Raw genomic sequence first — 207834 nt, 5'->3', positions numbered from 1 at the left:
ATACGCGAAAGCTATTCGGGTAGCCGGAGGTATCTAACCTCCAGCCCCCACACCACCCTGCATGCGGCTCCGCACACGAAAGATAGGACAGCCATATCTTTTTGTGATTCAGACTATCCTCTACTAGGCTTTTAGGTACCTGATTTGTACTACTTAGTAGAGTATGGCGATTATGACCTGTGCAAGACGAACCTTAATCGATGCTGAAACAACGCCTTTCTATCACATCATAAATCGTTGTGTCAGAAGAGCTTACCTCTGCGGTGAAGACGCTGTATCGGGAAAAAGCTTTGAGCATCGACGTGATTGGATTGTCGATAAAATAAAAACGCTTTCAAACATATTTTGTATTGATATCTGTGCCTTTGCCGTCATGAGTAACCACTACCACTTAGTCCTTAAAATTGACATAGATAAAGCTAAGTCACTGACTAACCGAGACATCATTACTCGGTGGAATCAGGTCACTAAAGGGCATGCTGTCGCGACGAAATACCTCACTGGCGACACTTTAATAGAGGGGGAACGTATGATCCTCGATAGTTTACTGCCTGAATGGCACGAGCGTTTATCGAGTATCTCTTGGTTTATGCGTTGCCTCAATGAAGATATTGCTCGCCGAGCGAATCGTGAAGACGAGTGTAAAGGTGCTTTCTGGGAGGGGCGGTTTAAATCTCAAGCATTACTAGATGAACAAGCACTGTTAGCTTGCATGATGTACGTTGACTTAAACCCTATTAGGGCTGGTATAGCCGATACTGTACAAGCTTCTGATTTCACCTCAATTAAAGAGCGGATTGCTGAGCTTAAAGCAATCGACTCATCCTCTGAACAGACAAGCAATAAAGCTGAAAAACCATCTAAAGTTCCTGTCACTCCCCTTCTGCCATTTGATGCTTCAAACCAGTTCGCTAACCTATCTGAAATGCCCGCCGTGACACAAGCTGATCAGCAATCAGCTATTCCATTTCAGTTCTGTGATTATCTTGAGCTAATCGATTGGACTGGCAGAGCCATCAGGCCAGACAAAACCGGCTTTATCAAATCAAGCCAGCCTAAGTTGCTCAATGAGCTGGGTATATCTACTGATGCATGGGTAGCATCAGCCAAATCATTTCGACGCCAATACAGTGGCGTCAGCGGTCGTTGGGATGCTATGTGCGAGTTTAAGAGCCGGCATCAAAACGGCAAATGGTGTAAAGGAAAAGCTTCTAGCCAAGCACTTCACCCATCCCCTTAATTAAAATAAAAATAGCTGCGATAACAAGCAACATCATTAAAGCGTACTTGCCGACATGCTGTTATAATGGCAAACAGCAACACAGTTATTCGCGCCAACCTGCGCCAAACCGATAACTGCAATAGATAAATCAGACACCTAATCGAGACTCGCATGCCGTTTTCTAAGCTTGGATTAAGCACACCTATCGTTAAAGCCGTTACCGAGCAAGGCTACACTAGCCCTACTCCGATTCAAGCTAAGACCATTCCTGTTATTTTAAGTCAGCGTAACCTGATTGCTGCAGCGCAAACCGGTACGGGTAAGACCGCCAGTTTTGTACTACCAATTTTAGAGATGCTAAGTAAGAGCGAGACCCAACGTAAGAAGCGTATTCGCGCCTTAATTCTTACGCCGACTCGTGAGCTAGCGGTGCAAGTTGAAGACAACATCAGTCAATACGGCAAGCATTTAGATCTGACTTCAATGGCCATGTATGGTGGTGTGGACTCTAAGCCTCAGCGTGAGCGCTTAATCGAAGGCGTCGACATCTTAGTCGCAACGCCGGGCCGTTTACTCGACATGTACACTCAGCGCGCAATTCATTTTGATGAGCTAGAAATTCTAGTGCTCGATGAAGCCGATAGAATGCTGGATATGGGCTTTATTGAAGACATCAATAAAATCATCGAAAAACTGCCTGTTGATAGACAAAGCTTATTGTTCTCTGCAACGCTTTCACGCCAAGTAAAAGAGCTAGCAAGAGCCACCATCACTCGCCCTATTGAGATTTCGGTGACTCACAACACCGACAACAAGCCGAAAATTGAGCAGTGGTTAGTAACCGTTGATAAAGACAAAAAGTCGGCGCTACTCAGCCATTTAATTCAAGAAAATAACTGGCAACAGGCGCTTATTTTCATCGAGACCAAGCAAGGCGCAGCCAAGTTAGTAAGCCAACTTGAAAAGCGTGGCATTACGGCTGAATGCATTCATGGTGGCCGCAGCCAAGAGATCCGAGAGCAAATTTTAGCAGACTTTAAGTCGGGTAAGATTGGCTTATTGATCGCCACAGGTATCGCGGCACGCGGTTTGGATATCGATGAGTTACCTTTAGTGATTAACTATGACTTGCCATATCCTGCAGATGAATATATTCACCGTATCGGCCGTACTGGCCGTGCAGGCGCTAATGGTGAAGCGGTTGCTCTTGTTTCAAAAGATGACTTTAAAAACCTGTGTATGATTGAGACCCGCTTGGGCCATTTGATTGAACGCAGAGAAATTGAAGGCTTTGCGCCACGTAAAGAAGTGCCAATCTCAATTTTGAATTTTAAGCCTAAGAGCAAACAAAACACAGGCGCCGATAGCAAGCCAACAAGTGATAAAAGAGCGAGTGGAGATAGAAAGCCAAAAGCGGCGTTCACTAAGGCGGCAAAAGAGACTCGTACTCGCACAGCTAATGCTTACACAGAGAATGCTTACAATGCCGACAAAGACAGTACCCACAAGGATAAGAACGATAGCTTACCGCAAGATCCTTGGGCATTTTCAAAGTCAAAGTTAACCAAATAACGCAATTTTAACTTTAGCTTTTTTTCGACCTGATAGCTCTCAGCTAATAGCCTTGGCTGTCAGGTCGATTCTTAGAACGATAGTCTTGCTATTCCCACAGCTATTCCCAGCTTCTGAGTCGTCAGACTCAAAATACGATAATTGTTTTCAATCAAGCAATTAAGCAGCACATCCTTAGATTAATTCGTTTATACTAAACTAAATAGACTTAAGGATAAGTATGTTTGCATTCATCGAAAAACTTTCTCATACACAGCGTAAATATGCGCTTATTCTAGGACTTGTCAGCTTATTTTTAGTCGCCGTCTTGCTATGGAATTTAAACGCTTCACAGCAAGCTAAGCTCGAAAATGGCGCAATTATCGTATTGCCAATCACGCAAACAACCGATAGTAACAGCACTGATTGGCAAGCCTATGCCCTGATGGAAAAAGTGATTAACCAACTTGGCACATCGGCAAATTATCCCGTGCTACTGGCTGAAGATGTGATTGCAATGCTTTCGCAAGCATCAAGCTTTATTGATGATAAGCAAGCCATTGACTTTAATCGTTTATTTAATGTGTCGGGCGCGGCTTTAGTAGTTGAGTCATCAATATCAACTAACTCAAGTAACTCAACTGCACCTCAGCTACAGCTTAGTTATCGCCTGCTTAATTCTGAGAAGATAAAACAGGGGGTGATTAAAGCCAAATCGATTGATGCTTTGCAGCTGGCTCTGGTCGATACCATCGAGCAATTTGTCGATAGCCATTACACCCTCACAGCCAGCCGTGAATGGTTTAGTGAACCACTGCTTGTAGCTGCCCTAAGGCAAATTCAGTACCGTGAAATAGCACAAGCAAAATCAAGCCTAGAGCAACTGTTAGTTAATGACCCTGAAAATCTAACAGCGATAAGATTATTAGCGCAATTACATATCGATGCAGAAGAATTTAATTCAGCGGAGCAATTACTTATAAGTGCGATTAAGCAAGCAGAGCTGAATAACAAGCGCCAACTCGCAAGGCTCAAACTCACCTTAGCTCAGGTCAAAATCGGTAATGAACAACTCGAACTGGCAATAAGCGAACTGTCTCAAGCAAGAGCCTTAGCTGCCAATACACAAGACTGGCTTTACCTAGGTTATATCTCTAACTGGTCAGGCCATATCTATCAGCGGCTCAATCGCTATAAGAATGCTAGAGCGCAGTATCAATACGCCTTCGAATACCAGAACAAATCCGGCTACCCTGCGGGCCAAGTGGCCGCCTTAAATAATCTCGCCCGCCTTGAAGTGCTTGAGCATAACTACAGCGCAGCATATAAGGCGGTCAAGCAATCCGTTGCGATTGTTACCCAAAGAAAGTTAACCCAACTTAATGAAGAAACCTTTGCGCTGTTGACCAAAATTGAAAACAAGCTGCAGCGGATCCGCTAAACAATTTTGATTTAATCAAATTTCAGCAGAAGTCTAAACTCAGCTCTAAACTCTGCCTTTATCTAGACTCTAGATAAGTTCTAAGCCCGGACGTAAGCCCGGATCTAAGCAAAGCCTAAGGCTGTTGCAATAGATCCATCGCAGCCTTGCTCATGGCTCTTACCCCGGTACTAATGGTTGTAGGATAATCTGGCGCAAATTTACTAGAGTGTAATGACGGCAAAGTTTCACCCGTTTTGAGGCTAGATTGATATTCGCTCGGCTCCACAGTCCCTAACCAGAAAAGCGTGATCGGCCGCTTATCATCAGTTAAACCGTAAAGCCCAAAATCTTCTCCAGCCATCACCGGCAAGGTATCTACCACATTTTCACTACCGACTTCCGCGGTGATACTCGATAGCACTTTGCTTGCAAGAACCGGATCATTATATGTCGATGGGATCCGCTCCTCTTCATGCACATACACTTCAGGATACATAGCCTCGTCAAGCCCTGCGCTAATGGCAATTCCTTTAGTTAAGCGCTTAAGTGCGGCAATTTGTTGCAATCGAACCTCGGGGTTATAAGAGCGCAGAGTCAGCTGTAACTTCACTTCATTAGAGATGATATTGTGCTTTGAACCACCATGAATCGAACCAACTGTTATCACGCTAGGTTCAAGTGGCGAAAGCTCGCGACTGGCAATCGTTTGTAACGCTAATACGATTCTAGAGGCTAAAACCACAGGATCTTTGGTTAGATGCGGGTACGCACCGTGCCCCCCCTCCCCTTTAACCGTAATATCTACTGAGTCGACATTTGCCAATGCATACCCTGGGACGATGGCGACCTTACCGGCGGGTATAGATGCACTGACATGTAAGCCAAGAATATAGTCAGGGGTATCAAACTCAGTAAACAGTCCCTGCTTTAACATGGCTTTAGCACCGCCGCCCACCTCTTCTGCAGGCTGAGCCACCATCATCAAGGTACCTTGCCAATTGGCTTTATTGGCCACGAGTTGTTGAGCACTGCCTATCAAGCTCGTCATATGGATATCATGACCGCAACCATGCATGACGCCAACCTCTTGATTATTGGCGTCTATGGTGGTGACTTTAGAGGCATAAGACTTACCGGTTTCTTCAGTTATTGGCAAAGCATCGGTGTCGGCGCGGATCATCAAAGTTGGTCCATTACCATTTTTAAAGATGCCAACCACGCCATAACCACCAAAATTTTCCGTAACCTCAAAACCCAAATTTGCTAACTCTTTTGCTATACGAGCGCTACTGGATTTTTCTTGATAAGACAGTTCCGGGTTTTGGTGCAAGTGTAAATATAAGGCTTCAAGGTCAGGCATGGCCTTAGCGGTAGAATCAGCCAGTTCTGTTGCATAACAAGGGATGCCCAAACTACAAGCCGTAAGAAACGCAAGCGAAGACAACTTAAATAAACCCATGATTTACCTCTTTTATTGTTTAATTAGGCTATTAAATTCATGTTCAAAAACCCGAGTTATCTAAGCTAGCACAATGCTTAAATATGTAAACTTGCTAAGACTAGATAACTCATCGACGACTCAACTTATCTAAAAGAAACTTAACCACGAATAAACGTAACACTTAATTACGTTTGTTAAAAACAATAAACGAACTGATTGATAAGTAGCCGCTTGTTTTCCTAAAGAAAAAGAGAAATGTGATCCACTTTCAAAATTTGTTTTTTTGTCCAATAAAGCCATGTAATTAGCCCTATCTAAGCGAGACCCTACCTCAATTAGGGTATAAGATAGCGCGCGTCAAAAAAGAGAATAATTCTCATTTGGTTAATCAGTTAAGGTGCGTAATGATCAAGCTCAAAGTTAGTGTGCTAGCAATTGCTGTTAGTACAGTACTCCATGCCCAGGCTCAAGAGGCCTCTATCGACTCTCAATCTCCACAAGCACCCAATGCTAAAATGCAGGAAGTGATTGTGATTTCAGGTTCTCGTATGGAACAAGAAATTGAGCAAGTTGCAGGTTCGATTATGGTGATTGATGAAGAAGCCATTGAAAAGAGCATGAGTAATGACTTTGGCAGCTTGTTCAGAAATGAGTCTGCTGTTGCCGTTAAAGGCGGTGCAGGAAAACCAACCTCTGTGACCATTCGTGGTATCGGTGGCAACCGTGTGATGATGGTTAAAGATGGCGTACGCGTTAACAACCAGTATGCCTCACCACTTGGCCCTGGCGCAGAAGGTACTGGCCGTGGTTTAACTGAAGTACAAAGTCTAAAACAAGTTGAAGTGGTTAAAGCTGCCGCATCGACTATGTATGGTTCTGATGCACTGGGTGGCGTAGTAGTCATGCGCACCAAAGACGCCAGCGACTACCTAATGGGTGAAGACTATTATATGTCGATGAATGCTGGTTATGCCGGCGTTAACGACGAATACACGGCTGGCTTTACCAGTGCTGCAGCCTATGGCGGTTTTGAAAACTTACTGACCTATCAGCACCGTACAGGTGAAGAGCAGCCAAATTACTATGACACCCAGCCAGACAGCGATCTCGTGCAAGACAGTGTGTTATTTAAGAGCAAGTACCATTTCAATGACTACACCTCTGTACAGTTGACCTTAGATTACCTTGAACAGACCCTAAAGCGCTGGCAATACGAATTCGATGATAAGACCGGTGCGCTTGATGAAAACATCGATACTGACCGCGATACCCAAGTCATTAACGGTGCATTGCAGTTAGTCTCAAGCAAGCCGACTCAGATGCACGACACCCTAACGGTAACCGCCTACTTTGGTCAAACCGAGCAGCTTGAACACAGAGACTATTTCGAATGGAATAAAGCTGAAACGGTTTACGGTTTAAGCGAAGTCCGCGATTACAGCTTTGAAGATCAACGTATTGGTATCAACAGCACCTTTAGCAAGTATGTTGGTGGTGAAAATTACGGTCACCAGATCACTTATGGTCTAGATTATGAGTTTTCAAGCATGTCACGTCATCGCACAGTAAAAAATGCTATTACCAACGAGACGACTAACCCATTTACCTTTGCCACTACCGACAGTCAGCGTTTAGGTGTTTTTGTTCAAGATGACGTCACCCTGTTAGATGGTGATTTGAACTTGATCGCGGGTCTACGTTATGACTATTTCCGCAATACACCCGACCAACAACAAGCTGTTGATGCAGGTAAAGATGCCGAAGATTTCCAGACTATGAGTGACAACTTCTGGTCGCCTAAACTGGGCCTAGTTTACCAATTATCAGACTCTGTAAGTGTCTATGGTCAGTACGCTTACGGCTATAAAATGCCAACGCCAGATCAGAAATGGGGTGAGCTGGAAGTCGATGCAGGCTCTATGACAGATGTGCTTATTCAGGCTAACTACGATTTAGAGTCTGAGCAGTCTCATACATGGGAAATCGGCGTTCGCGGCAATCACAGCGACACTAATTACGAGCTAACCGCTTTCTACACTCAGGCTAAAGACTTTATTGACTGGCAGTATGTAAGCTATAAACCTCCAGTGTTTTTCCCTGTAATGAAGCCAATGGAGTTTAAGTACCAGTACTATAATCGTGATGAAGTGATCTTGTACGGTGCTGAGGCTCAGATTAATCATTGGCTAACCGATAGCATTGAGCTTTGGGGTAACATCTCTTATACCTATGGTGAAGATGAAAACGGCGATTACCTTAACAGCGTGAGCCCACTTAAGGGGAACGCGGGAGTTAACTGGTATACCGACATTGCCGATATGGAAGCAGATTTTGGCGCAGTAGTTCGCTGGGCGGATGATATGAGTCGCACTAATGATATCGAGTTAGCTGAAGATGATATTTGTGCCATGGGCATATGTATTCCTAAAGAGAAGTTTAACGAAGTATACGGCACAAGCGGTTATGCTGTGATGGACTTGACCTTTGGTTTACGTGTTAACGATAACTGGAAGCTACGCGCGGGTGTTTATAACCTGTTCGATAAAGAGTATATCGACTACGCCGATGTGGCTGGCCAATCAGTATTCTTACTCGGTGCGAGTATGGACTTAGAAAAAGAAGACTTCACTCAACCGGGTCGCTACTTCAACGTGAGCGTGAACTACCAGTTCTAAGCTTATTAAGTCGTATGTAAGACATAAAAATGCAGCCAAAGGGCTGCATTTTTATTCGCTTTAATCGCTGTAACAATCCTTGTTAACAGCCCTTAGCAATCGGCTATAAACGATAAGTCAAAGTCAGTTTGGCATTGCGTTCTTCGCCCGGCATACCGCCTAAGAACATAGCCTTACTGTAATACTCTTCATTAAATAAGTTGTTCACATTCAGCTGCAGCTTCCAGCTGTCAACATCATAACTAATCGCGCTATCTAGCACGGTATAACTTGGCACATAGCCGTCTGGAATACCAAATGAGCTTGAGTTAGTACTTCTGTCGTCAACATACTTAGCCCCTAAACTCACGCTAATTGGGCTCTGTAGCGAGAACCAATCTGCCGCATAAGTTACCCAAGCACTTGCCGTGACATAAGGCACACCCTTTTGGCGGGTATCATAGCTAGAGCGGTTAGGATCTTTCTTGTCGCGGGCATCTTGATAAACCGCATTAACGTTAACCATCCACTGCTCATTGAGGTGAGCGTTCATATCCAACTCAACACCCGTGGTTTGTTCGCTGCCATTGTAGAAATACTTAGCTACGTTCGGCCCAGACACGCCCTCTTCATAATCCACATTGCTGTATTGCAAGTTAGTGCGTGAACTCTTAAACAACACAATTGACGTCAACATTTGATCATCAAAAGCTTTAAAGCGCACCCCTAAGTCGTCACTGACCGATTCACTGTCATCTCTATCGGTATCATCTCCAGCAATGCTGCCAAGGATGCTATAAGCTGTGCGCCCTTTCGAGTGGTTAACGAAAAACGACAAGTCATCGGTTGGCATATAAGTTAACCCTAGATTATAGGTCATGCCATCGTCTGTGGTGTCTGCTTCTGGTGTTGGCTGAGCGCGGCTGGCACTGTATCGAGAGTCGACGCCTAAATGCTCATAGGTCTGTTTAATTTGATTAAACGCCACGCCAATGCGAGAAGTAAAGCCATAACCTAAGTAGCCCACATGCTGTACACCCACGCCCCAAGCACTAACTTTTTTGTCATAGTTGCTGGTTAATAGCGGATCATGATCTTCGAAGCTACCTTCCGCCCAATTTGGATTACGGATATCATAAATGTACGGCAGGCTGCCTTGGTAGATCACCTCACCAGCTTTATTCTTGATAACTTTATCGGCATCGTAAATTGAGTACTGCTTGAACGCGATGTCTCTATCTTCATAGTTGGCATTAATCAATAATTCATTATCAATATCGCCTATTTGGAAATCATAACGAAGATCGGCAAAGTATTGCCAAGATGATTCGTCAGCATCGACTTTACGATACTCCTGACGACGCGCAGCAAAGGGGTAAAGCACGCCGTCTTCGACAAGTGGTGCTCGAGGATCAGCATTTATGGAACCACGGCGGTCCCAATAGACATAGTTGTACGCGCCAGTTTGGCGGGCAAAGCCTGAGGTATAATCGCGGTACTGCAATTGCTGGTTCAAAAATAGATTGTCGGTGAAGTAGATATTGTGAGTCAGCTTAAAGCGCAACTCTTCGCCTTCATTATCTTTAGCCATCGGCGAGATAATTCCAGCATTACCAAATGCATATGGCGTTAAACCATCATTTGAAGCTAACGAATCGGCAAGCTGTTGACGCTGCGCTTCAGTTAATTGAATACCAGCGTTGTTCGGATCGTTAATCAAGTCTTCCCAGGTGGCTTCACCTGCGGTTTTGCCATCAACAGATGCTGAGTTAAAAATACGGATAGGATGACCAATGGAGTCCACTGCAATGGCATCTTTAATGTAGCTCGCTGAAAGCATTAAATCTTGACTGTCATCGAGTACATATTTAAGCGAGGTGTATATTTCATCGCGATCAGTACCGATATCTCGGTAACCATCACTACGAGCTGTTTTTGCCACCACACGATAGGCTAAATCATCAGTAATTGCCGCGGTGCTATCAGCTTCTAAAGAATAGCTATTCCATTGGCCAACTTCAGCAGTAAAGGCATGTTTAGATTCAAACTGTGGTTTCTTTTCAATGAGGTTAATCACACCTCCCGCACTGCCCATACCGTAAAGCCCTGTTGCTGGTCCCTTTAATACCTCCACCGACTCAACATTGGTTAATGAGCGCGTTGGGTTGAAAGTATTACCGAGTCCCGCACCGCCGTACATACCGTCATAGGTGTAGTTAGCCCCAAGGCCGCGGATCACTAAGTTATCGCCGATCCCATAGTTATTTCCCGCTTGGGTCACACCACTAATGTTACGCACTAAGTCTTGCAGATTGGTAAGGGCCTGCGCCTGAATTAACTCTTGATCAACGATAACGACAGCTGCAGGCGTCTCCATCAAGGACATATCAGACTTAGTCGCCAAGCCTGAATTCATCACTACCTGATTCTGGCGGCCATAAACAGTTATGCGCTCAACATTATCGAGTGCTTTATCTGTTGTTTCAGCGTAAACACTGGTTGGTAAAAAAGTCGATGCACAAGCAATTGCTAACACCGAATAACGGAAATGTTTCATCAAGTAACCCCACTTTAGTATTATGCGGCGAGATGATAACGATTATCATTAACTTTTCAATACTTGTTTCAGCGCTGATACAATTGATGTTTGTTTGTGATTGTTTCTACTTGGTTTTATTGTTGGGCATTTACAATGTAAATTTAAAAGTAATACTTTTAAACCAACTACATAGGTGACAAAGATCACAAAAACCTTGTACGAAAAACACCCATAATTTTTACGCTAGAATGACTCAAACTCAAATGTGTTTAAACTTTATCCAAACTATTTAAAATCAGTTGAGTCATAACCCGTTTTCAGCACAACGGCGTTTCGGTAACATAGCAGTGCCAGTAGTATTAACAACATTGCAAGTGACACGCTACCACCATGGTAATCCTCTTCAATGTAGACATCGTCTCTATCGCTGCTCTCCAGCGGCAATGCATATAAGCTGTCGAAATCGTTTGAGCTTACCGTTGTTACGATATCGCCATACCCCACCTCATAGAGATCGATGAGCACATCGTAATGATCGGTTCGGTAACCAGACTCCAGCGTGGTTAATACCTCAAAGTCATCGTCTGTAGCATTACCAAAGATAGTGAAAATGTCAGTGGTGTAATAATGCTCCCATGGACCGCCATTGCGACTTAGGTACAGTTCGGCAAATACATTGGCGCGCTCATTGGCATAATATCCCTCGACATCGGCGTCAAAGGTCACACTAAAAGTTTGGTAAAAACCGTCGTAATCGTTATCGACAAATAATCGGCTATAGGCATCGTAGATATAAAAATCACGATAGATACCATTTGCAAATTGCTTAACCGAACCGCTCTTTGCTAAGTCCTGATTTGCCTGCATAGCCTTGTCGATATGAGACTGAATGATTTGTTCACGAGTAAGTGGTTCACTGGCAGCCTGTTCTACGCTTGCCCTGCCTTTTATTTGCTGCGACTGCAGCTCTGTTTGCTTCAGCCGCTGCTGTTCGAGCTTGTTGATTTGTAGCTCAGATAAAGTATTAGTGGCTTGAGCAGTTTGAGAACGTTGCTCATCACTGGCAACGATTTGCGCAACAGAGGTGCTTTGCGGCTGCGAAAGTAAATTGAGCTCCGAACTGGCACTCGCTGACTGCATTACTGTCATTGGCAGTATTAACAGTGCAAATCGGGCTAATAGCGCCAAGGCGCACTTTTGCTCACTTGTATGAGTTGTATGAGTTGTATGATTTTGTTTTGTGTTCATCTTCACCTCGAATATTCATTCTTAATGAGGCCATTAGAGTCCATTGAGTGTGAACACAAGCTGAACGTTAAAAATTGGCCAGCCTTCGAATGAAGGCTGATTACATTTTTTGTTTGGTGTGACCAATTGATATGTTTGAACCGGTAGCTTCATGGCTATCAATCGCCTGCAACGGGCGTATGTGCAGACACTGCAGTGACACGCAGCAAGTCCTTCCTTGGAGGCTCGGCCATGACGAATAGCGTCCCAGCTAAAAAGCCAGTTCGGCATCCTGCCTCTCGTTCGATAGCTTGATAACTTCGTTATCTCTCACCAGATCATGGACGGTCACGGCCGTATCTTCACTTAATTAGACAATCATTATCCTGATGATTTGGAGTCATTACTATAAGGTTCGTTTATTACCTGTCGCTAATTCGCTCTTACCCTTTTATGCTAACCACTTTACATCAATGAGCTACGTTGCTAATTTGATGTGGATTAATAACGTGCAAGGATTTATCCGAGAAGCAGGATAATAAGCTGTTAGTTGTAAAAGATTTACTTAATAACTCGATTTACAATAAAGACGAAAGGAGCTCGAAATGAAAAAATTAATCTTATCGATTTTTTTTATAGGAATCTGTACAAATTTAAGTGCAAAGGAATTAACAAACGGAGTTACGAAATACAGTGACAGTTCTATAAAAGAGCTAAAACTGAATTCAATGAGTGATCTGCTTGTAAATTATTTCAATGAAAATAAATTAACACCTCAAGCAATTAACAAAATTACATATTTGGCTGATGGCCAATTAACACAAAAGTCTTCGGAAGAAAAAAATAGTTTAAAATCGGCCGAATCTGTTGAATTATTACTCAACAATAAAACGCTAATTGTCAATGTCATCAGTCGTAAAAACATCTAACGAGATAAATCAACAAGGACAAATACTGCTTGGCTTTTGTCACTGCATTCCAAAATTATAGCCAAGCATTATTTGCCTGTTATTGTGAGCGTTAGCTGTCATGGGGTCGTAATGGAAAAGATAGGACAGCCATAATTTCCAATGTCAAAAATTGTGCTTTTCTAATTAGGTGTAGATACGTCTGAGGCCTTTGATGGCATGGATGCCATCGTAGAGCTTACAGGGACGTACTTGCAGCGTGTCTCAGAAGTGTCTGCACATGCGCGGCCGCAGGCCATTGAAACCACTTTAGCGAAAAAGTCACCATTTGCCCAAAGTAACAACCAGTCTTTGTCGCCATACGGCGATTAAATGACGTTCGAGCTCGTCCCTAGCTGGGCAACATTCAGCGAGTGTTCATCTAACCTTATGTATATCTATGCCCTAACTTGGCATCGACAGGATTGTTCTCGCCTTATACTTATCTAGACCTTGACATATCTGAGCCACATCTAAGCCTTAGCTTTAGGATTGGCAAGATAATGACTAATCGAATAGGATCTTTTAAACTGGCTGTATCTCAACCCTTTGGTACCTTTAATGAAAACTGCTTTATTTCTTATATTGCTCTCTGTCTCACTATTCACTGCACAGCCTGCTGCGGCGAGTAGTGTGCATGCCGTTACATCTATGATGTCGGTCGCTATGAAGGCCAATAGTAACCAGCAGCAGAAACAGAAATTAAAGGTTCGTAGTAAAGAGCAAGCAGTACAGTTGGCAAAGAGACAGTATCGCGGCAAGGTGCTCAAGGTTCAGTCCAGTCGTGTTAATGGCAACCCAGGTTATAGCGTCAAGCTACTATCCAACGACGGTGTGGTTTTTTATGTCAGTGTCGATGCCAAAACCGGTCGAGTTTCTCGAAACTAGCTTTAGGCAATGGCTTTCAATATTTAAATCACCAGTTTTAATCACCCGCCGAACAACAAGGATCTAGACCATGAGATTGTTATTAGTTGAAGATGATTTAGAGCTGCAATCTAATCTTAAACAACACCTCATCGAGGCTAATTACACCGTCGACACCGCCAATGACGGTGAAATAGGTCTGTTTCAAGGTCGTGAATACAATTACGATGCAGCGATTATCGATGTCGGCTTGCCTAAGCTTGATGGCATCGCCCTCATCACAAAGCTTAGAGCCCTAGATATTGGCTTTCCTATTCTGATTTTGACCGCACGTGATAGTTGGCAAGATAAGGTCGAGGGTCTAGATGCTGGCGCCGATGATTACCTCACCAAACCCTTTCACCCAGAAGAGCTGGTCGCTAGGTTAAAAGCCTTAATCCGTCGCTCGGCTGGAAAGGCTAGCCCAATTGTGAGTAATGGTCCCTTTAGCCTAAATACCAGCAGTTTGGAAATCACCAAGTCTGGCGAGGTCATTAACTTGAGCGGCTCTGAGTACAAGTTATTTGAATATTTCATGCTGCATATCGGTGAAGTGAAATCAAAAACCGTGCTAACAGAGCACATTTACGATCAAGATTTTGATTTGGACTCCAACGTGATTGAGGTGTTTATTCGCCGTTTGCGCAAAAAGCTCGATCCCGATAATCAGTTAGGCCTTATCGAAACGCTACGAGGGCAAGGATATCGTCTGGTATCACTCGATGACGATACCCAAAAATAACGCCATGATTCGCCTTAAACGCTTACCCACATTCTTGCACTCGTTAAAGGCGCGGCTCATCGTCAGTGCCATGTTGTTGGTTTTGGTATTACTGCCTATCGTGGGTTTAACCCTTAACGATGCCTTTAAATTGCAGGTAAAGAGTGCCTCGCTCAAAGAGCTAAAAGCCTACGTTTACTCCATTTTGGCGGTTACCGAAGTCGACAACCAGCAACTGTTTATGCCCGAAGTATTACTTGAAAATCAGTTTAACGTGATTCAATCGGGTCTGTACGCCTTAATCACCATCCCAGCACATCAACAAGTAGCCGATAAGTTTTCTCAACAAGCGAGTGACTTCGACGCTAAGTTTGTGGAAGCCAAACCTATAACTGAGCCAGTACAAGCCGGCTCGAAAAACAACGCGCGCAAAGTTGCTTGGCGCTCAAACTCATTACTTGGTATCGACCTGACAGAGGCAATAACCACAGCGGTTCATACCTCTGCAACATTTCCTCTGCCAGCAAAAGGTCAGGGACAATTTAGTGAAATCGAGCTAAACGGCGAGCCGCATTTAGTCTACGGCTTTAGCGCGAGCTTCGAAACTCGTCAGGCTGCGGACGATGGCTCCAAGGAGAAAGTGCTCCGTTTTCCTATCACGGTTTATATCATCAAAGATCAGAGTGACTACCTACAACAAGTTAAAGAATTTAATCAGCACCTATGGCGCTGGTTAATGATCTTGATGCTTGCCCTGATCTCGATTCAGATGTTGTGGCTGTGGTGGACACTCAAGCCCCTCACCCGCTTACAAAAAGAGTTAGCAGCGATTGAAAACGGTAAAGCCGAGCACTTAAATGACAACTACCCGACAGAGCTCAGTGCCCTAGCAAAACAGCTCAACACGCTGCTCAATACCGAGCAAAATCAGCGCAAGCGCTATCGCAATGCACTTGCAGACTTGGCCCATAGCCTTAAAACGCCCTTAGCAGTTATTCAAAGCCAGAAAGATTTGAGCCCGCAATCTTTTGAGCAAGTGAGCCACATCAATCGCATTATCGGCCACCAGCTCAAACGTGCTCAATCTGCAGCGGGTTCTGCGTGGCACTTAGGCATTGAGGTGGTTGAAGTATCAGATAAACTCGTACGTAACCTACCCAAAATATACTGCCAACCTGCCATTGCTATCACTCAAGATGTCGACAGGAGTGCAGTCTTTAAAGGCGATAGCAGCGATTTGACCGAAATATTAGGTAACCTACTGGATAACGCTTGTAAGGCTGCAACCAGCCAAGTGTTGTTAAGCGTAAAACGACTAGAGTCTAATTTGGTTATTGAAATTGAAGATGACGGCAAAGGTATCGATGAGGCACTGCATTCAGAGATCTTCGAGCGTGGAATTCGAGCCGACTCTTACCAACAAGGCCATGGCATAGGTCTAGCGATTGTGCGTGACTTAGTGGACAGCTATCAAGGACAACTTGTGGTTAGTCGCTCAAAAAAACTCGGTGGCGCTAAGTTCGAGTTGCGTTTTAATTGCTAATTAACTGCACTAATTTTAGCGGCGCTATGGTTAACGGCGCATTCTAACAAATTTAAACTAACAGCTTTTGGGCTTTCAGCTTATGTTCATCTTGGCTTTTTTATACTGATGCTATCGTATACAAAGGTCAGGAGTTCATATGAACAGACTCAAAAAATACTGTTGCTCATTGGTCAGCGCACTTGTCATTGCAATACCGCTGATGATTGCCACACCCTCAGCTAACGCACAGGATGATGACCAAGAGTACTCTGCGTATAGTGAGAGTCAGTACAGCGAAGGTCAACTGGCACAAATGCTGGCGCCTATTGCACTGTATCCAGATAGTTTACTGACGCATATCCTTATTGCTGCTACTTATCCGCTTGAAGTGGTTCAGGCTCATCGCTGGCAACAAAGTAAGCAACACTTATCAACACAAGCGCAAATAGCCAAGGCCGAAGATAAAGATTGGGACCCTAGTGTTGTCGCGCTGATTGCCTTTCCTAATGTGCTACAAAAGCTCAGTGACGAACTCAATTGGACCCAGTCTCTTGGTGATGCCTTTTTACAAGATGAAGCGCAAGTTTTAGCGAGTATCCAAACCTTAAGGCAACAGGCCGATGATGCCAATAGCCTTGAGCAGATGGATAATATGCAAGTCACTCGCGTCAGTAACCAGATAGTGATTGAGCCAGTGAGAAAAGAGATTGTTTATGTGCCCTACTACGACCCGCGTACAGTTTATGGATATTGGCGCTGGTATAGCTATCCGCCAATCTATTGGGCGGTTTACCCCGGATACGTAAGACCTGGCTATGGCCACTTTTATTGGCGCGCGGGCGTGCATATTAGCTTTAATTATTATTTCAGCGCATTTCATTGGCACAAGCGTCATGTGGTAGTTGTGCATCACCATAACTCTCATAAATATCGTCATCGCGGCCGTATCGTAACCAGCCACGGTGCCGAGCGCTGGGCCCATAAGCCTCAACATAGGCGCGGCGTGGCTTATAGTAACAATGCGTTACGTCACAAGTATAAGAGTCACCACCCAAGCCGTAGCCAGAGTAAAACGCTGCAGCGCAACGAGCGCAAACATGTTAACCATAGAAACAGCCTTGAGCGTATGAACAGCCTTGAGCGAACTAGAAGCCCTGAGCGCATTAAGAACCAAATGCGAGTAAACAAACTTGAGCGGACTAAGAGCAGTCAGTTCAATACAAGTTCAAAGCCAAGCTCTAAAACAAACGCAAGGCCACATAATAAACACAGCGGCCAAAGCAATAAACTCGCGCCGAACCATAAGCAGCACTTTGCCAGAAGCGCACAACCTAAAGTAAATAAAAGTAATAACAACAGGCTGAAACACCAGAGCCAACCTAGCTATTCAGCTAAGCCGCAACACAAAGCGAGTAGTCATGTGACTCGCAGTCCTTCGCCAAGAGCCAGTTCGCCAAGAGCTAGTTCACCAAGAAACAATGCGCTAACAAGGAGTGCGCCAACAAGAAATAGCCAGCACAAACCAAGGAAAGACTAGCCAAGGACGGAGTAAAGCTATCAAACTTTTCAAACAAAAACGCCGTCAATTGACGGCGTTTATATGTTAACGGCTAAACGTTTTGGCAGACTTCAGTCTCTAGCAGTTTAAGCAATTGCTGTAGCTGATCATCAACCTCTTTAAAGCATGGACGTAATCCCAAACTTGGCTGTAAACACGCCTGTTTTAACGTCGATAATCCAGTAAGAATACCTTGGTTGGCTTGTGCTGAATTTTGCAAACAATGCTCGGCTAAATCCTCTATTAGACATCCTAAGGCTCGCACTTCTATTGCCTCCATCGCCTCTCTTTGCAGTAAAGGCAGCTGGCTTAAATTCGTTGCCGCACCAAAATCGCCAAAGAGGATCTCAGCATTGCGATTGAACATGGTGTTATGGGCGTATATGTCGCCATGACTAACCTGATTCTGATGCAAATGTGCCAATCCAGAGGCCATCTGTTTCAAAATACGCAATATCGCTTTAAGTTCAAATTGAGTTGCATCGCAGAAAGTGTCTCGCGTACAAGTGTCGAGCGAAGGTGGCAGGCCTAGGTTTTGATAATTAGCAGGAATAAGCTCCATCACAAGACCTGTTTTGTCTGCTTGCTTTAGCTGTGCCACGACCTTAATCAGGTTAGTATGTTGCCCTGCTTGCAAACAGTTAGCCAATTCATCTTTTGGATAACCATCGCTAGTGACCTCCCCTTTGAATACTTTAACTGCTATATCAATAGGTGTCGCAGCAAGCACCGCCGGTTGGTTTAGCCATTTAGCTCGGTAAATAACTCCCGATGCACCTTGGCCAATAACTTCATGCAGTTCAATATCAGCAAGAGACACAATTGGCATTGAGGCAATATTATTTACAGACTCATCAACTTCCAGTTGCGGTTCAATATTCAATGGGCTGCCATCAACAGCTAACCAACTCAAACGGGGTAATTGAAATAACCAATCTGGCAACGCCTTAAAATCATTAGCTGATAAGCGCGCAAGCTCAAGCTTTGTGCAGTTAGCCATGCTCTCAGGCAAACTCGCGAGCTTGTTACCCGCTAGCGCTAACTTTTGCAATTGATGTAACCTGCCCATATCTTCAGGCAAAGTTTCAAGCTTGTTATCGGTTAAAATAAGCCAGCGAGTATTATCAGGCAGTGCAGCTTGAGGAAGTTGCTTGAGACTGTTCGACTTGAAGCTAATCATTTCAAGCTTAGGGCACTTAGCAAGCACCAGAGGAACTGATTCAAAACAGTTATTGGTTAGAAACAGGATCTTTAATTGATGCAAATCACTCAAGTTATCCGGTAACTCGCTCAGTTTATTGCCTGATAAATCCAGTACTTCTAGGCTATCGGCTAAGGAGAAAATTGCCATTGGAAACTGGGTTAAGCCTTCAGCAATCTGTACCCGTTTAATTCCCTTTAATTGCCCCGATGTTAACTGCTCGATGGTGTGCAAAATCTTAATCCTAAATGCCGATGAAAAACAGCGCGCAATACTATACGATTCCCCCTCATAGAGAAAGAGATTGAAACAATGATATGCACGCAACTCGCTCCTCTGCATTGCCATGATCTATATTTGCGTTTTAACGTATTGTTCTAGAATACAACTTGAGTTATTAACTCTCACCACTTTCGGTTTAAGGCCTAATAATGAACAAACGTCAAACAGCCAAAGTACCTGCAAGCCGCTTGTCACGTTTTTCATCATTGGGCGGGCTGGCATCTCGAGTAGCCGGCAATATGCTTATTGATGGCGCTAGAAAACTGAGTCAGGGGCAATCACCTAAATTACAAGACTTAGTGCTCACCCCAAAAAACATAATTCATGTTGCTGAAAAATTGGCTCAAATGCGAGGGGCTGCAATGAAAGTCGGCCAGATGCTGTCTATGGACTCTGGTGAATTAATGCCAAAAGAACTAAGTGAATTATTAGCTCGGCTAAGATCTGACGCCAAAGTGATGCCTCACAAGCAACTACTGAATATTTTAAAGCAAAACTGGGGCGATGACTGGTTATCCCCCTTTTCCCACTTTGAACTGCGCCCCTTTGCTGCAGCCTCTATTGGCCAGGTACATAAAGCGATACTTGCCAATGGCACGCCATTAGCGATAAAAATACAGTACCCAGGGATCAGTGACAGTATTGATAGCGATATTGACAATATCGCAACACTATTACGGGTAGCCAAATTGGTTCCTAAAAATGTGCAATTTGATCGGCTACTTAATGAAGCCAAGAAACAGCTCCATTTGGAAGCTAATTATCAAGCTGAACTTAACATGCTTGAACGCTACAACGATTTAATGGCAAACGAGCAGAGCTTTATTATCCCTAAGGCCTACCCCAATCTATCTAGTGCAAGCATTTTAGTCATGAGCTTTGTCGATGCGCAGAGTATCGAATCAGTCGCAACATTAAACCAAGCGGTAAGAAACAGCGTCGCCACAGAGCTATTAAGACTGTTTTTTAGAGAGTTATTTGAATTTAAACTAATCCAAACCGATGCGAATTTTGCTAACTTTCAGTATCAGCAGGAAACAGCAAGAATCGTATTACTTGATTTTGGGGCAACCCGAGAGATCCCCTGCGACCTATCTGCAAATTACCTGCAACTAATGACTGCTGCCATCGATAACCACAGAGAGTTAATGGAACAAGCCGCACAGCAGATCGGATTTTTTCAAACAGATATTAGCGCGCAGCAAAAGTCACTGATCTTAGATATCTTTCATCAAGCTTGTGAACCCTTGCGCGCTAGTACTCCTTATGATTTTGGCTCTAGTACACTCGCTAAACGTATAAAAATGGCGGGAATGGAGATGAGTACCGACGCAGATAAATGGCACACACCTCCCGTTGACGCATTGTTTATTCATCGTAAGCTAGCAGGTATTTATTTACTGCTATCCAGGCTCAATGCTCGAGTGGATGCAAAGTCTATTTTTGATGAAGTAACAAGCAGTATTAGCCAAAAAAAATAATCACCAATATGAATATAATTAGTTGTCTAACTTAGTTTTATATTTGTTTTCACGCTCGATATTAAGCAACTCTTGCCCTTCAGTAATCGCCACCACAGCTTTAGATTTAAACTCACGGTGATAAAGGGTGTATACCACAAAAATACTGGCGATAATCAGGGCAAATGGGTGATAGAACCAGCACAAAGCCGCCATGGCAAAGTAGTAGCAACGTAAACCATAATTGTAAGAGTGAGCCGCTTGATCTTGCACCACCGCCATTTGCTTAGCGTAACGCAGTAGGTTGTCATTGCTGCCAGTCTTATCGACAGGAGCCGCTCCCACCATCACATTTAAAAAGCCATATTGACGCATAGACCAGGTGAACTGGAAAAATGCCATCACAAAAATAAAGGTCAGCATACCTAGCTTTACTTGAACGAGCGCATGATTGGGGTTAGCTGCATAGGGGATGGTTGCTATCACGGTTTCAAGACGCTCGGCCTGAGCAAACAGGGTTAACACACCAGCAAGTACAAACATGGTAGTCGATGCGAAAAAGGCTATATTGCGCTCTAGGTTTGCAAGTAATGCAGCATCACCTACTCGTACCTCGCGGCCTAATAACTCATACATCCAGTTAATACGATGCTTATGTAAACAGCGAGCGATGCAGTTAGTATCTTTGGCTTTACGCTTAGCAAAGTAGGCATAGCCGACCCAGCAAGTTATAAAACAAAATGGCGCAAAAAGGTCGAGTAACGAAATAGTCATGCATGAGTCCATCAAGAATAAACGAGTCAAAATCGGTTCTAACAGCTGGCTATTTCCAGTCTGTAGATTTATTAGTTAATACAAGAAATAAGCTTAGTGTTATTAAGCCAGCTTAGCCTCTAGATCCGTTTTAACGATCTCAAGAGCTGCTAAAGCGACAGCTGGCTCAATCTGATGACTCTCTAACAAAAAAATAAGATCCACTGCAAGTTTCACCTCTTCTGGCGCCGTATCTAACTCACTTGCTGGTGCATTATCACTCATATTTAGTCAACTTTAATCTGAGGGTAAAAGAGTGGCTAAGTATACTCAGAGCTTTTTAGCTTCTCAACGAAGAAACTGCTAGGGCAAGAGTAAACTTAAAAAACCGCACTTAATTGCTATTCGTTACACTAGGGCTTTATTACCACTGAAAGCCTAGATATACTCGGCCTTAGAAGACACAATCAATATTGTGAATAGACATTACAAAGGCAAAAATTATTTATGGCAAAAATGGATTTCTCGGTGATTAATGACACCACAGCAAAATCTTTTAATGAACAGAAAAACCTTATAAAAAGAGTTTTTAAAGGTAACACTGTTCTGTGCCCTGTGTGCAATCAAGCATTGCAAATGAAACTGCCTGTAAAAGGACAAGAAGACAGTGTTTCTGGCATCTGCTGCAAGAAAGGCTGTACTGATATTGAACTGGATATGGAGTTGGTGCTGTAAAGCCGCACTCAATACTCAATACTTAATACTTAATACTTAATACTTAATAAATAAATTCCAACAAATGACTGCTCAATAAGCGATCGTTCAATAAAAAAATGGCTGTCAGCGTATGCTGTACAGCCATTTTTATTTTCTAGGGTAATCTTATTTTTCCACATCAATGCCGTCCTGTTCAATTGAACAGGGCGCAGGCTAAATTAGGTTGCTGAGCTTAAAGGCTGATCCGCACTCGGCCTGTCTCTGTAATGGCACTGCGAATACACAGCACTAATGTGGTTGAGACAGATATGGATAAAGTGACAAAAATAGCCACAGAGATCACTAGTTGATACTTAATAGCAATTAGCGGATCTACACCACCTAAAATCTGTCCCGTCATCATGCCGGGCAGTGTAACTAGACCCATAGTTGCCATAGAAGCAAGAATCGGGGCAAAAGATTGCTGCATCGCCGATTGCATAAATGGCAAGCTCGCCTGAGCTGGTGAGGCACCAAGTGCCAACGCACCTTGATACTCAGATTTTCTATCATTGAAAGCACCAAACAGTCGCTGCAATGCAACAATATTGCCGCTCAAACAATTACCTAAAAGCATGCCCGCGGTAGGGATCAAATATTGCGCGGTATACAGAGGTTCAGGTGCTAATAGATAGACCATCATCAGCCAAAGCACCGGCAACATACCTAAGGCTAGACCAGAAAACACCGGCATATAGAGTCGTTTTTTGGGTAATTTAGCCTTACTAATAATAGCGCTTGAACCAACTAGCAACATCACCAGTAACCATGCAAGGTTTACCCAAAGGTTATCGAGTAAAAATAGGTATTGCAGATAGAGGCCAACCAAAATCAACTGCGCCGTCATCCGCACTACTGACCATGCCATATCGCGGCTTAAGCCTAATTGAAAATACCGTCCAATTGCTAAGGGGATCAATAGCACCAGCATAAATAGCCCTAACTGCAGCCAAGCTATATCCATTTATATTTATCTCTTAAACAGCAAAATCTGTGGCCTAATATAACCAAACTATTTGCCTTTCGGTAGCAGCATTTCCGCGGCCATCAACACCACATTAGCCTTGACTAATATTAACCCATTAAGAAAAACTTGATCAATATCTAATGAATTCCGCTTTTGCCTTGCTAGACTCAAAACACTTTTTGCTATTTTAGAAACTAAGATTATGAAGCAACAGTTACTTGAGCGATTCTTAAGCTACGTCAGTTTTGACACACAATCTGACGGCCAAAGCCAGAATGTACCTAGTACTCATAGCCAATTTGTATTTGCTCAGCATTTACGTCAAGAGCTTGTCAGCCTTGGGTTTGAAGATGTACAGCTTTCAGATAAAGGTTATTTAACCGCCACTGTGCCTGCCAATGTTGAAAACGCGCCTAGCATAGGTTTTATCGCTCATTTAGACACAGCTCCTGATTTCAGTGGCAAAAATGTTACGCCTCAAGTGATTGAAAACTATAACGGCGAAGACATTCAATTAGGCCTTGAAGAGGTGTTATCACCTAAGCAATTTAGCAGCCTAAATCAATATGTTGGCCAAACGCTTATAACAACTGATGGGACTAGCCTACTCGGTGGTGATGATAAAGCTGGTATTGCCGAGATCATCAGTGCACTGCATCATCTGTTGACTCACCCCGAGATCCCTCACGGTAAAATTAGGCTCTGTTTCACCCCAGATGAAGAGATTGGCCGCGGCGCCGACCATTTTAATGTAGAGAGTTTTGGCGCTCAGTGGGCCTACACCATTGACGGTGGCCAAGTCGGTGAATTTGAATACGAGAACTTTAACGCCGCTACTGCAACCATTACAGCCTCTGGTAATAACTGTCACCCTGGTACAGCTTACGGTGTGATGGTCAATGCCCAAACCATCGCTGCACGCTTTCACGCTAAGATGCCATTAAAGGATACACCAGAGAATAGCCGCGATTATGAGGGTTTCTTCCATCTACTGGGTATGGAAGGCGTAACAGAAAAAGCAACACTGACTTATATTATCCGTGATTTTGACTTTGAATTGTTTGAGCAGAGAAAGCGCTGGCTAACAGAATTAGTGGAAAAATATAATGCCGAACTCAGCATAGGTCAGCTAACCATAGATGTTGAAGACTCTTACTTGAACATGAAGCAACAAGTGTTACCGTATCCACATATTATCGATATCGCCAAACAAGCGATGCAAAACTTAGGTATTGAGCCGCTCATCAAACCTATTCGTGGTGGAACAGACGGTTCTCGTCTTTCTTACATGGGACTGCCATGCCCTAACCTATTTACCGGCGGGCATAACTTCCACGGCAAACACGAATATGTATGTGTCGAGTCCATGGTGAAAGCTACCGAGACCATTATTGAAATCGCCAAACTCACAGCCCAACACAAAGAGTAGCGATTGCTATAACAACACCTGTTAATCTCGTTTAAAAGGCCTGTTCTTCAGGCCTTTTTTGTTACTGTTAGCAAAGGTATGGTGAGCAAAAATAAATAGTATTTGCTTCCCAGTGCACAGCCTCTAAACTGACACTATTAACCCTCTTAGCTAAGACTGAAATGAACGCTGCAATCATTGGTGCCACAGGGCTTATCGGACAACACCTGCTACAGAAGTTAATCGACTCAGGTCAATATGAAAATATTCTCGTGCTGGGGAGAAAACAGCCCCACTATAATAACGCTCTAGCAACTCAAGTAAGTTTTATCTCCTGCTCTCTTAGCGAACTTCAGCAGCTAGCATTACCCTTTACAATCGACCATGCCTTTTGCTGCTTAGGTACCACGATCAAGAAAGCCGGTAGCCAAGATGCTTTTATCGCAGTAGATAAAACCGCTTGCATCGACTTTATCGCTAAATGCCAGGCTAATTGTAACTATGTAGTCACTGCGCTCGGGGCAAACAGCCAATCAAAGACTTTCTATAATCGCGTCAAGGGTGAAACTCAAGAGGCGCTTGCAGAAATCATCACTCACAGCCAACAACCAAGATTGACTAAACGCTTATGGCTGTTTCAGCCAAGCTTACTATTAGGTAAACGTAGCGAAGCCCGATTACTAGAAGATATGGGAAAACAGCTGTTTCGACTTATCTCACCTCTGTTTATCGGCGCTTTGAAGCAATATCGCCCTATAGAAGCTGACAAAGTGGCTAACGCCATGTTAGCTCATGCACTAGCAGTACAAGCTGAGCCAGTACAAGCGGAAAATGCTTCACAATCTACTCAGCTAGTCACCCTTGTCTCCAATAACGAAATGCTCTAATCGAGGAAGTGCGAAAATGGAGCCTGAGTCTGATAATTATTGACTCGCTCCCCATGAGATCATTTAAAATAGCCGCCTTTGTCGTTCGATATCGAGAGCTTGTTTGAAAATTAGTCAGCGCCTGAAACAGATAGATAGCATGATAGAGCCAAGATACGAGCATATCTGGGATTGCTGCTGCGATCACGGCTTACTCGGCGCCGCGCTTTTAGCGAGAAAGGCCGCTCACAACATTCACTTTGTCGATGTTGTACCCAGCCTAATGCTTGAAGTGCAACAAAAACTACAACGGTTTTACCCAGATGCTGAGCTAGAGCAACAGGGCGCTTCAGTCGACATAACGGTAAATACAAGTCAGTTTAGCAAATGCCCATTGAACGACAGCCAAAGCTATTGGCAAGTACATTGCCTCGATGTGGCTCAGCTTGCTCTAGCCGACAAGGCGCAACGTCAGTTAATTATCATCGCAGGTGTCGGCGGCGAACTCACCATAGAACTGGTTCAGCAAATTATTGCTCGCCATCCACAGCACTCATTGGAGTTTATTCTGTGCCCTGTGCATCACATCTATAAAGTGCGCACTGCAATGGCGCAGTTAGGTTTAGGGCTTATCGATGAGCACCTGATGCAAGAGAACAAACGCTTCTACGAGATCTTACACCTGTCGAGTACAAGCCAAGTTCCTCTCAGCGCAGTGGGCTCTAACATGTGGAATTTAAACCGAAATTTAGATAAATGTTATTTGCAAAATACACTAAAGCATTATCAGCGGATTGCTCAAGGCTTAGCGAAAGCTAAGCTCAGTGCTGAACAACAAGCTGAGCTAGAAGCAGAGCAAACCTTTATCAACACTGTTATTACTGATTATCAAAAGCTACATGCCAGCATTTAGCTCAAGTAATAGCTTGTAAGACAGGGCTTGGTTAATAACCTTAAGCTACCACTAATTTAAAACAATGAGTCACTCCATGCGTCTGTTAAAATCCACTATTCATGCCGATATTGCTCAGCTTACCGCAGATGAACTTGCGACTAAAAGCTTCCATCGCCAAGCGGCTCGCGGCATTATCCTCAAGGGTGAAGAGATCTTAATGCTCTACACCGAACGTTATCATGATTACAGTATTCCAGGTGGTGGCGTCGATGAAGGTGAGGATATTCGCTGTGGCCTGATCCGTGAGTTAGAGGAAGAAACTGGCGCTAAAAATATCGAGGTCATTAGTGATTTTGGCCGCTACGAAGAGTTTCGCCCCTGGTACAAGGATGATTTTGATGTAGTACATATGGAATCATTCTGCTTTGTTTGCGATATCCATGCTGAACTGGGTGAGACTCGGCTAGAAGCTCATGAAATTCAAAATGGGATGACGCCAGTATGGATCAACATCCATCAAGCTATTGCGCACAACGAACACACCATGGCACATAGCCCTAAAAAAGGTATGTCGATTGAACGAGAAACGTTTCTATTAAAGCGTGTAGTAGCTGAGCTTTTAAAGTAGCAGTCAGTTGCTATGGCAACGTAAAAGCGTGGACTTGTTGCCTGTCCACGCTGAAATACCAATCATTTGCTGCCTTCAAGTTTCACAATCGCTAATTCGAGTCGCTTTATCTCTCGTTGAATCGCATTTCTATTCATCTCGTTATAGATCCACATCTTAATCGCGATTTGCATCATACTTGCCAGCAAAAGCGTCACTCCCCACTTGATTAGCTCCGCTGGGCTCACCACAACAAAAAAGAATTGATAGCCTGACCACAACATAAGCAAACTCAACACAAAGGCAATAATGCTCATTAGGATCATCCAGCCACCTAAACGCCCCTTGTAGGCATCGCCTAGCATGGCAAATAAGCTTGGATCGCGCTTAAGTCGACTATTTATCTGCTCCGACTCCTTTAGCAGCTGCTGACGGATCTTTTCATCGATATCCATAATCTCTACTCCTACTGTTTGTTCTAATCGCTATTCAGATCCCGAATCCGATACTGAGTCTAATGTTTGCTTTAAGCGCTCTCTTGCTCTAAATAAACGCGACTTAACGGTTCCTTGTGGGATCTCAAGCACCTTGGCTATCTCCTTTAAACTCAAGCCCTCGAGATAAAAAAGATGAATAACTTGCCCTTCTATATCTGGGAGTTTGGCAAGCGCTTTAGCCAAATCACCATCATCAAACTTGTCATTTCGGACAAGAGGCTCTGTACCTTCCATTGGCTGGTATCGTTTTTGCTGCTTGAGCAAATCTTGCACTTGCCAGCGTACGAGTTTAAACACCCAACTATTTATTGCGCCTGGATCCTGAAGTTTATTTACGGTTTTAGCTAGCCTAATTAACGCATTCTGCACGGCGTCTTCAGCTAGATGTACGTCACCGCAGAGCTTAACGGCAAAGCTAATCGCACGGGGATAAAAGTGCTGGCATAGATTGGCAAATGCATTGCTGTCACCGGACTGCACTTCTAATACCCAAAGCTCAATTTGTGCTTGTTGTATGCTAATAAGTGCTCTCCTATGTCTGTTTAATAAAGACGATGCAGCGGAGCAAAAGGTTCACGCAACATAAGAAAAAAGGGAGCTTTTGCTCCCTTTTACCTGTCTCAATTGTAAAAATTAAAGCTTAAAAATAGACGAACAAATTAATAATCATGGCATTGATAATATCGATAAAGAAACCGCATACCAGTGGCACAATAATAAAGGCTCTATGGGCTGCACCATACTGCTGAGTCACTGCCGTCATATTCACAATTGCCGTAGCAGTAGAACCTAAAGTCACCCCACCAAAGCCTGAGCAAATAACCGCAGCTTCATAGTCTTTACCCATCATTCTAAATACCACAAAGATGGTAAATACTATCGATAATAATACCTGTACGGCCATGACTACCGAGATATAGAGCAAGCTACCCTCTAACTCCCAAATCTTAAGACTCATCAAAGCCATAGTCAGGAACATACCCAAGCAGATATCTTGAATAAGCGACAAGCCCTGAGACGCATCGTCTAAATAGGCTCTATCCTTGACCTCTCTGCGATTTAGAATGGCTCTTCCTATATTACCTATGATAATACCCGCCAGTAGGCAGGCGACGAACATAGGCAGCTTAACCCCAGCTTCTTGTAGGGCCAGATCGATAAAGTAACCAATGATCAGGGTGACGTTTAGCCATAGCCAAGCTCGTAAAACACCAAAGTAGTCGACCTTAATATGTGATGACCCCGCCTGATGGCTGGTACCAATATCGAGATCTGAATCATGGTTTGCTTGCACTTTATGGCGCTTCATCAAATATGCAGCAATAGGGCCACCAATCACACAGGCCGAAATCAGTCCAAGGGTATTAGAGGCTATACCGAGTTCACTTGCATTTACGATACCCAGCTCTTCAACGAATGTTGGCGTCCAGGCCATCGCCGTGCCCACACCACCTATGAGTGAAATCGAACCAGACATCAGGCCTGCCTTGGGATCTAAACCAAATAAGGTGGCAATGGTCACGCCTGTAAAATTTTGCAAGAAGATGAATGCACTGGCTAGGATAATCAAGATAAGTAGCGGCTTACCGCCTTTTAACAGTGTTGCAAAATCGGCTTTTAAACCAATACCTGCAAAGAAGTACAGCAATAATACATCACGAATTTCCAGATTAAATTCAACCTGAATATCGAAAGCGTAGTAAAGAATGCCGACAATCGCCGCGCAGGCAAAGCCACCGACAACGGGCTCAGGAATACTGTATTTCCTGAGTAATTCATAGCGAGAAATAATATATTTACCAATAAATAGCGCGATGATCGCTAAGGTAAAAGAGACGAAATCTTTAATTTCAATTAATTGTGTTTCCATGACAAGCGTTCAATCCCTTTGCAAAATGTATAAGCAATACCAAACAGAGCACCCTTTCACCTGAAGCTGCGGGCTCACTCGAGTCGAATTACATCATCATAGAGATTTTGTGCGAATTAATCACCCGTTCTTTTACAACACGTTAACTTGTTAACTCATCCTTTAAAGTCATATTAGCCTGATATTTACCTGCTCCTGTAGTCGCTACAGTCAAAACCCACAGCCATCGTGATATACAAAGCTCCCTTCTACTAGGTCAAGGCGCAACAAAGCGGCAAACTTGCAAAGCAATATCGGAAGATATAGGTTGAACCATTAAAAATGTTAACAAATCGATAACCACAAGTTTTGCATCTGAGTAAAAACAATACAATTTACAGCAAATAACTTGGTCGGACTTGTGATCCACTTCTCTTTAGTTGAATACTTTTTATACCAATCAGGGAGCGTTTATCTAAGGAAGGAAGTAACCAACATCATTGAAGGCAGCAGACTTATGTTCAAATCATTATCATCCCGTATATTCGTTGGCTTATTTGCCGGCTTATTACTCGGCACACTTTTCCAATATGGCTTTAGCGACAATAGCTTTGCCAATACCACCCTAGTAGATATTGCATCCGGCGCCGGCAGCATGTTTGTCCAGCTCATTATGATGCTGGTTGTACCGTTAGTATTTTTCAGTATCGTTAGCGGTATTATCGAGCTAAAAGATCTAAAGTCATTCGGGCGCCTCGGCAGTAAGACGTTTGGCTTGTACCTAATCAATACCGTTATTGCGATTGCAGCGGCTATTGCTCTTGCACTACTGATAGCTCCCGGTCAAGGCATGCAACTAACCGGAGAAGATGGCGCAGCCCTGACCTCCACCAGCTTGCCTAGCTTTATCGATATGATTGTTAATATTATTCCAAGCAACCCATTCCAGGCGTTTGCAGATGGTAATATGTTGCAAATTATCTTTATGGCACTGCTTACTGGCGGCATCATTAAAGCCCTTGGCGAAGATGTAAAGCCCATCGTCACCTTCTTCAAGTACGGCAACAAAGTCATGCTTAAAGCGATAACCGTTGTTATGCAAGTCGCGCCTATTGGTGTGTTCGCACTAATGGTCAAACTGGGTGCCACCTTCGAGCCCTCTGCATTTGTCAGCGTATTGAGCTATATGGCGGTAATTTTAAGCTTATTAGCCGTCTGGGCCCTTGTGGTATATCCGGTAGTCGTAGGCATGACAACTAACATCTCTGCAGGTGAGTTTCGCCGTAAAACCCGCGAGCAGTTTCTGTTTGCTCTTTCGACGGCAAGTTCGAATGCCACGATTCCTGTCACCATGCGTACCTTAACTGACAAACTTGGCGTAAAGCCTAGCGTTGCAGGCTTTGGTGTACCTATGGGGGCGACCATGAATATGAGTGGTGTAGCCATATATATTACTGTCGCCGCTTTCTTTGTCGGTAATGCCTTTGGCTACCCTATCACCACAGATCAAATTCCAGCGCTCGCATTTAGCGTGTTCTTACTGTCTATTGGTGCAGGTGGCGTTCCTGGTGGCGGGATTGTGATGATCGGTGTGTTGATTCATCAAATGGGCTTACCTGTTGAAGCCATCGCATTAGTTGCAGCTCTAGATCGTATCATCGATATGTTCTGTACCAGCACAAATGTGGTAGGCGACTCTGCCGTGGTGAGTATTGTTGACCATAGTGAGCAGCATGACTTTGAACCAGCATCGTCAATGGAGCTCAATGCAGAAACACGCACATAATCTGCAAACGGGTAAAAACGTTACCTAACAGGTAAACACTGATATGAAAAAGGCACCCTAAGGTGCCTTTTGCTTTAAGTATACTTTTTAATTACTTTGCGTATTCAACCGCAATGTTCGCAGCCAATTTAGCGTTATTGAATACAAGTTCAATATTAGCCGCTAAGCTCACACCTTTAGTGGTTTCAGCCACTTTAGCCAATAAGAATGGTGTAGACGCCTTACCGAAAATGCCTTTGCTGTCCATTTCTGCAACCGCGTCAGCAATCACTTGATCGATCATAGCGCGATCTAACTGATGTGCCTCTGGGATTGGGTTAGCAACAACGATACCGCCTTTAAGGTTCATATCCCACTTAGCTTTCATTGCCGCAGCAATTTGCGCTGGAGTATCAAGTTGGTAATCAACACCAAACTCGCTTTCACGTGTGTAGAATGCTGGTAGTGTGCTGGTTTGGTAACCAATAACAGGTACACCTTGAGTTTCTAAGTACTCTAAAGTTAGGCCTATGTCTAAGATTGACTTAGCACCCGCACAAACAACTGTTACATCAGTATTTGCTAGCTCTTGTAAGTCAGCTGAAATATCGAAAGTCTGCTGCGCGCCACGGTGAACACCACCAATACCACCTGTAGCGAACACTTTAATACCGGCCATCTGTGCCAAAATCATAGTTGAAGCAACCGTTGTTGCACCGTCAACGCCTTTAGCAACGATAAACGGAATATCACGACGGCTAGTCTTAATCACATCTAGACCTGCTTTACCTAAGTACTCGATCTCGTCGTGAGTCATACCCACTTTAAGACGACCCTTTAGGATTGCGATTGTTGCAGGTACTGCACCGTTGTCACGAATGATCTGCTCAACTTTAAGCGCCGTTTCTACGTTTTGCGGATAAGGCATACCGTGAGAAATGATGGTCGATTCCAATGCAACTACAGGCTTACCTGCTGCTAATGCTGCTGCAACTTCTGGATTAATATCTAGGTACTGCTCTAACATAACGACTCCTTGATAACGCGCTTAACGGTAATTTCAGACATATTAGGGTTTATTGTGGCTAAGTGAGACAGCGCAACAACCGCGGCTCCTATAGCAAATTGAGTTGACTCTTCAGTGGTCCACTGCTGGATCCAGCCGTGGGCCAGACCAGCAAGAAATGCATCACCCGCGCCATTGGCATTGACCATTGACACGGTCATAGCTGGAACTAAGGCTTGTACGCCCTCATCGCTATAAAATACGCCATCACAACCTAAGCTTAAGAAAATGCGCTTTACGCCTTGGCTGTGGAACCAGTTCGCTAACTCAGGGAGTTGATCATGACTATCAATACTGATCCCAGAAAGCTGCTCAGCTTCTTTAAGGTTAGGTTTTAGGGTATGGACTGAACTTAAGAAAGGTCTAATTTTCTTGGCTTTAGCACAAGAAACTGTATCGACAAAAATGGGTCTATCTGAGAAGTTACTTAACAGGTACTCCAAAGACTCTGCCGATAAATTAGCATCGACAATGATCAATTCTGCCCGGCGTAGCACTTCTTCATGGGTCTTTAACACAGCAACGCTGAGTTTTTCCAAAATCGCCATGTCATTAATGGCAACATGCATATCGCTATCGCCATCGAGTACAGATAAATAAGTAGAGGTAGCAAACTCATCTAACTGAATGCAGGCTTTCATATCGACACCCGCCTGTTGGCACTGAGTCATGATCATCTGACCATAAGTATCTTTACCAAGCGCACTAATTAGATGAGTATCAGAGCCTAGTCTGGCTAGGTTTTCTGCGATATTGCGGCCCACGCCACCAGGCGAGCAGGTTACGCTACCAGGGTTTGAGTCGCCAACTTGTAGGGTATGTAAGGGACGGCCAAGAATATCCATATTGGCACCACCGATCACGATGGCATAGCGAGATTCAGCTAGGATATAGCCCTTACCTTTAATCACGCCTTTATGGGTTAAATTCATGATATGACCAGCCACTGCTGAGCGACTGATCCCCAATTGATCGGCAATATTCTGCTGTGGGATCAACGGGTCTTGTTTAAGTAGTGCTAGTATCTCGAGTTCGCGTTCTGTCATTATTATTATCCAGTCGACACGGCCAAACAGACATTTGTTTGGATACCAAACTTTTGTTTAAACTTGTGCGGAGGATATGCTTAATTAATTGATTAATCAAGAGCGACAATGTTCGATTGGAGGAAATTGTGATCGAGATGCTAAAAGAGTATCAGCTTAAATAACGCTAAATTAGATGTTGATTAACAACCTGTCATCTGCAGTCAAATAGAATGTTCTCGTAAATTAAATGGCGCGAATACAGTCAGAGCAAGCTCTAAGGCAGAACAACATCTCTGCTATTTAATGAGTAATAGCTGGAGATGAGGCGCTTTGATTTAATAGAAAAATGCTAATAATGGATACAACTAGATATGACGGCTGGAAGTAAAATTAATATCGATGAGTACAATAAAAGGCCGATACTCACACTCCAGAAGGACTGTCTCACAAAGAGCTGTCTTGGCAGTAACTGTGAGTATCATAAACCTATTATCTATCCTTTCACTCTAAACAAGCACTAAACCTTAACGCTAAGCACTTGTTCTAAGTGCTAGAGCACCATACTTAAGTAACCGAGTACCAATACAATCATAGAGGTAAGCGCATAAGGTACAGGATAGCCAACGGCTGGCATATCACTTTGACAAACATCTTGAGCCCCTTTCATAGCAGGTGTGCTATTACGTCCGCCCGCACATGCTCCAGCAAGTACTGCAGGATTCATCTTGCGGAAATACAAGCCATATATCCAAGCTAACAAGGGAGGAACAAGTGCAGCTGTTAAGCCAAGAACCGCGATTTTAATCACGACAATACCTTGAAACGAAGCCAAAATCTTAGGGCCAACCGTTGCAGCAAGCACCGCGACAAATAAGCTTAAACCGATATCTTGCAAGAAACTCCTTGCTCCTTCACTCATAGGCCCACCAAAGGTTGGGTTACGAGTTCTTAAGAAGGAAAATATAATTCCGGTTAACATACAGCCCGCAGAAGTTCCTAATGCAAAAGGGATCCCACCTAAGGTCACGCTAAAATGTCCACATACATAACCAATCAGCAAGGAAATGGCTAGGTAAAAGGTTTCCGTTAATGTACTTTCTACGATTGGTGTACTATTTAACTTTTTAGCGACTTGTTGAACGCACCAATCTGAACCTGCAATCCGTAATACATCACCAACCTCAACTACAGTTTGCTGCGCTATTGGCAACTGATGCCCTTGACGAAATATTGCTTTAATATAAACACCAAAGCCAATCTCTTCGCTTATTTGACTTAAAGTTTTACCGGTATAGTTAGATTTACCCAAATGAACATCAGCCACTTCAATATCGACGTTTCTAGCTCTAGGTTCATCTACCTCTCTTCCTACAGCTTCGCCATCGGCAATCAACACATTGTAATCACCACGAATACCGATAACATCACCTAAGGCAAGTTTTGGATTATCCGCCGCATCAAATACTTGTTCACCACGAACCACTTTTAAAACAGCGGCATGGGGAAACTTCTTAAACAGCGACTCTACGCTTTGGCCAACGAGTTCTTGGTGCTCGACCCGATAAGCACGAATATCTAATGGCAGCACTCCAATATTTGAGAATCCACTAGTACTTGGTAGTGCCTCTACGTCATCACCAACACCAAACTCCGCTTCAGCCTCTTTACCCGCCTTAACAGGATCGATACCAAACATTGCTGGTAAGTATTTGATCAATAGAATAATGAACACACTTGATAAGACATAACTGATAGCATAACCTGCAGCAATATTAGCGCTGACTTGATCTAGCGTCATTCCTGCAGGAGCCTTAAATGCTCCTGAGGAGATGGCTGACTGTGCCACGCCCATCACGGCTGTCACTGTGTAACTGCCCGATATAATCCCTGCGGCATACCCAGGAGCTAATCCCAATAATTTAGCCCCAAAAAATACAATCAGGAAGTTACTAAAGACCACAATCAAGCCAATCACGACAAAATCTAACCCACCTCTAGCTAGGCCTGAGAAAAACTGTGGCCCAACCTTCATGCCTATTGCATACATAAACATCATTAAGAAGATGTCAGATACTAGGCCGGGCTCCTCGATTTTTAATCCATAAACGGAAAAGGCTGTCAGGGCTATCGCGACACCAACCACTAAGGTCCCTGCCGTTGAACCCAATGCAACACCCTTAATAGTTATTTTTCCAAGCGGATAGCCAATAGCAATGGCTAAAAAAAGAAACACAAAGGGATTATGAGCAATATAACTAAACACAAAACTGAATAACTCAGAAATATTCATCATCATTTCTCATACTAAACGGAATGAAAAAAGGCCGTCTTTGTAGACGGCCTTTCGACTAGTTAACCATGATTAAAACCTGATGACTCTTTGGCATCACTACCGTGTGAAATTGGATGTTCGGCAAAATATTCGACACAGTGCTTCAAGTCAGCAACTAATAAATCTGCTTGATCGCGACTAAACCCATGACGCACCAGAATCCGCATTATGACTAGATCTTCTCTTTTAGGTGGCATAGCGTACGCCGCAATCTGCCAACCTCTAGAGCGAATACGATCAGAAAGGTCAAACAAGTTAAATCCTGGGTCCACGCCCTCTTTTAAAGACCAGCTCATAGCAGGGATCCCGTCATGACCATCATAAATGATCTCGAACATTCCCAGCTTTTCTATTTCACTTGATAGGTATTGCGCGGTGTCATAACAAGCCTGATGGATCTTTCTGTAGCCTTCTTTGCCTAAACGCAAAAAGTTGTAGTATTGCGCAACTATCTGGCCGCCAGGTCTTGAGAAATTCAATGCGAAGGTAGGCATATTACCGCCAAGGTAATTCACGTTAAATATCAGATCTTCATCCAAGGCTGACGCATCTCGCCAAATAACCCAACCCACACCTAAAGGACTTAAACCAAATTTATGCCCTGACGCATTAATCGATTTTACCCTTGGTAAGGTAAAGTCCCACTCTAGCTCTGGTTGGCAAAATGGCGCTAAAAAGCCTCCACTAGCGGCATCAACGTGCATTGGAATATCCAGTCCAGTATCTTTTTGCAACTGGTCGAGCGCATCATGTACTGCCTTTACTGGCTCGTACTGACAAGTAAACGTCACCCCTAACGTGGGTACAACACCAATGGTGTTTTCATCGCAGCGCTTAACCACTTCTTCTGCATTCATGATTAAACGATCGCCTTCCATCGGGATCTCACGTAACTCGATATCCCAATAGCGTGCAAATTTATGCCAGCAAACCTGCACGGGTCCACAAACCATATTGGGCTTATCAGTGGGCTTACCTAAAGCCTTCATCTTCTTACGCCAAGCCCATTTTAATGCCATACCACCTAGCATCGCAGCCTCGCTCGATCCCGTGGTTGAGCAACCTAAGGTATTTTCGGCGTCAGGAGAGTTCCAAAGATCGGCAAGCATATGCACACAGCGAGCTTCAAGTTCTGCGGTTTGAGGATACTCATCCTTATCGATCATGTTCTTATCGATACATTCATCCATCAATTGATGAACTTCATCCTCAACCCAGGTTTGGCAAAATGTCGCTAGATTTTGACGAGAATTTCCGTCCATCATCAACTCGTCGTGTACGATTTGATATGCATGGCGAGGATTATTCTCCTGATCAGGCATCTTGTATTTAGGCATGGATAAAGCTAAGTCTGACGATGAGTAGATATCATCTAAGAGGTCATCTCGCACAGTATCTTTTGAGTGAAGAGGCATTATATTTTACTCCAATGAATTAAATAGAATTTCCTACTAGCTGGCGATGGTCAGCTGATGTAACCAACATAGAAGATAGTGCACACCACCGCAACACCCAACCGACAGTAAAACTAGGAATTAATCAAAAGTTAATCTAAAACACATAATTACACACAAATACCAGTTGAAAGCAGCAACAAACAGACCGCTTACAGCATTCAAGCTCGCTAAGGGGTGGAGTTAGGGCAAAATAAAACCTAATCCAATGAATCAGTTCGAGTTGGTTAATGTTTAAAATGTACAAATTAGTATGGGAGTAGTTGTTATTTATCGCCAATTTTAAATTAGCTGATTTGCAATGCAGACTGGATTATGGCCGTAATAGTTAACTCTGAATATTATTTTGACAATGAATCAATCATTACGCTGTTATTGCTAACGAATAAACCTATTACCCTTAATGTCACACTCATTAGATTTTGAACGTGAAACCAACATGACTCAATCGACAACCACATTGAACTCTCGATTAGCCACTCCTTTAACAATAGTGGCAAATATTACAGCCCATGCCGATAAGACTAAACAAGTAAAAGCCGAACTGATAAAGCTGATTGCAAAAACTCGAGACGAAGAAGGTTGTTTATACCAATCAGTATAAGAAGTTGATCTACTCAGAGCATTTTTTGGCAAACTAATTCAAGGCGAATAGCTGTAAGAATGGCTATTCCCTTGTAAAGCTTTTCAACGCTGAAGTAGACAGCCAAAAACGCTCCAGAATGGCGACCAAATCTTTATACTGATTGGTGTTACAATATGACCTGCACCAAGATAACGAAAATCCTGCGCATTTTACCTTTTATGAAAACTGGGTTTCAAAACAGTGTTTGCAAGCTCATCTGAACTCGCAACACTTAAGAGACTATGTAGCGGCAACAGAGGGAATGGTAAAAGAATTTACCCTCAATGAGATGACAGTAATAGGCTGAACTTAACGCTAGTGAGTAGAGCACGACGATATAAACCGCATAAACAATGAAAGAGAACGCTCACTAGCAGCTATCTAGCTAAGCATCCTCTTCATGCATATAGCCTTCAATTAGCACCATCTGCTCCGAAAGTTTGTCATCGACGTTGGCTAAGCGATAGCTGCCATGGGGCAGTTTTTCTAAACAAATACTGTCACCTGCTTGTATATGTAACTGATCAATGACTTCCCTTGGCAGGGTTAATCCTAATCCGTCTCCGACAACCTGTATCTTAAGCTCCGCCATAATCCCCACCTACTGTGTTAATTAACCTAACGAAATACTTTGTGCATCTGCTGAAATAAGACAGTTCACTATTAATATTATAGTTGAACTCTCCTTTCTCAGCGTTGGTTTACAGCCTCACAAATTATAGTTCAAACTCGGTTGCAACACGCTTCCAATAGACACCTGACTCGTAACTGGTTTTATCTCTATCGAGAATAAAGAGCCCTTTGAAGCGGTACATGGTCTGCCCTAGCTCATCTTTAACTCGAGCAAAAACCATCTGCTGAATATTTTCAGCGAGATTTTTATCGATAAACTGACGCTTCTTAACTTCCGACTCGATACAGTATTCATGGATCTCACAGCCATCATAGCTGATATGATTGAACCACTGCTCGTTGGGGTACAGTTTTGGGAACCACAGCCTTATATTGGGATGGTGAGGTACGCTAGCTGAAGATCGCTGCCACCCTTTATAGTTATGCCCGAGTAGGTTACAGACTTCAGATGAAGTACGCAGAGCGACATTGCCACTGACACGAATAACACCTCGGCTCTGAAGATAGTTCACGCTATGCTCAGTTTCAGGATCCCAAGGCTGAAAATGACCAGCTGTTTTTTGCTCCTCAACTGTTTGCCGGATCCCAGCAACAATTTGGTCAACTTGTTGGTTAATCTGCTCAATTGGCACCGAGGCATCAATACGTTTAACCTCATGATCGGTCGAGGTAATAATATCAAGCTCTCGAATTTTATCGGCATCGATTTGTGTTTGATGAAACCCCTCATCAATTTCGATGTGTAGCTTAAGCTGCGGTAAGTAAAGATCCGTCAGCGCAAAGCCGTTAGGCCGTGCAACGTATTGCTGGGTGACAAACTTAATATCAAGATCATCAACTTTATGGATAATTCGAGTAATGGCATACAACTCAAAGCGCTTATTTTTACAGCGCTGGAGTTGCCGAGTCATATGTAAGGTTTTCATCAAAATAAGATAGTGACAAAATAGTAAAAGGAGCGAGATTCTATATGTTTCCAGCTTTCAAGCACACCAGTAAACAGCAATATAAGCAAAAAATGATAACGAAGACTTTAACTCCTATATTACACCGCTCAGTCTTAACCAAACGTTACCAACAAGCATAGTCTTCAGTATCCTTGGTCAACTTGCTTATGAAGATGATGCCGCAGTTATTGAGCCTATCAAAACTAACATCGAATGGGCTGGTAAGCTTGATAATAAAGAATTCGTTGCAACTGACTTAACGCCTAGCAAAAAGGAGAGCTGAGACTCTCCTTTTTGCTATTTAGTAGTATTTAGCTAATTGCTGCATTAGAAAATAACAGCTTTAGTTAATCATATTCGGTAGTCAATGTGGTCTTAACTCGGCTTATGGTGCTTAGTAATATACCTGTCTAACTGATTGCCAAAGGCTTGCTTCTCACTGGCGCCGATAGCCGCGGGACCGCCTGTTTGTACACCGCTGGCGCGCATGGTGTCCATAAAATCGCGCATATTTAGAATCGACTTAATATTTTGCTCAGTGTAAAGCTCGCCGCGCGGATTTAAGGCGACGCCTCCTTTGTCTATCACTTCTGATGCGAGTGGAATATCAGCCGTAATCACAAGATCCCCAGCACTAAGTAGTTTAACGATTTCATCATCAGCCACATCAAAACCTGAAGAGACCGTTTTCAAGTTAATATAAGGCGATGGCGGGATACGCATCCAGTGATTGGCCACCAGCGTCACTTCAATTTTGGCTCTATCTGCGACTCTAAATAAAATCTCTTTAATCACCCCAGGACACGCATCTGCATCAACCCAAACTTTCATTACCACTCCTCACATAGGCCACAGCCAGATAGAATCAACAAAGAATTATAACAGCTATTGCGTATTATCCTTAGCCATAGCTGCCAATAAAAACTAGATAAAATACACCTGCCTAAGATATGATTTCGCTACATGCTTCTTTAATAAATTACAGCTAGGTCGTTATTCCTATGAGCGAATTTTCTCCTGAATGTTTTAATTTCTTAAACCTACTTTCGGTTAATAACGACAGAGAGTGGTTTAAAGCCAATCAACAACAATACGAAGATAAAGTCCGCACCCCTGCATTAAAATTTATTGAAGCCATGCAGCCACATATTCTTGGGCTGTCACCTCGATTAACTGCCGTACCTAAAAAAGTTGGTGGCAGCATGATGCGCCCTCAACGTGACAGCCGCTTTAGTAAGGATAAAACGCCCTATAAGACCAATGTCGGGATTCAGTTCCGCCATTTTCAAGGCAAAGATGTCCACGCTCCAGGGCTCTACCTGCACATTGCCAATGACGGCTGCTTTATTGGTGCGGGAATTTGGCACCCAGAATCTAAAGCCCTCAACGCCATTCGAAGTTGCATAGATGAAAACCCCAATGGCTATAAAAAAGCGCTACGCGAATTAACTACCCAAGGGTTTGAGATGCAAGGCAGCAAGCTCATTCGCCCACCTAAAGGTTATGACAAAGCGAACCCCATGCTAGAAGAGCTTAAGCGCAAAGACTTTATCGCTATAAAACCGCTGACTATTGAGCAAATTTGCCAAGCTGATTTTGCCGAAACTTGCGCCCATGAGTTTGCTGCTTGCCAGCAACTGATGCGTTACCTGTGCTTTGCGTTAGATCTTGATTATTAACACTCCATTTATCTAACAACGCAGTGAGGCGTTTGTATCAAGCGCCTCTACACGCAAGTGCAATCTCTGCTACAATTGCGCCAGTTTTAATTTCCAGCCTATTTTGGGCGAGTTCAGGCACAATTTAATGGTAGAACCTTCAACATCTCCACAAGACGCTTTTCAAGCACAGACTCCAGCGCAAAAGCGCGCGTTAAGCTATAGCAATACGATTCATCAACTGTTTTTGAATGTGATGAACGAAAAGCTACCTGCTGATCGTATTGTCGGTGAGTACTTTAGAACTCATAAGAAACATGGCTCTAAAGACAGACGCGTCATAAGAGAAAGTTTGTTTGCTCTATTTCGTTGGTGGGGCTGGCTTAAAAAGCTCCATAGCAGTGAACAACAAGATTCTAGCTGGTTTGCTTGCTTAAGCCTTGTTGCTGAATTAGAAGCCCATAAATGGACTCAATTTAGTGAAGCTTGGCGTGAGTTTGCCAACCAGTCTGCTAAGTTTAATCTAAGCCCAGCCACCCAAGCATTGTCCAGTGTTAGCGACAGATGTGACTACTTAAACCAACAGCTTGCCGATATTAGCTTTGTTGATACAGAGTTATTACCTGAGTGGTTTTGGCATGTTTCCCAAGTCGATGATGCAGACAAAAAGGCGGTTATCGAAGCGATGTGCTCACGCCCGCCAATCTGGGGCCGCGCGCAAACACTCACTCAAGCGCAACTCATTGCGTCACTTGCAAACAACGACATCACAGCTGTTGCCAGTGAGTTTTTTGATGACGCGGTAAACCTTGGTCATAAAAGCGTTAACCTAAATGCAATTGATGCCTACCAGCGCGGCGAACTTGAGATCCAAGATTTAGGCTCACAGGTCATAGGTCAAATTTGTGCACCTAAAGCGGACGAGCAATGGTGGGATACTTGCAGCGGCGCGGGTGGCAAGTCACTACAGTTACGTTCATTAATGCTAAGGCAGGACTCTTCGGCTTCAGGTACGATTATCTCATCAGATATTCGCCGTAAGCCGTTAGAGGAATTAATAAAGCGTGCTAAGCGTGCTGGCTTTAATGGCATCAGTACCGCGCCATGGAAAAGCGATGACTTACCCGTTAAAGCCAATGCGTTCGATGGCGTGTTAGTCGATGCGCCTTGTAGTTGCACCGGTACTTGGCGGCGTAACCCAGATATGCGCTGGCTCGATGAGGCAAGCGTCGTTACCGATAAGCATGCCTTGCAGTTAGATATTTTAACCCGCAGTGCCAAAGCGGTTAAACCACAAGGTCAGCTGGTCTATGCCACTTGCTCACTTTCGCCTATTGAAAACGAACAGGTGGTCAATGCGTTTTTAGCGGCCAACCCCGAGTTTGAGCTGCAGTCCCTGACTCATCCATTTACTGGACAGCCCGCTCAGATGCTCACCATATGGCCCCATGAGGCCGATACCGATGGCATGTTCGTTGCTAAAATGAGCAAGCGCTAACAGGTATTAAGCATTAACTTTAAAATAAAAAACGCCATACTCTGTATGGCGTTTTTTATGCAACTCGTTCGATAATAAAATTATAACTGACCTAAACTATGCACATACCTTTCTCGACGCTTAACACTCTGATTTTTGTATAAGTCATGCTCAGATTGCCGCAACCATTGACCACTATCATTGACATCCATGTTAAAGCTGACCCCAAGATGAATGCTCACATCGCTGTAGTGATCAATCAAATAACTTGATTGGATCCGTGAAACCTGCAGCTGTATCTTATGAGAAAGTTCTGCATCACATACAATAACAAAACTATTGTCTGCTATTCGATAGGTATTATTTAACTCACATTCTGCATCTATATGCTCATAAACCTGTCTAAGAGAATCTGCCACACCGCAAATTACCTTATCTACCTCGTTATGGCCCAGTTTTCGGGTCAGTAAGGGTAATCCCTCTAACGAAACTAAGGTCAAACATAACTGTTTAGAGGCATGAGCACCGAAGGGCAAGCCCTTAAGCATGGACTCATCAAATGCGAAACGATTCGGCAGCCCTGTTAACTTATCTGTGCGAGCATTTTTCCTTGCGACTTCAAGTATTTCTATATGGCGCTCTTTCTCTTCTGACAGCAAGCGAATTTTATAGGCTAGCGCAAATGACAATAATAAAGCATCGGCTGCACCTCCAACCAAAGTCGCCAGCTCGGCATTATCAAAAAAGTCAGGCGTCAGCCCCATATTCCCCGGCAAGATCAACACTGCAGGTAACAATAAACAAGAGAAGGCTAACAGGAAATAGCGTGCAGGATGAAATCCCTTCAACAGGCAGACATTGCCACAAAACATCGCCAGTGCTATCCAAAGCATGATCAACACAGATGCAATTATTGCCGTATAGGAAACCAAGTACATACTCGTCGGCAAGGCAATAATGCATAACCACATTAGCCCTAAACTGAGGCGATAAAGCTTTGGTGACAAATCTTGCAGTTGCAAAAAGTGGATATAGAATAGAATATTAAATATTGGTAACCCAATAAAAAACAGATGGTGTATCTCCAAATCATGAAAATCAAACAGATGAGCAGGTAAGTGGAAAGTTAGCGCCCAGCCAATCAAATAACACAGAACATAACAAGCATAATAAAGAAATGCTCTATCACGGATAGAAACAAAAATGATCCCGTTATATAGCGCAATAAAGATTAATCCACCTATACAAAGGATGATGAACAAGGCATAAATATCTGACTGTCGCTGGTGCTCTTTGTACACTTCAACTTGAAGTTTAGGCTGAGATGAAAAGTAACGACTGTTGACTCGAGTGACCAGCCAGTAATTCACACCTATACTCATTTCTACGCTTCTAGCATAGTCAAACAAGAACTCATAAGGGGCGTAATAACCACTATGAAAATACTGCGTAGAACTGTCTTCGCCGATTAACCAATAATCGACGGACTCAATAATCGAGTTTTTGACATTAACCGTCCAGCGAGTGTTGTAATTATTTACCTTCACCGCTGACACCATCCAGTAGTCACCGCCAGAAAGCGATACTCTGTTCAATTTCTCTTTAGAGTCCATCCAAGAGATAGTCTGTAAAAAGTCTTTAGGAGCCTCGTCTTCAGCCTCAGCATTAAAAATGAACGTTTGCTCGATAACCGCTGCTTGGCGCGCATAGCTTACATCGCTATATATAAACACCGACAGCAGTAACAGTAGTCGCATTATTTTTATTAGCATTAACCGCGTTACCTACCTGTTTAATTTATGTTGCTCGGCACTCGCCTCACATTTTACTAAAGTTTTGTGACAGTAGTTTACATAAACAACAAATAGGCAGCAATTCAATCATGAACTGAATGCGATAATCGCGCCTAAGCTAAACGATTAAATAGGCGGTGTTGAAGGTATTTCAAAGGGGTCATTTGTGCAAAACAGAAGTGAGGCTGAAAGCTCAAACTGAGTAAAAGAAAGCAACACATTACCAGCGGAAGTGACTAAGGCTGGTAAAATGCCAACCTTAGCCACTTAATCTATCTGTAAATCAAGTGGGAAGTGTTAATTAGAAAGACGCTTTAGCACCTAAATAAAATCCCGAGTCTAAGCTAGTATTTGATGCATTGTCATACTGTAAACGAATGTCTCGATATCCCACAAACAGAGCTAAAGCTGGATTAAGACTATACTGCACTCGACCATCTAATTGCCAAGAACCGTCAATATCACCAAATGATAATACCGATGGCGAATAATACCCTGAACCATGAATAGAAACATTCGAGCCTAAATGCATGGCATAGCGACCGCCGAGCCCAACAAAGTTGCCGTTCTGACTCTTTTTTGACCACACTTGAGAAAATTTGGCACCCAATTCAAAGTGATGAATTCCGGCGTCATGAGCAATATGCATGGCACCTGATAGCATCTGCCCTCCCTTATCAGCATAGATATACTCAAGGGATGCGTTAACGTCTTTATTAAGATCAAACTGTAACTCTGTCGACAACATGTCGTCATTGATACCAAACGTAAAATCTGTCGCATAGGTATTGATAGACAAACTGCTCAATACAAGCGTTGCCATTAAGGTTTTTACTGTCATTTATGATTCCGAAACTTATAAGCTTTCGGCAAGCATACATAAAGGGCTGACACATTTTTATAGAAACCTGAGCTCAGACTTGGCATTTAAACAAACTCAAACAACTTACACACCAAATAACAACGCAAACAACCATTAACACCCAAGCGAATCAAAAAGTAACAACCGAGTAAATATGAATTTTACTTGTGAATTCTTTATGTTAGTCATGCCTTTATCACAACAGAAATGTTTTACTGCAAAAAAACAAATGTCGCTATTTCTTATGTGGTAACTTAGCCCGAAACTAATCGAGATATAGTCATCAAAGCCTTACCAGCATTAGGCTTGAAGCTAATTGGCTTGACGTAAAATCAACACTCTTTATAAGCGGCGACTATACTCAATTATCAGCACAGTATGCTTAGGAGCAAACATGAAAAAGTTAACATTAACGCCACTGACTATTGCTATCGCCACGGGCTTAATGCTGTCAGCTTGCGGTTCAGACAGTGATTCTAATCAGCCTGAGCAAGCAACTTTTAGCTTAGGCGTGTCCGACAATCCGGCTGACGCCAACATAGTCAACGTGGCTTTTAAGCAAGTTGTGTTAAAAAACAGCGACGGTGCCTTTTCATTCGATGTAGCCACTGGTGATGACGGCTTACAACACGTCGATCTATTAAGCTTTCAAGGGCAAGATGTTGAAACTTTAGTTAGTGGTCAGTCGGTTACTGTGGGTGAATACCAAATGTGTATTTACATGGAAAACAACACCATCTCTAGCGATGAAAGCTCTTATGTATTAAGTGGCGCAACTGAAGATGAAAATGGAGAGTTCGTAGGCGGTGACATTGAGGGCTTAGTCACCAACAGTAACGGCTCTTGCGGTGGCGTAGGCGCCGAAGAAGAAAATACCGGCCGCCTATTCTTTAACAAGTCATTTACCATTGCAGCCGGTAACAATAACTTTGTTGCCGAGTTTAACCTCGCCAAAGGCCTACAAGCGCCACACGGAAACAAAGATTACTGGACACTAAAACCTACCTCTGTACAGCTTGTTAATGCCTCAGAAGTCGGCGCCATTAAAGGACAGATCAACCAAGAAACCATGGATAACTGTGAAGTGGCTGCTGGAGGCTCAGAATTTAGCCCTGCTGTTTATCTGTATCCAAGTGAAACAGAACTCGAGCAGATGGCAGACTTTAGAACGGGTCCAAATGTCTTAACACAGGTTGCTCCAATCACATCTGCGAGAGTAAATCCTATCCTTGATGGCAGTGATAATATCACTGGCTATGAATACGAATTTGGTTTTGTCGTCGCTGACACCTATAGCCTAGGTTATACCTGTCTAGCTCAAAACGATGATCCCATTGCCTCAAACGTTCGCACCCCTGAAGATGGTAGTGCGCCATTCTTCCTTGATTCAGCCGAACAAAATGTCATAGTTACCCAGGGAGAAACCACCATTCGCCATTTCCCACAGGAATTTGTGCCGCAACAGCCTTAACTTTACGAAGTCGCAATGTATAAGATGTGAAAGGGGCATACCTATGCCCCTTTACTTTTCTTGCTCATCAGTAATACTCTTTTTGTAACCTCAGCGTTAAAGCAAAAAAACGCATGTTATCCTGCAAGGTTATTACACAAACCTAATCAATATCGATAAAGTCTTCCTAATTCAATAAGGGGGAAAAATGACAGCTTCCATTTACGACTTTTCAGTTAACAATATTCAGGGACAAACGGTTTCACTGGCAAACTTTAAAGACAAAGTTATATTAATCGTCAATACGGCTAGTGAGTGTGGTTTTACCCCACAATATCGTGAGCTTGAGGCTCTATATCAAAAACACCAATCTCAAGGCCTTGTTGTACTCGGGTTTCCATGTAACCAGTTTGGCGAGCAAGAAAAAGGCGACAGCCAAGCCATAAGCTCATTTTGTGAATTAAATTTTGGTGTGACCTTTCCATTATTTGAAAAAATTGAGGTTAATGGAGCCAATACAGCCCCCCTTTATGCGCATTTAAAGCAATCCGCTAAAGGCCTACTTGGCTCTGAAAGAATAAAGTGGAACTTTACTAAATTTTTAGTCGATAAACAGGGGAAAGTCACCCAACGCTTTGCACCAACGACTAAGCCAATGGCGATTGAGAGTGAAATTTTAAAACTACTTTAGCCAATAAAATTAATAACTTAAAAATTCCATTTAAAAACATCATATATTCTGGATTATTTTTTGAACTTTATCAGAATACTCACCTCTAACCTTTTGAGCATTAGTTTTTATGTTCATCATTCTCCCTGGGGCTTCTAGCGCAGCCCCCCTTGATCTCAATGTAGGTCAATCTGGCAACCCCTTGGGTTGCCCTTTTTTTGTCCCGTCTTGGCTCTCTACATCTTTTTTCGCATTTTTTTGAAAAATTTCTAGCATTGATTGAACTAAATATAAAATGGCTAGTCTGACTATATGAACCGATTCTCTTTGAGTGAATATATTAAAGATTAACGACTTAATATATTGGCTTAATCTTAGTTTCATTGTTCATCATCATTCCCTTAGGTACTCCTTATAGGTTTGCCACCGAGTTAAGCTTTAGCTAGCGCATTAAAACTTAACTTTTGAACTTACTTTTTATGGCAACCTCATTAGGTTGCCATTTTTTTTGCTATTTTAACGCCTATTTTTAAAGGTTATTTTAATAGCTATCAGTATAAAGATTTGGCCGCTCAGCGAGAGCTTAGCTGCACCGTGGCAAGGTCATTAATAGCTCCTCGGTAACAGCTCCTGCATTATTCCAGCTTCGACCATGCTACTCGCAACGAGTGAAGAACATAACAACTCTACGTTTAAACTCCCTCTTATTCCTTAAGAGCCACAGTACCTGAGCCGCTAACACTCGCCATTGTGGAGCATTTTTTGGCGACCTGCTTCTGAGTTGAATAACTTCACAAGGGAGCAAACATGCGTTCAGTTATTCGCCATGGATTAGTTTGCCAATAAAGTTTATCAAGATATGAAATAAACAAATGAAATCAGCAACTGCAAGCTTAATACCTATTTAGAGATATAAGATCTGAGGTGTTAAATAATAAAATTTTGATTTTTTGGGAACTAATCTAAATTTAACGACTCTGACTATATGAACCTATTCTCGTTAAGTGAATTTACAGCCTTAAGGCTTATTATCTTGGCTTAACCTTAGTTTCATTGTTCATCATCATTCCCTTGGCATTCCGTTTAGGGTTGCCCTTGGAGATAAGTTGTTAGCTAGCGCAAAATCAGCTTATTTCTACTTAGCTATTGTTATGGCAACCTGTTTAGGTTGCCATTTTTTTTGCATGTAATTTTTATCCACCACTTAACATGATGATTCTCAGCTGGGGCAGTCTTCTAACAAAACCATAAAATTAATGACTAAAAGTAACAGCGGCTAGAGATAATAGTGGGCAAATAAAATATTTAGCAGCTTGGGATTTGTCCTAACAATTTAAACACTTAGAATAAATGCATTCTCATTTAATCAAATAATTGCAGATAAATTGAAATTTGACGGAACTAACTGAGATTTATCGACTCTGACTATATGAACCGATTCTCGTTAAGTGAAGATTCAAGCCTGTAGGCTAAAAATGTTGGCTTAACCTTAGTTTCATTGTTCATCATCATTCCCTTAGGCATTCCTTATAGGTTTGCCATCAAGTTAAGCCTTTAGCTAGCGCATTAAAGCTTAACTTTAGAACTGATTCTTTATGGCAACCTTTTGGGTTGCCATTTTTTTTGCTTATTTGACTCAAGCTAGGCTGCCGTTCGCCGTCACCCGCTTAGACTCATGCCAACCAAACAATCCACGAAACTAGTGACTAGACATAATGACTGGGATAACAGGGTGTACTGTGAATAGTTTATTATTTAGGCGCTTAAGCTTTATGCAGTCCAATTTTATAAAATAACTGCAGATAAATTGAAATTTGACGGAACTAACTCGGATTTATTGACTCTGACTATATGAACCGATTCTCGTTAAGTGAATATTCAAGCCAATTGGCTAAAAATGTTGGCTTAACCTTAGTTTCATTGTTCATCATCATTCCCTTGGCATTCCGATTAGGTTTGCCCTTGGAGATAAGTTGTTAGCTAGCGCAAAATCAGCTTATTTCTACTTCGCTATTGTTATGGCAACCTGTTTAGGTTGCCATTTTTTTTGCTTTTATTGCGAGGCTAATAATTGCTGATCTAACATCACTGCAATGGATGGATGATAACCATCACGAGCAGATGAATATATTTGCTGTACTTGAGTCTCAAACCCAGCTTTCATTAACTCTGCATAGAGTGGCTTCACAAACTTTCCACGGCCAATTTTAACCAGATAAGCACTCACTGCATCGAGTACAGCCTCATAGCGATTACGTATAGCGACTCTAAACCAATCACAGGCAATTTCAGCATTGTTAGTCTGAGTAAAACCAAAAGTGTTATCCAAATCGGCCAAGGCTTCATGTGACACTTTCTCTGGCAAGTTAGTTAAAAAATACTGCCAATGATGTACACGCCAGCCAGTTGTCATCAGGCTAGATGCTGAGGCGCCATCATCAAAAGCACGCAGTGCCATAGTTACTTTATCTAAGCTGGTAGATTTTGGCTCTACAAACCAGCTAGGCATGCCTTCACCATAAATCCACTCCAACAGTTCTGCCTCGGAGATCTTGTCTGAGTGCTGTTTAAGCAAGGTGTGCTTAGCGTAGTCAACAAAAGTTTCTGTCGTGATCGCTTCAAACGCAAATGCTTGTACGTATTCATATAAAAAAGCGTCAAACCCAGCGCGGCCTAGTCGTTTCTCCAGATCATGAACAAACATAGACGCTTTGTCGTAGGTAAATCGATTAAAAGCTTCGTTAGGATCTTGGTCTTGCATGTTCGCAGGCAGAGTTTGCGCTTCTATTTCAGTAGCTAATATCGCCTCTTGCAGACGGCCATTTTCAAGTACCACTTCAAGTTCAGCCTGTTCTTTGCCGAAAACCTCTTCGACAATACGATTGGTAAAGTATGTGGTAAAACCTTCATTTAACCAGAGATCGCGCCATGTCGCATTGCTCACCAAGTTTCCGGTCCAGGAATGTGCCAGCTCGTGTGCAACCGTTGACACTAAGCTTTTATCTCCAGCAATGAGCGTCGGGGTCATAAAGGCTAAGCGTGGGTTTTCCATACCACCAAATGGGAAGCTAGGCGGCAAGACTATCATGTCATAACGCCCCCAAGGGTATGGCCCCAATAGCGACTCAGCGACCTCGACCATGCTTTCAGTGTCTTCAAACTCTGCAACTGCGGCGGCGACGACTTCAGGTTCTGCATACACACCGGTTCTCGGGCCTAATTCACCGAAAGCTAAATCCCCTACCGCTATCGCGAGTAAGTGAGTCGGCATTGGCTTTTCCATAGTAAAGCTAAACTCACCTGTTAACGGGGCGTTGGCATCATTCATTGCACTCATCACCGCTCGCATGCCTTTAGGCGCCGTGATCACCGCATCGAACGTAATTCTCGCTTTGGGGCTATCTTGCACCGGGATCCAACTGCGCGCATTAATCGGTTGAGATTGACTAAATAAAAATGGCAGTGTCTTACCACTGGTTTGCAGTGGTGTCAGCCACTGCAGCCCTTGTGCCTCTGGCGATGTGCGATAATGAATAATAACACTGGCGACATCTGCAGTTAGCTCAATATTAAGTCGCTGGCCTAATGTGTCATCTTGCTTATCTAAGGAGAAGGCAAGTGCTTGCTGAGAGTTAGAGTAAACCTCTTCAATGGTTAAATCCCGAGTATCTAACCATAGCTCTTTAGTCTGCTTATCAATGTAATCTAGCTGTAACTCGACCTGCCCTGCTAATTGCTTAGTATCAAAATCCACATCGAGTGATAGCGACAAGTGCTTAACTCTGACCTGTTCGGTATTGGCAAACGAGTGGTAATCATGATTATTATCCCATTGCTTTAACACGGCATATCCTTTTTGAGTAACTGGTTAATTGATTACATTTTAACGCTATTTTATGTGTTGAAAAGCCTAGTTTGACTTCAATAGAGCTAAATGAAACACTTGAGGATATTGTATGCAAAACTATAAATCAGAGAAACCCTCAATGAAAAATAAACATATCTTGCCCACATTAGCCGTACTTGCAATGCTTCCTACAACCTCCAATGCTGAAGATGCGGCAAGCCTGGAAAGTGTTTTAAGCCAAAATCATGCTTGTAGCGACACCATTGTTATTCGCTCACAAGCCTTAACAGAAAAGCAGCTCACTTCCGCTTGTGAGTTGCTAATAAGACAAGAAACAAATTTCCATAAGCTATTTGGCACCCTCAATAAGCCTGTAGCCGATGACAATAACCACAAAATGCGCGCCAATGTTTATCATTCGAGACAGGATTATGTCGATCATGTCACTAACCATTTCGATGTTCCAAGCGATAACGGCGGCATGTATTTGGAAGGTTTACCTTGGAAAAGTGATAACCAAGCAGAGTTTGTAGCGTATGAGAAAAAGGGCCAAGTCTGGAACCTAGCGCACGAGTACGTGCATTACCTCGATGGTCGCTTTAACCTCTACGGTGACTTCTGTCTCTCGTTACATGACTCGCACAGCGGCCCTGAATATTGCCCTAAGCCCGCTCCTCTGTACCCGCACACGGTTTGGTGGAGTGAGGGCGTCGCCGAGTATATTTCCCTTGGCGATGACAACCCCAAAGCGCTGGCATTAATTGGTGGTGAGCAAAGCCACACACTTAGTGAAATTTTCAATACCAGCTACGAGAAAAATGGCGGAACTGACAGAGTTTATCGTTGGGGTTATCTAGCGGTGCGCTTTATGATTGAGAACCATAAAGATAAAGTTGATACCATGCTTGGCTTTACCCGCAAAGGTGACTACCCACGTTATCAAGCACTGCTAGCTGGATGGGGAACATCGATGGATGCTGAGTTTGATACCTGGCTTAAACAGCTTAAATCTGCGCAAAAATAGTTGTCTATTTAAAAGAATTACAGCATTAAAAAAGGCCTCAATTGAGGCCTTTTATTTGCTTACTATTCATCAGTTAAGATGAATTGCGGCACCCATCATTAAAGACGAATACCCGCTTTAGCTAAGTCTTTTGCGATAACGCTGCGTGGTAGTGCAACATAACCGTCTTTTTCAACAATTTGCTGACCTTGCTGTGAAAGCACATAGCGGATGAATTCGCGATCCATTGGTGATAAATCTTTGTTTGGATGCTTGTTCACGTATACATATAGGTAACGAGACAATGGGTATTTACCCGTCGCTGCATTGTCTGCTGTTGCAGCAATGTAGTTAGTGCCTTTCTTAGAAATCGCAACCGCTTTAACACCGGCAGTCTTATAACCAATTCCTGAGTAACCAATCGCGTTAAGTGATTGCGATACTGACTGTACTACAGAAGCAGAACCTGGTTGCTCGTTTACGTTCGCTTTGAAATCACCTTTACATAGTGCTTTCTTTTTGAAGTAACCATAAGTACCTGATACTGAGTTGCGACCATAAAGCTGGATGTCTCTTGCTGCCCAGCCGCCATCAAGGCCAACTTGACCCCAACGTGTCACATCACCACCGCCACACTTATCTGTAGAAGAGAAGATGCCGTCGATTTGCTCGATGCTCATACCTTCGATTGGGTTATCCTTGTGTACAAATACCGCTAGGGCATCAATTGCAACGCGGATAGCCGTTGGCTGGTAACCATAATGCTTTTCAAACGCTTCAACTTCATTTGGCTTCATCTTACGGCTCATAGGGCCAAACTGTGAAGTACCTTCAGTCAATGCTGGTGGCGCAGTAGAAGAACCTGCCGCTTGGATCTGGATGTTTACGTTTGGATAAAGCTGTTTAAAGTCTTCAGCCCATAGTGTCATCATGTTAGCCAGAGTATCAGAGCCAACAGATGATAAGTTACCAGACACGCCGCTTGTCTTTTCGTAAGTTGGTAAAGACTGGTCGATTGCAGCCATTGATGCTGCAGAAAATACAGTCGCTGCAGTAAAGCTTACCGCGCCAACAAGTTGTTTCAGTTTCATTCTTTGCTCCAGTGTTTAACTATCTTGGTTTCTTAAAACGCTGTCAGTATTGACTCCATTGATGACAAGTCTATTACTACTAAGTGACACTTCGATGACAAACCAACCTAATTTGGATTTATTTACAAAAAAACAGGCATAAGCCTGTTTTTATATGACATTTATTTTAAAGCTAATCTAAATCAATTAGCCCAGCGTCTCATTAGCATGGCTCGGTTGTTCGTTAACATGCGCGGTAAACTCAATTAAATTGGCTGGAATAACAAAGCTAAAGGTACTGCCCTTGCCCAACTGGCTAGCAATATTGAGCTCACTTTGATGGTTATGCAAAGCGTGCTTGGTTATCGCAAGACCAAGGCCAGTGCCGCCGCTTTGGCGTGAACGGGCGCTATCAACACGATAAAAGCGTTCTGTTAAACGGCCAATATGTTGAGGCGCAATTCCCTCACCATTATCTTTAACGCTAAATAGACCGCCTATGGCAATCTTACGCCAGCTTATTTCGACCTTGCCACCAGGCTCAGTGTAACGGATAGCATTGGAAATTAAGTTCGAACACACGCTTCTTAACTGTAATTCATTGCCATATATGTTTAGGCCAGGCTCACAGTAAAAACTAATCTCGTACTGCTCTTGCGCTAAGGCTAAGGCTTCATCATGCAAGATATCCATCATCTGCTTCATATTGACCTTAACCTCTAAGCTCACATCACTCGCATCCTCGATCCTCGACAACGCCAGTAACTGCTCCACCATAGAGCGCATTCGTGTAGTTTGCTGCTGCATTTGATCCATAGCACGAACATTTGGCGAACCAGGCTCAGCCATCGACTGCATCATCTCTAAATAGCCTTGCAACACTGTTAACGGTGTTTTTAGCTCATGAGACACATTGGCGACGAACTCTTTGCGCATCCCTTCTAACTGACGAACACGGGTAATATCTCGAGCTATCAATAAAAGCTGCCCTGCCCCATAACCCATAATGCGGATCTCAAGGATATGGCCTTCTGATTGTGGCGACGCAAGCTCTAAGGGCTCTTGATACTCTTTATTTTTAAGGTAAGCGGAAAAGTCGGGATGACGAATAAGATTATCGATGCGCTGACCGTTATCTTGCGGCCAAACAAAACCTAACAACAGTTGCGCCAGTTTATTGCACCATAAAATATTATGCTCTGAGTCTAAAACAACTGCCGCATCGGGTAATGCTTCCGCGCCTTGCCTGAAACGTCCGAGCAAAAAAGCCAGCTGCGACACTCGTTTACGGTTCTTACCTTGTAAACGATAAATACCATTAAACACCCCTTCCCAACTACCACTACCATTTGGGGGGGTTAAGCGGCGATCATGCCATAGCCAAAAATTTAAACGCGATAGCTGGCGGTAATGCCAAATGAGTAGGAAAATAGATCCTAGCAATAAGATCCAAAGAACTTCACCGAATATTAATCCAATCAATAAACACGAAGCCAAATAAATTGCCAAGCGTGAAATTAACCGGTACCCAGAATAGGAATCAAACATATTTTACCAATATATCGGCCATATGGGAGAACTCGGCACAAGATAACTCAAAAGTCACCTTGCACCTATAAAGGTCTAAACTAGAGGCGGGTTGAAAAACGATAGCCAGCACCACGTACAGTTTGGATCAGGCGATCATGCCCTGAATTAGTCACTGCCTTTCTTAAGCGTCTAATATGCACGTCTACGGTTCGATCTTCAACATACACATTGGTCCCCCAGACATTATCAAGTAACTGCTCACGGCTATAAACACGTTCTTGATGAGTCATAAAGAAATGCAGTAAGCGAAACTCAGTCGGCCCCATATCCAGCACTTCTTCACCCACTGTGACTCGATGGCTAACAGGATCCAATTGCAGGCCTTGAACATCGATAGGATCTTCTAGACAAGTCGGTGCACTGCGACGCATAACGGCTTTAATTCGCGCCACCAGCTCTTTAGGAGAGAAAGGCTTAGTAATAAAGTCATCGGCACCAACTTCTAGTCCGCGAACCTTATCTTCCTCTTCACCACGTGCAGTCAACATGATAATTGGAATATGACGAGTGAATTCGTCTTGGCGTAAGCGCTTAGCTAACTGAATACCGCTACCACCAGGGAACATCCAATCGAGTAAAACAAGATCAGGGTATGGCTCAGTTAACATATCGAGTGCTGAGTCGTAATCCTCGGCAGCCACAGTGGTGTAACCATGCTGTTCCAAAACAAAAGTTAACATCTCTCGGATGGCTAACTCATCTTCAACTATCAAAATCCTTGCAGTCATAATCGATCTTCTATCAGTGAATTTCTACGATGGTATTATTGGTCACTTTTATGACATTAATATTAAACACCAATATATTTTGCCATATTAAGCGATATTTTTGTCATAAATATTATTTTTAGCTTATATCCATTTAGTTAACTCGCTAACCACACTCTTGAGTGATAGCGCCCCCTTCACTGAAGGTATAACGGATAAAAGGAAAACAGGTTTAAAAGCAAGACCGCCCTTCTGCCCACGAATAAAGCCATCATTGAGGAACTTCTGTGCCCTATATTTAAACCTAAGGCGACACTGTAAAAGAGGCTGCAATAGCCGTAATAATGAACCTTTATTCAGAGACTCAAGCCTTAGCTCGAAGCTGAAAACACTTCTTTTAATCCAACAAAAAAGGGCCCTAGGCCCTTTTATATCAATATGGCAAAGCCAATTTAGAACTTATGCTCTAGACCGATACCGAAGTAGCTGTCGTCATTTTCAACTTTCTCGTATGAGCGGTTTGTGTAGAAAGCGAACAATTTAGTTGGCTTACCTAGCTTATAGTCACCACCTAAAGACCAAGAATCGCCTTTGTCTTCCATATCTTGATACTGCGCTTTAAGTACAATAGCTTCAATTTGATAAGCAGCACTTAATAGGTAGCCAGTCTTGCTTTCAGCGCCTACTGTTGCAACGCCGTCTTTTCCGTAAGTTTCTTCTTGCTGCTGGTACATCGCACCTAACTTAAGACCTGCAATCTTACCTTGTACGGTTGCACGTGCAACTTCATAGCCTTTTACATCTGAATCATAAGCAACCGATGCATAGATTGGTGACTTCTTAAGTTTTGCATCACCGTACATAGCTGCAACACTGAAACCATCTTGTGCATATTGTGAGCTAGCGCCTTCAGCCGCATACGTCACACCGACTTTGAAGCCACTGAAAGATGGTGTGATATAAGTTGCTGTTTGCTCAATACGGTTTTCACCCTTGAACAAGTTCTTCAAATCACCAGACAGGTCGTTGAACTGGTCAACTTTACCTTGTGAAACTTTTAGCATAGTGTCGTTACGACCTACAGAAAACGCACCAAAGTTACCTTTAAGACCTACGAACTGGTTACGCGCCTTAAAGTTTTCCTTGTCACTATCGCCAGTATCAACTTCATATTCAACCGTGTAAAACGCTTCTAACGAGTTGCTTAACTCGAAAGCACCTTTAACACCAAAACGAGAAGCATTAGATTGAATCGTTGTTGTTGATTTATCATTTACGTCATTTGACTGAGCAGTCACATTAAGCTTGCCGTAAACTGTTAGTGGGTCAGCCGCGAAAGCAGAAGACATAGTTGCGGTTGCAACAGCAGAAGCCAGTAGAGTTTTACAGAAAACGTTCATCATTTAATCCTTTTGACGTTATTCGTCTTGGTTATTGGTTTGGACGAGCGTCATAATGAAGATGATTTGTTGCACTTTTATTTCAGTAAAAGGTAAATAACCGCAAATCTATTAAATATTCGGTAACAGGTTTTCGCTAACCCAGAGCTAGCAAGGCTTTTAGAGAAAGCGTAAGAAATGTGACACTTTAATGAAATGTCACATAGCGAAGATCTAAGATGTCAATGAGGCGGTTTACCCGAACCGGACAATGGCTTACACTGCGGCTTTAATTTTGATTGAGCACTTATCTATGTGGTTTAAAAATCTAACTGTATACCGCTTTAACAAGCCTTTCTCTGTTGACCCTGATTCACTAGAAAAATCACTGGAAGACTTCACCTTCTCTCCTTGCTCAAGCCAAGACATCAGCAAATTTGGATTCTCTAAAGCAATGGGTAAGCATGGCGAAACCCTGATCCACACTGCTGGTGACAGACACCTTATCTGCGCCACAAAAGAAGAAAAGATTTTACCGTCTCAAGTGATCAAAGAAGCACTTGAAGAAAAAGTCAGCCAAATTGAAGCTGAAGAAAATCGCAAACTTGCTAAGAAAGAAAAAGATGCGATGAAAGATGAGATCACGACGACCTTATTACCGCGTGCTTTTTCTCGTCGTAGCCAGATTCGTGCACTGATTTTACCTGAAATCCAAATGATACTTGTTGACAGTTCTAGCGCTGCGAAATCTGAAGAGCTAATGGCATTATTGCGTAAAGCTATTGGCACCTTGCCAATCATTCCTATGAGCTTTAAAACGCCAATTGAAACTCAGTTAACTGAGTGGTTAAAAGAAGGTAAAACCCCTGCAGCTTTTGAAATGCAAGATGAAGCCGAGCTAAAGAGTGACTCTGATGAAGGCGGCATTGTTCGCTTTAAGCAGCAAGACTTGAGCGAAGATGAAGTACTAGCGCATATCGAAGTGGGTAAACAAGTTCATAAACTTGCGCTTCACTTTGGTCAATCAATTGCATTCTTACTGCAATCAGATGCCGCGATTAAGCGTCTTAAGTTCTCAGAAGAATTTAGAGCTGGCAATGACGATTTAGGTAATGATGACCCAATGGCAAGACTTGATGCAGACTTTGCCTTGATGAGCAGCGAGCTTATCGCACTTATCAATGCAACAGTTGAAGCCCTTGGCGGTCTAGAAGACAGTATCTAATTAGCCGTAGATGCGAGTTAATTAAAAGGCGCCTGATGGCGCCTTTTTTGTTGTTTAAGTCTGATTTATTTTAGCTGACCTTGTTTATCAAACGGCCAGTCGACACCCAGCCACGCCTCAAAAAAGGCTTTTTGTGAGCGACTAGGCTTATCGACACTGGTGATTGTCAACTTACCACTTTGCTTCTCACCGAGTGTAAGCTCGACTTCTTTCAACCTGTCATTACTAAATAACGTCACTTTAATTGTGTCTTCGGCGTTAAAATCTTTAATGCGTGACTCAAAGCCTGTCGCTGTCACCTTAAGGCCGTTAACCGCCACAATCTCGTCGCCAAGTACGATGCCCGCATTCCAAGCCGGACCATTACGCAGCACCTGCGATAACACCAAGGTACCCGACTTCAAGGTTACCCCAGCAAAAGGCTCTATTTTAGCGTCTTTACCATAACTGGTTTTTAAACCAGCCAGACCGAGTAGTGCGTCAAAGTCTAAACTGACTGGTGAGTTCACATATTGCTGCCACCAGCTTTCATAGCTAGTTCCGGCTACAGTATTTAAAATCTGCTTCACATCAGCAATGGTATAGCCCGTCGGAATGCGGTGCTCATTGTAAAGCTGACGGTGCACATCACGATATGAGCGCTTAAGTTTGGTTTCTTCAAGTAGCGAAAAATCTAACGCTAATGACGTTAAATAACCTTCTGAATAGATATTAGTGCTGTGATTAACCGCGTAATCACCACCACTACTTGCCCACTGATTAGCACTGGCATCGGCAATTGATTGTATTTCTCGGCCTGGAGTTTGTTCACTCTGTGCCACTCGCTTGGCTAAATCTTCCAAAAACTCTTTTGGAGTCATTACATCTGCACGTAACAATAACTGGCTTTGGAAGTAACTGGTTGAGCCTTCGGCAATCCAAAGTAGCTCCGTGATCTCTTCATCTTGATAGTTATAAGGGACTAAACCGTCTGGGCGATATGCCTTAACATTCCAAGTATGAATAAACTCGTGAGAAGCCGTTTTAATAAATCCTAAATAATCTTTGCGATCTCGATAGCTGAAACGTGGCCGCTGAATAATAGTTGAGTTCAGATGCTCTGTTGCACCGCGGGCTCCACTTGTAGCGTGAACCATATAAACATAGCGCTCAAACGGATAATCATCCCAAATGACCTCGGCCTGGCCGCTAAGCTTGCTTAAGTCGTTAACCATCTTGTCGATATCGTAGTTACCCTCCCCCCAAACAACGAGTTCATAGGCTCTACCGTCGGCACTAAATGCGCGGTGCTCGCTGATCCCGGTTTCAATTGGGGAGTCGACTAAAATATCGTAATTATCTGCAGTGAAAGAGTGTGCTTCATCGCCACTGTCCATACCCGAGTAACTATTCCAGTCACTTGGTACATCTAAGGAAACCGTTAAAGCTTCATTCCTAAACTCAGGGCTATAGACAAAAGTACCGCTGGCGTCTAAAAAAGCATGGGATGCATCAATATGATTTACCCTCTGGCCTAATTTATTGGCATAAAGTTGATAGCTAACAGTTACGCTTGTTGGCTCAGTTAACGCAACGGTCCACTCACCACTTGCGGTCCTTGTCCAAGGTAATACTGCGCCGTTATCGTCAGTAGCCGTAAAGGTTCTAACAGCGTCCGCCAATGGCAGCACTTGGTACTTACCCGTTCGCCATACTGGTAAGTTAACCACTAATGATTTTGACTGTGTCTCAGGAAAAACGACTTCCACCTTCGCCAAATGATGTTCAGGGCTAGTTAAGTCGATCTGGTAGTTTACATTGGCAATAGCGTTAGTACTGGCTAACGCCCCAAAAGTTAAGATTAAGGCAACTACAGGTTTCACTCTCACATCCTTCTGTTATTATTATTCTAATTGAGCCGAAAAAATATAACACAAGACTCAATCAAGCCAAAGAATAACAAAAATCAAGCGCTTAATTTAACATCTAGGCGCAAGGAATGGCCTTTTGATGCGAATTTTAATTACCCTAGTATCCTTAATATTTTTATCACACACTGCCAGCTATGCTTATGCAGCCCCAAGAGATGAAGTGCTAACAGAAGTGCTGTTAAGAGAAGCACCGCTGGCGCTTGAGCAATCATTAGCGAAAACACTTCCTGCCTTACCTCTATTAACCTCTGCAGAAATGTTCACAGAGTTTAGTCAATTGCAGCAACGTGCAAGCACAGAGTTAAAGCGTGACATTCAACTTTCAGCTCGCTTAAAAATGGAGCTTTATAATAAAGATAAAGACCGCTATATCGCAGCTAAGCGCCTCATTGATCAACTTGAGCATATTAGTCACAGTGCATTCGACAAAAGTTATTTGTTAATGCTCAAAGGGCGCTACGCAGGAAAAAGCCAACAAGACTACCTCGCTGCTATCGAATACTATCAGCAAGCCGTTGCACTGCTTGAGCACTCCAGCCTTCAGAGAGATCGCGTTCTATTCTACACATTGCAAGAACACCTTAGTGTCATGCATATGATTTTGCGTAAAGAAGTTATCGCTTTGCAGCACTTAAGCAAACTCTCAACACTCTCAAGGCAGCTCAATAGTGATTATTTACTCGCCCATGCTGAATCCATATTGGGTAAATATTATTACCGACAACAGCAACTCGGTAAGTCGCTCTCTCATTACACTGAGGCGGTAAAATACACCAGAACTGAAACCAACCCTTCCCAAAATGCCCATATAGAGCTTCAGCTTGCGAGGGTCTATCGCGATATAGGATCTTGGGATGAAGCACTTCAATCGGCTCATAATGCCGCAGACGCTTTTGGTCAACTTGGCAACGACAACTATGTATCATCAGCGATGACAGTCATTGCCATGATTTATGCCCAACAAGGACAATGGTACAAGTCGATTGATTATCACTTGAATTCACAACAAATTGAATCAAGGCTAGGTAACTACATTGGCTTAGCTCTTAACCTGCATAATCTAGGCGAAGCCTACTTTAAAGTTGATGATCTTCAGAGCTCACTAATTAACTTAGAACGAGCTAATAAAATTTTCACATCCAAGAATAGCGACCACTATTTAGTTTATAACGACTTACTCATTGCCGAAGTGACAGCAAGCACAAGCGACTGGAATAAATCACTTAATTACGCCACAAAAGCGATTGCGATTGCCGAGTCAAAACAGTTAAATCCAGAGTTAAAAGAGGCATTAACCAGACAAATCTATGCCTTCGAAAACCTTGGCCGCTATAAAGATGCCTACAACAGCCTTCATAGACTAAACAAGTTGGATAACCAAACTAAGCAGCCGTCGATAGAAATAGAGCCCCAGTCTCAAGTCATTGAGCAAAAACTTAAGCTCAAATTAAACCAGAGCCAAAATGAGTTACAGGCAAAAATTGCACAACTTGATATCACTCGGTTAGTCAGTATATTTTGCATATTCACCTTATGCCTGACGCTGCTGCTTTTGATTAAGCAATGGCGCCTTAAGAGCAAGTTCAGCGAAGTTAATGCTAATCTAAGTAAATCTCAGAACCTCGACCCCTTTACTGGACTCCCTGGTTATTTGGCCTTCAAGCTAGATTTTGCTCGGCATAATAAACCAATAAAAACATTGGCATTGATTTCACTTTCTGATCAACTCGATTTCGATCTAGTTCAGGGCTTTCAATGCAATTCAGATATGAATACCCAGCAAGCATTAGCAATCAGCAATGCACTAAACTGCCAGCCATACATTATCCGACCAGGGGTATTCTTACTCAGTTTTGACTCCTTGATAGCCCCTAACGAGCTGCTCGCAATGCTAACGGATGTTATTGGTGACCAATATGGGAAAACAAGCCTTCATTTGGGAGTATTACAGCTACCATTATTAGGTGATTCTGCTATTAAATTATCCGCCGCTCAGCACTTCGGTAGCTTGCAGATGTTGTTATCCGCCGCGAGAACATTAGGCAGCGAGCAAAATTATTTTGTCACCATGAAAGCACTCAATTTTGCTTCAGCTGGAATATTCAATAAACCTCTGTACCTCAACATCGAAAAGAGCATCGTTCGCGGCATTATTAAGGTCGAAACCAATGGCAATAAACAAGATATCATTTGGCCAAGATGGAAGAGTCATCAAAACATCGATATCAATGAAGACAAAATCGCCATATAGGCGTTTTAATCTCTGCTTATGCCGATGTTAATTTCTCTATTTTGAAGACTACTGATAAGATAAGTGATTAAATTTAAGCTTCATTTTTAAATAGCGCTAGTTATAGGAACCCAAATAAACATGAAGGATGCCGCCATAAGTACGTCTCAATTAAGCATGTTACAGCAAAAACTATTTGTTGCTAGACAGGCGTTAGAAGAGATGACCGAAGAGCAAAATGAAAAGCTGCATATCCTTATACAATTTATTGGACAACTAAGCCTTGCCTGTAAAGGCCAAAATTTAGAGCTTGATAATAAGCTCGCTAAATTGCGCCATAAATTAGCTAAATTTAACCAATTTGAAGATTCACTACCGGCGCTTAATGAAGCCGATACTATTCTTAAGCAGCAATATGCTCGTGTAATGCTGCAGCTCGAAGACAGCCGCCAATCATTAGCGAATATGGTGAGCCAAATTCAGCGTATTGACTCGCTTCCGAGTAAATTAAAGCTAGAAATTTCTTATTTTAAAAAAGATCTACTTAAGCCGTTTCATACCCATTGGGATTACATCCCGAAGGTGGAGAAGGTCGTTAACTTTTATGATGAAATCCTAAAAGAAAAACTGAACCTTGGTGAACAATTTGAGATTCTACCTCGTCATAGACAAGCCGCTCATGAGCTTGCACAACTGTTATCAGAAATAGAGTTTAGAAAAGAGCAACGACAACAGATCTCTGAAATAAAGAGAGCGTTAACCGAAGAGTTTGAACTGGACACTTTGCTTGAAGCTTACCAAGTGGTGCTCACTCTACTACTCGAAAACATTGCTAGAGAAAAAACCGCATCGCAAGAGTTTCTATACGTACTCAACAATGCTCTGAGCAATGTTCAAGAGGTTGTCACCGATAGCTACAGCCACTCGGTAAAGAATTTTCAAGTAACTAAACAACTCAATCGCGATATCAATTGCCAAGTTGATAACGTTGGCGAAGCTGTGATTGAAGTCGATGATCTTGATGAGCTAAAAAACCAAATCACCCTGCATTTATCTTCTTTACGAAAATCTCTAGGGCGAAAAGAGCTGCTTGAAAATAGAGAGCAAACCCAGTTAAAGCAATCTGTAGAGTCCTTACGCCAAGAACTTAATGCTCTTGGAAAAGAAACGGAATCGTACAAAGAACGCTTATTTGAGCAGCAAAAGCTTAATCTATTAGACTCATTAACTCAGCTACCAAATCGTAGTGCATTAGAAGAGCGAATGGATATTGAATACCGCAACTATAAGCGCACTAAACAGCCGTTATGGGTTGCAGTCGCCGATATCGATCACTTCAAAACGATTAATGACAGCTTTGGCCACAGCACTGGGGATAAAACACTGCAAGTAATTGCAATGGCTCTGAAAAATGCCTTACGGGAGTCAGAGTTTGTCGCTCGTTATGGCGGTGAAGAATTTGTACTCTTGCTGCCTAATATTACCGAGAGTGACATCCATTCTTTGCTAAACCGTGTAAGAGAAAAAGTAAAAAGTATACCGTTTAAGTTTAAAAATCAGCGAATTACAGTTACAGTATCTATAGGTGCTGCACAAATTATCGAAAATGAGCTCATCGCAGAAACATTCGACCGAGCCGACGCAGCGCTTTATAAAGCCAAAAATGAAAGCAGAGATAGGGTCATCATTGACTTTTAGTTCCTCCCCTTGTGATAACACCCGTTACCACTCTCTTTTATAAGGGACAGCTTGCTAATCACTGCTTAAGGAGTTGCTATGATAGTAAAAATAAGCCCAAGAGGAAGCCTAGATCAACTTTCGCAACTGGAAGTTGATAGACTTAAACAGAACGCCAAAAGTGAGCTTTATCAGCTCTACCGCAGCTGCTCACTCGCCGTACTCGCATCGGGTCTTAAAAGCGATAATGCTCAAGGACTTTTTGAGCGCTTTAGTGACTTTAATATTAATGTCTTACGCCGTGAGCGAGGCATTAAGATTGAGCTAACCAATCCACCCGAAGAAGCCTTCGTAGACGGCGAGATCATCGCCGGGATCCAAGAACACCTATTCGCAGTACTTAGGGATATTGTTTATATCAACGATAAGTTCGATAACCTTAAACATATCAACTTAACGAATGCGAGCCATATCACCAACGTCGTTTTTGATATTTTACGTAACGCACGCTCAATGCCGATGCTTGATCCCAATATTGTTGTTTGTTGGGGTGGACACAGTATCAATCAAACCGAATTTCAATACACCCGAGAAGTGGGTTATGAGCTCGGATTACGCCAGCTAGATATATGCACGGGTTGTGGACCAGGCGCAATGGAAGGGCCAATGAAAGGTGCCGCCATTGGCCATGCCAAACAAAGAGTGAATACCGCTCGATATATCGGTCTTACTGAACCTAGTATTATTGCTGCTGAGCCACCAAATCAAATTGTGAATGAGTTAGTCATTCTGCCTGATATTGAAAAACGCTTAGAAGCCTTTGTTAGACTGGGACACGGGATAATTATCTTCCCTGGTGGAGCGGGCACGGCAGAAGAGCTACTTTACCTACTCGGTATCTTACTCAATAAAGATAATCAGAATATCCCCTTCCCTCTCGTGCTAACCGGGCCAAAAGAGAGTGAAGAATACTTCTTAAGAATCGATGAGTTTATCGGTGCAACATTAGGTGAAGAAGCACAAAGTAAATACCAGATCGTTATTAACGATCCGGTTAAAGTCGCTCGAATACAGAAAGAGGCTATGGAGCAGATCAAGACCTTCCGCAGAGAAAATGGTGATTCATATCAATACCAGTGGTCTTTAAAAATTGAGCCTGAGTTTCAACTTCCTTTTGAGCCAACCCATGAAGTCATGAGTAATCTAGATCTGCACTTTCAACCTAATAAAGCAGAATTGGCTGCCAACTTACGTAAAGCATTTTCAGGCATCGTAGCCGGTAATGTAAAAATGGATACCATTAAGGCAATCGAAGCCAACGGTCCCTTCGAGCTCAAGGGTGACCCTGAGCTAATGCGGTTAATGGACGAGCTTTTAGGCGCCTTTGTTAGCCAACAACGAATGAAATTACCGGGAAGCGAGTACGTTCCCTGCTACAAAGTCATAAAGTAGGTCGTAGAGTATTAAATGAATAAGCTATTAATTATCGAGGGCATGAACTTGTAGCAACGGAATCACGCCGCACAGCCTAATGAATCTAATGTTACAGGTAAGCGAGTACGTTCCCTGCTACAAAGTCATAAAGTAGGTCATAGAGTATTAAATGAATAAGCTATTAATTATCGATGGCATGAACTTGTAGCAACGGAACCGCGCCGCACAGCCTAATGAATCTAATGTTACAGGTAAGCGAGTACGTTCCCTGCTACAAAGTCATAAAGTAGAAAGTTATAAAGTGAAAATGATTAAATGAATAAACTGCTTATTATCGATGGCATGAACTTGGTGCGGCGCATCCACGCCGCACAACCTAATGAGTCCGATATCACGGGGCTGAAAGAGCGTGTAAATGGTGCCTGTCGCAAACTGCTTAAATACCATGCGCCAACTCATGCAGCTATCGTATGGGATGGCGATGCAGTCTCGTGGCGAAAAAACCTATACCCGGATTACAAAAAAGGTCGAAAGCCTATGCCAGAGGCCTTAGCAAACGGCCTTAATGACATCAAAGCTTTTCTAGCAGAGCACCAACTCCACTCAGTCGATGCAGACTCTGAAGCTGACGACGTAATCGCGACTTTGGCAACTAAGTTGGTAAAAATTGATGGCGAAGCGATTATCGTCTCAACAGACAAAGGTTTCAGCCAATTAAATCACCCTAATATCAAGCAATGGGATCACTTCAATCAAACCTACCTAACGATTGATGAGATGGAACAAAAGCTAGGTATCGAGAGAAATCAGTTAATTGATTATCTTGCACTTGCGGGTGATAGTGGCAATAAAATTCCAGGCGTACCCGGTATTGGACCTAAGTCTGCCGTTGAGTTACTTAGAATTTATCGCTCTCTAGCAAATATCTATAACTCTATCGACAAGGTAGGATCTAAGCAGGCTAAAAAACTTGAAGCGGGTAAGCAAATGGCGCGCCTAAGCTATAAACTGGTTCAGCTTAAAACTGATATGCCCCTAAGCGTTAACTTAAAGCAGTTTAGAATCGAAAAGCCTGACTCCAAATAAACTTACATTTGTTAACACAAAGTTGTCACTTTGGCATTTACCATTACGTGGTCAGATAGTATCTTAACGTTTTCGAAGAAATAGTATGAAGGAAGCATTGCTAGGATGAAATCTAAACTCCCAGTCATCGTCATCAGTATTTTTATCGCTTACGTAGCCTTCGTTGCTGTAATTATGCTGACCTATGAGCCAACACCAGACGAGATGGATTGGGAAGATAGGCAGGCCTATAATAAAGCGATGATGACCGAAGTGGCGATTGGACAAAACATCGCTGAGATTAAAACCCTGTTTGGCAAGGCTGACTTTACTGAAGCTAAAATATCTAATGAACAAAACTTAGAAGTTCTGTTTTACCGAACCCACCATAAAACTTCAGATGGCGAGACCTCCAAAGAGGAGTGTACACCACTGCTGTTTAAGCAAGGAAAGCTCATAGCTTGGGGTGAAGATACCTATAATCAATACCTATCAAGCCCTATCGATGGCTAGCCTAATTAACTAATAACGGTCGAGCTTTACAGACTATAAAGCAAAAGCAGCGAAGTTATCGCTGCTTTTTTTGTGTTTAGCTGCCTGAAAAGAGTCGCTTTTTACTAAACAGCTTTAACCGTCAATCTCTAAACACTATTAAATAAACGCTGTTATCTAAGCGCTTTTGTCTAACTAAGCACCTTTATCTAAGCATCGTTATCTAAGCGCTCCTGTTCAGCTCTTTCAGCCTCTTGCAATCGCTTTAGCTCTAGCAATAAACGTTCTCTCTCTGTTTGCTTTTCTCCACTACCTATCTTGCGAGCCTCCCATTCAGGCTCTCCCTCTAAAGCTTTAGCATTAACCGATAGTGGTAAAGCAAGCACAAACAAACTCATTAAAATGGCTCTTTGGGTATTCATATACGCTCCTTGTTGATGAACACAAATCTTAGTTCATTAATAAGGCATGCTTATTAAAACTTTTTATCCACTGAAATTACCTTTCACACCTTAACATCTTTGTTACAGACATTCGGCTAACCTAGCACTTTAAAAGCTCCCTGTAAGCCTTCTACAGCCATCTGAGTTCCGATAACGGCAAGAATGAGTCCCATCATCCTTGTGATAGCCCCAAGCGCAGCGCTGCCTAAATAACTCACTAAGCGCCCACCAAAAATAAAACTAATATAAGTAATCAAACATAACAAAACAAACGAAACTATGGTGCTCACAAGCTCTGGCACACCACCACCAGCAGCAGTAAAGTTCATCGCTGTCGTGATAGTGCCCGGCCCCGCCAAAATAGGTAAAGCTAGTGGAGATACAGCAACACTCAACTTGGTTTCAAGTGACTCACCACTAGGCGACTCTTTATCATGGTGAACAGTCGATTGATTGCCCTGCAACATATGGAAACCAATTAAAAATATCAACAAGCCACCGGTAATTCTAAAAGCAGGTAAGGAAATACCAAACAGATTAAAAATAAGCTGGCCAGAAATCGCAAAGATACAGGTGATGGCAAACGCAATTATTAGCGCTCTAAAAGCGATGGCTCGAGTTGTCTTCTCATCATAGTTAGAGGTTAGCCCAAGAAAGATTGGCACATTGGCAACAGGATTCATAATCGCAAAAAAGCCCATAAACACCGTAGCAAAGTGTATCCAAATTCCATCCATTTTTACTCTCCCATATAATCATTCATTAAAAATTGAGCGACTACGATTCAGTTTACACTCTCAGTCTAATTTTCAAGACAAAAAAAACCGAGATAAACATCTCGGTTTTTTAAAAGTTAACAATCTGGCTTAGTCAGCCTTTTTGTACTCAGTATAGGCTTCACCTTCACTTAACCACTTAGGCGCTGGCTTGCCCTTTAGATAATGGTCGAAGTACTCCATCATTCGAATACTGTAATCGAGCTTGTTAGGGTACTTCTTAAGGTGATGTGGCTCATCTTGATACTGTAAGAACACTACGTCTTTACCTGCACGGCGCATCGCCAAGTACATTTCAACCCCTTGTTCCCAAGGAACCGCATCATCTTTATCACCAAACATGATCATCATAGGTGTTTTAATACGCTCTGCGTAAAATACCGGAGAGTTCTCTATGTACAACTGTGGCGATTTAAATAAGCTCTCGCCAATACGACTCTGACCCGTTTCATACTGAAACTGCCTAGCGAGGCCGCTACCATGGCGAATACCGCTGTATGCACTTGTCATATTCGACACTGGCGCACCTGTCACAGCCGCTTTAAATATATTAGTTTTGGTCACGGCGAATGCCGTTTGATAACCAGCCCAAGAGTGTCCTTGAATGCCTACCGCTTGTGGATCGGCAACCCCAATATCGATAAGGTGCTGCACACCAGAGGTTAAGGCTTGCACCGAGGTTTCACCTGGGTAACCAACTTCAAAGCGAATATCGGGTAAGAATACTGCGTAGCCATTGTCGGCGTACCATGCAAAGTTTGGACGGTGGTTGAGCTTCATCTGTGGGAAGGCATGCAACCTGTCACTCATAAAGCGATAGAAGTAGACCAGCACAGGATAACGCTGACCTTCGACATAGTTTGTTGGTTTGATCAAAACCCCATCAAGCGGTTTACCGTCGCCATTGGTCCATTGAACCAACTCAGACTGGCTCCAGTTAAAGCCTTGACGCTGTTGGTCAAACTCTGTCTGACGCACTGCTTTTTGTGGCGTGTCGTAATTAGCAGTGTAAAGATCAGGGAACAAATCATATTGCTCTTTGGAATACACTATCGTTTGTGCATCTTTACTGCGGGCTAAAAGTTTAAGTTTATAGTCTCCTTCCATCAAAGGGCTGACGCCAGCAACACCGATTTGAGCCTGATAAAAACCGTCACCTTTATCGATATCACTGTAACCATGTAAAAGAATTTTTTCATCGCTCTTAAACACAGTTGGCTGGTCTTTATCATCAACTAAGCCGGTTACTCGATATTGCACTCCTTGCTTGCGGCCTTCACCGGCTGTTAACTTGAATGCATCATGAGACCCCGTATGGATCTGCCAGATATCAAATTTATCATACAGTAGCAGGCCTGTATCTTCGCTAATCCAAGGCCCTAAGCCATAGCTTGGTGCGTTTGATGGATAATCGTGATCTTCATCGGCAAAAGAAACACCTAATGTTTTGGTGATGTTTGTACGCCTATCTTGAGCTATTTCATACAGGAAGACGTTGCCATGTAAGTAGTAGGAAACAAATTTCTCAGCTGGCGACAAACTAGGCTCTTCAGAGCTACTTTGCTGAGTGAGTAACGGGATCTTACGTCCAGTATTTAAATCAACTAGGTAATAATCGCGATAAAAACCGGCCCAAGTGATCATCTTACGATATGGCAGATCAGAGCTGGCCAGTGCAAAACGTTTCTGCTGCTGCACTTCTACGTCTGGCACATTAAGATCAGCAAGTTGTACCAAGTTATTACCGTTAACATGCAGTACCGCTAAATAAGTGCGCTTAAGCTCTTTTTTATACTGTTTGACTTCATGAGGCTTAATACGTGGATCCTCACCATGCCATACTCTAAGTGCACGATTTGAGGTGATAACCTGTTTATCAAACAGATCTGCCTGCTCTTCATATTTAGCCACTTGCAACTGCTGGCTCACTTGCGGTACACGGCCAAAGAATAAGCGTTGGCTATCATCAGAGAAACGCAATGTCGTGTAACGGTTTAACGTCCAGTCTTGTGATTTAGCAGTTTCAATAATTTGACCGTTTTCAAGATTCAATAACGACAGTTTATATTCGCGACCAAAAAGTTCAGCCTTTGCATCACCATTAGTAAAGCCTAAATACTTGCCATCATCAGATAAGGCTATCGAGCCAAACTGCTGTTGTTTTAAACTGTGAACTATCGATGCAGTATTATCTGCCAGTTTAACCACTCTCAACTCGTGCTTATTGGTTTCAATATTATTTATTGCTAAAGCAAAGTTAAGTCCTGAGTTGTCAAAACTAATGGCTGTAACATCTTTAAAAGTGATTGATTTCAGGCTATTAAGCGAAATCAGCTCAACTTTAGAACCTTTGTCATCTTTATCGACTTTTACATCACTTTTACTGCTTTGAGTCTTATCTTCTGTTTTATCGTCTTTTTTCGATTCTTCTGCTTCAAACCAAATAGCTAGATGCGTACCTTTCTCATTGAATTCAAATGATTTTACACGTTCAAATCGCTGTTCTTCACCCGTACTGGTATCTAGTAACACCAAGCCGGACTTGAGTTTCTTCTTGGCTTTACTGCTCGCCTTCTCGGAGTCGAGTAAAGGGATGGCATCGACGAATGCAACAAAACGACCATCGTGGCTAATTTTTGGATTGCTGCCGCCTTTTACACTAAACTCATTATTCGCACTAAGGTTTTTGACAAGACCATGGCTATCACCACGATCTGGTGTAACCTCGACTGCTAGCATATTGCCAGTATCTGAGATCACAGGATTTTTTAGCGATTCAAATCGCATGATATCGTCAGGGGTTATTCGATTTGTCGCCGCCAATAAGTTTGCAGATAACAAACTCGTCGAGAATAGTAATAGAGATGTGATAGGTAATGACTTCAAGGTCTTCCTCATTATTTATTATTAGACTAAAGTAGACTTTTTAACCTTCTAACGAACAATCATCGTCATAAGCAGGTATTTATGCAAGTTACCCTACAGAAAAAAACGTGAGATTGCTCACTCTTTCCTGTAAAAGTTGTTTAAAAGTGTTTAAAATAGATCGAACAAAAAGAAAAATTCCAAGTCACTTTCCGTGTCCCAAGACATGGTCAGACAATTGCAGTAACGCCTAACCGTGGTAGGACTATCCATGACAAAAAGAACTATAACCGTTATCCCTGGTGATGGGATTGGCCCAAGCATTATCGACTCAGCAATTAAGATCCTTGATAAAGCAGGTTGTGATTTCGAGTATGAGTTTGCAGATGCGGGCTTAACTGCTTTAGAGAAGCACGGTGAATTATTACCCCAGCGCACCCTCGAGCTTATCGAAAAAAATCGTATTACTCTTAAAGGCCCTTTAACGACTCCGGTCGGTGAAGGTTTCACATCGATAAATGTTAGCCTACGTAAGCAATTCAGCCTTTATGCAAACGTACGCCCGGTACTGTCTTTTAAAGGCACACAGGCTCGTTATGACAATATCGACATCATCACAGTACGTGAAAACACCGAAGGTATGTATTCAGGCCTAGGTCAAACTGTCTCTGAAGACGGTGCAACAGCTGAAGCGACCAGTATCATTACTCGTCAAGGCGCAGAGCAGATCACTACCTTTGCTTATGAACTTGCTCGTAAAGAAGGTCGTAAAAAGGTCACTATCGTTCATAAAGCTAACATTATGAAGTCAACTTCAGGCCTGTTCTTGAAAGTCGCTCGTGAAGTCAGCCTGCGTTACCCTGACATCACAACGGAAGAGATGATCGTTGATGCGACATGTATGAAGTTGGTGATGAATCCAGAAAACTTCGACGTGATTGTCACCACTAACCTATTTGGTGACATCTTATCAGATCTTTGTGCTGGTCTTGTCGGCGGTCTAGGTATGGCACCTGGCGCTAACATAGGTAGCGACGCTGCAATCTTTGAAGCGGTTCACGGCAGTGCGCCAGATATCGCAGGTAAGAACCTAGCTAATCCAACCTCGGTTGTGCTGGCATCGATTCAGATGCTTGAATATCTAGGTATGTCAGATAAAGCTGAGCTAATTCGCAGTGCTATTACCGCAGTGATTGAAGAAGGCGACCGTACAACGCGCGATCTTGGCGGTACTCACGGTACTACAGATTTCACTCAATCTGTGATTGAACGTTTATCTTAATCACTTTAAACGCCTGAATTAATTTAGTCGTTTAAATAAAAAAGACCCCATATTTTCACATGGGGTCTTTTTGTATCTGCATTCGAACAGACTTAATTCAATCTACTCTCAATTTAGCTTATTTTTTACCAAGGTTGACTTGGGCGTAAGCAAAGATGAACAGTGACTTCATCACGGTCATGGTAAAGATGCTTAGCGGCGATAGAGAAATCATCAACGCCGTTTTCTTTTAAGATCTCTTCCATCGTAGCTAGAATGGTCGACACTTCTTTATAACGTGCTTTCATAGGCAGTTTTAAGTTGAAGATAGACTCTTTAAACCAACCATTGATTGCCCAAGCTTCGATAAGCTCAGCCACGCGAGATGGCTTTTCAATCATGTCGCAAACTAACCAAGTAATGTTCTTTCTTGGAGGCTCGAATCTAAAACCATCGGCTTGGTAATGCTTTACCTGGCCGGTGTCCATCAAGCCTTGATCCATAGGGCCGTTATCGACTGCCGCAACAAACATGCCTCGGCGCACTAGCTGATACGTCCAACCACCAGGACAAGCACCTAGATCCACTGCTTTCATACCACTGCTAAGACGAGTTTCTTGCTCTTCTTTAGGAATGAAGTGAATAAAGGCTTCATCAAGCTTTAAGGTTGAGCGACTCGGCGCATCGGCTGCAATCTTAAGTCTTGGGATCCCCATGAAATAAGGTGAGCTGTTGTTACTCAAAGAGTAACCAACATATGCTTGGCCAGAGGCAACAAAACACACATGAATAATTGGGCGCTTAGGGTTTTCTTTTTCAAGCAAGGTGCCAGATTTCTTCAACGCTTGTCTAAGCGGTACAGTAAATTTACGGCAGAAATTAGATAACTCTTTTGCTTCGTTGGTATCTGGTGTTTCAACACGCAGCTCACCCGCTTTGTTTACTTGCGTTAGTGCTTCAACGATTGGGCCAATTCTATCTTGCTCTGGCAGGCCTTTAAGCAACTCTTTTGCAGCAAACATCTGTCTGGCAAAAATAAGTGAGTCTAGGCTGATATTTTTAGCTAAAACTTCAGCATCGCCGGCTTGGAAGCACTGAAAAATCACATAAGCATCATTGGTGTTGGTTTTTACAAATCCACCAATATCGAGCTCAGCTGCGCGCACTTGGATCTCTGCTGCGCAATCTTTCTCATAGCCAGCACGGCAAAATAAAAATAGGTTTATCATTGAATTTCCTGAAGATAAAAATAATATCAATCAAAGTACCTTGGTTCAAAATGGTACTGTTGCTTCAAAAGCATAGCGCTTAAAACAATTAGCGTTATTGAATAATTGATATAAAAAAGCGGCCAACAAAGTTGTTGTCCGCTATTTTACACTGTTCAAGCTGAGCTGGGTACTGTCTAAAATTTAATATTCAGTCCTATCTTTCCCCTGCCCATAGCCAGCCTTATCAGTAAGTGGCATCTAATCGAGCTCTTTAACTCGGTTACGCCATACCGCAACGGCAATTAATAGCCAGCCGAGTAAGAAACACACTCCCCCCATTGGGGTCACGGGCCCAGTCCATTTTGCACCAATTAATGCATATAAATAAAGTGAGCCAGAGAACAAGATGATGCCAGCAATAAACAGATAACCGGCCCAATCGAGTAGCCGTGATTTAATCCAGTGGCCAGAAAACGCCACCACAATTAAGGCGAATGTATGATAAAACTGGTATTCGACACCTAAGTTAAAGATGGCTATCAACTCAGGCGGTGCTACATTCTTTAGTCCATGAGCACCAAATGCCCCTAACGCGACAGCAATAAAACCACTCAATGCTGCTAGCAGCAAAAATCCATTACGCATCTAACCTCCGAAAGTTACCAACAACCTTAAATATTGTGAACCACTGTTCAACTAAAGTTATTGTTACTATTGAATAAACGCTTTGATAAGCGCGACAGCTTCACCTAGATTAGCTTCTAATGTGGTGCCTGACGACTTTCTTGGCTTAAAACCATGATCACCATCGGTTAACCAGTGCAGTTGAACTGGGTTCATTGCAGGCCAAGTTTCGACTAAGCCTTTATAGCCAAATTTATCTCGCTCCCCCTGGATCACCATCATAGGCGCCATGCACTTCTCAATCGGCTCCAATCTAGGCTCACCACCACTTAGAGGAATAAACGGATAACCTAAACAGATAACACCATCGACACTAAGGCTCTCGGCCAAAATTGCCGACATACGTCCGCCCATCGACTTACCCACTAAATAAACTTTCTTAGGCTTAAACTGCAGCCTTAAAATCGCTAACTGCAAGGCATAGTCAGCAATCAACTTAGGCGCTCTATCGGGTGGACGACGCTTGCCATCGATGGCATTGGCACGCATATATGGGAAGTTAAAACGAACCACTTTGGCGCTCGAACTCAAGTCCGTGGCCATGGCTGTCATAAACTCATGTTGCATATTAGCGCCTGCACCATGAGCCAACACAATTAAGGTGTCACAGCAGCGATTGGCCGTTGCTTCGCCGTTAACATCATCAATAAGATACTGACTGGCATCGAAGCGTAAATCCTCACTCTTGAGCGCGGCAATCGCCGAAGCTAACTCGCCGTCTAAATAGGCTTGCTTTAAGTTATCCTGTAAGCAACTCACTGCGGGTCTCCTCTTCAAACATATCTAGCATCCACTCTCTGAAGGCAACCACTTTTCCTATTTCGGCATGGTTTTGTTGGCATACTAAGTAATATGCATTCTTACTGACTAAAACTTCAGGGAAAGGACAGACTAGACGACCAGCTTTGATATCGGGTCTTGCAAGTACGCTGTAGCCTAGCGCCACACCTTGACCATGAGCTGCTGCTTGCAACACCAGAGAAGAATGACTAAATATTGGACCTTGGTTCACATTAATATCAGTAATTCCACATTGTCTAAACCAAGCCAACCAATCTTGGCGGCTAGAGTCATGTAACAAGGTGTGATTTCTAAGATCGCTAGGCTTTTCTAATGGCTTAGGACCATTGAGTAATAGAGGTGAACATACCGGGATAAGTACTTCGTTTCGGAGCTTATCAGCACGCATCCCTTGCCAGTTACCCATGCCATAATAAATTGCTACGTCAACATCATCAGTGAGTGAACCATCTTCGTCGTCCACCGCCTTAATTCGTACGTCAATCTCTGGATTTTTCTCGCTAAACTTAGCAAGTCTTGGCACTAACCATTGAATCGCAAAGCTAGGCGATGTGGCTACTGTAAGCGAGCCTATGGCACTTCTCGCTAATAATCTGTCAGTCGCATCGGCAAGTTGAGTGAAGATATCTTTGATATCGAGAAAGTAACTCTGTCCTTCCTCAGTTAACAGCAATGAGCGGTTCTTACGACGGAATAATTTTAATCCAAGATACTCTTCTAATGCTTTAATTTGATGACTCACAGCAGCCTGAGTTACAAACAATTCTTCAGCTGCCCGAGTGAAGCTTAAATGCCTAGCTGCAGCCTCAAATGCCTTTACTGCATTAAGGGGAGGTAATCGTCTTGCCATAGTGATCCAGATCCCGATTTTTAATTAGTTTTTCTAATGACTATTGTTACATTTTATCGTTTGTAAAGGCTAGTCTTTTTGTACAGAATTTGCCCCAACGAAATGATACCAGTTGGACAGCCTCTACGACGTAATTGGGGAGTGTCTAACAACCCAAATTTAAGCCTGGAGGCTAATACGAATGTTCAACCTTAAATCAGTATTTGTTATTGCTATTCTCAGCGTATCGGCATCAGTTAGCGCTGACGAATTAACAATCGACACTAAAGATATTGAAGCGACATTAACAGCTAACTTAGCAGAAAGCATGGAATTAATGCAGGCTCAGTTAACATCTGAACTTGATACCATGTTAGTCACAGATGAACAGAAGAAGAACGAAGAAGCAACTGCTCAAGTGTTATTAGCCGACTAATATCGCTTCTAAGTCTTCAACTTTTAAACCACCAACTAGGTGGTTTTTTTGTGCCTGTTGATCACTAACCGCTAATCAACTGCGCTATTTTAAATACAAAAAAGGCGACTCATTTAAAGTCGCCTTTGCCATACCTATGCTAATTAACAATCATTAGCTCATATTAAGGACGGTAAACCTTAACATTCTCATAACCTTGTTCTTGCAGATATAGTGCCTGCAGCTTGCTCATGACGCCACGGTCGCAATAAAGTAGATAGTTCTTCTCTTTATCCAAATCGGCAAACTGAGTCGCTAGCTTATAGAATGGAATAGCCTTAACTTCGACACCATCAACCGCTAGTGGAGACTTCTCTTCCTCTTCTGGTGCACGGACGTCAATAATGATCTCGCCAGCACTAATTGCATCGACGGTTTCTGTTGAGGTAATTTTAGTATCCATCTGCGTTGCTATCTCCCTAATATCGATAATTTCAGCATCTGCAATAACACGATCAAGCAGATCTTCAGAAAACTTAGCTTCTTCAGCTTCTACTTTTGCTAATACCGCTTTAACCGTTGGCTTTTGCGAAATCACACCACAATATTCCGGAATTGACTTAGCAAAGTCTTCGGTACCGATTTGACGGCTAAGGTTGATAATATCTTGCTTATCCATAGCAATCAGCGGACGCAAGATTAGTTGCTCTGTACAACGGTCAATCACGTTTAGGTTAGTTAGTGTTTGGCTTGATACCTGACCCATAGCTTCACCAGTTACCAATGCTTGAATACCCATCTTATGTGCAACGCGCGCAGCTGCGCGCATCATCATACGCTTGAGTACCACGCCCATCTGGCCGTTATCAACACGTTCTAGGATTTCTTGAACCACAGGATCGAACGGTACAGAGATAAACTTAACTTTATGTGACTCACCGTATTTCTGCCACAAATGATAAGCCACTTGCTTAACACCAATTTCGTGCTGGTCGCCACCTAAGTTGAAGAAACAATAGTGAGTACGAGAGCCACGCTTGATAAACTGGTAACTTGATACACCTGAATCGAAACCACCAGAGATGAGTGATAACACATCTTCTTGGGTCGCCATAGGGAAGCCACCTAGGCCTTCAATACGCTTATCGATAAGATAAAGGTTGTCGTTATCAATTTCTAGATGCACTGTCATGTCAGGATTTTTTAAACGAACACCTGCTGCTTCTGTAAACTGATTTAATCCACCACCAACATAGCGCTCAACTTCAATCGAATTAAAGTCATGCTTACCTGCACGCTTTACACGTACACAAAAAGTCTTACCGACTAATTGCTCTTTATAAGCAACTAAGGTCTGTTGGTAAATGTCATCAACTGAAGTAAAGGTGCTAACATTCACTTGCAGTACATGGGCAATACCTGGAATACAGGCTAAACGTTCAGCAAATGCTTCAACCAGATCAGGCCTATCATCTGGCACCATCACCATGATTTTGTCCCACTGGCGTTGTACTTTAGCTGTCTCATCGACTTTTTTAAGTACGTTACGAATGTTGGTCTCAAGCATTTTGGTAAAGCGCATTCTTACCGGCTTGCTTTTCATCATGATTTCAGGAAACAGTTTTACGATAAATTTCATTGGTCTTCCGCGAGGGGGTAGTTTAAACAGCAATTCACCGATTATAACAAGATCGTGTAGCAATTGCGTATATCCAATCGCAGTTTGTCTCGACAAAACCGTAAATATTGGGTGTTAATACCAATCAGTATGAGTAGTTGATCTACTCAGAGCGCTTTTTGGCAAACTAATTCAAGGCGAATAGCTGTAAGAATGGTTATTCCCTTGTAAAGATATTCAACGCGGAAGTGGGCAGCCAAAAACGCTCCAGAATGGCGAGTTTTAGCGTTCCTGACGCATTGACTCTTGAGGAACAAGAGGGAACTTAACCCTAGTTCAACTATGCTCTTAACTCGTTGCAAACCACATGGTCTTGTATGTTCCTGACATACATAAGACATTTCCTCCATCCTTAGAGGTCAGATGTGATGAATGTCATTAATGCAGGAGCAATTAATGACCTTGCCTCAAAACCGCTAAACTCTCGCTGAGTGACTAAATGTTTATACTGATTGGTATTAAACAGTCTGCTTAAGACCTCTTAAATAAAAACACGCAATAGAGAGGCCTCATATTGCGTGTTTTTAATTGTCTATAAAGTGATGGCTACTGGCTAACTTGGATCTCTTGCGACTCTTTAGCTTTACCCTGTTCAATCGCAATTTCCACTCGACGATTGCGGGCGCGATTAGCACTGGAATTATTTTCCACTAACGGATCCGCTGATGCCATTCCCACCACTTTCATCCGTTTTGGCTCAAAGCCCTTCACCTTAATCAACTCATGACCGACAGCTACGGCTCGCTTGCTCGACAGGTCCCAGTTAGAGCTATAAAGCTCGTTAGAGATGTTCCAATCATCGGTATGCCCAGATACAGTGACAATACCAGGCACATCTTTAAGCAACTCACCAACCCGACGTACTACAGGTTTAAACCTAGGCTGTAGAAAGCCTGAACCCGACGCAAACGCGCCTTTTTCACGAATACGAATAATGATTTGCTGACCTAAAGACTCGATCTCTATCGCGCCATCTACAATTTCTTTGTTGAGCTCCTGCGCCATCTTCTTCACCTGCTCGTTGATTTTATCTTGAGCAGAAGCTTGAGTCTTAGTGGACTGGGTATCAGATTGAGCAGCGCTCTGAGCCTTAGCCTCGGCCTCACTTTGCTCTACAGCTGTCGCCGATGCCTGGCCACCACGTTGTTCACCTCTTTGCTGCTGAATACCACCAGCACTTGCATCATCACCCTCTTGAAACTCAAGCATGGGTTCAGTCATCTCATTGGTTTGCTGGTTGATGATTTCAATCGGTGTTGGCTCTGGCTTGCCGGGTCTAAACTCTAGGGCTATCACCGAGGTGCCCTTTGGAATATCTTTCACTTCAACTTTATTTTGCACACCAAAAGCGTATTTCATCGAGCCAGCAATTTGCTTGAACTTCATCACGTCCATTTCAGAAAATGCCAGCAGCAGAACGAAGAAACACATCAGCAGCGACATTAAATCGGCAAAGGTTGCCAACCACATAGGAGCACCAGGTGGAGGACAATTGCATTTGGCCTTTTTAGCCATCTGCTTACGCCCCTTCCAAGGTGTCTATTTTTCTCGATTTCTCAGATAAGTAATTCTTCAGGAAGCCTTCAATCACGCGAGGATTCTGACCATCTTGTATTGCCAAGACTGCATCCATAATAAGATTACGGTTTAGCATCTCTTCATTCATTCTAAGAGATAACTTATCGGCAATCGGCAGTGCGACCATATTAGCAACCACTGCACCATATAAAGTCGTTAGTAGTGCAACGGCCATCGCCGGACCAATAGATTTGGGGTCATCCATATTCGACAACATGCCAACAAGTCCTATCAGAGTACCAATCATACCCATTGCAGGCGCCACATCACCAATTGATTTAAAGATGCCTATGCCAGTTCTATGACGCTCTTCAGTCAGCGCGATGTCTTTTTCAAGCGCGTCACGCACTACATCACCATCGTGGCCATCAACTAACATGTCGACCGCTTTTTGCATAAAGCTATTACTGATCTCAGCCTCTTCTAACGCTAAAAAACCGCCTTTACGGGCCGCATCGGCCATTGAGATTGATTGTTCGATAAGCTCTTCTGGCTTATCTAGTTTGAAGATAAAGGCTTTGGCTGCAATCTTAGCTGAGCCTAAAAACTGTTTGAGGTTGTACTTCATCATAACCACAAACAACGAACCGATTAAAACGATAAGAATCGAGGGCACGTTAATAAAAATACCTATGCCACCACTACTGACCATTGCCATAATGATGAAGACAAATGCGCCAATAAGTCCTATTAGGGTTGCTAAATCCAAAGCTGCTCCTCAAATACTAATCAAAACACTGCGTAATTTGCAGTCTAGAATGCCCATTGCTACGTATAATGCTCTGATAAATTAAGTAGCGACAATATTATGCCTTTGATGCTACGGCAAGTACCAAGTCGCGAAACACGTCATTGGTTGTCATATTTTTAGCATTGCAATTTATATAACGACCAAAAAAAGGATCTCTTGAGTGATATTTCCGTTAAAATACGCCTTCATTTGCAGGAATACCTCTGAAGCTTGGCGATTGAATAGCTGATCTATACTCCGTTAGCTCACGTATAATTGATTCACGTTACTAACAAGTTTGATATTGAAAGCGTGCTTTTGCGCAAATAGTCAACGGCTTGATTTGACCCTTGTGTCCTGCTGATATACTTTGTGTACCGCTTATTTCTAGGAATGATCATCGTGGCAAAAAAACCAGAAAATCTCTCATTTGAAGATTCACTTTCCGAGCTAGAAAAAATCGTAACCGACTTAGAGCATGGCGATATTGCTCTCGATGACGCCTTAAAGCAATTCGAGCGCGGCATTAAGCTTGTGCGCAACAGTCAAACTAAGTTAGAAAATGCGCAACAAAAAGTGGCCGTACTAATGCAAGAAGAGGGTGTCGACACTCTTAAACCTTATGATATTGAGGGTGAGTAATTGTTACTAGAGTCTCTAAAGCAGTACCAAGAGCGTATCAACCAGCAACTTGAGTTACGTATCGACTCACTTGCCGATATCGAACCGCAATTAAAAGCGGCGATGAAGCATGGTGCCTTAATTGGCGGAAAGCGCATTAGACCCTTTCTGGTTTATGCTGTTGGCAAGATGTTAGGTGTTAAGCTGTCTACCCTAGATACCTGTGCAGCAGCTGTTGAGTGTGTACATGCTTACTCACTAATCCATGATGATTTACCCGCAATGGATAACGATGCTCTGCGCCGTGGCCAACCGACGGTACATATTGCATTCGATGAAGCTACCGCAATATTAGCGGGAGATGCATTACAGGCTCTCGCCTTTGAAATCATCAGTGAGCCCATCGAAAACATTACTCCATCACAGAATTTAGCTATGGTTAGAGCCTTAGCTAATGCCTCTGGGTATAGTGGCATGTGTGGTGGTCAGGCGATGGATCTTAGCGCCACTAACAAGCAGATTGAATTAGCCACTTTAATACAGCTACACAAACTAAAAACAGGTGCGCTTATTCGCTGTGCGGTGGAGTTTGCTATCATCGCAGCAGAGGTTAACCAAGATGAGCGTCAAGCTCTGCTCGATTTTGCCGATGCCATTGGCCTGGCTTTTCAAGTTCAAGATGACGTTCTCGATATCATCGCCAGCACAGAAGAGCTAGGAAAACCACAAGGCTCAGATACAGATTCAAACAAAAGCACCTATCCAAAGTTGCTTGGTTTAGAGGGCGCTCAAGAAACTGCGGCAAGTTTGATTGAGGACGCACTATCAGCGCTGGCTAAATTACCATACAATAGCCAGTTAATTGCAGAATTCGCCCGTTACATCATTGAGCGAAGAGTTTAATAAAGAGACAAAGAATCTCGTATGAGTTTTGATATTTCTCAATTTCCTGTGCTTGCACAGGCTAATACGCCAGATGAGCTAAGACAGCTCCCTCAAGCAGTATTGCCACAATTGGCAGACGAGCTTAGAGGTTTCCTATTGAAGTCTGTGGGTAAATCAAGCGGTCACTTCGCATCGGGTCTAGGCACGGTGGAACTGACTGTTGCGCTTCATTACGTGTATAACACGCCATTTGACAGATTAGTTTGGGACGTAGGTCACCAAGCTTATCCTCATAAAATCCTAACCGGACGCCGTGAAAGAATGCACACCATTCGCCAAAAAGGCGGGGTGCACCCATTCCCATGGCGCGAAGAAAGTGAATACGACACCTTTAGTGTGGGTCATTCAGGGACTTCTATCAGTGCCGCTCTTGCTATGGCCGTCGCTGCAGAAAAAGAGCAAGCCGGTCGTAAAGTGGTTGCCGTAATTGGTGACGGTGCAATGACAGGTGGCATGGTGTTTGAAGCCATGAACCACGCTGGTGACTTGCATAACGATATGTTAGTGGTGCTTAACGATAACGAGATGTCTATCTCTGAAAACGTTGGCGCGCTCAATAACCACCTTGCACAGCTTATGTCTGGTCGCTTCTATACCACGATTCGTGAAAGCAGCAAGAAAGTGCTTAAAGGTATGCCTGTTATCAAAGAGATGGCTAAGCGCACCGAAGAGCACCTAAAAGGCATGGTGGTTCCTGGTACTTTATTTGAAGAACTCGGCTTTAACTACATTGGCCCAATTGACGGCCATGACGTAGACGCTCTTGTTGAAACCATGCGTAATATGCGCAACTTAAGTGGTCCACAAGTGCTGCATATCATGACCAAAAAAGGTCGTGGTTATGAACCTGCAGAGAAAGATCCTATCGGCTGGCATGCGGTACCAAAGTTTGATCCATCAACCTTTGAAAAGCCTGCGGCTAAACCGTCTGATCCAACCTTCTCTGAAGTGTTTGGTAAATGGCTGTGTGACATCTCTGAAAAAGATGAAAAGGTCTTAGGTATTACGCCGGCAATGCGTGAAGGCTCAGGTATGGTTGAGTTCTCTCAGCGTTTCCCTAAGCAATACTTTGACGCTGCAATTGCCGAGCAACACGCTGTCACCTTAGGTGCCGGTTTTGCTTGTGAAGGTTATAAGCCTGTTGTCGCTATCTACTCGACCTTCCTGCAACGTGGCTATGATCAAATGATCCACGACGTGGCACTCCAGCAACTACCTGTCCTGTTTGCTATCGACCGTGGTGGTATTGTTGGTGCCGATGGTCCAACCCACCAAGGTGCGTTCGACTTAAGCTTTATGCGTACAGTGCCTAATATGGTGATCATGGCGCCGTCTGATGAAAATGAATGTCGTCAGATGCTATATACCGGTTATTGCTACAACGATGGCCCAACTGCTGTGCGTTACCCACGTGGTAGTGCTACCGGTGCTAAGCAAGTCGAAACCATGACGGCGTTGCCAATAGGTAAAGGCTTAATCAAGCGTCAAGGTAAGAAGATTGCCATCCTTAACTTTGGCACCTTACTAGCAAGCAGTTTAACGGCTGCTGAAGCACTGGATGCCACCGTTGCCGATATGCGCTTTGTGAAGCCATTGGATGTAGAGCTAGTTAAAGAGCTGGCAGAAAGCCACGATGTATTAGTTACCGTGGAAGAAAACGCCATTATGGGCGGTGCGGGTTCTGGCGTACTTGAGCTATTGCAGACTCTAAAGTTGCCAAAATCTGTATTGCTAATTGGCTTGCCTGATGAGTTTATTAAGCACGGCGCACCTGATGAGATCATCAGTGAACTAGGCTTAGATGCTGCTGGTATTCAAAAGCAGATTGAAGACTTTATCGCTTAACGCTTTTTGAAAGCGCTAACCACAAAAAAGGACTGCTAAAGCAGTCCTTTTTTATTGCCTATACTCAGCACAAGGCGAGTACAGGCATAAGCTAACAGTTAGCCTTGAGAGACCATTACCATTGCTGGGCGCAATAGACGCTCATTCAATGTGTAGCCCTTCTGCATTACCATCATTACAGTGTTTGCAGCAAACTCTGTGCTTGGTTGCATACCAATCGCTTGGTGTAATTCAGGGTTGAAGGTATCACCTTGTGGGTTAACTTGAACTAAACCAAACTTCTCAACCGTGCTCATAAAGCTCTTAGCTGTCAGTTCAACACCTTCATAAATCGCTTTTGTCGCTTCGGCTTCTGCGTCAGTACCTTGCAGAGCACGCTCCATGTTATCTAATACAGGGAGTAATTCATTGATGAACTTTTCTAACGCGAACTTGTGCGCTTTTTCCACGTCCATTGCTGAACGACGACGAATATTATCGACTTCGGCTGCAGCGCGGATCACTGAGTCTTTTTGCGAATCGACTTTGGCTTCAGCTTCTTGCAAAGCTTTCTCTAACTCTTCTACGCGGAAATTTGCTTGAGTAAGCTCATCCATCAAAGAGGCTTCATTAGTCGCTTCAGTACCGTTTTCGTTAAGCAATTCGCCTTCTACGATCTCTTCGACTTGGTTATCTTGTGCTTTGTTTGTTTGGTTGCTCATTTTTGCTCCAGCTAAAAATGCTTTGTTTCTGCATGCTCTGGGCATATTATGGGGATCAAATTTAAGGTTTCAAGGCCTAAAGCTGGATCTAACATAAATTATGAGCAATACGTTTCACACAATTGGTCTAATTGGTAAGCCTAACCATAAAGGTACCAACCTGACCTTAAAAAGATTGCATCATTGGCTGAGTATGCAAGGCTACAAAGTCTTAGTCGAAGAGCGAGTCGCTGGTGAGCTTGGCCCTCAAGCCCAATCTGTTGACCTATTAGAAATAGGTAAGCAATGCGATTTAGCCATTGTTGTCGGTGGTGACGGCAATATGCTTGGTGCTGCTCGTGTGCTTGCAAGGTTCAATATAGGCGTTATTGGCGTTAACCGTGGCAACTTAGGTTTCTTAACCGACTTACCACCAGACTCATTCGAAGAAGCATTATCAAAAGTACTCGAGGGCGAGTTTGAAATTGAGCAGCGCTTCTTACTCGAAGCTGAAGTACACCGCCATGGTGAGTTAAAGTCTAGCAATACAGCAGTTAACGAAGCGGTACTTCACCCCGGAAAAATTGCCCATATGATTGAGTTTGAGGTCTATATTGACGACAAATTCATGTATAGCCAACGCGCAGACGGTATGATTATCTCGACTCCTACAGGGTCGACAGCCTATTCACTCTCTGCTGGTGGCGCGATTTTAACCCCTAATTTGTCAGCGATGATCTTAGTGCCTATGTTCCCGCATACGCTTTCTTGCAGGCCTATCGTTGTCGATGCAGCCAGTATCATCAAGTTAGTCGTATCACCGCATAACGCCGACAACCTAGAAGTCAGTTGCGATGGCCACGTCCACCTGTCTGTCCTCCCTGGCGATGAGATAATTATCAAGCGTAGTGATGAAACCTTAAGGCTTGTTCACCCTAAGGGGCACAACTATTTTCACGTTTTGCGCTCCAAGCTCGGCTGGGGTAGCAAACTTTTTTAATCAATCCATTTTGCCGATATGCCCAATTAAAAGTGGCTATCGGCAACATTCGCCCCGCTCGCTCCTTTCTTACCGTAACTTTCAGACTTTAACTGTTAATAACCTACAATTTTTACTGCACCTTAATTTGAGGTGTAACAATTAAAGCTATCCTCTCTAAACTGCTAAAATAATTAAAAACATTAACTTAGTTTAATAATGTTAGCAAAACCAAATAAAGCAAAACAGCTAAATGAGACACAGATCACCCTCAAAGCTAGAGTGAAAGCTCTTACTCAATATCAATCAAGAAATTAAGCGATCAAAACCAAGCTATGTAACGATGCAAAGTTAACATTTTAATCGTTTATACAGCCAAAATAGCCTTTACGCTCAACTCGAATTCGACACCCGCATATCATTAACGCCTTTTTGCGTGACCAAGATCACAAGCAGGAAAGCGTAAACTCGTGACACGTCTCACCAATGTCATTATCAACCACAATTAGGCATCAGTATGATCCAGATCATATTCACAAATCTCTAATTCACGTTTAGTACACACCTTAATCCATTACAACTAAAAGTTATTAGGTGGATTGATAACAGCACCAAGAAGTGAGCCACTCAAATTTAGCTATTTGAAGTAGAAATTGAAGCTAGAAACTCCAACATATCGAGGCAAGCATGACCTTTATTCAACTACTCGCAAGCTTAACGCCGATCATCAGCGTTATGCTGTTTTTAGTCCTACTACGGATGCCAGCATCCAGAGCCATGCCTATTTCCATGGTATTTACAGGTCTTGCAGCGGTATTCGTTTGGCAGATGGACACGACCTTTCTCGCAGCCTCCGTGGTTGAGGGCTTATTGTCGGCATTAACTCCACTGACTATTATTTTTGGTGCTGTGTTCTTGCTAAATACTCTTAAGTATTCCGGTGCAATGGATACCATTCGCGCAGGCTTCACCAATATTAGTGGCGACGCCCGCGTACAGGTGATTATCATCTGTTGGCTATTTGGCTCGTTTATCGAAGGCTCAGCAGGCTTTGGTACCCCTGCGGCAATTGGTGCACCACTGCTGGTATTACTTGGGATCCCACCAATTGCTGCAGCAGTTGTTGCGTTAATTGCCGACTCAACCTCTGTATCGTTTGGCGCCATTGGCCTGCCAGTATTATTTGGTATGGAGCAAGGGCTAACCCAGGGCGGTAGCAATATGGCAGCCGAACAAATCGCCCAACATGGCGGTAGTTTTGCGGATTTCGCGCAGTTTATTGCCATGCATATGATCACTATCGATTTAATCACTGGCACACTGATCCCATTAACTATGGTGGCTATTTTGACTGGCTTCTTTGGTCGCAATAAGTCCTTTAAAGAAGGTTTAGCCATTTGGAAGTTTGCCCTATTTGCAGGCCTTGCCTTTACCGTTCCAGCTTGGTTGATTAACTACTTTGCAGGCCCAGAGTTCCCATCGGTTATTGGTGCTCTTGTGGGTATGGCTGTGGTGATCCCTGTTGCTAAAAAAGGTTACTTATTACCAAAAGAGCAGTGGAACGACTTTGCTGAAAATGATGGTCAGAAACGTGAAGAGCTAGACACAGAAGTTAAGTTCTCTCAACTTGCTGCATGGTCACCCTATTTAATTATGGCTGCACTACTCGTGTTATCACGTACTGTCGCGCCGCTTAAAGCTTGGTTATCGAGCTTTAATATCAGCTGGACCGGATTACTCGGCACTGAGTTAAAAGCAGGTTTCGCCACGCTGTACGCGCCAGGCGCTTTCTTTGTTCTCGTGTGTATCTTAGGCTTCTTCCTATTTAGAATGAAGTCTCCTGCAATAAAAGAGTCTATCTCAGTCTCTTGTAAGTCTATGGTGCCGACTATTATCTCCTTAGGTGCATCCGTACCTATGGTAAAGATCTTCTTAAACTCAGGCGAAAATGCTTCGGGTCTAGCCTCTATGCCTGTCGCGCTTGCCGATACCTTGGCAAATAGTATGGGCGCTGTGTGGGCTTGGGTTTCACCGATTGTGGGTATATTCGGTGCCTTCTTATCCGGCTCTGCCACCTTCTCAAATATGATGTTCTCAGGCCTACAATACAGTGTTGCCGACAATATTGGTGCTAACCATGCGTTGATATTAGCGATGCAAGGCATTGGGGCTAACGCGGGTAACATGATGTGCGTAATGAACGTTGTTGCTGCAGCAACTGTTGTGGGCATGGCGGGCCGCGAGTCTGAAATTATCCGTAAGACGATGCCAGTGGCACTAGGCTATGCTTTAGTCGCCGGTACCATAGCTGCGGTATGGGGAGGCTTTTAGCCCTTCCCTTAAATACAACAAGAAAACTAAATTTAATAACAATAATAATATCGAGAAAGCCGCTTTCATTAGCGGCTTTATCCACTTAAAAAGTGTATGAGATAAGATTAAATGTCGATTAATTATGAAGCAGTATTAAGAGATTTACGTAGACAAATCGGTGAGCACGCAGCAACTAACGATCCTGTGCGTCGCTTTGCTTGGTCAACTGATGCCAGTTATTTTCGCATCGTACCTGAAATCGTGGTGCATGCCGATACCTTAGAGCAAGCTAAACGCACCCTAGCCATTGCCCGTACTTACGGCGCACCGGTAACCTTCCGCGCTGCCGGTACCAGTTTATCTGGCCAAGCTATCGGTGAAGGTATTTTGCTCATTCTTGGTCACGATGGTTTTAGAACATTAACAGTCAGTGACGATGCATCACAAATCACCTTAGGCACAGCCGTTATTGGCGGCGATGCCAACGCGGTACTAAAGCCATTAAATAAGAAAATCGGTCCCGACCCTGCAACGCTTGCTTCGGCAAAAATCGGCGGCATTGTGTCAAATAATGCCTCTGGCATGTGCTGCGGCACAGCGCAAAACAGTTATCAAACTATCGCTTCAGCAAAACTGCTTTTTGCCGACGGCACCGAGTTAGATACGGGCTGTGAAGAGTCAAAAGCGGCATTTAGCCAATCGCACCCTCAGCTGTTACAAGAGCTAACCGATCTGGCACAGTTAACGATTAACAACAGTACGCTTGCTGCGCGAATTCGCAAAAAATTCTCCATTAAAAACACCACAGGTTATAGCCTCAATGCTTTAGTGGATTTTAGCGATCCTTTTGAGCTAATTAACCACCTAATTGTCGGCGCTGAAGGCACACTAGCCTTTGTAGAAGAAGTGACTTATAACACCGTTGATGAAGCGCGCTTTAAAGCCTCTGCCATGGCCGTATTTTTCAATATGGAAGACGCCGCTCGAGCCGTGCCGCCAATTGTAGGTGATAGCGTAGCTGCAGCAGAACTACTAGATTGGGCATCAATTAAAGCGGTAACAGGTAAAGCAGGCATGCCAGAATGGCTAGCTCTGTTACCTGAAGGCGCTGCAATCTTGTTGATTGAGTCGCGTGCTAACGATAAAGCCACATTAGACATCTACACCCAAGACGTGATTGCTAAACTTGCTCATATTGAAACAGAGCGCCCTATTACCTTCAGTGACGACCCAGCTGTATTTGGTCAATACTGGGCAATGCGCTCAGGCCTATTCCCAATTATTGGCGGCGAGCGCCCTAAAGGCACCTCGGTTATTATTGAAGACGTTGCCTTTGAGCTTGAACACTTAGCCGCAGCGGCTAACGATTTAACCGAGTTGTTCCATAAGCATAACTATCCGGAAGGGGTTATTTATGGTCATGCTCTTGCTGGTAACTTCCACTTCATTATTACCCCAACATTTAACTCTCAAGCAGACATTGAGCGCTTCCACGACTTTATGCAAGATGTGGCTGAGATGGTGATCAATAAGTACGACGGTTCAATGAAAGCCGAACACGGTACAGGCCGCGCAGTGGCGCCTTTTGTTGAAATGGAATGGGGCAGCGACGCTTATACCTTAATGAAGCGTATTAAGCAGATTTTTGATCCAGAAGGTCTACTAAACCCTGGAGTTATTCTTAACGACGACAACCAAATACATGTTAAGAATATCAAACCTTGCCCAGTGGTCGATGACTTAGTCGATAAGTGTATTGAATGTGGTTTCTGCGAAAAAACCTGCCCAACGTCAGCGCTGAATATGTCACCGCGCCAACGTATTGCAACCTTGCGTGAAATTGAGCGCTTAGAGCAGTCCGGTGACAAACAAGCCGCTGAAGATATGCGCGCTGCGGCAAAATATGACGTTGTTGACACCTGCGCCGCCTGTCAACTTTGTACTATCGCCTGCCCTGTCGATAACAGCATGGGTAACCTTGTACGCAAACTCAGAACGCCGTATATCAGCACCACAGAGCAGAAGGTACTGGATTTTCAAGCCAAGCATTTTGGCGCGGTTAACCAAGTCATTAGCACAGGTTTTAATGCTCTTGGTACGGTCCACAAAATTACTGGTAGCGCGATAACTGGCGCAATAATGAAAGCGGGTCGCGTGGTAAGTAAGGAAGTACCTTATTGGAATCCTGATTTTCCAAAGGGTGGCAAACTGCCTAAGCTTAGCGCACCTATTCCGGGGCAAGAAACCGTCGTTTACTTCCCAGCTTGCGGCGGCCGCACTTTTGGCCCAACGCCAAAAGATCCTGACAACCGCAGCTTACCTGAAGTGGTTGTCACCCTACTGGAACGCTCAGGCTATAACGTCATTACCCCAGAGAAAACTCGCGACTTATGTTGTGGTCAAATGTGGGAGTCAAAAGGCGACTTTAAAAATGCCGATGCTAAACGCATAGAGCTAATTGAAGCCGTTGCAGCCATGACTCAAGGCGGTAAACTACCGGTTATTATCGATGCGCTATCTTGTACATACCGCACGCTTGCAGGCGATAAGTCACTGACCGACAAAGTTGAGATAGTCGATATGGTTGATTTTATCCATGACAAGCTGCTTGATAAGCTGACCATTAATCGTAAGAAGCCAGCCGTTGCGCTGCACTTAGGTTGTAGTGCTCGTAAAATGAAGCTTGAGCCGAAAATGGAAGCTATTATCGAAGCTTGTAGTCAGCAAACTGTTCGTCCAGCAGGCATAGATTGCTGTGGTTATGCTGGTGAAAAAGGTCTTTATAAGCCTGAAATCAACGCCAGCGCCCTGCGTAATATTAAGAAACTCATCCCGGTTGATGTCAGCGAAGGCTATTACGCTAACCGTATGTGTGAAGTGGGTTTAACTCAGCACAGTGGTATTTCTTATCGTCATCTTGCGTATCTTTTAGAAGAATGTACTCGTTGATAATCACCTTAAATTAGCCGTATCAACACCCTGTTAGGGGCAAAGATTGCCCCTAACTTTCTTTACCTTGCATAAACCTTCATCTCACGATTGCTCTAACTAACCATTTGTAGATGTCTCTCTACAGCCCAAACCATAAAAAACCAAAATTATCATTTAATACAACTAGATAAGTTGTTTTCATTTTTGCAAAAGTCACTAAGTTTATTTGCTAAATTAGCACTACTTTTTATGGGGGGATCGGCCTATATTTATTAAGTGAGTAAATAAAGGCGAATGTCCGTTAAAGATTAAGTCGGCTTCTAAAGCAGGCTTTTTGCGGTTACTTTTTACGGTTATTTCCTACGGTTATTTCCTACGGTTAAAAGTCGCTAACAATGTCTGCAAAATAGAAGAGAGTACACAATGAAGATCGCACTTTTCATTCCGTGCCTAGTGAATCAGATGGTCCCAGAAGTGGGAATCGCCACCTTAGAATTATTAGAAAAACTCGGACACCAAGTCATACTGCCAAAAGGCCAAACTTGCTGCGGTCAGCCAATGACCAACTCTGGTTGCTATAACGAAGCCAAAAAAACCACAATGAAATTGCTTAATGCTTTTAAAGGCGTTGAGTGTGATGCCATTGTGTGCCCAGCCGCTTCATGCCTTGTAGCCGCCAAAGAAAACTTTCACGAGTTTGATACTAGTCCTGAAGCTCAAGCCGTTATCGACAAGTTATATGAGTTAACAGAGTTTCTTCACGACATCTCACCTATTCCAGCATTTACTAAGCCGTTTCCCCATAAAATCAGTCTACAGATGAGCTGCCATGGTATTCGCATGCTAGATCTAGCCACTCCTAGTGAGCAGATGGGCCCAAGGATGAACAAGTTTGAAGCCGTGCTCGCAGCGATCCCTGAAATTGAAATTGTTTATCCAGAGCGCCGCGATGAATGCTGTGGTTTCGGTGGAACCTTTGCCCTAGATGAAGGCGCTGTATCGGCTAAGATGGGCAAAGATAAAGCTCAGGCTCATGCCGAAACTGGCGCGACTTATGCTGTAGGCTTCGATCCCTCTTGCCTACTGCACATCGATGGCATGGTCAGACGGCAGAAACTGCCTATTGAGACTCGCCATATCGCTCAAGTCATCAACGCAGCGCTTTAGGAGAACATATGTCTACCTCTAATTCAGCGGTACACGCCCATAAGGCGGAGATCTTCTGTAAAGATGAGTCCCGTGTCGATTGGCACTCTAAAGCTCTTTGGCTACTGCGTGAAAAACGTGATCGCGCGGCAGGAAGTTTGCCCGAGTGGGAACAACTGCGCCAAATTGGCTCGGAGATGAAGCTACATACACTGACGCATTTAGGCCAGTATTTAGAAGAGTTTGAGCAAAACTGCATAAAGAACAATATTCAAGTGCACTGGGCCAAAGATGGCGTAGAGCACAATCGTATCGTGCATGAAATCTTGGCCAAACATCAGGTCAAAAAATTAGTTAAATCTAAGTCGATGCTCACCGAAGAGTGCCACATGAACCCTTATTTGGAGCAGCATGGCATTGAGGTGATCGATACTGACTTAGGTGAGCGAATTATTCAGCTGGCGGAGCAGCCCCCATCACATATTGTGGTGCCAGCGATTCACTTGAAAAAAGAGGAAGTGGGCGATCTATTTCACGACAAGCTCGGCACAGATGCGGGGGCATCAGATCCACTTTACTTAACTCGCGCAGCCCGCGCGCATCTACGTGAACAGTTTTTGTCAGCCGATGCCGCGATGACCGGGGTGAACATGGCGATTGCCGATAAAGGCGCTGTTGTTGTGTGCACCAATGAAGGTAATGCCGATATGGGCGCCAACTTACCTAAGCTGCAGCTGCATTCTATGGGCATAGATAAGATAGTGCCTAATATTGATAGCGCGGCGGTTCTGCTGCGTACGCTTGCCAGAAACGCAACGGGGCAACCTATTACCACTTACAGCTCTTTTTATCGCGGCCCACAAGATGGCGGCGAGATGCATGTGATTATTGTCGATAATGGTCGTACAGACATGCTAAAAGACAAAATATTAGCCGAATCTTTAAAATGTATTCGCTGTGGTGGCTGCCTTAACACCTGTCCTGTGTATCGCCGCTCAGGTGGCTACAGCTATAACTACACCATTCCTGGTCCTATCGGCATTGCGGTAGGCTCGCAAAGGGATGATACCAACTCGATCCCTTGGGCATGTACCTTATGTGGTAGCTGCTCTTATGTGTGTCCAACTAAGGTGCCACTGGATAAAATCATCCACCATCATCGCCGCCTAAAAGCCGAGGCCGGAAAACTCCCCTACGGCAAAGCCAGTTATATGCCACTAGTCGGCAAGTTTATGGCCAGTGAAACCGCGCTTAATTGCTCAATGAGCATTGCGCGCACTGCGCTTAAAATTCTACCGGGTAGCTTACTCAAACCATTCTCAGGTGCTTGGGGTAAATACCGCGAGTTACCCGTAGCCCCCGACTCAAGCTTCGAAGCTTGGTTTAAGAAGAACAGAGGCTAAAAACATGTCTAGCAAACACTATATCCTTGAAGCACTAAAGAGCGCTGCAATTGCACCTCAAGCTATGCCCGTTATCGATATTTCGCCACGAATCGATGACTTAGTCGGCCAGTTTGAAACAAGTCTAAATACGGTGGCAGGTACCTTACACCGTGAAGGTGGCTTAGCTAAGCTGCAAGCTCAAGTTGATGAACATATTGCTCAGGGGATGCAAATCATCTCTATGGTTGACGGTGTTAAAGGTAATCGCGAAGTGACCGATACCGCCCACCAGCTGAGAGATATCGATTACGCGGTGATCCCGGGGGACTTGGGCGTGGCAGAAAATGGCGCTATCTGGGTTAACAATAAAAACCTTGGCCATCGCGTGACGCCATTTATCTGCGAAAACCTATTTTTGGTGTTAGAGGCAAAAACGATTGTGGCTAATATGCATCAAGCCGCGAGCCGCATCACTCTTGGATCTGGAGAGTTCGGCACCTTTATCGCTGGTCCATCTAAAACTGCTGATATTGAACAAGCGCTGGTTGTTGGTGCTCATGGTGCCTGTAGTTTAAACGTGTACCTCATTTAAACTAGCACCTAGCTCGAACTAACTACAACAATTCAGTTTGTACGAAATAGTTAGCAAGTTAGACATTAAAAAGCCCTAAACTCACTACAGGTAAGTTAGGGCTTTTCTTTATCTTTTTATCGCGAATATTAACGTCGCGTCCTCTCAAGCCAATAGTCGAGTTTTACGCTCATTCCTTGTACTTCAACGGCCTTGCCATCTATAAACTTGGGGGCATAGCGCCACTTTTTCAGTGCCTTTAATGATTCTTTCTTAAACTTACTGCCACCTTGTGTGTCGGTAACCACAGGGTCTTTAACAAAGCCCATTTTGTCTATGGTGAAACTCATCGTAGTACTACCTGTTTTCCCCGCTTTGGCATAAGCTAAGGGGTATTTCGGCTCTTTACGAAACAAGGGGGTAGGCTCGATATTATCGTTCCAAGGTGTCATGTCACCGATAGCGATACAATGCTTTGTCGACTTGTCACTTTCACCTTCAAGTTCATATAGCTGAACTAATCTAGCATGTGCAGCAAGCTCATAAGGGTGACTATAATCTAGCATTTCAAACTGCTTAATAACCCCTAAAAATAGCTCTTCTGCCTCGTCATAATCTTTTTCAGCAAAGCGTACATTACCCACTGTGAAACTCGTCAGTACGCGCTTCATTGCTTCTTCCGGCAATAAGTCGGCATAGCTCTGTTGAGCATCAAAGGCGTAATCACGTACCTTAGGCTTGTAATAAGGGGTATTAACTAAACGCTCAAAATAAGCCATTTTGGTGTCGGCAAGCAACATGGCATGGTCCGAAGCTTCGGCAATTTCCAGTGCCTCATCTAAATAATTACGAGCCTCTTTAGCGCTGACTGCATCGCTTAACCCTAGAAGCGGATCGATTAGCTCTATTGCTTTGTCACCGTAGTTTTTACGGTAAGTCGTTAGCGAGACTTGGTACAACTCAAACGCCTGTAGCTTTAACTTTTTAGCCTTAATCTCGTTTTCTTCTTCAAAGGTATTTTTGGGTAAGTTCACAATCAAGGCATTACCCGCATTTAGCGCTAATATTGCTGTATCTAGGCTATCAGGCCCAAACTTAAGCTTACCAAGCTCGTAAGACTTTAGTGCATATAGCTCAATATTCGCTTCATCCTTTGAGGTCACCGCGGCTTTGTAGGCTGAATACGCGTCACCAAACTCAGAGGCAAAGGTTTGAGGTGATAAAATTAGGGCACTAACAAATATGGCGGCACAAAATAGCCTTTGTCCGGCTGAGTTTCTTTGGCGAGAAAAATCACTATTTGTTGCAGTTTTTCCTTGATTAGACGGAAGTAACATGAAAAATCCTTATTCACTGTTATTAGCTTTTCTTATTATTTTTAGCAAAAGCAGTTTTTGTACAACTTTTGCACTATCAGAGTCCAAATTAACATAGCGACAGACTGGGAAGCAAGTCGCCACTTTCTAGTCAATAAAGAGCAGCTAAATTAAAAATCACAGGCTTACACTGCATCTTTGACCTTACTCGTCAATTTTTAGCTATTAATTGTGTGTGGGTCCGCTTCATTATCCAGCCCATCCAGATAGCTAACACAGTGCTACAAGTGGCCAGTGAGATCCACACGCCTGTCACTCCAAATGCCCAGGCAAACACACATAAAATAGCAGTAAACAGGATCAGCTTAGCCCCGGTTAAAATCGAGGCTTCTTTTGAATAATTGATTGCTTGAAAAAATGATGCACCCACTAATAACATGCCTTCCATAGGTAAGCCCCAGAAATACCAGCGCATGCCCTCGATTGCAATCGGCGTAAGTAAAGCATTGTCACCGGCAAAGATATAAACAAAAAGTTGCGGCACAGAATAGATAAAAACTAAGCCTAAGATGGCACATACTAAGGTCACTGAAAAAGCCAGCTTGAGCGCCTGTTTAACCCTGTCGAAGCGCTTGGCTCCCGCATTAAAACTTAAAATTGGCTGCACACCAAAGGCAATACCTTCAAACAAAAGATAGAAGAAGGCTTCGGTATAACTCACCACACCATAAGCCGCCACGTGCAAAGGCGTACCCACGGTTAAAAACGCCACATTGTGTAGCGTTAGCACCACTGTCAAGTACATGTTCATCAAGAAACTGGGGAAACCGACACGTATGATATTGACGCAGTGATCCCATTTAAGTTTCATCTGCTCAAGGTTAATGCCTATTGCGGTTTTACTGCTGAAGAAATGCTGTAAACACAGAGCCCCTGTGACGGCTTGAGAAATCATGGTGGCTATCGCAGCCCCCATTAACCCATAGGGGAACACCACGATTAACAGCCAATCGAGCACAGTATTTAACACGCCACCTAAAATTAGCACAAAGGTCACGAATCCAGGGCGGCCGTCATTACGCAGTAATGTAGCAAAGGCCATTGACACTATAGGGAAGGTGCCTAAAGCAAAATACCAAAAAAGATAGTCGTCAGCACTACTGAGGATCTCGCCCTCTGCGCCGAGCATCATCAAGATATCTCGAGAGAAGTAGCAGCCGAGTACCGTCGTGATAAGTCCCGAGATAAGGCACAAGCTAAAAGTATTACCTAAGATCTTACGCGCAATATGCGGCTCACCTTGCCCCTGATGAATGGAGACTAACGCCGCTCCGCCCATGCCTAAAGTCGCACCTACCGCATAGAGAATGGCTGCGATAGGATAAGCCAAAATCATCCCAGCTAAACCGACTTCCCCCAAGTAATGGCCAATAAACATGCCATCAATAGTGACGTATATTCCCGTCACTAACATAGACAGGATTGTCGGTATGCTATAACGCCAGAACAGTTTTGCGATTGGTTCGGTGATCATTGGCGAGTCTGTTACGACTCGATTAGATTCGGCCGGCAGCATAGGTTGGCTCATGGTCATTCTCTTATTATTGTTATTATTTTCGCTGTTCTACAAATGTTTGACTGACAAATCATGCTCTAGTGTTTAATCGCTATTAAGAAACTTAAAATAGTCGCGAGGTAACATGCAGCCGATAAAAATAGTTTTTAAATTAATAACTGAACTCAAGTAACTGAACTCAAATAACTGGACTCGAATAATTAGAGATCAATATCTAGCTAAAGGCCAAGCCGTGAAGAAAGGCCCAGCAAAGCCACCTCAACACTCTCTATATCGATTTCGGACATAGACAATATTTCGATACGAGAATCCATCGCATCGTCGAGCTCTACGATAGATAATTCAGACTCTACACAGTTAAAGCCTGCAATCCCCTCTTCGGTGATCATCACGGCTTTAAGCCGAGGAACATGCAAACTTTTTATAAAGCCCAGTAATTTGTCAAAGTCGAACTCATAGCTTGGGTCAAAGACCCAACCACAGCTGTAAAACCCATCGCCTTGATTGGTCTTTCGCAGCAAACCGCGCTCATCAAATTCAATGTGTTGCCCAGAAGATAGCTCTGCTGCTGGCTCTGAAAATAGCGGGCTATAGTTAATATCTATTAAGCGAGGAGCCTTTACACTTGGCGAACTCGGTCTCAAAATTGTTGGCTTATTTTCTGAGCTTATTGCATTTGTTAAAGTCGAGCCTTTATGGGGCCTTTCTAACAGTGACATAATCGAAACACTCAGCTCTGCGGCCAGCTTGAGGCTCCAAGGCATAATCGGCACTGTATCAGTATCAGTATCAGTATCAGTATCAGTAGATTGAAGTGTCGTGCCAGTGGGAGTAATTAAATCTAGATATTTAGCTAATTCTGTTATTAATGAAGCAGGGTAACTATCGGCTTTACTCGCCAAAACAACATCGGCAACTTGTAGCTGTTGATTAAAAATTTCATGCTCAGTATAACGGCTATCATTGAGCTTTCTCGCGTCCACTAAGGTCACACAGGCTTTCATCGCCAACACTTGCCGATAATGGGGTTGAGTTAACACCTTTAGTACCTCTTTAGGATGCCCTAGCCCCGTTGGTTCAATCAGCAATCTATCAGGCTTAGCTTTGGCTATTAGCTGATTTATCGCCACCTGCATAGGCACTCCCGCCGCGCAGCACATACAACCGCCCGCCACCTCTTTGATCTGAATTTGCTCAGAGTCTGAATCGAGTAACCCAGCATCAATCCCTATTTCACCAAACTCATTGACCAGTACAGCCCACACTTCTCCCTCAGGCTTATGCTGTAACAGAGCCTTAATTAAGGAAGTTTTACCGACACCTAAAAAACCGGTAATGACATTGGTTGGGATAATTTTCTGGATCATAGCTAGGCTCTATCTATCGAGTAGCCTGAGATTCTAATCGTTAATCCAATCTAATGTCACCCCAAAACCGGGAGTTAGCCAAAATTATATAGCTGGCTATTTTCCAATCAAGATTTAAGCCATATGCTATGCTGATTACAGGTAAATCATAGGCTTGCCAATGGAATGATAGGAAGCAATGTTTAAAAAACTGATATTAAGCTTACTTTGGCTTACAGCACTAGTCATCACACCGTTTTGTTATTCACAGACTTGGTCTGATATTGATAAACCCAGCCTGACACCATCGAGCCAAGCACTCGACTCTAGTGTGAATGCACTACCCGATATTCACCTAGCAAGCCAGCGCGATCAAAACCGGGCTGCAAACTTGCTTATACAGCTTTTTAATGAACAAGCACTGCACACTATTAAGCTAAAACAACAATTACAGGCATTTAAAAAATCTCCCTCAACAACGACTTGGCAGCAAGTTCAGCAAGTTAAACTGTCCTTAGATAATCTAAGCGCCAATAAGGCCAAATTACTTCAGTACATTAGCCCTAACCTCAATGATAAATACACTGGATTTGGCCCAGATGGTGTACGCCAGATTATACTTGAAGCTCAAATTAGTGAGGCCAACGCGAGCTTTGCCTTTGTCTCACAAGTAAAAAACCTAAAAGCCTTCGCTAACGATCTAACAGTCTCCCCCATTCCGCTGATCGTACTTATCATCAAATCAGCTCTCGTCTTAATAATTCTCAAGTGGTGGCTCAAAGTAGGCCCAATATTTATCGTGTCGCGACTCGATAAAACTAGGATGGCTCGCCTCAAACGAGAACCTATTAGTAACATTTTTTGGCGCTACCTCAATAAAGTTCACATTGTTATCGCTTGGTTCATTGCTGCCTCCGTATTGCTGAACTTATTTGCTCGCCTACCAGGACTTGGCAATATCAGCTACCTAAGCGTTGTGGTTTATTGGGCATTTAGCGCTGCGATTATTATCCGCCTTATCAACGAATTTACCGCTCACCATAGCCGCTATAACAACCAGTCTGAAATTGTTGAGCTTAGAGTCAAAACGGTAAAGTATTGGGTACGGTTGTTTATGGTGTCTGGGATCATTCTCAAAACTACAGAGATGAGTGTTTATCAAGGAGCCATTTACGCTTGGGTGAAGACATTTATCGGGCTCGCCCTACTCATCTTACTGATTAAAACCTTAAGAGATTGGCGTCAAATCATCTTCAACCAGTTGAAGCAAAATGATGATCACCCTAACTACATCAAGTGGGCGATCAAAAATGAAAACAATTGGTTATTTTCTCCTGTGGCAACCTTACTTGGGGTTTTTAGACTATTTAACCAAAGAGCCTTTCAAGAGTTATTTAACAATCTGTCACGCTATCAAAGCTTTAAGCATGCGTTAGCCTACTTCTTTAGAGTTGAGGTAGCCAAGCAGAGCCAAGCAGATAAAGAAAATACCAATATGGTTCGTGTTAAAGGTGACGAAGCCTTTTTGTATGTCATGCCTGGCCATGAAGAGAGTGAGCTTGTGGAAGAGTATGCTAAGACTGAGCTCGATGAACTCGCGCGCTACGTTCTTGCCCCAGTTCCGGCATTAGCTTTAGTCTATTCGGAGCGAGGCTTAGGGCTAACCACACTATTTAAACGCCTAATACACCGTGCCAACTCAGAGTATGCTATTTATTTAAGCTGTCCATACGGTGGTTATTCACCATTGATCCAACAACTCAATATTGCCTTAGGGCTTGAAGAAGATGGTAATGAAGCAGCCCTTATTCAACACTTGCGGCAATCTGAGCAGCGATACATTATTTGTATCGATAATTGCCAACGATTAGTTAGCCCTAAAGTTGCGGGGTTAACCGATCTGATGAAAATAACTAAACTGCTACGCCGCGGCCGTAATCAGCATGGCGCGGTTTTAGGTATTGAACAGTCGGCTTGGCGCTTTATCGACCGCGCAAGAGGCGAGCGCTTACTATTTGATAAAGTCATTGCCATGCCACGTTGGAATGAGAAACAAATAGCCACCTTACTAAGTAGCCGTATCACTATTGAAGGTGAGTATTCTTTAAGCTTTGAAGGACTCAAATTACCTAAGCAATGGGATGAACAAGAGCTAAGTGAGCAACAGCGAGCCGAACAAGGTTTCTACCGTATTTTATGGGACTACTCCGATGGCAACCCAACAGTTGCATTGCGATTCTTTAGAATGTCTCTTAATAAAGATAAAACCAGTGGCAAAGTATTTGTCAGAATATTTACCGCCCCTGATGCTAAAGAACTCGAAAACATGCCGAAACCAATGCTAGCGGTATTACGCGCCATCGTGCAGTTGGAAGTTGCTTCAGCGGAAGAACTGTCAGATTGTACTCAACTTGGATTCTCCGAGGTGTTAAATACACTACGCTATTTTCAAAACCGTGGCTTTGTGGAATTAGTGGATGATAAGGCAAGGATTTCAGCACACTGGTTTAGATACATAACCAATACACTACATAACCAACATTTATTGGTGAAATAGATGAAAAGCTCTCAACACTTACCGCGCGTAATCGGCTTAGCTGCACTTTGTATCACCACGCCTGCCTGGGCTGAAACCACAACAGCAAACTTAGACAGTCTGACAGAAATTGCCAGCTTGATCCGCTGGAGTGGCGTATTCATGTCGATAATTGTGGTATTTATTGCCTGGCTAATGCTTAAATTCACGCAAAATCTGGTCGACTCTATCGGTGCCCAGTTTGCCCAGCGACGTATGCTTGCCCAAAAGCTGCAATCCTTCTTTCAATTCTTTATCTATATGACCGCGGGGATCTCAGTATTTATGCTGAGTTTTAGAGTCGATGATAGAGTGCTTACCCTTATTGGTGGCACCTTAGCGGTATCAGTCGGCTTTGCGATGAAAGATCTAGCAGCATCCTTTATTGCCGGGCTCACTGTCATGATAGACAGACCCTTTCAGGTTGGCGATAGAGTCACATTTGAGGGCCATTACGGCGATATCGTCACCATAGGGCTACGCTCCGTCAGAATGTGTACTTTGACCGATGACATTATTACCATTCCCAACAGCAAGTTTCTAAGCGATGTGGTTGTTAGTGGTAACTATGGCGCTTTAGATATGCAGGTCGTCATCCCCTTCCATGTCGCGCTGGACCAAGACCTTACTTTAGCCTGTGACATCATTCGTGAAGCTGCGGCATCGAGCCGCTATATCCACCTGCCAAAACCTATTGTGGTACTTGTGAAGCAAGATATTAGTGATAATTACTTCGCGATTAAGCTTACGCTTAAAGCCTACGTGCTAGATATCAAATATGAAAAGCTATTTGAAACAGACATTACCCTGAGGGTTATGCAGGAGTTTAAAAAGCAGAATATCTGCCCGCCAACAATTATGCAAAGCACCAAGATATACCGTTAAAAGGACTCATGAGCCGCAGTAACGACTCAGTATTAGCCTGCAAACTGATACTGAGCTATTTAAGGTAATGGGTATCGATATAATCGCACCACAGATCTGAGTCTAATTCGGGTAAGTCATTATCGCCTCTAATTCCCAGTCTAAACTCTACCACTGAGCGCCACTCTAGCGAGCCAAGATCGGGGCCGTGGCCTTGACCATCGCCAGTGATAATTTGTTGTGCCACTTTTTCAAACCAAGCAGGTTCACAAGCTTGAATATCTAACCGCGCATCAGTAGCCTCATTATTCACGCTAGTCGCTTTAGCGGCCGTATCTTTCGGGTCTATTTGCGCACATCCACAAAATAGCACTACCGCAACAATGCTAACCACACCATAGATTTTAATCACTGAAATCGACTCCAAATTAATTAATAACGATAACACTATCAAATCATGCACATATTAAGGAGGGCTTAAATACAACTAACTTAGCTTCCTGCCAACCTTCAGCTAAAAACCACAAAAAAAAATCACAAAAAAATCACAAAAAAAACACCGAATACCAACCACACAGCAACAGCAAGGAAACGCAACTGAAACACCACAACAAAGTGTGTTGATAATTTCAACATATAGATGCTCATCTATCCAAGATTTATATTCATCCAATATACAGCTGTATAGAATATCAGCGAAGCTCAACTAAATGAGCTCGTTATTATAATTACAATTGATGGGTCAAAACATGAAATTACTTAAAACTGCAGCTGCTGCTGCGATATCTGTTGCGTTATTAGCAGGCTGTAACGATGAAACTAATAACTATCATCCAACTGAGCCGACACCAGATCCTGTTGAACCAGTAGAAAGAGACGGCCGCTTTGCCGCGTATAACTTATCATTCGATCGTACTAGCTTTGAGCAACTTGTTAGTGAGATGACACTAACAACTGAAAAGCAAGACGAATTAATGGATAAGTGGTTCGCCGGAACCTTAACTTCCGAAGAAAAAGAAGTCGCGGAGAAAGTTATTCAGATCCGTAACGTTGCAGCTGTAATTCAAACAGAACGCCCAGCAGTATTGATGATGGGCGAATTCAACAATGATGGTATTGGTGAAAACCAAGATGCTATGGTTGGGTTCCGCCTTAACTACTTGTCTGTACCTCAAAATGGCCTTGGTGCAACGTCTGATGAGAAGAAGATGTTGCAACCTATCCAATTTGGTTACTCTCAAACATTCGCCACTAACACTGGTTTACTTAGCGATTTTGACTTAGATCGTGACGGCAAAATTGCCTTACCTGGTGATGCTTGGGGATTTGGTTTCTATCACGGTCAATACGCATTTGGCCTGATCTCTATGTACCCTATCGACACAGCTAATATCCGTACTTTCCAAAACTTCAAATGGAAAGATATGCCAGGTGAAACCAATCCTACTATCGTTAATTGTGACGACGATAAAAACCCAATTCCTGCTGGTATGAAGTGTGGTGATGAGTGGTACTCAGCTGAAGCTTGGGCAGAAAAACCACTTTCCTCTAAGAACCATGTTGATGTGCCTGTATTAGTCCCAACATCAGACGGCGGCACTCAGTCTGTTCACCTATTAATGTCACACCCGACACCACCAGTATTCGACACCGTGACGAAGAACAATGTACTTCTTAACAGTGCAGAAGTGGCATTCTGGAATGACTATGTATCAGGTTCAGACTACATGTATGACGACAAAGGTCTACAAGGTGGTTTAGCTGATGACGCATCATTTATGATCATGGGCGACCTGAACGCTGACCCTAACGATGGCGATGGTAAAATTGAAACGATTGCTAAGTTACTAGCCAATGACAACATCAACACTCACGCAACTTTAGGTGTTTATGCCCCTAGCAGCTTAGGTGCTGATGAGTGCTTTACTAGTGGCGAATGTGGTGAGTGGGGAACTGGTAGCCCACAATATGTAACGAGTACATTCGGGCTTCGTGTTGACTATGTGATGCCATCAAGCGACCTAAACATCACTGACTCAGGTGTTTTCTGGCCAGCGACCTTCGAAGAAGGTCGTCTACTAATGAATGATGAGCGTGTAGGTAAATATGGTGACGGCAAAGATATTTCATCCGATCACCGCCTTGTCTGGGTTAAAGCGGAGTTCTAATTAAGCCAGTTATTGAGAACATATTCCCAATAAAGCTTAACTTCCATTGAATACAAAACGCGCAATAGAGTCTTTCTACTGCGCGTCTTTTTTGGTTTTCGCAGATTAATTGAAATACTAACTAAATAGAAAACTGCATCGATGGGTTAAAGCAAGCAATAGCTTCCATGCCGATATAGGGGTCACTCGTCCAACACTCTTGCTTAAATTTTTCATAAACCTCTCTAAATGGCGCATGAACCAAGTACTAGTTTTAGCCCATAAAAAAGTGAACATTCTAACTATAGATATGTTCACTTCATTTAGATAAGTATGTCTCTATATACGCTATTTCTTCGCTTTATCTTTTGAGCGACCGTAGCTACTTTTTCCCGACGCTGCGCTGCGGAAATTGCTTTTTCCTACTGCATTTTTTGCCGGGCGATTTTTGTCTTCATACTTACGTTTATTGTGACCCTTCTCTTTTACAGGCTTCACCACCACATCACGATAACGCGCAGGTAGTGGTGCGCCCTCTTCGTAACCCGGTAGGGTAATACGCGGTAGGGTTTGTGCGATTAATACTTCTATCTCTTGCATCATCTCACGATCTTGCGGTGACACAAATGAAATTGCACGCCCAGCAAGACCCGCACGCCCTGTACGCCCAACACGGTGCACGTAATCTTCTGCTGCAAAGGGGAGTTCTAGGTTAATCACTAAAGGCAGCGCTTCGATATCAAGACCACGAGCGGCAACATCTGTTGCTACCATCACGCGTAGCTTGCCAGATTTAAATTCTTCTAATGCACGGTTTCTGGCGCCTTGGGTTTTCTCACCGTGAAAAACCGCGTTTTTCACACCATCAAGTTTAAGCTCTGCATGTAGATGCTCGGCGCTTTCGCGAGTACTCACAAACACCAACACTTGCTGCCAGTTATTACGGCCAATCAGCTCTGACAAAAGCTCTGCTTTACGGCGAGTATCAACTAAGTAAACTTCTTGGGTGATTAAGCTGGCAGTGGCGGACGTAGCCACATTAATCCACTCCGGCGCAATTAACATTTTTTCCGCTAATGTTTTAACTGCGTCACTGTAAGTCGCTGAGAAAAAGAGTGTTTGATGAGCCGAAGCCACCAGCTTCTTCACTTTTTCAATATCGCGAACAAAACCTAAGTCCAGCATGCGATCCGCTTCATCCACCACTAAGTGAGTCACGTTAGACAAATCTAAGCCGAATTGTCCAATATGATCGAACAGACGCCCGGGGGTCGCGACCAAAATATCAACGCCAGCTTGCAGAGCTTTGCGCTGCGGGTTCATGTTTGAGCCGCCATAAACAGCCACCGTTTTAAACGGTAAGAACTGCGCATAGGCGGAAATATTATCTGCAACTTGAATCGCCAACTCACGAGTAGGAGTAAGGACCAGCACCTTAACAGTTGACTGATGTGTAAGCTCAGCTTCGTTAGCTGTAAATAATCCATACTCCTTGATCAAGGTATTAAGTAACGGCAGAGCAAAAGCTGCTGTTTTGCCAGTACCCGTTTGGGCGCAAGCCATAATATCTCTACCTTCCATGGCTACGGGTAACACCTGTGACTGCACTTGCGTCAACTGCTGGTAACCGCGAGCAGAAACTGCATCTAAAATTTTGGAATGTAAATCGAATGCATCAAAGTTCATGGTCGGCTCAATTAGGATTAGTGTAAAGAATGGAAGCAATAAAAGTGAGCGCGGAGTCTAGCAAAATCCCGCGCGAGATTATATAGCCATACGAAGTCAATATAGGTGATTCTGAGTTTACTCAATTTTAGCAACACTATATCGTTTTCTTGGTAAGCAACGCTTAGTTAAGCACATCTGGCTCAGTGTTTCTCTGCGGCCTTGGTAACGCCTAATCAACTGAGGAAGAGCACAGTGTATGCTCGCTCAAGATATTGACTACAGAGCTCACTTTTCGGCAGAGCGATTTTCTACTGGGCTGACATCTTCTGAGCTAATTTCCACCCAACTATTTTCTATCTCAGTATTTTCCATAGGGCTACTTTCTACAATATTATTTTCTATCGTTAAGTTTTCTAAATCAGCTCTGTTTACAGCTGCTGTGTCTAATAAGCTGTCGTCCTTAAGGCCGTCTTCGATAAGTGGATGCTGAGGTATAAGGTAAGCCTGCTCAAACTTTTCAACGGGTACAGGTCTTGAGAATAGATACCCTTGACCAAAGTCACAGCCTGCATTAGCTAAAATTCTACGTTGGTAGTCAGTCTCTACGCCTTCGGCAATGACTTTCATCCCCAGCTTATGGGCCATCACAATAATCGCTTCACATAAGGTGAAATCATCACTATTGCTGTCTAGATTTCGTGTAAAGGACTGATCAATTTTTAAAAAATCTATGTCAAATTTCTTAAGGTATGCCAGCGAAGAATAGCCTGTACCAAAGTCATCAAGTGAGATCTGTATCCCTGAATCTCGATATTGTAAAAGCTTAGATGAGATAGCACTATTGCCATCTAGCAATAACCCCTCGGTGATCTCGATACAGACATTATTATTCGTTAAGTTCAGCGTCTTTAACAGATTCACCCAAGAGTTTAAGCTCTCACCTTCATCCCTAAACTGAACCGGAGACTTGTTAATACTAATCTGCACTTCTATGCCAAAACGATCGCGCCAGAAAGCACTCTGACGGGCCGCTTGCTGGAAAACCCAATTCCCTATCTCAATAATGAGCCCAGTCTCTTCGGCGACGGCAATAAACTCTATTGGCGATACCAGACCACGTTTAGGGTGACGCCAGCGGATTAAGGCTTCGGCCTTAAGTTCCTCCCCCCCCTGTAAACTGACAATTGGTTGGTAATAAAGCTCAAATTCATGGTTGGCAATAGCAGAGCGAAGGTCTTGGATCAGACGCATTCTATATTTGGCGTATCGCTGCATGGATGGCGTAAAGTAATGAAAACGATTTCGCCCTTCATCTTTAGCGGCATACATTGCCTGATCGGCGTGCTTTAATAACCCTTCAATAGTTGAAGCGTCATCAGGGTAGAGCGTAATGCCAATACTGGCACTGATATAGGCTGTCTCTTCCCCTAAGTTATAGGGTTCGGCAATGCGGCTTAAAATGTGTTTCGCTACTTTATCGACCCCTTTAATATCGGTCACCCCAGATAAAACAACCGTAAACTCGTCTCCACCAAGCCTTGCTACTACATCAGACTCTCTAATACAGGCTTTAAGTCGCTTAGCAGCTTCAGATAGCAACATGTCTCCCATATCGTGGCCAAGAGTGTCATTAACTTCTTTAAAGTAATCTAAATCTAGAAACATCAATGCAAAGTGCTGCTCGCGGCTGTCAGATTTTAAGATCTCCGCATTAAGATAATCGAGCAACATACGCCGATTGGGTAGGCCGGTTAATGGGTCATAATTCGCCTGTTTCCAGATTATTTTTTCGGCTTGCTTCTTTTCTGAGATATCTGAGAACAGGGCTACGCGACGCAAAGTTTGCGCTTCTGCATCAAACAAGGCATTCAGGGTTAACCAAACCACAAACTCTTCACCGTTTTTACGCTTTAGCCAAACCTCTCCTTGCCACCGGCCCTCCTCTTCTACTGCCATGTGCATCTGCTCATAGGCACTACGATTATTACGATTACACTCTAATATCGTGATATTTTGATTTTTAACTTCGGATTCGGTGTAACCAGTAATATCAGTAAATGCAGCATTAATATTGATAATCAAGCCTTGCTCATCCTGCACACTCATAGCTTCACGGCTATTGTTATAAACTGAAGCAGCAAGCTTTAATGATTCTTCCACGCGTTTTCTATCTGTAATATCTGTATGTATGCCGCACATTCTTAATGGGCGACCACTTTCGTCGCGGCTCATCACTTTTCCAGAATCTAAAATCCATAATGTTTCACTTGCTAAGGTGCGAATGCGGTATTCGATTTTATGCTGCTCTGTTTCACCACTTAGATGCGCTTCTATGGACTCTACCACTCTGACTCGGTCTTCTGGATGAATCGAGTCAATCCACATATTTTGCTGCCGATTAAGGGTATCGACATCACAGCCTAGTAAGGCGGCACAGTGCTCATTCCGCTCTATGATATCGTGACTAATATCCCAATCCCAAAAGCCTAATTCACTGCTACCGAGTACCAAGCCCAATTGCTCCTGACTAGCAAGCATCTCTTTCTCAGCTTCTTTCTGTGAAGTGCGGTTTAAAAAACCTGTAATAATCAATTCGACTCTAGATTGCGCTCTTTGGCAGGCCACTGTCATATGGGTATAGACAATTGTCTCATCTTTAGCGGTAAGACAAAGATCAAGCTCAAACTCGTTAATCCCTCCGTCTAGCATCCTTAAAAGCTGATGCTTATAGCGTTTAAAATCATCAGCAGACATAAGATCAGACCAAGTTAAACTAAGCAGCTCTTGCTCGGTATATTTAAGCATCTGACACAAACTTGAGTTCACCTTAATCCATTCATGAGCAATATCGGTAATTGCTATCCCCATATTTCCGCTCTGGAAATGTGACTTAAACAGCAAGTGGTCCTGCAACTTTATTTTTTGGTCTCGCTCTATCTCTATACGCCTAGATAGCAATATTCCAAGTAAAACGGTAGTGATTGGAAAGATGGTAAGAAAGGGGACTGTGATCTGTTTCATTAGGTTAATGGCGATTTCAGTGGGCATGGTCAAGCCCCAGAGTAGAGTCACACTATGGGTCATCAAGCCAAAGGCAAAAAGCTCGCTAATGCGGATATCACTGATATCACCTTTGCGGTACCTCCCCCAAAGATACCCCATAAGCCCTGAGGTCACTATGGTGCCAATACCTGACCATACAGCTATGCCACCTTCACTAAGCCGATATAGACAGCTAATAATTACAGCGACTAAAGTTGGCACGCCACCAAAGAATAGACCGCAGATACTTAAAATAACCGTTCTTGAGTCAATAAAGACGCCGTTACTGTGCTGCCAAGGCATCAGCATGACGGACACAGTAATTACCGCGACTAGAACACCTATGCCTACACGCCATAATAAATCTAGTGAGCGTTTATGATTACGCGGAAACGCGTCATACACGAGAACTATCGCGAGTAATAATGCAGCATTTTGTATAAGAGAGAGAATTAAGCCTTGATCCATAAGAAGCTATTCATCCTTGATATTTCTTTTAAGGGTCGATGTTTTTTGTAATCAATTAACCTATCTAGAAGACGAGTATTTAAGCCTGACAGACTATCGTTTGAGCCAACAACTCTCTTACCTCTCTATAGCAGGTTTCAGAAAGTGTGTAATTCACTGTCAGTATAGGAAATTATTCGAATCAGCGTTATTTTTAGACGACTACCTTTACAAAGATAAACACTAAAGAACTAAAGTTCAAAGGTATGAGACGATTTTTTATTCAAAATTATTACATATGAGTATAAAACAGAAAGATAAAATGAGGCCTTAACCAGCCTCTAATAAATTAAAAGCTGTGTTTAATGCAAGACTTTATTAATCGAGAAGAGAAGGTTAGGAGCTAACCTCAAGGGAAGCTGTCCCCTCAAGAATCTAAGTCAATTAGCCCCTAATCCTTTATAGAGAATTAACCAGCTTGATGGGTGACTAGGCTCGGCCTGAGTAAGTTGTCATGCACAGGGCAACGATGGCAAACTGTATCAAGAAACTCACTCTTTTGCGCATTAAATAAGGGTTCTTGATTCATTGTGGCATCCATATCTACTGTGATGTCAATGTGCTTAAAGCCTACGGGGTCGTAGCTCGCTTTTCCAAGTAGTCCAGCTGTATTTAATTGTGCCTTAATCGATACATCAAAATGATTAAGTGTAATGTTCTGCTCTCTCGCAACCATTCTAGCTATGGTAGAAATGCATCCTGCTAGAGAGAAAATAAATGTCTCTAACGGATTAGCGCCTTCATTACCTGCTGTAGGCTGATCTATGACAAGTTGGTGATCTCTCACTTGAGCGGTAACTTTCCAGCCCTCACCCATGTGTGTTTTAACTTCAACGCTCTTTTCTGGCATTTCAACATCACTCCATTAGTTTTATTTCAATGAGGTTATTCTAATGAACATTTAAACCAAAACTCAAGCGCAATTCACAGTTTGCCGAATTTATCAGTTAGTCGTTTACAGATTATTTACTGTGATAGACTGATAAGCCAATCTCTACACTGGCACACATAAAACCAATCACTATGTCACAAATTCATACCATACAGGCTAATAAGTCTGATACTAAGTCCGTACAGTACAGTAAAACCTACAGCTTTCCCGTGCAGATCTATTATGAAGATACCGATTTCTCAGGTGTGGTATACCACCCTAACTTTCTAAAGTACTTTGAACGTGCCCGTGAACATGTCATAGGCGCAAATGACTTAGCCAGCTTATGGGATGAACATAACTTAGGCTTCGCGGTATATCGCAGCGATATGCTTTGTCACGACGGTGTGGAGTTTGCCGATATTATCGATGTTCGAACCAAATTCTTTTTTGAGAGTAAGTACCGTACGGTTTGGTTGCAGGAGATCTGGCGCCCTAATGGCAAAAAGCCCGCCGTGACCGCCCAGATTGAGATGATCTGCATGAATAAGAAACGTCAACTAAGTCCTATGCCACAACAGTTAATTGCTCGTTTAGGTGAAGCTTTTTCTGAAGCCGTTATATTTTAGCTTTTTGGCTGGTGGCTCTATCTGATGGCTTAATTGCAGCGACAGCACAATTTAAGATTAGGGTAAGTCTCAACCCCCTTGATTTCGACACCAGCGACTTACCTTTATCTTAGCTGCTTAGGCCTTAAACAGCTACTAGCCTAGTCAAAGGCAAGCCTTAGCTCGCCCGACTTATTTTCGACCACCGTGCTCCCAGTTCTCTCGCTGTTAAGGGCTTAGAAAAAATATCACCTTGAATTTTATCCACGCCCATATCAAGCAATATCTGTAAAACATCCTCAGTTTCCACCCCTTCAACTGTCACCTTAAAACCAAGACCTTTGGCTAGTCGAATACTGGTATCCATTATGTGACGAGCCCTAACATCGACCTCAAGATTTTCTAAGAAAGCTTTATCAATCTTTACTTCATCGACTGGCAAATATTTAAGGTAAGCTAAAGATGAATGACCTGTCCCAAAATCATCGATGGCAACATCAACCCCCAAATGACGCAGACGTTTAATCGTTACAACCGCCCCATCTAAGTCTTGCATCAACTTACTTTCAGTGATCTCTATTGAGATGGCATTCGCCTTTAATTGATATTGCTCAAGTCTGGCTTCTATACCAGTAATCAAAGAGGCGTTACCTAGATCTTGGGTCGATAAGTTTACCGCTACCTGAAGCTTAATATCACTTTGGCGCCATAATGCTTGCTGTGCAAAGACTTGATCTAAGGCCCATTGGCTAACGATATCGATCATCCCGGAATATTCGGCTAGAGGAATAAACTCAGCAGGCGATATATTGCCCAATAAAGGGTGTTGCCATCGCATTAATGCCTCAACTTGCTGGCTGTCCCCTTTAGGGAAGCTTTGCTTCGGCTGATACACCATATAAAGCTCGCCATCACGCAGTGCCTTAGCAAGACTATTAATAATCGACACTTCTCTAAGCTGCGCCGCATCATCCCCTAACAAATATTCAGAGAGTGCTACATCGTGGGTCTTGGCTTTCTTCAGCGCTAAGTCGAGTCGTCGCAACATGGTACTGATATCACCATGAAAAGGCTTTAGCGCCAAGTGCCCCATTTGCACTCTTGTCGTTATGATGCTGCCAAAAATATCGTAAGGTAGCTGCAGTTTATCTATGATCTGCTGCAGTTGTGGCGGCGTCATTTCGTTAGTAAAGTAGATAAGAAATTCATCTTCATTCATCCTAGCGATTAACGAACCTTCAGGGGCTAGACTCTTCACCCGCCCCGCCATTTGCTTTAATAACTCATCACCAAAGTTAAAACCAAATAGATCGTTCACATACCGAAAACGATAGATATCGAGTAATACCAAACTGCCATTATTTAACGGCATTAAGGCCGCCATTTTACGCTTCATGCTCAATCGATTATCAAGCTCGGTAAGCTTATCTCTTTCTGATTGCTTACTTTGGCTATAAAGGGTGGTGAAGAGATCTTTTAAGCTGAGGAGTTTAACTGTTAAAGAAGTATTAGTAGCTGGGAGCTTCATCCCGTTGAGCACAAGAGACTCAAAAAACTTATTGAGTTGACGATGCAGTCTAAACAGCCACAAAAGTGCACTCACTAACAAAACAAGTAGCAATAAACACACAGTGGAAATCATCCAAAAACTGTCCATCGATGAGTACTTTTACCGTTATAAAATCTCAATTTAGTCTGTTATAAACTATAGTGCCTGCAAACGACTGCGCCAGCACACACCATAGTTTAAGCTTTCATAGCTACAGCACTTAAGGTCTATCTATGCACTACTGTATCTATGCACTACTGTATCTATGCATTACTGTATCTATGCATTACTGTATCGATAACTAACTTATTCGTAACTCGCCTTAATCGATTGGTAAGCCTCTTGGAATGTATCACCCGCTAACTCGTCAGGCGATACAGGTAAACCACGCTCGATAAAGACTGCCATTCTTTGCTCTAAATCGACGCCGGCTCTTAGCTCGCCGGTATAGAAAGCCGCTGCACGAATAAAGTCTAAGTAACTCACTTGTTCAGAGTTATAGGTGAGATCTGCCCAACGTTCGACCACTTGCATTACATCTGGCGAAAACTCCCAACTCTTAAGCACCGCGCGCCCTAGTGGACCCTGTAACTTCTTAACCAAGGCGCGTAATAGCTCTATGCTGTCAAAAAGTTCTGGCTGAGCTTCTGCTTCTGTCAATACAGGCAGAGCACCAATATTATGCACCAGCCCTGCAAGGGTCATGGTGTCAAAATTGAGCTTACTCTCTGGGTGCTTCTTATTATAAAGCTGTAACATGGCACAAGCGGCAGAGGTCACATCGATAGATGCGCTCCACACCTCATCCATTACCTCCCAAACCATCTGGTTGGTAGAGATAAACAGCTGCTCCATCGCAATGGATGTCACAATGGATTTAATCTGCGTCAAGCCAATTCGATTAATAGCCGCATTGACGTTATCAGCGGGGATCCCACGACTGTACATAGCACTATTAGCAATGCGAATCACCCTGGCCGATATGGCCGCATCCTGACCAATAATAGTCGCGACATCTTTTAGACTGGCATCTTCTTGCCCCACTACCTCCTGCACCCGCATCGCAACTTCTGGCAATGTCGGTAACACTAAGGCATCGGACTTTAATTTTTTTAACAAACCAACTAATACTTGATGCTCTGTAGACATCTCAACTCCCTTATAACTCGTATTAATTTGCAGCGAATCGAGTATAACAGTAGAACGCTTTGAGGTACGTGCAAAATGCTATTTATGGGTCAATACTTAAGCAAGTGTCGAGATTAAGATTAAATCGCCTAAAAAATGATACAGAGATCACAAGATCTTATAATAAACGACTCTGATCGGCTCAAATCCACTTATTATATGCGGCTGACTTTCTTGCATTAGCATACCTGCATTCAGTAAAATGCGCGGCCGATTGTCGAATCCTTATCCGTTAACAGAGAAGCTATTATGTTTAAACCTGAGCTATTGTCCCCTGCTGGCACATTGAAAAATATGCGTTACGCCTTTGCCTATGGCGCCGATGCTGTTTATGCCGGCCAGCCAAGATATAGTCTTCGCGTACGTAATAACGACTTTAAAATGGAAAACCTCGCTGCGGGTATTAAAGAAGCTCACAGCCTGAATAAAAAATTGTATGTGGTTAGCAACATTGCGCCGCACAACGCCAAGCTTAAAACCTATATCAAAGATATGGAGCCAGTGGTTGCTATGCAGCCTGACGCGTTAATCATGTCAGACCCTGGTCTTATCATGATGGTACGTGAAGCGTTTCCAGACCAAGTGGTGCATTTATCAGTACAAGCCAATGCCATTAACTGGGCATCGGTTAAGTTCTGGGAATCTCAAGGCATTAAGCGTGTCATTCTTTCTCGTGAGCTTTCACTAGATGAAATCGAAGAAATTCGCCAACGCTGCCCAGATATCGAACTAGAAGTGTTCGTACATGGCGCGCTATGTATGGCTTATTCTGGACGTTGTCTATTATCTGGTTACATCAACAAGCGTGATCCTAACCAAGGAACATGCACCAATGCTTGCCGCTGGAAGTACGATGTACATGAAGCGCAGCAAACTGAAACTGGCGACGTAGTGCCAGTTAACCCAGCAGTGCAAATTGAAACACCGACATTAGGTACAGGTCAGCCATCTGACCAAATCGTATTGCTACAAGAAGCCGGTCGCCCAGGCGAATACATGCCAGCGTTTGAAGATGAGCATGGTACTTACATCATGAACTCAAAAGACTTACGTGCAATTCAACACGTAGATCGTTTGACCAAGATGGGCGTCGACTCACTGAAAATCGAAGGCCGTACTAAGTCATTCTATTACGTTGCACGTACTGCCCAGCTTTATCGCCAAGCGATTGAAGATGCTGCAGCTGGTAAAGACTTTGACCGCACACTAATGCATAACCTTGAAGGTCTTGCACACCGCGGTTACACCGAAGGTTTCTTACGTCGACACGTGCATGATGAATACCAAAACTACGATTATGGCTATTCAATTAGCGATACTCAGCAGTTTGTCGGTGAGTTTACCGGCAAGCGTAATGAAGCTGGCCTTGCTGAAGTTGATGTGAAGAACAAGTTCCTAGTGGGCGACAGCGTTGAAGTGATGACGCCACAGGGTAACTTAACCATCAAAGTTGATAGCCTAATTAACCGTAAAGGTGAAAGTGTTGAGGCCGGTCTAGGTTCAGGTCACTTTGTATTCCTAGACGTACCAGCTGGTGTTGAGCTTGAAAAAGCGGTGTTACTGCGTAACTTGCCACAAGGCCAAGATACCCGTAACCCACACCAGCCAACTGCTTAATTCAAGTCGTTAAGTTAGCTGAGTACTCAGTTTTTTCAGTAAATTAATCAGCGAATAACATAAGGCCTCCAAAGTGGAGGCCTTTTTGTAAGTTAGATTTTCAAGCTAATAACCGACTAAAAACTCACTCTGGCTCTCAAGCCAATAACCCAAGTGTCTTTCTCAGTTGAAATAGCCGGGTTATCAATATATTGAACATTAGGCGTTAGCTGCACAAATTCACCCAAGCTCATGTTGTAATACAGCTCTGAGGTAAATTGCTTGTCGTCAGTAACGCCATAGGCCTTGCCTAAGTTTTCATTCACTTCACTGAAATTAATCGCAAAACCTAAGTTATTTTTCTCACCACCTAAACCAAAATAGCCAAGCCCTAGCGTTAGCGATTTATCGTAAAGCGCAACGTCCCCCTCCGATATACCACCTCTAACAAACGGCATTATTTGAGGTGTAACAAAGAAGCTAGCGGAAAAGTTAACCCCTTGGCCACTTTCACTTGGTTGAGTGAGGTTATGTTGAGTGCCGCCGTCCATATGCCACAAAGTCACATGCACATTGTCGGTATAGATATGCTCTTGTGATGCCGTCCAGCCAAGCTCAAATGTGGTAAACAGCTTATGATCATTAAATAGCGTGTCAAAGCCATCTAATGGTTTATCTGATTTACCTTTGGCATCCGCTGCGCCGGCAATAATATAAAAATTATCATCGAGCATATGGCCAATAGCCAATCCTAAAATGCCGTCATCGGGTAAACCTAGTGCGCCAGCCCCAGTGCTAAATGCCAAGTTGGTAAAACCTGTCCAAGGACTCGCTAATGCGTAGGTATCGACATAATCAGAGGTATCTAAATACCCAGCCATTAAGGCGGTTTTTCCTTGATTAAATTGCTGCTTCCAATAGAGGTTGGTCAGCCGTCCGCCTTGATCGCTATATGCTGGACCTATCATGCCGATATAGCCAAGTCCCGGCTCAATAAATGAGTAGGCTTTCGGAGCAGTATCGGTATAAGCATGTCGATGCTCAACCTTCCAAACAAGCCCGCCCACATTGCCGCTCTCTAAGCCTGTTAAGTTCCAAGAGCCATAAAACCGAGCCACACCAGCGACAGAGTTATCAGCTCCGCCTTCGGTAGGTGAGCTTGCCGATAACCCCAGAACTTGATAATCAAGCCCCAGATTCAGGTTGTGCTCACTGGCTAGATTTTCTCTCCAAGACTCTTTCTTACGCGTGTTGTCTTTAATAGTGTTATCAACCGTATTTGGGCTACCAAAGCTGGTGCTGGCATAACTCGCAGCACTAAACAAACTGACAGTACAAGCCAAACTTGCTCCAATCAATAACGACATTCGCATGGTATTGGTATTCATATTAGTATTCATATTGGTTTCCTTAATAGCTCACTCAACTCCATGTGTACCAATCAACTAATGAGCATGACCTTTATGATCTAGGCTGCCTTGCTGATCTGAGCCCGTTACAGGATTAGAGAACTCATCAGCGTAATATTTCTCAATCGTTAATGCTTCCATGGCGTAGCCCATAGTGACATTCATCTTGCCATCAACCAGTTGCACCAACTCAGTTTGTTTCTCTGCGTTAATCGTACCGACCACAGTCACTGGAAATTGTACATTCTCAACTTCAAAGCCAGCAGCAAAGCTGAGTTTCACAATCTGATTTGCCGCTGGTGGTGGCATATGAATGCACGCTCCTGCATAGGGTAATAGTAAAAACTCAGTTGCTTTCACGCCGTTAAATTTTGTCGGCACCACAAAGCCTGACATGCTAACCTGCTTACCATTCACCTGAGTATTTAAACTCTCTGCTTTTCGCTGCGCAAGCGACATATAGCGCGCTCTAGCATCAAGCGCTGTATCAACATCAATGCCTTCATCGCTCAAATGTTGACGTGCTTTGCTGACACTTTCTTGATCTAAAGGCTTAGCGCTATCTTGAAATTGGATAACAGTCGCCAGCAATCGTTTTTGACTCTCTGTTACATCAGGTAAGCGAACATCTTGCTCGTTGATGATTGGCGCCAGCACTTGCCATTCAAGTGCTTGCACTGCAGGCTGTTGTACATTAACTGCAGCATCTGGTATTTCAGAGTCAGCATGAACTACAAAAGATAAGCCCAACAACATTAATAATACTTTCTTCATCGCGCCCTCTAGAATTTCGGTTTTCCCCATTCGCTTTTACAAAAAAGTTTCACAAACAGGCTTCTACAAATGGGCATTTACAAACCGAATTTGACAAACCCGCTGGTACAACCGCTTATCGATAAACGCCTGTAAATAAAAGCCTGTTGATAAAAAGGCAAGCCCGATTGCTTGCCTTTATCCTTAAGACGAACACATAAAATTACAGGGTGTTTTTATAAATCACGCCATCTTTCATAATGATCTTCATGGTCTCGATACCATCTCGCTTAGGCGCATCGAACCATTTTTCATTGGCGCCAATCACTGTTAAGTCTTCTAGTGGATTACCATCGACAAGCAGCAGATCGGCATATGCCCCCTCTTCCACAACCCCAAGCTTGCCTTCAAAGTAAGGGTCTAACACTTCACCCGCCAATTTGACGATTTCGCCGTTTACGGATGTCATCGACAGCAAGGTGTAATGATTCCCTAAGAACTTGCCACTTAAGTAAATCGAGTGGTCTGCTTGCTGCTCACAGGCCGCCACTCCGCCAACGCAGTCAACTTGGAAGCCGAGCTTAGGCTGGTATTTATTGACGTTTTCGATGTAATTAGCAAAAGCCGCTTGCGCAGTTTTGGCTTTTCTTGCTGATGCAGGATTTGAGTTAATCGCCTCAATTTCACCTAAGTAAGGCGAAAATGCAGTCATATTGGTGGTCATATAGGCATCGTTTTTCTTCATTGCCTTATAAACATCTTTATCAAACATAAAGGCATGTTCTAATGTTTTCACACCAGCTTCTAAGTTTCTCAGTAAAGAGACTTTGCTATAGGCATGTGACATGGCGTAAGAGCCATAGGCATTAGCCACTTCTACTGCAGCCTGTAACTCTTCAAGTGAATAAGCATTGAGCTGCCATGGGTCAAACGATGATGCGACGCCACCACTAGACATTAGCTTAATCTGTGTTGCGCCTTGCATATAATTTTGACGAGCACAGGCTTTAATATCACCAATACTGTCGGCCGTACAACTGATACCTAAACGCCCACCCGCAGAACCACGAGGATAAAGTGTCTCATTAGGCGTGGTAAAGTTACGAAAATCCGCATGAGAGCCCGTAGGGCCAATAAATGCACCAGAGGGATAAATTCGCGGACCGACTAACTCACCGCTATCTATGGTTTTCTTAAGGCCTGCCCCCATACCACCAGCGTCACGCCAAGTGGTAAAACCTGACATCAATGCAGACTTTGCCCGCGCCGTAGAACGGGCGGCAAGCTCTTCCCAGTTACGGTTATTTTCAATATCCGGCAGTGAAGAACCGTTCATCTGGAGATGGCCGTGACCTTCTATCAGTCCAGGCATTAAGGTCATACCTTTACCGTCGATAACCTTGGCACCTTGCGAAGAAATCGCTTCGCTAGACACCTTGCTGATCTTATTATCCACCACTAACACTTGATGGTTTTTTAGCAACTCATCTTTCTTACCATCAAACACATTGACGTTAGTAAACAAGATAGACTCAGCACTAACAGAAAAAGCTAATGAGCAAGACACAGCAACAACAGACATCTTCAACGTTCGGTATTTCATTCGTGCACCTCTAGTTATCCATGCTTGGTGAGTTTTCACCTCGCGTAACATTCCATACTTAAAAAAGCGTTACAGTATTAGCAATCACGATTATTACATATCAACAACTTGTCGCTAACACTGCGTAATCTAGATGAAATTGTGACGCACATCAAGCTGACATAATAGCCATTTGATGACAGCAGGTAATTGAGTTGTTACTCAGCGGTTGATTTCACTTGGTCTGTCGACGGAACTGACTGGGCGTCATTTTCATTTGCCGTTTAAACGCGCGAGTAAAATGTGCCGCATCTGAGTAGCCCATTCTAATTGCTATTGAAGTGATCTTTAATGAAGGGCATTTTAATAAATCTAAGGTTTGCGCCAGCACCATCTGCTCGACAATTTCACCATAGACCACACCTTCGTTAGCTAATCGCCGTTGCAAGGTTCGTACATTCATCTGTAAGATTTGCGCCGCCGTCTTGATAGGTAGTTTGCCCATTGACAGGTAAGGTTGAATAGCTAACTTGAATGTACTAATAAAGCAAATCGATTGCAGTGTATTGTCGATATGTGTGCTGGTAGAAATATAAGCATGGCGCACGGGCGCATTCATTAACGACTCATCTATCGCAAATGCTGTCACAGGTCTCCCCGTAAAAAACTGACAGTTCGTCAACGCCGGAATAGTCGCAAATGTTGCCGCTGCATCAGATTGCAACCCAATCTGCTTAGGCCGCCACTTATTGTCTGTTAATGCAGCAAGTAACTCACAAGTAAAAATAACCGAGAATAACTCTGCATGGGTAAACCAGTCTTGTTCTACCCCCTCTTTTTCTCGTACCAGCCACCAGCTGCCACCAGAAAATTGGGTGTACACCTTAGTATGGGTAAGGTTAGATTTAAGTTGTTGAGCAAATTCATCTAAAGCTGCTTTCAATGAGCTGCGCTGACTTAGGCGCCGGATAAACCCAGGAATATAGATATTTTTGCAGGCACTGCTTATCAGCTGAATGAACTCTTGCGGAGCAAGACGCTCCCCTAGGGCTTGAACCAGGTTTTTAACTGTATTTTCAGGTAGGTAGTCATAATTATTATCATTAGAATAGAGATCCGCAGGCACCTTTGCATGCTTGAGGATAGGATAAATGCTGCCTTCAAGTCCCCTGAGTAAACTGGCAAAAAACAACACATCTTGGCGCTGAACTAATGGAATGGCTTCACTAGCGGCGGTCGACAGACTATTCGATGACATAATTACTCCCTGATGAGTTTTTATTTATAAATCAATCTCGAAATCCTGTCTATAACATCTAGGCTTACCGCCACTGAACTATTCCACTTAGGAGTCTGCCTTCACAGTGTATTTTAACCGCCAGTTCTGCGACCTTCAAATCTAGTCACACAAGCTTTGTATGGTATAATTAGCGGGTATCACTTTTAGACGACTCCCACATGGGAGTGTAGTTAAATTCAATAGGCACGCTAATTCAATGGCATTATTAATCGACGACAGCTGTATCAACTGTGACATGTGTGAACCCGAATGTCCTAACCAGGCCATTACTATGGGTGAAGAGATCTACGAGATTGATCCAGTTTTATGCACTGAATGTGTCGGTCATTACGACAAACCCACTTGTATTTCAGTCTGTCCTATCGACTGTATCGCGGTCGACCCTGACCATAAAGAATCTGATGATGAGCTATTAATTAAATACCACATTATTACAGGTAAGCCGGTCGAATAAGCTAGTCTTAACGATAAACAATGGAGCCATTAGGCTCCTTTTTGTTTTGTAGTGAAGCTAGCCAAGACTCTAAAATACGGCTCACTACTAATGACTTCGTTAGTCTGGCAACGTAAAATTAGCCTCAATACCTCGCTAAATCAGGCTTTGTTGCCCTTAATTGCATTCAAGCTTATTTGCTTGCATCCAGGCTTAGCGTCCGTTTACCTCTCAAAAAGATATTAACTGCCCATGTATTTAGCTCAGCACTGTTTTACCCCGTTCAAATCGGCTATCGATAGTTACGAGCTGCCACAGCGCTTTACCTTTCCGTTTTACTATGAGCCGCACCCGCTGTGTTTATTGGCCGCCTTAGAGCTGCAAGAGTACTTAACCACTCAAACTGACTGGCAGCATAACTTTGGCTTAGAGGGTGATGTAAACAGAACTAGCGACGCTGCTAAAACAGCGGCCATTGGAAAAATGTTTGGCGTACTTATCGTGCGTAACTCTGCTGGGCAGCTTGGGTATTTAGCGGCATTTTCAGGTAAGTTAGCAGAGCAAAACCTGCTTAGCGGTTTTGTACCGCCGGTTTTTGATATGTTGGCAGAAGAAAGCTTTTTCCATGGCGGCATGCAGGCGCTTAATCAGCTTACTGAGCAACTAAAAAGTGCCCAGAGTAATCCAGATATTGCTAAGCTCAGTGCCGAGTTAGCACAATTACGCAGCCAAGCTGAAAGCGAGCTAGAAGCGATACGTGCGCAAATTATTGAAAACCGTAAAACACGTAAACAGCGCCGCATAAGCGTTGAAAATCAACAAGACCCGGCAGCACTTAGTGAGCTAAATGTACAGCTAGGTAAAGAAAGTGTCGCCGAAAAATTCCATCTAAAAGCCACCAAACAACAGTGGGATTCACGATGCGATGAAGTTGCAGCACAACTTAATGATTTAAATTCAGAAATCGCAGCCATTAAAGCAAGCCGTGCCCAACACTCTAATAATCTACAAAAACAGATTTTTGCTCAGTATCAGTTTTTAAATCAAGCTGGCGAGTTAAAAGATCTCAACCAGATCTTTAAAGACAGTCCAACCGAGCAGCCACCAGCCGGAGCCGGCGAATGTGCCGCCCCTAAACTGCTGCAGTACGCCTTTAGCCATAAGCTAACGCCTATCGCAATGGCGGAGTTTTGGTGGGGGGTATCACCTAAGTCTGAAATCAAGCAGCATAGAAACTTTTATGGCTCTTGTCAGGGCAAATGCCAGCCTATTTTAAGCCATATGCTCGAAGGCATTGAGATGGATGAGAATCCATTACTGACCAACCCTGCCGAGGGTAAATCGTTAGAGATCGTCTATCAAGATGACGTCATGGCCGTGGTTAACAAACCCGCCGAGTTCCTCTCGGTACCAGGCAAAAACGTCACCGACTCTGTGTTTGCCCGTATGAAGGCGCAATTTCCACAGGCGACAGGTCCGCTTATTGTTCACCGACTCGATATGTCGACTTCTGGCTTAATGGTCATAGCCTTAACCCGTGATGCCAACAAGTCTTTGGCACAGCAGTTTATAGCCCGCACGGTAGAGAAGCGTTATGTCGCGCAAGTATCAGGTGTGGTTGAGGGTGAGCAAGGCGAGATAAGCTTACCGCTTAGAGGCGATATTGATGACAGACCAAGACAATTGGTCTGTTATGAGCACGGTAAACATGCGCAAACTCATTGGCAGGTAAAGTCGCGCAGCGCTGATGCCACTATGTTGTATTTGTATCCGCATACTGGCCGCACTCATCAACTTCGAGTGCACTGTGCTCATCATGAAGGCTTACACTTGCCAATTATTGGCGATGATCTTTATGGCAAGAAAGCAAACCGCCTACATCTGCATGCTCAGCGTTTAGTGCTAAACCACCCTGTTAGCAGAGAAAGGTTAACTTTTGAGGTCGATGTCGACTTTAAAACTGACTTTAAAAAATAGGCCACAATCAAGTCATGCATAACCGACAAGTTATGCATGACTGACAAGCTATGTGTGACAAACAAGGTATGTATGACAGACTAGCTAAATATGAACAAATCGCAGAACAAGGCTACCAATTAGGCAAGTGCTGGTTCAGCTTTAGCCTGCAACGCTTGTAGCGCCTGCGCCAACTTTTCAATGGCCACTCGAATTGCAGCAGGCATGGCATCGAACTCGACACCCAATAGCAAGTTTTTAACCTCAAGCCCAAGCTCTGTATCGCCTTCAATGCTAAGTTTACGCTGGAAAAACAGGGTATCAGGATCTTCTTTTGCCGCAGCGATCAGTAACAAGTCTTTTGATTGAGCGGTAAAGGTGACTTCGGCTTCTTGCAGTTGACGAACTTGCCAAGTTTCAGTGTAAGTCACTTCAAATTTCAGGCCTAAATCTTCGATATTAATTGCCACCCAGCGACCCTCTAGAAAGTCTAATTCTTCATCGGCAGCTTGCTCTGCTAGCAATAAACCTAAGATGCGCTTTAGTAAGTCTGCTTTTAGCGTAAATGGCACCATAGCTAATGGACGCGCAATGACTTTCGGCCCAATTTCGAGCACTTTATGAGCTAACTTGTGAGGAAAAAAACCTTGCATGTAAATATGTATCCAAAATGAGGCAAAGAAGCGAATATTACCTAGATTTTATGATCACAAACCTGTTTTACATCAAAAATATGATCTTCATTCCCTTTTAAACTCCTGTTTCAATATTTTTGGAGCATCCATATGGAATTACTGTGCCCCGCGGGAAATCTCGCATCCCTAAAAACCGCCCTCAATGCAGGTGCAGATGCGGTCTACCTCGGTCTGAAGGACGATACTAATGCACGGTCGTTTGCAGGTTTAAACTTTACCCCTAAGAAACTTCAGCAAGCCGCCGAATACACAAAGAAGTGTGGCAAGAAGATATTTTTGACCATCAATACTTTTCCTAAACCTGGTGAAGAAAGTCGCTGGTATCAGGCGATTGATCTTGCAGCTGACACAGGTGTTGACGCATTAATCATGGCGGACTTATCTTTACTCGATTACGCCCATAGTAAATACCCACACCTGCCCTTGCACCTTTCGGTTCAAGCAAGCGCAACCAACTTAGGCGCTCTTAAACTTTATAAAGAAGAATTTAATATTGAGCGTGCGGTATTGCCACGGGTGTTATCGATGAAGCAAGTGCGCGATCTGGCGAAGGTCACTCCAGTCGATTTGGAGGTTTTTGCTTTCGGTAGCTTATGCATTATGGCCGAAGGCCGCTGCCACTTATCTTCTTACGTCACCGGGCAATCCCCCAATACTGGCGGCTCTTGCTCACCAGCAAAGCATGTTCGTTGGCAGGAAGTCGGCAACGATCGTCTAACCCTACTCAATGACGTGTTAATCGACAAATCAGGCCTCGATGAGCAGATGGGCTACCCTGTGGTATGTAAAGGCCGTTACACCACGACCGAAAATAACACCCCTAGTCATATTCTTGAGTCGCCAACAAGCCTGAATACTTTGAGCCTGCTACCAGAACTCGCCAAAGCCAACGTGGTATCGCTAAAGATTGAAGGCCGTCAGCGTAGCCCAGCCTATGTAGAACAGGTTACCAAAGTGTGGCGCGACGCTATTGATAGTTACATGTCTGCCCCCGAGAAATACCAGACACAACGAGAGTGGGATCTTGCACTGGCAAAAGTCTCAGAGGGACAAACCACCACACTCGGCGCGTACGAACGCAACTGGCAATAGTCTTAGGCTAAAAAGGACATATAATGAAAATCTCACTTGGCCCATTGCAGTATTGCTGGGAAAAACAAAAAGTTAATACTTTTTACGAGCAAGTTGCCCAAAGTAATATCCCATTAGTTTACTTAGGTGAAACAGTGTGTAGTCGCCGTCGTCAGCTTAAGTTTGCTGACTATTTAGCACTTGCACAAATGCTCAGAGAATCAGGTAAGCAAGTCGTGCTATCAACCTTAGCGCTGCTAGAAGCACCATCGGAATACACTGAGCTGCAAAAACATGTCGATAACGGCGAGTTTATGATTGAAGCCAACGATATGGGCGCGGTGCAAGCGGCTAAAGAGCGCAACTTACCTTTTGTTTGCGGCCCAACGGTCAATAACTACAATTTTGCGACATTGAAGAAACTACAGCAATGGGGCATGCAGCGCTTTGTTATGCCGATTGAGCTGTCAAAAGAGTGGTTAACTCATGTTATCGAGGCTGAAAAGCCAACGCCTTTTGAAGTAGAAGTCTTTGGTCACGGTTATCTGCCACTCGCCCACTCAGCGCGTTGCTTTACCGCACGCCAGCAAGGCCTGCAGAAAGACGATTGCCAAATCGTTTGTCTTGCCAACCCTAAAGGGCTGCTAGCACAAACTATGGATGACCAACCACTATTACGGCTAAATGGTATTCAGACCCAATCGGCGAGTTTAATCGATCTGTCGAGTGAAGTTGAACAGATGAAATTGATGGGTGTCGACTATTTCAGGGTATCACCAAGTAGCCTACAGAGCATTGAAATCGCTGAGCAGATTTTGTCACTACCAACAACTGATAAAACCTTAGCTTGCAACGGTTATTGGCACCAAAGCCCAGGCTTTAGTCAGGTGTAGACGGCGTTAGTGAATAGGCTTTTTCAAGTCCTTTATCACTAAGCAAGTCCAGAACAGAAATGTGGTTAGGCTTACCCATTGAATAATGGCTGGCCACCATATTTCTGCTCTTGTTGGTTCGGCTAACATTTCATTATAAAAAGCACTATCACCTTTAGTAAATCCCAGTTCTAGCAACGGCAGTACTAGGAAAGAGGTCATCATAACAAAAGCCAGTCCAGCGCTAATATGAGTCAGAACTGAGCGTTGTGACTGTTTAGCAAGTAGTTGATACAAGCCATAGAACACTAGGCTGCTACAACTGAAAATAAAAAAATACTTAATCGCGATCACATGCAGATGGTAAACATTGATAGGAAATAGACCCGTCGCAGCAAGAGCCAGATAACTCAAACCTAAACTGGCATAAAACAGGTAGCTCCAAGGAGAAGAGTCCAGCTGTAGGCTAAGTAAACAGAAAAGCACCACACACAGTCCGCCAAAGAAAAGTCCACCATTAACAATCACCGCATAATAAGAGTGACCATAACTTCCCAGTTCACTTAACGTATTGCTAAAAAAGTTAAAGCTTTCACCATCAAACCGTTCAAACATTAGTAGTGATAAAACCAGCCCTAGTACCTGCCCAAAAATGCCAAGCATGCCGAATCTTAATGCTAACGTTGAAACTTTACTGTATTTCTTAACGAGCATAGTTCCCTATTAAATCATTTTATTAACGTTTATTAATGTATATCGAATCGTCTGGCGGTAAAGAGGCATAGCTCAGAGTTTTAACAAACAGTTATAGCTCAAATATGTTGCCCATTTGTTACTTTTATAATCTACACATTAGAAATTCAAGTTTTTAACCAAAAATAATCTAAAAAATATAGATAAAAAAGGAATACCCCCAAAAGCTTAAGCAAATACAGTCAACAAAATTACTCATGATGAACTGGCGTAAAAAAGCCTGACGCACAATTTAAACAACTGTATTAATGTTATATTATATGAGCTTATGTTAATTCTTCGCATTCTTACTGCGATGTTTTGCTGTCACACGGAATAATAATGACAAAGAACCTAGCGAACGTATTCAATCAAGAGGTTAAGTTAACCCCTAGCGATCAACTCATTTCAACCACAGATAAGCGCGGTGTGATCACCTACGTTAATCAACGATTCCTTGAGATCTCAGGTTTCGAACAAGCAGAATTAATCGGCCATAATCACAATCTAGTACGTCATCCTGATATGCCTAAGGCCGCATTTGAAGAAATGTGGGGCAAACTGAAGCTAGGGCTGTCTTGGCGTGGAATAGTGAAGAATCGTTGTAAAGATGGTAGATATTATTGGGTCGATGCTTTCGTCTCTCCCATGTTTGAAAAAGGCGAACTCATTGGTTATCAATCTGTGCGGGTGGCCGCCAATAATACACTGACCACAAAAGCCGCTCATATCTATCAGCGCCTCAATCAAGGCAAGCGGGTTAACGATCCCATCAGTTTAACTAACAAAAGGCGGCTATCAACCCTTTGCACCTGTGTTGGTCTTTTGCTTGCTGGAGCCATTTGGGGCTGGGGCGTCATTATTGCTGGCATCATTCTAATGGGGATCAATCTTGCCATCTTTTACAATGAGGCCTTTCAAGTTCCGACAAGACTGATGAAGATGAAACAAGAGTATGACTCAGTCAGTCGCTTTATCTATTGTGGTCGCGATACCTCTTCATTATTAGACTTTCAATTAATGATGAAAGACGCCAAGCTACAGGGGGTTCTCGGACGATCGCAAGACAATGCTGAACATACCGAGGATGTTGCCAACCAACTGATAGCCGCCACAGAGCAAACTCATGCTGGCCTAGATATAGAAAAGCAGCAGATAGAGCAGATGGCCACTGCCACTGAAGAGATGGCCACCACCATCAGCGAAGTCGCTAGAAACACACAATCCACCTCAGACAGCATTCAGCATAGCTATCAGTTTTGCCAAGATAGTCGTGAGAAAATGCAGCAAAATGCAGCGGGTATTCATCAACTGTCAGATTCTGTTGCCCAAGCAGCAGCTAACGCCCTCTTACTGAATAAAGAGGCCGAGCGAGTCGCGAGTGCAATGTCAGAAATCGATTCTATTGCCGAGCAAACCAACCTGCTCGCACTCAATGCTGCTATAGAAGCAGCTCGAGCTGGCGAGCAAGGACGAGGGTTTGCGGTAGTCGCTGATGAAGTCAGAGCACTATCTAGCCGTACTCAACAGTCAACCACTAGCATTTCTGAAAGTGTTGATAAAATGTTTAACATGCTCACTCTATGGTCTAAGCAGATGGAACACAGTAAATCTCAAGCATTATTATGCAGTGAAGATGCTGAAATCTCCGTACAAAAGGTGGATACCATCTATCAGTCGATGAAGAAAATTCAAGAATTAGCTATTCAAAATGCGGTTGCTGCAGAGCAACAAACCTTAGTTGTGGCCGAAATAAACCAAAATATCACTCAAATTAGCCAAGCATCGAGTGAGAATCTATGCGCTGTCAACTCGGTTGAAGCCTCGGTGAAGGAGTTAAAACTTAATGCAGAAAAAGCAAAATCTTTGAGAAAAACATTTAGTTAATTCCTCTTTAAAAGCCCATTTGGTCGTTACACAATCAGTGTAGCGTACCCAAGCAAACACTCAATAACGCAACGCGCAATTAACATTTATAAACATCTGTTTTAAAAAAGATTTAACTGAAAAAAGTTTTGTGCTTTTTCATAAACTTCCGATACAATATAAATAATCACATTGAGCTAATAACTATTCGCAGGTAGTGAATTCCACTACAGAATAACAGAATCGTTTTACTTAGATGTTTTAAGGCGGTAATTTCGCCGACTAACAGTTGAATGGATATTCAATAATATTTCTGTTTATGCATAGACGTCTATTTATCGTCATATTAAGCAAAAACACGTTATTTAGGGTATAGAGAAAGTGTCAGAGAAACAAACCCACAACATAAAAACAATACTCACGTTCATCGTGCCGTCTTTGATTGGTTTACTACTGTTTATGATGCCAATCAATTACCAAGATGCGCTGACGATCCCTATCGCGATCATCTCTAAAGGTCTACAAAACCTGTTAAGCGACGTGTTAGTCGGTATCGTGACTGCGATTGTTATCTTTACTGCGCTAGCTTCGTTACTGACGAAAGTAATACAGCCTAAATTTATTGTTGATAATCGTTTTTTAAACTCATTATTTAATGTTAGCCCTATTTGGTTAGTGGTTCGTATACTGGGTGCGGTTTTTGTCGCTTTAACATTTTTCAATGTTGGTCCTGAAGCGATTCGCTCTGGTAGCACTGGTGCATTAGTGCTTAACGACCTACTTCCGGTACTATTTTCAGTGTTTTTATTTGCTGGTATGTTACTACCGCTATTGCTGAACTTTGGTCTACTAGAGCTTTTAGGCACTATGCTAACTAAAGTCATGCGTCCTATCTTTAACCTGCCTGGCCGTAGTGCTATCGACTGTATGGCCTCATGGTTAGGTGATGGTAGTGTGGGTATTTTAATGACCAGCAAACAATATGAAGCTCGCTTCTACACTCAAAGAGAAGCAGCTGTCATTGGTACTACTTTCTCTGCTGTTTCAATTACCTTCTCGCTAGTTGTTATTTCACAGGTTCAATTAGAGCATTTATTTGTACCTTTCTACTTAACCGTATGTCTTGCCGGTTTCGTTGCAGCAATCGTGGTACCTAAACTACCACCGCTATCATGGAAGAAAGATATCTATGTAGATGAAACACCTCGCCACGCTGATGATGAAACGATTCCAGCGGGTCACAATGTATTCTCATGGGGCCTACACCAAGCGCTAGCCAAAGCTTCTCAAGCCGGTGGTATTAAGCACACCCTTTTTGATGGCGTAAAGAACGTGGTTGATATGATTTTTGGCGTGATCCCAGTGGTAATGGGTATTGGTACTATTGCGCTAATGATCGCCGAGTTTACTCCTATCTTTGAATACTTGGGTATGCCGTTCATTCCACTACTAGAGCTGCTACAGGTCCCTGAGGCTACAGCTGCATCGAAGACCATTATGGTGGGCTTTGCGGATATGTTTATCCCAGCTATTTTAGCCAGCTCTATTGAATCAGACATGACCCGCTTTATCATCGCGACCCTGTCTGTGACTCAGCTTATCTATATGAGTGAAGTAGGCGCGCTGCTTATTGGTAGTAAGATCCCAGTTAACTTCCTTGAGTTGTTCGTGGTATTCATCTTAAGAACATTAGTCACACTGCCTGTTATTGCTGGTGTAGCGCATCTAATTTTCTAATCTTGAGCCCAAATAATCTAAAAAAGGAGCGAATTTTCGCTCCTTTTTTGTGCCCTATTCACAGCGCTACTCATCATCGTCATAAACTTGCCATAAATTGTTCATCAACGAGTCAATCCCCGCTTCTACTCTAGCTGCAAATAATCGTTTATATGATGAGCCGATGAGTAATAAGCCAAGAAAAAATACCCGCTTAGCCTCCACTTCAGCAAACAGCCCGATTATCCCTGCTCAACCTCAGCAGAGCTTCAATGCCCTGTGGTTATCTGACGTTCATTTAGGTAGCAAAGACTGTAAGGCTGAATATCTACTGCAGTTACTAAAACAAGTTGAAACCGAGTCTTTATACCTAGTGGGTGACATCTTCGATATCTGGGCCTTAAAGCGCCGAGTCTACTGGCCAGAATCTCATAATAAAGTGTTGCAACAACTATTAAAGATGGCACGCGATGGCACCAAGGTTGTCTATATCCCCGGCAACCATGATGAAATGCTAAAACCATATAGCGGCTTCCATCTTTGGGATCTATCTATCGCTAACGAATATATTCACACCGGGGTTACCGGTCGCAAATATCTGATGTTACACGGCGATCAGTTTGATTCTGAAGTCTGTGTTGGCCGGGCGTACGCCAAACTCGGCGACCATCTATATGATGTTTTGCTATGGCTAAACCGTGGACTGCATAAGATCCGTTCATGGCTTGGTTATCCATACTGGTCTTTAGCAAGCTATATCAAATTACGCATTCACAAGGCTCAGCAAGCCATTAACGATTATCAGTCTGCGGTGCTGCGTTACGCCAATAAAAAAGATGTCGATGTCGTGATCTGTGGCCACATTCACCAGCCCGCTCTGAATAGCCAAGATAAGATCCTTTATGCCAATGATGGTGATTGGGTCGAGAACTGCACCTTAATCGCAGAATCCAATCAGGGCGACGTTCATCTGCTCAAATGGAACGAAACCACTGAACGAGCCGAAGTCATCAGCTCTTACTCTTTTGATGAAATTCAGCAAGCACCAAAACAGCGGCACGTTGCCTAAGCCATTCAACACAAGTAAAGCAGGTGAAGTTATGATATTTACCGTCGACAATGTAGTAGAGAAAAACCTACCTAAGATTAATCAAAATCCTTGGCTATCAACCCCAACTAAAGCCATGCTGCGATACTTGTTAAACGAGAAAGCCTGTAACGATATTGCCAGCCAGTTTTCCTATTTAAAAGGCATAGATTTTGTTGACCAACTACTAACCAGCTTTAACTTTAACTACTCGGTGCCCAGCAGCGAAGTCGAAAATATCCCGATTGAAGGCCGAGTGGTGATCTACGCCAATCACCCTATTGGTTCGCTTGATGCACTGGCCATGATTAAGCTTATCAGCAAGGTTAGACCCGATATTAAAGTGGTCGCCAATGAACTGTTGATGGCGCTAGAGCCGATGCATTCAATATTGCTGCCGGTGCGAAACATGACAGGTGGTACCCCCAAGCAGCATTTAGATAATATCCATCAACACCTTAAAAATGAGGGCGCAGTATTAATCTTTCCCTCTGGAGAGGTCTCACGATTGCGTCCTCAAGGTGTCGTCGACTTACATTGGCACTCTGGTTTTGTAAAAATAGCCAAGGCGAGCCACGCACCGTTATTGCCTATGTTTGCCGATGCAAAAAATTCGGCCACGTTTTACGGTGCCTCTATGCTCTACAAGCCGCTTGCTAGCCTGCTGTTGGTCAAAGAGATGTTTAAACAGGCCAAAAAAACCATGCCAATACGCATTGGGGAATTAATCCCGAAAGAAGTGGTTATGAGCAATGACTTCTCTGTGAAGATGAAAGTAAAACTACTGAAGAATCACCTCTACCGTATAGGCAAGAACCGCAGTCCACTGTTTAACACCCAAAGCCCTATCGCTCACCCCGAGCCTCGCAGTGAGCTACAAGCTGCACTGCATCAGTGTGAATTACTCGGTAAAACCCAAGACAACAAAAAAATCTATCTATACCAGCACAAAGACAGCAACCCTATCATGCGCGAGATAGGGCGCTTGCGAGAAATTGCCTTTCGAGCCGTTGGTGAAGGCAGTGGCAATCGCCGTGACACAGATAAATATGATGCCTACTATCAGCACTTAGTGCTATGGGACCCTGAAGTGTTAGAAATCGTTGGTTCTTACCGTTTTGCTGGAGCGAAAGAGGTGCACAAAATGCACGGTAAAGATGCGCTATACAGCCAATCGCTATTTGACTATCACGACGATTTCAGCCCCTATTTCGAGCAAGGATTAGAACTTGGACGCAGCTTTGTTCAACCTAAATATTGGGGCAAACGTAGCTTAGATTATCTTTGGTTTGGCATAGGTGCATTTTTGGTTCGCAACCCACAATATCGCTATCTATTTGGGCCCGTGTCGTTGAGTGACAACATACCTGAGCAAGCAAAAGAAAGGTTAATCCACTTTTATAAAACACAATTTGCCTGTGAGCAAACACTCGCCCACTCTTACAGCCCATTTAGCTTTAGCCAAGGTCGGGAAGCTAAACTCGACCAAGATTACGGGGACTTAGATTATAGTGAGGGCTTTAAACAGCTCAAGCAAACTATGGCGAGTATGGGCAGCGCGGTTCCTGCACTGTATAAGCAATATGGCGAACTCTGCACTGCAGGTGGGGTTAAATTCCTCGATTTTGGAATAGATGTAGAGTTTGGCGATTGCATTGACGGCTTAGTGTTAGTGGACACTCACAAACTCAAACCCAAGAAGCGTAGCCGCTACTTAGATTGCCATTTGCCAGAGCTACAACTTGGCGGTGAAATAAAGTAAGACAGTGCCCGGCTTAATAAAAAGCCAGTCACTATGACTGGCTTCATATGCTTAGGCTATTTTTTATAAACTAGCTGTTATAGCTTATTAGCTATCGGCAATGATAATTAAATCGCCCAACCGCCCATGTAAAACACCACTAAACCTAAGGTAATCGCAAGCACACCAGGTTTTAGTTTGCGCCACTCACCGCTGCATAAGCGGCCAATGACCAAAGTAACAAAGCCTAATAAAATACCGGTCACGATGTTACAGCTCAAGATAATAAACACCGCACAGGTTAAGCCTGCCATGGCATCGACTTTATCGTCAAAATCAAGCTTAGTCACATTACTGAGCATCAACAGACCCACATACATCAACGCAGGCGCTGTTGCATATGCTGGCACTAAGTAGCTAAGTGGTGCAAGGAACATCATTAGCAAGAACAGCACACCAACGATTGTAGCCGTTAGACCTGTTTTACCACCCGCCGCTGTACCCGCTGCCGACTCAATATAAACAGCTGCTGGTGCGCCGCCTACTGCGCCAGCAAAGATGCTGCTCACTGAGTCTGAAGTTAACGCCTTACCACCATCGATAATATTGTCTTTCTTATCAAGCAAGTCCGCTTGACCGGCAACGGCGCGAATTGTGCCTGTTGCATCAAAAATAGCCGTCATCACCAATGCTAATACAATTGGCAGCACCACTGGGTTCAATGCGCCCATGATGTCGAGCTGGCCGATAAGTGACTTATCTGACATCAAGTCAGGCAGTGCGAAAAAGCCTTGGAACTTAACGGCTGGATCAAATACTAAACCAAATACTGATAGCGCGATGATCACCACTAGGATGCCACCTGGCATACCACGGCGCTCAAGACCAATAGTGGCTGCAAGGCCAATAATCGTTGCAATCACTGGTAGGCTATGAATATCGCCTAAGGCGACTGGCAGGCCGGTTTCGTTGGCCACAATCAGCTGCACGCTGTTAGTGGCAATCAATAACAGAAACAAGCCGATACCAATACCTGTACCGTGAGCAATACCTTTTGGTAAGTTAGTCAGTACCCACTGACGCACACCGGTAACACTCACAAGCGTGAATACGATACCCATCAAAAAGATAGCGCCCAGCGTCACAGGAATTGAGATCCCCTGACCTAGCACCATGCTAAATGCGGTAAAAGCGGTTAGCGAAATAGCGCAACCAATTGCCATCGGCAAATTAGCCCATAAGCCCATCAGTAGCGAACCAAAGGCCGCTATTAAACAGGTAGCAATAAAGACTGCACCGGTATCAAACCCGGCAGCGCCCAACATATTCGGCACTACGATCACCGAATACACCATGGCTAGAAACGTGGTAAAGCCCGCGATCACTTCGCGTCTTACAGTACTTCCACGAGCTGAAATATTGAAATAACGATCCAGAATAGAATCGCTAGGTGTGGCAGAGTTTGGCAGAGTCTGTTCAGACTTCATAATTGTTAACCTTTTGATCTCTTAAATATTAGGCAAACCAACTGGGTTCAGTTGGCGACTAGGCTATGGCAGGTAGAGCCCCGACTAAAATATCGGGTGAGAGATCCACTTATGTCTTACAAGACACCGGTGACCTGCGGGCAAAATGCCTGGTAAAATTTACTCTTACCAACACAGCCTTTGTTGGCGCGGAGTGTACCGTAATCTAGAGCGCGGCAATAGCTAGCGAGTGATATTTTTGACAAGAATCAACAAAAAAAACGCTAATACGGAATAATTCATCTTGATGAGGGTGGGATATAAAAAAGCAGCACATAAGTACTGCCTTTATATGGTAAAGCGTAAACTTAACGTCGACGTTTACTGCCACCCAAGGCGCGTTTCTTGGCTCTTTGACGCTCAGCTGATTTACTATTTTTTCGACTAACCGGCTCACTCTTAGTTAAGTCTGGCTCAAAACCTGGCAACCACTGCGGCGCCAAGCGTTTATCTAATACGGTTTCAACCTCTTCAAGCAGCAATGCATCATCTTCGCTATAAAGCGTTACCGCTTTACCAACACTGCCTGCTCGGCCTGTTCGACCAATACGGTGTATATAATCTTCGGCAATAAAAGGGATCTCATAGTTGACCACATATTTAAGTTCAACAATATCCAGGCCTCTCGCAGCGACATCGGTAGCCACCAGCGCTTTAATTTTGCCTAGTTTAAAGTCATTGAGCACCTGTTCACGAGCACCTTGGCCTAAGTCACCATGGAACGCCTTAGCCTCGATGCCAGTTGCCAACATTTTCTGCGCAATAGTGTCAGCAGTTTGCTTTTTTCGACTAAAAATAAGCACCTGATGCCAGTCATACTTGTTAATCAGATGACAGATTAACTCTGTCTTACGGTCACTATCCACGGCATACACTATCTGCTCGACGCTATCAGCTGCACTATTTGCCTTATCAACCTCAATGCGCGCGGGTTTATTCAATAGCTTCTTACTTAAGTCATAAATTGCCGCGCTAAAGGTAGCCGAAAACAACAAGGTCTGACGGCTTGCTGGCAAACACTTTAAGATGGCGTTAATTTCATCCATAAAGCCCATGTCAAGCATGCGGTCTGCTTCATCAAATACTAAGTAATCAATACTTGAAAGATTTAACGAGCCTCGGCGAATATGATCCAGTAATCGACCCGGTGTCGCGACCACTATGTCACAAGTTGCCGCCAATTTTGTTGCCTGAGCATCAATACTCACGCCGCCATAAATCACCACGCTAGCAATATCGGTATTAGCTGCATACTGGCTAACATTACCGTTCACTTGCACAGCTAACTCTCGCGTTGGCACTAAGATAAGCGCCGTCGGCTGTCGGTTCGCTAAAGGCTCTTCTGCGCTTTTATCAAGCAAGCGTTGCAGTAGTGGCAAGGTAAATGCGGCGGTTTTACCAGTTCCGGTTTGTGCACTGGCCATAATATCTTGACCGCTTAAAATAACCGGAATCGCCGCGGCTTGAATGGCCGTTGGCTGTTGGTAGCCTTTTTGCGCAATCACGTGTTGAAGTTTGTCACCTAAGGGGAGTGATGAAAATGACACTGACATTCCTTAACTTGATCCAAGAATCACAATCTAATCTGTAGCTGAGTTTAACAGAACTCAGCCCTAATAAACGCTAGCATTTACATATAAAAACGCCCCTAGCGACTTCAACTGCTAAGGACTAGTTCAGCCACCAGCTTTTGTCTATCACAGGCGTGTTTGCGGGTAAGGTCGGGTTATCTAAATGAAACAGTCTGCGCAGTGGTAACTGTGCTTGTTTTATCTGCGCTTTATGGTGTTTTAAAAATAGTTGCTTAAATGAGCCATCGTTCAGCGCTAGGCTAAGACCTTCCTCAAGTCGCTGCGCCAGTAGCTGATTATCTTTATTGACGAAGAAATACACTGGGTATTCATAATGCAGCGCGATCTGCTTCTCGATAACCAGATCCGGATAGCGAGCTGAGTTTTCTCTTTGCTCACGCCAAGCCTCATTAACGCCACGAGGAAAATAATCGAAACGTTTAGCATTAAGCATGGCGAATAGATTTTGGTAAGTGGGCTGCTTTTGCACCGCAATATTATTACTGTCTAAAATGGCCATATCGGCCCAGTGAAATACAAATCCGGCTTCGAATTGCTGTTTAAATTGCTCAAAGCTTCCGAGTTCAGCGCTATTAACGTCTGAGCGGCCAAAAGCTGCAAAACGGTCAATATTATCTTTATGAATAAGCAGCACCCGTAAGCCTAATATCCCACGCATAATAGGCACTCTCACGGGCAAGAACTCCTGCTCTCGCTGTTTGGTTGTCGCAAGAAAAACCACATCTATCTCATTTTCTTGCAGCATCACCAGCCCCCGACTTTGAGTGACAACCTGCTCGAGAGGCTCAAGTTTTGCTGGGCCATACTTGGTAGCGGTTTTATCCAGCACTAAGTTAAGTAGTGCAATACGATATTGAAAACGAGAGTCGGATTGATAATACCTCAGCACTGTGGGGAACTGTGCCAAAACAGGAGCGGTTTGTACGAGTCGATGTTGTGCAGCGTTCGCATCGATAGCATTTAGTCCATTGCTGCCAACCTCTACGCTTTGGCGTTCAATATCAGCCTTAGTTTCAACATACAACTCTGATGCATATCCGCTTGGCATAGCCTGTATAAGATAAGCTAGCGTTAGAGGAACTAGCAGCACAACCTTATATATTATATTCATCTAGTAAACTGTCACTCTTCTATTGGCTTAAACATAGTGCAAATCTTTCAGCGTTACTCATAGATTAATGGATTTAGGGCTGATGACCTTAATGTTTTCAAAAAATCGCTATCGAGGGACGAAATGCCCGTTTGCCATTTGAATGTTTTTTATGGTTTTGCGTATACTATTCACTCACGGATGATAATACAAAAAATACTATGAACCTCAGTAAAATAGCCAGCATTTTTCTAGCTGCCATTATAAGCCCAATGGCCTTTAACTCTATCGCAGCAGTTGAGTTTTTCGATCCTATCGATGGCTACTTTGACGCGGGCCAATATCTTGCCGAAAACGCCTACGGCTTCTTACCCGTCCCCACGATTATAACCGAACCGTCAGTGGGTAACGGCATTGCCGTAATGGGGATGTTTTTACACGAAAGTGCTGAGCAGCAACTAGCACGTAAAGAGCTTGCCACTCACTCGATAGATGGCGGCGCACAGTTGTTAACCCCGGGGATCTCGGTTGTTGGAATAGGTGCCACGGATAATGGCACTAAGATGGCATTTGCAGGCCATAGGCAAACCTGGGCCCAAGATAGCGTGCGCTATCTTGTTGGAGGCGGTTACGGCGACATCAATATGAGCTTTTACAGCCAACAAGATTTTGCCCAAGATTTGTCGTTAGATATGAATATGCAAGGTTTCGGAATTATTCAAAAGCTGCAATACCGTATCAACTCAAGCCCACTTTTCCTTGGGGTATCACAAAAATACCTTAGTTTAGATTTAAACAGCCGCCGTGAATTTGAAAACATTCCGCCAGAGCTTATAGACAGGTTAGCAGATATCCTAGACACAACGCCTAGGGTGTCCGCTATTGGCGCTATCGCAGAATACGACAGCTTGAATAACTTCTTTCTCCCCACCAGTGGCTACAATTATTTACTTGAGTATGACTGGTTTAGTAAGGATATCGGTAGCGACTACAACTACCAAACCCTCAACGTTAAAGGCTTAAACTATTGGCCACTATCAAGCAATTTTACCTTAGGTGTAAAACTGCATTACCAATCAATTGACAGTGATGGCCGCTTGCCTGTTTTCACTTATCCATTTATCGATCTACGCGGCATACCTAAAAACCGTTATCAGGGACAAAACGTCGGCTCTGGTGAAGTTCAAATAATGTGGAAACTCAACCCTCGCTGGATGTTACTCTCATTTGTAGGCAGCGGGCTAGCAGGTAAAAGCTCGAGTGATATGTGGGATAGCGAGCTACAAAATGCCTATGGTGCAGGCTTTAGGTATACCATCGCTCGGCGTTATGGCTTACATATGGGAGTCGATGTTGCGCGCGGCCCCGAAGACACGGCTTTATATATCAATGTAGGTAGCGGATTTTAACGTCTAGTACGCCCCTCCCCCTGCCATTTAGTTTAGGCAAAGCTTATGTAACGTGAGATGGCTCACAACTCACCCAAAAATCGAAAAACAAAACCGAGTAAACAGCTTAAGATCACAGTTTGCTTGAGCAAAAAAACGACAATAGCCATCCGTTTTTCTATGTCTGTTAGGTTTTGCCGTTTCGTGTTCGAATTATCACATCAAGCTTTAATCTGGGCTCAAGCCTTAGGCTTTGTTTCGATGGCCATTGGCTGGTGGGCTAACTATCAGAAAAATGATCAACAATTACTATCAGGCAACCTATTAGCCTCCTGCCTTACTGCTGTCCACTTAGGATTATTGGGCAGCACCTTAGGCATGTTTAATCAACTGCTAAATGCTGTACGCTTCGCTACCTGTCGAAAAAGCGCCTGTCGAAGACTACTACCGCTACTGTTTTCAAGTATTGCTGTTTTACAGGGATTAGTTTGGGCCGAGCATTGGAGTGAATGGTGCGCTGTCGCGAGTGCTGTACTGATGAGTTTTGCGCTATTTCAGTTAAAGGGAGATAAATTACGCTCAGCCATGGTGGTAAGTAATATGCTCAACTTAACCCTTTCCGTCTATTTATTATCTTGGTCTGGGATTTTATATCAGCTGGTGACACTGGTTATCTTGGCACATAGTTTATGGCCGCAAAAGCAAGTTGACTACGCCACTGAACAAGCCGCTTAAGACTTAGGGTCGGCGACCCCAAGCTTACTGACTGCAAATTGATATATGAGTGATCACTGTTTATATTAAATACTGCCATTAGCCCGTGATATGCGCTTTGCTTATCACTTTTACTATTAGCTATTGGTGTTAGCTAGGATTGCACTAAAATTAACAAACAAGCGATAGCAATCTACACTCTGTAGGATTTCAAGGAATGATATGGATAAAGTCGATGAAAGACGATTATTTTCGCGGTTAACCTTTGCAACTGACGCCAAGCTAATCAGTCACGATAGCCCGCATCAAACTTGCAGTACAACTAAGCTACTGGATATCAGCCTTAACGGCGCCTTGGTTTTACTCCCCCCTGACTTTCATTTTACCGGCACAGATTTGACGTTGGAGTTTAGCCTGCAAGAGCCTGAAATCAAAGTAGTGATGCAGACTAAACTTGTGCACAGTGAAAATCAGCAGCTTGGCTTAGCCTGCCAACACATTGATGTTGAGAGCATTAGTCATCTACGCAGACTACTAGAGCTTAACTTAGGTGATGCGAGTTTACTCGATAGGGAATTAGAAAGGTTATTTGAGCACAAGAGCTTGAAAACCGGATAGGAGCCCAATCCCCTCAATATTAGCCCTAGTTGCAACAGCTCCCCCTTCAAGTAAAAACGCCGCATTGTTGCGGCGTTTTTTCTTTATACAATGCTAGTTTATTAACTCCAGCAATTCATGGATGGTCTTCACCGGAATGATCTTCGCGCCCGAGCCTTCCATCGACTTATGGTAATTACGAAATGGTATATAGATTTCGGTAAAACCATGTTGAACAGCTTCTTTCACTCTTGGCACCCCACTATCAATTGGGCGAACGTCACCGTTTAAACTCAACTCTCCCATGATGCAGGTCGTTCTCGGTACCACAAAATCGTTCAAGCTACTGAGCAACGCTGTCACAAGCGCAAGGTCAATACAGGTTTCAGACTCATCAATCTTAAGGCCACCGACTAGATTAAAGTAGGTGTCGTGGAAAATCTTGGTCTTAGTGTGCTTACGCAAAATCCCCGTCAACATCTTGATACGGTTCATATTTAATCCCACACAAACCCGCTGAGGAAACTCAGCCTCGGTTTCTGTGGTTAAGCATTGGATCTCAAGTAATAGGTTACGGTTACCTTTACGGATACAGGTAATGGCTGCCCCGGGAGACTCAGTGGTTGAGCCCGATAAAAATATCTCACTGGGATTGTCGACACTTATCATGCCGCGCTCAGTCATCTTGAATATACCCACGGTATCGACATCGCCAAAACGGTTCTTGTTCGCCCTAAGGGTACGTACCTGCCCGTCATTACATTCAATATGCGTTAAACAATCGACAATATGAATTAGCGTTTGCGGCCCAGCTGTTTCGTTATTCTTGTTAACGTGGGCCACTAAAAACATGGTGACGTTATTTTGCTTACAATACTGAGTGAGAGCCTGCGCACTGCCCTTCACCTGTGAAGGCGAGCCAGGACTGCCGTTAGCTAAATCGGTCACAACTGCCTGAATGGAGTCAATCACCGCAAATTTAATCTTCTTCTCTTCAAGCTCAGCAATAATGGCTTCGACACTGGTTTCGGCCATCAAATATAAATTGTCTTCATTGCACTCTAGCTTTAGACGATTCACTCGGTTTTTAAACTGAGATAACGACTCTTCTGCAGTACAGTAAAGTGAAGGCATTAGCTGCGACATACGTGACACTAAGTCTGATAAAATCGTGGTCTTGCCCGCACCAGGGTCGCCAGAGATGATGTTAACCGAACCTGTGGTTAATCCGCCACAAAGCACCCGGTCAAGCTCGCCTATCCCTGTCAGCATCTTTTGCGCTTCAAACTCTTCAATTTCGGTTAGCTTCTTTGAACCTCCGCCCACAGAGCCTGCATAACCTGAAACCGAAGCACGAGCAGGTTTCAGTGCAGAAATCTTCAGTTCACTGATAGTATTCCACTCTTGGCAGGCACTACATTGCCCCTGCCAGCGAGGAAAATCTTGACCACACTCATTACATACATAAGCTGTTTTATTCTTTGCCATAGCTCTTTCTAAATCGTATAAAATCGGTAAAGTAATGCCAATATTGGCCGATACTAATTAAAGATAAGCGGAGTCGTCGACTACTCCCTTAAAAATTGTCTATGAGCCTATCAGCCATTGCTCTATTTAGCATCCCAAAAGAAGTGATTAATGACTTTACAATTGCATCAAGCCCTCGTTGAACAGTTAAAGCCCCTGTTAATGGAACCGGAATTTCCGGAGTTGTTCGATCAGCTTACCGCCGATGAAACCAATTCAACGCGCTTTTTGCTTAAAATGGAACTCAATAGACTGGCCTCAGCCTGCACTAGGCTCATCGATCTGCGCAATAAAACCGAACTCGATTGTGAGGTGTTTATTTTTGCAGGTCAGCAGCATTATCTGGACGCCCCCGCCAAAGAAAGATTTTTAGAGGCACTCGCGCTGTATCGTGACGAGTATACCTTAGGTGTATATGAGCAGGTAATCGAAGCACATAAACAGCGTATATTGAAGCTACGCCAGTCTAATAAAAATGAAGTTGTCAGCGACGCCTCGCCCTTTATTGCTAAGGCTGTGGTATTAGGAAGCTACTTCGCCCGCAGCGAAGAGCGCATGAATTACAGCATGCGCATCAATGTCGCTCAAGGTCACCTTAGCTTAAACGGCATCACAGTTGATCTTTCTGTCGGTGGTGCACGGATTAGAATTCCCACCAAGCACGGATTGCAATCAAACAAGCCTATTCGCATCAAGCTATTGGAGCTTGGTGAAGAGTACTACCATCAAGATCTACAACAGGGCATCGACTACCAGGTTGTTGACACCGAACAAAACCATGAATATTGCTGGCTTAGGTTAAAGCGGACTTCTGGCAGTGAAGCGCTGTCACAGATGCTAGAAAAATTGATCCGCGGCTATAAGTTTCGTTACAAGGTCGATGTTAATGATGTGCTCGTCACGACAAAAGGGTTAGGGTTTGAGCGCCATTACCTGCCCCACTTGCCACATCTACCGCTATTTATTGAATCGAAAACGAATTCGGACGCTAATGAGCCCCAGCAGCAATTTATCATCAGTCATAAATTACTCAGTCGCGATAACCAAGCTATTGGTGAATATTTCAAAGATGAAAATAATATTTGTCAGCTCAGCAATTTTCTCACTCCCGCAAGACTGAAGCGCATTATAGACTCAGAAGATGATAGCCAATACTGTCAATTCTTCTGCTTCACCTTCACAGCTCAAGGGGCAAAATTCTTTTATTCTGCCAGCTTAGCGGAATTAAATTCTCGCAATTTGTTGGCACTGTTTTTAAGTTTTGGCGCCACTAAGCCTAGCTTTAGAGTATTTACGGTTGCAACACAAACTGTCGACCATCAGCAATCCTATAAAGCCAGTATCTTACCTGGAGATGAAGGCCGCTACTCCGCCCTCACAGAGACCCAGCTAAGTGCTTTTAGTCATGTGCTACAGATCATCGATATGACGCCACCTAAAGCCGATGAGTTGTATCAAAATTGGGCTCAAGTGCATCAGAATTCCGAGGTTCAAGCCAGTGTTAACGAGTTAAAAATTTTTGGCCAAAAGAAGATCTCTGAGCACATTATTAAGCTTATCTCACTGCAGTTTAGCGAGCGACGCAATGAGTCCCGCTTTGCCTTTAAAACAGCCGTAATGCTTAGCCAGGGTAAGCTCAGCGTAGCTGCAAACACAGATGATATTTCAAGCCGCGGTTTGAAGCTTAGTGTCACAACTCCTGTGAATTTCAATGAAGCCGAAGCTATTTTAGTTAGCTTCCCTAAGTTACAGCCTCTTGCAGGCAAAACATCATTAGCGTCATTGCCTTACCGATTGATCCGTACCCGCAAAAACGGCATCACCTTACATCTCGCGGCGCAAGTCGGTCACACGCCTCATATCGGCGTAGAGTTTTTAAATCGATTAATTGAACATAATCGCGATAAGCTGGAGAAACTCACCGAAAATAATCATAACGTCAAAGAACTCGCCGACGGTATGAAAAATATCGCCATGCGTAAGCTGGCTTCGGTCCCCTACTATCTTGAGCGCACAGTGAAGTCGGCTTATATATCGACCTTAGGCATCGGCACCGAGCAAAATCACATTGCCAATATCTTTGCTTCTCAAAGCGATAATACATTAGCTTATAATCTTGCCCCTTTACTTCACGACGGCAAGTTGAAGCGAGACTTCATCACGCCTATTCGCTCCATGAAACCACAGAACGGCTTATCATATTTTGAAATATTCGTGCAGATCTCGCGCATGTCCCAAGGGCAGATAAAGGTACGCTGCATCAGTGACTGTGAGTTAACAGATCGGACACAGCAACTAAGCTTTATCCAACGTAGTCAGGGTCTTGGCGAATTTATGGCGTTGAGGGTGTATCGTGGGGCGACAGGCAAACCTGACTTAAATTATATTCGCCGGGAAAGAGAATACATCAATATTCACTCCCCCCACAAAGGGAAAAAACTAGAAGAGCAGCTTTGGAATATCATAGGTGTGGGCGAGTTTCTGGATGTCACTCAAGAAGTCACACTACGCTTTCCTGAGTTACTTTCTAAGTAAGTTCAGTTGAGTTAAACCTAACTCAGCATATAAAGGTCAATGCCATAGCAGAGTCACTATGGCGCCGACTCGGATAATACTAATTAGCTACCGAATAGAAGAGCCTATTGCTTCAAATTAGTGTCTAGACTCGAACTCGGCTTGTGCTTAATGACTCTATACATATAACCGACAACGACTAGATTAATCGTTAACACCGCGGCGGTGATGAGATTAGGTTTAGTGAATAGTTCATAAGCCTCAAAAGGCAGATAAATGCCACCACTCAACAATGCGAACCACTCAGTCCATACTAGACTACGCCAAAGGCCATAAGCTTCGATAAAGCGAACACCAGCGTAGAGTAGCGCCCCCGCTATTACAAAGTTGATATTCGCCTCAGTGACTTTACCAGCCTGCGTCACCACCTCTTGTACTAAATGATTAGCTGGGTTTAAGTGGGAGTGTCTCAGCAACTCTTCCACCACCATTTGAATATCCTGCCCTGCAAGTTTATGCAGGCCAAAAACAACTAAAACTGAAATGACACCTTTAGTGGCTTCTAGGACTGAAATGGCTTTTAAGCCGTTTTTAGCTGATGACATAGGATCCTTTAGCGTTAGCTTTGCTGCGCTCAAACTTTTAATGCTGATTAAATAGTACCAGCCTTTAATGTTACGCCTTTTTGCAATGCTTAGGTGCGGTATTAATTACCTTTAATGATGTACCCGCTTCTCTATAGCAGCCACCAAGTTATGCTGCTAATAGTAGCTAACCCCAGCTAAAATGTGACTAATAAACAGCCTTGCATTAATTAATGATGAACCCAAGATGTATTTTTATTAATGAAAGCCAATAGTTAATTAGCCTCGTTAACTCCTGAGGTATAGTGCTAACTAAGGCGATTTATATCCATAAATCGGAGGTTTGTAGTGACCCACCTGTCACTAAAAACACCACGAGTAGCAACTCTCTCAAGTCTGTGCAATATAATGTATTTGCCTTGAGTACTATGCCCCTTTAGGAACACCAACAATGCTAGATTCATTTGTCTCCGTCATTACAGCCTTATGGCAGCAAGACTTCGCTTTACTGCAAAGCCCTGGCAGCGCAACCATGATTTACGTTTGCGTCTTCACCTTAATTTGGCTAGAAAGCGCACTTCTTCCCGCCGCACCAATGCCTTGCGACAGTGTCGTGATCCTTTCTGGTAGTTTAGCGGCAGCAGGCATTATCAGCTTCCCCGTTGTATTTGCCGCATTAGTGGTTGCTGGTGCAACTGGCAGTTGGGTAGCATTTATACAGGGCCGATGGTTACACAAACTGCCAAAGATCCAGCGCTGGATAGATGCTGTACCAGAAAACCGTATGAAGACGGTTGATACCTTACTGAATAAACACGGCTTATTAGCCCTATTTACCGCGCGTTTTATTCCTGTAGTACGTCCACTTTTACCGTTAATGATGGGCTTACATATCAAGAAAGTGTCTAACTTTCATTATTTCGCATGGTTAAGCGCCGCTATTTGGTGTGCACTGTTACTCGGATTTGGCTATGCACTCTCTTTTCTTCCAGAGAACGTTGCTCGCGTAGTCACTATGGCGCTAATTATCGCGCCTTTCATCACACTCGCTATTGCGATTGTTAGCCTGTTAAGCCGCTTTATCATTAAGAAAAGACGGATGAGAAAACTACCTGTCGCTGAGCTGATACAAGAAACGGTTCTAGCAAAGCCTGTTACACCACTAAAGAAAACCGCTAAGTAATCGATATACGAACTGGCCCTGTACTTAGCAGGGCTAGCTTGAGTCCCTTCTGTTATTTCACGATAGCCCAGTCCTTACTTCCAAACCTCATGTTCAAACCATATGCTCAAACCATATGCTCAAATCATATGGCGACGCCTCCCCCAAAAGCAAAGCCAACACACAGTAAATACAAAAAAACCGTGAGACATAAGCCACACGGTTTATTGCTGTAAACTAGAAGGCTAAGTCACTAGCCTCTATTATTAGCCTCAATCGGCTCCAATTATTACTCTAGGTAACGTCTCATCAACTCGTAAGCTTGGTTTAGCTGTAAAAAGTCAGGTTTACCGTCTTTAGGACAATTATGTCTATCCATATACTGATAACCTGCTTGAGTACCAGAAACATGCAAAATGCTGCTTTCATTAACTAAGGCGTAGTCACTATAACTTGCAAGAATGAGCCACTTTCTTCTATCAATATCCTGCTCAAGCAAGTTAGACCCTGCTGTATAGTTTTCAGCAGGTCCCGTAGCACCTAAGTAGTTTTGCATCAGTGTAGGAACTAAGTCCATATGATCTGTAAAGTATTGATTAACACCTGGCTTAAGATCCGCGCCAAACATGATAAAAGGCACTTTAATCTGCGCATCGGTAAAGTTACTGTTATGTCCCCAAAAATTTTGATTATTGTCGTTGATTTCCTGACCGTGATCCCCGGTAACTACCACTAAAGTGTTAGCCAACTCTCCAGACTCTTTGAGCTGAGTGAGTACTTCACCTATCAAGGAGTCGTTAAAGTTCACACTGGTGTTATAACGGTTAAGGATAGGCTGTCTATCTGTATCATTATTAAGACTTAAGTAATCCATGCGAGATACTTGTGGCTCGAATTTATTCGGATAATCCTCTGGGAAATCATATCCATGAGGTGAGTCATAAAATAAAAATGAGAACGCAGGTCGCGTAGGATCTTTATGTTTATCCCATTCCAGCCATTCTTGAGTGATCTCAATATCTCGGCCAGCCTTGGTCTCAGCTTTAGAACGCACCCTTAAATTAGGTACATGAACAAATACTGTCTCATCAAACTCAGGTTTTAAAAGATGTGCTGAAGAAAAAATCCCTAGCTGATAATCCAACTGCTGCATTCTATCCATAATTATCGGCGATTGACGATTACGATAGAAACTATGCCAATAGGTCGCAGGTAAGCCATAAAAAAAGCCAAATATTCCTGCACGGGTTGCATTACCTGTTGAGTAATGTTGATTGAACACTTGGCCATCTTGAGCATATTGCCAAATGTTTGGGGTTACTTCCGCACTAAAACTATCGTGACGCCAAGAATCAATGACAATAAACAGCACATTAGTTGGCTTAACCTGCTGATAATTGATTGGGGCTAGCGGGTAAGATAAATTTCCCTTGTTATTGATTTTCAGCTTATTTCTTTGGGCCAACTCGGCTTCATTAACCCAACCATACTTCAACATCAATCTATTGGCCGTTGCGGGATAAAACAGAGGTAAGAAACGACTAAAGTTGGTAATTGAATTGACTGCGTTGGCACTTGCCCATATATGGATAACGTGTGTAGCAAGAACGCAGATAAACACCAGCGAAGTAATGTAGCGGCCTGCGAGTTTAAAACGATCATAGCCTCTGGTTAATATTAGCCAGTAGATCCCGCATTGCAGCGCAAATGTCAGTAAGATTAAAAAGCCGGCAAAAAGGTAGTTGACGACAGAAAACTCAACAATGCCACCAGAGAAGATCATTTCAACCAATACAGGTTGAATATGAAAACGGTACTGGGCAAAAACCTGAGTATCAGAATATAGAGTGATTAGCGCGAGCGCAAAGATAGCAGAGGTCGACAGCAGCCTTACCAAAGTCGACTTAATCAAACTCAGCGGCAAACTGACAAGACCTAAGAGTCCGCCCAGCAACCCCATCTGTCCTGCCGTGGCGATTAAAATATAACTCCAGTCTAGAGACGTCAGATTAGCGGGTAAGTAATCGAAATAACTCATTGATAAAGTAATAAATATCAATGAATTGATTAACGTGAATACTAAGTGAGACTTCATTCGTGTACGCAAAGGTAACATTTTCACCGCTCCAGTTCGCCTCCCCTTACCATTTTGGGAAACCTAAAAGTCGCGGATCTTACCCACTCACCAGCGACAAATACGTGATAAAGGCCGCAATTGTTCCAGTAATTAAGCCAGTGGTAAAGAAATGCTAGCTATTAACGCCCGCACAGCAAGTAAAGATTACTTGCCCCCATAAAAAATGACGGTCTGAATAGACCGCCATTGTTCATTTGTGTTCAGCTATCAACTATTTAAAATCAGCTGATATAGCTTTGCCCTGCATACACCACGAAATGTCTTAGCGCTAACACACCTAGAATCGTGCTGCACGATACTGTGATTAAGAACCCCTTAGTGTGGCGCCATGCCTTAGGTGCAACCGTACTGGCAAGTACTGGCACAACTAAGCCTAAACCGACAACACCAATCCAGAACACGCTAGCCCAAGTCCCTGTTGTAATCGCTGCCGTTGCTGCCTGCGCAGCAGGGCCTGAAAAGTTAAGTCCAACAAACAGTAGTACTAAACAGAGTGCTTCGTTAAAAGCAACTGGATACTCGATACGGTGAACCTGCTCGATACAGTCTGACTCTTTCTTACTGAAGAACAATGTCGCCACCAAGATGTTGCCCGCAGAGCCTACAGACAAAGCAGATGCCAAGAACAGTGCCGGCAATACTGCGGTGTTCAAAATAGGGTAACTGATCATGGCTGATAACAAGAAACCTGTATAAACGCCTACTCCTAGACCCAGAGCAAAAATCAGCTTATTCAGGCTATTTTCTACCTGACGACACACTCTAAGTGTTCCCTCAAGCCAAGGGGCATATTGCAGAACCTGTTTTTCAAATACCAACGCCGCGAATACAAACACCAATGGAATATAAATGAGCAGAGCGATTACACCCCACGCCATTACAGAGGTTAGGTTGTAATTAAGTAGAATATGATAAAACTCAAACGGTTTAGTCAAGTCCAATACCAGCAGCGCCATACCTAAACAGATAGCTACAGGGCCAATCACAGCTGCCGCCTTAATAACCGGCAAGCCTTCTGTTGGTTGACCGCGACTTTGTTTGTACCATTTAAGCCCAATGGCCACCAGCATAGAACCCGCTGAAAGTCCCGCCATAAACAAGTACACCGCGATGATCCAGTTCCACACTACCGGATCGTATTGCTCCATTGAGCCCCAGATATTGTTCATGCTTTGATCCCTCCTTTACGGCTAGGAATGCGGTAGACTCTTGGTTCAGTACCAAGGTTTACCTTTTGTTGGTAATGGTTTTTGGTATCTAACACTTTGCGCACTTCTGATGTCATATCATTGGCATCGCCAAACACCAAAGCTTGAGTTGGGCACACTGTTACACAAGCTGGCTCCTCACCACGTGCTAAGCGAGTTTCTTTACAGAAATCACACTTGTCTGGTACTCGCGTTTCAGGGTTAATAAAGCGCACCTTGTACGGGCATGCTGCTACACAGTAAAGGCAGCCAACACACTTTTTCTCATTGATTGATACAATGCCATCATCATTTACGTAAGCTGCACCCGTTGGGCACACCTTAACGCAAGGTGCATTTTCACATTGCTCACATGAGACGCGGTTATACTTAAAATGTAGGTGGGGGAAGTTGCCATAAGGCCCTTCGATTCTTACCTGAATACGAGTCACCGACTCAGGTACATTGTTTTCACTGCGGCAAGCAACGTTACAAGCCTGACAGCCAATGCATTTGTTTTCATCGTGTACGAGAACATAACGCTTAGTCATAATTAACTCCGATTAAATCTTGGCAATCTTGACGCCGGTTGTATGCAGGTTCATACCTGTTACCGGAGAAGTCACATGGGGAAGTAAGTTACCGCAGTGCACACCTTTACCCGTTGCACGAGACAGTTCTTTGTTCTTTGAGCCGCAGCCCATGTAAGCAAATACGGTGTCAGGGCGAATCCCAGGAGTGACAAGCGCATGACCTTCTTCGCTACCGGTATCGTTATAAATACGGATCTTATCGCCACTTGAAATATTAAGAAGGCCTGCGGTGATAGGATGGATCCACAGCGCATTATCAGACATCAAGTTCGCCAACATTGGTACATTTTGTGTACCTGCGTTAGTGTGCACCGCGACTTTACCTTGAATGAAGAACAGCTCATCAGCCTTTTTCATGGTGACTTCACGGTAACGAATAACACCGCGGCCCGGCGCCATTTTCTCAACCTTGTCTGAGCTAAGCTCTATCTTGCCACTTGGCGTCTTAAAGCTTAACTGGCTGCCATAGGTGCCATCTTCATCAACGGCTTTGGCATTCGGGTATGCAGCAACAAAGTCTCTCACCATGCCGCGCTCACGTAGCATTAGCGGCTTACCGAAGCTAACAAAGCCTTCGTCTTTAATTTTTCTTAGCAAGTTAACATCACGCTGTACCTGGAATAGCTGCAATGTTTCCATGTTCTCCCATGGGAAGAACTGACCTTGGCCCATTTCAGTGGCTAGCTCTTTCCAAATTTGCCAGCTTGGCTTGGTATCGCCAATGGTTTCAACTACGCGCTGACGCACATAATAAGCAGGGTTCTTACCCGACTTATCGGCAATCTCTTCATCGCGCTCAAGGTAAGTCGATTCAGGTAGGAATATATCGGCATAAGCGGCTGATTCACTGATATAAATGTCGCAAGCAACGATAAAATCAAGCTTTTGCATCGTTTCAACGATACGTGCTCTATCTGTCATGGTTTGCATTGGGTTAGTACGGCTCATTACCCAGCCATGTAACTGATAGGGCACAGCTTCTAAAGTCGCATCAAGAATGGTTTGATAAATACCACCAGATGACCAAGTTAAGGCGTATTGCTCATCAACCATATCGATACGTTTAGCATCAGTTTTTGGCATACCTTCAACACCTGGCTTCGCCAAGGTTGGAGCAACACTGTCGCCAGCATATTTATTGTAGCTTGCGGCTTTTTTACCAAAGTACAGACCACCTTTACGCTCAATATTGCCCACTAATACGTTGGCGGCATAAAGTGCGCGGCGCATCTCAAACTCTTCAGTGGTAAACGATGAACGGTGACCAAAATCCACTAGCGCATGAGGCGCTGCAGCGGCATACTCATGGGTAATACGACGGATATCTTCTGCTGGCACATCGCTAACAGATTCAGCCCACTCTGGCGTATAAGCTTTAACTTCTTTGGCGAACTCATCAAAACCTGACACATACTGCGCCACAAAGTCTTTGTCGTATAAGTCGTCGCTAATCAAGGTATGACAAATTGCCAAAGCAACCGCAACGTCGGTACCTGGCTTGATCGCGTACCACTCATCAGCTTTGTCGGCCACAATTGAGAAGCGCGGTTCAAATACTACAAGCTTGGCGCCCTTCTCCATTTGTGCATTCATCATGCCTCTTGTTTCAGACATGTTGATGCCTTCATAGAGGTTATGACCAAAGTTAATGATGTACTTAGAGTTGCTTAGGTCGCGCTTAATCTTGCCACCAAACATGGCTTTTGCCGCAATCACATAACTGCCAGGGCAAGTAGATGCGTGAGTAAAAGTATTTGGACTGCCAAAAGACTTAGCAAGATGAAACAGGTGGCCAGATAAAGAACCAGATTTTGATGAGAAAGCCACGCTTTCTGCGCCGTGCTGGTTTTTGATTCTATTTAGATTTTCAGCAATGGTGCGGTAGGCTTCGTCCCACTCAATCTCTTGCCATTTACCTTCGCCTCGCTCACCAACACGCTTTAATGGCTTAACAATACGTTGTTTATCATAAAGCTGGCTGTGACCTGCACCGCCACGGGCACAAACAGCACCACCAAATGATTTGGCATTCTTGTTACCCAAAATCGATACGTTTTTGCCATTCACCACGCGGGCAGAAATCGGACAGCGGGTTGAACACATTTCACAAATACTGGCAACTGACTCTGCGCTGCCTTGTAACTCTGAATGCCCAAGGGCGGCTAAAGAACCCGGCAGCGTTGCTAATGCGCAAGTCGCAGTGCCCGCTCCGGCCCCTTTAATGAAGGTTCGCCGATCTAATCTCATGATAAATCTCCCAATGACAGTTTTGCTTAGGAGCGCTTTAGATAAAGCCCAAGTTAATTGCTAGTTGCTGCTAACTTGTTCCTAAGGTTTTCATCATTGTTAAGGAGGGAGAATAAATTGAATATTGTGGTAAACCACATATCCGGAGAGAGATAACTAGGTTTGTGAGGCGATTCACAGTTCAAAATTACACCAACACAGCAAGCTAAAGGTGTAAATTGTGGTAAACCACATAAAGAGAAAAGCTTTGAAAAAATGGAGCTTATAGCATGTTTTTGATACAAAATGTGCGGCTCATAGCCGCACATTCGTTTACTCATACCCATCAATAACCAATAACGGCTCGAGCTTAAATTAAACTTCTATCGGCACTTCACTGCCACGTTTTTTCAAGTTAAGTGTAGCCATACAACCTGTTATCTCATCATCACGATTACTCAGTACGAAATGACCATCGTGATCACTCACCACCTCTTTACAGATAGCGAGGCCTAAGCCTAAACCATCCATTTTGGTGGTATAAAAGGTCGCCATTACTGTGTCTGAGTCCATCGCTAAGCCTGAGCCATTATCGATAATACGCAAATTGACCTGATGCTCTTTAAAGTCCAGCTCGATATTAATTTTACCAACACGGGCATTTTCACTATCCGCAATTGCATCTAAGCTATTTTTGATAAGATTTATCAGCACCTGCAACAAGCCTACTCGGTCAGCGGTAATAAAAAAGGGCTCGCCTTTAATCTGGGTATTAATCTGTATTTCGCGCCTTGCCAGCTCAATCCTTAACAGTGAGATACTCTCCTCGACTAAGGTAAGAATATTGACATCAACCATTACCGCTTCCCGACGCTTTAGCAGGCCGCGAATTCGATGTACCACCTCCCCCGCACGAGTCGATTGTTTATGGATTTTCTCAAGTAGTGCAATACAAGACTCAACATCGGCTTGCTGCTGACCTTGCAAGCGCATGATGCCGCCTTCACTGTAACTGGTAATAGCCGCGATAGGCTGGTTTATCTCATGAGCCAAACCTGCACCGATCTCACCAATTATTGATGCGCTTTGTAATCGTTCTAATGCCACTGCTTGCTGCTTTAGTTGCCGCTCAGACTCGATTAATGAACTGCTCTTTTGATGAAATCGGTATTCAATCCACAGGTGGTACAAGGTAGCAATAATAAACACTAAAACAGATAAAATGCCCCAATGGCGATTATCCTTAAGCCACTGCTCAACTGAATACCAGCGGCTGTTATCTGGAGACTTAACATGCAGCTCTTTGAATAATTTAATTACCGCTAATTGGCTAATAGGCGATGTCCAGCCCTTTAGCTGCGCTTGAATGGCTGCCGGATTATCGGCGTTCAACTCAAGCAAAGCTTGGGTAATTGCTTTACTGAGCTCAGTGCTAACACTCTCGGTCGCGGCAAATGACCAGTTGGGGTACAGAGAGGTACTGCACTGGCACTCCACTCCTTCTGGGCGACTAGGGTTAAGCACTCGATACTCCCCGCGCTGAATTAACCCACGCGCCACCATGTCCTCTAGAGTACACAAAGGGGTAATGGCCGCATCCACATTACCGTCTCGCACTTGGTACAGCAAAGGGTCGAGAGGGAAACCGAGAAACTTGGTTTGGCCAAAGTAAGTTTCAGGATCCATACCTAAACTGTGCATTAGACCCACAGTTGCCTGATATCCGCCCAGTGCATGAGGATCACTCGCTGCGACAATTTTCCCCTTTAAATCATACAAGGTTCGATACTCGCTATCGGCCTTAACAATAATCGCCGAGCCAATGGCCGAGGTGGTGCCTTTGTGGCGCATAGACCGCATAGTTGCAAGCCAAGACAGGGGGTATTGGTTAGAAAGGTATAGGTATTGCCCTGGGTTAGTAATAATGAACTGGATCTGCCCCAACTCCATCGCTAAGTTAAGCGCTTCAAAATTTCCTGGATACACATGAAACTCGGCATCTGGCACTTGTTCATTAAGGTATTCCATCATAGGTGTCCAGCGCTCAACTGCTTGCTGATGCCCCCAATTCGCAAGCACACCGACATAAAACTGCTGTGGCTTAGACCAAGTGGCAGATGAAAAAAGCAGTAACAGTAAACACGACAAAACCTTAGGCAATTTCATTTCCTTAGACTCCACAAACCAATAGCTTCAACCAAATTAAGATAACTGTTATTAACCCAACGCATTGTTTAATTTAGCAATGTAGTGACAGGCTTCCATTGTGGAATTTGATTGATTAGCGATAGCTTACGCTAGGTTTCAAACTTTGCTGCGTGACCCAATTCATGATTCCTACAAAATAGTTCGCTAAAAGCGGCAAACTGAGATATCAATCAATTAAGCATTGCTAAAATAAAGGTGTTTTGTGGAGCAGAATATTGAAGGGCCGGTTTATTTAGTCGACGACGATGAAGCAATTATCGACTCCATTAGCTTTTTAATGGACGGTTACGGTTATAAGCTTAATTGCTTTAACAGTGGAGACGACTTTCTTGCTCAAGTTGACTTAAGCCAAGCTGGCTGTGTTATTTTGGATGCGAGAATGCCTGGGCTAACAGGACCACAAGTACAGCAACTGCTCACTGATGCTAAAAGTCCATTATCAGTCATTTTTTTGACCGGACACGGCGATGTACCGATGGCGGTTGATGCCTTTAAAAATGGCGCTTTCGACTTTTTTCAAAAACCAGTTCAAGGCAATGTGCTATCACAGTCCATCGCTAAAGGCTTAGCATACAGCGTACGCCAACACTGGAAGCTCACTCATCAAGCGCTTATCAATACTTTGTCTGAGCGCGAAACCCAAATTTTTGAGTTAGTGATTGCCGGTAATACCAACAAGCAAATGGCTAACGATCTCTGTGTTGCAATTAGAACCATTGAAGTTCATCGTTCTAAACTCATGACAAAGCTAGGGGTCAGCAATTTAGCTGAGCTCGTTAAGCTTGCGCCGTTACTTGCCCAGCAGAATTAATAGCTATCGATAAATAGCCAAAGCATCAATTGCTTTGGCTATTTCAGGTTAACCGTTAAAACTGTGATACCAATCTTTTATGCGGGGAAAGTGATCATCTACGGCGTCTTTATGGGTAAGCATGCCACCATGGTCATAGTCATGCTTAAAGCCCTGCTTCTTTGATAGCAGCGTATAATCGACCTGCTTAATTTGGCATTCCTTAATCATTCTCTGCACATCAGCGGGGTTCCCTAACACCTTGTCACCCTCACCTGCAATAAACCAAGACTTTGGCCAACGAGCCTGCTTAGCGGCGCTTGCATAGTCAAAACCGTCATCGCTATCCACCCAATGCCCCCTTACCCACTCTATGGTTTGCCTAAGCGATGATCGTGACTCATTATCCATGCCCATCTTTAGTTTATCCGCTGGAAGATATCCACTTTTCCATGCGATTAAAGGTGCCAACTTGTTCCATACTAGATTGACTGTAAACCACTTTTGCAAAGATTTAACGTCAATACGGCGCTTACTACCAAAGGTAACTAATGAAGCCACTGACTCTTGTAAGCTGTCATAGCGAGCGATAGCACTCGCCATTAACACTCCGCCCCAAGAATGAGCACACCAATGTACTCTTTTAGCCTTAGGATGAAGTGAAAGAATATATTGCTGAATAAGAGGAAGCTGCTCCCTTATCACTTCTCCCTGACCCGCCTTAAAACCACGAGCGAGTTTAGGTGCACTCAAGCCTCGACCAAGTGTATCTAATACGTATACCACCACACCTGAGTCTGCCAAATAACAACCAAGTCCCTTACCTGAATCACTATAAAACACGCGTCCGTTCGACATGGCACCATGCAGCATAAGTACAGGAGGTTTACTCATGTCGGCTTGTACTGGAGTAATCTGCCTTAGGTGTAGGTGCCCATGGTTATAGGGGATATAGAGGGATTTTTGCTGAATATTCAATGGCTAATACTCTTATATTTTTACAATAAGCTACTGAAGTCATAGTTAAAAAACAAGAGCAAAGACTCTAACTATGTGTTTAACCTCGTCGACTATACAGGCATTAAAACAGGCTAAGGTTTAAATCAATCAAAGGGATCAAGGTGATAGCAACCTCTTTTAAACATAAAAAAGCTCATAACAAAATTGCTATGAGCTTTTGGAGTTACTGGCTATACAGCTTTTGCCAAAGCTTAACGCCTATTCTGTAGCGACAACTCATTAAATATGTGGGTCAAACAATGCAATTGCGAGCCATTATGGCTGATTCAGCAATCTAGGTACGCTGAAACAAGTAAGGTAAAACCTTGAGGTTAAGCCGATTAATACTGACATCCGCTGCCTGAGCCAATTTAGGTTTGGCATGATAGGCAATACCAAAGTCAGCCGTATTTATCATAGGTATATCATTGGCACCATCGCCTATCGCCACTCTCTGCCCAACGGGGATCTGCCACTGCTTGGCGCAGTTGAGTACAGTATCGGCTTTATATTGAGCATCGACTACTTGACCTGAAACGCTGCCGAGCAGTTTGCCATCCTTGATATCGAGTTTATTGGCAAAGGCGGCATCTAGTGCCAGTAACTGCTTTAAATGATTAACAAAGGGGGTAAAGCCACCTGAGGCTACAACGGTTCGCCAACCATGACTCTGCAGCTCGGCAATCATCTCTTTAAGACCCGGCATTAGCGGTAACTTGGCACATAAGGTATCGATAATTGCGGCATCGGCGCCTTTAAGCTTCCCCACCCGTGCTCTAAGGCTCTGCTCGAAGTCCAGTTCGCCTTGCATCGCGAGCTCTGTGACTTCAGCGACAGCAGGTCCAACGCCTGCCATTTCCGCTAGTTCATCGATGCACTCAATTTGAATAGCGGTTGAGTCCATATCCATCACCAGCAACCCTGCTTGACTTAACTGCGGTGCATCAACAGCTAACTCAAATACCTCTATCGCAGTCGTCTCACCAATCGCAGCGATCTGTTGCGGGCTCAAAGGCTGCGAAGTACAAACCTCGATGCAAGTTAAGCCACAATCACGCTCAATCAATGCCAAGCTCAACTTCGTATCGAGAGACACAAGCCAAGTCTCTAGGGCAGCATTAATATCCTGCAACTGCCGCGTGCTCAAGACTGCTTGCTCGGAAAATAAAATCCGATAACGAGAGAAACCTTTTGGATATTCGGTCTCGATATGACGAGAGTAACTTTGTTCCCCAGCAGTAAAAGACATGCTACCTTTGGTACTTAACCAAGCAAAAACAGTCGATTGACTCAAACTTTCCATTAGTTATGGTTCTCCAACTACCGAGCACAGACATAATCAATTATGATTAGGTGAGTACACAATAAATTAAGGGTTTCAGTGTTCTATTTAAAAGGCCTAAAAAAGAGTCATCGGATAAGTCGTCTATTACAAATCATGATAGCGATAGCATTATTCATCGGACTCGATCAGTTGTGGGAAACTAGCCTACTACAAGGACAGCAGCTTCTAAAGTCCCAAACAGAAAAGATGGCGAGATTACTGGTACAACAAACAGCTTATGGTGCTGCGCCCGCTCTACAATTAGAAAATGACGAGCAGCTACAATGGCTTGCTCAAGCTTTGGTGTTAGATCCTAAAGTCATGTCGGCGAGCATCTTTAGCGAAGATGGTGTAAGGCTATCATTCGCCCAAAGTGTTATTGATGAAGAATTAGAACCGGACTCAGAAGAGTTAACTAATATACTGGATCAATATCCGCCCTATGTAGAAGCCGTATCTCAAGATGGTAACAACCTAGGTTACGTAGAAGTGCGTCTAGAGCCTAAATACTTCTTCAATGAGATTAAAGAAGCTCATCATATCAATATGGAGCAGCAACAGATGATGTTGCTTATAGCAGGCCTTATCGGCATGTTGCTATCCCGAGCGCTATCATTTAAGCGTGCCGACTTCGATAGACGTAAAGCCAGAGTCAAACTAAGACAATTACTGGCGAAGAAAAATGAAAAAGCTGCCGCTAAAACCGCTAAGAAACAGGCTGCAGAAGAGCTTAAGCAGGCGAAACTTAAGCAGGCAAAAAAAGACAAAACCAATCCAGCATCTAATGTCGAGTTAGAAGCTGTTAAAACCACAGATAATGACGCTATTTCAACTAAAGCCGAAGCATCAGGACTTGAACAAACATCGTCTTTATCAAAAGCAAATCGCAATGCTGCCGCAGAAGAGAAAACTGGCAACCAATCGCCATCAGTGCTTGCAGCAACAGTGAATGAATCAGAACAAACTTTGGACTCTTCAAACCGAGCCAACACTGAGTTAACAGAGCCTGCGCCAGAGAAACCGACTGTAAAGCCAAGGGCTAAAGCTAAGCCTAGAACAAAAGCCAAACCAAAAAGCAGTGATGAAACTAAACCTGCTGCTAGCGTAAAACCTAAAGCACCAACAAAGCCAAAGGTAAAAGCTAAGCCAAAAGCAGATCCCAAAGATGAAGCTTAAATATCTAGGTATACGATAAAAACAAAAACGGACGCATAAGCGTCCGTTTTTTTACACTGTAGCCTAAAACTGCAAAGCGATACAATTACAGAGTAATTGCTGCTTCTAGTGTCATTTCAATCATTTCGTTGAATGTTGTTTGACGCTCATCAGAAGTCGTCTTTTCACCTGTACGGATATGATCAGATACAGTAACAACACACAATGCTTTAGCACCGAACTCTTTAGCTACGCCGTATAGGCCAGCAGCTTCCATTTCGACACCTAGTACGTCCATCTTTTCCATCACGTCAAACATTTCTGGATCTGGCGTGTAGAATAGGTCAGCAGAGAAAACGTTACCAACACGGTACTTAGTGCCTTTTGCTTCAGCAGCTTTAACTACTGCGCTTAGAAGACCGTAATCACAGATAGCTGCGAAGTCTTGGCCACGGAAACGTAAACGGTTAGTTTGAGAATCAGTACAAGCACCCATACCGATGATCACGTCACGTACTTTAACGTCAGTGCTGATCGCGCCACAAGTACCCACGCGGATTAGGTTCTTAACGCCGTAATCTTTGATCAACTCAGTTGCATAGATTGAGCAAGATGGAATACCCATGCCTGAACCCATAACAGAGATACGAACGCCTTTGTAAGTACCAGTGAAGCCTAGCATGTTACGTACGTCAGTGACTTGCTCAACGTTCTCTAGGAATGTTTCAGCAATGTACTTAGCGCGTAGTGGATCGCCTGGAAATAGAACTGTATCGCCAAATGCACCGTCTACGGCATTAATGTGTGGTGTAGCCATCAGAATAACCCCTATTTGTATTTTTTAGACCGTCGTAAAAACTTAAGTCTTTGTTTGCTAACGGCTCAAACTGAGCCGTCAAATTTAAAATCTTATTACAGCTTATGAACCAATAAATGAATCGCCATATTCCATCGGTTCCAGCTTAAAGTAACTTGCAATCGACTGGCCCATGTCAGCAAAACTGTTACGGCGTCCTAATGAGCCAGGCTCAAGACCTGCGCCATAGGCTAAAACAGGTACACGCTCACGTGTATGGTCGCTACCAGGCCAAGTTGGGTCACAACCATGATCCGCTGTAAGCAGTAAGAAATCATCAGCGTCTAGTAAGGCTAAGATCTCAGGTAGACGAGAGTCGAAATACTCAAGACTACGAGCGTAACCTGCAACATCACGGCGATGGCCATAATGCGAATCAAAATCTACGAAGTTAGTGAATACGATGGTGTTGTCACCAGCTTGTTTAACTTGCTCTAAAGTCGCATCAAATAGCGCTTCAAGACCAGTCGCCTTCACTTTCTTAGTAATACCGCAATGTGCGTAAATGTCAGCAATTTTACCGACACTGACCACTTCGCCACCTGCCGCTTTTAGCTTATCAAGTACAGTCGGTGCTGGCGGCTCAACTGCGTAGTCGCGACGATTGCCGGTACGTTCAAAATCACTAGCGCAAGTACCCACAAATGGACGTGCAATAACACGACCAATGTTGTAATCGGCAAGTTCTTCACGAGCAATAATGCAAAGCTCGTATAACTTTTCAAGACCAAATGACTCTTCATGACACGCGATCTGGAATACTGAGTCAGCAGAAGTATAGAAAATTGGCTTACCGGTGCGCATATGCTCTTCGCCAAGCTCTTCAAGAATAACCGTACCCGATGAGTGACAGTTACCTAGAAACTCTGTGAGCCCAGCTCTTGCAAGAATTTTATCTGTTAGCTCTTGTGGAAAAGAGTTAGTCAGATCGCTAAAGTAGCCCCACTCATAAAGAACAGGTACACCCGCCATTTCCCAGTGACCACTAGGGGTATCTTTACCAGAACTTAGCTCTTCGGCGTGACCGTATGCGCCAATAATTTCGACATCATCACCAAAACCTGCTGGGAATTCACCCGTGCTTTCTTTTGATGCATGACCAAGTCCTAGGCGCGCTAAGTTTGGTAGCTTCAATGGTCCTTCACGGCCATCGTTTGCTTTACCTTCAGCACAAGCCTTAGCAATGTGACCAAAAGTGTTAGAACCCACATCGCCAAACGCTTCGGCATCGTGCGCTGCACCGACGCCGAACGAATCTAGCATCATGATTATAGTACGTTTCATAAACTGTGCTCCGTTACAGATCCGACTCGCGGATATAACGATAAATTTCCGGTGTTTTTTCTGGTTTGCTATTGCCAATATGAATGGCTTTTTTCACTGCGGCTTCAGCTTCAGCGAAGGCACTTTCAGATTGGGCATGAATAAAGGCAATCGGCTTGTCGGCGTTGATTTCATCACCTAATGCGCAGACTTTTGAAAGACCTACACTGTAGTCCAGAGCATCGCCTGGCTTACGGCGACCGCCACCAAGTGTTACCACTGCGAGTCCAAGTTCACGGGTGTCCATTGCCGAAGCAAAGCCGGCTTTGTCCGCGTAAACAGGACGAATAATTTGTGAATCAGGCAGATACTTGCTGTAATTCTCAACAAAATCAGCTGGACCACCAAGGCCTGACACCATACGACCGAAAATTTCCGCCGCTTTGCCGTTATCAAGTACGGTATTTAACTTAACGCGAGCTTCACTCTCGTTGCTAGCAAGGCCACCCAATACCAGCATTTCAGCACACAAGCCCATGGTTACTTCGTAAAGACGTGGGTTGCGGTATGCGCCAGTCATAAAGTCGACGGCTTCTTTCACTTCTAATGCGTTACCCGCACATGACGCCAATACTTGGTTCATGTCCGTTAGCAATGCAGTTGTCTTAGTGCCAGCACCATTAGCAACGGCAGTAATACTACGCGCTAACTCTTCTGAAGCCTCATAGGTTGGCATAAATGCGCCTGTACCGACTTTAACGTCCATGGCTAATGCATCTAGACCTGCGGCAAGCTTTTTAGAAAGAATGGAAGCTGTGATTAAAGAGATGGACTCAACCGTTGCGGTATTATCACGAATAGAATAAAAACGCTTATCGGCAGGAACAAGATCGCCAGTTTGACCGATAATGGCCACGCCGGCCTCTTTTACAACTTTGCGAAACAGTGCGCTGTCAGGCTCGGTATTATAACCAGGAATGGCGTCAAACTTATCGAGAGTACCACCGGTATGGCCTAAACCACGACCCGAGATCATTGGTACATAACCACCACAAGCAGCTGCCATAGGGCCTAACATCAAACTAATGACATCCCCCACGCCACCTGTTGAGTGCTTATCGATAATAGGCCCGTTAAGATCCAGTGACTGCCAGTTGAGAACTGTGCCGGAGTCACGCATCGCCGTAGTTAACGCAATACGCTCATCCATGTTCATGTCATTGAAATAGACCGCCATGCCTAAGGCTGCAATCTGACCTTCTGAAACAGTATTGTTGGTGATACCTTTGACGAAGAATTGGATTTCCTCAGTCGAAAGAGCCTCAGCATTACGTTTTTTACGAATAATTTCTTGAGCTAAAAACATGTACTACCTCCAAGAGTGTAACTGAATTTCTAATAAATAGTATTTTCAGTTATCAATCCGCTAAAGCGAATCAAAAGTCGTAATATTGTTACATACTAACGAACTTTTGATACACCTAATTAGATTTAGATCACACTTAACAACAAGTTTAATCTTTAAGGTTAGTAACCTTGTACACCTTTTGGTGCATCGCCTAGCTCAAGTGTATGAAGTAGGTTGGTTAATAGGCTTGAAGCGCCGAAACGGAATGTCGCAGGAGTTGCCCAGTCATCACCGAGAAGACGCGCCGCAACACCTAAAAACTCAGCAGCTGCCTCGGCATCTTTTACGCCGCCAGCAGGCTTAAAGCCAACTTTAGGGTTCTTTTCGCTGATCACTGTCATCATGATCTCAGCCGCTTCTAGAGTTGCGTTAACAGCAACTTTACCCGTAGACGTTTTAATAAAGTCTGCGCCAGCGTCGATAGATAACTCAGATGCCTTACGAATAAGAGCTGGATCGGCTAACACGCCTGATTCGATGATAACTTTTAGAATTGCATCTTCACCACAAGCTTCCTTACAAGCTTTAACTAGCTCAAAACCAACCGTTTCGTTACCCGCCATTAGTGCGCGGTATGGAAATACAACGTCAACTTCATCGGCGCCATAAGCAACTGCCGCACGAGTCTCTAGTACCGCGATAGCAATGTCGTCGTTACCGTGTGGGAAGTTAGTCACTGTTGCGATCTTGATATCATCGCCATCGATTTCATTTAGGGTTTTACGCGCAATAGGAATAAAGCGAGGGTAGATACAGATAGCAGCGGTATCGCCAGCTGGCGTCTTAGCCTTATGACAAAGATCGATAACCTTTTGATCAGTATCGTCGTCATTAAGCGTAGTAAGATCCATTAAACTAATGGCTTGTTGTGCTGCTTTTTTTAAGTCGCTCATAATAGCTCTCCGAGAAAGATTCAAATAATTAATAAAACCGAAAATTATCGCACGGCTATGCCTTGAACTGGCTTGTTTTGATTATCGTTTTGGGCCGGGTCTTCGAACATAACCGAATTACATGCTTCAAACGCTTAGCGCGCCAAACATAAAAGTACTTATTCAGGTATCCAACATTGTGAGCTAAAGCAGCCCATCTATCCTGACACTAATGTCACGACTTGAATCCATGAAGACCGGAAGGAAGAGAGTTGCAACTTTATATCTGCCTTTCCGCGAAAAATCCGTTTTAGCGCGTAATAAATCTTATCTAACTGATTTAACATCGCTCATCTTGTTTGGTGATGAGTCGTTAATGCTTACATAAACAAACTATATTTTGTAGCGTCAAATATGAACATATTCAATATAGCTGATGCTTAGGTAAAAATTAACCCGTTTACATGACAATATTAGCGTAAGTTTAAATAAAAAGTTGGCGTTTAAAGGGTTGTTTTGAGCTGTAAGATAGAGCCGCGAATATCGCGGCTCTGTCGTCTATTTACACAGTTTTAAGCCAACGCTTTAAGCGATGCTTAGAACTTGTAAGTAGCAGTGAAGTAATGTGCGAAACCTGTAGATTCTAGACCTAGAGTGCCTGCACCATCTTCAACTAAGTAAACATCTTGATAAGCTTTTAGGCCGTAACCAAGAGCGTAGTTGTCTGAGTGCCAGTGAAGACCGAAGTATGCAGCACCACCGTTAGAAGTTGTTGGTACAAAAGCAGCTGAATCAGAGTCTGCACCGAACTGGTAGTCAACATAACCTTGGAAAGACACGAATGAACCATTATCGAAGTTCATTACTGGCTTGAACCAGTTCATAGAGAATTGGTAACCGTTCCAGTCTTTAGCGTTCATGTCGTAAGTGGCATATAGGTTCATGCCAGTCTTACCTAACCATGGCACCATCACGTCAGCACCAAGACCCCAGAAAGACATGTTCACGTCGCCATCGTACTTATTGCCTTCAGCGTCAACACCGCTAATTGCACCGCCACCCCAGTTGAATAGAGTAGAGAAGTAAACTTCTTGGATTGGACCTGCAGAAAGATCCCAGCCTGTCATCGCATCGATAGAGAAACGTGGAGCAAACTTCATGAACATCTTGCTCTTACCAGCGCCTTTGTCGCCTGAGCTGCTGTTAGTTAGGTTGAACACATCAACATAACCGTATAGGTCAACAATACCAGCGCGGCCGCCAAATTCCATTTCTAGGTAGTCGTGACCACCGTCATCAGCGTCAGAACGTGGAAGTTCGTTTACAGCGTACATTGCGTTGAACTGCATCCAGCTGTAATCGCCAGAACGTAGATCAGTACGGTCAGCAGCGAATGTAGGTGCAGACATTGTTGCAGCAATAGCAGTAGCTGCTAGAGCGAAAGTTTTAACGTTTTTCATCATCAACCCCATTTCATTTATGGTTTGCCGCCCTTCTTAATGAAGAGTCAGCGTTTCTTTTTATGGCGCGCATTTTACTTTATTTATGCCAAAACTCAACACTATTAATGTAAAAATGCGAACACTAAGTTTTAACATTCGAACAACTTTATGATTTCAAGGCAGTAAATGCTGCTTTATCACTCTTATTGTTGTTTTTAAGCCGAAACAATCCCTAACCCTAGATATTGATCATTTCAACGAACATTTGGTTTAGAAAACGATAGGCTTAAATCCGTTTTAACTTGACTAGAGCTAAAACAAAGACTGAGCCATATAGGCTCAGTCTAAAAGAGTATTACAACGCTAGGAATAGACCCGCGAGCGTAGCACTCATTAAGTTAGCTAGAGAACCTGCGATAACTGCACGGATACCAAGCTTAGCTAAGTCATGGCGACGAGTAGGAGCCATAGAACCTAGACCACCAAGTAGAATCGCAATTGAAGATAGGTTAGCGAAACCACATAGAGCGAAAGAGATAATCGCTTTAGTACGGTCAGTCATTACTTGACCCGTTGCTTCCACTAAGATACCGCCATCAGCAACATCTTTTAGGTATGGAGCAAAGTTTAGGTAAGCAACAAACTCGTTAATGACAATCTTCTGACCGATGAAAGAACCAGCAACCAGTGCTTCGTTCCAAGGTACACCGATAAGGAATGCTAGAGGCATAAAGATATAACCTAGAATCAATTCTAGAGTTAAGCCTTCCATACCGAACCATCCACCAACGCCACCGATGATGCCGTTGATCATAGCAATCAAACCAACGAAAGCTAGAAGCATTGCACCAACGTTTAGTGCTAGGTGCATACCAGATGAAGCACCTGCAGCAGCTGCGTCAAGAACGTTAGCAGGCTTATCAGGATCTTCTGGTAAGTCACTCATATCGTTCTTAGCTTCTTCAGTTTCAGGGTGCATCAGCTTAGCCATTAATAGACCAGCAGGTGCTGCCATGAATGAAGCGGCAACTAAGTATTCAATTGGTACACCCATCTGCGCGTAACCAGCCATAACTGAACCGGCGATAGATGCAAGACCACCCACCATAATTGCGAATAGCTCAGAGTTAGTCATAGTCGCGATAAACGGACGCACAACTAGTGGCGCTTCAGTTTGACCAACGAAGATGTTGGCGGTAGCAGACATTGACTCAGTACGACTTGTGCCTAATGCTTTTTGTAGCGCACCACCGATAATACGGATGATCCACTGCATAATGCCTAAGTAATAAAGAACTGCGATTAAAGAAGAGAAGAAAACGATGATTGGTAGTACGTTAATGGCAAAAATAAAGCCAACTTTGAAGTTAGCTAAATCACCGAATAAGAAACCAATACCACTTTGAGCGTATCCAATAACACTAGATACTGCATCTGACATACCCTGCAGAATGTCTTTACCGACTGGAACATACAATACAAAACCACCGAACGCGGCTTGAATTGCTAATGCACCAAATACGGTACGTTTGTTAATTGCTTTTCTATTGTTTGATAACCCGAAGGCTATCGCTAGTAGGGTGACCACCCCTACCAAACTCATTAAAATATCCATTAACCATCACCCTATTGTTAATACTTTTTAATTATGTTGTTAACCAACCTTGTTTTACGACCACGATTATACCCGACCACGCCTGCAAAAGCGTCGTATTGATCAAATTTTTGAGGTTTTATTTCAATGATTTCGTTGGGATTTCTGGTGCGAGATACATCTGTTTATGCAGAAAAAAATTAAAGGTCAAAGAGTTGCGTAACATTAAAGAACACCTGTTCTGAAATGCGAACGGCTGATTTATTTTGTAAATTTGCCATTTTTTTGATGATTTCAGGCAGAATTAATGGCGTGTTACGATTATTTCCACTGAATTTAGGTGCCATCGCAGGTGAATCTGTCTCTAAGACGAAGGACTCTAATGGCAATTTAGCCACGGTTTGTTGTAACTTAGGTGCATTATCATTGAGTAACAAGCCGCCTATGCCTAACTTGTAACCTAAATTAACATACTGTAGTGCTAGTTGCGGCCCGCCATAAAAGCCGTGGATGACACCTTTTCTTTGTGGGTTCTCGGTTTTCAGGCATTTTAGGATCTCTTCATGGGCTTTGACTGCATGCATAATGAGAGGTAGGTCAAACTCTTTAGCCACTTGAATTTGATCTTTGAACAGCTTTAATTGTGTTGTGAAGTTACCTTTATGTAACTTATCCAACCCACATTCCCCGATAGCCACTAAACGGGCATCATTTTTATAGCGTGCTAATAAAGCCCTTAAAGTTTCTACATCTGTGATTAGCGTGCTTTCGCTATACCAAGGGTGAATACCTAGTGCATAGTAACTGTCATATTGCTTAGCAACCTCTATTTGCCTCTGCCACTTACGGGCTGAAACACCAGGGATTAAAACATTTTTTATGCCTGCACTGCGCATCTGTTGAAGCAATGTATCTCTGTCATCATCAAACTCAGGAAAATCAATATGAGCATGGCTATCAATAATTGGCTGCATATCCGTCACATTCTCCCCCTATGAGCTAGCTATTATGTGGTTTGTTATCAGACTCTTGCGTGGAACGTTTAATTAGCGATGCTCTATCTCTCACTCCAGACTCAAGCTTAGCAGTAGGTTTAAGCTCAGGATCGGCTAGCCTAGGTGCACAGCTACGGCGATTCGATGGCGTTAACCCCATCGAATCACACCATTGAATATATTGATACCACAAAGCCTTAATCAATTTCATAACCGCCTCCAATTATACCAATTTAGTTTATCCCAACAGCGAGACCATACCAATAAATTAGCAAACACCACCCTATAAACGACAAAACCCCAGGCATTGCCTGGGGTTTTAGTATTGCAGAGATAGTCGCTTATTAGTTTTCGCGTGTCTTAGCAAATTCGATATCAGGGTAACGTTCCATCGACAGGTTAAGGTTAACCATTGTCGGTGCGATATAAGTCAGGTTGTCACCACCATCTAACGCTAAGTTCATGCTGCACTTACGTTTGAACTCGTCTAGCTTCTTATGATCGTTACAGTACACCCAACGTGCAGTTGCAACACTAATTGCTTCATAAATCGCTTCAACTTTATATTCAGTCTTTAGACGACCCACAACCACTTCAAACTGCAACACACCAACGGCGCCAACAATCAAATCGTTGCTGTCTAATGGTCTAAATACCTGTACAGCGCCCTCTTCTGAAAGCTGTACTAAGCCTTTAAGCAATTGCTTCTGCTTTAACGGATCTTTTAAACGAATACGGCGGAACATCTCTGGCGCAAAGTTTGGTACACCGGTAAAACGAAGCTTCTCGCCTTGAGTAAAGGTATCACCAATTCGAATCGTACCGTGGTTATGTAAACCGATAATATCACCTGGATATGCGGCTTCTGCACGGTTACGATCGCCAGCCATAAAGGTCAATGCGTCACTCACGTTCACATCTTTACCTAAACGAACATGGTGCATCTTCATGCCTTGCTCATAACGGCCTGAACAAATTCGCATAAAGGCTACGCGATCTCGGTGCTTAGGATCCATGTTTGCCTGGATCTTAAATACGAAACCACTGAATTTCTCTTCTTCAGGCTGCACATCGCGCACTTCAGTTTCACGAGGCTGCGGTGTTGGCGCCCATTCAACGATACCGTCAAGGATATGGTCAACACCAAAGTTACCTAATGCAGTACCAAAATAAACTGGCGTTAATTCACCTTTTAAGAATAACTCTTGGTCAAACTGGTGTGATGCACCAACAACCAACTCCATCTCATCACGGATTTCAGTAGCATAACTGCCAATCGCTTCATCAAGTTCAGGGTTATCTAACCCTTTAATGATACGAGACTCTTGGATTGTATGACCCATACCACTTTGATACAGAATCACTTCATCACGTAATATATGGTAAACGCCCTTAAACTCTTTACCTGCACCGATAGGCCAAGTAATAGGAGCACACGCAATATTCAGAACTTCTTCAACTTCGTCCATCAATTCGATTGGATCGCGAATATCTCGGTCAAGTTTGTTCATAAAGGTAACGATTGGCGTGTCACGTAAACGTGTGACTTCCATTAGCTTAATGGTACGTTGCTCTACACCTTTCGCAGAGTCGATAACCATTAGGCATGAATCTACCGCCGTTAATGTACGGTAAGTATCTTCAGAGAAGTCTTCGTGACCAGGCGTGTCTAATAAGTTAACGAGCGCGTCGTTATATGGAAACTGCATTACAGAGGTCGTAATTGAGATCCCGCGATCTTTTTCCATTTCCATCCAGTCAGACTTGGCATGCTGACCTGATTTTTTGCCTTTTACCGTACCCGCTTTTTGCAGTGCGTTTCCGAATAAAAGAACCTTTTCAGTAATGGTGGTTTTACCCGCATCTGGGTGAGAGATGATGGCAAAAGTGCGACGTTTGTCGACCTCAACTTTATAGCCTGACATGTATACCTGTAATTCTGGGAGTTTACAAAGGCCGCAATTATAGCCGCTCACCTTTATTTTAGCTACCACACTAGGTGGCTAAAATAAGCATCACCAGCATTTGTAAAACTTAGCCAATAAAAAAGCCTCCTTTTGGAGGCTTTCATAAATATAAAAACGCTTTAGTTGGTTAACAACTTTAATGCTTCATTAGTTCTAGCCAGTTCAAGCCTTGCGTATCTATGTTCAACAAAGTCATAGATATTGGTCGCTAATGCGAGTCTAAAGTAATTAGCTGCCTGAACGTTATCACCACGCTTTTGCGCAATTTTAGCCATATAAAAATAGGCTTCACAGAGTCGCTCAGCATACTCATCAGGGTGCTTTAACCCCTCTTTAGCGAGGTTAAATACTTCTTCCTTGCTCTTTTGGCCTAAGTAGAAATCGACTAAAGCTGTCGCCCAGGCATTGGCCTGCAAATTCTTGCGGTTTTCAATCAATTGAAGCAGCGCAGCTTGCTCATCAACTTCTCGCTCGGCTAGGTAGAGCCAAAGGACTCTATAACCATCTGATGGATCACGCTCATAAAAAGCATTCATATCCGAAACGGCAAGCTCCATACGCTCACCATAATAGAGTGAGATCCCACGGTTGAGATAGGCATAATCGTATTCGGGAGATAATTCTAATACGGCATCAAATGCTTCATAGGCACTTTCAAATTCGCTTTCTTGGGTGTAATAGATCCCCAGGAAATTGTAGGCATCGGCTAAATTAGGCTGAAGCTTTAGAGCCTGATGGAAATCGATTCGACTCAGAATACGCAAGCCAACACGATCGTAAATCACACCGCGGTCATAATGAAAACGTGCGCGTTGCTCAGGCGTTAATTCGACTGTAGCCAAGATCTCATTTAATTTTGCTAAGGTGATTTCTAACTTATAGTCAGGCGAAATGGGCGCAACCCTAATCGACGCTTGTTGATCACTATCGGACTGAGTGGACACACATCCTGTCAGCAACATACTCACACTTGCTATAAGCATAATTACGGCTGTTCGCATCTTTTGATTCATCCATTTAACCTTCTGAGTTAGCCAATAGCACCAATCATAGCAACCCCTAATCGCTACTGCTATCAAGGAATTGAAAATAATCCACTTATCGTTGATTAATTCAACAGCCTACTTTGTTATAGGCATAAAAAAGGAGGCCTATGGCCTCCTTTTAATTCAAAGTACTAGTGCTTATTCAGCAGCTGGCGCTTCAGCTTTAGGTGCAGCTTCTTTCATAGAAAGACGTACACGGCCTTGACGGTCAACTTCCATCACTTTAACTTTAACTTCTTGACCCACTTCTAAGTAGTCAGATACGTTCGCAACACGCTCTTCAGCGATTTGAGAAATGTGTACTAGACCATCTTTACCAGGAAGAATTGTTACGAATGCACCGAAGTCAACGATACGAACAACTTTACCGTTGTATACAGTGCCCACTTCAACTTCTGCAGTGATCTCTTCGATACGACGGATAGCTTCTTTAGTTGCATCGCCATTTGAAGAAGCAATCTTCACTGTACCGTCGTCGTCAAGCTCAATCGTAGTACCGGTTTCTTCAGTAAGTGCACGAATAGTTGCACCACCTTTACCAATAACGTCACGGATCTTCTCAGGGTTGATCTTGATAGTCGTGATACGTGGAGCGTGATCAGAGATATCTTCACGGTGACCAGAGATAGCTTGGTCCATTACGTTTAGGATATGAACACGTGCGCCGTATGCTTGCTGTAGAGCAATCTGCATGATCTCTTTAGTGATACCTTCGATCTTGATATCCATCTGCAGTGCAGTAATACCGTCGCGAGTACCAGCAACTTTAAAGTCCATGTCACCTAAGTGATCTTCATCGCCTAGGATGTCAGAAAGAACAACGAAATCGTCGCCTTCTTTAACTAGACCCATAGCGATACCAGCAACAGAAGTCTTGATTGGTACACCTGCATCCATAAGAGCAAGAGAAGTACCACAAACAGACGCCATAGAGCTTGAACCGTTTGATTCAGTGATTTCTGAAACGATACGAACACTGTATGGGAACTCTTCAGCTGTAGGCATAACAGCGTTAATACCACGCCATGCTAGCTTACCGTGACCAATTTCACGACGCTTAGGAGAACCAACCATGCCTGTTTCACCAACAGAGTATGGAGGGAAGTTGTAGTGAAGCATAAAGCGGTTTGTAGACTCGCCCATGATGCTATCAATCTTCTGTGCATCACGCTCTGTACCAAGAGTACAAGTTACTAGTGCCTGAGTTTCACCACGAGTGAACAGTGAGCTACCGTGAGTACGTGGAAGTACGCCAGCCATAACGTTAAGTGCACGAACCATATCTGGCTCACGACCGTCGATACGTGGATTGCCCGCGATGATACGACCACGAACCACTTTCTTCTCTAGGCTACCTAGAAGGCCGTCGATTTCACGTAGATCGGCATCAGCATTTTCAGCCAATAGTGCTTCTTTAGCTGCACTCTTAACTACGCCAACTTGAGCGTAACGATCTTGCTTAACTTCAATTTGGTAAGCTTCAGTAAGACCAGCTTCAGCCAAGTCTTTGATCTTAGCAACAAGGTCTTGATCTTGCACAGGTGCAGACCAGTCCCATACAGGCTTGTTAACTTCAGCTTGAAGTTCTTTAATCGCTTGGATAACAACTTGCTGTTGATCGTGACCGTAAACAACCGCACCTAACATCACTTCTTCAGGCAATGCGCTTGCTTCAGATTCAACCATTAGTACTGCACTTTCAGTACCAGCAACAGATAGTTCAAGCTGGCTATCAACTAGCTGGCTTACAGTTGGGTTAAGAATGTATTCACCATTAACATAACCAACACGCGCTGAACCTAGTGGACCATTGAATGGAATACCAGAGATAGAAAGTGCAGCAGAAGTACCAATCATAGAGATAACTTCTGGGCTGATTTCTGGATCAACAGAAACAACAGTAATGATAACCTGAACTTCGTTCTTGAAACCGTTCGGGAATAAAGGACGAATTGGACGGTCAATTAGACGTGCAGTAAGGGTTTCGCCTTCAGATGGACGACCTTCACGCTTGAAGAATCCACCAGGGATTTTACCTGCTGCGTATGTTTTTTCCTGGTAATTAACGGTTAGCGGGAAAAAGTCACGGCCTGGCTCTTCAAACTTCTTGCCAACAACAGTAACCAATACTGTTGTATCACCCATACTTGCCAAAACAGCTGCATCTGCTTGACGTGCAATAACCCCAGTCTCTAATGTGACTGTGTGCTGACCATATTCAAAACTCTTTACGATTGGATTCACGTGAACCATTCCTTAATATTTAATTACCTTAATTACGCGCGTAAGTATACTGCAAGTTTATTCAATAGTTAAAGAGAATAGATTGATGACAAAGCACAATCTTTTCCCTAAAGTGGGTACATGAGTTAGAAAACAGCTGCCGCGCGCCAAAACCTCTAGCAAGATAAAAAACTAAACCATTGAAATAAGGAAATAAAGTTATAGATGGAAAGTTTCAAATCGCTAACATGGAAGCAGACTATCTTAGTGGTTTCTTCCACGCTATTTTTTGCTGTTGTGATCTTTTTTATTGAGATATCTTTACTCGTTATCAATGCTCGTCAAGAGCTTACTGAAAACCAACGAGAGCTCATCGACTCCGTAGAACAGCCAGCAACTAATGCTATCTGGGCCTTAGATGATTTACGTGCCGAACAGACTATCCAAGGGATCTTAAAAGTACAACATGTGGGTTCAGCGATATTAAGACTTGAAGATGGTAATCGTTTCGTTGCCGTCAGTAATGGCACTCCAGTCGTCAATCCACCGATTTTCACCTACATTAGTGCCGAACTTTTCGGCGACCTAAAGCAGATATCTCGCTCCTTATATCGTCCTTTTTATACCGACTCTAATGGTAATAAAGAACTTATCGGCAGCCTAACTGTATTCTATTACACTCAAGAACTGACCAGCTCTCTGTTTTCTAGCCTAAGGTTTAGCCTTTGGGCAACGCTAGCCAGAGCCTTCTTGCTAACGCTTGTTTTATCAATTGTGTTCCACCGTTTTCTCACCCAGCCCATAGCAAAGATAAGCGAAGCTATCGATAAAATTGATCCGGAGTCCCCTGCTAACCACTTGCTTCCAACTGCGCGTTCCCATAATGATGATGAACTAGGAGCGGTGATCTCCAAACTAAATCAAATCCTAATTCAGTTCGACACGACTCAAACTAAGCTACGCAAGATGGCAACGCGTGATCCCCTCACTGAGTTGCCAAATCGCACTTTGTTGCTTGAAACTATTGCGGTTTCCATCCAAAGAGCAAGGCAACAACAAAGCAGCTTTAGCCTACTATTCATAGATCTAGATCGATTTAAAAACGTCAACGATTCGTTGGGACATGAGGTCGGTGACCAATTTTTAGTCCGAGTCGCACGTAACTTAGAGCTGAGTGTTGGCCAGGTTGGTACGGTAGCAAGACTTGGCGGGGATGAATTTGTCGTATTGGCGGATGGATTAGGCTCGCCCACAAAAGCAGCAGAATTTGTCGATAAGTTACTGGTACAACTCAATACACCTATGCAGCTAAATGAGCATACGGTGCATCCTGCGGCCTCTATCGGCATAGCGCTCTACCCCGATGACGGATTACGTGCTGAAGATCTTATTCGTCATGCAGATATCGCCATGTATAGCGCTAAAGCTGCAGGCTCAAACCAATGGGCATTCTTTAAACCTCAGATGACTGAACGCGCTTCAGTGCGATTAAAAACTGAGGCTTCGTTGCATGATGCACTTGAAAATAATGAGTTCATACTACATTTCCAGCCAAAATTAGATATCAAAACAGGTGAAGTTGTGGGCTGTGAAGCGCTGATCCGCTGGCAGAAAGAAGGTCGGTTAATTAGTCCGTTGTCTTTTATTCCTATAGCAGAGGAAACCGGCATTATTATTCAGATTGGCCGGTGGGTTATCGAGCAAAGTTGCAAAATGATCAGAGACTGGCAGACCCGCTACAACTTCACTATGCCGATTGCCATTAATGTTTCATCACAACAATTTTTGGACGCCAGTCTAGTTCCAGATATAAAACAAGCGGCTCTACGTTATCAAATAGCCCCTGAATTGCTTGAAATAGAAATAACAGAAACGTCACTAATGAACGAAATTGAGTCCGCAATTATCAAGCTTCAACAATTAAAAACAGCAGGCTTTAGTATAGCTGTTGACGATTTTGGTACCGGCTATTCTTCTTTATCTTACCTAAGGCGTTTGCCAATAAGCACCATGAAGATTGATCGTGGATTTGTTTCTGATCTACCAGAAGAAAGTGCAATTGCCTCGACGATTTTAATGCTTGGCAAACAGCTAGATTTAAATATTGTCGCAGAGGGAATTGAGAATGAGCAGCAGCTTGCTTGGTTAAAAAACCAAGGCTGTCAGACAGGCCAAGGGTTTTATTTCAGTAAGCCGTTAGCAATAGAAGCATTTGAAGCTAAATACATTGCTCCACACAGGAACACAATTGAAAACTCTAGAGGTTAGCTGTCCACATCAGAGCATTCAGCTTTGCATTAATTTCTGACATTAACGCCACGAGTAGAACCTTACGCCTATGCTCTGAGCATCTTGACGTAGAAATCTTTAACACTGATAAAAAGATAAAAGCCAATTTACAGGCACAAAAAAAGGAGGCATAGCCTCCTTTTAATAGATCAGACGTTAAAATTAACGACGTAGACCTAACTTCTTGATTAGCTCTTGGTAACGTACGTTTTCAGTACGCTTAAGGTAAGCAAGAAGCTTACGACGAGAGCTAACCATACGTAGTAGACCACGACGTGAATGGTGATCGTGGATGTGCTCTTTGAAGTGACCTTGTAGGTGGTTGATTTGTGCAGTTAACAATGCAACCTGAACTTCAGTAGAACCAGTGTCGTTTTCGCAACGACCGAATTCAGCTAGGATTTGAGCTTTAGCTTCAACACTTAGTGACATTTCTATCTCCAAAATATTACATTAAAAAATCTTTAGCCGATCACTAACTCAGCCAAAGGGGCGCGCCATTTTACCTATTTACACAACAGGTAGCAACACTAATATGCAGATAAAATCTGCAACTAGTCTTGAGGCTCTCTTAAGACGATAAGGCGCTTAGGAGCCAGTAATCCGTCATCATTCATTTGGCCAATGCCAACAAACTTACGCTCATCACCAATAGTGATCCGCACTAGCTCATCGACAGGCAAATTTGAAACTTGGACTGGATTGCCGTTCATTAAGTAAGTGGCTAACTCATCAGAGACATTCACCTCTTTAAAGCCACTAACTGCGGTATCCATAGGTAATAGCAGTGGGTCTAATACATCAGACAAAGTCAAAGACTCTTCTTCCGCTTTAGCCACTAGCTCTTCAAGTTGCTTTAGTGACACCATCTTATCGTATGGATAGCCTGCAACCTGAGTTCGGCGCAGCATGATAACATGCGCACCACAACCTAACATCTCACCTAAATCATCGGTAATAGTACGGATGTAAGTGCCCTTTGAACAATGGATATCTAAGGTTAACTCATCGCCTTCTAAGCTGATAAAGTTAAGTTCAAATACATTGATAGGACGCGCCTCACGTGGCACTTCAATGCCTTCACGCGCATATTTATATAAAGGCTGACCTTGATATTTAAGCGCTGAAAACATTGAAGGCACCTGCATGGTTTCACCACGAAAGTGCTCTAAAGCTGTTTCTAATTGCTCTTGAGTGAAATTAATTTCTCTCGTTTGAACAATTTCACCATCTGAATCGCTGGTGTCGGTGCGCTGACCCAGTTTTGCCGTCACTAAATAACGCTTATCAGCATCAAGCAAGTGTTGGGAAAACTTAGTCGCTTCACCTAAGCAGATAGGTAACATACCCGTTGCTAGCGGATCCAGAGCGCCAGTATGACCTGCTTTATTTGCATTAAAAAAGCGTTTAACTCTTTGTAGCGCAAAGTTAGAGCTCATGCCGGTGTCTTTATCTAACAGTACAATACCGTCGATAAAACGGCCGCGAGAACGACGTGCCATTACTTATCGCCCTCACCCTTAGAATCATCTTGAGTAGCATCAGGTTCAATACCATGTTGCTTCTGCTTAGCTTCATCGTTGCTGATAACGCGGCTAACTAGGTTAGACATACGCATACCTTCAACAAGCGAGCTGTCATAGATAAAGCGTAGTTCTGGCATAACACGTAATTTCATGCGGCCAGCAACAAGTGAGCGGATATAACCTGCAGCGGCATCTAACGCTTCAACTTTCTTTTCAACTAGTTGTACGTCTTCTTCAAAGAAGGTGACATAAACTTTTGCGTAGCTTAAATCGCGAGAAACATCAACGTCATTGACTGTGACAAACCCAATACGTGGGTCTTTCATATCACGCTGAAGAACAACGGCTAGCTCTTGTTGTAGCTGCTGTGCAATACGGCGTGTACGACTAAATTCTTTTGCCATAATATTATTGCCATAAATATTAAGGGCGGCTAACGCCGCCCTTATAACTAATAAGATAGATTACAAGGTACGTGCTATCTCAACGGTTTCGAATACTTCAATCTGATCGCCTACTCTGACGTCATTATAGTTCTTCACACCGATACCACATTCCATGCCGTTACGAACGTCACTAACGTCATCTTTAAAGCGACGTAGTGATTCTAGTTCACCTTCGTAAATAACAATGTTATCACGAAGAACACGGATTGGAGCGCTACGCTTGATAGTACCTTCGGTAACCATACAACCCGCAATTGCGCCAATCTTCGGAGACTTAAACACGTCACGAACTTCAGCAAGACCAATAATCTCTTGCTTAAATTCTGGTGCAAGCATACCGCTCATCGCGTCACGAACTTCATCAATCAATTGATAGATGATGCTGTAGTAACGTAGGTCAACACTTTCACTATCAACAACTTTACGCGCCTGTGCATCAGCACGAACGTTAAAGCCGACCATGATAGCGTTAGACGCTGCTGCAAGAGTTGCATCAGTTTCAGTTAAGCCACCAACACCGCGAGCGATGATGTTAACTTTAACTTCGTCAGTTGAAAGGTTGTTCAGTGAATCAGCAATCGCTTCAAGTGAACCTTGAACATCAGCTTTAAGTACCAAGTTAAGCTCTTGTACTTCACCTTCAACCATATTCGCGAACATGTTTTCAAGCTTAGACTTCTGCTGGCGAGCCAGTTTAACATCACGGAACTTACCTTGACGGTAAAGTGCAACTTCACGAGCTTTACGTTCATCACGTACAACTGTCGCTTCGTCACCCGCAGATGGTACACCTGATAGACCTAAGATCTCTACAGGGATAGACGGACCAGCTTCAGTGATTGACTTACCGTTCTCATCTTTCATTGCACGGACTTTACCGTACTCAAGACCACATAGAACGATATCACCTTGCTTAAGTGTACCTTCTTGTACAAGTACTGTTGCAACTGGACCACGGCCTTTATCAAGCTTAGATTCAACAACAACACCAGCAGCCATACCTTCACGAACAGCTTGAAGTTCAAGAACTTCAGCTTCTAAAAGAATACCTTCTAATAGTTCGTCGATACCAGTACCGTCTTTAGCTGAAACGTGAACAAACATGTTGTTTCCGCCCCAATCTTCAGACATTACGCCGTGCTGAGAAAGCTCAGACTTAACGCGGTCTGGATCTGCTTCTGGCTTATCAATCTTGTTAACGGCAACAATCAGAGGTACACCACCCGCTTTAGCGTGTTGGATAGCTTCGATTGTTTGTGGCATCACGCCGTCATCAGCCGCAACTACTAGAATTACGATATCTGTCGCCTTAGCACCACGAGCACGCATAGCGGTAAACGCAGCGTGACCAGGAGTATCTAAGAAAGTGATCATGCCATTTTCTGTTTCAACGTGGTATGCACCGATGTGCTGAGTAATACCACCCGCCTCACCTGATGCAACTTTCGCACGACGAATGTAGTCAAGTAGCGATGTCTTACCGTGGTCAACGTGACCCATGATGGTAACAACTGGCGCACGAGGCTCAACTTTAACGTCACCGTTACGGTCAGCAAGTACTTGATGCTCAAGCTCGTTCTCACGAGTCAGTACAACTTTGTGACCCATTTCTTCTGCAACAAGTTGCGCAGTTTCTTGGTCTAGTACTTGGTTAATGGTAACCATAGAGCCCATCTTCATCATCTGTTTGATGATTTCAGTGGCCTTGATTGACATCTTAGAAGCCAATTCAGATACAGAAACCGTTTCACCGATGCTCACGTCAGCTTTTACAACTGCTGCAGGCTTAGTGAAAGCGTGATCCATAGACTCAGGTGCTACGCTACGGTTGTTGCGTGAGTTACGAGTGTTACGGTTGTCACGACGGTTATCTTTACCGCGCTTACCTTTACCGCCTGGCTTGCCTGCACCCGTATTAGCGGTTGCATTGTTACCAGCATTTGCTGAAGGCTTACGTGGACGACGACCGCGCTTTTCAGCGTTCGCATCGGCAGTATCTTCAGCAGCACGTGCTTCAGTAGAAGTCGTCACGTGATGGTCCACTGATTTTTCAGCTTCTTTACGTGCTTTTTCTTCTTCAGCCCAACGCTTTTCATTTTCTTCAGCTAAACGACGAGCTTCGTCAGCAGCAGCGCGAGCTTCTTCGTCAGCCTTAGCTTTTGCTACTGCGTCTTGCGCTGCTAGCAATTTAGCTTCTTCAGCTTTCGCTGCTTTGTCTTCAGCAGTTTCTACTGCTGGCTTTTCTGTTTGCACTTTTGCTTTCGCCTTAGCTTCCGCTTCTGCTTTAGCCTTCGCTTTTGCTTCTGCATCAGCTTTCGCCTTAGCTTCAGCTTCCGCTTTTGCTGTTGCTTCAGCTTCAGCAGCCTTAGCTTCTTCTGCCTTTGCCGCTGCAGCTAATTCAGCTTCAGCCGCTTCGTCGCGTTTAACGAAAGTACGCTTTTTGCGCACTTCAACTTTAACGTCTTTTGACTGTCCACCGCTACCAGCAACACTTAGTGTTGAAACTGATTTACGTTGAAGTGTCATTTTCTGTGGGGCTGCATCGCCGCCATGTTGCTTCTTTAGAAAATCAAGCAACTGCTGTTTTTCAGATTCAGAAACCGTATCGTTTGCCGACTTCTTAATACCAGCCTGAGAAAACTGCTCGACTAAACGATCAGTGCTTTTCCCTACTTCGGTGGCTAGTTTATCTACTGTAGTATCCGCCATATATTAAACTCCCCTCTGCTGATCGACTTATGCTTCTTCGCCAAACCAACAGATATTACGGGCAGCCATAATTAGCTCGCCTGCTTTTTCTTCTGTTAATTCTTCAATTTCGATCAAATCATCAATGCCTTGTTCGGCTAAATCTTCAAGCGTAATTACGCCTTTGCTTGCCATTACGAATGCCAAGTGTCTATCCAAACCTTCTAGTGCAAGAAGATCTTCACTTGGTTCAGCACCATCAAGTGCTTCTTCAGTCGCAAGTGCACGAGTAGAGATCGCAGCTTTTGCACGCTCTCTTAATGATTCAACGATATCTTCGTCGAATCCATCAATTTCTAATAGTTCTGATTCTGGAACGTAAGCAACTTCTTCTAGAGAAGTGAAACCTTCGTCAGAAAGTAGCTGAGCAAACTCTTCATCAACATCAAGTGCTTGAATGAATAGGTTTACTACTTTTGCACTTTCAGCTTGGTGCTTAGCTTTCATGTCAGCAACAGTCATTACGTTTAGTTCCCAACCAGAAAGTTGAGTTGCTAGACGAATGTTTTGACCATTACGGCCAATCGCTTGTGCTAGGCTATCCGCTTCAACTGCGATATCCATTGAGTGGTTATCTTCATCAACGATGATTGAAGCCACGTCAGCAGGAGCCATACAGTTAATAACGTACTGAGCTGGGTTATCGTCCCAAAGCACGATATCAACACGCTCACCACCAAGTTCATTTGATACAGCTTGTACACGTGCCCCACGCATACCAACACATGCACCGATAGGATCGATACGACGGTCGTTAGACTTAACTGCAATCTTAGCGCGAGAGCCTGGATCACGAGCTGCGCCCATGATTTCGATCATCTCATCTTGAATTTCAGGTACTTCAACACGGAACAGCTCAATAAGCATATCTGGCTTAGTACGAGTCAAGAATAACTGTGCGCCGCGAGCCTCTGGACGTACAGAATAAAGCAATGCACGTACACGGTCACCTGGACGGAAAGATTCACGAGAGATCAAATCTTCTCTGAACAATACGCCATCAGCATTATTGCCAAGATCTACAACTACGCTTTCACGGTTGCTCTTCTTAACAACACCAACAATTAGCTCACCTTCGCGATCACGGAACTGATCAACGATTTGAGCGCGTTCAGCTTCACGTACTTTTTGTACGATAACTTGCTTAGCAGTTTGAGTAGTAATGCGATCGAACGCTACTGATTCAATTTCATCTTCGATGAAACCGCCCAACTCAATTTCTGGATCGTCATATTTCGCAGCTTCAAGCGTAATTTCACGGAAAGGGTTTTCCAATGGCACGCCTTGATCTTCAACTACCATCCAACGACGGAAAGTTTCATACGCACCAGTCTTACGGTCGATTGCAACACGAACTTCGATGTCACCTTCGTATTTTTTCTTGGTTGCTGTGGCTAGTGCAATTTCCAGCGCTTCAAAAATCTTTTCGCGCGGTACACCTTTCTCATTTGAAACCGCCTCAGCGACTAGCAGAATCTCTTTATTCATTGTCTTGCCTCGTTCACCTTGAATTCATCAAAACTTAGCGATTAAGTTGCCTTTACGGATATTATCCAGAGCAACGATAAGTTCATTCCCATCTACCGACAGATTAAGCATTTGCCCATCTACGCCAGTAACGGTGCCTTTTAAATTACGACTGCCTGCAACAGGCATCGTTAGTTGTACTTTTACAGTCTCACCAATGTAGGCCTGGTACTGCTCAGCAGTAAACAAAGGTCTATCTACACCAGGAGAAGAAACTTCTAATGTGTATTCCGTTGAGATTGGGTCTTCAACGTCCATAACAGCACTGACTTGGCGGCTTGCTTCGGCACAATCTTCAATGAAGATGCCTTTTTCGTTGTCTATATATAGACGCAAGATAGAATGCTTGCCTGCTTGAATATATTCCAGACCCCAAAGCTTGTGGCCTAATGCTTCAACTGGCGCTTTGAGCATCTCTACCAGTTTGCGTTCTAATGTAGCCAAGGTTACCCCCAGAAAAACAAAAAAGGGCCTAATAGCCCCAGTACACGTCACAGAAAGTGACCGTTTTATAAGTTCCAGATAACAAAAAACCCCGTAATGACGAGGTTGATATATCCAGAACCTGTAACAGTATAGAAATAAAATTTCTTTACTGGGAAGCTGGTTGCGGGGGCCGGATTTGAACCGACGACCTTCGGGTTATGAGCCCGACGAGCTACCAAACTGCTCCACCCCGCGACAACTTGTGCAAGTATATTGAGAATCATCTCGACTTGCAATAATAAAGGACTCATTAGTCACTTTATTATCCTCGATTTCGTCATTGTCGAAATCAAAGATTTGGTGCGGATGGGGGGACTTGAACCCCCACGAGCTTTCGCTCACCAGCCCCTCAAGCTGGCGTGTCTACCAATTCCACCACATCCGCATAAAACTTGTAATCTTGACTGTTTTTACTATCTACCATATTAAGAGGTTAAGGCAGATTTACAGTCGGTATCAACCGATTAAGATTGATACCATCATAAGCTTGCTTATGATTTAGTCAGGGATCTTATCTTCTGACTTTTCAGCTTCTTGCTGAACCTGCTCAACAACTTGAGCAGCATCACTTCCTAAATCGTCCCAAGCACCTTCAGCTTTAGAGTGATTTGCGCTTAGGTTACCGATTGTAAGACTTAGTGCAAAAAACGCTACTGCTAGAATCGCAGTTGAACGAGTCAAAAAGTTACCAGAACCTGATGAACCGAACAGAGTACCTGAAGCACCGGCGCCAAACGAAGCACCCATGTCAGCACCTTTACCTTGCTGGATTAAGATTAGGCCAACAAGACCAATCGCTACCAACAAGTAAACAACCATTAGAACTTCATACATATTATGCGCTCATCGCTATCGTACATAAACTGAGAAATTCGGTAGCATTGAGGCTAACACCGCCAATCAATCCACCGTCTACATCAGGTTGAGCAAACAAGTCTGCTGCATTACTCGGTGTTACGCTACCACCGTACAAAATCCTGATATTTTCTCCGATAAATGGAGATACTTCAGAGAGGCGTTTGCGAATAAACGCATGAACTTCTTGAGCCTGCTCTGGCGTAGCGCTCTTACCTGTCCCTACTGCCCATAATGGCTCGTAAGCGATAATCGCGTTGTCAAAAGCCATGGTGCCATTTTTTTCAATGACGATATCTAGCTCTTCGGCAATCACTTCAAAAGTGCGTCTTGCTTCACGAGCTGGACCTGACTCTCCAACACATAATATTGGGGTCAAACCATGTTTCTGAGCGGCAGCAAATTTCTCTGCTACTATGTTACTCGTCTCTCCGTACATACGGCGACGTTCTGAATGGCCGATAATAACATATCGACATCCTGAATCCTTTAACATCTGACCAGATATTTCACCAGTATAGGCACCGAAGTCATGTTGACTTAAGTTCTGAGTACCCATTCTGACTAAGCAACCATTTAAGGTTTCTTTATTTTCATCTAGTAGTTGTCGAACACTTTCTAAGTAAATAGAAGGTGGACACAAAACCACTTCCACTGAATCATCTTGGAGCTTGGTAGAGAACTTATTGAATAGCTCTTGCGCTAACTGCGCACTGCCGTTCATTTTCCAATTACCAGCAACCATGGGGCGTCTAAGTGCCATTACAGTCTCCTTTGAAAGCGGCGTGAATAATAGCGAACCACTTGTTAAGTTACAATAGCTAAAAGCGTTATTTTTACGAATTCAGGAGAGAACGCGTATTTTTTATGCTAACAAGATGCTAGTAGTACAAATTATCACAACTTTGGCGAACATTTCACCTTCGCTACCACTAACACCTTGTTTAAACCATTAATTACTAAACTAAATTACGAACTGCATCTGCAATATAATTCGCATATTCCGTCACAGCTTGCTGCTCATCACCCTCAACCATCACCCGTAGTAGTGGTTCAGTTCCCGATTTACGTAGCAGCACTCTACCTCGTGCACCTAGTTTCTGCTCTACTTCTGCCTGGGCGGCAAGCACAACCTCAGAAGCTAGCGGATCATTATCCCCTTCAAAGCGAACATTAACTAATACCTGTGGCAACATGGTGATGTCGGCTGTCAACTCTTCCAGACTAGCATTTTGACGTTGCATAGCTGCTAGAACAAGAATACCGGCAACGATGCCATCGCCTGTCGTGCCATGATCCAAATTAAGAATATGGCCAGAGTTTTCGCCACCTATACGCCAGTCATGCTCTTTAAGCAGCTCCATTACATAACGGTCACCCACTTTAGAGCGAACAAATTGGATGTTCAGCTCATCAAGAGCCAGTTGCAATCCAAGATTCGACATTAAAGTACCGACAACACCACCGCGCAGTACGCCACGCTTTTGCGCATCACAAGCCAAAATGTATAAAATCTCATCGCCATCAATAACACGACCATGACGGTTAACCATCATGATACGGTCACCATCACCATCTAATGCGATACCTAAATCAGCGTTTTCAGCCAATACGGTTTCACAAATTTTAGCCATAGAGGTTGCACCAACTTTATCATTGATGTTCAAACCATTCGGCTTGTCGCCGATAGCAATCACCTCGGCACCTAGTTCTTTAAAAACACTAGGAGCGATATGGTAAGTCGCGCCATGGGCACAATCGACGACGATTTTCAGCCCGCTAAGGGTTTGCTCAGCAGGAAAGTGACTCTTACAATATTCAATATAACGACCGGCCGCATCGTCAATACGATTAACCTTACCCAGTAGGTGAGACTCTACACAGGTTAACGGCTTTTCAAGTTCAGCTTCAATTTCTAACTCAACATCATCGTCAAGCTTACTGCCATCAGTAGAGAAGAATTTAATGCCGTTGTCATAGTAAGGGTTATGAGACGCGCTGATCACAATACCCGCTTCGGCGCGGAACGTGCGCGTAAGGTAGGCCACTGCGGGAGTTGGCATAGGCCCGATAAGCATCACATCAAGGCCCGCAGCAGAAAGACCGGCCTCTAATGCTGATTCAAATAAGTAACCTGAGATACGTGTATCTTTACCGATAATCACTTTCTGCGTACCAGAGCATGATAATACCCGCCCGGCTGCCCAACCCAATTTAAGCGCAAGCTCTGGCGTCATCTTTCCCGCGCCAACTTTGCCACGAATACCGTCTGTTCCGAAAAATTGTCTTTGCTTCACTTGAACTCCAAACTCAATAATCAGGTAGATCTAAATCCATCAATTCTACCGTAAAAAATACTAACCCTAGCTGAACAGCTCCATCAAGAGTCAAATAGTTAAGCTAAGGTTTTAAAATTCTTTGCAGCTTCTAACACTGCTATCGTGTCACAGGCCTCTTGTACGTCATGAACCCGTACTATCTTTGCACCCGCTTGTATTGCCAGCATATTACCAGCAAGTGTGGCACTTAATCTTTGTGATACCTCACGTCCTAGTAACTGACCAAACATACTCTTGCGCGATAAACCAGCCAAAACAGGTAGGCCCAATGGCTCAAATTCAGCCATTCTGTTTAGCAGTTCATAGTTATGCGACAATGTTTTACCAAAACCGAAACCGGGATCTAGCACAATATGTTCGCGCTTAATTCCTGCAGCAATACAGACATCGATTCGCGCGCTAAAGAAGCGGCTAATATCACTGATGATATCGTTATATTGAGGCGCATTTTGCATAGTCCTTGGCTGACCTTGCATATGCATTAAACATACTGGCACGTTGAGCTTTGCCGCAGTTTCAATTGCCCCTGGCTCCTGAAGAGCTCTAACATCATTAATTAAATGAGCGCCGGCATTGACTGCGGCTTCCATAACCACTGCTTTACTGGTATCGATTGAAATCCATACATCGTGATTTTTGCTCACGTACTCGATTAATGGAATGACTCGTTCAATCTCATGCTCAGCTGACACATCTTTTGCACCAGGGCGAGTTGACTCACCACCGATATCAATAATCTTGGCACCCTGAGCCACCATCAAGTCAGCTTGCTTACAGGCCGTTGTAATCGATGAGTACTCACCGCCGTCAGAAAAAGAGTCAGGGGTAACATTAAGGATCCCCATTACCGCAGGGATCCTTAAATCGAGAGTTTTACTACCGCAGATTAATTTAGACAAAATAAAGTTCCGTAAACAAGAAAACCCCTAAAAGGGGTTTTCTTTATTCCACTAAAGTTTACTTAGCTGGTGATTCATCAGCTTCGCTGACGTCAGGCTTATCTTCTTTAGTTTCCTTGATCTCTTCTTTCTTTTCAGAAGAAGTATCATTGTTGTCGCTGTCATTTGACTGCTGATCTTTTTCCCACTCAGCAGGCATACGTACTTCACGACGCTGCATTAAGTCATCAATCTGGTTAGCGTCAATAGTTTCGTACTTCATCAATGCGTCTTTCATTGAATGAAGGATGTCCATATTTTCCGTTAGGAAGGTATGAGCACGTTCATAGTTAGCATCAATGAGCATTTTAACTTCAGCGTCGATAACACGCGCAGTGTCATCAGACATGTGCTGAGATTTACCCATGCTGCGTCCTAAGAACACTTCGTTTTCATCTTCAGCGTAAAGTACTGGACCTAGCTTCTCAGAGAAGCCCCACTGAGTAACCATGTTGCGTGCAATAGACGTTGCATACTTAATGTCTTGCGATGCACCAGTAGAAACTTTCTCACTACCGTAGATAATGTCTTCGGCAATGCGCCCACCGTAAGCCACTGAGATTTGACTCTCTAGTTTACGGCGACTTTGGCTAATTGCATCCGCTTCTGGTAAGAAGAAAGTCACACCTAATGCACGGCCACGCGGAATAATCGTTACCTTATGCACAGGATCGTGCTCTGGCACTAAACAACCCACGATAGCATGACCAGCTTCATGATAAGCGGTCATCTCTTTCTCTTCTTCCGACATAACCATAGTGCGACGCTCTGCGCCCATCATGATTTTATCTTTTGCACTTTCAAACTCTTCCATGCCCACAACGCGGCGGCTGTTACGCGCAGCAAACAATGCAGCTTCGTTAACAAGGTTTGCAAGATCAGCACCAGAGAAACCAGGCGTACCACGAGCGATTACGCTTGCCTTAACGCCATCAGCCAAAGGTACTTTGCGCATATGGACTTTAAGGATTTGTTCACGGCCACGTACATCTGGTAAGCCTACAACTACTTGACGGTCGAAACGACCTGGACGTAGTAGTGCAGCATCCAGTACGTCTGGACGGTTAGTCGCAGCAATAACGATAATACCTTCGTTACCTTCGAAACCATCCATCTCAACTAGCATCTGGTTAAGAGTCTGCTCACGTTCATCATGACCACCACCAACACCAGCGCCACGCTGACGACCTACGGCATCGATTTCATCGATAAAGATGATACAAGGTGCAGACTTTTTAGCTTGCTCGAACATGTCACGCACACGAGATGCACCAACACCAACGAACATCTCTACGAAATCAGAACCTGAAATAGTGAAGAAAGGTACCTTAGCTTCACCGGCAATCGCCTTAGCAAGCAAGGTTTTACCTGTACCTGGAGGACCAACTAGCAGCACACCAGTAGGAATACGGCCACCCAGTTTTTGGAACTTAGTCGGCTCTTTTAGGTAATCGACCAATTCCTTAACGTCTTCTTTGGCTTCGTCACAACCTGCAACATCGCCGAATGTCGTCTTGATTTGGTCTTCGCTCATCAATTTGGCTTTACTCTTACCAAATGACATCGCGCCTTTACCGCCACCGCCTTGCATTTGGCGCATAAAGAAAATCCACACACCGATAAGCAGTAACATCGGGAACCAAGAGATAAAAATCTGGGTTAAGAAACCAGATTCTTCAGCCTCTTGTCCTTTCATCATGATGCCCTTACGGTCAAGATCATTGATTAAATCAAGATCTGGCATTGGCATGATGGTGACAAACTTCTCACCTGTAGTCGTTGTTCCTTCAATGGTACGCTGATCGCTTTTCACTTCGACAGTACTAACCTGCCCAGAGCGAACATCGTCTAAAAAGGTTGAATAATCCATCTTCTGCTTGGTAGAAGAAGAGGGGGAATAGCCCTGAAAAACTGACATCAACACAACTGCGATGACAACCCAGAGAATTAAATTTTTTGCCATGTCACTCAAATTACTCGACCTCTTTTAAAGTCTTCCGAAAACTAATGTTAGAGTACTTACGATAGATTACTATAACTTGTAGCCGGTCGCCACAAGATAGACTTCACGCGATCGCGGCCGTGAAGAATCGGGCTTACGTGTTTTAACGGTTTTGAACGCCTCTTTAACCGCTTTCATGTATTCATCAAAGCCCTCCCCCTGAAAGACTTTAACCGCAAAACTACCATTAGGTGCCAATACTTGATGGCACATATCTAACGCAAGCTCTACTAAATACATGGCTCGAGGCTGATCGACACCACCTGATCCACTCATATTCGGTGCCATATCAGATAGCACCACATCAACCTTGGCATCGCCCACTCGGGTCAGCAATGCGTCCAGTACTTTCTCTTCGCGGAAATCACCCTGTAGGAAATCAACACCGACAATAGGGTCCATAGGTAGAATATCGCAAGCAATAACTTTACCCTTGTCTCCAGCCAATTTAACGGCAATTTGAGACCAACCACCCGGTGCGGCACCTAAATCGACAACAGTCATCCCCGGACGAATGAGTTTATCTTTTTCTTGGATCTCTTCAATCTTAAAGGCCGCACGCGACCTTAAACCGCGCTTTTGCGACAGTTTGACATAGTGATCGTCGAAATGTTCCTGCATCCAGCGAGAAGAACTGGCTGTTCGTTTTTTTCCTGACATTTAAAATCCACAACAAAATTGAGAGTTACACAAAGCCTATATAAGGGTAGAATAGCGGGTTTTCAACAGTAACTCAGCATAAAGTTGGTATAAATGAACTTAACAACCAAACAAAAACAGCACTTAAAAGGCTTAGCGCACAGTCTCAAGCCTGTAGTGATGCTTGGTGGCAACGGCTTGACTGAGGGAGTGCTGGCTGAAATTGATAATGCACTTTCACATCATGAATTGATTAAAGTGAAAGTAGCCTCTGGTGACAGAGAGCTTAAAAACGCTATCGTAGATGCCATTGTACGTGAAACTAAAGCTGAAAAAGTACAGCTTATCGGTCACGTTTTAGTACTGTTCCGTCAGTCTGAAGAAATGAAAATTGCTGTGCCTAAGGCAAAGTAATTAGCAAAGACAGCTTTAAACTCTAAAGCTATCAATGCAAGATAAATAAAAAGAGCCGCTGTTTTTACAGCGGCTCTTTTTTTGTCCAATTTAATCACCTCATAACGTTACGGCGCATCATTAATCGGCTCGACCTTGTAATGGTCTGCACTCACCTTTAAGTACTCAGGTAAGCAAGTTCCAACAGAGATTGACGATATAGTGCCAATCAAAATACCTAAGAACATCGCAATCGAAAAACCTTGCAGTGGTGCGCCTCCCATAATCCACAGTGCAGCCACCGTGAACAATGTAGTACCACTGGTCACCATAGTACGCGAAAAGGTAGCTTGTACTGCACTACTGCAAATTTCATCTATCGCCGCCTTGGGCTTAGCAATAAGCACTTCCCTAACCCTATCTGCAATCACAATGGAATCGTTTAAGGAGTAACCTAAAATCGCCAGAACGGCGGCTAAAATCGTTAGATTAAATTCCATTTGAGTCAGCGAGAAAAACGCTAATACAAAGATAACATCATGAAACAACGCTAATAACGCACCGCTAGCGAGGCGCCATTCAAAGCGAAAACTCAAATAGCCCAAGATGCATAACATCGCGGCTAAAAGTGCTAAACCGCCCTGCTCTGCAAGCTCTTGACCTATTTGTGGTCCAACAATGCTCGAGTTCAGTACTTCGACTCGATCGGTTAATGGTGCTAGCACCGTACGTATATCGGCTCCGGAAACATCATCGACTTTTGCATAACGTAGCACCCATCTACCCGGCTCACCCGCAGAGATAACACTTACCTCCTGCTGTGAGTCTTTACCTAACAACTCGCTTATTTGTGAGGCTTTAATATTCGGATTGAGCTTAACCTCTGTCACCACACCACCGGTAAAGTCTAAACCTAAATTAAAACCATTAGTGAAAATAATGCCGATTGAAGCAAGCATGATCAGTAGCGAAAATACACTCGATAGGTAACGTGCTTTGGTTAGTTTGCTTAACTTACTTAAGTGACTCATATTGTTAATATCCATATTACACCTTCACGTTACGACTAAAATCACGACCATATACCCAGTTAACTAGCGCACGAGACGCAAATATCCCGGTAAACATGCTGGTCAACAAACCAAGACCTAGAGTTAAAGCAAACCCTTGGATAGGCCCATTACCAATGGCATATAGCACTACAGCTGTGATCATGGTGGTAAAGTTAGCGTCAACAATGGTTGAAAACGCACTGTCAAAACCTCTATCAATCGCGTGGGCAAAACTTCTGCCTTCTTTAAGCTTGTCTTTTATTCGCTCAAAGATAAGTACGTTAGTATCAACGGCCATACCCACAGTAAGCACTAACCCAGCAATACCTGGCAAAGTTAAAACTGCGCCGGGAATTAACGCCATCAAGCCAAAAATTAAAATCATATTGGCCACCAACGCCACATTGGCTATCCAACCTAAACGGCGATACCACAGTCCCATAAATAACAAGGTCACGCCCATACCTAAAGCGAGCGCTGAAAAACCATTAGTAATATTTTCTTCGCCAAGACTTGGGCCAATAGTGCGCTCTTCTACTATGGTCACTGGCGCTGTCATAGACCCCGCTCTGAGCAATAACGCTAATTGCTGCGCTTCGGCGTAATTGCCTGCACCAGTGATACTAAAGCGGTCGCCCAGTTGTGCTTGAATGGTCGCGACACTAATCACCTCTGTGGTCTGTCGGATCTGGCCTTTATCATCACGGCTGTATTCGCTGTATGAAGTTGCCATAGGCTTACCAATATTGTCGCGAGAAAAGTCAGACATCATGCCGCCGCCATCGCGATCAAGGTGAATAACCACTTCAGGTAAGCCCATTTCACCTAGTGATGCTCTGGCATCAACAATATGCTCGCCACCTAAAACTGGGCGTCTAGCAACATAAACAGGCTTATCCTGCTCATCTTTAAGTGTCTTTGCGTTGACAGAGCCCGGCTGCAGCACCTGATAAAACGCGAGGCTTGCAGTTGCGCCAATCACAGACTTAGCCGCTGCAGGATCCTGAACACCTGGCAGTTCGATACGGATGCGGTGCTCACCTTGACGCTGAACCACAGCTTCAGTTATCCCAAGTTGTTCAATACGGCTACGCATAATTTGCAGGTTTTGTTTAACGGTGAGGTCACGAATATTAATCTTCTCAGCCTCAGTCAGAGCAACACTCAAAGACTGCTCACCTGAGTTAGACATTTGCCAATTAGGATACTGTTTATTGATAAACTGCCTAACAGCTGCTCTTTGTTCGAGTTCTTTGGTCGAAATTTGCACATTGCCATCGACTTGCTGCTGCACTGTCACACCATATAAAGACTCTTGACGTACAAACTGCCTTATCGACTCAATAAAGGTGTTGTATTGCAGTTTATAGACAGGCTCAATTTCAACATCCAGCAAAAACTGTACTCCACCACGCAGATCAAGCCCTAGCTTAATCGGCGAGAAACCGAGAGATAATAACCAGTTTGGCGCTGCTGGCGCTAAGGTTAGAGTGAGCTCGGTAGGATCTTTAACCTGGTTGCTAAGCAAAGTTTTAAGCTGACTCTGCTGTGAATTATCATCTATCACAATCAGGGTCTGCCCTGCAGATTGATCGATACGCTTAACCTTGACACCTTGGGAAATCAGTAACTGGTGAAGCGCTAATGCGTTCACCTTTAAACCCGCTTCTTTACTGATCTGAACTGCGGCATCCTCGCCATAAAAAGTCGGCAGTGCGCTAAACAACATGATGATGATAGTGACCACTAGCAATACATACTTCCATGCTGAGTAGTGGTTTAAAATAGTTGTATTTTTCTGTTCTCTCATAACTTTTTTGCTCTTTAAAGTACCTAGAACGCGATAATGACTTGCAAGCTTTTGCTTCAAACCCGTAAAGGTGAGCAGAGCCAGAGCAACATCGCGGTAATCGCTATCGAGCGCAGCAACAGTTTTGAGCCAGCAAAAAAGAGGCTTGAACGGTATGCGATCCGTTACTTGTCCCTCAACGCAAAAAGCTGCGTATGAAGAGAATTAAAGAAAATAACCACAAGACCAAGCGTGCAGTTTAAACTTCTAACAGGTAAAGGATTGTCGATAGGTAAGCCTAAATAGGCTTATGGGACTTAACTAATTGAGCGAGCTTGAGAGAAACGATAGAGAAGGTTGGACTCTTTCCATGCGCTGAGTCGATGGGAGGCACTTTTGATATGTAGCAACCAATCAAGGGCTGGCACAAAATCCATGCGATATCCTACGGTTAAAGAAGGCACCGCTGGTGACACAAATTCAAATGCAAGTAGATAATCGGGACGTGTTTGCTGTAGATCGTGCTGCGAGAAGCTCACAAAACGTTGAGAAACTAACGGGGCATACTCAGAATCATTACTTTGCCGCTTCTGGGCATGATTATCTTTTAGGGTGACCGAATTGACATTAGAAATGTTTAGCACAGGCGACATGTCCGCCACCGCCAACACTCCGCTTTGTTGCTGGTCACTTACCTGTGTAGCCGCCCATGTATCTACATGAGCTTGGTTTTGCTCAGACGCATTTGCACACATAGGCGTGAGAAATAATCCCCCTATGAATAACAAAATGAATCCAAAACGTACCAATAACTGCACTTAACTTCCTAATAAATGTCTCGTTTGCGATTTATATACTAAACAGTGTATGAGGCAGACACAAACCTTTTAAATGCATTCTACAAAAATAAAGCCGCAAAAAGCGGCTTTATTTACCTCACCCAAGGGTTAGATATATTCAACTTTGATAATTTCAAAATCGTTAGTGCCACCTGGCGTTACAATTGAGATCTCGTCATCAAGACTCTTACCAATCAGTCCACGGGCAATTGGTGAGCTCACTGACAACAGGTTTTCTCTGATGTTAGCTTCATCTTCACCCACAATGCGATACGTCACTTCTTCTTCTGTATCAACATTTAAAATGGTAACTGTAGAACCGAAGATTACACGGCCATTGTTAGCCATAGTGGTCACATCGATGATTTGTGCGTGAGATAGCTTACCTTCAATATCTCGCACGCGCGCTTCACATAAACCTTGCTCTTCACGGGCAGCGTGATATTCAGCATTTTCTTTTAAGTCGCCTAATTCGCGCGCTTCGCCAATTGCTTCTGCAATCTTTGGACGACGCTCAAATTTAAGGTGATCTAATTCTTTGCGCAGCTGTGCAGCACCGACAATGGTCATTGGAACCGTACTCATAAGCTTCTTTCGTCTCCTTTAAAACAAAAGCAGGCCTTACTCAACATTAAAAATTGAGAAGGTAAAATCTGGTGGAATTACGTTATTGTAAACGTAGAGGGCAATCGATGCACCTTAATCTGTACTTGCTCGCGATCTAGCACTCAAGCTAGTCATACTGTATTTGATTCAAATGGCGATACAAGACAGTAGAGCTTACTCAACCTTCTACAGAGTTGCTAGCAAAGCAGCATAAATATTTATTTAATGTCTGCTCTATCGCAGCGATTAGCGTTAAACAATAAAAAAGGCCGCTAATTAGCGGCCTTTTTATTCAAGCTTCGCTTAACTTACTTAGTAATGCGCTTATGCAGTTCTTGTACTGACGTCACATTCGAACGGTCATCCGCTGAGTGAGCCATACAAGTTGCAAAGGCAGCATTCAATGTCGTTGTGTAGTTCACTTTGTAACGCAGTGCACCACGACGTAACTGACGAGAATCTTCAATCGCCTTGCGACCTTCAGTCGTGTTAACGATGTAGGTGTACTCACCATTCTTAATACGGTCAAGAATATGAGGGCGACCTTCATGTACCTTGTTAACTAGACGTGGGTTAATACCCGCTTCGCCTAAGATAACTGCAGTACCGTGGGTTGCATCGATTTCATAACCTAATGCGATTAACTGCGCCGCTAAATCAGCTACGCGAGCCTTATCGCTGTTACGTACAGATAGTAATGCACGGCCAGACTTAGGTACTTCAGATGTCGCACCAAGCTGCGCTTTAGCATAGGCTTCAGCAAACGTATCACCCACACCCATGACTTCGCCAGTTGAGCGCATCTCAGGGCCAAGTAGTGGGTCAACACCTGGGAACTTGTTAAATGGCAAGACCACTTCTTTTACAGAGAAGAATGGTGGAATCACTTCCTCGGTAAAATTCTGTGATTTAAGGCTTTGACCTGCCATCACACGTGCTGCAATCTTAGCTAATGGCACGCCTGTTGCTTTCGATACGAATGGTACAGTACGCGCTGCACGAGGGTTAACTTCAATCATATAGATCTCGTCATCCTTCACAGCAAACTGCACGTTCATTAGACCAATAACCCCTAGCTCCATCGCAAGCTTACCCACTTGCTCACGCATGCGGTCTTGAATGTCTTGGCTTAGGCTGTATGGAGGCAGTGAACAACCTGAGTCACCAGAGTGAACACCCGCTTGCTCGATATGCTCCATGATTGAGCCAATCACAACCGTTTCGCCATCACATACTGCATCGATGTCGATTTCAATTGCGTTATCTAGGAAACGGTCAAGTAGCACTGGAGACGCGTTAGACACACTTACCGCTTCATTAAAATAGCGACGTAAGTCCTGCTCGTCATATACGATTTCCATTGCGCGGCCACCAAGTACATAAGATGGACGAACAACTAACGGATAACCGATACGTTCTGCAGAGATAACAGCACCTTCAACAGTGGTTACAGTATCGTTTTCAGGTTGCTTCATGCCTAATCGCTGAATCGCTTGCTGGAAACGCTCACGGTCTTCAGCGCGGTCGATTGCATCTGGGCTGGTACCAATAATCGGTACGCCAGCAGCTTCTAGGTCACGTGCAAGTTTAAGCGGTGTTTGACCACCGTACTGAACGATAACGCCTTTTGGCTTCTCGATACGAACGATTTCAAGCACATCTTCAAATGTCACTGACTCGAAGTACAAGCGATCTGATGTGTCATAATCGGTAGAAACTGTCTCAGGGTTACAGTTAACCATGATGGTTTCATAGCCGTCTTCACGTAGCGCTAACGCCGCGTGTACACAGCAGTAATCGAACTCAATACCTTGACCAATACGGTTTGGACCACCACCTAGTACCATGATCTTGTCACGGTTCGACGGGTTAGCTTCACACTCTTCTTCATAAGTAGAGTACATGTAAGCCGTGTCAGTTGAGAACTCAGCAGCACAAGTATCAACGCGCTTATACACTGGGTGGATTTCAAAACGAGTACGTAGCTTACGCACTTCTGTTTCGCTTACACCTGCAAGTGCAGCTAGACGCGAATCTGCAAAACCTTTGCGTTTAAGCTTACGTAAGAAATCCTCGTTCAAACCAGCAAGGCCAGCTTCAGCAACGTCTGCTTCAGACTTAAGCAAGTCTTCAAGCTGTACAAGGAACCAAGGGTCGATGTTGGTTAGACCAAAGATATCTTCAACAGAAAGACCTGCACGGAATGCATCGGCAATATACCAAATACGCTCTGCGCCTGGCTCTTTAAGCTCATGACGAATGCGAGTTAATGCTTCAGGATCTGCCAAGTCGATTTGTGGACACAAACCATTCTTGCCAACTTCAAGGCCGCGAAGGGCTTTTTGCAGTGACTCTTGGAATGTACGGCCAATCGCCATCACTTCACCCACAGACTTCATCTGTGTCGTTAGGCGGTCGTTTGCGCCAGCAAATTTCTCGAAGTTAAAACGAGGAATTTTAGTCACAACGTAATCGATTGCAGGCTCAAATGATGCTGGTGTTGCACCGCCAGTAATGTCGTTACTAAGCTCATCAAGAGTGAAGCCTACTGCTAGCTTAGCGGCAATTTTAGCAATCGGGAAACCGGTTGCTTTTGACGCTAGCGCAGATGAACGTGAAACACGTGGGTTCATCTCGATGATAACCATACGGCCGTCTTTCGGGTTGATACCAAACTGTACGTTTGAACCGCCGGTTTCAACACCAATCTCACGCAATACTGCAAGTGATGCATTACGCATCAACTGGTATTCTTTATCGGTTAGTGTTTGTGCTGGTGCAACAGTGATTGAGTCACCAGTGTGCACGCCCATTGGGTCGAAGTTTTCGATTGCACAAACGATAATACAGTTATCGTTGCGGTCACGTACCACTTCCATTTCGTACTCTTTCCAACCAATCAAAGATTCGTCGATAAGTAGTTCGTTGGTCGGTGACAAATCAAGACCTTGAGAACAGATATCCTCAAACTCTTCTTTGTTATAAGCGATACCGCCGCCGCTGCCACCCATGGTGAAAGACGGACGAATAATACATGGGAAGCCCACTTGGTCTAATACGCCGTAAGCTTCTTCCATTGTGTGAGCAATACCCGCACGTGGACACTCAAGGCCAATTGACTTCATTGCCTTGTCGAAACGGCTACGGTCTTCCGCTTTGTCGATTGCATCGGCTGTAGCGCCAATCATATCAACATTAAATTCTTTAAGTACGCCGCGGCTTTCAAGCTCAAGTGCACAGTTAAGTGCAGTCTGGCCGCCCATTGTTGGCAAAATTGCGTCAGGACGCTCTTTAGCAATAATGTTACGTACTACTTCCCAGTGAATGGGTTCGATGTATGTTGCATCGGCCATCTCAGGGTCAGTCATAATCGTTGCAGGGTTCGAGTTAACTAGAATAACTCGGTAGCCTTCTTCGCGTAGGGCTTTACAGGCTTGGGCGCCTGAGTAGTCAAACTCACAGGCTTGACCAATTACAATTGGTCCAGCACCTAGGATAAGAATACTCTTTATATCTGTACGTTTTGGCATTGCTTAAATCTTCTCCCGGTGAATTTACTACTTGGCGTTTTTACGGTACAACTCAATCAAATCGATGAAGTGATTGAATAATGGCGCAGCATCGTGTGGTCCAGGGCTCGCCTCTGGGTGGCCTTGGAAACTAAATGCAGGCTTATCAGTTAGGTGAATACCTTGCAAAGAGCCATCAAACAGTGACTTGTGAGTCACTTTAATGTTGGCTGGTAAAGTTGCTTCATCAGCGGCAAAACCGTGGTTTTGGCTGGTGATCATCACATTACCTTGCTCGATATTGCTCACTGGGTGGTTAGCACCATGGTGACCGAACTTCATTTTCAGTGTTTTAGCACCTGAAGCTAGCGCTAGTAACTGGTGACCCAAACAGATACCAAAAACAGGAATGTCTGTTTTTAAGATCTCTTGGATTGCAGCAATAGCATAATCACATGGCTCTGGGTCACCAGGACCGTTCGATAGGAAAACCCCATCAGGATTCATTGCAAGCACTTCGCTCGCAGGAGTTTGTGCAGGTACCACAGTCACATCACAACCGCGGTCAACCAACATACGTAGGATGTTGCGCTTAACACCATAGTCGTAGGCGACCACTTTATACTTAAGCTCAGCTTCAGGAGTGTCAGATGGCAAACCGCCAACTAAACGCCAGCTACCGCTGCGCCATGAGTATGTTTCGTTTGTGGTGACTTCTTTAGCTAAATCCATGCCTTTAAGACCAGGGAAGGCTTTAGCTGCAGCTAGCGCTTTAGCTTCATCTAAATCACCAACCATGATGCAACCGGCTTGGGCGCCTTTTTCACGTAGGATACGAGTTAATTTACGAGTATCGATATCAGCAATGCCAACAACGTTGTTAGCGATCAAATAATCGCTTAAAGATTGCTGATTTCGAAAGTTACTTGCCACTAATGGCAAGTCTCGAATGATAAGGCCACAAGCATGAACAGAATCAGATTCTGTATCTTCTTCATTGGTACCAGTATTACCAATATGTGGATAAGTGAGGGTGACCATTTGACGTGAATATGATGGATCAGTCAAAATTTCTTGGTAACCAGTCATTGAAGTGTTAAATACTACTTCACCAACAGACATCCCTTCAGCACCAATTGCAGTGCCAGAAAAAATTGTTCCATCTTCAAGTACGAGTAAGGCAGACTTTGTCAACGCGACCTCCGGAAAGAGCCAAATCATTGAAATTAATTGTTTTTTATATGTTTTTAAAATACCAACTTTCGCTAAAATGCAAAATTTTGACAAATTCCGCCGATTTTATATGTAAAACCAAAACCTGTCCATAGTACAGATAAGAAATTTGTCAAAAAAATTTTTTAGCAAAAAAAAACCGCTAATAGCGGTTTTAAATAATTATGCTTTCAAGCCTAAGACTTGCTGCATATCGTAGAGCCCTGCATTTTGCTCAACTAACCAAGTTGCCGCACGCATTGCGCCATTGGCAAAGGTCATACGGCTAGACGCTTTATGAGTGATCTCTAAACGCTCGCCGATATCGGCAAATAGCGCAGTGTGCTCACCCACTATGTCACCAGCACGCACAGTCGCGAAACCTATGGTGCCTCTATCGCGCTCACCGGTAATGCCTTCACGGCCATAAACTGCGCACTTCTCAAGATCACGCCCTAAGGTTTCGGCAATGACTTCGCCCATCTTAAGTGCTGTTCCTGAGGGGGCATCTTTCTTATATCTATGGTGACCTTCAATGATCTCAATATCACTGTAATGACCCATCACCTCGGCAGCAACTTCAAGCAGCTTCCACATTAGGTTAACGCCAACAGCCATATTAGGCGCCATTACAATAGGGATCTGATCAGCATAGGCTGAGATTTGCTCTTTTTGAGCATGATTGAACCCGGTAGTACCGATAACGATTGCTTTGCCATTTCTCGCACACCAGTCTGTATGCACTACAGAAGCTTCTGGTGAGGTAAAATCGATAAGCACATCAAAATCATCTACCGCTTTATCGAGTGAGTCGGTGATAGCAACATTCATAGCACCAACACCAGCAAGTTCGCCCGCATCGACACCCATTAGGGTCGAACCAGCACGCTCAATCGCTGCGCCTAACAAAATGAATTCATTTTGCTTAGCCGCTTCAATAAGAGTACGTCCCATGCGGCCACTGCCACCGGTGATTGCAACTCTTACTCGTTCAGTCATCTCAGTCTCTCCCTGCAAATGTCAAAAAAAAGCCTAAGTATTAACTTAGGCTTATTATGTTTATTAGAGAATATCTAATAACTCAACTTCGAATACCAAAGTTGAATATGGTGGGATCGCAGCGCCAGCGCCACGCTCACCGTATGCTAGGTGCTGTGGTACGAACAGTCTCCACTTAGAACCTGTAGGCATAAGTTGTAGTGCTTCAGTCCAACCAGCGATAACGCCTGAAACTGGGAATTCAGCTGGCTCACCACGAGCAACAGAGCTATCGAATACGTCACCAGAGATGAAAGTACCGTGGTAGTGAGTACGTACTGTAGAGTCGTAACCAGGCTTGTCACCATTACCTTCAGTAATGATTTCGTATTGTAGACCTGAATCCAAAGTTACAACGCCTTCACGTGCGCCATTGTCTGCAAGGTACTTATCACCTTCTTCAGATGCAGCAGCTGCAGCAGCTTCTTGAACTTTCTGGATACGTTGGCTGATTTCAGTGAATGCAATTTGCATATCTTGCATAGATACAACGCTTTCTTTACCTTCGAATGCGTCAGATAGACCCAATTGAACAGCAGAAATATCGATACCTTCAAACGAGTTAGCGGCTAGTTGCTCACCTAGTTGACGACCAACACCGTAGCTTGCTTGACCTTCAATTGTACTGAACTTATCAGACATAATGATTGTACTCTCAATGATTCAATGAATTTTCGCGCCGAACTTTATCATAATTTCTGTGATATTGCCCTAAAAACTGTAGCTATTTTGGCCTTTGGCAAGTATTTTTCACACTCGGTTTATTTGCTTGATATAAAGGCTGTGCTTTAGCCTGCATTTGTTGCAATTGTGCGATGCGTTGTCCGTGTGATGGATGCGTAGAAAGTAGCTCTGGTCCCTGCTCTCCACCGGCCTTTGACATGTTTTTCCACAGGTCTACGCTCGCAGCCGGATCAAAACCTGCTTTTGCCATCAGCTCTACACCGATAACGTCGGCTTCAGATTCTTGGCTGCGACCATAAGGTAAGATGTAGCCCACCTGCACGCCTAAACCTAATGCCGCCATGTACAACTCTTTATCTGCAATCCCGCCTGCACCTAAGGCTAAGTCGGCTAGTTGCATACCTGCGCCTGTCATTTGCGCCCTTGATACCTGCTCATTGCTGTGATTGGCCAGAACATGTGCCACTTCATGACCAATAACAGTGGCAAGTTGGTCTGCAGTCACCGCGACGTCAAGCAAGCCGGTGTATACACCGATATGGCCACCTGGCAGGGCAAAGGCGTTAACTTGCTCGGACTCAAACACCACCACTTCCCAGGGTAAGCTTTGATCCGGTAATGCCCGAGTAATTCTATTGGCGACGCAGTTAACATAGCTGTTTACCGCTTTATCTTGGCTAGCCTGCTCTTGCTGCTTTATCTGTGCAAAAGAAGAATCACCGAGTTCTGTCATCTCTTGTTGAGAAAACAGCAGAGTTTGTCCACGGCCCGTCGGCGATTGTGTGGTTGCACAGCCCGTCAACAGCAGCACGCTGCTTAGCAGTAATAGTATTCCTTTCATATATTGCTAACCTCTATTTTGTAGTCTTTTAACTCTCTAGTTTCTTACCGAGTTTCAGATAATAAAAAGCCCCGCGATTGCGAGGCTTAAAAGTATATAACGATTTGAATCGTTATTAGCTATTCAGATCTTGAAAAAACTTCTTAACACCATCGAAGAAACCTTCAGCCTTTGGGCTGTGCTTCTTTGACTGACCAGTTAGGGTGTCTTCAAATTCACGAAGTAGCTCTTTTTGGCGCTCGTTAAGGTTAACAGGCGTTTCCATTACAACCTTACATAGCAAGTCACCAACAGCATGGCTGCGAACTGACTTAACACCCTTACCGCGCATACGGAACATACGACCGGTTTGCGTTTCAGCAGGGATCTTAAGATTCACTTTTCCATCTAGTGTTGGCACTTCAATCTCGCCGCCTAGGGCTGCCTTGCTGAACGAGATAGGCACTTCACAATAAAGGTTGTTGCCATCACGCTGGAAGATAGCATGTTCGCGCACGCTAACTTGTACGTATAGGTCGCCAGGAGGTGCGCCGTACTCGCCCGCTTCACCTTCGCCAGATAGACGAATGCGATCGCCCGTATCAACACCGGCTGGGATCTTAACAGATAAGGTTTTGCTCTTTTCAACGCGACCTTCACCATGACACTTGTTACAAGGATCTTTGATGATCTTGCCACGGCCATGACAGGTAGGACAGGCTTGCTGTACTGCGAAGAAACCTTGACGCATCTGTACTTGGCCTTGACCATGACAGGTACCACAAGTGGTTGGCGAAGAGCCTTTCTTAGCTCCGCTACCGTCACAAGAGTCACAAGCTGCAAGAGTTGGAATACGCAATTCTTTAGTTAAACCACGAACCGCTTCTTCAAGAGACAATTCAAGGTTGTAACGCAAATCGCTACCGCGCGCTGCTTGACGTTGACCACCGCGGCGTCCGCCACCGAAGATATCACCAAATACATCGCCGAACACATCGCCAAAATCAGCGCTGCCACCGTAACCACCACCGCCACGATTAGGATCAACGCCTGCATGACCAAACTGATCATAAGCCGCTTTCTTATCGCTATCGGTTAAGATTTCATAAGCTTCTTTAACTTCTTTAAAGTTAGCTTCTGCTTCCTTGTCACCCGGATTACGGTCTGGGTGAAATTTCATTGCTAAACGCTTATAAGCTTTCTTAATTTCGCGTTCGCTAGTGTCACGTCCGACACCTAATACTTCGTAATAATCGCGCTTTGACATAATGTTTAATTTCTTTAGCTAAAGTTGCACAAACGGGCGTTAGAGTTTCCTCATAACGCCCGCTACAATAATTTAGGAGTTACCCGTCATTATTTTTTGTCGTCTTTAACTTCTTCAAACTCAGCGTCAACTACGTCATCATCTTGCTTAGCAGATTGTGCTTCGCCTTCTGGTTGACCTTGTTGTGCTTGCGCTTTAGCTTGAGCGATTTCCATTAGTTTAGAAGACGCTTCCATTAACTCTTGAGTAGACTTTTCAATCGCTTCTTTGTCATTGCCTTTAACAGCAGTTTCAACGTTAGCCATTGCAGCTTCAATCTTCTCTTTCTCGTCCGCAGGTAGTGCTTCGCCCGCTTCTTCGATTTGCTTCTTAGTGCCATGAACCATGCCGTCTGCTTGGTTACGCGCTTGAACTAGTTCTTCGAACTTAGCATCTTCGTCAGCGTGTGCTTCAGCGTCACGAACCATAGCTTCAACTTCTTCATCACTTAGGCCTGAAGAGGCTTTAATGGTGATGTTTTGTGCTTTGCCAGTCTTCTTGTCTGTAGCAGATACATGCAAGATACCGTCAGCATCGATGTCGAAAGCAACTTCAATTTGTGGCATGCCGCGTGGAGCCGCTTCAATACCTTCTAGGTTGAATTGACCTAGAGACTTGTTACCGCTTGATTGCTTACGCTCACCTTGAAGTACGTGAATTGTCACAGCACTTTGGTTGTCGTCAGCAGTCGAGAAAGTTTGTGAAGCTTTAGTCGGGATAGTGGTGTTCTTCTCGATAAGCTTAGTCATTACGCTACCCATAGTCTCAATACCTAGAGATAGTGGAGTAACGTCTAGTAGCAATACGTCTTTAACGTCGCCTGATAGTACGCCCGCTTGAACCGCAGCACCGATAGCAACCGCTTCGTCTGGGTTAACGTCTTGACGTAGTTCTTTACCGAAGAATGCAGAAACTTCTTCACGAACTTTAGGCATACGAGTCTGACCACCAACAAGGATAACCTCGTTGATATCTGAAACAGATAGGTCAGCATCGGCTAGAGCAACTTTTAGAGGCTCTAAAGAACGCTTGATTAAGTCTTCAACTAGTGACTCAAGTTTTGCACGAGTGATTTTTACCACTAAGTGCTTAGGACCTGTTGCATCAGCAGTGATGTAAGGCAGGTTAACTTCAGTTTGGCTTGTGCTTGATAGTTCGATCTTAGCTTTTTCAGCTGCTTCTTTTAGACGCTGCATAGCGAGTGGATCGTTACGTAGGTCAAGACCTTGCTCTTTTTTGAACTCGTCAGCAAGATACTTAATCATACGGTTATCAAAATCTTCACCACCTAAGTGAGTATCACCGTTTGTAGCAAGTACTTCGAAAGTTTGCTCGCCATCAACGCTGTCGATTTCGATGATAGAGATATCGAATGTACCACCACCTAAGTCATATACAGCAACGATATTGTCGCCTTGCTTCTTATCGATACCGTAAGCTAGTGCAGCAGCTGTTGGCTCGTTGATGATACGCTTAACTTCAAGACCCGCGATGCGACCCGCATCTTTAGTTGCTTGACGTTGTGAATCGTTAAAGTAAGCAGGAACAGTAATAACCGCTTCTGTTACTTCTTCACCTAAGTAATCTTCTGCAGTCTTCTTCATCTTTTTCAAGATTTCAGCAGAGATTTGTGGTGGAGCCATTTTCTTGCCTTGCGCTTCAACCCATGCGTCGCCGTTGTCAGCGCCGATGATTTTGAATGGCATGATATCAACGTCACGCTGGACTTCGTCATCTTTAAAACGACGGCCAATAAGACGCTTAATAGCAAAAACTGTGTTTGTTGGGTTTGTTACAGCCTGACGCTTTGCAGACTGACCAACTAAAGTTTCATCAGCAGTGTATGCGATGATTGAGGGTGTAGTACGATCGCCTTCAGCATTCTCTATCACGCGCGCTTTGTCGCCATCTAATACTGCAACACAAGAGTTCGTTGTGCCTAAATCGATACCAATAATTCTACCCATGGAGTCCTCCGAAAAACTTTTAAATACTAAATTCGTTATCTGGTTATTGAAATGGGGATAGACCGAATGCTTTTCAAGTCTTTTTTTTCATCCCAAATCGTCTCTTAACCCCTATATTGGGACGTTTAGAATGAATACAAGGGAGAATTTAAAAATTATCTTAAGAATGCATTAATTTGATCTGTGACTCGTTAGCAAAATCGGCGAAAACGTATAATGAATACAATCTAAGAGGTAGCGCATTAGTTTGATCTTCCATGGATCATCTGCGCTTAGTTGTCATCTCATTTTGTCGAGAAGTAAATGAAATCATCCCATCAAGCATATCTGTTTGGTATCGGTGCCATATTCTTATGGTCAACCGTCGCAACGGCTTTTAAGTTAGCGTTGGCACACTATACTCCGCTGCAATTGGTGTTTGTCGCTGTCACAACATCAATATTTGCTCTTGGCGTAATTCTAATCGCCCAGAGAAAGTTGCCACTGATCAAACAGCAATTTCTAAAAAGACCCTTATTCTATCTTCAAACGGGGTTACTGAACCCGTTCTTATATTACTTGGTTCTGTTTAAGGCCTATGACCTTTTACCAGCTCAACAAGCCTTATCTCTTAATTACACCTGGGCTATATTATTACCCTTGCTGTCGGTGCCTTTACTTGGTCAGAAATTGAGAAAGAGTGACATTACCGCCGCATTGGTGGCCTATTGTGGAGTGTTCTTTATCGCTACGAAAGGCAATATCACTAACTTTCAGTTTGAAAGCATGACTGGTGTTGCATTGGCGCTAACAAGCACTGTGCTCTGGTCGCTCTACTGGATAGTCAATACCAAAGATAAAGGCGATCCCGTTGTTAGCCTATTACTGAGTTTTTTAGTGGGCTTGCCTTTTATTGTTGTCGCACTACTTATGACTCAGTCTCTACCCGTTTGGGACATGAAGGCATTATTCGCGGGCGTCTACGTCGGCTTATTTGAAATGGGCGTGACCTTTGTGCTTTGGCTTGTCGCCTTAAAGAAGGCTGAGCGTACAGCCAGTATCAGCACCCTGGTGTTTATCACCCCAGTGATGTCGATAGGCTTTATTGCTTGGATCTTACAAGAGAGTATCGAGAAGTCGACCTACATAGGCCTAAGCTTAATTATATTTGCATTGGTACTGCAACAAATATTGCCTAAAGTCGGTCAATGGCGCACAAGAAAACGCATATCAGTTTAAGCACCTTAATTGAGCAATTAAACATATCAAGCCGAACCTAGTGTTCGGCTTTTTTGTCTTATTAACAAAATTTTTTAGGCTAAACTTCAATGAAGGCTTAAATCAAAAGCAAGAAAGGTGACTTTTTTGTAAAGCCAATTGTAAATCTAATAAAGCACATGTATAAACAACAACTGCGTAACAAAATGGATATTAGTTATGTATTACAAATATATGGATGCACTTAAGTTTTTTAGACAACCCAAAGTAACAGGATTTATCAGGTTAACTTCAATGTTAATAGCCGTTGCAATGCTATTAAATGAATTACAGCTGGGGCGGTCTTATTCTTGGTACTTTGCTTTTCTTTACTGTTTCTTTTTGATCCCATCGCTCTATTTTACCCGTGAGAATAGATACCGGCATTTCTTTCATATGCGGGACGTGCTCAAACCCTTTAGGATCTATACCGTATTAATGACCATTACTTATTTGGTGTTATACGTCCATCAGATCGTCACATACTAAAATCACATATTAAGAGCATCGACTAAGAACACATATTAAGCTTGCCCATGTTTAGCGGGCTGGCCTGATACTCGCGTATCAAAATCGATTTAAAGCAAATAAAAAAGCCGCTCAAGGCGGCTTTTTTATATTGGCTTACAAAATCCATTAACGAACAGTGTAGTCGCCCCAGGCTAACCACTTATAAGTGGTCAACGCTTCTAGACCCATAGGTCCTCGCGCATGCAGTTTTTGGGTGCTTACAGCCACTTCAGCGCCTAAGCCAAACTCACCACCATCGGTAAAGCGGGTGCTAGCATTGACATACACAGCGGCCGAATCTACCGCATTCATAAACTCACTGGCTGTATGAATATTGTCGGTTAAAATCGACTCTGAGTGGCCGCTTGAGAAGGTGCGAATATGCTCAACAGCGCTTTGCAGATCAGCAACAACCTTGATCCCCAGCGTTAAGGATAGCCATTCAGTCGAGAAACTTTCATCATCTGCTGCTGAAACCTCAATCTTCTCAGCGCCAAGAATGGCTTGTGTCTGCTCACAGCCGTAGAACTTCACACCTAAACCACTAAGATGTTTAGCTAAACCAGGAATGAAAGCGTTGGCATGGCTTGCATGGATAAGCACAGTATCAAGCGCATTACATACCGTTGGACGTTGCACTTTGGCGTTTTCAATCACAGCAACCGCTTTTTCAAGGTTGGCCGCGGCATCCACATAGATATGACAAATACCAATACCACCCAAGATCACCGGAATAGTGGCTTGCTCGGCGCATAAACGCTGCAGGTTTTGGCCGCCGCGTGGCACGATCATATCAACATATTTATCGAGTTTTAACAGGCCTGAGACTAAGGCTCTATCTGGGTTATCAATCAACTGTACGCAATCTTCTGATAAACCTTGCTCAACCATGGCTGAGCGGATCACCTTACAAAGTGCTTTGTTCGATGATAGCGTCTCTTTACCGCCACGTAGAATAACCGCATTACCGGTTTTTAATGCTAATACTGCGATATCGACAGTCACATTCGGACGCGCTTCATAAATAACACCAATCACGCCCAAAGGCACCCGGCGACGAGATAAACGCAAACCATTATCTAACAAACGACTATCGATTTCGCTACCAACCGGGTCGGTCAAGCCGATTACGTTATCGATGTCAGCAATTACGCCCATGAGTCTAGTTTCATCGAGTAACAGACGATCAATCATCGCATCCGATAGGCCATTAGCCTTAGCATCGGCCACATCTTGCTGATTGGCTGCAACAATGTCATCTTTTGCTGCTGTCAGTTTATTTGCGATACAGCGAAGTAACGCTGACTTTTGCTGACCCGATAACGTGGCTAAAGCATAACTCGCCTGTTTAGCGTTTTGCCCTAAAGCCGTTAAATATTCGTCGTTATTCATAACACCACCATGTCGTTGCGATGAACCACTGCATCACCATAATCATATCCAAGCACTTCTTCGATACTATCGGAGTGCTTACCTGCAACCTTAGTCACATCAGCAGAGCTGTAACGGCTCATGCCTTTTGCGTATACCTTGCCGTTATTATCAATCAGCTCAATGGTATCACCACGCTGAAATATTCCTTTGACCTCAGTGATCCCTTTAGAAAGCAAACTTCTGCCCTTTTCAGTGACCGCGCCAATAGCACCAGTATCGATGACCAGCTGACCACGCGCCTTTGGTCCTGCTAAGATCCATTGCTTGCGACTCTCTAACGGATGTTCAAGTGCAGTAAAGTGAGTTCCAATAGACTTTTTACACACTACATTTTGGATCACATCTTTGTGATGGCCCGAGGCAATAACCACTTCAATACCTGCGCGGCGCGCAATATCGGCAGCTTCCAATTTAGTCGCCATGCCACCTGTTCCTAGACCAGAAACCGCACCGCCCGCCAACATACGCAGGCTATCATCGATATTCTGTACTTCGGTAATTAACTTTGCATCAGGATTTTTACGCGGATCGGCATCGAATAGGCCTTTCTGATCCGTCAATAGGATCAATAAATCCGCATCGCATAACAAGGCTGCCCGAGCTGACAAATTATCATTGTCGCCTACTTTAATTTCAGCAGTCGCTACGGCGTCATTTTCATTAATGATTGGGATAATGCCATTGTTAAGCAGAGCATTGAGTGAATCCCTAGCATTTAGGTAACGCTCTCTATCATGCAAGTCGGCACGAGTAAGTAGCAGCTGACCAACATGCAAGCCGTAAATACTAAACAACTGAGACCAAGCAAGGATTAACTGACTTTGACCGACAGCTGCCAGTAATTGCTTACTCGCTATGGTATCGGGTAATTGGGGGTAGCCTAAATGCTCTTTACCTGCAGCTATCGCACCAGAAGTACACAATACGACTTCGACACCCGCTTTCATCAAGCAGGCCATCTGTCTTGCTAATTCAACCATGTGCGCTTTATCCAGCTTTAAGCTGCCAGATGTCAGTACACTTGTTCCCAATTTAACCACTACGCGGCGGTAGCCAATCTCACTTAAGTTCATTATTTGCTAACAAAATTACATTGAATAAATCCTTATACCCAATCTAGGTTTGAATTGGTAGTAAGCACCAACAAAGAAACCAAAAAAAAAGCCGGATTTAGTGATATCTCATAATATTTTAAGGAAATTTAGCAGAACGATGAAATTAAACGCGAGAATTTTTAACAGCCACGCATATATAGTCGCCGAAGAAACTGTTAAACACTGAATAAAAAAAGCCACACTCAGTGTGGCTTTTAGTCAGCAAAGTCGCGGCTAATAAGCGCTGTTAGCCATAGATAAATTTAGCAATAAACAATGCAGCTAAAATCACCACGCCTAGGCTTAAATCTTTATAACGACCACTCATTAACTTAATGACTGCATATGAGATAAAGCCCATCGCTATTCCAGTTGCAATCGAGAAGGTCAGCGGCATTAATATGCACACGACCACAACTGGGGCGGCTTCGGTAATATCTTCCCATTCAACGTGAACTAGACCAGACATCATCAGAATTGCTACGTAAAATAGCGTTCCCGCCGTTGCGTACGCAGGCACCATGCCCGCTAATGGCGAGATAAATAACGCACCTAAAAATAGTACTCCCACAACAACCGCAGTTAAGCCTGTGCGGCCACCAGCACTGACGCCAGCGGTACTTTCAACATAACTCGTGGTAGTTGAGGTACCCAGCATAGCACCGGCGATAGTCGCCGTGCTGTCGGCAGTTAACGCGCGATTTAAGCGAGGTAAGCGGCCTTTATCATCTAAAAAACCACCGCGCTGAGCGACAGCTACTAAGGTGCCTGAGGTATCAAACAAATCGACAAACAAGAATGCAAACACCACTGATAACATGCTGACTTCAAGCACGCCAGACAGGTCCATCTTCATAAATGTCGGCATAATTGACGGTGGCGCGGAAACAATACCTTGGTACTGCACATCGCCAAACAGTAAGCCGAGTAAGGTAATCGCTAAAATACTGATAACCACAGCAGACTTCATTCCGTGATGCACCATGGCGATAATTAAGAAAAAGCCTAATGCCGCCATAACGGCAGGAAATGAAGTAATGTCGCCCATAGTCACTAATGTCGCCGGGCTAGAAACCACGATACCTGCACTTTTAAGGCCTAATAAGGCTAAGAACAAGCCGATACCCGCGGCAATACCAATACGCAACGACATAGGAATGCTATTAACAATCCACTCGCGGATGCGCACTAAAGATAAGACTAAAAAACAGATCCCCGATAGGAATACAGCGCCTAAAGCGGTTTCCCATGAGTAGCCCATCTCACCAACAACCGTATAAGTGAAAAAAGCGTTAAGCCCCATGCCCGGTGCCAGCGCAATCGGGTAGTTAGCCACTAAGCCCATCACTAAACAACCTATAGCGGCAGCTAAACACGTTGCCACAAATACCGCGCCATGATCCATGCCTGCATCGGCCAACATCATAGGGTTTACAAAAATGATGTAAGCCATAGTCAAGAAGGTCGTTAACCCCGCAACCACTTCTTGCTTTAACGTCGTTTGATTTTGTTTTAATTTGAATAATTTTTCTAACATGGAACTAAGTCCCTTGGATTTTATTATTGTGATTTGTAGGGTGTAGTCATTGCTAACCTAAGTAAGACTTTTCTATTTAGCAAACAATCAAGATTTGCTTTTTTATGAGTCTAGGTTAGCAAGGTACGAACATAGATATGTACACAAACCGTTCAACATGTACATTTTGCAGCGATTATACGTAGGGTTTAGGTCAGAGACCAGTAATTTAAAACGCTTGTTTATTTTTGAGTTTGGCAACTCGGTGGTTACTTGGTTCTGCTTCAGCCAGCTTCAGCGAACTGATTGTTTTGTTGTTAATAACAATTGGTATGTCGAGTTTTCGACGAGAAAGTTAGACTACGTCTAACAACTAAAATTGCGGCACTTCGCCCGCCCCAAAGAGGCTATACAACATAGCCATAATGTTATTTTTAGGCTTGGAGTGACATCCAACAACAGTGGTTTCAATGGCCTGCGGCCAGCGCATGTGCAGACACTTCTGAGACTCGCGCAAGCACGTCTGACCTCCATGGATAATGGAATGGACCCATCCACTTTTAATCGGCCTCGCAATGGGCCACGATGTAGTTGCTTAAACTCATCAGAAAGAGGACGGGTCCACTATGAACATTACTACAATTGGTCTTGATATCGC

General features: G+C 43.7%; 164 protein-coding genes and 2 tRNA genes. 64 read left to right on the top strand and 102 right to left on the bottom strand.

From position 1 onward, the window contains the following. Positions 1-172: 172 nt before the first annotated feature. From K5Q73_RS04200 to K5Q73_RS04190, 3 genes are all read left to right on the top strand, one after another. Positions 173-1240, top strand: coding sequence for a transposase (locus K5Q73_RS04200; protein ID WP_220765757.1), 1068 nt, complete (start codon positions 173-175; stop codon positions 1238-1240). A 153-nt stretch (positions 1241-1393) separates the two neighbouring features. Beyond that, positions 1394-2794 carry a DEAD/DEAH box helicase gene (locus K5Q73_RS04195; RefSeq protein ID WP_220765754.1) on the top strand — a complete coding sequence of 467 codons (1401 nt, stop codon included), beginning with the start codon at positions 1394-1396 and terminating at the stop codon, positions 2792-2794. Positions 2795-3014: 220 nt separating this feature from the next. Next, positions 3015-4214 (top strand): lipopolysaccharide assembly protein LapB, encoded by a 1200-nt coding sequence (locus K5Q73_RS04190; RefSeq protein WP_220765753.1) that lies wholly within the window; start codon positions 3015-3017, stop codon positions 4212-4214. A 115-nt stretch (positions 4215-4329) separates the two neighbouring features. Here K5Q73_RS04190 and K5Q73_RS04185 read toward each other — a convergent pair whose 3' ends face one another. Beyond that, complete coding sequence (locus K5Q73_RS04185) at positions 4330-5655, bottom strand: M20 family metallopeptidase (protein ID WP_220765752.1); 1326 nt, start codon at positions 5653-5655, stop codon at positions 4330-4332. Positions 5656-6041: 386 nt separating this feature from the next. Here K5Q73_RS04185 and K5Q73_RS04180 point away from each other — a divergent pair, with 386 nt between their 5' ends. Next, positions 6042-8312 carry a TonB-dependent hemoglobin/transferrin/lactoferrin family receptor gene (locus K5Q73_RS04180; protein ID WP_220765751.1) on the top strand — a complete coding sequence of 757 codons (2271 nt, stop codon included), beginning with the start codon at positions 6042-6044 and terminating at the stop codon, positions 8310-8312. 103 nt (positions 8313-8415) lie between these two features. Here K5Q73_RS04180 and K5Q73_RS04175 read toward each other — a convergent pair whose 3' ends face one another. Beyond that, positions 8416-10848: a TonB-dependent siderophore receptor gene (locus tag K5Q73_RS04175; protein WP_220765750.1), complete on the bottom strand. Its 2433-nt coding sequence runs from the start codon at positions 10846-10848 to the stop codon at positions 8416-8418. Between the two features lie 267 nt (positions 10849-11115). Then, positions 11116-12078: a choice-of-anchor H family protein gene (locus K5Q73_RS04170; protein ID WP_220765749.1), complete on the bottom strand. Its 963-nt coding sequence runs from the start codon at positions 12076-12078 to the stop codon at positions 11116-11118. A gap of 584 nt (positions 12079-12662) precedes the next feature. Between K5Q73_RS04170 and K5Q73_RS04165 the strand changes: the two genes are divergently transcribed. The 6 genes from K5Q73_RS04165 (at position 12663) to K5Q73_RS04140 (ending at position 17693) form a co-directional block, all read left to right on the top strand. Continuing rightward, entirely contained in the window at positions 12663-12986 is a 324-nt protein-coding gene (locus K5Q73_RS04165; RefSeq protein ID WP_220766130.1) for a hypothetical protein, read from the top strand. 198 nt (positions 12987-13184) lie between these two features. Continuing rightward, the gene (locus tag K5Q73_RS04160) at positions 13185-13337 is read left to right on the top strand and encodes a hypothetical protein (protein WP_220765341.1); all 153 of its coding nucleotides are present in this window, start codon (positions 13185-13187) and stop codon (positions 13335-13337) included. A 228-nt stretch (positions 13338-13565) separates the two neighbouring features. Beyond that, positions 13566-13892 (top strand): PepSY domain-containing protein, encoded by a 327-nt coding sequence (locus tag K5Q73_RS04155; protein WP_220765340.1) that lies wholly within the window; start codon positions 13566-13568, stop codon positions 13890-13892. A gap of 70 nt (positions 13893-13962) precedes the next feature. Beyond that, positions 13963-14652 carry a response regulator transcription factor gene (locus tag K5Q73_RS04150; protein ID WP_220765339.1) on the top strand — a complete coding sequence of 230 codons (690 nt, stop codon included), beginning with the start codon at positions 13963-13965 and terminating at the stop codon, positions 14650-14652. Continuing rightward, positions 14633-16174, top strand: coding sequence for an ATP-binding protein (locus tag K5Q73_RS04145; RefSeq protein WP_220765338.1), 1542 nt, complete (start codon positions 14633-14635; stop codon positions 16172-16174). Before K5Q73_RS04150 ends, K5Q73_RS04145 begins: the two co-directional genes overlap by 20 nt. Before the next feature lie 139 nt (positions 16175-16313). After that, positions 16314-17693, top strand: a complete 1380-nt coding sequence (locus tag K5Q73_RS04140; RefSeq protein ID WP_220765337.1) for a DUF3300 domain-containing protein — start codon at positions 16314-16316, stop codon at positions 17691-17693. A 73-nt stretch (positions 17694-17766) separates the two neighbouring features. On the opposite strand, the gene K5Q73_RS04135 is transcribed toward K5Q73_RS04140, so the two are convergent. Further along, positions 17767-19149: a leucine-rich repeat-containing protein kinase family protein gene (locus K5Q73_RS04135; protein ID WP_220765336.1), complete on the bottom strand. Its 1383-nt coding sequence runs from the start codon at positions 19147-19149 to the stop codon at positions 17767-17769. A gap of 197 nt (positions 19150-19346) precedes the next feature. On the opposite strand from K5Q73_RS04135, the gene K5Q73_RS04130 reads away from it, so the two are divergent. Next, entirely contained in the window at positions 19347-20678 is a 1332-nt protein-coding gene (locus tag K5Q73_RS04130; protein ID WP_220765335.1) for an AarF/ABC1/UbiB kinase family protein, read from the top strand. 18 nt (positions 20679-20696) lie between these two features. Here K5Q73_RS04130 and K5Q73_RS04125 read toward each other — a convergent pair whose 3' ends face one another. Both K5Q73_RS04125 and rsmS read right to left on the bottom strand, forming a co-directional pair. Further along, complete coding sequence (locus K5Q73_RS04125) at positions 20697-21431, bottom strand: DUF599 domain-containing protein (RefSeq protein ID WP_220765334.1); 735 nt, start codon at positions 21429-21431, stop codon at positions 20697-20699. A gap of 102 nt (positions 21432-21533) precedes the next feature. Continuing rightward, the gene (rsmS, locus tag K5Q73_RS04120; RefSeq protein ID WP_220765333.1) at positions 21534-21695 is read right to left on the bottom strand and encodes a pleiotropic regulatory protein RsmS; all 162 of its coding nucleotides are present in this window, start codon (positions 21693-21695) and stop codon (positions 21534-21536) included. A 222-nt stretch (positions 21696-21917) separates the two neighbouring features. On the opposite strand from rsmS, the gene K5Q73_RS04115 reads away from it, so the two are divergent. Further along, positions 21918-22145 carry a hypothetical protein gene (locus tag K5Q73_RS04115; protein WP_220765332.1) on the top strand — a complete coding sequence of 76 codons (228 nt, stop codon included), beginning with the start codon at positions 21918-21920 and terminating at the stop codon, positions 22143-22145. 214 nt (positions 22146-22359) lie between these two features. Here the strand turns inward: K5Q73_RS04115 and K5Q73_RS04110 are convergent, their stop codons facing one another. Beyond that, complete coding sequence (locus K5Q73_RS04110) at positions 22360-23130, bottom strand: ABC transporter permease (protein ID WP_220765331.1); 771 nt, start codon at positions 23128-23130, stop codon at positions 22360-22362. Positions 23131-23335: 205 nt separating this feature from the next. Between K5Q73_RS04110 and pepT the strand changes: the two genes are divergently transcribed. The 4 genes from pepT to K5Q73_RS04090 all read left to right on the top strand — a co-directional run bounded on the left by pepT (position 23336) and on the right by K5Q73_RS04090 (position 26930). After that, positions 23336-24562 (top strand): peptidase T, encoded by a 1227-nt coding sequence (gene pepT, locus K5Q73_RS04105; RefSeq protein ID WP_220765330.1) that lies wholly within the window; start codon positions 23336-23338, stop codon positions 24560-24562. A 161-nt stretch (positions 24563-24723) separates the two neighbouring features. Beyond that, a complete protein-coding gene (locus tag K5Q73_RS04100) occupies positions 24724-25428 on the top strand; it encodes an NAD-dependent epimerase/dehydratase family protein (protein WP_220765329.1) in 705 nt (234 codons plus the stop codon). A gap of 103 nt (positions 25429-25531) precedes the next feature. Continuing rightward, positions 25532-26320: a tRNA (adenine(22)-N(1))-methyltransferase TrmK gene (locus tag K5Q73_RS04095; protein WP_220765328.1), complete on the top strand. Its 789-nt coding sequence runs from the start codon at positions 25532-25534 to the stop codon at positions 26318-26320. Positions 26321-26396: 76 nt separating this feature from the next. After that, positions 26397-26930 carry an NUDIX hydrolase gene (locus tag K5Q73_RS04090; RefSeq protein ID WP_220765327.1) on the top strand — a complete coding sequence of 178 codons (534 nt, stop codon included), beginning with the start codon at positions 26397-26399 and terminating at the stop codon, positions 26928-26930. 62 nt (positions 26931-26992) lie between these two features. Here the strand turns inward: K5Q73_RS04090 and K5Q73_RS04085 are convergent, their stop codons facing one another. The 3 genes from K5Q73_RS04085 to gltS form a co-directional block, all read right to left on the bottom strand. Further along, entirely contained in the window at positions 26993-27364 is a 372-nt protein-coding gene (locus tag K5Q73_RS04085; RefSeq protein WP_220765326.1) for a DUF6768 family protein, read from the bottom strand. A gap of 30 nt (positions 27365-27394) precedes the next feature. Next, positions 27395-27907 carry an RNA polymerase sigma factor gene (locus K5Q73_RS04080; RefSeq protein WP_259650829.1) on the bottom strand — a complete coding sequence of 171 codons (513 nt, stop codon included), beginning with the start codon at positions 27905-27907 and terminating at the stop codon, positions 27395-27397. Positions 27908-28046: 139 nt separating this feature from the next. Next, positions 28047-29276: a sodium/glutamate symporter gene (gene gltS, locus K5Q73_RS04075; RefSeq protein WP_220765324.1), complete on the bottom strand. Its 1230-nt coding sequence runs from the start codon at positions 29274-29276 to the stop codon at positions 28047-28049. A gap of 496 nt (positions 29277-29772) precedes the next feature. Here gltS and K5Q73_RS04070 point away from each other — a divergent pair, with 496 nt between their 5' ends. Continuing rightward, the gene (locus tag K5Q73_RS04070; RefSeq protein ID WP_220765323.1) at positions 29773-31041 is read left to right on the top strand and encodes a dicarboxylate/amino acid:cation symporter; all 1269 of its coding nucleotides are present in this window, start codon (positions 29773-29775) and stop codon (positions 31039-31041) included. Positions 31042-31132: 91 nt separating this feature from the next. Here the strand turns inward: K5Q73_RS04070 and K5Q73_RS04065 are convergent, their stop codons facing one another. The 4 genes from K5Q73_RS04065 to K5Q73_RS04050 all read right to left on the bottom strand — a co-directional run bounded on the left by K5Q73_RS04065 (position 31133) and on the right by K5Q73_RS04050 (position 36861). Then, complete coding sequence (locus K5Q73_RS04065; RefSeq protein WP_220765322.1) at positions 31133-32047, bottom strand: pseudouridine-5'-phosphate glycosidase; 915 nt, start codon at positions 32045-32047, stop codon at positions 31133-31135. After that, complete coding sequence (locus tag K5Q73_RS04060) at positions 32041-33132, bottom strand: PfkB family carbohydrate kinase (RefSeq protein WP_220765321.1); 1092 nt, start codon at positions 33130-33132, stop codon at positions 32041-32043. Before K5Q73_RS04060 ends, K5Q73_RS04065 begins: the two co-directional genes overlap by 7 nt. A gap of 532 nt (positions 33133-33664) precedes the next feature. Beyond that, positions 33665-35407, bottom strand: a complete 1743-nt coding sequence (locus K5Q73_RS04055) for an aspartate:alanine exchanger family transporter (protein WP_259650828.1) — start codon at positions 35405-35407, stop codon at positions 33665-33667. A gap of 59 nt (positions 35408-35466) precedes the next feature. Further along, positions 35467-36861, bottom strand: coding sequence for a glutamate decarboxylase (locus K5Q73_RS04050; protein ID WP_220765320.1), 1395 nt, complete (start codon positions 36859-36861; stop codon positions 35467-35469). A 442-nt stretch (positions 36862-37303) separates the two neighbouring features. On the opposite strand from K5Q73_RS04050, the gene K5Q73_RS04045 reads away from it, so the two are divergent. After that, the gene (locus tag K5Q73_RS04045) at positions 37304-37504 is read left to right on the top strand and encodes a putative quinol monooxygenase (protein ID WP_308443288.1); all 201 of its coding nucleotides are present in this window, start codon (positions 37304-37306) and stop codon (positions 37502-37504) included. Positions 37505-37649: 145 nt separating this feature from the next. Beyond that, positions 37650-37832 (top strand): putative quinol monooxygenase, encoded by a 183-nt coding sequence (locus K5Q73_RS04040; protein ID WP_374706802.1) that lies wholly within the window; start codon positions 37650-37652, stop codon positions 37830-37832. Positions 37833-37910: 78 nt separating this feature from the next. On the opposite strand, the gene K5Q73_RS04035 is transcribed toward K5Q73_RS04040, so the two are convergent. From K5Q73_RS04035 to K5Q73_RS04025, 3 genes are all read right to left on the bottom strand, one after another. Continuing rightward, positions 37911-38117, bottom strand: coding sequence for a hypothetical protein (locus K5Q73_RS04035; RefSeq protein WP_220765318.1), 207 nt, complete (start codon positions 38115-38117; stop codon positions 37911-37913). Positions 38118-38241: 124 nt separating this feature from the next. Further along, a complete protein-coding gene (locus K5Q73_RS04030) occupies positions 38242-39069 on the bottom strand; it encodes an AbaSI family restriction endonuclease (RefSeq protein WP_220765317.1) in 828 nt (275 codons plus the stop codon). Positions 39070-39480: 411 nt separating this feature from the next. Beyond that, positions 39481-39936 carry a YaiI/YqxD family protein gene (locus K5Q73_RS04025; RefSeq protein WP_220765316.1) on the bottom strand — a complete coding sequence of 152 codons (456 nt, stop codon included), beginning with the start codon at positions 39934-39936 and terminating at the stop codon, positions 39481-39483. Positions 39937-40106: 170 nt separating this feature from the next. On the opposite strand from K5Q73_RS04025, the gene K5Q73_RS04020 reads away from it, so the two are divergent. Together K5Q73_RS04020 and K5Q73_RS04015 are read left to right on the top strand one after the other, a co-directional pair. After that, positions 40107-40784, top strand: a complete 678-nt coding sequence (locus K5Q73_RS04020) for a DUF2461 domain-containing protein (protein WP_220765315.1) — start codon at positions 40107-40109, stop codon at positions 40782-40784. A gap of 127 nt (positions 40785-40911) precedes the next feature. Continuing rightward, positions 40912-42261: an RsmB/NOP family class I SAM-dependent RNA methyltransferase gene (locus K5Q73_RS04015; protein WP_220765314.1), complete on the top strand. Its 1350-nt coding sequence runs from the start codon at positions 40912-40914 to the stop codon at positions 42259-42261. 80 nt (positions 42262-42341) lie between these two features. On the opposite strand, the gene K5Q73_RS04010 is transcribed toward K5Q73_RS04015, so the two are convergent. Together K5Q73_RS04010 and K5Q73_RS04005 are read right to left on the bottom strand one after the other, a co-directional pair. Next, positions 42342-44012 carry a 7TM diverse intracellular signaling domain-containing protein gene (locus K5Q73_RS04010; RefSeq protein ID WP_220765313.1) on the bottom strand — a complete coding sequence of 557 codons (1671 nt, stop codon included), beginning with the start codon at positions 44010-44012 and terminating at the stop codon, positions 42342-42344. 322 nt (positions 44013-44334) lie between these two features. After that, positions 44335-44874: a YfaZ family outer membrane protein gene (locus K5Q73_RS04005; protein WP_220765312.1), complete on the bottom strand. Its 540-nt coding sequence runs from the start codon at positions 44872-44874 to the stop codon at positions 44335-44337. Positions 44875-45289: 415 nt separating this feature from the next. Here K5Q73_RS04005 and K5Q73_RS04000 point away from each other — a divergent pair, with 415 nt between their 5' ends. Both K5Q73_RS04000 and K5Q73_RS03995 read left to right on the top strand, forming a co-directional pair. Further along, positions 45290-46366, top strand: coding sequence for a DUF4382 domain-containing protein (locus K5Q73_RS04000; protein ID WP_220765311.1), 1077 nt, complete (start codon positions 45290-45292; stop codon positions 46364-46366). A 187-nt stretch (positions 46367-46553) separates the two neighbouring features. Further along, on the top strand, positions 46554-47036 hold the full coding sequence (locus tag K5Q73_RS03995) for a glutathione peroxidase (protein WP_220765310.1): 483 nt from the start codon (positions 46554-46556) through the stop codon (positions 47034-47036). 2032 nt (positions 47037-49068) lie between these two features. Here K5Q73_RS03995 and K5Q73_RS03990 read toward each other — a convergent pair. Beyond that, complete coding sequence (locus tag K5Q73_RS03990) at positions 49069-50859, bottom strand: M1 family metallopeptidase (RefSeq protein ID WP_220765309.1); 1791 nt, start codon at positions 50857-50859, stop codon at positions 49069-49071. A 142-nt stretch (positions 50860-51001) separates the two neighbouring features. Between K5Q73_RS03990 and K5Q73_RS03985 the strand changes: the two genes are divergently transcribed. Continuing rightward, a complete protein-coding gene (locus K5Q73_RS03985) occupies positions 51002-51886 on the top strand; it encodes a collagenase (protein WP_259650827.1) in 885 nt (294 codons plus the stop codon). A 98-nt stretch (positions 51887-51984) separates the two neighbouring features. On the opposite strand, the gene K5Q73_RS03980 is transcribed toward K5Q73_RS03985, so the two are convergent. The 4 genes from K5Q73_RS03980 to K5Q73_RS03965 form a co-directional block, all read right to left on the bottom strand. Then, positions 51985-52956: a PstS family phosphate ABC transporter substrate-binding protein gene (locus K5Q73_RS03980; RefSeq protein ID WP_012156188.1), complete on the bottom strand. Its 972-nt coding sequence runs from the start codon at positions 52954-52956 to the stop codon at positions 51985-51987. 186 nt (positions 52957-53142) lie between these two features. Next, complete coding sequence (gene phoR, locus K5Q73_RS03975; RefSeq protein WP_220765307.1) at positions 53143-54483, bottom strand: phosphate regulon sensor histidine kinase PhoR; 1341 nt, start codon at positions 54481-54483, stop codon at positions 53143-53145. Positions 54484-54563: 80 nt separating this feature from the next. Further along, a complete protein-coding gene (phoB, locus tag K5Q73_RS03970) occupies positions 54564-55253 on the bottom strand; it encodes a phosphate regulon transcriptional regulator PhoB (RefSeq protein ID WP_220765306.1) in 690 nt (229 codons plus the stop codon). Positions 55254-55684: 431 nt separating this feature from the next. After that, a complete protein-coding gene (locus tag K5Q73_RS03965; RefSeq protein WP_220765305.1) occupies positions 55685-56635 on the bottom strand; it encodes a porin in 951 nt (316 codons plus the stop codon). A gap of 289 nt (positions 56636-56924) precedes the next feature. Between K5Q73_RS03965 and rdgC the strand changes: the two genes are divergently transcribed. Further along, the gene (rdgC, locus tag K5Q73_RS03960) at positions 56925-57836 is read left to right on the top strand and encodes a recombination-associated protein RdgC (RefSeq protein ID WP_220765304.1); all 912 of its coding nucleotides are present in this window, start codon (positions 56925-56927) and stop codon (positions 57834-57836) included. 65 nt (positions 57837-57901) lie between these two features. On the opposite strand, the gene K5Q73_RS03955 is transcribed toward rdgC, so the two are convergent. Further along, positions 57902-59698, bottom strand: a complete 1797-nt coding sequence (locus K5Q73_RS03955; RefSeq protein ID WP_220765303.1) for a M61 family metallopeptidase — start codon at positions 59696-59698, stop codon at positions 57902-57904. 127 nt (positions 59699-59825) lie between these two features. Between K5Q73_RS03955 and K5Q73_RS03950 the strand changes: the two genes are divergently transcribed. The 5 genes from K5Q73_RS03950 (at position 59826) to K5Q73_RS03930 (ending at position 66665) form a co-directional block, all read left to right on the top strand. Continuing rightward, positions 59826-61997 carry a tetratricopeptide repeat protein gene (locus K5Q73_RS03950; protein ID WP_220765302.1) on the top strand — a complete coding sequence of 724 codons (2172 nt, stop codon included), beginning with the start codon at positions 59826-59828 and terminating at the stop codon, positions 61995-61997. Positions 61998-62117: 120 nt separating this feature from the next. Continuing rightward, entirely contained in the window at positions 62118-63674 is a 1557-nt protein-coding gene (locus K5Q73_RS03945; protein WP_220765301.1) for a GGDEF domain-containing protein, read from the top strand. A 78-nt stretch (positions 63675-63752) separates the two neighbouring features. Further along, complete coding sequence (gene ppnN / locus K5Q73_RS03940; protein ID WP_220765300.1) at positions 63753-65105, top strand: nucleotide 5'-monophosphate nucleosidase PpnN; 1353 nt, start codon at positions 63753-63755, stop codon at positions 65103-65105. 297 nt (positions 65106-65402) lie between these two features. Beyond that, entirely contained in the window at positions 65403-66173 is a 771-nt protein-coding gene (gene xni, locus K5Q73_RS03935; RefSeq protein WP_220761862.1) for a flap endonuclease Xni, read from the top strand. A gap of 105 nt (positions 66174-66278) precedes the next feature. Further along, positions 66279-66665 (top strand): DUF3192 domain-containing protein, encoded by a 387-nt coding sequence (locus K5Q73_RS03930; protein ID WP_220761860.1) that lies wholly within the window; start codon positions 66279-66281, stop codon positions 66663-66665. A 188-nt stretch (positions 66666-66853) separates the two neighbouring features. Here the strand turns inward: K5Q73_RS03930 and K5Q73_RS03925 are convergent, their stop codons facing one another. From K5Q73_RS03925 to K5Q73_RS03915, 3 genes are all read right to left on the bottom strand, one after another. Next, the gene (locus K5Q73_RS03925; protein WP_220761858.1) at positions 66854-67066 is read right to left on the bottom strand and encodes a hypothetical protein; all 213 of its coding nucleotides are present in this window, start codon (positions 67064-67066) and stop codon (positions 66854-66856) included. Positions 67067-67182: 116 nt separating this feature from the next. Beyond that, positions 67183-67824, bottom strand: a complete 642-nt coding sequence (locus K5Q73_RS03920; protein WP_220761856.1) for a MarC family protein — start codon at positions 67822-67824, stop codon at positions 67183-67185. A 129-nt stretch (positions 67825-67953) separates the two neighbouring features. Then, the gene (locus tag K5Q73_RS03915) at positions 67954-70749 is read right to left on the bottom strand and encodes a S9 family peptidase (protein WP_220761854.1); all 2796 of its coding nucleotides are present in this window, start codon (positions 70747-70749) and stop codon (positions 67954-67956) included. Between the two features lie 250 nt (positions 70750-70999). Here K5Q73_RS03915 and K5Q73_RS03910 point away from each other — a divergent pair, with 250 nt between their 5' ends. Continuing rightward, a complete protein-coding gene (locus K5Q73_RS03910; RefSeq protein ID WP_220761852.1) occupies positions 71000-72010 on the top strand; it encodes an isocitrate dehydrogenase in 1011 nt (336 codons plus the stop codon). A gap of 125 nt (positions 72011-72135) precedes the next feature. On the opposite strand, the gene rlmM is transcribed toward K5Q73_RS03910, so the two are convergent. From rlmM to K5Q73_RS03890, 4 genes are all read right to left on the bottom strand, one after another. Then, a complete protein-coding gene (rlmM, locus tag K5Q73_RS03905; protein WP_220761850.1) occupies positions 72136-73218 on the bottom strand; it encodes a 23S rRNA (cytidine(2498)-2'-O)-methyltransferase RlmM in 1083 nt (360 codons plus the stop codon). A 240-nt stretch (positions 73219-73458) separates the two neighbouring features. After that, positions 73459-73845 (bottom strand): DUF423 domain-containing protein, encoded by a 387-nt coding sequence (locus tag K5Q73_RS03900; protein WP_220761848.1) that lies wholly within the window; start codon positions 73843-73845, stop codon positions 73459-73461. Between the two features lie 66 nt (positions 73846-73911). Next, positions 73912-74643, bottom strand: a complete 732-nt coding sequence (locus tag K5Q73_RS03895) for an alpha/beta fold hydrolase (protein WP_220761846.1) — start codon at positions 74641-74643, stop codon at positions 73912-73914. Beyond that, positions 74624-75535, bottom strand: coding sequence for a transcriptional regulator GcvA (locus K5Q73_RS03890; protein ID WP_220761844.1), 912 nt, complete (start codon positions 75533-75535; stop codon positions 74624-74626). The genes K5Q73_RS03895 and K5Q73_RS03890 overlap by 20 nt, the downstream gene beginning before the upstream one ends. A 181-nt stretch (positions 75536-75716) precedes the next feature. Between K5Q73_RS03890 and K5Q73_RS03885 the strand changes: the two genes are divergently transcribed. Beyond that, the gene (locus tag K5Q73_RS03885) at positions 75717-75950 is read left to right on the top strand and encodes a hypothetical protein (protein WP_220761842.1); all 234 of its coding nucleotides are present in this window, start codon (positions 75717-75719) and stop codon (positions 75948-75950) included. A gap of 163 nt (positions 75951-76113) precedes the next feature. Here K5Q73_RS03885 and thiI read toward each other — a convergent pair whose 3' ends face one another. From thiI to pomA, 3 genes are all read right to left on the bottom strand, one after another. Further along, on the bottom strand, positions 76114-77568 hold the full coding sequence (gene thiI / locus K5Q73_RS03880) for a tRNA uracil 4-sulfurtransferase ThiI (protein WP_220761840.1): 1455 nt from the start codon (positions 77566-77568) through the stop codon (positions 76114-76116). Positions 77569-78153: 585 nt separating this feature from the next. After that, positions 78154-79122: a flagellar motor protein MotB gene (locus tag K5Q73_RS03875; protein ID WP_220766129.1), complete on the bottom strand. Its 969-nt coding sequence runs from the start codon at positions 79120-79122 to the stop codon at positions 78154-78156. A gap of 4 nt (positions 79123-79126) precedes the next feature. Then, positions 79127-79894: a flagellar motor protein PomA gene (gene pomA / locus K5Q73_RS03870; RefSeq protein WP_220761822.1), complete on the bottom strand. Its 768-nt coding sequence runs from the start codon at positions 79892-79894 to the stop codon at positions 79127-79129. A gap of 423 nt (positions 79895-80317) precedes the next feature. Between pomA and xseB the strand changes: the two genes are divergently transcribed. From xseB to dxs, 3 genes are read left to right on the top strand one after another with little or no spacing between them, the layout of a single operon-like run. Then, positions 80318-80557 (top strand): exodeoxyribonuclease VII small subunit, encoded by a 240-nt coding sequence (gene xseB, locus K5Q73_RS03865; protein WP_220761812.1) that lies wholly within the window; start codon positions 80318-80320, stop codon positions 80555-80557. Then, positions 80558-81439 (top strand): (2E,6E)-farnesyl diphosphate synthase, encoded by an 882-nt coding sequence (gene ispA, locus K5Q73_RS03860; protein WP_220761810.1) that lies wholly within the window; start codon positions 80558-80560, stop codon positions 81437-81439. 21 nt (positions 81440-81460) lie between these two features. Then, complete coding sequence (gene dxs, locus K5Q73_RS03855) at positions 81461-83326, top strand: 1-deoxy-D-xylulose-5-phosphate synthase (protein ID WP_220761808.1); 1866 nt, start codon at positions 81461-81463, stop codon at positions 83324-83326. Positions 83327-83424: 98 nt separating this feature from the next. Here the strand turns inward: dxs and grpE are convergent, their stop codons facing one another. Continuing rightward, positions 83425-84027 carry a nucleotide exchange factor GrpE gene (gene grpE / locus K5Q73_RS03850; RefSeq protein ID WP_220761807.1) on the bottom strand — a complete coding sequence of 201 codons (603 nt, stop codon included), beginning with the start codon at positions 84025-84027 and terminating at the stop codon, positions 83425-83427. A 100-nt stretch (positions 84028-84127) separates the two neighbouring features. Between grpE and nadK the strand changes: the two genes are divergently transcribed. From nadK to K5Q73_RS03820, 6 genes are all read left to right on the top strand, one after another. Further along, complete coding sequence (gene nadK, locus K5Q73_RS03845) at positions 84128-85006, top strand: NAD(+) kinase (protein WP_220761805.1); 879 nt, start codon at positions 84128-84130, stop codon at positions 85004-85006. 666 nt (positions 85007-85672) lie between these two features. Next, positions 85673-87316: an L-lactate permease gene (locus tag K5Q73_RS03840; RefSeq protein ID WP_220761803.1), complete on the top strand. Its 1644-nt coding sequence runs from the start codon at positions 85673-85675 to the stop codon at positions 87314-87316. Positions 87317-87427: 111 nt separating this feature from the next. Then, positions 87428-90247: an FAD-binding and (Fe-S)-binding domain-containing protein gene (locus K5Q73_RS03835; protein ID WP_220761801.1), complete on the top strand. Its 2820-nt coding sequence runs from the start codon at positions 87428-87430 to the stop codon at positions 90245-90247. 405 nt (positions 90248-90652) lie between these two features. Further along, positions 90653-91396, top strand: a complete 744-nt coding sequence (locus K5Q73_RS03830) for a (Fe-S)-binding protein (protein WP_220761799.1) — start codon at positions 90653-90655, stop codon at positions 91394-91396. A gap of 8 nt (positions 91397-91404) precedes the next feature. Beyond that, positions 91405-92778 (top strand): lactate utilization protein B, encoded by a 1374-nt coding sequence (locus tag K5Q73_RS03825; RefSeq protein WP_220761797.1) that lies wholly within the window; start codon positions 91405-91407, stop codon positions 92776-92778. A gap of 4 nt (positions 92779-92782) precedes the next feature. Continuing rightward, positions 92783-93352 carry an LUD domain-containing protein gene (locus K5Q73_RS03820; protein WP_220761795.1) on the top strand — a complete coding sequence of 190 codons (570 nt, stop codon included), beginning with the start codon at positions 92783-92785 and terminating at the stop codon, positions 93350-93352. Between the two features lie 128 nt (positions 93353-93480). Here K5Q73_RS03820 and K5Q73_RS03815 read toward each other — a convergent pair whose 3' ends face one another. The 3 genes from K5Q73_RS03815 to K5Q73_RS03805 all read right to left on the bottom strand — a co-directional run bounded on the left by K5Q73_RS03815 (position 93481) and on the right by K5Q73_RS03805 (position 97590). Beyond that, positions 93481-94668, bottom strand: a complete 1188-nt coding sequence (locus K5Q73_RS03815; RefSeq protein WP_220761793.1) for an energy transducer TonB — start codon at positions 94666-94668, stop codon at positions 93481-93483. A gap of 190 nt (positions 94669-94858) precedes the next feature. After that, on the bottom strand, positions 94859-96223 hold the full coding sequence (locus K5Q73_RS03810) for an MATE family efflux transporter (RefSeq protein WP_374706805.1): 1365 nt from the start codon (positions 96221-96223) through the stop codon (positions 94859-94861). A 218-nt stretch (positions 96224-96441) separates the two neighbouring features. After that, positions 96442-97590 (bottom strand): GTP-binding protein, encoded by a 1149-nt coding sequence (locus K5Q73_RS03805; RefSeq protein ID WP_220761789.1) that lies wholly within the window; start codon positions 97588-97590, stop codon positions 96442-96444. Positions 97591-97768: 178 nt separating this feature from the next. Between K5Q73_RS03805 and K5Q73_RS03800 the strand changes: the two genes are divergently transcribed. Continuing rightward, on the top strand, positions 97769-100126 hold the full coding sequence (locus K5Q73_RS03800) for an ATP-binding protein (protein WP_220761787.1): 2358 nt from the start codon (positions 97769-97771) through the stop codon (positions 100124-100126). Then, entirely contained in the window at positions 100127-101029 is a 903-nt protein-coding gene (locus tag K5Q73_RS03795; protein WP_220761784.1) for a mechanosensitive ion channel family protein, read from the top strand. A gap of 55 nt (positions 101030-101084) precedes the next feature. Here K5Q73_RS03795 and K5Q73_RS03790 read toward each other — a convergent pair whose 3' ends face one another. After that, positions 101085-101420, bottom strand: a complete 336-nt coding sequence (locus tag K5Q73_RS03790; RefSeq protein WP_220761782.1) for a hypothetical protein — start codon at positions 101418-101420, stop codon at positions 101085-101087. A 337-nt stretch (positions 101421-101757) separates the two neighbouring features. On the opposite strand from K5Q73_RS03790, the gene K5Q73_RS03785 reads away from it, so the two are divergent. Continuing rightward, positions 101758-103176 carry an endonuclease/exonuclease/phosphatase family protein gene (locus tag K5Q73_RS03785; protein ID WP_220761780.1) on the top strand — a complete coding sequence of 473 codons (1419 nt, stop codon included), beginning with the start codon at positions 101758-101760 and terminating at the stop codon, positions 103174-103176. A 327-nt stretch (positions 103177-103503) separates the two neighbouring features. Here the strand turns inward: K5Q73_RS03785 and K5Q73_RS03780 are convergent, their stop codons facing one another. From K5Q73_RS03780 to K5Q73_RS03770, 3 genes are all read right to left on the bottom strand, one after another. Further along, positions 103504-104841, bottom strand: coding sequence for a DEAD/DEAH box helicase (locus K5Q73_RS03780; RefSeq protein WP_220761778.1), 1338 nt, complete (start codon positions 104839-104841; stop codon positions 103504-103506). Positions 104842-105108: 267 nt separating this feature from the next. Beyond that, positions 105109-108333: an EAL domain-containing protein gene (locus tag K5Q73_RS03775; RefSeq protein WP_220761776.1), complete on the bottom strand. Its 3225-nt coding sequence runs from the start codon at positions 108331-108333 to the stop codon at positions 105109-105111. Positions 108334-108781: 448 nt separating this feature from the next. Then, complete coding sequence (locus K5Q73_RS03770) at positions 108782-109222, bottom strand: OsmC family protein (RefSeq protein WP_220761774.1); 441 nt, start codon at positions 109220-109222, stop codon at positions 108782-108784. Between the two features lie 173 nt (positions 109223-109395). Between K5Q73_RS03770 and K5Q73_RS03765 the strand changes: the two genes are divergently transcribed. Then, complete coding sequence (locus K5Q73_RS03765) at positions 109396-109872, top strand: thioesterase family protein (RefSeq protein ID WP_220761773.1); 477 nt, start codon at positions 109396-109398, stop codon at positions 109870-109872. A gap of 157 nt (positions 109873-110029) precedes the next feature. Here K5Q73_RS03765 and K5Q73_RS03760 read toward each other — a convergent pair whose 3' ends face one another. Both K5Q73_RS03760 and K5Q73_RS03755 read right to left on the bottom strand, forming a co-directional pair. After that, the gene (locus K5Q73_RS03760) at positions 110030-111508 is read right to left on the bottom strand and encodes a bifunctional diguanylate cyclase/phosphodiesterase (protein ID WP_220761771.1); all 1479 of its coding nucleotides are present in this window, start codon (positions 111506-111508) and stop codon (positions 110030-110032) included. 198 nt (positions 111509-111706) lie between these two features. After that, the gene (locus K5Q73_RS03755; RefSeq protein WP_220761769.1) at positions 111707-112549 is read right to left on the bottom strand and encodes an HDOD domain-containing protein; all 843 of its coding nucleotides are present in this window, start codon (positions 112547-112549) and stop codon (positions 111707-111709) included. A 288-nt stretch (positions 112550-112837) separates the two neighbouring features. Between K5Q73_RS03755 and yegQ the strand changes: the two genes are divergently transcribed. Further along, a complete protein-coding gene (gene yegQ, locus K5Q73_RS03750) occupies positions 112838-114205 on the top strand; it encodes a tRNA 5-hydroxyuridine modification protein YegQ (protein ID WP_220761767.1) in 1368 nt (455 codons plus the stop codon). 116 nt (positions 114206-114321) lie between these two features. Here yegQ and K5Q73_RS03745 read toward each other — a convergent pair whose 3' ends face one another. From K5Q73_RS03745 to K5Q73_RS03730, 4 genes are all read right to left on the bottom strand, one after another. Next, positions 114322-115584, bottom strand: a complete 1263-nt coding sequence (locus K5Q73_RS03745; RefSeq protein WP_259650762.1) for a carbohydrate porin — start codon at positions 115582-115584, stop codon at positions 114322-114324. Positions 115585-115629: 45 nt separating this feature from the next. Continuing rightward, entirely contained in the window at positions 115630-116397 is a 768-nt protein-coding gene (locus tag K5Q73_RS03740) for a DUF3299 domain-containing protein (protein WP_259650761.1), read from the bottom strand. A 172-nt stretch (positions 116398-116569) separates the two neighbouring features. Then, on the bottom strand, positions 116570-117949 hold the full coding sequence (locus K5Q73_RS03735; RefSeq protein WP_220761765.1) for an amidohydrolase family protein: 1380 nt from the start codon (positions 117947-117949) through the stop codon (positions 116570-116572). A 214-nt stretch (positions 117950-118163) separates the two neighbouring features. After that, positions 118164-119186 (bottom strand): AraC family transcriptional regulator, encoded by a 1023-nt coding sequence (locus K5Q73_RS03730; RefSeq protein WP_220761763.1) that lies wholly within the window; start codon positions 119184-119186, stop codon positions 118164-118166. A gap of 238 nt (positions 119187-119424) precedes the next feature. Here K5Q73_RS03730 and K5Q73_RS03725 point away from each other — a divergent pair, with 238 nt between their 5' ends. Beyond that, positions 119425-119682, top strand: coding sequence for a YfhL family 4Fe-4S dicluster ferredoxin (locus K5Q73_RS03725; RefSeq protein WP_012156237.1), 258 nt, complete (start codon positions 119425-119427; stop codon positions 119680-119682). A 231-nt stretch (positions 119683-119913) separates the two neighbouring features. Further along, positions 119914-121638 carry an RluA family pseudouridine synthase gene (locus K5Q73_RS03720; RefSeq protein WP_220761761.1) on the top strand — a complete coding sequence of 575 codons (1725 nt, stop codon included), beginning with the start codon at positions 119914-119916 and terminating at the stop codon, positions 121636-121638. A 119-nt stretch (positions 121639-121757) separates the two neighbouring features. Here K5Q73_RS03720 and K5Q73_RS03715 read toward each other — a convergent pair whose 3' ends face one another. Continuing rightward, positions 121758-122270: an SCP2 domain-containing protein gene (locus K5Q73_RS03715; RefSeq protein WP_220761759.1), complete on the bottom strand. Its 513-nt coding sequence runs from the start codon at positions 122268-122270 to the stop codon at positions 121758-121760. A gap of 132 nt (positions 122271-122402) precedes the next feature. Here K5Q73_RS03715 and K5Q73_RS03710 point away from each other — a divergent pair, with 132 nt between their 5' ends. Together K5Q73_RS03710 and K5Q73_RS03705 are read left to right on the top strand one after the other, a co-directional pair. Then, positions 122403-123404, top strand: coding sequence for a peptidase U32 family protein (locus K5Q73_RS03710; protein WP_220761757.1), 1002 nt, complete (start codon positions 122403-122405; stop codon positions 123402-123404). Positions 123405-123427: 23 nt separating this feature from the next. Then, positions 123428-124276: a U32 family peptidase gene (locus K5Q73_RS03705; protein ID WP_220761755.1), complete on the top strand. Its 849-nt coding sequence runs from the start codon at positions 123428-123430 to the stop codon at positions 124274-124276. A 6-nt stretch (positions 124277-124282) separates the two neighbouring features. Here the strand turns inward: K5Q73_RS03705 and K5Q73_RS03700 are convergent, their stop codons facing one another. Continuing rightward, positions 124283-124918 carry a DUF998 domain-containing protein gene (locus tag K5Q73_RS03700; protein ID WP_259650760.1) on the bottom strand — a complete coding sequence of 212 codons (636 nt, stop codon included), beginning with the start codon at positions 124916-124918 and terminating at the stop codon, positions 124283-124285. Positions 124919-125329: 411 nt separating this feature from the next. Between K5Q73_RS03700 and K5Q73_RS03695 the strand changes: the two genes are divergently transcribed. The 4 genes from K5Q73_RS03695 to K5Q73_RS03680 all read left to right on the top strand — a co-directional run bounded on the left by K5Q73_RS03695 (position 125330) and on the right by K5Q73_RS03680 (position 131418). Beyond that, on the top strand, positions 125330-126874 hold the full coding sequence (locus tag K5Q73_RS03695; RefSeq protein ID WP_220761751.1) for a PAS domain-containing methyl-accepting chemotaxis protein: 1545 nt from the start codon (positions 125330-125332) through the stop codon (positions 126872-126874). 360 nt (positions 126875-127234) lie between these two features. Next, positions 127235-128590: a YjiH family protein gene (locus K5Q73_RS03690; protein WP_220761749.1), complete on the top strand. Its 1356-nt coding sequence runs from the start codon at positions 127235-127237 to the stop codon at positions 128588-128590. A 163-nt stretch (positions 128591-128753) separates the two neighbouring features. Beyond that, entirely contained in the window at positions 128754-129638 is an 885-nt protein-coding gene (locus tag K5Q73_RS03685; protein WP_220761747.1) for a UDP-2,3-diacylglucosamine diphosphatase, read from the top strand. Then, entirely contained in the window at positions 129598-131418 is a 1821-nt protein-coding gene (locus tag K5Q73_RS03680) for a lysophospholipid acyltransferase family protein (protein ID WP_259650759.1), read from the top strand. Before K5Q73_RS03685 ends, K5Q73_RS03680 begins: the two co-directional genes overlap by 41 nt. 107 nt (positions 131419-131525) lie before the next feature. On the opposite strand, the gene K5Q73_RS03675 is transcribed toward K5Q73_RS03680, so the two are convergent. The 3 genes from K5Q73_RS03675 to K5Q73_RS03665 form a co-directional block, all read right to left on the bottom strand. After that, on the bottom strand, positions 131526-132884 hold the full coding sequence (locus K5Q73_RS03675) for an NCS2 family permease (RefSeq protein ID WP_220761743.1): 1359 nt from the start codon (positions 132882-132884) through the stop codon (positions 131526-131528). A gap of 347 nt (positions 132885-133231) precedes the next feature. Continuing rightward, entirely contained in the window at positions 133232-134470 is a 1239-nt protein-coding gene (locus K5Q73_RS03670; protein ID WP_220761734.1) for a DEAD/DEAH box helicase, read from the bottom strand. Positions 134471-134594: 124 nt separating this feature from the next. Beyond that, positions 134595-135626 carry a transporter substrate-binding domain-containing protein gene (locus K5Q73_RS03665; protein ID WP_220761732.1) on the bottom strand — a complete coding sequence of 344 codons (1032 nt, stop codon included), beginning with the start codon at positions 135624-135626 and terminating at the stop codon, positions 134595-134597. 200 nt (positions 135627-135826) lie between these two features. Here K5Q73_RS03665 and K5Q73_RS03660 point away from each other — a divergent pair, with 200 nt between their 5' ends. From K5Q73_RS03660 to K5Q73_RS03650, 3 genes are all read left to right on the top strand, one after another. After that, a complete protein-coding gene (locus tag K5Q73_RS03660) occupies positions 135827-137014 on the top strand; it encodes a BamA/TamA family outer membrane protein (RefSeq protein ID WP_259650758.1) in 1188 nt (395 codons plus the stop codon). A gap of 183 nt (positions 137015-137197) precedes the next feature. Continuing rightward, positions 137198-137728: a YgjV family protein gene (locus K5Q73_RS03655; protein ID WP_259650757.1), complete on the top strand. Its 531-nt coding sequence runs from the start codon at positions 137198-137200 to the stop codon at positions 137726-137728. Positions 137729-137929: 201 nt separating this feature from the next. After that, entirely contained in the window at positions 137930-138325 is a 396-nt protein-coding gene (locus K5Q73_RS03650) for a PilZ domain-containing protein (RefSeq protein ID WP_220761728.1), read from the top strand. A 93-nt stretch (positions 138326-138418) separates the two neighbouring features. Here K5Q73_RS03650 and radA read toward each other — a convergent pair whose 3' ends face one another. Continuing rightward, positions 138419-139792 carry a DNA repair protein RadA gene (gene radA, locus K5Q73_RS03645; RefSeq protein ID WP_220761726.1) on the bottom strand — a complete coding sequence of 458 codons (1374 nt, stop codon included), beginning with the start codon at positions 139790-139792 and terminating at the stop codon, positions 138419-138421. A gap of 150 nt (positions 139793-139942) precedes the next feature. On the opposite strand from radA, the gene K5Q73_RS03640 reads away from it, so the two are divergent. Next, positions 139943-142366, top strand: a complete 2424-nt coding sequence (locus K5Q73_RS03640; protein WP_220761716.1) for a PilZ domain-containing protein — start codon at positions 139943-139945, stop codon at positions 142364-142366. 104 nt (positions 142367-142470) lie between these two features. On the opposite strand, the gene K5Q73_RS03635 is transcribed toward K5Q73_RS03640, so the two are convergent. Beyond that, a complete protein-coding gene (locus tag K5Q73_RS03635; protein ID WP_220761714.1) occupies positions 142471-142950 on the bottom strand; it encodes a DUF2127 domain-containing protein in 480 nt (159 codons plus the stop codon). A gap of 430 nt (positions 142951-143380) precedes the next feature. On the opposite strand from K5Q73_RS03635, the gene K5Q73_RS03630 reads away from it, so the two are divergent. Beyond that, positions 143381-144112, top strand: a complete 732-nt coding sequence (locus tag K5Q73_RS03630) for a DedA family protein (protein WP_220761712.1) — start codon at positions 143381-143383, stop codon at positions 144110-144112. A gap of 268 nt (positions 144113-144380) precedes the next feature. On the opposite strand, the gene K5Q73_RS03625 is transcribed toward K5Q73_RS03630, so the two are convergent. The 5 genes from K5Q73_RS03625 to K5Q73_RS03605 form a co-directional block, all read right to left on the bottom strand. After that, on the bottom strand, positions 144381-146207 hold the full coding sequence (locus K5Q73_RS03625; RefSeq protein ID WP_220761710.1) for a DUF3413 domain-containing protein: 1827 nt from the start codon (positions 146205-146207) through the stop codon (positions 144381-144383). 242 nt (positions 146208-146449) lie between these two features. After that, entirely contained in the window at positions 146450-147397 is a 948-nt protein-coding gene (gene nrfD / locus K5Q73_RS03620) for an NrfD/PsrC family molybdoenzyme membrane anchor subunit (RefSeq protein WP_220761708.1), read from the bottom strand. Continuing rightward, positions 147394-147966: a 4Fe-4S dicluster domain-containing protein gene (locus tag K5Q73_RS03615; RefSeq protein ID WP_012156259.1), complete on the bottom strand. Its 573-nt coding sequence runs from the start codon at positions 147964-147966 to the stop codon at positions 147394-147396. The genes nrfD and K5Q73_RS03615 overlap by 4 nt, the downstream gene beginning before the upstream one ends. A 12-nt stretch (positions 147967-147978) precedes the next feature. Further along, positions 147979-150255 (bottom strand): thiosulfate reductase PhsA, encoded by a 2277-nt coding sequence (gene phsA / locus K5Q73_RS03610; protein ID WP_220761699.1) that lies wholly within the window; start codon positions 150253-150255, stop codon positions 147979-147981. A gap of 354 nt (positions 150256-150609) precedes the next feature. After that, positions 150610-152400: a sensor histidine kinase gene (locus K5Q73_RS03605; RefSeq protein WP_259650756.1), complete on the bottom strand. Its 1791-nt coding sequence runs from the start codon at positions 152398-152400 to the stop codon at positions 150610-150612. A gap of 244 nt (positions 152401-152644) precedes the next feature. Here K5Q73_RS03605 and K5Q73_RS03600 point away from each other — a divergent pair, with 244 nt between their 5' ends. Further along, complete coding sequence (locus K5Q73_RS03600; RefSeq protein WP_220761697.1) at positions 152645-153253, top strand: response regulator transcription factor; 609 nt, start codon at positions 152645-152647, stop codon at positions 153251-153253. Positions 153254-153301: 48 nt separating this feature from the next. Here the strand turns inward: K5Q73_RS03600 and K5Q73_RS03595 are convergent, their stop codons facing one another. Both K5Q73_RS03595 and serB read right to left on the bottom strand, forming a co-directional pair. Next, positions 153302-154210, bottom strand: coding sequence for an alpha/beta fold hydrolase (locus K5Q73_RS03595; protein ID WP_220761695.1), 909 nt, complete (start codon positions 154208-154210; stop codon positions 153302-153304). A 316-nt stretch (positions 154211-154526) separates the two neighbouring features. Beyond that, complete coding sequence (serB, locus tag K5Q73_RS03590; RefSeq protein ID WP_220761693.1) at positions 154527-155534, bottom strand: phosphoserine phosphatase SerB; 1008 nt, start codon at positions 155532-155534, stop codon at positions 154527-154529. A gap of 78 nt (positions 155535-155612) precedes the next feature. On the opposite strand from serB, the gene K5Q73_RS03585 reads away from it, so the two are divergent. Beyond that, positions 155613-156731, top strand: a complete 1119-nt coding sequence (locus K5Q73_RS03585) for a YtjB family periplasmic protein (protein WP_220761691.1) — start codon at positions 155613-155615, stop codon at positions 156729-156731. A gap of 85 nt (positions 156732-156816) precedes the next feature. Here the strand turns inward: K5Q73_RS03585 and deoD are convergent, their stop codons facing one another. From deoD to pnp, 11 genes are all read right to left on the bottom strand, one after another. Beyond that, positions 156817-157527, bottom strand: a complete 711-nt coding sequence (deoD, locus tag K5Q73_RS03580) for a purine-nucleoside phosphorylase (protein ID WP_220761689.1) — start codon at positions 157525-157527, stop codon at positions 156817-156819. 102 nt (positions 157528-157629) lie between these two features. Next, positions 157630-158850: a phosphopentomutase gene (locus tag K5Q73_RS03575; protein ID WP_220761687.1), complete on the bottom strand. Its 1221-nt coding sequence runs from the start codon at positions 158848-158850 to the stop codon at positions 157630-157632. A gap of 13 nt (positions 158851-158863) precedes the next feature. Then, positions 158864-160195, bottom strand: coding sequence for a thymidine phosphorylase (gene deoA / locus K5Q73_RS03570; RefSeq protein WP_220761685.1), 1332 nt, complete (start codon positions 160193-160195; stop codon positions 158864-158866). A gap of 161 nt (positions 160196-160356) precedes the next feature. Then, complete coding sequence (gene deoC / locus K5Q73_RS03565) at positions 160357-161130, bottom strand: deoxyribose-phosphate aldolase (protein WP_220761683.1); 774 nt, start codon at positions 161128-161130, stop codon at positions 160357-160359. A 575-nt stretch (positions 161131-161705) separates the two neighbouring features. Then, positions 161706-162569, bottom strand: coding sequence for an outer membrane protein OmpK (locus tag K5Q73_RS03560; protein ID WP_220761681.1), 864 nt, complete (start codon positions 162567-162569; stop codon positions 161706-161708). Positions 162570-162906: 337 nt separating this feature from the next. Then, entirely contained in the window at positions 162907-164166 is a 1260-nt protein-coding gene (locus K5Q73_RS03555) for a NupC/NupG family nucleoside CNT transporter (RefSeq protein ID WP_220761679.1), read from the bottom strand. 179 nt (positions 164167-164345) lie between these two features. Beyond that, positions 164346-165119 (bottom strand): TatD family hydrolase, encoded by a 774-nt coding sequence (locus K5Q73_RS03550; protein WP_220761864.1) that lies wholly within the window; start codon positions 165117-165119, stop codon positions 164346-164348. A 25-nt stretch (positions 165120-165144) separates the two neighbouring features. Then, positions 165145-165351 carry a hypothetical protein gene (locus K5Q73_RS03545; RefSeq protein WP_220761873.1) on the bottom strand — a complete coding sequence of 69 codons (207 nt, stop codon included), beginning with the start codon at positions 165349-165351 and terminating at the stop codon, positions 165145-165147. 133 nt (positions 165352-165484) lie between these two features. Beyond that, the gene (gene prfC, locus K5Q73_RS03540) at positions 165485-167065 is read right to left on the bottom strand and encodes a peptide chain release factor 3 (RefSeq protein WP_220761677.1); all 1581 of its coding nucleotides are present in this window, start codon (positions 167063-167065) and stop codon (positions 165485-165487) included. 161 nt (positions 167066-167226) lie between these two features. Beyond that, the gene (gene nlpI, locus K5Q73_RS03535) at positions 167227-168120 is read right to left on the bottom strand and encodes a lipoprotein NlpI (RefSeq protein ID WP_220761675.1); all 894 of its coding nucleotides are present in this window, start codon (positions 168118-168120) and stop codon (positions 167227-167229) included. Between the two features lie 171 nt (positions 168121-168291). Then, on the bottom strand, positions 168292-170397 hold the full coding sequence (gene pnp, locus K5Q73_RS03530; RefSeq protein WP_220761673.1) for a polyribonucleotide nucleotidyltransferase: 2106 nt from the start codon (positions 170395-170397) through the stop codon (positions 168292-168294). A gap of 204 nt (positions 170398-170601) precedes the next feature. Between pnp and K5Q73_RS03525 the strand changes: the two genes are divergently transcribed. Next, on the top strand, positions 170602-172644 hold the full coding sequence (locus K5Q73_RS03525; protein WP_220761671.1) for a bifunctional diguanylate cyclase/phosphodiesterase: 2043 nt from the start codon (positions 170602-170604) through the stop codon (positions 172642-172644). Between the two features lie 183 nt (positions 172645-172827). On the opposite strand, the gene rpsO is transcribed toward K5Q73_RS03525, so the two are convergent. The 14 genes from rpsO to rlmE all read right to left on the bottom strand — a co-directional run bounded on the left by rpsO (position 172828) and on the right by rlmE (position 186192). After that, positions 172828-173097 carry a 30S ribosomal protein S15 gene (gene rpsO, locus K5Q73_RS03520; protein WP_202721850.1) on the bottom strand — a complete coding sequence of 90 codons (270 nt, stop codon included), beginning with the start codon at positions 173095-173097 and terminating at the stop codon, positions 172828-172830. A 122-nt stretch (positions 173098-173219) separates the two neighbouring features. Beyond that, positions 173220-174167 carry a tRNA pseudouridine(55) synthase TruB gene (gene truB / locus K5Q73_RS03515; RefSeq protein ID WP_220761669.1) on the bottom strand — a complete coding sequence of 316 codons (948 nt, stop codon included), beginning with the start codon at positions 174165-174167 and terminating at the stop codon, positions 173220-173222. After that, complete coding sequence (rbfA, locus tag K5Q73_RS03510; RefSeq protein ID WP_220761667.1) at positions 174167-174595, bottom strand: 30S ribosome-binding factor RbfA; 429 nt, start codon at positions 174593-174595, stop codon at positions 174167-174169. Before rbfA ends, truB begins: the two co-directional genes overlap by 1 nt. A gap of 60 nt (positions 174596-174655) precedes the next feature. After that, positions 174656-177346 carry a translation initiation factor IF-2 gene (infB, locus tag K5Q73_RS03505; protein WP_220761665.1) on the bottom strand — a complete coding sequence of 897 codons (2691 nt, stop codon included), beginning with the start codon at positions 177344-177346 and terminating at the stop codon, positions 174656-174658. 27 nt (positions 177347-177373) lie between these two features. Next, positions 177374-178873, bottom strand: coding sequence for a transcription termination factor NusA (nusA, locus tag K5Q73_RS03500; RefSeq protein WP_220761663.1), 1500 nt, complete (start codon positions 178871-178873; stop codon positions 177374-177376). A gap of 27 nt (positions 178874-178900) precedes the next feature. Further along, positions 178901-179356, bottom strand: a complete 456-nt coding sequence (gene rimP, locus K5Q73_RS03495; RefSeq protein WP_012156283.1) for a ribosome maturation factor RimP — start codon at positions 179354-179356, stop codon at positions 178901-178903. Between the two features lie 160 nt (positions 179357-179516). After that, positions 179517-179593: transfer RNA gene (locus K5Q73_RS03490), tRNA-Met, on the bottom strand. A gap of 103 nt (positions 179594-179696) precedes the next feature. After that, a tRNA-Leu gene (locus K5Q73_RS03485) sits at positions 179697-179783 on the bottom strand. A gap of 113 nt (positions 179784-179896) precedes the next feature. Then, entirely contained in the window at positions 179897-180232 is a 336-nt protein-coding gene (secG, locus tag K5Q73_RS03480; RefSeq protein ID WP_220761661.1) for a preprotein translocase subunit SecG, read from the bottom strand. Between the two features lies 1 nt (position 180233). Continuing rightward, positions 180234-181016, bottom strand: a complete 783-nt coding sequence (gene tpiA, locus K5Q73_RS03475; RefSeq protein ID WP_220761658.1) for a triose-phosphate isomerase — start codon at positions 181014-181016, stop codon at positions 180234-180236. Between the two features lie 196 nt (positions 181017-181212). Beyond that, complete coding sequence (glmM, locus tag K5Q73_RS03470) at positions 181213-182550, bottom strand: phosphoglucosamine mutase (RefSeq protein ID WP_220761656.1); 1338 nt, start codon at positions 182548-182550, stop codon at positions 181213-181215. 98 nt (positions 182551-182648) lie between these two features. Beyond that, on the bottom strand, positions 182649-183491 hold the full coding sequence (gene folP / locus K5Q73_RS03465; RefSeq protein WP_220761649.1) for a dihydropteroate synthase: 843 nt from the start codon (positions 183489-183491) through the stop codon (positions 182649-182651). A gap of 58 nt (positions 183492-183549) precedes the next feature. Then, complete coding sequence (gene ftsH / locus K5Q73_RS03460; protein WP_220761647.1) at positions 183550-185493, bottom strand: ATP-dependent zinc metalloprotease FtsH; 1944 nt, start codon at positions 185491-185493, stop codon at positions 183550-183552. A gap of 69 nt (positions 185494-185562) precedes the next feature. Further along, positions 185563-186192, bottom strand: coding sequence for a 23S rRNA (uridine(2552)-2'-O)-methyltransferase RlmE (gene rlmE / locus K5Q73_RS03455; protein WP_220761635.1), 630 nt, complete (start codon positions 186190-186192; stop codon positions 185563-185565). Between the two features lie 93 nt (positions 186193-186285). Here rlmE and yhbY point away from each other — a divergent pair, with 93 nt between their 5' ends. Continuing rightward, positions 186286-186585: a ribosome assembly RNA-binding protein YhbY gene (yhbY, locus tag K5Q73_RS03450; RefSeq protein ID WP_012156290.1), complete on the top strand. Its 300-nt coding sequence runs from the start codon at positions 186286-186288 to the stop codon at positions 186583-186585. Positions 186586-186692: 107 nt separating this feature from the next. Here yhbY and secF read toward each other — a convergent pair whose 3' ends face one another. The 11 genes from secF to dnaK all read right to left on the bottom strand — a co-directional run bounded on the left by secF (position 186693) and on the right by dnaK (position 201386). Then, positions 186693-187610 carry a protein translocase subunit SecF gene (gene secF / locus K5Q73_RS03445; RefSeq protein WP_220761633.1) on the bottom strand — a complete coding sequence of 306 codons (918 nt, stop codon included), beginning with the start codon at positions 187608-187610 and terminating at the stop codon, positions 186693-186695. Position 187611: 1 nt separating this feature from the next. Next, positions 187612-189426 (bottom strand): protein translocase subunit SecD, encoded by a 1815-nt coding sequence (secD, locus tag K5Q73_RS03440; protein WP_220761631.1) that lies wholly within the window; start codon positions 189424-189426, stop codon positions 187612-187614. Positions 189427-189722: 296 nt separating this feature from the next. After that, positions 189723-190223 (bottom strand): hypothetical protein, encoded by a 501-nt coding sequence (locus K5Q73_RS03435; RefSeq protein ID WP_220761629.1) that lies wholly within the window; start codon positions 190221-190223, stop codon positions 189723-189725. Between the two features lie 129 nt (positions 190224-190352). Then, positions 190353-190829: a transcription elongation factor GreA gene (greA, locus tag K5Q73_RS03430; RefSeq protein WP_220761619.1), complete on the bottom strand. Its 477-nt coding sequence runs from the start codon at positions 190827-190829 to the stop codon at positions 190353-190355. 329 nt (positions 190830-191158) lie between these two features. Further along, entirely contained in the window at positions 191159-194380 is a 3222-nt protein-coding gene (gene carB, locus K5Q73_RS03425; protein WP_220761617.1) for a carbamoyl-phosphate synthase large subunit, read from the bottom strand. Positions 194381-194407: 27 nt separating this feature from the next. Further along, positions 194408-195580, bottom strand: coding sequence for a glutamine-hydrolyzing carbamoyl-phosphate synthase small subunit (gene carA, locus K5Q73_RS03420; RefSeq protein WP_220761615.1), 1173 nt, complete (start codon positions 195578-195580; stop codon positions 194408-194410). Between the two features lie 174 nt (positions 195581-195754). Next, positions 195755-196570, bottom strand: a complete 816-nt coding sequence (gene dapB, locus K5Q73_RS03415; protein WP_220761613.1) for a 4-hydroxy-tetrahydrodipicolinate reductase — start codon at positions 196568-196570, stop codon at positions 195755-195757. Between the two features lie 63 nt (positions 196571-196633). Continuing rightward, positions 196634-197251: an FKBP-type peptidyl-prolyl cis-trans isomerase gene (locus K5Q73_RS03410; RefSeq protein WP_220761611.1), complete on the bottom strand. Its 618-nt coding sequence runs from the start codon at positions 197249-197251 to the stop codon at positions 196634-196636. 82 nt (positions 197252-197333) lie between these two features. After that, positions 197334-198134, bottom strand: coding sequence for a M48 family metallopeptidase (locus K5Q73_RS03405; RefSeq protein WP_220761609.1), 801 nt, complete (start codon positions 198132-198134; stop codon positions 197334-197336). Positions 198135-198249: 115 nt separating this feature from the next. Beyond that, positions 198250-199380 (bottom strand): molecular chaperone DnaJ, encoded by a 1131-nt coding sequence (dnaJ, locus tag K5Q73_RS03400; protein ID WP_012156300.1) that lies wholly within the window; start codon positions 199378-199380, stop codon positions 198250-198252. Between the two features lie 89 nt (positions 199381-199469). Next, a complete protein-coding gene (gene dnaK, locus K5Q73_RS03395; RefSeq protein ID WP_220761607.1) occupies positions 199470-201386 on the bottom strand; it encodes a molecular chaperone DnaK in 1917 nt (638 codons plus the stop codon). Positions 201387-201689: 303 nt separating this feature from the next. Here dnaK and K5Q73_RS03390 point away from each other — a divergent pair, with 303 nt between their 5' ends. Continuing rightward, positions 201690-202604, top strand: coding sequence for a DMT family transporter (locus K5Q73_RS03390; protein WP_220761605.1), 915 nt, complete (start codon positions 201690-201692; stop codon positions 202602-202604). A gap of 654 nt (positions 202605-203258) precedes the next feature. On the opposite strand, the gene K5Q73_RS03385 is transcribed toward K5Q73_RS03390, so the two are convergent. The 3 genes from K5Q73_RS03385 to K5Q73_RS03375 form a co-directional block, all read right to left on the bottom strand. After that, positions 203259-204524: a glutamate-5-semialdehyde dehydrogenase gene (locus K5Q73_RS03385; protein WP_220761603.1), complete on the bottom strand. Its 1266-nt coding sequence runs from the start codon at positions 204522-204524 to the stop codon at positions 203259-203261. Continuing rightward, the gene (gene proB / locus K5Q73_RS03380) at positions 204521-205639 is read right to left on the bottom strand and encodes a glutamate 5-kinase (protein WP_220761601.1); all 1119 of its coding nucleotides are present in this window, start codon (positions 205637-205639) and stop codon (positions 204521-204523) included. Before proB ends, K5Q73_RS03385 begins: the two co-directional genes overlap by 4 nt. A gap of 268 nt (positions 205640-205907) precedes the next feature. Further along, entirely contained in the window at positions 205908-207197 is a 1290-nt protein-coding gene (locus tag K5Q73_RS03375) for an NCS2 family permease (RefSeq protein WP_220761599.1), read from the bottom strand. Positions 207198-207834 lie beyond the last annotated feature (637 nt).

It is taken from the genome of Shewanella sp. MBTL60-112-B2, assembly GCF_019655055.1.
Lineage (GTDB): Bacteria > Pseudomonadota > Gammaproteobacteria > Enterobacterales > Shewanellaceae > Shewanella.
This window is presented reverse-complemented; position numbering and strand designations above follow the sequence as displayed.

Excerpts from the sequence above, each read along its gene's own strand:
- K5Q73_RS04200 (WP_220765757.1), top strand. The coding sequence starts at position 173 with ATGACCTGTGCAAGACGAACCTTAATCGATGCTGAAACAACGCCTTTC.
- K5Q73_RS04195 (WP_220765754.1), top strand. The coding sequence starts at position 1,394 with ATGCCGTTTTCTAAGCTTGGATTAAGCACACCTATCGTTAAAGCCGTT.
- K5Q73_RS04190 (WP_220765753.1), top strand. The coding sequence starts at position 3,015 with ATGTTTGCATTCATCGAAAAACTTTCTCATACACAGCGTAAATATGCG.
- K5Q73_RS04185 (WP_220765752.1), bottom strand. The coding sequence starts at position 5,655 with ATGGGTTTATTTAAGTTGTCTTCGCTTGCGTTTCTTACGGCTTGTAGT.
- K5Q73_RS04180 (WP_220765751.1), top strand. The coding sequence starts at position 6,042 with ATGATCAAGCTCAAAGTTAGTGTGCTAGCAATTGCTGTTAGTACAGTA.
- K5Q73_RS04175 (WP_220765750.1), bottom strand. The coding sequence starts at position 10,848 with ATGAAACATTTCCGTTATTCGGTGTTAGCAATTGCTTGTGCATCGACT.
- K5Q73_RS04170 (WP_220765749.1), bottom strand. The coding sequence starts at position 12,078 with ATGAACACAAAACAAAATCATACAACTCATACAACTCATACAAGTGAG.
- K5Q73_RS04165 (WP_220766130.1), top strand. The coding sequence starts at position 12,663 with ATGAAAAAATTAATCTTATCGATTTTTTTTATAGGAATCTGTACAAAT.
- K5Q73_RS04160 (WP_220765341.1), top strand. The coding sequence starts at position 13,185 with ATGGATGCCATCGTAGAGCTTACAGGGACGTACTTGCAGCGTGTCTCA.
- K5Q73_RS04155 (WP_220765340.1), top strand. The coding sequence starts at position 13,566 with ATGAAAACTGCTTTATTTCTTATATTGCTCTCTGTCTCACTATTCACT.
- K5Q73_RS04150 (WP_220765339.1), top strand. The coding sequence starts at position 13,963 with ATGAGATTGTTATTAGTTGAAGATGATTTAGAGCTGCAATCTAATCTT.
- K5Q73_RS04145 (WP_220765338.1), top strand. The coding sequence starts at position 14,633 with ATGACGATACCCAAAAATAACGCCATGATTCGCCTTAAACGCTTACCC.
- K5Q73_RS04140 (WP_220765337.1), top strand. The coding sequence starts at position 16,314 with ATGAACAGACTCAAAAAATACTGTTGCTCATTGGTCAGCGCACTTGTC.
- K5Q73_RS04130 (WP_220765335.1), top strand. The coding sequence starts at position 19,347 with ATGAACAAACGTCAAACAGCCAAAGTACCTGCAAGCCGCTTGTCACGT.
- K5Q73_RS04125 (WP_220765334.1), bottom strand. The coding sequence starts at position 21,431 with ATGACTATTTCGTTACTCGACCTTTTTGCGCCATTTTGTTTTATAACT.
- rsmS (WP_220765333.1), bottom strand. The coding sequence starts at position 21,695 with ATGAGTGATAATGCACCAGCAAGTGAGTTAGATACGGCGCCAGAAGAG.
- K5Q73_RS04115 (WP_220765332.1), top strand. The coding sequence starts at position 21,918 with ATGGCAAAAATGGATTTCTCGGTGATTAATGACACCACAGCAAAATCT.
- K5Q73_RS04110 (WP_220765331.1), bottom strand. The coding sequence starts at position 23,130 with ATGGATATAGCTTGGCTGCAGTTAGGGCTATTTATGCTGGTGCTATTG.
- pepT (WP_220765330.1), top strand. The coding sequence starts at position 23,336 with ATGAAGCAACAGTTACTTGAGCGATTCTTAAGCTACGTCAGTTTTGAC.
- K5Q73_RS04100 (WP_220765329.1), top strand. The coding sequence starts at position 24,724 with ATGAACGCTGCAATCATTGGTGCCACAGGGCTTATCGGACAACACCTG.
- K5Q73_RS04090 (WP_220765327.1), top strand. The coding sequence starts at position 26,397 with ATGCGTCTGTTAAAATCCACTATTCATGCCGATATTGCTCAGCTTACC.
- K5Q73_RS04085 (WP_220765326.1), bottom strand. The coding sequence starts at position 27,364 with ATGGATATCGATGAAAAGATCCGTCAGCAGCTGCTAAAGGAGTCGGAG.
- gltS (WP_220765324.1), bottom strand. The coding sequence starts at position 29,276 with ATGGAAACACAATTAATTGAAATTAAAGATTTCGTCTCTTTTACCTTA.
- K5Q73_RS04070 (WP_220765323.1), top strand. The coding sequence starts at position 29,773 with ATGTTCAAATCATTATCATCCCGTATATTCGTTGGCTTATTTGCCGGC.
- K5Q73_RS04065 (WP_220765322.1), bottom strand. The coding sequence starts at position 32,047 with ATGTTAGAGCAGTACCTAGATATTAATCCAGAAGTTGCAGCAGCATTA.
- K5Q73_RS04060 (WP_220765321.1), bottom strand. The coding sequence starts at position 33,132 with ATGACAGAACGCGAACTCGAGATACTAGCACTACTTAAACAAGACCCG.
- K5Q73_RS04055 (WP_259650828.1), bottom strand. The coding sequence starts at position 35,407 with ATGATGAATATTTCTGAGTTATTCAGTTTTGTGTTTAGTTATATTGCT.
- K5Q73_RS04050 (WP_220765320.1), bottom strand. The coding sequence starts at position 36,861 with ATGCCTCTTCACTCAAAAGATACTGTGCGAGATGACCTCTTAGATGAT.
- K5Q73_RS04045 (WP_308443288.1), top strand. The coding sequence starts at position 37,304 with ATGTCACACTCATTAGATTTTGAACGTGAAACCAACATGACTCAATCG.
- K5Q73_RS04035 (WP_220765318.1), bottom strand. The coding sequence starts at position 38,117 with ATGGCGGAGCTTAAGATACAGGTTGTCGGAGACGGATTAGGATTAACC.
- K5Q73_RS04030 (WP_220765317.1), bottom strand. The coding sequence starts at position 39,069 with ATGACTCGGCAACTCCAGCGCTGTAAAAATAAGCGCTTTGAGTTGTAT.
- K5Q73_RS04025 (WP_220765316.1), bottom strand. The coding sequence starts at position 39,936 with ATGAAAGTTTGGGTTGATGCAGATGCGTGTCCTGGGGTGATTAAAGAG.
- K5Q73_RS04020 (WP_220765315.1), top strand. The coding sequence starts at position 40,107 with ATGAGCGAATTTTCTCCTGAATGTTTTAATTTCTTAAACCTACTTTCG.
- K5Q73_RS04015 (WP_220765314.1), top strand. The coding sequence starts at position 40,912 with ATGGTAGAACCTTCAACATCTCCACAAGACGCTTTTCAAGCACAGACT.
- K5Q73_RS04010 (WP_220765313.1), bottom strand. The coding sequence starts at position 44,012 with ATGCTAATAAAAATAATGCGACTACTGTTACTGCTGTCGGTGTTTATA.
- K5Q73_RS04005 (WP_220765312.1), bottom strand. The coding sequence starts at position 44,874 with ATGACAGTAAAAACCTTAATGGCAACGCTTGTATTGAGCAGTTTGTCT.
- K5Q73_RS04000 (WP_220765311.1), top strand. The coding sequence starts at position 45,290 with ATGAAAAAGTTAACATTAACGCCACTGACTATTGCTATCGCCACGGGC.
- K5Q73_RS03995 (WP_220765310.1), top strand. The coding sequence starts at position 46,554 with ATGACAGCTTCCATTTACGACTTTTCAGTTAACAATATTCAGGGACAA.
- K5Q73_RS03985 (WP_259650827.1), top strand. The coding sequence starts at position 51,002 with ATGAAAAATAAACATATCTTGCCCACATTAGCCGTACTTGCAATGCTT.
- K5Q73_RS03980 (WP_012156188.1), bottom strand. The coding sequence starts at position 52,956 with ATGAAACTGAAACAACTTGTTGGCGCGGTAAGCTTTACTGCAGCGACT.
- phoR (WP_220765307.1), bottom strand. The coding sequence starts at position 54,483 with ATGTTTGATTCCTATTCTGGGTACCGGTTAATTTCACGCTTGGCAATT.
- phoB (WP_220765306.1), bottom strand. The coding sequence starts at position 55,253 with ATGACTGCAAGGATTTTGATAGTTGAAGATGAGTTAGCCATCCGAGAG.
- K5Q73_RS03965 (WP_220765305.1), bottom strand. The coding sequence starts at position 56,635 with ATGATGAACGTTTTCTGTAAAACTCTACTGGCTTCTGCTGTTGCAACC.
- rdgC (WP_220765304.1), top strand. The coding sequence starts at position 56,925 with ATGTGGTTTAAAAATCTAACTGTATACCGCTTTAACAAGCCTTTCTCT.
- K5Q73_RS03950 (WP_220765302.1), top strand. The coding sequence starts at position 59,826 with ATGCGAATTTTAATTACCCTAGTATCCTTAATATTTTTATCACACACT.
- K5Q73_RS03945 (WP_220765301.1), top strand. The coding sequence starts at position 62,118 with ATGAAGGATGCCGCCATAAGTACGTCTCAATTAAGCATGTTACAGCAA.
- ppnN (WP_220765300.1), top strand. The coding sequence starts at position 63,753 with ATGATAGTAAAAATAAGCCCAAGAGGAAGCCTAGATCAACTTTCGCAA.
- xni (WP_220761862.1), top strand. The coding sequence starts at position 65,403 with ATGAATAAACTGCTTATTATCGATGGCATGAACTTGGTGCGGCGCATC.
- K5Q73_RS03930 (WP_220761860.1), top strand. The coding sequence starts at position 66,279 with ATGAAATCTAAACTCCCAGTCATCGTCATCAGTATTTTTATCGCTTAC.
- K5Q73_RS03925 (WP_220761858.1), bottom strand. The coding sequence starts at position 67,066 with ATGAATACCCAAAGAGCCATTTTAATGAGTTTGTTTGTGCTTGCTTTA.
- K5Q73_RS03920 (WP_220761856.1), bottom strand. The coding sequence starts at position 67,824 with ATGGATGGAATTTGGATACACTTTGCTACGGTGTTTATGGGCTTTTTT.
- K5Q73_RS03910 (WP_220761852.1), top strand. The coding sequence starts at position 71,000 with ATGACAAAAAGAACTATAACCGTTATCCCTGGTGATGGGATTGGCCCA.
- rlmM (WP_220761850.1), bottom strand. The coding sequence starts at position 73,218 with ATGATAAACCTATTTTTATTTTGCCGTGCTGGCTATGAGAAAGATTGC.
- K5Q73_RS03900 (WP_220761848.1), bottom strand. The coding sequence starts at position 73,845 with ATGCGTAATGGATTTTTGCTGCTAGCAGCATTGAGTGGTTTTATTGCT.
- K5Q73_RS03890 (WP_220761844.1), bottom strand. The coding sequence starts at position 75,535 with ATGGCAAGACGATTACCTCCCCTTAATGCAGTAAAGGCATTTGAGGCT.
- K5Q73_RS03885 (WP_220761842.1), top strand. The coding sequence starts at position 75,717 with ATGTTCAACCTTAAATCAGTATTTGTTATTGCTATTCTCAGCGTATCG.
- thiI (WP_220761840.1), bottom strand. The coding sequence starts at position 77,568 with ATGAAATTTATCGTAAAACTGTTTCCTGAAATCATGATGAAAAGCAAG.
- K5Q73_RS03875 (WP_220766129.1), bottom strand. The coding sequence starts at position 79,122 with ATGGCTAAAAAGGCCAAATGCAATTGTCCTCCACCTGGTGCTCCTATG.
- dxs (WP_220761808.1), top strand. The coding sequence starts at position 81,461 with ATGAGTTTTGATATTTCTCAATTTCCTGTGCTTGCACAGGCTAATACG.
- grpE (WP_220761807.1), bottom strand. The coding sequence starts at position 84,027 with ATGAGCAACCAAACAAACAAAGCACAAGATAACCAAGTCGAAGAGATC.
- nadK (WP_220761805.1), top strand. The coding sequence starts at position 84,128 with ATGAGCAATACGTTTCACACAATTGGTCTAATTGGTAAGCCTAACCAT.
- K5Q73_RS03840 (WP_220761803.1), top strand. The coding sequence starts at position 85,673 with ATGACCTTTATTCAACTACTCGCAAGCTTAACGCCGATCATCAGCGTT.
- K5Q73_RS03835 (WP_220761801.1), top strand. The coding sequence starts at position 87,428 with ATGTCGATTAATTATGAAGCAGTATTAAGAGATTTACGTAGACAAATC.
- K5Q73_RS03830 (WP_220761799.1), top strand. The coding sequence starts at position 90,653 with ATGAAGATCGCACTTTTCATTCCGTGCCTAGTGAATCAGATGGTCCCA.
- K5Q73_RS03825 (WP_220761797.1), top strand. The coding sequence starts at position 91,405 with ATGTCTACCTCTAATTCAGCGGTACACGCCCATAAGGCGGAGATCTTC.
- K5Q73_RS03820 (WP_220761795.1), top strand. The coding sequence starts at position 92,783 with ATGTCTAGCAAACACTATATCCTTGAAGCACTAAAGAGCGCTGCAATT.
- K5Q73_RS03815 (WP_220761793.1), bottom strand. The coding sequence starts at position 94,668 with ATGTTACTTCCGTCTAATCAAGGAAAAACTGCAACAAATAGTGATTTT.
- K5Q73_RS03810 (WP_374706805.1), bottom strand. The coding sequence starts at position 96,223 with ATGCTGCCGGCCGAATCTAATCGAGTCGTAACAGACTCGCCAATGATC.
- K5Q73_RS03805 (WP_220761789.1), bottom strand. The coding sequence starts at position 97,590 with ATGATCCAGAAAATTATCCCAACCAATGTCATTACCGGTTTTTTAGGT.
- K5Q73_RS03800 (WP_220761787.1), top strand. The coding sequence starts at position 97,769 with ATGTTTAAAAAACTGATATTAAGCTTACTTTGGCTTACAGCACTAGTC.
- K5Q73_RS03795 (WP_220761784.1), top strand. The coding sequence starts at position 100,127 with ATGAAAAGCTCTCAACACTTACCGCGCGTAATCGGCTTAGCTGCACTT.
- K5Q73_RS03785 (WP_220761780.1), top strand. The coding sequence starts at position 101,758 with ATGAAATTACTTAAAACTGCAGCTGCTGCTGCGATATCTGTTGCGTTA.
- K5Q73_RS03780 (WP_220761778.1), bottom strand. The coding sequence starts at position 104,841 with ATGAACTTTGATGCATTCGATTTACATTCCAAAATTTTAGATGCAGTT.
- K5Q73_RS03775 (WP_220761776.1), bottom strand. The coding sequence starts at position 108,333 with ATGGATCAAGGCTTAATTCTCTCTCTTATACAAAATGCTGCATTATTA.
- K5Q73_RS03770 (WP_220761774.1), bottom strand. The coding sequence starts at position 109,222 with ATGCCAGAAAAGAGCGTTGAAGTTAAAACACACATGGGTGAGGGCTGG.
- K5Q73_RS03765 (WP_220761773.1), top strand. The coding sequence starts at position 109,396 with ATGTCACAAATTCATACCATACAGGCTAATAAGTCTGATACTAAGTCC.
- K5Q73_RS03760 (WP_220761771.1), bottom strand. The coding sequence starts at position 111,508 with ATGGACAGTTTTTGGATGATTTCCACTGTGTGTTTATTGCTACTTGTT.
- K5Q73_RS03755 (WP_220761769.1), bottom strand. The coding sequence starts at position 112,549 with ATGTCTACAGAGCATCAAGTATTAGTTGGTTTGTTAAAAAAATTAAAG.
- yegQ (WP_220761767.1), top strand. The coding sequence starts at position 112,838 with ATGTTTAAACCTGAGCTATTGTCCCCTGCTGGCACATTGAAAAATATG.
- K5Q73_RS03745 (WP_259650762.1), bottom strand. The coding sequence starts at position 115,584 with ATGAATACTAATATGAATACCAATACCATGCGAATGTCGTTATTGATT.
- K5Q73_RS03740 (WP_259650761.1), bottom strand. The coding sequence starts at position 116,397 with ATGGGGAAAACCGAAATTCTAGAGGGCGCGATGAAGAAAGTATTATTA.
- K5Q73_RS03735 (WP_220761765.1), bottom strand. The coding sequence starts at position 117,949 with ATGAAATACCGAACGTTGAAGATGTCTGTTGTTGCTGTGTCTTGCTCA.
- K5Q73_RS03730 (WP_220761763.1), bottom strand. The coding sequence starts at position 119,186 with ATGTCATCGAATAGTCTGTCGACCGCCGCTAGTGAAGCCATTCCATTA.
- K5Q73_RS03725 (WP_012156237.1), top strand. The coding sequence starts at position 119,425 with ATGGCATTATTAATCGACGACAGCTGTATCAACTGTGACATGTGTGAA.
- K5Q73_RS03720 (WP_220761761.1), top strand. The coding sequence starts at position 119,914 with ATGTATTTAGCTCAGCACTGTTTTACCCCGTTCAAATCGGCTATCGAT.
- K5Q73_RS03715 (WP_220761759.1), bottom strand. The coding sequence starts at position 122,270 with ATGCAAGGTTTTTTTCCTCACAAGTTAGCTCATAAAGTGCTCGAAATT.
- K5Q73_RS03710 (WP_220761757.1), top strand. The coding sequence starts at position 122,403 with ATGGAATTACTGTGCCCCGCGGGAAATCTCGCATCCCTAAAAACCGCC.
- K5Q73_RS03705 (WP_220761755.1), top strand. The coding sequence starts at position 123,428 with ATGAAAATCTCACTTGGCCCATTGCAGTATTGCTGGGAAAAACAAAAA.
- K5Q73_RS03700 (WP_259650760.1), bottom strand. The coding sequence starts at position 124,918 with ATGCTTGGCATTTTTGGGCAGGTACTAGGGCTGGTTTTATCACTACTA.
- K5Q73_RS03695 (WP_220761751.1), top strand. The coding sequence starts at position 125,330 with ATGACAAAGAACCTAGCGAACGTATTCAATCAAGAGGTTAAGTTAACC.
- K5Q73_RS03685 (WP_220761747.1), top strand. The coding sequence starts at position 128,754 with ATGAGTAATAAGCCAAGAAAAAATACCCGCTTAGCCTCCACTTCAGCA.
- K5Q73_RS03680 (WP_259650759.1), top strand. The coding sequence starts at position 129,598 with ATGAAATTCAGCAAGCACCAAAACAGCGGCACGTTGCCTAAGCCATTC.
- K5Q73_RS03675 (WP_220761743.1), bottom strand. The coding sequence starts at position 132,884 with ATGAAGTCTGAACAGACTCTGCCAAACTCTGCCACACCTAGCGATTCT.
- K5Q73_RS03665 (WP_220761732.1), bottom strand. The coding sequence starts at position 135,626 with ATGAATATAATATATAAGGTTGTGCTGCTAGTTCCTCTAACGCTAGCT.
- K5Q73_RS03660 (WP_259650758.1), top strand. The coding sequence starts at position 135,827 with ATGAACCTCAGTAAAATAGCCAGCATTTTTCTAGCTGCCATTATAAGC.
- K5Q73_RS03650 (WP_220761728.1), top strand. The coding sequence starts at position 137,930 with ATGGATAAAGTCGATGAAAGACGATTATTTTCGCGGTTAACCTTTGCA.
- radA (WP_220761726.1), bottom strand. The coding sequence starts at position 139,792 with ATGGCAAAGAATAAAACAGCTTATGTATGTAATGAGTGTGGTCAAGAT.
- K5Q73_RS03640 (WP_220761716.1), top strand. The coding sequence starts at position 139,943 with ATGACTTTACAATTGCATCAAGCCCTCGTTGAACAGTTAAAGCCCCTG.
- K5Q73_RS03635 (WP_220761714.1), bottom strand. The coding sequence starts at position 142,950 with ATGTCATCAGCTAAAAACGGCTTAAAAGCCATTTCAGTCCTAGAAGCC.
- K5Q73_RS03630 (WP_220761712.1), top strand. The coding sequence starts at position 143,381 with ATGCTAGATTCATTTGTCTCCGTCATTACAGCCTTATGGCAGCAAGAC.
- K5Q73_RS03625 (WP_220761710.1), bottom strand. The coding sequence starts at position 146,207 with ATGTTACCTTTGCGTACACGAATGAAGTCTCACTTAGTATTCACGTTA.
- nrfD (WP_220761708.1), bottom strand. The coding sequence starts at position 147,397 with ATGAACAATATCTGGGGCTCAATGGAGCAATACGATCCGGTAGTGTGG.
- K5Q73_RS03615 (WP_012156259.1), bottom strand. The coding sequence starts at position 147,966 with ATGACTAAGCGTTATGTTCTCGTACACGATGAAAACAAATGCATTGGC.
- phsA (WP_220761699.1), bottom strand. The coding sequence starts at position 150,255 with ATGAGATTAGATCGGCGAACCTTCATTAAAGGGGCCGGAGCGGGCACT.
- K5Q73_RS03605 (WP_259650756.1), bottom strand. The coding sequence starts at position 152,400 with ATGAAATTGCCTAAGGTTTTGTCGTGTTTACTGTTACTGCTTTTTTCA.
- serB (WP_220761693.1), bottom strand. The coding sequence starts at position 155,534 with ATGGAAAGTTTGAGTCAATCGACTGTTTTTGCTTGGTTAAGTACCAAA.
- deoD (WP_220761689.1), bottom strand. The coding sequence starts at position 157,527 with ATGGCTACACCACACATTAATGCCGTAGACGGTGCATTTGGCGATACA.
- K5Q73_RS03575 (WP_220761687.1), bottom strand. The coding sequence starts at position 158,850 with ATGAAACGTACTATAATCATGATGCTAGATTCGTTCGGCGTCGGTGCA.
- deoA (WP_220761685.1), bottom strand. The coding sequence starts at position 160,195 with ATGTTTTTAGCTCAAGAAATTATTCGTAAAAAACGTAATGCTGAGGCT.
- deoC (WP_220761683.1), bottom strand. The coding sequence starts at position 161,130 with ATGAGCGACTTAAAAAAAGCAGCACAACAAGCCATTAGTTTAATGGAT.
- K5Q73_RS03560 (WP_220761681.1), bottom strand. The coding sequence starts at position 162,569 with ATGAAAAACGTTAAAACTTTCGCTCTAGCAGCTACTGCTATTGCTGCA.
- K5Q73_RS03555 (WP_220761679.1), bottom strand. The coding sequence starts at position 164,166 with ATGGATATTTTAATGAGTTTGGTAGGGGTGGTCACCCTACTAGCGATA.
- K5Q73_RS03550 (WP_220761864.1), bottom strand. The coding sequence starts at position 165,119 with ATGCAGCCAATTATTGATAGCCATGCTCATATTGATTTTCCTGAGTTT.
- K5Q73_RS03545 (WP_220761873.1), bottom strand. The coding sequence starts at position 165,351 with ATGAAATTGATTAAGGCTTTGTGGTATCAATATATTCAATGGTGTGAT.
- prfC (WP_220761677.1), bottom strand. The coding sequence starts at position 167,065 with ATGTCAGGCTATAAAGTTGAGGTCGACAAACGTCGCACTTTTGCCATC.
- nlpI (WP_220761675.1), bottom strand. The coding sequence starts at position 168,120 with ATGAATCAAAAGATGCGAACAGCCGTAATTATGCTTATAGCAAGTGTG.
- K5Q73_RS03525 (WP_220761671.1), top strand. The coding sequence starts at position 170,602 with ATGGAAAGTTTCAAATCGCTAACATGGAAGCAGACTATCTTAGTGGTT.
- rpsO (WP_202721850.1), bottom strand. The coding sequence starts at position 173,097 with ATGTCACTAAGTGTTGAAGCTAAAGCTCAAATCCTAGCTGAATTCGGT.
- truB (WP_220761669.1), bottom strand. The coding sequence starts at position 174,167 with ATGGCACGTCGTTCTCGCGGCCGTTTTATCGACGGTATTGTACTGTTA.
- rbfA (WP_220761667.1), bottom strand. The coding sequence starts at position 174,595 with ATGGCAAAAGAATTTAGTCGTACACGCCGTATTGCACAGCAGCTACAA.
- infB (WP_220761665.1), bottom strand. The coding sequence starts at position 177,346 with ATGGCGGATACTACAGTAGATAAACTAGCCACCGAAGTAGGGAAAAGC.
- nusA (WP_220761663.1), bottom strand. The coding sequence starts at position 178,873 with ATGAATAAAGAGATTCTGCTAGTCGCTGAGGCGGTTTCAAATGAGAAA.
- secG (WP_220761661.1), bottom strand. The coding sequence starts at position 180,232 with ATGTATGAAGTTCTAATGGTTGTTTACTTGTTGGTAGCGATTGGTCTT.
- tpiA (WP_220761658.1), bottom strand. The coding sequence starts at position 181,016 with ATGGCACTTAGACGCCCCATGGTTGCTGGTAATTGGAAAATGAACGGC.
- ftsH (WP_220761647.1), bottom strand. The coding sequence starts at position 185,493 with ATGGCAAAAAATTTAATTCTCTGGGTTGTCATCGCAGTTGTGTTGATG.
- rlmE (WP_220761635.1), bottom strand. The coding sequence starts at position 186,192 with ATGTCAGGAAAAAAACGAACAGCCAGTTCTTCTCGCTGGATGCAGGAA.
- yhbY (WP_012156290.1), top strand. The coding sequence starts at position 186,286 with ATGAACTTAACAACCAAACAAAAACAGCACTTAAAAGGCTTAGCGCAC.
- secF (WP_220761633.1), bottom strand. The coding sequence starts at position 187,610 with ATGGATATTAACAATATGAGTCACTTAAGTAAGTTAAGCAAACTAACC.
- secD (WP_220761631.1), bottom strand. The coding sequence starts at position 189,426 with ATGAGAGAACAGAAAAATACAACTATTTTAAACCACTACTCAGCATGG.
- greA (WP_220761619.1), bottom strand. The coding sequence starts at position 190,829 with ATGAGTACGGTTCCAATGACCATTGTCGGTGCTGCACAGCTGCGCAAA.
- carB (WP_220761617.1), bottom strand. The coding sequence starts at position 194,380 with ATGCCAAAACGTACAGATATAAAGAGTATTCTTATCCTAGGTGCTGGA.
- carA (WP_220761615.1), bottom strand. The coding sequence starts at position 195,580 with ATGATTTGGCTCTTTCCGGAGGTCGCGTTGACAAAGTCTGCCTTACTC.
- dapB (WP_220761613.1), bottom strand. The coding sequence starts at position 196,570 with ATGACTGAACGAGTAAGAGTTGCAATCACCGGTGGCAGTGGCCGCATG.
- K5Q73_RS03410 (WP_220761611.1), bottom strand. The coding sequence starts at position 197,251 with ATGTCTGATAAGTTCAGTACAATTGAAGGTCAAGCAAGCTACGGTGTT.
- K5Q73_RS03405 (WP_220761609.1), bottom strand. The coding sequence starts at position 198,134 with ATGAAAGGAATACTATTACTGCTAAGCAGCGTGCTGCTGTTGACGGGC.
- dnaJ (WP_012156300.1), bottom strand. The coding sequence starts at position 199,380 with ATGTCAAAGCGCGATTATTACGAAGTATTAGGTGTCGGACGTGACACT.
- dnaK (WP_220761607.1), bottom strand. The coding sequence starts at position 201,386 with ATGGGTAGAATTATTGGTATCGATTTAGGCACAACGAACTCTTGTGTT.
- K5Q73_RS03390 (WP_220761605.1), top strand. The coding sequence starts at position 201,690 with ATGAAATCATCCCATCAAGCATATCTGTTTGGTATCGGTGCCATATTC.
- K5Q73_RS03385 (WP_220761603.1), bottom strand. The coding sequence starts at position 204,524 with ATGAATAACGACGAATATTTAACGGCTTTAGGGCAAAACGCTAAACAG.
- proB (WP_220761601.1), bottom strand. The coding sequence starts at position 205,639 with ATGAACTTAAGTGAGATTGGCTACCGCCGCGTAGTGGTTAAATTGGGA.
- K5Q73_RS03375 (WP_220761599.1), bottom strand. The coding sequence starts at position 207,197 with ATGTTAGAAAAATTATTCAAATTAAAACAAAATCAAACGACGTTAAAG.